The 163003-nt window shown below is 52.2% G+C and carries 130 protein-coding genes, 5 tRNA genes, 3 rRNA genes and 3 pseudogenes (1 of these 141 running past the window's edge); 91 read left to right on the top strand and 50 right to left on the bottom strand.

Annotation, left to right across the window (positions count from 1 at the left end; all coding sequences use genetic code 11):
• The first annotated feature begins 234 nt into the window (after nucleotides 1-234).
• The 6 genes from LVJ85_RS13305 to LVJ85_RS13280 all read left to right on the top strand — a co-directional run bounded on the left by LVJ85_RS13305 (nucleotide 235) and on the right by LVJ85_RS13280 (nucleotide 6302).
• Nucleotides 235-1775 (top strand): 16S ribosomal RNA (locus tag LVJ85_RS13305).
• A gap of 171 nt (nucleotides 1776-1946) precedes the next feature.
• Nucleotides 1947-2023: transfer RNA gene (locus tag LVJ85_RS13300), tRNA-Ile, on the top strand.
• 49 nt (nucleotides 2024-2072) lie between these two features.
• Nucleotides 2073-2148, top strand: a tRNA-Ala gene (locus LVJ85_RS13295).
• Nucleotides 2149-2475: 327 nt separating this feature from the next.
• Nucleotides 2476-5362: ribosomal RNA gene (locus LVJ85_RS13290) — 23S ribosomal RNA — on the top strand.
• 138 nt (nucleotides 5363-5500) lie between these two features.
• Nucleotides 5501-5613, top strand: a 5S ribosomal RNA gene (gene rrf, locus LVJ85_RS13285).
• The 16S, 23S and 5S rRNA genes sit together here with 2 tRNA genes alongside, the layout of an rRNA operon.
• Nucleotides 5614-5990: 377 nt before the next feature.
• Nucleotides 5991-6302 carry a helix-hairpin-helix domain-containing protein gene (locus LVJ85_RS13280; RefSeq protein ID WP_095197808.1) on the top strand — a complete coding sequence of 104 codons (312 nt, stop codon included), beginning with the start codon at nucleotides 5991-5993 and terminating at the stop codon, nucleotides 6300-6302.
• A gap of 430 nt (nucleotides 6303-6732) precedes the next feature.
• On the opposite strand, the gene LVJ85_RS13275 is transcribed toward LVJ85_RS13280, so the two are convergent.
• A complete protein-coding gene (locus tag LVJ85_RS13275; RefSeq protein WP_244740368.1) occupies nucleotides 6733-8052 on the bottom strand; it encodes a pitrilysin family protein in 1320 nt (439 codons plus the stop codon).
• Between the two features lie 784 nt (nucleotides 8053-8836).
• Here LVJ85_RS13275 and LVJ85_RS13270 point away from each other — a divergent pair.
• From LVJ85_RS13270 to carB, 4 genes are all read left to right on the top strand, one after another.
• The gene (locus LVJ85_RS13270) at nucleotides 8837-9004 is read left to right on the top strand and encodes a transposase (RefSeq protein WP_370686927.1); all 168 of its coding nucleotides are present in this window, start codon (nucleotides 8837-8839) and stop codon (nucleotides 9002-9004) included.
• An 864-nt stretch (nucleotides 9005-9868) separates the two neighbouring features.
• The gene (locus LVJ85_RS13395) at nucleotides 9869-10225 is read left to right on the top strand and encodes a transposase (protein ID WP_370686926.1); all 357 of its coding nucleotides are present in this window, start codon (nucleotides 9869-9871) and stop codon (nucleotides 10223-10225) included.
• Nucleotides 10226-10301: 76 nt separating this feature from the next.
• Entirely contained in the window at nucleotides 10302-10931 is a 630-nt protein-coding gene (locus LVJ85_RS13260) for a hypothetical protein (RefSeq protein ID WP_244740364.1), read from the top strand.
• A gap of 20 nt (nucleotides 10932-10951) precedes the next feature.
• Nucleotides 10952-14161, top strand: coding sequence for a carbamoyl-phosphate synthase large subunit (gene carB, locus LVJ85_RS13255; protein ID WP_244740362.1), 3210 nt, complete (start codon nucleotides 10952-10954; stop codon nucleotides 14159-14161).
• A gap of 479 nt (nucleotides 14162-14640) precedes the next feature.
• On the opposite strand, the gene asd is transcribed toward carB, so the two are convergent.
• On the bottom strand, nucleotides 14641-15759 hold the full coding sequence (asd, locus tag LVJ85_RS13250) for an aspartate-semialdehyde dehydrogenase (RefSeq protein WP_244740360.1): 1119 nt from the start codon (nucleotides 15757-15759) through the stop codon (nucleotides 14641-14643).
• A gap of 240 nt (nucleotides 15760-15999) precedes the next feature.
• Here asd and LVJ85_RS13245 point away from each other — a divergent pair.
• Nucleotides 16000-16399, top strand: a pseudogene (locus tag LVJ85_RS13245) (RDD family protein); the annotation flags it as partial.
• A gap of 49 nt (nucleotides 16400-16448) precedes the next feature.
• Nucleotides 16449-16622 (top strand): hypothetical protein, encoded by a 174-nt coding sequence (locus tag LVJ85_RS13240; protein WP_244743255.1) that lies wholly within the window; start codon nucleotides 16449-16451, stop codon nucleotides 16620-16622.
• A gap of 139 nt (nucleotides 16623-16761) precedes the next feature.
• Here LVJ85_RS13240 and LVJ85_RS13235 read toward each other — a convergent pair.
• From LVJ85_RS13235 to LVJ85_RS13225, 3 genes are all read right to left on the bottom strand, one after another.
• Nucleotides 16762-16837: transfer RNA gene (locus LVJ85_RS13235), tRNA-Ala, on the bottom strand.
• 6 nt (nucleotides 16838-16843) lie between these two features.
• Nucleotides 16844-16920, bottom strand: a tRNA-Met gene (locus LVJ85_RS13230).
• Nucleotides 16921-17110: 190 nt separating this feature from the next.
• Nucleotides 17111-18262 (bottom strand): class I SAM-dependent methyltransferase, encoded by a 1152-nt coding sequence (locus tag LVJ85_RS13225; protein ID WP_370686925.1) that lies wholly within the window; start codon nucleotides 18260-18262, stop codon nucleotides 17111-17113.
• 316 nt (nucleotides 18263-18578) lie between these two features.
• Here LVJ85_RS13225 and mraZ point away from each other — a divergent pair, with 316 nt between their 5' ends.
• The 29 genes from mraZ to LVJ85_RS13080 all read left to right on the top strand — a co-directional run bounded on the left by mraZ (nucleotide 18579) and on the right by LVJ85_RS13080 (nucleotide 46173).
• Nucleotides 18579-19034 (top strand): division/cell wall cluster transcriptional repressor MraZ, encoded by a 456-nt coding sequence (gene mraZ / locus LVJ85_RS13220; RefSeq protein ID WP_244740356.1) that lies wholly within the window; start codon nucleotides 18579-18581, stop codon nucleotides 19032-19034.
• Nucleotides 19031-19999 carry a 16S rRNA (cytosine(1402)-N(4))-methyltransferase RsmH gene (rsmH, locus tag LVJ85_RS13215; RefSeq protein WP_244740354.1) on the top strand — a complete coding sequence of 323 codons (969 nt, stop codon included), beginning with the start codon at nucleotides 19031-19033 and terminating at the stop codon, nucleotides 19997-19999. Before mraZ ends, rsmH begins: the two co-directional genes overlap by 4 nt.
• 36 nt (nucleotides 20000-20035) lie before the next feature.
• On the top strand, nucleotides 20036-20296 hold the full coding sequence (ftsL, locus tag LVJ85_RS13210) for a cell division protein FtsL (protein WP_085359212.1): 261 nt from the start codon (nucleotides 20036-20038) through the stop codon (nucleotides 20294-20296).
• 43 nt (nucleotides 20297-20339) lie between these two features.
• A complete protein-coding gene (locus LVJ85_RS13205; protein ID WP_244740352.1) occupies nucleotides 20340-22091 on the top strand; it encodes a penicillin-binding protein 2 in 1752 nt (583 codons plus the stop codon).
• Between the two features lie 12 nt (nucleotides 22092-22103).
• Nucleotides 22104-23579, top strand: a complete 1476-nt coding sequence (locus LVJ85_RS13200) for a UDP-N-acetylmuramoyl-L-alanyl-D-glutamate--2,6-diaminopimelate ligase (protein WP_244740350.1) — start codon at nucleotides 22104-22106, stop codon at nucleotides 23577-23579.
• A 52-nt stretch (nucleotides 23580-23631) separates the two neighbouring features.
• Complete coding sequence (locus LVJ85_RS13195; protein WP_244740348.1) at nucleotides 23632-24501, top strand: peptidase; 870 nt, start codon at nucleotides 23632-23634, stop codon at nucleotides 24499-24501.
• A gap of 67 nt (nucleotides 24502-24568) precedes the next feature.
• Entirely contained in the window at nucleotides 24569-25090 is a 522-nt protein-coding gene (locus LVJ85_RS13190) for a M23 family metallopeptidase (protein WP_244740346.1), read from the top strand.
• Between the two features lie 43 nt (nucleotides 25091-25133).
• Complete coding sequence (locus LVJ85_RS13185) at nucleotides 25134-26102, top strand: Abi family protein (RefSeq protein WP_244740344.1); 969 nt, start codon at nucleotides 25134-25136, stop codon at nucleotides 26100-26102.
• A gap of 146 nt (nucleotides 26103-26248) precedes the next feature.
• The gene (murF, locus tag LVJ85_RS13180; protein WP_244740341.1) at nucleotides 26249-27643 is read left to right on the top strand and encodes a UDP-N-acetylmuramoyl-tripeptide--D-alanyl-D-alanine ligase; all 1395 of its coding nucleotides are present in this window, start codon (nucleotides 26249-26251) and stop codon (nucleotides 27641-27643) included.
• A gap of 57 nt (nucleotides 27644-27700) precedes the next feature.
• Nucleotides 27701-28141 (top strand): DUF4105 domain-containing protein, encoded by a 441-nt coding sequence (locus LVJ85_RS13175; RefSeq protein ID WP_244740339.1) that lies wholly within the window; start codon nucleotides 27701-27703, stop codon nucleotides 28139-28141.
• Complete coding sequence (locus LVJ85_RS13170; RefSeq protein ID WP_244740337.1) at nucleotides 28138-28431, top strand: DNA mismatch repair protein MutS; 294 nt, start codon at nucleotides 28138-28140, stop codon at nucleotides 28429-28431. Before LVJ85_RS13175 ends, LVJ85_RS13170 begins: the two co-directional genes overlap by 4 nt.
• A 75-nt stretch (nucleotides 28432-28506) precedes the next feature.
• Complete coding sequence (locus tag LVJ85_RS13165; RefSeq protein ID WP_244740335.1) at nucleotides 28507-28773, top strand: DNA mismatch repair protein MutS; 267 nt, start codon at nucleotides 28507-28509, stop codon at nucleotides 28771-28773.
• Nucleotides 28774-28797: 24 nt separating this feature from the next.
• Nucleotides 28798-28968, top strand: coding sequence for a hypothetical protein (locus tag LVJ85_RS13160; protein ID WP_244740333.1), 171 nt, complete (start codon nucleotides 28798-28800; stop codon nucleotides 28966-28968).
• Between the two features lie 89 nt (nucleotides 28969-29057).
• The gene (gene mraY / locus LVJ85_RS13155; RefSeq protein WP_244740330.1) at nucleotides 29058-30140 is read left to right on the top strand and encodes a phospho-N-acetylmuramoyl-pentapeptide-transferase; all 1083 of its coding nucleotides are present in this window, start codon (nucleotides 29058-29060) and stop codon (nucleotides 30138-30140) included.
• Between the two features lie 86 nt (nucleotides 30141-30226).
• Nucleotides 30227-31201, top strand: coding sequence for a hypothetical protein (locus tag LVJ85_RS13150; RefSeq protein ID WP_244740328.1), 975 nt, complete (start codon nucleotides 30227-30229; stop codon nucleotides 31199-31201).
• Between the two features lie 43 nt (nucleotides 31202-31244).
• Nucleotides 31245-31742 (top strand): group II truncated hemoglobin, encoded by a 498-nt coding sequence (locus tag LVJ85_RS13145; RefSeq protein ID WP_244740326.1) that lies wholly within the window; start codon nucleotides 31245-31247, stop codon nucleotides 31740-31742.
• Nucleotides 31743-31891: 149 nt separating this feature from the next.
• Nucleotides 31892-33229, top strand: coding sequence for a UDP-N-acetylmuramoyl-L-alanine--D-glutamate ligase (gene murD / locus LVJ85_RS13140; protein ID WP_244740324.1), 1338 nt, complete (start codon nucleotides 31892-31894; stop codon nucleotides 33227-33229).
• 341 nt (nucleotides 33230-33570) lie between these two features.
• Complete coding sequence (locus LVJ85_RS13135) at nucleotides 33571-34023, top strand: hypothetical protein (protein WP_244740321.1); 453 nt, start codon at nucleotides 33571-33573, stop codon at nucleotides 34021-34023.
• On the top strand, nucleotides 34016-34603 hold the full coding sequence (locus LVJ85_RS13130) for a murein L,D-transpeptidase family protein (protein ID WP_244740319.1): 588 nt from the start codon (nucleotides 34016-34018) through the stop codon (nucleotides 34601-34603). The genes LVJ85_RS13135 and LVJ85_RS13130 overlap by 8 nt, the downstream gene beginning before the upstream one ends.
• A 133-nt stretch (nucleotides 34604-34736) precedes the next feature.
• Complete coding sequence (ftsW, locus tag LVJ85_RS13125) at nucleotides 34737-35897, top strand: putative lipid II flippase FtsW (RefSeq protein ID WP_244740317.1); 1161 nt, start codon at nucleotides 34737-34739, stop codon at nucleotides 35895-35897.
• Nucleotides 35898-35901: 4 nt separating this feature from the next.
• Nucleotides 35902-36969 (top strand): undecaprenyldiphospho-muramoylpentapeptide beta-N-acetylglucosaminyltransferase, encoded by a 1068-nt coding sequence (gene murG, locus LVJ85_RS13120; protein WP_244740315.1) that lies wholly within the window; start codon nucleotides 35902-35904, stop codon nucleotides 36967-36969.
• 237 nt (nucleotides 36970-37206) lie between these two features.
• Nucleotides 37207-38607 carry a UDP-N-acetylmuramate--L-alanine ligase gene (gene murC, locus LVJ85_RS13115; protein WP_244740313.1) on the top strand — a complete coding sequence of 467 codons (1401 nt, stop codon included), beginning with the start codon at nucleotides 37207-37209 and terminating at the stop codon, nucleotides 38605-38607.
• 30 nt (nucleotides 38608-38637) lie between these two features.
• Entirely contained in the window at nucleotides 38638-39549 is a 912-nt protein-coding gene (locus LVJ85_RS13110; protein WP_085363945.1) for a D-alanine--D-alanine ligase, read from the top strand.
• Nucleotides 39539-40306 (top strand): cell division protein FtsQ/DivIB, encoded by a 768-nt coding sequence (locus LVJ85_RS13105; RefSeq protein WP_244740310.1) that lies wholly within the window; start codon nucleotides 39539-39541, stop codon nucleotides 40304-40306. The genes LVJ85_RS13110 and LVJ85_RS13105 overlap by 11 nt, the downstream gene beginning before the upstream one ends.
• A 24-nt stretch (nucleotides 40307-40330) precedes the next feature.
• Complete coding sequence (gene ftsA / locus LVJ85_RS13100; RefSeq protein WP_115134162.1) at nucleotides 40331-41566, top strand: cell division protein FtsA; 1236 nt, start codon at nucleotides 40331-40333, stop codon at nucleotides 41564-41566.
• 138 nt (nucleotides 41567-41704) lie between these two features.
• Complete coding sequence (ftsZ, locus tag LVJ85_RS13095; RefSeq protein WP_054599837.1) at nucleotides 41705-42877, top strand: cell division protein FtsZ; 1173 nt, start codon at nucleotides 41705-41707, stop codon at nucleotides 42875-42877.
• A gap of 308 nt (nucleotides 42878-43185) precedes the next feature.
• The gene (locus LVJ85_RS13090) at nucleotides 43186-43689 is read left to right on the top strand and encodes an isoprenylcysteine carboxyl methyltransferase family protein (RefSeq protein ID WP_244740308.1); all 504 of its coding nucleotides are present in this window, start codon (nucleotides 43186-43188) and stop codon (nucleotides 43687-43689) included.
• A 229-nt stretch (nucleotides 43690-43918) separates the two neighbouring features.
• Nucleotides 43919-45178, top strand: coding sequence for a signal recognition particle-docking protein FtsY (gene ftsY, locus LVJ85_RS13085; RefSeq protein WP_244740306.1), 1260 nt, complete (start codon nucleotides 43919-43921; stop codon nucleotides 45176-45178).
• Between the two features lie 2 nt (nucleotides 45179-45180).
• Nucleotides 45181-46173, top strand: a complete 993-nt coding sequence (locus LVJ85_RS13080; RefSeq protein WP_244740304.1) for a hypothetical protein — start codon at nucleotides 45181-45183, stop codon at nucleotides 46171-46173.
• 210 nt (nucleotides 46174-46383) lie between these two features.
• Here LVJ85_RS13080 and LVJ85_RS13075 read toward each other — a convergent pair whose 3' ends face one another.
• The 3 genes from LVJ85_RS13075 to murU all read right to left on the bottom strand — a co-directional run bounded on the left by LVJ85_RS13075 (nucleotide 46384) and on the right by murU (nucleotide 50187).
• Nucleotides 46384-47172, bottom strand: a complete 789-nt coding sequence (locus LVJ85_RS13075; protein ID WP_244740302.1) for a ParA family protein — start codon at nucleotides 47170-47172, stop codon at nucleotides 46384-46386.
• Between the two features lie 247 nt (nucleotides 47173-47419).
• Complete coding sequence (dxs, locus tag LVJ85_RS13070; protein WP_244740300.1) at nucleotides 47420-49303, bottom strand: 1-deoxy-D-xylulose-5-phosphate synthase; 1884 nt, start codon at nucleotides 49301-49303, stop codon at nucleotides 47420-47422.
• Nucleotides 49304-49488: 185 nt separating this feature from the next.
• The gene (gene murU / locus LVJ85_RS13065; protein ID WP_244740298.1) at nucleotides 49489-50187 is read right to left on the bottom strand and encodes an N-acetylmuramate alpha-1-phosphate uridylyltransferase MurU; all 699 of its coding nucleotides are present in this window, start codon (nucleotides 50185-50187) and stop codon (nucleotides 49489-49491) included.
• A gap of 168 nt (nucleotides 50188-50355) precedes the next feature.
• On the opposite strand from murU, the gene LVJ85_RS13060 reads away from it, so the two are divergent.
• Nucleotides 50356-50772 (top strand): META domain-containing protein, encoded by a 417-nt coding sequence (locus tag LVJ85_RS13060; protein WP_244740296.1) that lies wholly within the window; start codon nucleotides 50356-50358, stop codon nucleotides 50770-50772.
• 222 nt (nucleotides 50773-50994) lie between these two features.
• On the opposite strand, the gene rsmG is transcribed toward LVJ85_RS13060, so the two are convergent.
• Complete coding sequence (gene rsmG / locus LVJ85_RS13055) at nucleotides 50995-51621, bottom strand: 16S rRNA (guanine(527)-N(7))-methyltransferase RsmG (protein ID WP_244740293.1); 627 nt, start codon at nucleotides 51619-51621, stop codon at nucleotides 50995-50997.
• 277 nt (nucleotides 51622-51898) lie between these two features.
• On the opposite strand from rsmG, the gene LVJ85_RS13050 reads away from it, so the two are divergent.
• The 3 genes and pseudogenes from LVJ85_RS13050 (at nucleotide 51899) to LVJ85_RS13040 (ending at nucleotide 54481) form a co-directional block, all read left to right on the top strand.
• A complete protein-coding gene (locus LVJ85_RS13050; protein WP_244740290.1) occupies nucleotides 51899-53395 on the top strand; it encodes a multicopper oxidase family protein in 1497 nt (498 codons plus the stop codon).
• 217 nt (nucleotides 53396-53612) lie between these two features.
• The gene (locus LVJ85_RS13045) at nucleotides 53613-54146 is read left to right on the top strand and encodes a DUF411 domain-containing protein (RefSeq protein ID WP_244740288.1); all 534 of its coding nucleotides are present in this window, start codon (nucleotides 53613-53615) and stop codon (nucleotides 54144-54146) included.
• A 121-nt stretch (nucleotides 54147-54267) separates the two neighbouring features.
• A pseudogene (locus LVJ85_RS13040) lies at nucleotides 54268-54481 on the top strand (lipoprotein signal peptidase).
• On the opposite strand, the gene LVJ85_RS13035 reads toward LVJ85_RS13040, so the two are convergent.
• A complete protein-coding gene (locus LVJ85_RS13035) occupies nucleotides 54425-55900 on the bottom strand; it encodes a surface lipoprotein assembly modifier (RefSeq protein ID WP_244740286.1) in 1476 nt (491 codons plus the stop codon). The pseudogene LVJ85_RS13040 and the gene LVJ85_RS13035 overlap by 57 nt on opposite strands.
• Before the next feature lie 267 nt (nucleotides 55901-56167).
• On the opposite strand from LVJ85_RS13035, the gene LVJ85_RS13030 reads away from it, so the two are divergent.
• Nucleotides 56168-56656, top strand: coding sequence for a hypothetical protein (locus LVJ85_RS13030; protein ID WP_244740284.1), 489 nt, complete (start codon nucleotides 56168-56170; stop codon nucleotides 56654-56656).
• A 159-nt stretch (nucleotides 56657-56815) separates the two neighbouring features.
• Nucleotides 56816-57304, top strand: a complete 489-nt coding sequence (locus LVJ85_RS13025) for a hypothetical protein (protein WP_244740282.1) — start codon at nucleotides 56816-56818, stop codon at nucleotides 57302-57304.
• 97 nt (nucleotides 57305-57401) lie between these two features.
• Here LVJ85_RS13025 and rpmE read toward each other — a convergent pair whose 3' ends face one another.
• Entirely contained in the window at nucleotides 57402-57617 is a 216-nt protein-coding gene (gene rpmE, locus LVJ85_RS13020; RefSeq protein WP_085363956.1) for a 50S ribosomal protein L31, read from the bottom strand.
• A gap of 245 nt (nucleotides 57618-57862) precedes the next feature.
• On the opposite strand from rpmE, the gene prmA reads away from it, so the two are divergent.
• From prmA to LVJ85_RS12990, 6 genes are all read left to right on the top strand, one after another.
• Nucleotides 57863-58750: a 50S ribosomal protein L11 methyltransferase gene (gene prmA / locus LVJ85_RS13015; RefSeq protein WP_244740279.1), complete on the top strand. Its 888-nt coding sequence runs from the start codon at nucleotides 57863-57865 to the stop codon at nucleotides 58748-58750.
• 26 nt (nucleotides 58751-58776) lie between these two features.
• Complete coding sequence (gene ruvC / locus LVJ85_RS13010) at nucleotides 58777-59319, top strand: crossover junction endodeoxyribonuclease RuvC (protein WP_085363958.1); 543 nt, start codon at nucleotides 58777-58779, stop codon at nucleotides 59317-59319.
• A gap of 53 nt (nucleotides 59320-59372) precedes the next feature.
• Complete coding sequence (locus tag LVJ85_RS13005; RefSeq protein WP_244740276.1) at nucleotides 59373-60242, top strand: lipid A biosynthesis lauroyl acyltransferase; 870 nt, start codon at nucleotides 59373-59375, stop codon at nucleotides 60240-60242.
• A 470-nt stretch (nucleotides 60243-60712) separates the two neighbouring features.
• A complete protein-coding gene (locus LVJ85_RS13000; RefSeq protein ID WP_004282590.1) occupies nucleotides 60713-62311 on the top strand; it encodes an isocitrate lyase in 1599 nt (532 codons plus the stop codon).
• A 375-nt stretch (nucleotides 62312-62686) separates the two neighbouring features.
• Nucleotides 62687-64573, top strand: a complete 1887-nt coding sequence (mnmG, locus tag LVJ85_RS12995) for a tRNA uridine-5-carboxymethylaminomethyl(34) synthesis enzyme MnmG (RefSeq protein ID WP_244743246.1) — start codon at nucleotides 62687-62689, stop codon at nucleotides 64571-64573.
• A 111-nt stretch (nucleotides 64574-64684) separates the two neighbouring features.
• Entirely contained in the window at nucleotides 64685-66127 is a 1443-nt protein-coding gene (locus LVJ85_RS12990; RefSeq protein ID WP_244740274.1) for a P-loop NTPase fold protein, read from the top strand.
• 502 nt (nucleotides 66128-66629) lie between these two features.
• On the opposite strand, the gene LVJ85_RS12985 is transcribed toward LVJ85_RS12990, so the two are convergent.
• Nucleotides 66630-66705, bottom strand: a tRNA-Lys gene (locus LVJ85_RS12985).
• Between the two features lie 102 nt (nucleotides 66706-66807).
• Complete coding sequence (gene pilC / locus LVJ85_RS12980; RefSeq protein WP_244740272.1) at nucleotides 66808-70041, bottom strand: PilC family type IV pilus tip adhesin; 3234 nt, start codon at nucleotides 70039-70041, stop codon at nucleotides 66808-66810.
• 412 nt (nucleotides 70042-70453) lie between these two features.
• Here pilC and carA point away from each other — a divergent pair, with 412 nt between their 5' ends.
• Together carA and LVJ85_RS12970 are read left to right on the top strand one after the other, a co-directional pair.
• Nucleotides 70454-71587, top strand: coding sequence for a glutamine-hydrolyzing carbamoyl-phosphate synthase small subunit (gene carA / locus LVJ85_RS12975; RefSeq protein WP_244743244.1), 1134 nt, complete (start codon nucleotides 70454-70456; stop codon nucleotides 71585-71587).
• Nucleotides 71588-71778: 191 nt separating this feature from the next.
• A pseudogene (locus LVJ85_RS12970) lies at nucleotides 71779-71996 on the top strand (lipoprotein signal peptidase).
• A 95-nt stretch (nucleotides 71997-72091) separates the two neighbouring features.
• Here the strand turns inward: LVJ85_RS12970 and dnaJ are convergent.
• The 6 genes from dnaJ to LVJ85_RS12940 all read right to left on the bottom strand — a co-directional run bounded on the left by dnaJ (nucleotide 72092) and on the right by LVJ85_RS12940 (nucleotide 79348).
• Nucleotides 72092-73225 (bottom strand): molecular chaperone DnaJ, encoded by a 1134-nt coding sequence (dnaJ, locus tag LVJ85_RS12965; protein WP_244740269.1) that lies wholly within the window; start codon nucleotides 73223-73225, stop codon nucleotides 72092-72094.
• Between the two features lie 196 nt (nucleotides 73226-73421).
• Nucleotides 73422-74408, bottom strand: a complete 987-nt coding sequence (gene oppF, locus LVJ85_RS12960) for a murein tripeptide/oligopeptide ABC transporter ATP binding protein OppF (RefSeq protein WP_244740267.1) — start codon at nucleotides 74406-74408, stop codon at nucleotides 73422-73424.
• Nucleotides 74405-75391: an oligopeptide ABC transporter ATP-binding protein OppD gene (oppD, locus tag LVJ85_RS12955; protein WP_244740265.1), complete on the bottom strand. Its 987-nt coding sequence runs from the start codon at nucleotides 75389-75391 to the stop codon at nucleotides 74405-74407. Before oppD ends, oppF begins: the two co-directional genes overlap by 4 nt.
• A 66-nt stretch (nucleotides 75392-75457) precedes the next feature.
• Nucleotides 75458-76372 carry an oligopeptide ABC transporter permease OppC gene (gene oppC / locus LVJ85_RS12950; protein ID WP_244740263.1) on the bottom strand — a complete coding sequence of 305 codons (915 nt, stop codon included), beginning with the start codon at nucleotides 76370-76372 and terminating at the stop codon, nucleotides 75458-75460.
• 232 nt (nucleotides 76373-76604) lie between these two features.
• Nucleotides 76605-77525: an oligopeptide ABC transporter permease OppB gene (gene oppB, locus LVJ85_RS12945; protein WP_244740260.1), complete on the bottom strand. Its 921-nt coding sequence runs from the start codon at nucleotides 77523-77525 to the stop codon at nucleotides 76605-76607.
• A 158-nt stretch (nucleotides 77526-77683) separates the two neighbouring features.
• Nucleotides 77684-79348: an ABC transporter substrate-binding protein gene (locus LVJ85_RS12940; RefSeq protein WP_244740258.1), complete on the bottom strand. Its 1665-nt coding sequence runs from the start codon at nucleotides 79346-79348 to the stop codon at nucleotides 77684-77686.
• A 386-nt stretch (nucleotides 79349-79734) separates the two neighbouring features.
• Between LVJ85_RS12940 and bioB the strand changes: the two genes are divergently transcribed.
• Both bioB and LVJ85_RS12930 read left to right on the top strand, forming a co-directional pair.
• Nucleotides 79735-80742 carry a biotin synthase BioB gene (bioB, locus tag LVJ85_RS12935; protein WP_244740256.1) on the top strand — a complete coding sequence of 336 codons (1008 nt, stop codon included), beginning with the start codon at nucleotides 79735-79737 and terminating at the stop codon, nucleotides 80740-80742.
• A 326-nt stretch (nucleotides 80743-81068) separates the two neighbouring features.
• Nucleotides 81069-81638: an NYN domain-containing protein gene (locus tag LVJ85_RS12930; RefSeq protein WP_244740254.1), complete on the top strand. Its 570-nt coding sequence runs from the start codon at nucleotides 81069-81071 to the stop codon at nucleotides 81636-81638.
• Between the two features lie 62 nt (nucleotides 81639-81700).
• Here LVJ85_RS12930 and LVJ85_RS12925 read toward each other — a convergent pair whose 3' ends face one another.
• Nucleotides 81701-82846: a class I SAM-dependent RNA methyltransferase gene (locus LVJ85_RS12925; RefSeq protein WP_244743241.1), complete on the bottom strand. Its 1146-nt coding sequence runs from the start codon at nucleotides 82844-82846 to the stop codon at nucleotides 81701-81703.
• A 549-nt stretch (nucleotides 82847-83395) separates the two neighbouring features.
• Between LVJ85_RS12925 and LVJ85_RS12920 the strand changes: the two genes are divergently transcribed.
• Nucleotides 83396-83941, top strand: coding sequence for a porin family protein (locus LVJ85_RS12920; RefSeq protein WP_085363969.1), 546 nt, complete (start codon nucleotides 83396-83398; stop codon nucleotides 83939-83941).
• Between the two features lie 138 nt (nucleotides 83942-84079).
• Here the strand turns inward: LVJ85_RS12920 and LVJ85_RS12915 are convergent, their stop codons facing one another.
• Nucleotides 84080-84652: a hypothetical protein gene (locus LVJ85_RS12915; protein ID WP_244740252.1), complete on the bottom strand. Its 573-nt coding sequence runs from the start codon at nucleotides 84650-84652 to the stop codon at nucleotides 84080-84082.
• Nucleotides 84653-85060: 408 nt separating this feature from the next.
• Nucleotides 85061-86878 (bottom strand): BCCT family transporter, encoded by a 1818-nt coding sequence (locus LVJ85_RS12910; RefSeq protein WP_244740249.1) that lies wholly within the window; start codon nucleotides 86876-86878, stop codon nucleotides 85061-85063.
• Between the two features lie 422 nt (nucleotides 86879-87300).
• Here LVJ85_RS12910 and sodA point away from each other — a divergent pair, with 422 nt between their 5' ends.
• Complete coding sequence (sodA, locus tag LVJ85_RS12905; protein WP_115134185.1) at nucleotides 87301-87921, top strand: superoxide dismutase [Mn]; 621 nt, start codon at nucleotides 87301-87303, stop codon at nucleotides 87919-87921.
• Between the two features lie 53 nt (nucleotides 87922-87974).
• Here the strand turns inward: sodA and LVJ85_RS12900 are convergent, their stop codons facing one another.
• A complete protein-coding gene (locus tag LVJ85_RS12900) occupies nucleotides 87975-88121 on the bottom strand; it encodes a lipoprotein signal peptidase (RefSeq protein ID WP_085363984.1) in 147 nt (48 codons plus the stop codon).
• A 129-nt stretch (nucleotides 88122-88250) separates the two neighbouring features.
• Here LVJ85_RS12900 and LVJ85_RS13390 point away from each other — a divergent pair, with 129 nt between their 5' ends.
• Entirely contained in the window at nucleotides 88251-88373 is a 123-nt protein-coding gene (locus LVJ85_RS13390; protein WP_255733827.1) for a hypothetical protein, read from the top strand.
• Nucleotides 88374-88431: 58 nt separating this feature from the next.
• Here LVJ85_RS13390 and LVJ85_RS12895 read toward each other — a convergent pair whose 3' ends face one another.
• Nucleotides 88432-89481 carry a metallophosphoesterase gene (locus LVJ85_RS12895; protein ID WP_244740247.1) on the bottom strand — a complete coding sequence of 350 codons (1050 nt, stop codon included), beginning with the start codon at nucleotides 89479-89481 and terminating at the stop codon, nucleotides 88432-88434.
• A gap of 233 nt (nucleotides 89482-89714) precedes the next feature.
• Here LVJ85_RS12895 and LVJ85_RS12890 point away from each other — a divergent pair, with 233 nt between their 5' ends.
• Complete coding sequence (locus LVJ85_RS12890) at nucleotides 89715-90131, top strand: glycine zipper domain-containing protein (protein ID WP_244740245.1); 417 nt, start codon at nucleotides 89715-89717, stop codon at nucleotides 90129-90131.
• 363 nt (nucleotides 90132-90494) lie between these two features.
• Here the strand turns inward: LVJ85_RS12890 and accC are convergent, their stop codons facing one another.
• From accC to hpaR, 4 genes are all read right to left on the bottom strand, one after another.
• On the bottom strand, nucleotides 90495-91856 hold the full coding sequence (gene accC, locus LVJ85_RS12885) for an acetyl-CoA carboxylase biotin carboxylase subunit (protein ID WP_244740242.1): 1362 nt from the start codon (nucleotides 91854-91856) through the stop codon (nucleotides 90495-90497).
• A gap of 97 nt (nucleotides 91857-91953) precedes the next feature.
• On the bottom strand, nucleotides 91954-92421 hold the full coding sequence (gene accB, locus LVJ85_RS12880) for an acetyl-CoA carboxylase biotin carboxyl carrier protein (RefSeq protein WP_244740240.1): 468 nt from the start codon (nucleotides 92419-92421) through the stop codon (nucleotides 91954-91956).
• A gap of 489 nt (nucleotides 92422-92910) precedes the next feature.
• Nucleotides 92911-93417: a 4-hydroxyphenylacetate 3-monooxygenase, reductase component gene (gene hpaC / locus LVJ85_RS12875; RefSeq protein WP_115134190.1), complete on the bottom strand. Its 507-nt coding sequence runs from the start codon at nucleotides 93415-93417 to the stop codon at nucleotides 92911-92913.
• 13 nt (nucleotides 93418-93430) lie between these two features.
• The gene (gene hpaR, locus LVJ85_RS12870; protein WP_115134191.1) at nucleotides 93431-93868 is read right to left on the bottom strand and encodes a homoprotocatechuate degradation operon regulator HpaR; all 438 of its coding nucleotides are present in this window, start codon (nucleotides 93866-93868) and stop codon (nucleotides 93431-93433) included.
• Between the two features lie 514 nt (nucleotides 93869-94382).
• Here hpaR and LVJ85_RS12865 point away from each other — a divergent pair.
• From LVJ85_RS12865 to istB, 7 genes are all read left to right on the top strand, one after another.
• The gene (locus tag LVJ85_RS12865) at nucleotides 94383-100706 is read left to right on the top strand and encodes an Ig-like domain-containing protein (RefSeq protein ID WP_244740238.1); all 6324 of its coding nucleotides are present in this window, start codon (nucleotides 94383-94385) and stop codon (nucleotides 100704-100706) included.
• Nucleotides 100707-101241: 535 nt separating this feature from the next.
• Nucleotides 101242-102024 (top strand): helix-turn-helix transcriptional regulator, encoded by a 783-nt coding sequence (locus tag LVJ85_RS12860; RefSeq protein ID WP_244740235.1) that lies wholly within the window; start codon nucleotides 101242-101244, stop codon nucleotides 102022-102024.
• A gap of 92 nt (nucleotides 102025-102116) precedes the next feature.
• Nucleotides 102117-102563 (top strand): VOC family protein, encoded by a 447-nt coding sequence (locus tag LVJ85_RS12855; protein ID WP_244740233.1) that lies wholly within the window; start codon nucleotides 102117-102119, stop codon nucleotides 102561-102563.
• Nucleotides 102564-102844: 281 nt separating this feature from the next.
• Nucleotides 102845-105202, top strand: a complete 2358-nt coding sequence (gene recQ, locus LVJ85_RS12850) for a DNA helicase RecQ (RefSeq protein ID WP_244740231.1) — start codon at nucleotides 102845-102847, stop codon at nucleotides 105200-105202.
• A 51-nt stretch (nucleotides 105203-105253) separates the two neighbouring features.
• The gene (gene rnhB, locus LVJ85_RS12845) at nucleotides 105254-105853 is read left to right on the top strand and encodes a ribonuclease HII (RefSeq protein ID WP_244740229.1); all 600 of its coding nucleotides are present in this window, start codon (nucleotides 105254-105256) and stop codon (nucleotides 105851-105853) included.
• A gap of 277 nt (nucleotides 105854-106130) precedes the next feature.
• Nucleotides 106131-107663: an IS21 family transposase gene (gene istA / locus LVJ85_RS12840; protein WP_182073206.1), complete on the top strand. Its 1533-nt coding sequence runs from the start codon at nucleotides 106131-106133 to the stop codon at nucleotides 107661-107663.
• Nucleotides 107650-108378, top strand: a complete 729-nt coding sequence (gene istB, locus LVJ85_RS12835; RefSeq protein ID WP_370686940.1) for an IS21-like element helper ATPase IstB — start codon at nucleotides 107650-107652, stop codon at nucleotides 108376-108378. The genes istA and istB overlap by 14 nt, the downstream gene beginning before the upstream one ends.
• Nucleotides 108379-108561: 183 nt before the next feature.
• Here istB and LVJ85_RS12830 read toward each other — a convergent pair whose 3' ends face one another.
• Nucleotides 108562-111093, bottom strand: coding sequence for a type VI secretion system Vgr family protein (locus LVJ85_RS12830; protein WP_244740227.1), 2532 nt, complete (start codon nucleotides 111091-111093; stop codon nucleotides 108562-108564).
• A gap of 179 nt (nucleotides 111094-111272) precedes the next feature.
• Nucleotides 111273-112028 carry an ABC transporter permease gene (locus LVJ85_RS12825; RefSeq protein WP_244743238.1) on the bottom strand — a complete coding sequence of 252 codons (756 nt, stop codon included), beginning with the start codon at nucleotides 112026-112028 and terminating at the stop codon, nucleotides 111273-111275.
• 354 nt (nucleotides 112029-112382) lie between these two features.
• Between LVJ85_RS12825 and LVJ85_RS12820 the strand changes: the two genes are divergently transcribed.
• Nucleotides 112383-112577 (top strand): hypothetical protein, encoded by a 195-nt coding sequence (locus LVJ85_RS12820; RefSeq protein WP_244740225.1) that lies wholly within the window; start codon nucleotides 112383-112385, stop codon nucleotides 112575-112577.
• Nucleotides 112578-112743: 166 nt separating this feature from the next.
• On the opposite strand, the gene LVJ85_RS12815 is transcribed toward LVJ85_RS12820, so the two are convergent.
• Nucleotides 112744-114441, bottom strand: coding sequence for a sigma-54-dependent Fis family transcriptional regulator (locus LVJ85_RS12815; protein ID WP_244740223.1), 1698 nt, complete (start codon nucleotides 114439-114441; stop codon nucleotides 112744-112746).
• 403 nt (nucleotides 114442-114844) lie between these two features.
• Here LVJ85_RS12815 and LVJ85_RS12810 point away from each other — a divergent pair, with 403 nt between their 5' ends.
• From LVJ85_RS12810 to dmpE, 14 genes are all read left to right on the top strand, one after another.
• On the top strand, nucleotides 114845-115099 hold the full coding sequence (locus LVJ85_RS12810; protein ID WP_009115695.1) for a phenol hydroxylase subunit: 255 nt from the start codon (nucleotides 114845-114847) through the stop codon (nucleotides 115097-115099).
• Nucleotides 115100-115216: 117 nt separating this feature from the next.
• Nucleotides 115217-116221, top strand: a complete 1005-nt coding sequence (locus LVJ85_RS12805) for an aromatic/alkene monooxygenase hydroxylase subunit beta (RefSeq protein ID WP_244740220.1) — start codon at nucleotides 115217-115219, stop codon at nucleotides 116219-116221.
• 2 nt (nucleotides 116222-116223) lie between these two features.
• Nucleotides 116224-116496, top strand: coding sequence for an MmoB/DmpM family protein (locus tag LVJ85_RS12800; protein WP_009115693.1), 273 nt, complete (start codon nucleotides 116224-116226; stop codon nucleotides 116494-116496).
• A gap of 33 nt (nucleotides 116497-116529) precedes the next feature.
• Nucleotides 116530-118029, top strand: a complete 1500-nt coding sequence (locus tag LVJ85_RS12795) for an aromatic/alkene/methane monooxygenase hydroxylase/oxygenase subunit alpha (RefSeq protein WP_107688910.1) — start codon at nucleotides 116530-116532, stop codon at nucleotides 118027-118029.
• Nucleotides 118030-118084: 55 nt separating this feature from the next.
• Nucleotides 118085-118447, top strand: coding sequence for a phenol hydroxylase subunit P4 (locus LVJ85_RS12790; protein WP_009115690.1), 363 nt, complete (start codon nucleotides 118085-118087; stop codon nucleotides 118445-118447).
• A 13-nt stretch (nucleotides 118448-118460) separates the two neighbouring features.
• Entirely contained in the window at nucleotides 118461-119522 is a 1062-nt protein-coding gene (locus LVJ85_RS12785; RefSeq protein ID WP_009115689.1) for an NADH:ubiquinone reductase (Na(+)-transporting) subunit F, read from the top strand.
• A 65-nt stretch (nucleotides 119523-119587) separates the two neighbouring features.
• Entirely contained in the window at nucleotides 119588-120496 is a 909-nt protein-coding gene (locus tag LVJ85_RS12780) for an acetaldehyde dehydrogenase (acetylating) (protein ID WP_244740218.1), read from the top strand.
• A 10-nt stretch (nucleotides 120497-120506) separates the two neighbouring features.
• Nucleotides 120507-121538 (top strand): 4-hydroxy-2-oxovalerate aldolase, encoded by a 1032-nt coding sequence (gene dmpG / locus LVJ85_RS12775; protein WP_244740216.1) that lies wholly within the window; start codon nucleotides 120507-120509, stop codon nucleotides 121536-121538.
• Nucleotides 121535-122326, top strand: a complete 792-nt coding sequence (gene dmpH / locus LVJ85_RS12770) for a 2-oxo-3-hexenedioate decarboxylase (RefSeq protein WP_009115686.1) — start codon at nucleotides 121535-121537, stop codon at nucleotides 122324-122326. Before dmpG ends, dmpH begins: the two co-directional genes overlap by 4 nt.
• 21 nt (nucleotides 122327-122347) lie before the next feature.
• A complete protein-coding gene (locus tag LVJ85_RS12765; RefSeq protein ID WP_009115685.1) occupies nucleotides 122348-122539 on the top strand; it encodes a 4-oxalocrotonate tautomerase in 192 nt (63 codons plus the stop codon).
• Nucleotides 122540-122621: 82 nt separating this feature from the next.
• Entirely contained in the window at nucleotides 122622-122945 is a 324-nt protein-coding gene (locus LVJ85_RS12760; protein WP_244740214.1) for a 2Fe-2S iron-sulfur cluster-binding protein, read from the top strand.
• A gap of 46 nt (nucleotides 122946-122991) precedes the next feature.
• On the top strand, nucleotides 122992-123918 hold the full coding sequence (locus LVJ85_RS12755) for a catechol 2,3-dioxygenase (protein ID WP_107688904.1): 927 nt from the start codon (nucleotides 122992-122994) through the stop codon (nucleotides 123916-123918).
• A 237-nt stretch (nucleotides 123919-124155) separates the two neighbouring features.
• On the top strand, nucleotides 124156-125616 hold the full coding sequence (locus LVJ85_RS12750) for a 2-hydroxymuconic semialdehyde dehydrogenase (protein WP_244740212.1): 1461 nt from the start codon (nucleotides 124156-124158) through the stop codon (nucleotides 125614-125616).
• Between the two features lie 440 nt (nucleotides 125617-126056).
• Nucleotides 126057-126842 carry a 2-oxopent-4-enoate hydratase gene (gene dmpE / locus LVJ85_RS12745; protein WP_244743236.1) on the top strand — a complete coding sequence of 262 codons (786 nt, stop codon included), beginning with the start codon at nucleotides 126057-126059 and terminating at the stop codon, nucleotides 126840-126842.
• A 478-nt stretch (nucleotides 126843-127320) separates the two neighbouring features.
• Here dmpE and LVJ85_RS12740 read toward each other — a convergent pair whose 3' ends face one another.
• The 7 genes from LVJ85_RS12740 to LVJ85_RS12710 all read right to left on the bottom strand — a co-directional run bounded on the left by LVJ85_RS12740 (nucleotide 127321) and on the right by LVJ85_RS12710 (nucleotide 136749).
• A complete protein-coding gene (locus LVJ85_RS12740) occupies nucleotides 127321-129432 on the bottom strand; it encodes a TonB-dependent receptor domain-containing protein (RefSeq protein WP_244743234.1) in 2112 nt (703 codons plus the stop codon).
• Between the two features lie 811 nt (nucleotides 129433-130243).
• Nucleotides 130244-131302 (bottom strand): spore coat U domain-containing protein, encoded by a 1059-nt coding sequence (locus LVJ85_RS12735; RefSeq protein WP_244740210.1) that lies wholly within the window; start codon nucleotides 131300-131302, stop codon nucleotides 130244-130246.
• Complete coding sequence (locus LVJ85_RS12730; RefSeq protein ID WP_244740208.1) at nucleotides 131281-133896, bottom strand: fimbria/pilus outer membrane usher protein; 2616 nt, start codon at nucleotides 133894-133896, stop codon at nucleotides 131281-131283. Before LVJ85_RS12730 ends, LVJ85_RS12735 begins: the two co-directional genes overlap by 22 nt.
• The gene (locus tag LVJ85_RS12725) at nucleotides 133883-134608 is read right to left on the bottom strand and encodes a molecular chaperone (RefSeq protein WP_244740206.1); all 726 of its coding nucleotides are present in this window, start codon (nucleotides 134606-134608) and stop codon (nucleotides 133883-133885) included. The genes LVJ85_RS12730 and LVJ85_RS12725 overlap by 14 nt, the downstream gene beginning before the upstream one ends.
• A gap of 42 nt (nucleotides 134609-134650) precedes the next feature.
• Nucleotides 134651-135238: a spore coat U domain-containing protein gene (locus LVJ85_RS12720; RefSeq protein ID WP_244740204.1), complete on the bottom strand. Its 588-nt coding sequence runs from the start codon at nucleotides 135236-135238 to the stop codon at nucleotides 134651-134653.
• A gap of 204 nt (nucleotides 135239-135442) precedes the next feature.
• The gene (locus LVJ85_RS12715; RefSeq protein ID WP_244740202.1) at nucleotides 135443-136117 is read right to left on the bottom strand and encodes a histidine phosphatase family protein; all 675 of its coding nucleotides are present in this window, start codon (nucleotides 136115-136117) and stop codon (nucleotides 135443-135445) included.
• A gap of 128 nt (nucleotides 136118-136245) precedes the next feature.
• Nucleotides 136246-136749 (bottom strand): cytochrome c, encoded by a 504-nt coding sequence (locus tag LVJ85_RS12710; protein ID WP_244740199.1) that lies wholly within the window; start codon nucleotides 136747-136749, stop codon nucleotides 136246-136248.
• A 361-nt stretch (nucleotides 136750-137110) separates the two neighbouring features.
• Here LVJ85_RS12710 and LVJ85_RS12705 point away from each other — a divergent pair, with 361 nt between their 5' ends.
• The 3 genes from LVJ85_RS12705 (at nucleotide 137111) to topA (ending at nucleotide 141795) form a co-directional block, all read left to right on the top strand.
• Nucleotides 137111-138364 (top strand): NRAMP family divalent metal transporter, encoded by a 1254-nt coding sequence (locus tag LVJ85_RS12705; RefSeq protein WP_244743232.1) that lies wholly within the window; start codon nucleotides 137111-137113, stop codon nucleotides 138362-138364.
• A gap of 248 nt (nucleotides 138365-138612) precedes the next feature.
• Complete coding sequence (locus tag LVJ85_RS12700) at nucleotides 138613-139065, top strand: surface-adhesin E family protein (RefSeq protein WP_244740196.1); 453 nt, start codon at nucleotides 138613-138615, stop codon at nucleotides 139063-139065.
• Between the two features lie 402 nt (nucleotides 139066-139467).
• Nucleotides 139468-141795, top strand: a complete 2328-nt coding sequence (gene topA, locus LVJ85_RS12695; protein ID WP_244740194.1) for a type I DNA topoisomerase — start codon at nucleotides 139468-139470, stop codon at nucleotides 141793-141795.
• A gap of 86 nt (nucleotides 141796-141881) precedes the next feature.
• Here the strand turns inward: topA and LVJ85_RS12690 are convergent, their stop codons facing one another.
• Nucleotides 141882-142262 (bottom strand): MAPEG family protein, encoded by a 381-nt coding sequence (locus tag LVJ85_RS12690; protein ID WP_244740191.1) that lies wholly within the window; start codon nucleotides 142260-142262, stop codon nucleotides 141882-141884.
• A 211-nt stretch (nucleotides 142263-142473) separates the two neighbouring features.
• Nucleotides 142474-142911: a cytochrome c gene (locus tag LVJ85_RS12685; protein ID WP_244740189.1), complete on the bottom strand. Its 438-nt coding sequence runs from the start codon at nucleotides 142909-142911 to the stop codon at nucleotides 142474-142476.
• Nucleotides 142912-143255: 344 nt separating this feature from the next.
• Here LVJ85_RS12685 and LVJ85_RS12680 point away from each other — a divergent pair, with 344 nt between their 5' ends.
• Nucleotides 143256-144509 (top strand): aminoacetone oxidase family FAD-binding enzyme, encoded by a 1254-nt coding sequence (locus tag LVJ85_RS12680; protein ID WP_244740186.1) that lies wholly within the window; start codon nucleotides 143256-143258, stop codon nucleotides 144507-144509.
• 259 nt (nucleotides 144510-144768) lie between these two features.
• Here LVJ85_RS12680 and LVJ85_RS12675 read toward each other — a convergent pair whose 3' ends face one another.
• Nucleotides 144769-145437 carry a response regulator transcription factor gene (locus LVJ85_RS12675; protein WP_244740184.1) on the bottom strand — a complete coding sequence of 223 codons (669 nt, stop codon included), beginning with the start codon at nucleotides 145435-145437 and terminating at the stop codon, nucleotides 144769-144771.
• Nucleotides 145438-145525: 88 nt separating this feature from the next.
• Nucleotides 145526-146098, bottom strand: a complete 573-nt coding sequence (locus tag LVJ85_RS12670) for a PepSY domain-containing protein (RefSeq protein WP_244740181.1) — start codon at nucleotides 146096-146098, stop codon at nucleotides 145526-145528.
• 251 nt (nucleotides 146099-146349) lie between these two features.
• Here LVJ85_RS12670 and LVJ85_RS12665 point away from each other — a divergent pair, with 251 nt between their 5' ends.
• A complete protein-coding gene (locus LVJ85_RS12665; RefSeq protein ID WP_244740179.1) occupies nucleotides 146350-147243 on the top strand; it encodes an ABC transporter ATP-binding protein in 894 nt (297 codons plus the stop codon).
• Between the two features lie 82 nt (nucleotides 147244-147325).
• Here LVJ85_RS12665 and apbC read toward each other — a convergent pair whose 3' ends face one another.
• Nucleotides 147326-148405, bottom strand: a complete 1080-nt coding sequence (gene apbC, locus LVJ85_RS12660) for an iron-sulfur cluster carrier protein ApbC (RefSeq protein WP_244740176.1) — start codon at nucleotides 148403-148405, stop codon at nucleotides 147326-147328.
• A gap of 158 nt (nucleotides 148406-148563) precedes the next feature.
• Here apbC and LVJ85_RS12655 point away from each other — a divergent pair, with 158 nt between their 5' ends.
• The gene (locus tag LVJ85_RS12655; protein ID WP_085363704.1) at nucleotides 148564-149529 is read left to right on the top strand and encodes an L-lactate dehydrogenase; all 966 of its coding nucleotides are present in this window, start codon (nucleotides 148564-148566) and stop codon (nucleotides 149527-149529) included.
• Nucleotides 149530-149672: 143 nt separating this feature from the next.
• Here LVJ85_RS12655 and LVJ85_RS12650 read toward each other — a convergent pair whose 3' ends face one another.
• A complete protein-coding gene (locus LVJ85_RS12650; RefSeq protein WP_370686961.1) occupies nucleotides 149673-151085 on the bottom strand; it encodes an alanine/glycine:cation symporter family protein in 1413 nt (470 codons plus the stop codon).
• A 469-nt stretch (nucleotides 151086-151554) separates the two neighbouring features.
• Here LVJ85_RS12650 and LVJ85_RS12645 point away from each other — a divergent pair, with 469 nt between their 5' ends.
• Entirely contained in the window at nucleotides 151555-153339 is a 1785-nt protein-coding gene (locus tag LVJ85_RS12645; RefSeq protein WP_244740171.1) for a transferrin-binding protein-like solute binding protein, read from the top strand.
• A 40-nt stretch (nucleotides 153340-153379) separates the two neighbouring features.
• Entirely contained in the window at nucleotides 153380-156154 is a 2775-nt protein-coding gene (locus LVJ85_RS12640; protein ID WP_244740168.1) for a lactoferrin/transferrin family TonB-dependent receptor, read from the top strand.
• Between the two features lie 222 nt (nucleotides 156155-156376).
• On the opposite strand, the gene lpxB is transcribed toward LVJ85_RS12640, so the two are convergent.
• The 6 genes from lpxB to bamA form a co-directional block, all read right to left on the bottom strand.
• Nucleotides 156377-157561 carry a lipid-A-disaccharide synthase gene (gene lpxB / locus LVJ85_RS12635; protein WP_244740165.1) on the bottom strand — a complete coding sequence of 395 codons (1185 nt, stop codon included), beginning with the start codon at nucleotides 157559-157561 and terminating at the stop codon, nucleotides 156377-156379.
• A gap of 311 nt (nucleotides 157562-157872) precedes the next feature.
• Nucleotides 157873-158649, bottom strand: a complete 777-nt coding sequence (lpxA, locus tag LVJ85_RS12630; protein WP_115134229.1) for an acyl-ACP--UDP-N-acetylglucosamine O-acyltransferase — start codon at nucleotides 158647-158649, stop codon at nucleotides 157873-157875.
• A 75-nt stretch (nucleotides 158650-158724) separates the two neighbouring features.
• On the bottom strand, nucleotides 158725-159180 hold the full coding sequence (fabZ, locus tag LVJ85_RS12625) for a 3-hydroxyacyl-ACP dehydratase FabZ (protein ID WP_244740163.1): 456 nt from the start codon (nucleotides 159178-159180) through the stop codon (nucleotides 158725-158727).
• Nucleotides 159181-159182: 2 nt separating this feature from the next.
• A complete protein-coding gene (gene lpxD, locus LVJ85_RS12620) occupies nucleotides 159183-160238 on the bottom strand; it encodes a UDP-3-O-(3-hydroxymyristoyl)glucosamine N-acyltransferase (RefSeq protein WP_244740160.1) in 1056 nt (351 codons plus the stop codon).
• A 94-nt stretch (nucleotides 160239-160332) separates the two neighbouring features.
• Nucleotides 160333-160845: an OmpH family outer membrane protein gene (locus LVJ85_RS12615; protein WP_370686924.1), complete on the bottom strand. Its 513-nt coding sequence runs from the start codon at nucleotides 160843-160845 to the stop codon at nucleotides 160333-160335.
• A 34-nt stretch (nucleotides 160846-160879) separates the two neighbouring features.
• Nucleotides 160880-163003 carry the 3' portion of an outer membrane protein assembly factor BamA gene (gene bamA, locus LVJ85_RS12610; protein WP_244740158.1) on the bottom strand. 276 nt of this gene lie beyond the right edge of the window, so only the last 2124 of its 2400 coding nucleotides appear in the window; the start codon falls outside the window, past its right edge; the stop codon is at nucleotides 160880-160882.

The raw sequence follows: 163003 nt of genomic DNA, 5'->3' as shown, positions 1-163003 counted from the left end.
TATGTGATTTTGGGTGTAATTTTTTGCGTTGTGGTTATTGACGGGGCTGCGGGCGGGTGTGTATAGTTCGGCTTCTTCGCTGCTGACACAGCGGCAACCGTTCTTTAACAACACAGATTACCGATAAGTGTGAGTGTCTTTGGGCCTCACACTGCGACAAAAAACAGAGAGACAAGATTATACATTGTCTGTCAGTTACTTTGAAGCAGACCAGAAGTTAAAAAGTTAGAGATTGAACATAAGAGTTTGATCCTGGCTCAGATTGAACGCTGGCGGCATGCTTTACACATGCAAGTCGGACGGCAGCACAGAGAAGCTTGCTTCTTGGGTGGCGAGTGGCGAACGGGTGAGTAATGCATCGGAACGTACCGAGTAGTGGGGGATAACTGTCCGAAAGGATGGCTAATACCGCATACGCTTTGAGAAGGAAAGCAGGGGCTCTTCGGACCTTGCGCTATTCGAGCGGCCGATGTCTGATTAGCTGGTTGGTGGGGTAAAGGCCTACCAAGGCGACGATCAGTAGCGGGTCTGAGAGGATGATCCGCCACACTGGGACTGAGACACGGCCCAGACTCCTACGGGAGGCAGCAGTGGGGAATTTTGGACAATGGGCGCAAGCCTGATCCAGCCATGCCGCGTGTCTGAAGAAGGCCTTCGGGTTGTAAAGGACTTTTGTCAGGGAAGAAAAGGTTGTGGTTAATACCCATGACTGATGACGGTACCTGAAGAATAAGCACCGGCTAACTACGTGCCAGCAGCCGCGGTAATACGTAGGGTGCGAGCGTTAATCGGAATTACTGGGCGTAAAGCGGGCGCAGGCGGTTACTTAAGTCAGATGTGAAATCCCCGGGCTCAACCTGGGAACTGCGTTTGAAACTGGGTGACTAGAGTATGTCAGAGGGGGGTAGAATTCCACGTGTAGCAGTGAAATGCGTAGAGATGTGGAGGAATACCAATGGCGAAGGCAGCCCCCTGGGATAATACTGACGTTCATGCCCGAAAGCGTGGGTAGCAAACAGGATTAGATACCCTGGTAGTCCACGCCCTAAACGATGTCAATTAGCTGTTGGGCAACTTGATTGCTTAGTAGCGTAGCTAACGCGTGAAATTGACCGCCTGGGGAGTACGGTCGCAAGATTAAAACTCAAAGGAATTGACGGGGACCCGCACAAGCGGTGGATGATGTGGATTAATTCGATGCAACGCGAAGAACCTTACCTGGTCTTGACATGTACGGAATCCTCCAGAGACGGAGGAGTGCCTTCGGGAGCCGTAACACAGGTGCTGCATGGCTGTCGTCAGCTCGTGTCGTGAGATGTTGGGTTAAGTCCCGCAACGAGCGCAACCCTTGTCATTAGTTGCCATCATTTGGTTGGGCACTCTAATGAGACTGCCGGTGACAAGCCGGAGGAAGGTGGGGATGACGTCAAGTCCTCATGGCCCTTATGACCAGGGCTTCACACGTCATACAATGGTCGGTACAGAGGGTAGCCAAGCCGCGAGGTGGAGCCAATCCCACAAAACCGATCGTAGTCCGGATTGCACTCTGCAACTCGAGTGCATGAAGTCGGAATCGCTAGTAATCGCAGGTCAGCATACTGCGGTGAATACGTTCCCGGGTCTTGTACACACCGCCCGTCACACCATGGGAGTGGGGGATACCAGAAGTAGGTAGGGTAACCGCAAGGAGCCCGCTTACCACGGTATGCTTCATGACTGGGGTGAAGTCGTAACAAGGTAGCCGTAGGGGAACCTGCGGCTGGATCACCTCCTTTCTAGAGAAAAGAGGCTGAGAGGCACTCACACTTATCGGTAAACTGTGATATTAAAGATGCGTTTAAGCTTGAAGATGTGCTGCATGAATTACTTTTAAGCCGAGCATGACCGAAAAGGTTATTCGGATTAAGAAGGATGGTTGTTGGCATATTGGAAAGCAAAGAGACCTTGGGTTTGTAGCTCAGCTGGTTAGAGCACACGCTTGATAAGCGTGGGGTCGGAGGTTCAAGTCCTCCCAGACCCACCAGACATTCTCAAAGCAAGAGTAAGCAGTATCGATACTTGAGTAAGAGTATGGGGGCATAGCTCAGTTGGTAGAGCACCTGCTTTGCAAGCAGGGGGTCATCGGTTCGATCCCGTTTGCCTCCACCAAACATTTAAAGACTTTACAAATTAAAGTTAGCTGCTACAATGCGCAGCTCATTTTAATTTGCGAAGTTTGAGACAAAAGTTTGTTTCATATAAACGCATTGATCTTTAACAAATTGGAAAGCCGAAATCAACAAACAAAGACAATGTCGGCTTACTGTAACAGGTAAGCCGCAGTATTTGGGTGATGATTGTATTGACCGGATTGTGAAACACAAAAGGCACAGTTCGGTACACAACAAGCAGTAAGCTTTGTCAAAGTAGAGTCTTCAAGTTGCGTAGGTAGTCAACGCCGAAGCAACGAAGTCAGAGAGGTTCTTGAAATGATAGAGTCAAGTGAATAAGTGCATCAGGTGGATGCCTTGGCGATGATAGGCGACGAAGGACGTGTAAGCCTGCGAAAAGCATCGGGGAGCTGGCAATAAAGCTATGATCCGGTGATGTCCGAATGGGGAAACCCACCGTATTTTGTACGGTATCCTTATCTGAATACATAGGATAAGCGAAGCGAACCCGGAGAACTGAACCATCTAAGTACCCGGAGGAAAAGAAATCAACCGAGATTCCGTAAGTAGTGGCGAGCGAACGCGGAGGAGCCTGTATATGATAGCTGTTGAGATAGAAGAACAAGCTGGGAAGCTTGGCCATAGTGGGTGATAGCCCCGTATTCGAAATTTCATCAGTGGTACTAGGTATACGACAAGTAGGGCGGGACACGTGGAATCCTGTCTGAATATGGGGGGACCATCCTCCAAGGCTAAATACTCATCATTGACCGATAGTGAACCAGTACCGTGAGGGAAAGGCGAAAAGAACCCCGGGAGGGGAGTGAAATAGAACCTGAAACCTGATGCATACAAACAGTGGGAGCCTATTAATTGGGTGACTGCGTACCTTTTGTATAATGGGTCAACGACTTACATTCAGTAGCGAGCTTAACCGGATAGGGGAGGCGTAGGGAAACCGAGTCTTAATAGGGCGATGAGTTGCTGGGTGTAGACCCGAAACCGAGTGATCTATCCATGGCCAGGATGAAGGTGCCGTAACAGGTACTGGAGGTCCGAACCCACGCATGTTGCAAAATGCGGGGATGAGCTGTGGATAGGGGTGAAAGGCTAAACAAACTCGGAGATAGCTGGTTCTCCCCGAAAACTATTTAGGTAGTGCCTCATGTATCACTTCCGGGGGTAAAGCACTGTTATGGCTAGGGGGTCATTGCGACTTACCAACCCATGGCAAACTAAGAATACCGGAAAGTGCAATCATGGGAGACAGACAGCGGGTGCTAACGTCCGTTGTCGAGAGGGAAACAACCCAGACCGCCAGCTAAGGTCCCAAATGACAGATTAAGTGGTAAACGAAGTGGGAAGGCCCAGACAGCCAGGATGTTGGCTTAGAAGCAGCCATCATTTAAAGAAAGCGTAATAGCTCACTGGTCGAGTCGTCCTGCGCGGAAGATGTAACGGGGCTCAAATCTGTAACCGAAGCTGCGGATGCACCTAGTGCATGGTAGGGGAGCGTTCTGTAGGCCGATGAAGGTGACTTGAGAAGGTTGCTGGAGGTATCAGAAGTGCGAATGTTGACATGAGTAGCGATAAAGCGGGTGAAAAGCCCGCTCGCCGAAAGCCCAAGGTTTCCTACGCAACGTTCATCGGCGTAGGGTGAGTCGGCCCCTAAGGCGAGGCAGAAATGCGTAGTCGATGGGAAACGGGTTAATATTCCCGTACTTGATTCAAATGCGATGTGGGGACGGAGAAGGTTAGGTTAGCAAGCTGTTGGAATAGCTTGTTTAAGCCGGTAGGTGGAAGACTTAGGCAAATCCGGGTCTTCTTAACACCGAGAAGTGATGACGAGTGTCTACGGACATGAAGTAACCGATACCACGCTTCCAGGAAAAGCCACTAAGCTTCAGTTTGAATTGAACCGTACCGCAAACCGACACAGGTGGGCAGGATGAGAATTCTAAGGCGCTTGAGAGAACTCGGGAGAAGGAACTCGGCAAATTGATACCGTAACTTCGGGAGAAGGTATGCCCTTTGATGTGAAAGACTTGCTCTGTAAGCATTGGAGGGTCGCAGAGAATCGGTGGCTGCGACTGTTTATTAAAAACACAGCACTCTGCTAACACGAAAGTGGACGTATAGGGTGTGACGCCTGCCCGGTGCTGGAAGGTTAATTGAAGATGTGCAAGCATCGGATCGAAGCCCCAGTAAACGGCGGCCGTAACTATAACGGTCCTAAGGTAGCGAAATTCCTTGTCGGGTAAGTTCCGACCCGCACGAATGGCGTAACGATGGCCACACTGTCTCCTCCCGAGACTCAGCGAAGTTGAAATGGTTGTGAAGATGCAATCTCCCCGCTGCTAGACGGAAAGACCCCGTGAACCTTTACTGTAGCTTTGCATTGGACTTTGAAGTCACTTGTGTAGGATAGGTGGGAGGCTTAGAAGCAGAGACGCCAGTTTCTGTGGAGCCGTCCTTGAAATACCACCCTGGTGGCTTTGAGGTTCTAACCCAGGTCCGTGATCCGGATCGGGGACCGTGCATGGTAGGCAGTTTGACTGGGGCGGTCTCCTCCCAAAGAGTAACGGAGGAGTTCGAAGGTTACCTAGGTCCGGTCGGAAATCGGACTGATAGTGCAATGGCAAAAGGTAGCTTAACTGCGAGACCGACAAGTCGAGCAGGTGCGAAAGCAGGACATAGTGATCCGGTGGTTCTGAATGGAAGGGCCATCGCTCAACGGATAAAAGGTACTCCGGGGATAACAGGCTGATTCCGCCCAAGAGTTCATATCGACGGCGGAGTTTGGCACCTCGATGTCGGCTCATCACATCCTGGGGCTGTAGTCGGTCCCAAGGGTATGGCTGTTCGCCATTTAAAGTGGTACGTGAGCTGGGTTTAAAACGTCGTGAGACAGTTTGGTCCCTATCTGCAGTGGGCGTTGGAAGTTTGACGGGGGCTGCTCCTAGTACGAGAGGACCGGAGTGGACGAACCTCTGGTGTACCGGTTGTGACGCCAGTCGCATCGCCGGGTAGCTAAGTTCGGAAGAGATAAGCGCTGAAAGCATCTAAGCGCGAAACTCGCCTGAAGATGAGACTTCCCTTGCGGTTTAACCGCACTAAAGAGTCGTTCGAGACCAGGACGTTGATAGGTCGGGTGTGGAAGCGCAGTAATGCGTGGAGCTAACCGATACTAATTGCTCGTGAGGCTTGACTCTATCATTTGAAGGACTTTGGATAGTTTCTTTGAATAAGCTTGCATCAGTCTTGTGAGACTGATACACATCACCGTTGATTAAAGAATAAATAAGTGGAAGCGAGCTTCCATAACGGCTTACCGATTTGTACAGTTTACGTCTGGCGGCCATAGCGAGTTGGTCCCACGCCTTCCCATCCCGAACAGGACCGTGAAACGACTCAGCGCCGATGATAGTGTGGATACCCATGTGAAAGTAGGTCACTGCCAGACACTTATTCCGAACCCCCGATACTTGTGTATCGGGGGTTTTAGTATTGCGGTCGTGGACAGGAAAATTTATTGGGTTCGGATGACGGCTCATAAGGTTAGTTTGCCGGCAGGCTTGTGCGCAATAGGCACAGAAGCCGAGAAGGCCGGTATATGGCGGATCAAAGGGGGGCGGAGTGGTAATGGAAAGACAGCGTGTTGTTGGGGAGCGACAATGTTCTCTATGTATATAGTAACCAGAGTTAAAAGTATTTGAAGGGTGTTGGGAATCTGTTTATGATGGTTCGGACTGCCTGTGCGGGCAGTGTGAGGTATATTGCCTGTTGGTAGAGGCCTCAGGTATGACACATTACGGAAAACCATCAAGAAGGATTTAGAAGATGAAGAAATATTTAGCGGGTGCGCTGGCTCTGTTGTGGTCGGCGGTATCGCTGGCGGCGGTGAATATCAATACGGCGACGGCGGAGGAATTGAAGGCGTTGCCGGGTATCGGTCCGTCGAAGGCGGCGGCGATTGTGGAGTACCGTCAGCACAACGGTCAGTTTAAGAGTGTTGACGATTTGAAGAATGTGAAGGGTATCGGCGAGGGTATTTTAGCGAAGTTGCGCGATGAGGCGACGGTTGGTGGCGGTAAGAAGCCGGCCAAAGCGGCGGTGCCGGCGCTGAAGGAGAAGGCTAAAGAGAAGCGCTGATAGAGCCTAGGTTTGCTATCGACTGAATTGGCAGATTGGTGTTGTTTGGTTGGCAGTGGGCATAGTATAGAGAGCGGCCGGATGCGGGAGTGTCCGGCCGCTTCGTTTGGGGCGGGAAAAGAAAGCGGGTGTCGGTTCTAATGCGTTATAAAAAGTAACGGCAGAAGGACGACAGTGCTGGGGAAGGCGCTTGAAGCGAAGACGGGAAAGCGGGAGGCCGTCTGAAACCCGGAACGCTGTGGCTGATGCCATCCATAACCGGCAAAGTAGTTCAATAGTGGCTGTAAGGGAAGGAGGCTTTATTTCATCCTTGCTGACGTTACCAATATTCAATCTCCTACCGGCGGGAAAGGAAAACGGTAACGGCAGAAGGAATGACCGCACTTTGCAGATACCTCAACGCGTTATGGTTGCGTTTATCCTTGATTACCTACTTAGCAGCTGCCGCTTCGGGGCGCACCACCACCACGCTGGAGCGTTCGGGCGTGAGCAGTTTGGCGGCGGCCTGCACCTCGGCGGCATTTACCTGCTGCAAACGGCGGCGGATGGCTGTCTCGTCGTGGTAGCTGAAACCGCGGGTTTCCAGCGTGCCCAGCAGCGACGCTTGGGAGGTCATAGAGTCGCGGGCGTAGATTTCGGCAGCGGCGGCCAACCGGCGTACGCGGCTCAGTTCGCTTTTACTGATGCCGTTGTCGGCAATGTTTTTGATTTCGCTGCGGATGGATTCGAGCAGGGCTTTGTCGTCGGTGCCTTCGGCGGGCATGGCGATGATGCTGAACAGCGGCATGTTGCGGCTGAACATGTCGTAGTTCACGCCGATATCCAAAGCGGACTGTTTGCCGCGCACGAAGTTTTTATCCAAACGGCTCGACGAATGACCGCCGAGTATGTCCGACAGCACGTCTAGGGCGTAAGGCAGCTTGTCGGTGGTTTTTTCCAGCTTGGGCACGCGGTAGGAAAGTGCGATAACGGGCTGACGGGTAACGGCGGAAGTGGTTTCGGCCGAAACGGGCGCGCGCTCGGCGGGTTCGTCAATGCGGTTGCGCGGCGGCAGGGTTTTTGCGGGGATTTTTCCGAACAGGTTTTCCGCCGTTTTCAAAGTCTGCTTGGCGTTCACGTCGCCTACAATTACCAGCGTGGCGTTGTTCGGCGCATACCATTGTTTGTACCACTGCCGCAAATCGTCGGCTTTGAGCGTGTGCAAGTCGTTCATGTAGCCGATTATCGGTGCGCGCAGAGCCGGGGTTTGATAGCTGTTGAGGAACACATGCTCCCACAGTTTTCCGAACGGGCTGTCGTCGGTGCGCTGGCGGCGTTCTTCGCGTATCACGTTCATTTCATTGGAGAATTCTTTATCGCTGAAATTCAAGTTTGCCATGCGGTCGGCTTCCATTTTCAGCACTTCGGGCAGATTGGCGGCGGCCACATTTTCGAAATACACGGTTTCGTAGCGGTTGGTATAGGCATTGTTCTGCCCGCCCAAAGCCGACACGCGGCGGCTGAATTCGCCCGAAGGCACGGCAGGCGTGCCTTTAAACATCATATGCTCCAACGCATGGCTCAGGCCAGTTTTGCCTTCCTTCTCGTCGATGCTGCCCACTTTATACCAAAGCTGCGACACGGCCACCGGTGCGCGGCGGTCTTCTTTTACAATCACTTTCAGGCCGTTGGGCAGCGTGCGGGAAAGCGTTTGCGCCCATGCGGGGCTTGCGGCGGCGAGAGCGGCCAGCAAAACAATATGGCGTAACATCAATCATCCTTAAAAATAAATAGCGCCTAAAATGATAGCTTCTGACCATATATTAAACAAGAAGGCCGTCTGAAAAGTTTCAGACGGCCTTTTACCAAGCCCGCCATAAATTATCGTAAATAATGTATAATCCCGCCAAAGCATTAAAGATTACCGCCGATAAACGCACACGGGCGGACAAAAGGCTGTCTGAACCCATTCAGGCAGCCTTTCTGCAAACCTGCATCAGATGGGTTGCTTGTATTGCATGAAAGCTCCTGTGTGTGGAAGCTGAGGCTCGGGAACTAAAGCCTAAAATTTGTGATGGCGGTCTTTTAATATTCATATATCCAACATCTTATATCTGAACAATTTTTCAGACGGCCTTAACCAACAATCAGTAGGGCGTGGCCAACGGCACGCACGCGGTTGTCGAGGTTTGCGGTACAAATAAAAAAAGCATACTTAAGATTGCACTGATGTAAGTCGGGTTCTTGAATCCGACAATTAGGAAAATGCACTGCAAGGAAAAATAGTTCAGACGGCCTTAAAGGGTTTGTCGGATACGAGTATCCGACCTACGGCTTGCTGAAAATTCAGACGGCCTTAATAAAAATCAGTAGGGTGTGTGCCAACGGCACGCACGCGGTGGTTAACATTTTCAGTAGGAATAAAAAACGCGTGCGTGGCTACGCCACACACCCTTGTATGTTGAAACTAATGTACCATGGCAAGCAAACAGGCCGTCTGCCTCCGAACACACCCTTGGGCTTCCGCACCCGTATTGTAGCCAAACGAGCGGGATTTGAATGCCCATATTGATTACATTCATTTCAACCCGGTCAAACACGGATATGTTGGGCGTGTGAGCGATTGGCCGTATTCATCGTTTCACCGTTATGTGCAAAGAGGCGTTTTACCGATGGATTGGGCGGGGAACGGCATGGAAACAGAGGGCGATTTCGGCGAATAATTGCGGATTTTTGGTAGGTTGGGTTAGGCTGCAGGCCGTAACCCAACATTGAGCCCAAATAACCAAACATGGCAATGTTGGGTTTGCGCTTCGTTTCAACCTAATCTACGCTTGATTTTAGGCTGTATCGGTAATGAATTTCAGACGCCTACGCAGTAGCCCGTAGGTTGGGTTATTAACCCAACATTTCAGATGATTTAGAAGTTTTGTGTTGGGTCGCGACCCAACCTACGGTTTGTTGAAAATTCAGACGGCCTTAATGAAAAATCAGCCGTATGTTGTGATGAAATCTCAACAATAGCCGAAATAACAGCAATGTTAATAACAGCAATGTTGGGTTTGCAACCCAACCTACGCTTGCTTGATTTTAGGCTGTATCGGTAATGAATTTCAGACGCCTACGAAGTAGCCCGTAGGTTGGGTTATCAACCCAACATTTCAGATAATTTAGAAGTTTTGTGTTGGGTCGCGACCCAACCTACGGTTTGTTGAAAATTCAGACGGCCTTAATGAAAAAATCAGCCGTATGTCGTGATGAAATGCCAACAATAGCCGAAATAACAGAAATGTTGGGTTTGCAACCCAACCTACGCTTGCTACCAACGGCACGCACGCGGTTGTCGAGTTTTGCAGTACAAATAAAAAACGCGTACTTAAGATTGTCCTGATGTAGGTCGGATTCTTGAATCCGACAATTAGGAAAATGCACTACAAGGAAAAATAGTTCAGACGGCCTTAAACGGTTTGTCGGATACGAGTATCCGACCTACGGCTTGCTTTTTGTAAAACCTGTCCGCAACAGCCAAACACCAAGCCTTGCCAACCGCCGATACCGCTTTCAGGTAGCCTCAGTAGGTCGGATTCTTGAATCCGACAAACAAGAAATGCACGGCAAGGGAAAATGTTTCAGGTAGCCTGAAATTGATTTTGTCGGATACAAGTATCCGACCTACAGCTACTAAGGAGCGTACATCAGGCAAATACAGAGGCAAAGTGCGGTTGAGCAAACAGGGTAACAGCAGGCTTAGGGCATTGCTGTATATGCCGGCGGTGGTAGCCAAACGCTTTAACCCCGACATCAAAGCCTGCTGCGAGCGCCTTCTAGCCAGAGGCAAAAGCCCGATGCAGACTATTGGTGCTGCGATGCGCCGTTTGGTGCATATCTGTTTCGGTGTACTGAAGCATCAAACGGTTTATCAGGCCCGAACGGTCGATTTTTAATCTGTTGGGACTTGACGGGAAAGACAGTATCTACGCTTGCTGCTTTTTAAGAAATACAAGGATATTGCAAAAAAAAATGACTAAAGTTAATTTAACAGCTAATACAATTTCAGAAATTTTTATTATTGAATCTTTGTCAATTGAAAATGAAAATGATGGGAAAACAGACGGGAAATTATTATTTGAAATTTTAAAGTTTTATGGGAAAAATCCAAAATATTTTTATCTTCGAACTACGGAAGAACTGGAAGAAATTTTGGAAATATACTTTACTTCACAATATAGATATTTATTTTTATCTTGTCATGGTGATAATAATTCATTAGGTTTAACATTCAATCTTTTAACTTATGAAGAATTTGCAAAATTGACTGCTGGTAAATTAAATAACCGCCGCTTATTTGTTTCTGCTTGTGAATTGGGTAATGAGAACTTTGCAAGAGCTATTTTTGATGAAAATAGAGGTATATTTTCTATCATTGCTCCAATAAATAATGTTTCATTTGATTCAATGTTACCATTTTGGAGTTCATATTTTCATTTATCTTTGCAAGAAGAGAATAAAATGACAAGTTCCCAAATAAAACCATTACTGATGAATTTAACGTCTATCTTTCAAGATACATCTATTTCTTACTTTTATAATGATACTGTCAACAAGAAAATTGTGCATTGGCAATCATGTAACTCAAAATTTTTAAGTTAAAAGATAAAGAAAGACCCACCATGTCCAAACGTACCGACCTAAAATCCATTCTAATCATCGGCGCCGGCCCTATCGTTATCGGCCAAGCCTGCGAGTTTGACTATTCCGGCGCGCAAGCGTGTAAGGCTTTGCGCGAGGAAGGCTATAAAGTCATTCTCGTCAATTCCAATCCCGCCACGATTATGACCGACCCTGAAATGGCCGATGTAACCTATATCGAGCCGATTATGTGGCAGACGGTGGAGAAGATTATTGCCAAAGAACGCCCCGATGCGGTGCTGCCGACCATGGGCGGCCAAACGGCGCTGAACTGTGCGCTGGATTTGGCGCGCAACGGTGTGCTGGCAAAGTATAACGTCGAGCTGATCGGCGCAACGGAAGACGCGATCGATAAAGCGGAAGACCGCGGCCGATTTAAAGAGGCGATGGAAAAAATCGGCTTGCATTGCCCGAAATCTTTTGTGTGCCACACCATGAACGAAGCGCTGGCGGCGCAAGAGCAGGTGGGCTTTCCTACGCTGATTCGTCCGTCGTTTACCATGGGCGGTTCGGGCGGCGGTATTGCCTACAATAAAGACGAATTTATCGCGATTTGCGAACGCGGTTTCGATGCCTCGCCCACGCATGAGTTGCTGATCGAGCAATCGGTACTCGGCTGGAAAGAGTACGAAATGGAAGTGGTGCGCGACAAAAACGACAACTGCATCATCATCTGTTCGATTGAAAACTTCGACCCGATGGGTGTGCATACCGGCGACTCGATTACGGTGGCGCCCGCGCAAACGCTCACCGACAAAGAATACCAAATCATGCGCAATGCTTCGCTGGCGGTGCTGCGCGAAATCGGCGTGGACACGGGCGGCTCGAACGTGCAGTTTGCCGTCAACCCCGAAAACGGCGAGATGATTGTGATTGAGATGAACCCGCGCGTGAGCCGTTCTTCGGCGCTGGCTTCCAAAGCTACCGGCTTCCCGATTGCGAAAGTGGCGGCGAAACTGGCGGTGGGCTTCACGTTGGACGAGCTGCGCAACGACATCACCGGCGGCCGCACGCCTGCGTCTTTCGAGCCTTCGATTGACTATGTGGTTACGAAAATCCCGCGTTTTGCGTTTGAGAAATTCCCCGCTGCCGACGACCGCCTGACCACGCAAATGAAATCGGTGGGCGAAGTGATGGCGATGGGCCGCACGATTCAGGAGTCGATGCAAAAAGCCCTGCGCGGTTTGGAAACCGGTTTGTGCGGCTTTAATCCGCGCAGCGACGATAAAAACGTGATCCGCCGCGAGCTGGCCAACCCCGGCCCCGAGCGCATTCTGTATGTGGCCGATGCGTTCCGCGCCGGTTTCAGCAAGGAAGAAATCCACGAAATTTGCGCGATTGATCCGTGGTTCTTGGCGCAGATTGAAGATTTGGTTCAAGAAGAGCAAAAAGTTTCAGACGGCCGTCTGAACGATTTGGACTACGCCACCTTGCGCCGCCTGAAACGCAAAGGCTTTTCAGACAAGCGTTTGGCGCAATTGCTGGGCCTGTCTGAAAAAGAAGTGCGCGAACACCGCTACGGCCTGAAGCTGCACCCCGTGTACAAACGCGTGGACACTTGCGCGGCGGAGTTCCAATCCGACACGGCTTATCTCTATTCCACTTATGAAGAAGAATGCGAAGCGAGGCCGTCTGAAAAACGTAAAGTGATGATTCTCGGCGGCGGCCCCAACCGCATCGGCCAAGGTATCGAGTTCGACTATTGCTGCGTGCACGCCGCGCTGGCGCTGCGCGAATCGGGTTTTGAAACCATTATGGTGAACTGCAACCCCGAAACCGTGTCCACCGACTTCGACACTTCCGACCGCCTCTACTTCGAGCCGCTCACGCTGGAAGACGTGCTGGAAATCGTGCGCACCGAAAACCCGTGGGGCGTGATTGTGCATTACGGCGGCCAAACCCCGCTGAAACTGGCTAACGCGCTGGTGGAAAACGGTGTGAACATCATCGGCACGTCCGCCGATTCGATTGACGCCGCCGAAGACCGCGAACGCTTCCAAAAAGTGCTCAACGATCTCGGCCTGCGCCAACCGCCCAACCGCACCGCGCGCAACGAAGAAGAAGCGTTGGTGCTGGCCGAAGAAATCGGCTATCCGCTGGTGGTGCGCCCGTCTTACGTTTTGGGCGGCCGCGCCATGCAGGTGGTGCATACGCAAGAGCAGCTCAAAACCTATATGCGTGAAGCCGTGCAGGTGTCCGAAGACAGTCCCGTATTGCTCGATTTCTTCCTGAACAATGCGATTGAAGTGGACGTGGATTGCGTTTCAGACGGCAAAGACATCGTGATCGGCGGCATCATGCAGCACATCGAGCAGGCAGGTATCCACTCGGGCGACTCCGGCTGTTCGCTGCCGCCATACTCGCTTTCCGAAGAGATTCAAGACGAAATCCGCCGTCAAACCAAAGCCATGGCTTACGCGCTGAACGTAGTCGGCTTGATGAACGTACAGTTTGCCGTGCAAGACGGCGTGGTGTTCGTGCTGGAAGTGAACCCGCGTGCTTCGCGCACCGTACCGTTCGTTTCCAAAGCCACTTCTGTGCCGCTGGCCAAAGTGGGCGCGCGCGCCATGGCCCTCATCAGCTTGAAAGAGCAAGGCATTGAAAAAGAAGTGATTCCGGATTTCTACGCCGTGAAAGAAGCCGTGTTCCCGTTCATCAAATTCCCCGGTGTGGACACCATTCTCGGCCCGGAAATGCGCTCCACCGGCGAAGTGATGGGCGTGGGCGAAACCTTCTCCGAAGCCTACCTGAAAGCCCAACTCGGCGCGGGCGAACGCATGCCGGCCGTGGGCAAAGTGTTTATCGCCGTGCGCGACGAAGACAAACCACTGGTGGTTCAAACCGCGAAAAACTTCCAATCGCTCGGTTACGGCGTGTGCGCCACCCGCGGCACCGCTGCCTACCTGAAAGAACACGGCGTGGGCGTGCAAGTGGTCAACAAAGTGCAGGAAGGCCGCCCGCATATCGTGGACGCGATTAAAAACGGCGAAATCGCGCTGGTGGTCAACACCGTGATCAGCGACCCGCAAGCCGTGGCCGACAGCCACAGCATCCGCCGCAGCGCGCTTACCCAACGCGTGCCGCAATACACCACCATCGCCGGCGGCGAAGCCATGAGTGAAGGCGTGAAGAGCCTGAACGCCATGGGCGTGTACAGCGTGCAGGAGCTGCATGCGCGGTTGAAGAAATAAACTGTTAACACAGTAAGATGAAGGCCGTCTGAAAACGATTTTTATGTTTTCAGACGGCCTTAAGTATGTTTGAAATCGGTGTTGATGCTGAAAAGGATTGGGCAAGGATAGACGGTAGGGGGGAGATATACAATGTCCCTACGGAGGTTGTTTGTTGGGCGGAAGAGGTTTTAGAGAAAGGCGCAGCTTGTTTTAACGTAAGGTTATTAGGCTTGCTTTGGCGAAACCCGCTAAGCGGGTTTTAGCGAAGCTCACTTTCAGACGGCCTCAGGTGTTTTAAAGCTTTACCTGAATTGGGCAAAGTTCTCAGCTTGTGTAGAAAAGACAAATGTTGGCTTCAAGGTAATAGTAATAGATGAGGCATGACTGACCATTACCTTGTGATGCCTGCCTTTGAATGTATTGAGGCCGTCTGAAAAATGGTTTCAGACGGCCTCAATACTGCTTTTGTGCAAACTGCTTAGTGTTTCAAAGCAGAATTAATCCAGATTGCCCAAAACAATCCGCAGCATACGGCGCAGCGGTTCGGCGGCGCCCCATAACAGCTGGTCGCCTACGGTAAACGCGCTGATGTATTCGCCGCCCATGCCCAGTTTGCGGATGCGGCCTACGGGTACGCTTAATGTGCCGGTTACTTTGGCGGGGGTCAGCTCGGTCATGCTGGCTTCTTTTTGGTTGGGGATCACTTTTACCCAATCGTTCGCTTCGGCCAGCAGTTTTTCGATTTCTTCCAACGGCAGGTCTTTGGTGAGCTTCAATGTAATGGCTTGGCTGTGGCAGCGCATCGCGCCTACGCGCACGCACAGGCCGTCGATAACGATGGGGTTGCTGCTGCTGCCGAGAATTTTGTTGGTTTCCACGCCGCCTTTCCATTCTTCTTTCGATTGGCCGTTGCCTAAATCGGCATCAATCCACGGAATCAGGCTGCCGGCGAGCGGTACGCCGAAGTTGGCTTTGGGGTAGCTGTCGCTGCGCAGAAAATCGGATACTTTGCGGTCGATATCGAGAATCGCACCGGCGGGGTCGGCCACTTCGGCTTTGACTTCGTTGTGGATGGCGCCCATGCCTTCAATCAGTTCGCGCATGTTTTTTGCGCCCGCACCCGATGCGGCTTGGTAAGTCATGCTGGTGGCCCATTCCACCAAACCGTTTTGGAACAAGCCGCCCAGCGCCATCAGCATCAGTGATACGGTGCAGTTGCCGCCGACGTAGTTTTTCACGCCTTTTTGCAGGGCTTCGTCGATAACGTTGCGGTTAACGGGGTCGAGAATGATGACGGCATCGTCTTCCATGCGCAGGGTAGAGGCTGCATCAATCCAGTAGCCGTTCCAGCCGCTGTCGCGCAAAGGTTTGAATACGGCTTTGGTGTAATCGCCACCCTGACAGGTAACGATGATATCCATTTTGGCCAGTTCGTTAATATCGTTGGCATCCAAAAGGGTTTTGGCTGCTTGGCCGAAATCGGGGGCGGCACCGCCTACGTTGGAGGTGGTGAAAAATACGGCTTCGGGGATGTGTGAGAAATCGTTTTCTTCCTGCATGCGCTGCATCAACACCGAACCGACCATGCCGCGCCAGCCGACGAATCCTACTTTCATTCTGTGCTCCTTAGCAAAAGAAAAAAATTGTTTACAAAATCGTTAACATTATCAAAGTAGCGTTTTAACGCCGAGGGCAATAAAAGTAAAGGCTTTTTTGTGGTAATGTGTTAAAAATGCAGCCGGAGTGCATAAACTTAGCTTGCTGCGGCGTTTATTGTTGTTGCTAATGTGTCCGGTTAAGTTTATCGGCTCTCTGTTTTTTTGTTTGTTTTTGACTGTTTAACGGAGCATTTCTATATGAATGAAAACTATCCCAGCAATGTGCATCAGCCTTCCGAGGAAGTGGTTGACGTGGAAATCGCTTCAGCGGGAAGCCGCATTGTTGCTTATCTTTTGAACACCTTATTGACCATTTTGGTTTATATGCCGCTTTTCTTTGCTGTGTTGTGGCCGTTGATGCCGTTGCTCAGTGCAGACATGAGCGAGCAGGAAATGGAAAACGCCCTGGCAACGGTGGAGTGGGGAGGTATAGGAATCGCCTTCGGCCTGTTGGTGCTGTTGGTTTATACGGTTGTGCAGTGTTGGATGATGAGCAAGCACGGCCAGTCTATCGGTAAAAGAATCATGAAAATCCGCTTGTTGAAAACCGACGGCACCAATCCCGGCTTTTGGTATGCGGTGATGGTGCGCGAAGTGGGTTTTAATATCGTGCTTGGCTTGGCTTGGCGTCAACGGTTGCGGCCTATTTGCTGGCGTTTGTAGCGGGGCGGGACAGTTTGGTGGCCGATTATATTGCGAACTCGCTGTCGTTTATCGTGTGGCTGGTTTGTTTAGCCATGATGTTTGAGCCTAAGAAAAACCGCCGTACCTTGCAGGATTATTTTGCCAATACTGTGGTGGTGCGTGTGCCGGAACGATAAAAACGACACGCAGACATTTTCGGGTTGGACCGGAGCGTTTAGCCCGAAATTTGTTCTGTCTGAACGGTGGGTTTGAGCTGGAAAATGAAACGGCAAACAAAAAAAGACTTGGCGTAAAAACCAAGTCTTTTTTGTTATGTGGTGGAGGTAAGCGGGATCGAACCGCTGACCTCTTGCATGCCATGCAAGCGCTCTACCAACTGAGCTATACCCCCGAAATATGGTGGCGAATCAGGGACTCGAACCCCGGACACAAGGATTATGATTCCTCTGCTCTAACCGACTGAGCTAATTCGCCGTTTCGTGAAAGCGTGATTATACGGCTTTTTTGTTTTTGGGCAACCGATTTATGGGCTTATGTTTGTTTTTATTTGATTTTTATAAGAAAAAATATCAATTTCGTGTGCTTGGAAAGCATGGAGGCCGTCTGAAAAAAGCATGGCAAACCAACGGTGTGGTTTTCAGACGGCCTCGTATCCGCTTTGTATTCACAATTTGTGGCAGATATCGCCAAACATAAAGCCTTGCCAGTCAACATCAATGCCGCGCCCGAAGGCGATGACTTTAAACAATTCACCCATTTCATGCTGGCCGACCAGTTTGTGTACGGCGGCGGTTTCGCGGATATAGTCGGCGGAATCGGGTGCGGCGGTTTGTGCCAGCATTTCGGTAATGCCGAGGTTGAGCAGGAAATTGGCTTGGGTGATGTAGCCGATTAAGTCCAGTCCGGCATCGGTGCCTGCCAAAGCGATATTGGTGAAATTCACATGGGCGGTCAGGTCGGTAAGGCCGATGTGGAAAAACGGGTCGTGTACGGTGTGGTGGCGGTAGTGGCCGATGAATGTGCCCATGTGCCGTTGCGGGTGGTAATACTGGGCGGCATCGAAACCGTAATCGATAAAAATCATGCCGCCGCGCACGAGTTTTTCAGCAAGGGTGCGGATAAAGGCGTGTTGGGCGGGGTGTAATTCGCTGGTGTACGGTTCGGACACGGGGAAGTATTCGGCAGCGGCTTTGAGCAGTTCTTCTTGCGCCAGAGGGCGGGCGGTTTGGATAAGCGATTGGTTTTCTAAGGCCACACCCATCTGCCAAAAGCTGCCGTGTTCGCGTTTAACGATTTCGCAAGGCATGGCATCCAGCACTTCGTTGCCGATGATGATGCCGTCGAAGGCATCGGGCAGGGCGTTTAGGTGGATAACTTTATCTGCCGTTTGGGGAGCTTTTTCGAGAATGTGCCGGCGTTGGCGTTCAGCCAGTTCGCTTGATAATTCAATGATGTAGTAGTGATTGAGGCCGTCTGAAAGTTGTTGCAGCAAGGTTGCGGCCAGTTCGCCCGTGCCGGCGCCGAATTCGTAAATATTGCCGTCGGTTTGCGGCAGCACGGCGGCGATTTGGCGGGCTAGGGTTTGGCCGAATAGCGGGGACAATGTCGGAGCGGTAATGAAATCGCCTGCCGCGCCGATTTTGTGCGCGCCGCCGGTGTAGTAACCGTATTCGGGGGCGTAAAGTGCCAGTTCCATGAAGCGGGAAAATGGGATGAAATTGTCATTTTTTGTAATTTCTTCCGCAATCAGGTTTTGTAAGGCTTGGGAGGAAGCCGAAGCGGCTGCGGACGGGGCGGGAAGTTGTGGGTTTATCATTGTTAGAACATGTAAATTTTATATGGACTCGCGTGTATTATAGCGCGGATTAAAACGGCATGTTTTTTACGTCTTTTTTACTAAATATGGTAGTTAGTGTAATTGACCTACACTATATATGGTGTTTTATGCATACGGGTATGCGCCAAAAGCGGGTGCGTACCTGTTTTTTTAGGGGTAAGTGGTTGTCTAAACGCTTATTTTTGCCGAAGAGCGGATTTGACCGAGCCTGTAAAATTTCTTATAGTGTGGGCATGTGGGGTAATGTGTGTCAAAGTGTCTCTATTGCCCGGTTTTATTGACGGAGTGGGATAAAGTGTTTGGTGGCGTTCACGAGTTGAGCATAGACAGCAAAGGGCGGTTGGCGATTCCTGCCAAGTTCCGCGAGCTTTTGCTGCGCCATTACACACCGGCTGTGGTGGCAACGCTGGATTCGCGCAGCCGCCTGCTGATTTACCCCGAGTCGGAATGGCAAAAAGTTGCCGAGCAGCTGTTGTCTTTGAAAGTGGCCGGCAATCTGGCTTTGCAGCGTTACCAAAATCTGTTGCTGCACAATGCCGATACGCTGGAGTTGGATACGGCAGGGCGCGTGTTGCTTCCCGCCAATCTGCGTCGCCGCGTGGATTTCGATAAAGACGTTACGCTGGTGGGGCGGGCCAACCGCTTGGAGCTGTGGGGTCGCAAACATTGGGAAGATGAAATGAACAAGGCTTTGGATATAGATCCTGACGAGCTGGCCTTCCAGCTGAGCCAAACGGATTTGCAACTGTGAGTGCCGCCGAACCTTTGCAGCATGTAACCGTGCTGCTGCATGAAGCGGTTGACGCATTGAATATCCGCCCGAACGGTATTTATGTGGACGGCACTTTCGGCAGGGGAGGGCATTCCCGCCTGATTTTGTCGAAGCTCGGCGAACAAGGCCGCTTGGTAGTGTTTGATAAAGACCCGCAGGCGATTGCCGTGGCGAACGAATTGGCGGCGCAAGACAAACGTGTGAATGTGGTGCACAACGGTTTCGCTACTTTTCAGACGGCCTTAGACAAATTGGGCATTGCCGAAATCGACGGTGCATTGTTTGACTTGGGTATTTCATCGCCGCAGATAGACGAAGCGGAGCGCGGATTCAGTTTCCGTTTTGATGCGCCGCTGGATATGCGTATGGATCCCACGAGAGGGATGTCGGCGGCGGAATGGATTGCCGTTGCCGACGAACAAGAATTGCACGAGGTAATAAAAAATTATGGTGAAGAGCGGTTTAGTCGCCAAATTGCGCGCGCCATTGTTTCGCAACGCGAAACGGCACCCATCGATACAACCCGCAAGCTGGCGCAGCTCGTGGCGCAAAACGTCCGTACTCGTGAGCGCGGTCAAGATCCGGCGACCCGGACGTTCCAAGCCGTTCGGATTTTCATCAACCGTGAGCTTGAAGAAGTAAAAGAAGTTTTGCCGCAGGTTACAGGCCGTCTGAAAGAGGGCGGCAGGCTGGCTGTGATTGCGTTTCACTCGCTGGAAGACCGCATTGTGAAACAATTTATCAAGCAGTATTCCCAGCCCCCGCAGCTGCCGCGTTGGGCGGCGGTGAAAGAAGCCGATTTGCCGCAGCCGCCTTTGAAGGCAGTGGGTAAGGCCATCAAGCCGGGTGAGGAAGAAGCCGCAGCCAATCCGCGCGCACGTTCGGCCGTATTGCGTGTGGCCGAGCGCACAAGCGGCAAGTTTGAAGTACAACAGGCCGTCTGAAAAGGCAGATGCAGTCGGAAGGCCGTCTGAAAAAATATGAATAAATTGAATGTGATTTTGCTGGTGTTGGCGTTGTTGTCGGGTTTGGCGGTTGTTACCGTGCAAGACCAGTCGCGCCAATACTACATTTCGCTGGATAAGGCCCAAAAGCACGAAATCCAGCTTGATCAGGATTATGCGCGTTTGAAGCTCGAGCAGGCCAAGTTGTCGAATCATAAATTGATTAAAGAAGCAGCCGAAAAACAAAAATTACAGCCTCCGAGCGCAGCAGACACCCGCATGATTGAAATGAAGTAAATAACAGCACGACAAGTTGCTGAAATAAAAAAGAGAAGTTGCTATGTTAATCAAAAACGAATATAAGCCGCAGATGCTGTCTAAACAGCCGAAGGCAAAAAAACCCGTTTCTACCAACGGGCGGATTGCTTTTGTGCTGGGCGGATTGGCATTGGCTTTTGCGGCATTGGTGGGCAGAGGTGTCTATCTGCAAACCACCCAACATGAATTTCTGAAAAATCAGGGTGACCAGCGTTTTGTGCGCACCATTACCCTGCCTGCGTCGCGCGGCACGATTACCGACCGCAACGGCGCAACGTTGGCTTTGAGCGCGCCGACCGAATCGCTGTATGCCGTACCTTCCGGCATGGATATCCAGCCGACCGGCGAGCAGTTGGCCAAACTTTCCGCCTTAATCGGTGTGCCGGTTGAAACCATCGAAGCGCGCTTGGCGAAGAAAGACAAAGACTTCATTTATCTGAAACGCCAGTTGAGCAAAGAAACCGCCGATAAAGTAGCCGCTTTGGGTATTAAAGGTTTGGCGTTCCAAAAAGAATCCAAACGCCATTACCCGATGGGCAACCTTTTTGCCCATGTGATCGGCTTTACCAATATCGACGGCAAAGGCCAAGAAGGTTTGGAGCTGGCGCGCGAAGACGATTTGCACGGCAAAAACGGTGCCAAAGTGGTGCTGCGCGACAATAAAGGCAATATCGTTGATAGCCTTGATTCTCCGCGCAACCGCGATCCGCAAAACGGCCATGATATGGTGATGTCGCTCGACCAGCGTATCCAAACGCTGGCCTACGACGAGCTGAACAAAGCTGTCGATTACCACCGTGCCAAAGCCGGCAGCGCAGTTGTGCTGGACGCACAAACCGGTGAGATTTTGGCATTGGTCAACAGCCCCGCCTACGACCCGAACAATCCGGGCGAAGCAGGCAGCGAACAACGCCGTAACCGTGCCGTTACCGATATGCTCGAGCCGGGTTCGGCCATGAAGCCGTTCCCGATTGCCAAGGCATTGGATGCCGGCAAGGTAAACGTAAACACCCGTTTGAATACCAATCCGTACAAAATCGGCCCGGCTACCGTGCGCGATACCCATGTGTATCCTTCTCTGGACGTACGCGGCGTGATGCAGAAGTCTTCCAACGTCGGCACCAGCAAACTGTCGGCCATGTTCAAACCTGAAGAAATGTATACGTTTTATCAGAGCTTGGGCGTAGGCCAGCGCATGCACTCGGGCTTCCCGGGCGAAAGCCCCGGCTTGTTGCGCAAGTGGCAAAACTGGAAACCGATCGAACAGGCAACCATGTCGTTCGGCTACGGTTTGCAATTGAGCCTGCTGCAACTGGCACGTGCCTATACCGTGCTGACCAACGACGGTGAACTGCTGCCGGTAAGCTTTGAAAAACAAGTGGCTCCGCCCAAAGGCGTGCAGATTATCAAACCCGAAACCGCCCGCGCGGTGCGCGATATTATGGTTTCCGTGACCGAAAAAGGCGGTACCGGCACCATGGGTGCGGTGGACGGCTTTGATGTCGCTGCCAAAACCGGTACTGCACGCAAACTGGTTAACGGTCGTTATGCCAGCGACAAACACGTTGCCACCTTTATCGGTTTCGCCCCCGCAGACAAACCGCGCGTGATTGTGGCGGTTACCGTGGACGAACCGACTGTTAACGGATACTACGGCGGCGTGGTGGCCGGCCCCGTGTTCAAAGGCATCATGGGCGGCAGCCTGAATATTCTCGGCGTTTCGCCAACCAAACCTTTAAAAGATGTACCCGTTCAGACGGCCTCCAAAAATTAAAGAGTAAACAATATGTTCAGCGACTTAGTTCCTTTAGCTGAAACCGACTTACCGCCCTTGCTGTGTGAAAACGCAGCAGGGCGTTTGTTGCATTCAGACAGCCGTAAAATCAAACAAGGCGACATTTTCATTGCCTGTCAGGGCGAATACACCGACGGGCGCGAGTATATCCCCGCCGCCGTAGCCAACGGCGCGGCTTTTGTTTTTTGGGACGACGACGGCAAATTCGCGTGGAATCCCGAATGGAACGTGCCCAATCAAGGCATTAAAAACCTGAAAACCCGCGCCGGAATCGTGGCCGGCCAAGTGTACAGCAATCTTTCAGACGGCCTCAAAGTTTGGGGCGTAACCGGCACCAACGGCAAAACCTCCGTTAGCCAATGGCTGGCGCAAGCAGCGGATTTGTTGGATGAAAAATGCGCCATCATCGGCACCGTCGGCAACGGCTTCTGGGGCGCGCTGGAAGAAGCCACCCACACAACGCCCGATCCCGTTTCCGTGCAAACCCTGCTGCACCGGTTCAAACAGCAAGGCGCAAAAGCCGTAGCGATGGAAGTGTCCAGCCACGGCCTCGACCAATTCCGCGTTAACGGCGTGCCTTTTCAGACGGCCGTGTTCACCAACCTCACCCGCGACCATCTCGACTACCACGGCAGCATGGAATCCTACGGCGAAATCAAATCCCGCCTGTTTTACTGGCAAGGTTTGCAACACGCCGTGATTAATGTGGACGACCCGTTCGGCGCAGCGCTGGCAGGCCGTCTGAAAACAGAACGCCCAGAACTAAACGTGTACGGCTACGGCTTTGCAGAACAAGCCGACATCCGCATCACCCGATTCACCGCCTCTTCAGACGGCATGACCGTGCAGCTCGACACCCCGTGGGGCAGCGGCGAAGTCAAAACCCGCTTGCTCGGCCGCTTCAACGCCCAAAACCTCGCTTCGTGCGTCGGCGTATTGTGTTCGGCGGGCTACCCGTTGGACGAAGTATTGCGCGTGCTTGCCCAAATCCGCCCCGCCACCGGGCGTATGGACTGCATCATGAACCCCGGCAAACCGCTTGTCGTCGTCGATTACGCCCACACCCCCGATGCCCTCGAAAAAGCACTTGCCACCTTGCAGGAAATCAAACCGCAAGGCGCAAACCTGTGGTGCGTGTTCGGCTGCGGCGGCAACCGCGACAAAGGCAAACGCCCGCTGATGGGCGCGGCTGCCGTAGCCGGCGCGGATAAAGTCGTCGTGACCAGCGACAACCCGCGCATGGAAGAGCCTGCCGACATCATCAACGACATCCTCCCCGCCGTGCCCCAACCCGAACACGTCGAAACAGACCGCCGCTCGGCCATCGAATACACGGTTAAACACGCCGCCGCCAACGACATCATCCTGATTGCCGGCAAAGGCCACGAAACCTATCAGGACGTGCAGGGTCAGAAGCACTATTTTTCCGATTTTGACGAAGCGCAGAAAGCTTTGGCGGGAAGATAGTTTTCAGACAGGCATATTAAGTAATGCCTGTCTGAAAAACAAGGATAGCGCAATGGATACAAAAAAACTGGTTAAACTCAGCAATATCATCGGGTTGGTGTCGATAGTTTTGCTCGGATATTGGGTGTTCGCTTTTATCTTGATACAGGTATTCGGCCTGAAAGTGTTCCGCCAACACCTCACGGAAACTTTCGGTTTCAGCATCTTAGGCATTATTTCGCTGATGGCCGGAGCACTGATGCTGAATATCATGCTGAACCTGACCCGCATCGCCGAACGAGGGGAGGGCGGCAGCGAGATTCGCAGCGGTAAGAAGCTGCTGTATATGTTGTTACTGGTATTCCCCTTGTTGGCTGCGGTGTTGTTTGGCGGTAATTATCTGACTGCGCAGAAGAAACAGCAGATATTGATACAGTCCGCAGAAAAACTCGTAAAACAGCACCCCACCCAAATGCAAGCCATGGCGGATTACCGTTTTGAGCTGCCTTATATACAAAACACGGCCAATTATCTGAATTTGATGGAAAAGCAAGACACGGCTTTCAAAAGTGTGGCCGTGATTGTGCCCGATACCATCAATGGAACGCCGGTGTATTTGGGCTTCGGCAGCCGCCCTCTGGAAGATTTTTCCGAAGCGGCCAATGCAGCCTCGGCAACAGACAAGCAGCCGCAAGACACGCTGGTTTATAAGCGTGTCGATGATAGTCAGGAAATCATCAGAAAAGCAGATTATCTGCATAGCGCCGATTTGCGTGAGCGGGAATACCTGCAAAAAACGTTCCAAAACAATTCGAATGAAATCGAGTTTGTTGCACAGGAAGGCAATTACGAATTGTTTTATCCGTATCAAAAAAACGGCAAAACGGTTGCAGTGTTTTTATTTTCCGATTATCAGCGTTACGGGAAATTCGGCAGTTATTAAGATATTAAGAGCATGATGCCTGTCTGAAAACATTCCGCCGTTTCATAACATAAGTAGAGCCGAGACCATGCAAACATACTTCAAACGCAGCTTATGTTTCGTCGCCGCCCTGATTTTCCTATGGGGCTGCCAAACCAAACACGCCCCGCGGCCAACCCAAGAATTAGCCGCACTAAGGGCCATGCCCGCGCCCACCGAACAAAGCCTGATCAACCCCGTGAAAGGCCACTCTTTCGACGACACTTGGGGCGCGCCCCGCAGCGGCGGACGCAGGCATGAAGGCGTGGATATTTTCGCCAAAACAGGTACGCCGGTACGCAGCACAACCGCAGGCATCGTGACCAAACTCGGCAAAAACCGCTTGGGCGGCAAAGTGATCGGCATACAAGGCCCGGGCGCGTGGCATTACTACGCCCATTTGGACAAATTCGCCAGCCGCAAACTCTACCGCCGCGTGAAAGCGGGCGAAGTTATCGGTTATGTCGGCAAAACCGGCAATGCCAAAAATACCCGCCCGCATCTGCATTACGGCGTTTACCTGCCGGGCGGTGCGGTGAATCCTTATCCGTTGATTGATCAGAGTAGATAGGCCGTCTGAATAAAAAATACTACTTATAATTAAATTTAAGTATATGAATCATAATCAAGAAAATAAATATGCCGAGTTAAAGCCTTGGCGTGATTTCTCAGATTTGGTAAGGCTTTTGCAAAATAGGGGAATGAATGTACCGGATGCTGCCAGGGCAGAAAAATATTTGAGCCGGATAGGTTATTACCGGTTGAGCGGATATTTTCATGTTTTTCGAAAATGGGATGCTTCACAAGAAAAACTGTTGGATGATTTTTCTGAAGAAAGTGACTTTGAAACGGTATTGTCGTTGTATTTGTTTGATAAAAAACTGCGCTTCTCGGCTTTGGATGCACTTGAAAGGATCGAAACGGCTGTTAAAGTAGATATCGTTCATCTTTTGGGGGAGCGTGATCCGATGGCACATACCAATCCGGATTGCCTGCACGGTAATTTTACGAAGCGGCAAAATAAAAATAGTGGCAAAACAGGCCATGAAGAATGGTTGGAACGGTTTGAAAAGTTGGTACGCCAAGCTGAAAAAAGGGATTTGTTGCTACTCAAGCACAATATGGAAAAATATGGCTGTCTGCCGATTTGGGCGGCAAGCTGTTTATGGGATTTCGGTGCGATGACTTGGCTGTACGGCGGATTGAAGCATGATGATAAAAATAAGATTGCTCGAAAATATGGTGCAGTAAACGGAGATATTTTTGCACAATGGCTGAACAGCTTAAATGAAATACGCAATATTGCAGCCCATCACGACCGTTTGTGGAACATCAAAATTTCGCGCTCTTCCGCACCGATAGCCCAAGATCAATACTGGAAGCAGATTGATAGCAAACAACCTTTTTTCTATTTCTGCATTATGCAGAAAATGATGAAAATACTTTGCCCCAATTCGAATTGGTCTGAGAGATTTGATGATTTGATGGGCGAATTTCCCGAACGTAAGGAAAGCAGTAAAGTGAGTTTGGCCAAGTTCGGTTTGTTTGAGAATTATAAAGAATGGGATTTATGGCAAAAATAAAAACCGCCGCGTACACAATGTTTGTGCAGAGGCGACGGTCATGTCATTTTTGATATTACATCAAAAGTACTTATCCAATCAATGAAAAAGTGTTTATAAATAGTATTAAGGGCCGACAGGCTTAATAAAGAAAACTTAAAACCAACATGAAACCCTTAGACCTAAACTTCATCTGCCAAACCCTAAACCTACCGATGCCGTCTGAAAGCGAACTTTGTGAGCTTCTGCGAAGCAAAAACCAAACCGTCAAACGCATCGTTACCGACAGCCGCGATATTCAAAGTGGCGATGTCTTTTTCGCATTGGCGGGCGAACGCTTCGACGCGCATGATTTTGTGGCAGACGTATTGGCAAAAGGCGCGCTTGCCGCCGTGGTGTCGCGCGAAGATTGCGCCGCGCTGCCGGGTGCGTTGAAAGTGGCCGATACGCTCAAAGCCCTGCAAGATTTGGCGCGCTCGTGGCGGGAAAATATCAACCCGTTTGTGTTCGGCATCACCGGTTCGTCCGGCAAAACCACCGTCAAAGAAATGCTGGCCGCCGTGTTGCGCCACCGTTTCGGCGAAGAGGCCGTGCTGGCGACGGCGGGCAATTTCAACAACCATATCGGCCTGCCGCTCACTCTGCTCAAGCTCACGCCCGCGCATCGTTATGCCGTGATTGAAATGGGCATGAACCACTTCGGCGAGTTGGCCGAGCTTACCCGCATTGCCAAGCCCGATGTCGCGCTCGTCAACAACGCCCTGCGCGCCCATGTCGGCTGCGGCTTCGACGGCGTGGGCGATATTGCCAAAGCCAAAAGCGAGATTTATCAAGGGTTGGATTCAGACGGCCTCGCCCTGATTCCCTGTCAAGACCCGAATACCGCTGTGTTCCAAGCCGCAACACAAGGCTTGAAATGCCAAACTTTCGGTGCGGAAGAGGGCGGTATCCATGCGGAAAATATCGTGTTGAACCCGCTTTCCTGCGAATTTGATTTGGTGTGCGGCAACCAGCGCGCCGCCGTCAAACTGCCCGTACCCGGCAAACACAACGTCCACAACGCCGTGGCCGCCGCCGCACTCGCCCAAGCAGCCGGACTGAGCCTGCAAGAAATTTCAGACGGCCTCGCCGGTTTTGCCAACATCAAAGGCCGTCTGAATATCAAAAAAGGCATCAAAGGCACAACCGTGCTCGACGACACCTACAACGCCAACCCCGACAGCATGAAAGCCGCCATCGACGTACTCGCCCAACTCCCCGCCCCGCGTGTATTCGTGATGGGCGATATGGGCGAACTCGGCGAAGACGAAGCCGCCGCCATGCACGCCGAAGTGGGCGCATACGCACGCAACAAAGGCATCGAAGCGGCCTATTTTGTCGGCAACGACAGTACGCACGCGGCGGAAACCTTCGGCGGCAACGGCCTGTGGTTCGCCGACAAAGACCCGCTGATTCAAGTGCTGGCACACGATTTGCCGCAAGAGGCGAATGTGTTGGTAAAAGGATCGCGTTTTATGAAGATGGAAGAAGTGGTTGAGGCGTTGGTTAATGAGAGTAAATAAGAAGTAAGCAATTTTAGTTATTTATCACTTTGATTATATTTGTGAAAGGAGTGTTTTGTGGAAGAAACTGTCGAAATCTTAGTTAGTGATTCAAGTTTGCGGCATATGGGTTCTCAATTTGGACATGTTGCAGTTGATATTGACGGAACCGTTTATGGAAGAGCAGTTAGTATTTTGAGTGTTAATCATAAAGTTAACTATATCTTAAGACAGCAGGTAAATATGCGTAGGGACACTTGGGGTTATACACTTGCTGTTACCAAAGCAGAAAAAGATGCAATTTTAAACGAGATACAAAAGCAGAGAAAAGAGAATAAGCCATACAATTTAATTAATAATAGTTGCTCTTCTGCCATGGTAAATGTATTTGGTGTAACCGACATTCTTATTGTTGACCCGCGTTGGAGTTTGGGTGGGATGCTCTCGCCATCAGACATAATGGATGGCTTAAATAAATCTCCTCGAGTAATTAAAAGAAGGATTTATCCTAAAAAATGAAAAAATATTTTTGTATGGCGTTTTTCCTGTTGAGTGCGTGTCATTCACAAGAAATCAAAGTAAAAGCTTTAAGAAATGTACCCGGATATAACAGTACGGATGCTGCTTACAGTATATCTGATACGGGTGAGGTGGACTTGTCAACTGTAGATTTCATGATACCCAAAGGAAGTATCTGTTTTTTAGGTAATGAAAAATATGGAAAAACAGACCGTTTCGTAGAAATTCGTTGTGAAAATGGGCTTAAAGGACTGGTCATTGAAGACGAAGCTTTCAAGCCTGTGGAGTAAATGAATTAGTGAGATATAGCCTAAAAACAGCCTTGGACAGTTATTTTTAAATAAAAGTTTAGGTAAACCATCCAAATGAAGCAATATTTCTGCATGGCGTTTTTCCTGTTGGGTGCGTGCCATTCACAAGAAATCAAAGTAAAAGCGTTAAGAGACATACATGGATATAACAGTACAGATGCGGCTTACAGCCTTGTGGATTTTGTTATTCCCAAAGGAAGTATCTGTTTTTTAGGTAATGAAAAATATGGAAAAACCGATCGGTTTGTCGAAATCCGTTGTGAAAACGGTTTAACAGGGCTGATTATCGAAGATGAAGCTTTTATGCCTTTGGATGAATAGGTAATTAAATTCAAAATCTTAAATATGAACAAAACACTCAAAACCATTATTTTCCTCGTCGCTCTAATGGCCGCTTTTTACGCAGGCATGAAATTCCAAGCCTATGTTTATGATGATTTATGTCTGGATTTGGGCGGCGGAAAACAACCCGGCGGTTATCCGATATGCGTGATGGAGCGCAAAACCGATCAATAAAATGCCTGTCTGAAAACGGATTCGATAATGTTCGAAGCCTTTTCAGACGGCCTGATGAATAAAAACACAAACAAAAAGGAAGTACCTCCATGCTTTTATGGCTAGCCCACTTCAGCGACTGGATTTCTGCGCTGAATATTTTCCAATACACTACATTCCGTGCCGTGATGGCTGCATTGACCGCTTTGGTCTTTTCACTCCTACTCGGCCCGTGGACCATCCGCAAGCTTACCGAGTTGAAAGTCGGCCAGGCCGTGCGCCACGACGGGCCGCAAACCCACCTGATTAAAACCGGTACGCCCACGATGGGCGGCTCGCTGATTCTTACCGCGATCACCGTGTCCACACTGCTGTGGGGCAATCTCGGCAACATCTACATCTGGATTCTGCTGCTGGTGTTATTGGCTACCGGCGCGCTGGGTTTTTACGACGACTGGCGCAAAGTGGTTTATAAAGACCCGAACGGCGTGTCGGCGCGGTTCAAAATGGTGTGGCAATCGGGCGTGGCATTGGCGGCAGGCCTGCTGCTGTTTTATGTGGCGCAGAACTCGGCCAACAATATTCTGATTGTGCCTTTCTTCAAACAAGTTGCCTTGCCGCTGGGCGTGTTCGGTTTTGTGGTGTTGGCTTATCTAACCATCGTCGGCACGTCCAACGCCGTGAACCTCACCGACGGCTTGGACGGCTTGGCCGCTTTCCCCGTGGTGCTGGTGGCGGGCGGTTTGGCGATTTTTGCCTACGCCAGCGGCCACTCCGAATTTGCCGCCTATTTGCAGCAGCCGTATGTGGCAGGCGCGAACGAAGTGGTGATTTTCTGCGCAGCCATGTGCGGTGCATGTTTGGGCTTTTTGTGGTTCAACGCCTACCCCGCGCAAGTGTTTATGGGCGACGTGGGTGCGCTGGCTTTGGGCGCGGCACTCGGCACCGTGGCCGTGATTATCCGCCAAGAGTTCGTGCTGGTGATTATGGGCGGCCTGTTTGTGGTCGAAGCCATTTCCGTGATGCTGCAAGTGAGCTGGTACAAACGCACGAAAAAACGCATTTTCCTGATGGCGCCGATTCACCACCATTACGAGCAAAAAGGCTGGAAAGAAACGCAGGTGGTGGTGCGCTTTTGGATTATTACCATCGTGCTGGTGCTGATCGGTTTGAGTACGCTGAAAGTGCGTTGAGGCCGTCTGAAAAGATATGGCCGCATCGATAAAACATACGATGTGATGCTCTGAATGCACGTCAAACTCTCTCGAAGATTTGCAAAATGAAAAACCGCTTTTGGGTGTTATCGCTTTTGATATTTAATGCAAGTGCATTTGCCGGCTCACCCAATCCTGTCGGCCAATACACAATGGGTCAGCCCGACCCCGCAGGCGGGACTAATTTATTTGTGAGAGAGAATGGACATTTTGCGATTGTATTTTTCGGCGGCGCCGTCGTAGGAGAATGGCGGCAGCAGGGAGGCGAATTGGTTTTGAAGCCGTTCAATCCCGCTGCGCCTTTTTCAGTACACGGGCGTTATAACCCTAATCTGAAAAAAGGTATGCGCCTGATGTTTCGCGGATACGAATGGGGAAACGTGCTCGTTGGAGAAAAAGCCGGGAAGATGCGCTCTGTACTGAACGATGATGCCGAGTGTTTGAAAAGCCCGCTTGTTTATACTGCCGCTGAAAAGCCGCAAAAATTATCGTTTTTGAAATTGGGCGGCAAAGGAAACGAAGGCATTTATCCGGCTGCCAAGCATTACCAATCCGATACCGATCGCTACAACGATTTTATTGTGACCCACTACCATTTAACTTATGAGGATCAACGTTACACGATTACGGATCGGGGTCTGGTTGACAATAATAGGCCGTACATAGAAATCGTTAAGTCAAACGATGAAATCGACAAGCATCAAGAAGAAGATCTGAAGCGGATTGAGTCTTATGTATTAAATGCAACCGTAAAGGTTCATGAAGCGCTATGGGTAAACCCTCAATATAAATCCTATATCGCGAAGGAATCGGCTTCTGAAACCGAGCGTGAAGAAAAAAGCGTCATTTCATTGGAAGATTACCGTTTTGATCCAAAGGCCAATGCTTATCTGCGTAAACGACCGGATGCGGAGCAAAAGCCCGCAGATGATGAGAATAGCAATATCATTTACCGCTATGAAAAACTTTCATTGGAAGCAAACGGCATACCGCCTTACCAAGTTTTGAAAAAGCCGCTGCTACTGATGAAATGCAAGTAATGATATTTGGAATGTATCCGCAGATGAAAAGCACACAATAAAAATGACACAACAAACCCTCTACAACTTATTGGGCGGCGAAGCGGGCGTGCAGGAATTGACCGACCGCTTCTATGATTTGATGGACTTGGAGCCGCAATACGCCGAACTGCGCGAACAGCACGGCGAAACGCTGGATTATGCCCGCGAACGCCTGTTTCAATTTTTAAGCGGCTGGCTAGGCGGCCCGCCGCTGTACGAGCAGGCGCACGGCCATCCGCGCTTGCGCCAGCGGCATTTTCCCTTTGCCGTAAGCATGAACACGCGCAACCAATGGATCGCCTGTTTCGCCCAAGCCTTGCAGGAATTGTCGGTCAAACCCGAATGGGCGGAACCTCTGTTGCTGCGCCTGTTTGTGTTGGCCGACTGGATGCGTAATCAAAACGAACCGGAATACGCCCCGCCCATGCCGCCGATGGCGGGCAATCCTGAAAATAGGCTGGCGGAGTTGGTGGCAGTGTTGAAAGCGTTTGGGGTGGTAGGGTTTTTTGAGGTCGTCTGAAAAAATTGATCGATATAAAAATAGCGAGTCATGCTCGGGCTAGGCCCGAGTATCTCCTAAATAGTAGGGAAAGGTTTTTCAGACGGCCTTGCAGATAACAAGATACTCGGGTCAAGCCCGAGTATGACGGACATATTCAGAGTAACAAAATGAACTGGCAAAACAAAAAAATCCTAGTCGCCGGCTTGGGCGGCACGGGTGTTTCGATGATTGCGTTTTTGCAGCGGCAGGGTGCGCAGGTGGCGGCTTATGATGCCTGTCTGAAAACCGAACGCGAGGCGGAATTGAAGCAGCGGTTTAACGGCTTAAGCTGCTATACAGGCCGTCTGAAAGATGCTTTGGCGCACGGTTTCGATATTCTTGCACTCAGCCCCGGCATCAGCGAGCGAGCGCCTGAAATCGAGGCGTTCAAGCAAAGCGGCGGCGTGGTGTTGGGCGACGTGGAAATTTTGGCGCACGAGTTGAAAGGCAAAAGCGACAAAATCATCGCCATCACCGGCAGCAACGGCAAAACCACCGTTACCAGTTTGGTCGGTTATCTGTGCGAAAAATGCGGGCTGGACACCGTGGTGGCGGGCAATATCGGCACGCCTGTGTTGGAAGCCTATATGCAGCGCGGCGGTAAAGCGGCGGACGTGTGGGTGCTCGAGTTATCCAGTTTCCAGCTTGAAAACACCGACCATCTTGCCGCCGATGCCGCGGTGGTGCTGAATATTTCCGAAGACCATCTCGACCGCTACGACGACCTGCTCGACTACGCCCACGCCAAAGACAAAATTTTCCGCGGCAGCGGCGTGCAGGTGCTCAATGCCGACGACGTGATGTGCCGCGCCATGAAACGTCCGAACCGCGACATCAAATGGTTTTCATTGGAAGGGCAGGCCGATTATTGGGCGGACGTTCAGGCAGGCCGTCTGAAAGCCGGTGCAAACGATTTGTTGGACACCGCCGCCATTCCCCTGCAAGGCTTGCACAACGCGGCAAACGTGTTGGCGGCTTTGGCTTTGTGCGAAGCCGTCGGCCTGCCGCGAACCGAATTGCTGCAACATATTCAAACCTTTAAAGGCTTGCCGCACCGCGTGGAAAAAGTCGGTGAGAAAAACGGCATCACGTTTATCGACGACAGCAAAGGCACCAATGTCGGTGCCACCGCCGCCGCCATTGCCGGTTTGCAAAGCCCGCTGGTGTTGATTGCAGGCGGGCAGGGCAAAGGGCAGGACTTCACGCCCCTGCGCGCCGCGCTGCACAACAAAGCCCGCGCCGTGCTGCTGATCGGTGTGGACGCACCGCTGATCCGCCGCGATTTGGCCGGCTGCGGTGTGGACTTGATTGACTGCGCAACGCTGGAAGAAGCCGTTCAGACGGCCTACAAGCTGGCGCAAAGCGGCGATATCGTTTTGCTCAGCCCTGCTTGCGCGAGCTTCGATATGTTCAAAGGCTATGCGCATCGGGCGCAGGTGTTTGTTGAGGCGTTTGAGGCTTTATAAGATAAGGTTTTTCAGACGGCCTGACTGTTTGGCGAAATATCCCGGAAAACGGATAGCCCATGTGGGAATGTAAAGAGAGATCTGTGAGCAGTGGGGTTCAGGTAATCGGCGTTGATGGCGAAGCCGTTTGTTTCGATAGTTTCCCAATACAAAAACCATCGGCAATCATCCTCCCGGAATAAAATTTCTGCATTTCCAACGGGGAGAATGTACAATCGATCCGCGCAAGCTGCTTGATATACGGATATTCTATGATTTTGTGAAAGTTTAGGGCTGTGTATTTGATGCCGTCTGAAATGGTTTGGGTCTGTATAAAACGCTACGTTGAAAGGATGTGGAAAATGAGTCAGACGGAAAGTCATTCTGCAGCTGTTCCGGCCCGCGGCCTCAAAAAATTGTGCCGCTATAAAAAAATGCTGTGGCTGCTGTTTTTCTTCGGTGGGCCGGCAGGCGCATTAGTTTACGCTTTATCCCGTTCGGTGTTTTTCATTGCGCAAGGCGGAGCTGTTTCGTTTAGCGAGATTGCGGAAGTGCTGCCTTGGATTGTTTGGATGGGCTGGTTGTTGGGTGTGATTCCTGCAATGCTGACGGGCTTCGTTGTTGTGTTGTCCGGCCTTTTCCGAGGTTGGCGCGGCAGTATGTTGATGGCGGCAACGGGTACGGCGGTTTCGTTTTTATACGGTTACATTCTGATGGGGTGGGAGGTTGTGCCGGTCGGTGCGGTCTCGGCATGGTTGTTTTCAAGGTGGTTGCCCAAGCGTGATGCTGCTTGCCGGGCGGTAAGCCATGATTAAAAAAACTTGGTTTGGGGGCGGTATAGCCGTTTCAATGCTTGCTGCCATCGCCGCAGTCTTTTTATTTTGGCTGAAACCGCTGCCGCCCGCCGTGCTGGAAGGCGAGGCCGAGGCCAAGCCGAAGGTAGGCAATTCGGAGCCGCTGCCGGCTTCGGCTGTGATCGACCGTTTGGTGGTTTATAAGGCCAAGCGCCAGATGTGGGCGTATCACGGGGAAGAGTTGCTGAAAATTTATCCGGTGTCGCTGGGTTTTAATCCCGTCGGCCACAAGCAGTTTGAAGGCGACGGCAAAACGCCCGAAGGTCTTTACCGGATAAACGAACGAAATCCGAACAGCGGCTATCATAAAAATCTGGGCGTGTCTTATCCGAATGCCACCGATAAAGCTTACGCCGCCTCACAGGGCAAAGAGCCGGGCGGGCTGATTAAAATCCACGGCCTGCCCAACGGTAAAGGCGCCATCGGCAGACACCATTTGCGGCGCGACTGGACCAACGGCTGCATCGCGGTTACCGATGATGAGGTGGACGAACTCTACCGCAGCGTGGCTTACAATGCGCCCATCGACATCCGCCCTTAAGCGGCGGCGCGTTGCCGGTAGTCGGGGAAATTTTAAAAACGAAATAAGGGGCTGACGCGCCATCTGTTCAGACGGCCTAGTGTGTTTGAGGCCGTCTGAAATATTTAAATCCAACAGAAATGATTCAAGCAATATGATTACCGAATCCAAAATTCTCGACCGTAAAATCCTCCGCAGCGGGCAGAAATTCGACCATTCGCTGCTGTGGATGGTGGTATTGATGACGGCGTTCAGCCTGATGATGATTTACTCCGCCTCGATTGCCTATGCCGCGCACGACGGCGGCGACAAATGGTTTTACCTCGGCCGCCAAGCCATATTTTTAAGCATAGGTGCAGGCGTGGCGCTGGCCGTGGCGAAAATCCCACTGAAAATGTGGAAAAAGATGACGCCGTTTATCTTGCTCGGCAGCTTGGTTTTGCTGGTGGCCGTGCTGGTGGTGGGGCGCGAAATCAACGGTGCGAAACGGTGGATTCACTTGGGGCCGTTCAACTTGCAGCCGACCGAGATTTTCAAAATGGCGGTGATTCTGTATCTGTCGAGTTTCTTTACCCGCCGTGCCGAAATTCTCAAGCAGTTTAAGAAAGTGGGTTTTTCCGCCGTGCCGGTGGGTATCGGTTTGGGCTTGATTATGCTGGAGCCGGACTTCGGTTCGTTTGTGGTGGTGACTGCCGTGGCGATGGGGCTGCTGTTTCTGGCCGGCTTGCCGTGGCGCTGGTTCATGATGATGGTGGGCATCGGTTTGGCGAGCATGGTGGCGTTGATTGCCGTTGCGCCGTACCGTATGGCGCGGGTGGCGGCGTTTCTGAATCCTTGGGAAGACCCGCTCGGCAAAGGCTACCAGTTGACCCATTCGCTGATGGCGATTGCCCGCGGCGAGTGGTTCGGCGTCGGTTTGGGTGCGAGTTTGGAAAAACGCTTTTATCTGCCCGAAGCGCACACCGACTTTATTTTGGCCGTGATTGGCGAAGAGTTTGGTTTTGTCGGCATTTTCGTGCTGATTTTCTGTTATGCGTGGCTGGTGTGGCGGGCGTTTTCCATCGGTAAACAGGCGCGCGATTTGGAATTGTTTTTCGGTGCTTATGTTGCCAAAGGTATCGGCATCTGGTTGGGCATTCAAAGCTTTTTCAATATCGGCGTGAATATCGGCCTGCTGCCGACCAAAGGCCTGACGCTGCCGCTGATGTCTTACGGCGGTTCGGCCGTTATCATTATGCTGGCGTGTATGGCGCTGCTGCTGAGGATAGATTACGAAAACCGCCTGAAAATGCGCGGTTATAAAGTCGAAGGGTAAAACGATGAAAACAAAAACCTTTATGTTGATGGCAGGTGGCACGGGAGGCCACATTTTCCCTGCGCTGGCGGTGGCGGAATCGCTGCGTTCGCGCGGACACCATGTGATTTGGCTCGGCAGCCGCGATTCTATGGAAGAGCGGATTGTGCCGAAACACAATATCCGCCTCGAAACGCTGGCCATTAAAGGCGTGCGCGGCAACGGCCTCAAGCGCAAACTGATGCTGCCGTTTACTTTGTTTCAAACCGTGCAGGATGCGTTGAGAATCATCAAGAAACACCGCGTCGATTGCGTGATCGGTTTCGGCGGGTTTGTAACTTTCCCCGGCGGTGTGGCGGCAAAGTTGGCCGGTATTCCGGTGGTGATTCACGAGCAAAACGCCGTGGCCGGTTTGGCCAACAAACAGCTTTCCCGCTGGGCGCGCCGCGTGCTGTATGCTTTTCCGAAAGCGTTCGACAATCCCGACGGCTTGGTCGGTAACCCTGTGCGTGCGGACATTGCCAATCTGCCCGAGCCCGCCGAACGCTTTGCCGGCAGGGAAGGCCGTCTGAAAGTATTGGTAATGGGCGGCAGCTTGGGGGCGGATGTATTGAACCAAACTTTGCCGCGCGCGTTGGCTCTGCTTACCGAAAACGAACGCCCGCAGATTTACCATCAAGCCGGGCGCGGCAAACTCGGCAGCCTGCAAAGCGATTACGATTTGCTGAACGTGAAAGCCAAGTGCGTGGAATTTATTGATGATATGGTCTCCGCTTACCAACACGCCGACGTGGTGATTTGCCGTGCCGGTGCGCTGACGATTGCCGAGCTGACCGCAGCCGGTGTCGGCGCGCTGCTGGTGCCGTATCCTCATGCGGTTGACGACCACCAAACCGCCAACGCCCGCTTTATGGTAAAAGCCGATGCCGGTTTGCTGCTGCCGCAGTCGCAACTGACCGCCGAAAAGCTGGCCGAAGTATTGTGGGCGCTGGATAGAGACCGCTGCCTCGAGTGGGCCAAAAACGCACGTACTTTGGCCATGCCGCACAGTGCCGACGATGTTGCCGTAACCGCCATCGCCACCACCATGTAATTCATTTCAGACGGCCTGTGGTTGCTCTTGAGGCCGTCTGAAAAAAATTTCTGCATATTTTCAAACAACCTGAACAGCCTTTTACATTAAACCCATAGCTTATCAGGCCGCAGCCCATTAAAATGATAACTTTTTATTCCCATGTAAAACGACACTTGCATCCGCATCACTGAAAAGCAGGGGATAAAATAGCAAGGCCGTCTGAAACGGCAAGAAAAATTCAGGAATAACAACAACATGAAAAACAGAGTTAACAATATTCATTTTGTGGGTATCGGCGGTTCGGGCATGAGCGGTATTGCCGAAGTGCTGCACAATCTGGGTTTTAAAGTATCCGGTTCCGATCAGGCGCAAAGTGCCGTCACACGCCACTTGAGCGGCCTCGGTATTCAGGTATATCCCGGCCACACCGCCGCCCATGTTGCGGATGCCGATGTTGTTGTGACTTCCACCGCCGTTAAGGCAGACAACCCCGAAGTAGTCGCCGCGCACGAGCGCAAAATCCCTGTGATTCCCCGCGCCTTGATGCTGGCCGAACTGATGCGCTTCCGCGACGGCATCGCCATTGCCGGTACGCACGGTAAAACCACCACCACCAGCCTGACCGCCTCCATTTTGGCTGCCGCCGGCATGGATCCCACCTTCGTAATCGGCGGCAAACTGACCGCCGCCGGCACCAATGCCCGCTTGGGGCGCGGCGAATATATCGTGGCCGAAGCCGACGAATCGGACGCTTCGTTCCTGCACCTGACGCCCATCATGTCGGTCGTGACCAATATCGACACCGACCATATGGACACTTACGACCACAGCGTAGAAAAGCTGCATCAGGCGTTTGTAACCTTTATCCACCGCATGCCTTTTTACGGCAAAGCGTTTCTGTGTATCGACAGCGAGCATGTGCGGGCGATTGTGCCGCGTATCAGCAAGCCTTTCGCGACTTACGGGCTGGACAGCTCGGCCGATATTTATGCTACCGACGTGCGCACCGAAGGCACTCAAATGCGTTTTACCGTGCATGTGAAACACAACGGCACGGAGCCGTTTGAAGTGGTGCTGAATATGCCCGGCCGCCATAATGTATTGAACGCGCTGGCTGCTATCGGCGTTGCGTTGGAAGTAGGCGCTTCCGTAGAAGCCGTTCAAAAAGGCTTGCTCGGTTTTGAAGGCGTAGGCCGCCGTTTCCAAAAATACGGCGAAGTTGCCTTGCCCGGCGGCGGTAAAGTAACCCTGATCGACGATTACGGCCACCACCCCGTAGAAATGGCGGCAACATTGGCCGCCGCACGCGGTGCTTATCCGAACAACCGTTTGGTGCTGGCCTTCCAGCCGCACCGTTATACGCGCACCCGCGACTTGTTTGAAGATTTTGTGGGCGTATTGAATACCGTCGATACTTTGGTTTTGACCGAAGTCTATGCCGCCGGCGAAGAGCCGATTGTTGCCGCCGACAGCCGCGCATTGGCGCGCGCCGTGCGGGTGATGGGCAAACTCGAGCCGATTTACTGCGAAGACGTCAACGCGCTGCCGCAAACGCTGTTGAACGTACTCAAAGACGGCGACGTATTGCTTACTATGGGCGCCGGCAGCATCAATAAAGTACCGGCGGCATTTATCGAAGAAAGTGCCCGTGCATAAGCAGGCCGTCTGAAAAAGAAAGAAGTAATCATGCAAGAATTTGGCAAAGTTGCCGTGCTGATGGGCGGATTTTCAAGCGAACGGGAGGTATCCTTAATCAGCGGGGGCGCCATCCTCGAAGCACTGAAAAGCAAAGGCATAGATGCCCATGCGTTCGACCCGAAAGAAACCCCGTTGCACGAATTAAAAACGCAAGGTTTTCAGACGGCCTTCAATATCCTGCACGGTACATACGGCGAAGACGGCACAGTGCAAGGCGCCTTGGAATTGCTCGGCATTCCCTATACCGGCAGCGGCATCATGGCCTCGGCAGTCGGTATGGACAAATACCGCTGCAAACTGATTTGGCAGGGCTTGGGTTTGCCCGTGCCCGAATTTGCCGTGCTCTATGAAGACAGCGATTTTGATGCCGTCGAGCAAAAACTCGGCTTGCCCATGTTTGTGAAACCCGCCGCAGAAGGCAGCAGCGTAGGCGTGGTGAAAGTGAAAGAAGCAGGCCGTCTGAAAGAAGTGTATCAAGAGCTCAAGCATTTTCACGGCGAAATTATTGCCGAACGCTTTATCGGCGGCGGCGAATATTCCTGCCCCGTGATTAACGGCAAAGGTTATCCCAGTATCCTCATCGTTCCCGCTACCGAGTTTTACGACTACGAAGCCAAATACAACCGCGACGATACTGTGTATCAATGCCCGTCCGACTTAAGCCCTGAAGACGAGGCCTTAATGCGCGAACTGGCCGTTAAAGGCGCTGCGGCTGTCGGTGCCCAAGGCGTGTCGCGGGTGGATTTTTTGAAAGATACCGACGGAAAACTGTATCTTCTTGAAATCAATACCTTGCCGGGCATGACCAGCCACAGCTTAGTGCCGAAGTCCGCCGCCCAAACCGGCTTGAGCTTCGCCGATTTATGTGTTGAAATTCTGAAAACCGCTCATGTGGGATAATGCAGGCGCGCTGAAGCGCATAACCGGTTGGCTGATGATCCTGGTAGTGTTGATACTGCTGGGAGCATTGGTCGTTTGGGTTTACAATTCGCCCTACTTTCCGGTCAAACAAGTGAAAATCGAAGGCGATGTTCAGCGCACAGGCAATAAGCAACTGCAAAACGTGGCGCAGAAATACATCCGCGGCAATATTTTCAAAGCCGATTTAAACGGCGCGCAAGACGCTTTTGCCAAACTGCCTTGGGTAGATAAAGTATCCGTGCGGCGCCGTTTGCCCGATACCGTAGAAATCAACTTGACCGAACGCATACCGGTGGGGCGTTGGAAAGAATCCGGCTTGATAGACAGCAACGGCAATCTGTTTAACGCCGCAACCGATGAAACCTTCCCGCTTTTCGACGGGCAGCCCGGTACAGGTTCCATCATGGTCAAACATTACAATGAATTTACCGCGATACTCAAACCTCAAAACTTGAGTATCGCAAAGCTCGAATACACGCCGCGTTCGGCGTGGTCGGTCGAGTTAGACAACGGCATTTCCGTCAGATTGGGGCGTGAAAACGAAACCAAGCGCCTGCAACGCTTTGCCGATATGTGGCGGGAAGTGCTTAAAGTCAACCAAAGCAGTATAGATTATGTAGATATGCGCTACAAAGACGGCTTTGCCGTGCGCTATCTCGAAAAACCGCAAGAGCAAGAAACAGCAGGGCCGTCTGAAACCGACGTTCCAGAGGCCGAAACAGCAAACAGACAGTAACATAAAACAAATGAATGGGACATCATGGTAAAAGGCAAATATATCAGCGCATTGGATATCGGCACTTCTAAAGTTATCGCATTAATCGGCGAAATACAGGAAGACAATGAAATCCACATTATCGGCTTGGGGCAGGCACCGTCGCGCGGCCTGAAAGCCGGTATGGTGACCAATATCGATGCCACCGCCCAAGCCATTAAACAGGCCATGAACGAAGCGGAATTGATGGCCGATTGCAAAGTAAGCAGCGTAACCACCGGTATCGCAGGCAACCATATCCGCAGCCTGAACTCCCAAGGCGTAGTCAAAATTAAAGACGGCGAAGTATCCCAAGCCGATATCGACCGTGCTATTGAAACCGCTAAAGCCGTTAATATTCCGCCCGACCACAATATCCTGCACACCGTTGTCCAAGAGTATATTATCGACAACCAACCGGGGGTAAAAGAACCCATCGGCATGAGCGGTGTGCGCTTGGATACGCGTGTACACATCATTACCGGCGCTATTACTGCCCTGCAAAACATCCAAAAATGCGTTAACCGCTGCGGTTTGCACATGGATCAAATCATGTTGCAACCTTTGGCCAGCGGACAGGCCGTCTTAACCGAAGACGAAAAAGATTTGGGTGTGTGTGTGATCGACATCGGCGGCGGCACTACCGATATTGCCGTTTATACCAATGGTGCCATCCGCCATACCGCCGTGATTCCCGTTGCCGGTGATTTGATTACCAAAGATTTGGCACAAGCATTGCGTACTCCGCACAACGCGGCCGAATACATCAAAATCCATCACGGCGTGGCCATTGCCACTATGGATGGTTTGGATGAAATGATTGAAGTACCCAGCGTAGGTGACCGCCAGCCGCGCCAAATTTCCCGCCGCGTATTGGCCAGCGTTATCGGCCCGCGTGTGGAAGAGATTTTGGAGCTGACCTTGAACGAACTGCGCCGTTCGGGTTTCCCCGAAGAAGTGTTGACTTCCGGCATCGTATTGACTGGCGGCGCTTCGTTGCTTACCGGTATCGTTGATTTGGCCGAAGACGTATTCAACCTGCCTGCGCGTATCGGCGTTCCGCACGAAATGGGCGGCGTATCAGAGCGCATCCGCAACCCCCGTTATGCTACCGCTATCGGCCTGTTGCAAGCGGCACGCGGCGAGATGTACGGCAGCCCGGTCAGCGGTGCGGTTGTGGTAAGAGAGCAAAAAGACAGCCTGTGGGTAAAAATCCGCGACTGGCTGAAAAACAACTTTTAAAACAAACGTAAAAATATAATAAAATTATCAGAAGACTTTTGCCTCCGGCATCATGCTTCTTATATAATCGAACCTATATTTAATCCTAATTTTTGATCTGTTTTTTCCGTCCTGACGCAGGGCGCAAAGGAGTGTTACATGGAATTGGTTTACGACGTAGTAGAATCAGCTGCAAGCCCTGCGGTCATTAAAGTTATCGGTATCGGTGGCGGCGGTTGTAACGCCATTAACAATATGATTTTGAATACCGTTCAAGGTGTTGAATTCATCAGTGCCAATACCGATGCCCAATCTTTGGGTAAAAGCAATGCCGGCAAACGCATCCAGCTGGGTACCAATCTGACCCGCGGCTTGGGTGCGGGGGCCAACCCTGAAATCGGTCGCGCTGCGGCTCAAGAAGACCGTGAAGCGATTGCCGATGCCATCCGTGGTGCCAATATGTTGTTTATTACCACCGGTATGGGTGGCGGTACCGGTACCGGTGCAGCTCCTGTTGTGGCTGAAATTGCCAAAGAGCAAGGCATCTTGACTGTGGCTGTTGTAACCCGTCCGTTTGGTCACGAAGGCAAACGCGTTCACATCGCCCAAGAAGGCTTGGATCATCTGAAAAGCCAAGTGGATTCATTGATCGTGATTCCTAACGACAAACTGATGACTGCATTGGGCGAAGACATTACCGTGCGTGAGGCATTCCGTGCTGCCGACAATGTATTGCGTGATGCTGTTGCCGGTATTTCCGAAGTAGTTACCCGCCCCGGTTTCATCAACTTGGACTTCGCCGACGTGAAAAACGTGATGAGCATCATGGGTATGGCAATGATGGGTTCCGGCTTTGCACAAGGCATCGATCGTGCACGCTTGGCTACCGAACAAGCTATCTCCAGCCCGCTGTTGGATGATGTGACTTTGGATGGCGCACGCGGCGTATTGGTAAACATCACTACTGCTCCCGGCTGTCTGAAAATGTCTGAATACCGCGAAATCATGAAAGTGGTAGACGAATATGCCCATCCTGAAGCAGAGCGTAAATACGGTACTGCCGAAGATGAAAACATGGAAGAAGATGCTATCCGTGTAACCATCATCGCAACCGGCTTGAAAGAAAACAATGTGTTGGGTTCCAACAATAATCTGCGTATGGTGAAAACCCAGCAGGCTACCGGCACTGATGACGGTTTCCCCAACATCGACGGTTTGATCCGTTCTGGTCGTAACACCCGCAGCATGAACCTGACTGCTTCTGATTTTTCAAATCAATCGGTATTAGATGATTTTGAAATTCCTGCTATCTTGCGTCGCCAAGCGGACTAAGATTTACAGTTCTGATTAAACGTTAATCATATGGCCGTCTGAACATGTCGTTTCAGACGGCCATATGATTTTTTTTCTGACTGGTGCTGTGCCAAAGCTCATCGTTCAGCATCTAAGCATGAGGAAATCTGTTAAGAAAAACGGTTTGATGTAAATCATGCGCCACTTTGCGGGCGCAAATTTTATTGAGTGCAGTTGTAAGGAAAAGGTGTTTCGGTTCGTCTAAAGGCTTTCGGACGGATGGATGTTGAGGCCGTCTGAAAAGTTTTACAGGTACTTTGTCCATTTGTATTAGGAAACCTTCTCTAATGATTACAGCTGTTTTTGCCCTTATTTTTGCTATCCGTCTAGTTTCTCTTTCCATTTCCGTTAAAAACGAAAAACGTCTGATTGCCGCAGGTGCCAAGCAATTTGGCGAGAAAAATTCCAAACTGCTGGCAGCCGCACACATTGTTTATTATTTTTCGGCGCTTGCTGAATCCCACATCCGAGGCGTTTCCTTCGACAGTATTTCTGCGGCGGGTACGGCGTTGACCGCGTTTGCTTTGGTGGTGTTGTTTTACGTGATCCATGCGCTCGGCGAAATTTGGACGTTGAAAATCTATATCCACCCGCAGCATAAGATTAACCGTTCGTGGCTGTTCCGCCATGTGCGCCATCCGAACTATTTTTTAAATATTATTCCTGAGCTTATCGGCGTAGGCTTGCTCTGCCATGCTTGGACGACCATGATTGTCGGCTTGCCCGTGTATTTCGTTATCTTGTTTATTCGCATCCGCCAAGAGCACGAAGCGATGCGCCATTTGTGGTAACACCAAAATTAGGCCGTCTGAAACTCAGTTTTCAGACGGCCTAAAATCTTGGATAAACAGTTGGCATTATCCATACTAACCGGAAGAAGATTCTTAGTTTATTCAAAACCGCCGGAAAGCCGACAGATGATTATCGTGTGGCAAGCATCATTGATTGAGATTCTTCGCGATATCGGAAAATACGTTACAATCCCGTTCTGAAACCACTCTCATAAAATAAGGGAAAGCCATGTTCAGCTTCTTTAAACGCAAGAAAAAACAAGAAACTGTCGAACCTGCTGTCGAAACGGAGCAAACCCGGCAGCCGGTAGAAACGGTTTCCGAAAGTGAAGCCGAAGCGCCGGCCATTACCGTTGCGACCGAGGAAACCCACCAGCCGCTTACCGAAGCACAGCTTGAAGCGGTGGAAGAGCATACCGAAAACGATGTGCTTAGTCAGTTGGTATCCGATGTTGTGTCCGGCAGCAGCGAATTGGCCGATGCTTTAAGACTGCCCGACAGCATCGCAACGATGACTGCGCCGGTTGTGGCCGCTGCTGAAGAGCCTGTCGAACCTGTGGAAGACGAGCCTGCCAAACTCGGCTGGGCGGCGCGTTTGAAAAAAGGCCTTACCAAATCGCGCGACCAAATGGCCAAATCTCTGGCCGGCGTATTCGGCGGCGGCCAAATCGACGAAGACCTGTACGAAGAATTGGAAACCGTGCTGATTACCAGTGATATGGGCATGGAAGCCACCGATTATCTGATGAAAGACGTGCGCAAACGCGTGTCGCTGCGTGGTTTGAAAGACGGCAACGAGTTGCGTGGCGCTTTGAAAGACGCGATTTACGATTTGATCAAGCCGTTACAGAAACCGCTGGTGATTCCCGACAACGGGCAGCCGTTTGTGATTATGCTGGCCGGCATCAACGGTGCGGGCAAAACCACCTCCATCGGCAAACTGGCCAAATATTTCCAATCGCAAGGCAAGTCGGTGCTGCTGGCTGCGGGCGATACTTTCCGCGCCGCTGCCCGCGAGCAGTTGCAGGAATGGGGCGCACGCAACGGCGTGACCGTGATTTCTCAAACCACGGGCGACTCCGCCGCCGTCTGTTTCGATGCCGTAGAAGCCGCCAAAGCGCGCGGTATCGACATCGTGCTGGCCGACACCGCAGGCCGCCTGCCGACCCAACTTCATTTGATGGAAGAAATCAAAAAAGTAAAACGCGTGCTGCAAAAATCCATGCCCGACGCGCCGCATGAAATCATCGTGGTGTTGGATGCGAATATCGGCCAAAACGCTATTAATCAAGTGGTTGCGTTTGATGATGCGCTGGACGTTACCGGCCTGATTGTTACCAAACTCGATGGTACGGCCAAAGGCGGCATTCTCGCCGCGCTGGCTTCCAACCGCCCGATTCCGGTGCGCTATATCGGCGTGGGTGAAAGCATAGACGACTTGCGCCCGTTTGATGCGCGTGCGTTTGTGGATGCTTTACTAGGGGAATAAATATGACTTATTTTGCTTCAGAAATGTTAAATGAATTAGCCAAAATTTTTTCAGATGAAGCATCAGAAATAGAAGCCATCAAAGAAATTGTAGGAAGATACAACGATGGTTATAATTTATTAATCAAAGTTGCAGGTAGCCAGTTTCATTTAAGTTTTCCCGCTTCTTTTGCAGAAAGTTTAAATGAAATACAACGTAATTTTTACAGATCAGTGGCCTTTGCATTACACGGCGAAGATAATATTCGCCGATTAACTAGTGAAGAGTTACGGGAGTATGAGATTACTTTCACTATTCGTGAAGGTTGCACTGAATTTTTAACAAATATCATCGAAAAACTTGCCGCATTAGCGGAAAAGGTAATGGATGGCATGGACGCCAAAGCTAAAGCATCTTTCTTTTTAAGGCTAGTTTTGATATTCGCATTCACAGCATTAGCATGGCATGGTATCAACCAATCTGCATCTGTTTTATCTGCAAGCGAAGCTCAACAAATCGAACAAATTAAAGAACAGGAAGAAACAAAAAGATTGGAAGCTGCTTTAAATGTGAAACGTGGTCAATTACCTGCCCCACAGGAAGTTATCAATCATTTTGAAAAGAGCACTGAAGACAGCGAACAAGCTGTTTTAAAAGGTGCAAAATACGCAGATAGCGTTATTTTTCGTGGTAAATCCTTTAATAGGGAAGATATCGAGGAAGCCAATCAAAGAGCAAGCCGCGCACCCAAAACCAGTAAAATACTTTCCGGCATATATCACATAATCATTGTCAATTCCCGAGATTCTTCTGTAATCAGGCTGACGTTATCTGACAAAGACGGAAACGATATATCTGCTGCATTAGATACACTGCAATTTGATGCAGAACAGGTTGAGAGTATTTGGGATGCTGCGCAAAATAGAAGGCCTATTCAATTAGATATAAACGTGACACTGGCTGGTGCAAATATCAAACATGCTTATATTGCAGGAATAAATACTGCTTCAGAATAACCCTAATTCATCCTTGAAAGGATCTTTTGCCTAAATAGAGGCCGTCTGAAAATAAGTTTTCAGACGGCCTCGATTGTATGGTGGCGGCCGGGGACTGTTAACTAGGTATCGCTTAATCTGTCAGCAGAAAAACTGTTTCGTTTGCTTCATTTGGGCTGGGTGAAATTCTGATTTTCATCGATAAAACAAACGACTGTATTCTACCTAGCACTACTTTCTTATTTCGCCGCAGCTCCCCCCCCGTTTCAACAGCTCTTTAGCCAATTCCTGATAGGCCAGCGTGCCTTTGGCTTTGGCATCGTAAGCCAGTGCGGGCATGCCGTGGCTGGGGGCTTCGGCGAGGCGTACGTTGCGGGGGATGGTGGTGTTGAAAAGCTGCGGGCCGAAATGTGCTTGAAGTTGTTCAGACACTTCTTGCGAAAGGCGGCTGCGGCTGTCGTAAAGGGTGCGAACGATGCCGATAATGTCTAAGCGCGGGTTGATGGCTTGGCGGATTTTGCGCACGGTGGCGACTAGATCGGAAATGCCTTCGAGCGCGTAGTATTCGCACACCATCGGCACAATCACGCCGTTGGCGGCCACCAAGCCGTTGAGGGTGAGCAGGGTAAGCGTGGGCGGGCAGTCTATCAGCACGAAATCGTAATCGTCGGCAACGTCGGCCAGCGCGTTTTTCAGGCGCATTTCGCGGGCGAGTTCCTGCACCAGTTCGACCTCGGCGCCTGCCAGCGTGCGGTTGGCGGCGAGTACGTCGTAGCCGCCGGATTCGCTGTGCATTAAGGCGTTTTTAATGTCTGAATCGCCCAGCAGCACTTGGTAGATGCCGTTTTGAATATTGCTTTTGTCGATGCCGCTGCCGGTGGTGGCGTTGCCTTGCGGGTCTAAGTCGATAACCAATACCCGCTTCTTTTTGGCGGCCAGCGATGCGGCCAGATTGACCACGGTGGTGGTTTTGCCGACGCCTCCTTTTTGGTTGGCAACGGCGATAATGTTTGCGCCCATCTGTGAAACCCGTGTGATATTTGAATTGGGGTGAATTGTACCGTTATTTGCGCCCGAATGGTATGAAGGCCGTCTGAAAAACAGGTTTCAGACGGCCTTCTGTATATGGGCAAGCGGATATGGTGAGACCTTTGCAAAACCCTATCTGCGGCGTATTTCTGCGTTTGTGCGCTGCTACACTTTGAACTGCATCCACATCTGGAATTTTTTCAAAGGTCTGATTGTGATTAGGGCTTGGACGGCCGTTTTAGCGGCTTAAGTTTGCCTGCCATTTTTGAATGCGTTGCAACACGCCTGCTGCGCTCAAGCCCAAGTCGTCGAGCAGTTTTTTCGGGTCGCCGTGGTCGGTAACGGTGTCGGCCACGCCCAAAACCAGCACGGGTTTGCAGATATTGTGCTTCGCCAGCACTTCCTGCACCGCGCTGCCTGCGCCGCCTTGCTCGGCGTTTTCTTCGACGCTCACCAGATAATCGTGCGACTGCGCCAGTTTTAAAATCAACTCTTCGTCCAGCGGTTTGACGAAGCGCATATCGGCCACAGTTGCGTCCAGCGTTTCGGCCGCTTCCAGTGCGGGCTGAACCATGCTGCCGAAAGCGAAAACGGCGGTTTGGCGGCCTTCGCGTCTGACAACGCCTTTGCCGACGGGCACGGTATCGAGGCCGTCTGAAACCGTTGCGCCGATGCCCGAACCGCGCGGATAGCGCACGGCGGTCGGTGCATCGAGTTGATAGCAGGTGGAAAGCAGCAGGCGGCATTCGTTTTCGTCGCTCGGGGCGGCGATGACCATATTCGGAACACAGCGCAAAAAGCTCAAATCATACAAACCGGCGTGGGTGGGGCCGTCTGCACCCACGATGCCGGCGCGGTCGATAGCGAACAGCACGGGCAGGTTTTGCAGGGCGATGTCGTGGACGAGTTGGTCGTAGGCGCGTTGCAGGAAAGTGGAATAAATCGCCACCACCGGTTTCGCGCCTTCGCAGGCCAAGCCGCCGGCAAAGGTAACGGCGTGCTGCTCGGCGATGCCGACATCGAAATAACGTTCGGGGAATTTTTGTTCGTATTCGACCAAACCGCTGCCTTCGCGCATGGCGGGCGTGATGGCAACCAAGCGCGGGTCGGCGGCGGCCTGATCGCACAGCCATTTGCCGAAAATCTGCGTGTAGGTGGGCTTGGGAACGGCCGGTTTTTCGCTCGGAGCGTTGGTTTTGCCGATAGCATGGTATTTCACCGGATCGTTTTCGGCGAGTTTGTAGCCTTGGCCTTTTTTGGTAATCACATGCAGAATCTGCGGGCCTTTTTTGGCGCGCAAGTCTTTCAGCACGTCGACCAGATTTTCAACATCATGGCCGTCGACGGGGCCGGTGTATTGGAAGCCGAAGTTTTCGAATAACGACAGCGATTGCTTGGCGTGTTCCGCTTCGCCGGCGATGGTTTTGATTTTGTGTTCGACTTTTTGGGCGATTTCCAGCGCGCCGGGCAGCTTGTCGAGCACTTTGGTGGATTGCGCTTTGATGGTGCTGAGCAGGCCGTGCATATCGCGCACGACATTACGCGCCAGATATTTGGGCAGCGCGCCGACATTGGGGGAAATCGACATTTCGTTGTCGTTGAGAATCACCAGCAGGTCGATATCCATATCGCCCGCACAGTTTAAGGCTTCAAACGCCTGACCCGCCGTCATCGCGCCGTCGCCGATCACCGCCACGCTGCGCTTGCCGTTGCCCGCCAGTTTGTCGGCCACCGCCATACCGAGCGCCGCGCCGATAGAAGTGGAAGAATGGCCGACACCGAATGCGTCGTATTCCGACTCGCCGCGCTTGGGAAAGCCCGCCAAGCCGCCGTATTGGCGCATGGTGTGCATACGGTTTTTGCGGCCGGTGAGGATTTTGTGCGGATAGCTTTGATGGCCGACATCCCAAACCACATTGTCGTTGGGCGTGTCATACACATAATGCAGCGCGACGGTTAGCTCGACCGCGCCGAGGTTGCTGGCGAAATGCCCGCCCGTTTTACCGACCGATTCCAACAGAAACGTACGCAATTCTTCCGCCACGCGCGGCAACTGTTCTTTAGGCAAACAGCGCAAGTCTTGCGGCAGGTCGATGGTGTCGAGTAAAGGGGTTTGGCTCATATTCGCTCTTTTTCTGTCGGTGGTTTGCTACGGTAACGGCTGATTATAACAAGAGATTCTATGGCGGGATATTGAAATAGGCCGCGTAGCGGCAGGAAAACAGCCGAAACGCGGCGGGGCGGGTTTCGGCTGTCGGCATATGAATGGTTGGGTGTTTCGGAAAGGGCGTTTGCCGGAGCAAAGCCTTATGCCCAATGGCGGGCGAGTGCGTCGGCTTCGGCCAAACGCTCCACCGTGCCCACGTCCAGCCACAAACCTTGATGCTGCTCGCCGGACACCAAACCTTGATTCATCGCATCGCGCAGCAGCGGAGCGAGCTTGGCGGCTTGGCGCGGCGGGGTGTTGCGGAACAAATCGGGATGGTAAACGCCCATGCCGCTGAAGGTTAATGCTGTGCCTTCGGGCGCGGCGGACAACACGGCGCCGTTGTTTTGCAAGACGAAATCGCCGTTGGGGTTGTGGGCGGGATTCGGCACCAGCCATAAATGGGCGAGCTTTTGCTGTTGCAGCAGGGCTTCGGCTACGCTAAAGGCCGTCTGAAAATCAATATCGGTCAATACGTCGCCGTTGACCACCAGAAAAGGCTCGTTGCCCAACAAAGGCAGCGCGGTTGCAATGCCGCCGGCCGTTTCCAAACCCGTTTCGCCTTCGGGAGAATACGCAATCCGCACGCCGTATGCCTCGCCCGTGTCCAGCGTATCCTCTATCTGGCTGCCCAGCCAAGCGTGGTTGATCACGATTTCGCGGATGCCCGCCGCGTGCAGACGCCGCAGATGCCAACCGATGAGCGGTTCGCCGCCCACCTTCAACAGCGGTTTGGGGCAGGAATCGGTGAGCGGGCGCATACGTTCCCCGCGACCGGCGGCTAAAATCATGGCTTTCATGGTGATTCCGTATTGGTTTGAAAGGCATGAATTGTATAACAAAGGCCGTCTGAAAATAAGGTTTACGTATTTTTAAGGTGATGTCATATGCTGTTTGGGCGGGTTATCGGTTAATATATTAACCGTTGCAGCCTAATGATTAATTATCTGTATAGAAAGGTAGAAATTATGAAACGATTCGGACTATTGTTACCTTTATTATTAGCCGGCGCATGTACGGTTTCTTCAGTTGTGCCTTTGGGCAATAATGCGCAGCCGCTGCAAGGCTCGTGGCAGATTAAAGAAGCGGAAGGGCAGCAGGTGCGCCCCGAAGTGGTGATGATGTTGGACGGCAAAGACAAAGCTTTCAGCATCCGCACCGATTGCAACACTTTATTCGGACACTACCTCAATTCTTCCGATAAAAATTTACAGTTCGGCGGCGTTGCCTCAACCCTGAAAGGCTGCCCCGATGCCAGCACCGAGCAACACATTTCGCGCCTGCTGCCGCAAGTGCGCGGCTACCGTTTCGTCGGTCAGGAAATCGAAATGTTTGACCGCCAAGGCAAAACACTGTTGCGCGGAGAACGGGTTAAAGGCAACTAAGCACTGCGTTTTCAGTCAATCAACTTATAGAACGGACTTGTGTCATACTCAGGCTTTACTAAAAGCCAAGATACTCGGGTCAAGCCCGAGTATGACGTAATGTGACAGAGTAGGTTTATTGACTATAAGGCCGTCTGAAAAATACCCTGCGGGATAGCACATGCCTCGCAGGGTATTTTTTCAGACGGCCTCATACTCAAACTCAAACCGCCGCATCATTGCTTATTTCTTAGATTTCATCACCACCATATGCCGTTCCGCATCAAGCTGGGGAACGTCGAGTTTGTCCACACGAACCACTTCTACATCGGCGGGCACATGCTCCAATTCTTCATACGGATACACGCCTTTCATCGCCGCCCAATAGCCGTTTTCATTCAACAAATGCTTGGTCAGCGCAATAAAATCGGCCAACTCCGCAAACGCGCGGCTGGTTACTACGTCCACTTTCTTATCGTGCATCGCTTCCACGCGGCCGCTTGCCACGGTAACGTTGCTCAAGCCCAGCTCAATCACGGCTTGTTGCAGGAACGTGGTTTTTTTGGTGTTTGAATCCAGCAGCGTAATCTGTAAATCGGGGCGGCAAATCGCGGTGGGAATGCCGGGCATACCGCCGCCGGAGCCAACGTCCATCAACGTTTTGGCATCTTTCACATACGGCAGCAGCGTCAGGCTGTCGAGCACGTGATGGCTGATCATCGTCGCCTCGTCGCGCAAGGCGGTTAGGTTATAAGTGCTGTTCCATTTTTTCAGCAGGGAAACATATTCGAGCAGCAGCAACTGCTGCGGGGTGGAAAGCTCAAGGCCGAGTTTTTGCAGGCCGTCTTGTAATTTTTGTTTGTTATCCATTTTTATTGTCCTGATTAAGCTTTTTTCGTTTGGCGTAATCTTATCTGAAAACCTGCTTTTACAGGATGAATTGTTTGAAAGGTTGTCTGAAAAGGGATTCATATTCACTTCGTTTCTAAAATGTCAAGAAATCTTGATGCAGCCAATTGGTAAAAAACTTGACCTTGACGTACGGTTAAGCTTTATTCTCATAAGGAATAAAAATTGTAGTACGAAAAAAATGGTAGTGTATTTATTAGTTGTCTTGTTTTTGTATCCTAAACAAAAGGAGATATTTATGAAATCCATTAATAGGCGGCAATTTTTAACTTTTGGCTTATCAACTGCCACAGGTGTAGTGCTGCTGCGTTCCGGTTGTGCTTGGGCCGGTAGGAACGGTATGACAGAAGAACACCATGGCTTGATGAGGGAGATGCGCGATAGCATGATGAAAGAGCAGGCGCAGCTACTGTCGTTGGATGCTTTGCCGCAGGGTAAACCGTTAAAACCGTTGTCTTTGTTGGGAAGAAGAAGCGGTAAATATTTTCAGGCTGAAATTACGGCAAGGGAACAGCAAATCGAGCTGATCAAGGATAAGCCAACAACATTTTTTACCTATAATGGACACCTGCCGGGACAGTTGATTGAAGTAATGGAAGGAGATACGGTCAATATTGAATTTGTTAACCTATTAAAAGAGGAAACTACGGTTCATTGGCATGGATTGCCTGTGCCGCCCGAACAAGATGGAAATCCTAATGATCCCGTAAGGCCGGGGGAGATTCGTCGTTACACCTTCACTTTACCGGAAGGTTCGGCGGGTACTTACTGGTATCACACTCATGCTCACAATTTGGTTTCAAGACAGGCTTACAAAGGGTTGGCGGGTGCAATTATTGTGCATTCGGAGGGAGACCCGCTAAGAGAACTGCCGGAACAGCATTGGTTGTTTTCCGATTTGCGTTTGGACAGCGATGGTAAGTTGCCTGAAAATACAATGATGGATTGGATGAATGGTAGGGAAGGGCAATTTACTTTAATCAACGGGCAATTCCGCCCGACTATTGAAATCAATGGTACACAGCGTATTCGCATCTGGAATACTTGTAATGCCCGTTATCTAAATCTATCAATTCCGAAAGCGGAACTGATTGTGGTTGGTACTGATGGTGGGTTATTGGAAAAAGCGGCGAAACCTGTATCGTCTTTATTGATTGCTCCGGCAGAACGCTATGAGGTGGTGATTAAAGGGGGTGATGGAACTTTTGAACTGCAAGATTTACCGTACGACCGTAAAAAAATGATGCAGCCTTTCAAGGCCGAAACCCGCAAACTCGGTACGGTTTTGCTGAAAAACACAAAAGACCCGCAATTACCCATAAGATTGCGTTTGATTGCTGAACTAAGTAAGCCAACGGCATTTAAACAAGTTATATTCAGTGAACAAATGGGGCGAGGAATGAACAATATGTTTCTTGTTAATGGAAAAAGTTATGATATGAACCGTATAGATTTAACCAGCCGGATCAATGAAATTGAAGAATGGACAATCATTAACGATTCTCATATGGACCATCCGTTTCATTTACATGGCTCCCAATTTATTGTGACAGAACGTTCTTGGGGCGGCAAAACGGAAAAAGTTGCCAAAGCCTTGAAAGATACGGTTAATCTTCGCCCTTATGAATCAATTAAATTTCGTGTGATGCAGGTTGATAAAGGTATACGAATGTTTCATTGCCATATTCTTGAGCATGAAAATTTGGGCATGATGGGACAGTTGGCGGTGGAGTAAAACAGTAAGCATAGATAGGGAAACCGGTATCTGGCAAAAATGCTCAATCATCATGATACCGTATTGATGCCGGATTCAAGAATCTGATTCTACGAATTTGGAATTTGCCGAAAAATAGTAGGCTCTATCAAGAAAGCTATAAATCTGCTTTTTTAACTTGTTGGAAAAGTGTAAATAACGCTAGGATTTTTTACAACCATTCAGTTTGGAACTAGATATGAAACAGAAATTATTTTTTACTCAAAAAACAACATGGGTTTTAGGCACGCTGGCTGTTGCGACATCTGCGGCAGTAGTATTTGCTTTACTGTCTGAGCAAAGCGGTACATCGCAGACAGAAAATGCCGCAATGGCAGGTAAACATTCAGAACCTTATCAAATCGAAGTATGGAAAGATCCTAACTGTGGCTGTTGTGCCGAGTGGGCTAAACGCATGGAAGGTAGCGGTTTTAAAGTTGTCGTGAACAATACTGGGAATCGCGAAGTTCGTGAGAAATTTGGTATGCCGCGACAATATGGTTCTTGTCATACGGCCAAAGTGGGGGGATATATTATTGAAGGCCATACTCCTGCAGCCGATATTCGCCGGCTTCTGAAGGAAAAGCCTGATGCTTTGGGGTTGGCAACGCCAGGAATGCCTCTTGGTTCTCCTGGTATGGATGGCGAAATATACCAAAACAGAAAACATCCGTACGATGTTTTATTGGTGGCGCAAAACGGCAGCAGTAAAGTATACCAATCTTACCGATAAGGCTATAGCAAGCGTAGGTTGGGTTATCAACCCAACCTACTCAGGCCGTCTGAAAGCATCCAGCTATTTTCAGACGGCCTCTGCTTTATGTGAAAGACTTCCAGCTGCAAGCCTGAGACCTTTGCAAAACCCCTATCTGCGGCGCATTTCTGCGTTGTGCGCTGCCTGCCCGTTTGCTTGTCTATATGATATGTCTGCTCCCCACTGTGCTGCTGCGCCTTGAACTGCATCCTCATCTAGGGTTTTTGCAAAGGTCTCAGCCTTTGTTTTTACGTCGTTTAGAACGTTTTTTCCAGTGTGATAAACCATTGTTTGTTTTGGCGCGAGTAAAATAATGGGATGCTGCTGTCGATTTTTTGATACTGGAAGTTCAGCTTGGGCGTGATGCCGTAAATATGGAGGCTGCGGTGCCATACGGCAATGTTGGCCTGATATTCTTTGTCGCGGCGTTTGATGGAGAAAAATTGGTTGGGCGCGTCGAAACGGCGTTGGCCGTAGCGGAGGTTGATGCGCGTGCTCACGCCGTTTTGCCATTCTTTCAATACGCCGGCGCGCACGCCTTGGCGTTTGGAGGATTCTTGCGGGTCTTTGGCGTGCTCGCGGCTGTAATCCAAGCCGCCGTAGAGCATGAGGTCTGCTTTGGGAATCCATGCGGCGGTGAGGGAGACGTTGTTCATTTTGCCGTTATAGCGTTGGGCTTGGTAATCGCGGGCGTAGCGTTTTTGGATGTGGGAGAACGAGCCGATAACTTGCCAGTTGTCGCTGAGCCAGCGTCCGTATTGGGTGGAGGCGCCGAAATTTCGGCTGTAAGCATCTCCGCCCAAACGGTTGTAGCCGACGAAGGGTACGGCGGAAAACCATTGGCGGATTTGTTGGTTTTTGTAGCCTGCGCCTAATCGTAGGCTTTGTTCGCTGTAATCGCGTTTGTCCCAATACCATACGCCGTCAACGGATGCTTCGGTGGTGAGGTAGTGGTTGCCGGAAAGGTTCCAGTCGCGGTTGGCGGAGAAGTTGTATCTGAGGCCGTTGGCTGTTTGGGGGCGGGAATCTTGGGTGCGGTGGAAGCGTTTGCCGTCGGGTGTGTCGATGTATTCCGACGACGAGGCGTTGTTGACGTTGTCGTTGCGCTCATACTGTACGCCGGCATTGATTTCCCAGCCTTGCTGTTTTTGGATGCGGGCAAGGTAGGCGTCGGCCATGGCTCGTGCCTGTGGGGAAATGTCGTCGGCTTTCACGCGCTCGAATTGGTCTTTCGCGGCTTGGTATTGCTTGTTTTCATAGAGCATGCCGGCCAAGTCGAGGCGGACATAGCTTAAGTCGGGCTGTGCGGCGATGATGCGGCGGTAAGCGGCGATGGCTTGGGGGTGTTTCTTTTGGGCGCGCAATAGGGCGCCGTTGGCGTAGTCGTAAAGGATGGCGTCGTGCTGCGGCAGGGTGCGGTAAAGCGGCAATAAGTCTGCCAATAAGAGCCAGTTTTGGCTGTGAATCGCCTGCTCGATCAGCTTGGCGGTCAGCTCGGGATTTTGGCGCAGGTCGCTTTCGTCGAGATGCACGGATTCGGACTGCTCGGCCTTACCTGTTTGAACGGAAGCGGCCACTTCGGGCTTCTTGGCATCAGGCTGGGGAAGGTTTAGGTTGCTGTCTTCAAACGACGGCGCAGGCGGTGGAATGTCTTTGGCTTGTAGGGTTTGATCGTCGGCCATCGCAACGGCGGCTGCGCTTGCCGATAATATGATAAAAAGATATTTATACATGGCTGATTGTCCGAAAGGCCGTCTGAAACGTTTCAGACGGCCTTTAATAAGGGTGGATTGAATAGGAATCGGTGTAAATATAACGCAAAAATATATTTTCAAATATTAACAAATAATCCGAAGCGTGCCTACTTTTCGGCACGCTTTTGATGCAAATTTCAGACGGCCTCGACACATTTTCCCGAATACACGGCAAACGCCATCAAATGATTCATAAACGCGCCCAAATACTTTAAACTCTTCTTCTTTATTTTTGCGATGCCCGCCATGAACCGCTTGCTTTCTTCCGTGCCCGTTTGGGTGATTTTGGCCGACATGATTTATACGTTTGTATTGAGTATTCTGCAAAGCTTCAACCTTACTCAAAGCCAACTGCCTAAAGACGGCCTTCCCGTTGCGCCGGATATTGCTTTCAGCGGTTTGCAGGTTGTGGCCAACGGCGGCATGATTTTGATCATCGGCTTCGGGCTGTATGTGCTGCTTCAGCTCAACCGCGCCGTTTTGCAAAAAAGAGTCTTTCCTATCGGCGTTTTTCGGGCGTTGGGGCTGATTGCCGTGCTGGCATTCAGCCTGCCTGCTTTGTGGGAGTGGATGTGGGCGCTGGTCAGATTGGCGGGCGGTCACAATACCTTTAATTTAGACTCTCCGCGCTACCTGATTGTTGCAGCCTGCCAGCCTTTGGTTGCCGTGCTGTGCGTGTGGCGTTTGTATGGATGGCAGCGCTTGCGTTCGCATGTGGCGGCTAATGTGGAATAACTGCACAACAATGGCGGCTTGTTTCCCAATATTTCTTAAAACACCTTAATCATATAAAACAGTATCGAAACCGGCCTTTTCCGCCGTAGCGTGAAATTTTCGCCGATTTCTTTTACACTGCCGGTGTCTATACTCAATACAATATAGGAAAGGAATGTTATGAATTTGTTGAAATCTTCTCTGCCTTTAGTTGCCTTGTTGGCTTTGGCGGCGTGTAAACAAGAAACCGCAGCACCGGCGGAATCCGCTCCGGCGGCCAGCACGCCTGCGGTGGCTGAGGCGGCTGCTTCCGGTGCATCTGCCGCTGTGGCTTTGGGTTCTGAAAAAGACGCTAAATGGAAGTCTTACCAATGTCACGACGGTTTGGCTTTGAGCGCGCGCTACTTTAACGGTGAAGACGGCAAACCTGCTGCGGAAGTCCGTTTTGACGGCAAATTATTCAAGCTGAAGCACAACAGCGAATACAGCAATCAAGATTTAACTGCTTTCGGCGACGGCACGCATACTTGGACGATCAGCAACAGCCAGCAAGCCGATATATACAAGGAAGACAACGGCTTCTTTGTCCGCCACGAAAAGCAGCAGGTCAACAGCGAAGTGTTGCCCGTTGATTTAACCTTGGCGAAAAACTGTATGCCTGCGCAATAAGCGCGGCTGCACGGATTGAAAAGATTGAATCGGGCTTAAGCCAAAATAAAACAGACTGCCGAAGCAGTCTGTTTTATTTTGTATCCGGGCTAAACGATTAGCGTTTGAACATGTTGCCGAATTTTTGGTTGAATTTGTCAACGCGACCGGTGGTGTCAACGATTTTTTGTTGGCCGGTGTAGAAAGGGTGGCACAAAGAGCAAACCTCGATATTGAAGTTTTCTTTTGCCATGGTAGAACGGGTAGTGAATTTGTTGCCGCAAGAGCAAGTTACATTCACGTCATGGTATTCGGGGTGAACATTTTGTTTCATTTTGTTTTCCTTTAGGTTGGCGGGCATAGGGGTTGTGCCTATGCTTCAAAGATAAGCCGCGTAGTATTTCTTTTTTTTTGCTTTCTGTCAAGGGGATATTGCGCGCTGCGGTTTAATCTGCGGCGGTTTTTTGCTAAAATCGCCACATTCGGCCATGCCCGCTTTTTGCTTGTGCGCGGTGTGGTCATGATGATTAATACAGGCCGTCTGAAATTTTCAGACGGCCTTCAGACGGAACATGCTCTATGTCTTACCAACAAATCACGATTGCTGTAAAAGACCACTCTGCCGAACGCCTTGCCGACGCGCTGATGGATCACGGCGCGCTGTCCGCCGCGATTGAAGATGCTTATGCGGGCACGGCCAACGAGCAGGCCATTTTCGGCGAGCCGGGCATGCCGGCCGAGCAAGTGTGGCAGCAAAGCAAAGTGATTGCTTTGTTTGGCGAAAATACGGATGTTGCCCCGATTGTGGCCGCCGCCGCCCAAGATTGCGGCCTGACCGTCAACACTTACGAAACCGAGCTGCTGCCCGAGCAGGATTGGGTGCGCTTAACACAGGCGCAGTTTGATCCGATTAAGATTTCCGACCGTTTGTGGATTACCCCCTCTTGGCACGAAGCGCCCGATGAGAACGCCGTCAACCTGCAACTGGATCCCGGTTTGGCTTTCGGCACCGGCAGCCACCCGACCACCCGCTTGTGCCTGCAATGGCTCGACGGCCATTTGAAAGGCGGAGAATCGGTGTTGGACTACGGTTGCGGCTCGGGCATTTTGGCGATTGCGGCCATGAAGTTAGGTGCGGGCGCGGCGACCGGTGTGGATATCGACGAACAGGCCATCCGCGCGAGTAACGACAATGCTGCGCAAAACAATGTCGATGCACGCTTCTATCTGCCCGACGCGCTGCCGCAAGCGCAGTTTGACGTTGTCGTTGCCAATATTTTGGCGAACCCGCTGCGTATGCTCGGCGGCTTGCTGGCGGAGCGCACCAAGCAGGGCGGCCGTATCGTGTTGTCGGGCATTCTCGACGAACAAGTTGAAGAAATGAGCGGCATTTACGCTGAATGGTTCGATATGGCGCCGGCGCAAATAGACGAAGGCTGGGCGTGTTTGAGCGGCGTTAAACGCTGATCAGGCCGTCTGAAAAGTATTCCTGCATGGCACACAATACCGTCCGCATTTTAGGCATAGACCCCGGCAGCCGCGTTACCGGCTTCGGCGTGATTGATGTGTGCGGACGCGAGCATTTTTATGTGGCGTCCGGCTGCATCAAAACCCCGCCGGATGCGCCGCTGGCTGAGCGGATTGCCGTGATTGTGAAGCATATCGACGAAATCGTTACCCTTTATCGACCGCAGCAGGCAGCCATTGAGCAGGTGTTTGTGAACGTGAACCCGGCTTCCACGCTGATGCTGGGGCAGGCGCGCGGCGCGGCGATGGCAGCTTTGGTGATGCGCGATTTGCCCGTGTTTGAATACACCGCCCTGCAAGTGAAACAAGCCGTGGTAGGGAAGGGGAAAGCGGCAAAAGAGCAGGTGCAGCATATGGTGGTGCAGATGCTCGGTTTGTCGGGCACGCCGCAGGCCGACGCCGCCGACGGTTTGGCCGTTGCGCTTACCCACGCTTTGCGTAACCACAGTCTCGCCGCCCAACTGCAACAAGGCGGGCTTCACATTAAGCGCGGCAGATTTCAACCTTGATTTATCGCTTATAATCCCTTCTCTCCACCCAATAAGGCCGTCTGAAAACTGCCATGAAATTTGCCTTTGTTATTCTCTATTTAATCCAGCTTTTGCCTTTCGGCGCGATTCAGAAGCTGGCCGATTTTATCGGCTGGTTGGCCTATTACGCCGTCGCACCGCGCCGCCGTGTCGGTATGGTGAATCTGCAAAAATGCTTCCCCGAATGGAGCGAAACGCAACGCCAAGCCGTTTTGAAACGCCATTTCCAACACATGGCCAAGCTCATGCTCGAATACGGCCTGTATTGGTACGCACCGGCAGAGCGCTTGCGCAGCTTGGTGCGTTATCAAGATAAACATCATCTGGACAACGCTTTGGCTGCCGGAGAAAAAGTGATTCTGCTTTACCCGCATTTCACCGCATTTGAGATGGCGGTTTATACGCTGAATCAAGATGTGCCGCTAATCAGCATGTATTCCCATCAAAAAAACAAAGCCCTAGACGAGCAAATCCTCAAAGGCCGCCACCGCTACAACAATGTTTTCCTGCTCGGCCGCAATGACGGCCTGCGCGCCATCATCAAACAACTGCGGCAAAACGACGCGCCGTTTCTGTATCTTCCCGATCAGGATTTCGGCCGCAAAGATTCGATTTTTGTGAACTTCTTCGGCATCCAAGCCGCCACCATCGAGGGCTTGAGCCGTATTGCCGCACTCACCAAAGCCAAAGTGATTCCCGCCATTCCCACCCGCGAAGCCGACGGCACGGTTACGCTGCGTTTCTATCCCGCGTGGGAAAACTTTCCGACCGATAACGTTGTCAACGACACCCAGCGCATGAACGATTTCATCGAAGCGCGGGTGCGCGAACAGCCGGAACAGTATTTCTGGCTGCACAAACGTTTTAAGACACGCCCCGAAGGAGAGGCCGGCTTTTATTGATTTTTCAGACGGCCTCCAATCATTCATCACACCTTGCTTACTCATTGATTCGCAATCGCTACGCCGAACTACATGCTCCTATTTTCAGACGGCCTAGCCAAAAAAAAACAGCGGCTGCGTTTCTTTCTTCATAAACCCCTCTTACCCATGCCCAAGCGGCTTACGGCAAATCTTTTATCCTGTCATATCATCATCTTGTAAATAAATTAATATTCGGTAGAAGCCACCAATAAATGCTGAAAAATCCGCATAAGTTGGAGAAAAATCCTGCCGTTTGCAGCAAATGCCCCGAAAAATTCCAAAAACATCTTGTTTAGCGCATCCTAAAGGAATGGTTATAAATCAAAAACTTTCAAAGCGGGGCTTGGCAAGGCAAGAAAAAAAGCGTACATTCCGACTACACCGAACTACATGCGCGACAGCGCACACGGTGATCCAAAAATCAAGCGAGAACAAAGGAGTAGCAATAAATGGCAAATTACCAAAACGAGATTAAAGTTGCAGACGAGCTGAAACAGAAAAACGGCAACGGCTGGCACAACATCACCCCCGAATATGTTGCCCGCATGCGTTTGCAAAACCGCTTCAAAACAGGCTTGGACATCGCAAAATACACTGCCGCTATTATGCGTAAAGACATGGCCGAATACGACGCCGACCACGGCAAATACACCCAATCACTGGGCTGCTGGCACGGTTTCGTTGCTCAACAAAAATTAATTTCCATCAAAAAACACCAAAAAACCACCGACAAACGCTATTTATACCTCTCAGGCTGGATGGTTGCCGGCTTGCGTTCCAAATTCGGCCCGCTGCCCGACCAATCCATGCACGAAAAAACTTCCGTGCCTGAGTTGATCGAAGAAATCTACACCTTCCTGCGCCAAGCCGACGCCCGCGAGCTGGACTTGCTGTTTACCGCGCTGGATGATGCCAACAAAGCCGGCGATTCTGCCAAAGCCAAAGAAATCCAAAACCAAATCGACAACTACGAAACCCACGTTGTGCCGATTATTGCCGACATTGATGCCGGTTTCGGTAACGCCGAAGCCACTTATCTGTTGGCGAAAAAACTGATTGAAGCCGGTGCTTGCTGTATCCAAATCGAAAACCAAGTATCCGACGAGAAACAATGTGGCCACCAAGACGGTAAAGTAACCGTACCGCACTCTGATTTCTTGGCGAAAATCAATGCCGTACGCTATGCATTCTTGGAGCTGGGCGTTGACGACGGCGTGATCGTTGCCCGTACCGACTCTTTGGGTGCCGGCCTGACCAAACAAATCGCGTTCTCTGCCGAAAAAGGCGACTTGGGCGACCAATACAACAGCTTCTTGGACGGCGAAGAAATCACCGACCTGAGCCAAGTGAAACCCGGCGACGTGATCGTGAACACCAACGGCAAAACCATCAAGCCGACCCGCTTGGCCAGCAACCTGTTCCAATTCCGCAAAGGCACCGGTATTGACCGCGTAGTGTTGGATTGTATTACCTCTCTGCAAAACGGCGCCGATCTGCTGTGGATTGAAACCGAAAAACCGCACGTCGGCCAAATCAAAGAGATGATGGACAAAATCCGTGCCGTTATCCCGAACGCCAAGCTGGTGTACAACAACAGCCCGTCGTTCAACTGGACGCTGAACTTCCGTCAACAAGTGTTCGATGCTTGGAAAGAAGCCGGTAAAGACGTATCTGCTTACGACCGCGACAAGCTGATGAGCGCCGATTACGACGATACCGATTTGGCTAAAGAAGCCGATGAGAAAATCCGCACCTTCCAACGTGATGCTTCACGCGAAGCCGGTATTTTCCACCACCTCATCACTCTGCCGACTTACCACACCGCCGCATTGTCAACCGACACGCTGGCAAAAGGCTACTTCGCCGACGAAGGTATGCTGGCTTATGTGAAGAACGTTCAACGTCAAGAAATCCGCAACGGCATCGCATGTGTGAAACACCAAAACATGGCCGGTTCGGACATTGGCGACAACCACAAAGAATACTTTGCCGGTGAAGCTGCGTTGAAAGCAGGCGGTAAAGACAACACCATGAATCAATTCTCTTAATCCCGATTTAGGATAAGAAGAGAATGAATGTTTCAGACGGCCTCACCTCTTAGGATGCCGTCTGAAACCACCCTCTTTATTTGCACAGAGTTGAGCTGTGCAAATAAAGGCAGGCGTAAAAGCCTGTATTGTTTGTGAAGCGTAAATCTCTGATTTGAGGTATTGGGCAATCCTTTGGGATTGCCCCTTTTTTTATGCGCCGCAAGTCGGCAGCGGTCATTCATCGTTTAGCATCTCAAATCGACATAAGCAGCCCGAAACGCTTCGGCTCATCTTTTTTACACAGCCTTGAGGCCGTCTGAAACCATCAAACCAGTTTCAGACGGCCTCAAAAGCGCGTACAATCACGCTATTTTTCCTATTGCATTCAACACCATGATTTACCCCAAAACCTATGATGTCATCGTGGTCGGCGGCGGCCACGCCGGCACCGAAGCCGCCCTTGCCGCCGCACGCATGGGCGCACAAACCTTATTGTTGTCGCACAATATCGAAACCCTCGGCCAAATGTCGTGCAATCCGTCTATCGGCGGCATCGGCAAAGGCCACCTCGTGCGCGAACTCGACGCGCTCGGCGGTGCCATGGCGCTGGCTACCGATATGTCGGGCATCCAATTCCGCCGTCTGAACGCCAGCAAAGGCCCCGCCGTGCGCGCCACCCGCGCCCAAGCAGACCGCATTCTTTACAAAGCCGCCATCCGCCACATGCTGGAAAACCAAGAAAACTTAGACCTTTTCCAGCAGTCGGTTGAAGACATCACCGTGGAAGGCAACCACGTTTCCGGCGTGATGACTGCCATGGGCGTCGAGTTCAAAGCCCGCAGCGTCGTGCTTACCGCAGGCACATTCCTTGCCGGCAAAATCCACATCGGCTTGGAAAACTACGCCGGCGGACGCGCAGGCGACCCCGCCGCACAAGGCTTGTCAGGCCGTCTGAAAGAGTTGGCGCTGCCCGTCGCCCGCCTCAAAACCGGTACCCCGCCGCGCATCGACGGGCGCACCATCGACTTCTCCAAACTCACCGAGCAGCCCGGCGACACCCCCGTGCCCGTGTTTTCCGTGCGCGGCAGCGCCGCCTTGCACCCGCGCCAAGTGTCGTGCTGGATTACCCACACCAACCTGCAAACCCATGACATCATCCGCTCCGGTTTCGACCGCAGCCCCATGTTCACCGGCAAAATCGAAGGTGTCGGCCCGCGCTACTGCCCATCGATTGAAGACAAAATCAACCGCTTCGCCGACAAAGACAGCCATCAAATCTTCTTAGAACCCGAAGGCCTGACCACCAACGAATACTATCCGAACGGCATCTCCACCAGCCTGCCGTTCGACATCCAGCTCGCCCTCGTGCGCTCCATGAAAGGCTTGGAAAACGCCCACATCCTGCGCCCCGGCTACGCCATCGAATACGACTATTTCGACCCGCGCAACCTCAAAGCCAGCCTCGAAACCAAAACCATCAACGGCCTGTTTTTCGCCGGACAAATCAACGGCACCACCGGCTACGAAGAAGCCGCCGCACAAGGCCTGCTGGCAGGCGCGAATGCCGTGCAGTACATCCGCGAACAAGAGCCGCTCACCCTGCGCCGCGAACAAGCCTACCTCGGCGTGTTGGTAGACGACTTAATCACCAAAGGTGTGAACGAGCCTTACCGCATGTTTACCAGCCGCGCCGAATACCGCCTGCAACTGAGGGAAGACAACGCCGACATGCGTCTCACCGAAGCCGGCTACAAAATCGGCTTGGTTTCCGAAGCCCAATGGCAGAAATTCGAGCGCAAACGCGAAAGCATCGAACGCGAAATCCAACGCCTGCGCAGCACATGGTACACCCCCGCCAAACTGCCCGAAAGCGAACAAGAACGCGTGTTCGGCCAAAAACTTTCTCGCGAAGCCAACCTGCACGACCTCTTGCGCCGCCCCAATCTCAACTACGCCGCCCTAATGACCCTGCCCGATGCCAAACCCGAACAGGAATTGGACGGCGAAGTGATCGAACAAGTGGAAATCCAAGTGAAATATCAAGGCTATATCGACCGCCAAAACGAAGAAATCGAAGGCCGCCGCGATATCGAAACCCTGAAACTGCCGTCTGAAATCGATTACAGCAAAGTCAAAGGCTTGTCGGCGGAAGTGCAGCAGAAACTCAACCTCAACCGCCCCGAAACCGTAGGCCAAGCCTCGCGCATTTCCGGCGTAACCCCCGCCGCCGTCGCCTTGCTGATGGTGCATTTGAAGCGCGGGTTTAAGGATGCGAAGTAAAATTAGCTTGAATTAAACGATGCCGTCTGAAATAAGCAGGCTACTGTGAATTCCTTTTGCAGAGGCTTCAGCTATTTCAGACGGCCTTTTTATGGAACAGAGGAGAACGAATTGGAACCAAAAACATTTGAATCGAGGGATGAATTCAACCGCAAACCTATTGCACAAAACATTATCAAACTGTTGTCTTCCGATATCGATATTTCACCGATGGTGATTGACGGCGGCTGGGGAACGGGTAAAACCGAATTTTGCCAAAAACTGATTGCTTTAATGAAACAGGAGCACCCTGATTATCAATTGGTTTATGTGGATGCTTTCCGCTCCGACCATAGCGGCGAGCCATTATTGGCTTTGTTGGCTCAGATAATTAAAGACTGCACACCTGAAGACCAAGCAAACGGCGAGCCGTCGCCAAAACGCAAGGAGCTGACAAAAAAGTTTGCTAAAGCTGCGGGATTTGTCGCTAAAACAGTTGCTAAGGCCGCAGCCGGCCATCTTTTAAAACAAAGTGTAGAAAACTTGGCAGATGAGTGGCAGCAGGATGTCGGCAATGAAACTGATTCAGATCAAGTGGCGGAAATCATATCTAATACCATGGTTAAGGTATCCGATAAAGCCATTGACTCCACAGTGGAAATTTTATTGAAAGAACAGATTGAAGCAGAGAAGAATTTAGAAGCTTTAAGAAAATGCCTGTCTGAATTTGCTAATGAAAAGCCCATCATTTTATTTGTTGATGAATTAGACCGCTGCCGCCCCGATTACGCGGTGGAAATGTTGGAAACCATCAAGCATGTGTTTGATGTGGCGAATGTTAAGGTGGTTTTGGTAACAAATACCCAGCAGTTACGGGCTGCCATTAATCATCGATATGGTTTGGCTGTAGATTCGCAAAAATATTTGGATAAGTTTTTAAAATACAGTTTTACTTTGCCGGAAAAATCTTTAGATCAACATGATGAAAAGTATCAGGTTTTGGCATCTGTGAAACATTTTACCCAATTAGTACAGGCAAGCAGTATTCTTCAAGATACAGGAGTAAATAATCATCCATATCAGTTAGTTATGTTTTTTGCAACATCCTTGGTTGCAAGGAACGAGTTATCGCTTCGCGAAGTGGAAACTTTTGTCCGTTATTTGGAAATTTACCATCGGTTAAGTAGGGGGTTAGCTTCTAATATCATTACAGGTTATCAATTCTTAAGGATTACCGGTGTATTTTTATTTTGCTTCCAGCAGGATATCAAAGAATCGATCATTAAAAATAAAACCGATGGAAAACAGATTGCGAGGGTGTTTGGTTTGGAGCCCCTAATGAACTGTCGTGATCTACCACCTAGGCGACCTATTGACAAAGTTATTGCTGTTGCTTTAGCTAAAAGTAGTGTATTGAATGGTCAAGATTTTATTTCTTCGAATGAAGAGGTAAATCAAGCATGGGAAGAATCAATAGGCTTATGTTTTAATCGCGGCCGGGATGCTCCTGAAAATATGTTTGCCCCTGTTAAAGAAGCCATCAGATATTTACAGCTTGGAAAATTAGGATACTGAAGCAAAAACGTCACCTTTAATAAGGAGCTGACATAGATTGACGGTTATTTTGGGCTGCTTAAATCAAGTTAAAGCATTGCAGGGTGTGGTTTACACGATAGCTTGCGTCGTTAGACGTAAGTTAGATGTCAGCAGTTTTTGCATCACTTGATATTGGTCACATTAATCAATAGTGCTGGGCATTTTGGGCATCAGGCAAAACGTGCTTTACAAATATACAGCGGAATCAATCTGAAGCGATTGCCTCTGCTCTTGGATGAATATGAATCTCGTTTGAGTTGGATATCTTAAAGGGTAGTTTATTTACTATATTGTTAAGGCCGTCTGAAAAAGATTTTTAGCGAAACTCGCAAGGCTTGTTTTGGCGAAGCAGCCTGCCAAGGTCGCTTTCAGACGGCCTTAATCGAAAAGTAAGGGTATGAGTTTTTAATCCAAAAACTCTTAAAATGACCTAAAAAACAAAACAGGCTGCAATTGCTTGCAGCCTGTTTTGTGATTTATCTGGTGGGTCGTGAAGGATTCGAACCTTCGACCAACGGATTAAAAGTCCGCTGCTCTACCAGCTGAGCTAACGACCCGAATAAGAACGAAATTATATAAAACAATCATTCTTACGTCAATCGGTTTATACCATTTCTTTCTCAGAAAAATCAGGAAGCAGATCGAAATAAACTTTCAATCTAGAAAATCTCCCGCCAACTTATGCGTCGTACGCTGTTGCAAACCTTGCCGTCAACTTCCAAAGTCTCTTGGTCGGTTTTCAGGATAAAGCGTTTGCCTTTTTTAGAGAAGCAGTGGTTTTTAGGGGCGCCGCTACCTCCTTCATTTAAAGGCTTATCAGTGCCTGTGCCGCCACTATCTCCGTCGGGGGTGACAGAGTAATCTCCTGCGCGTGTACCATCAACATAATTGAAATTGATGATGCCTGAGTATCGCATACCGGCAGCTATGGCATTAGGATCATCGGCTTTCTGAATAAACTTGATATGCGCATCTGCTTTAGAAACTTTTCCTCCGGTTGCGGCGTTTAAAGCCAATACCCAGCTTGAGCTGTCGGTTTTGCTGTTGGTTACCGTCGGCAAACACAGGTCGCCGTCGGCTGATCTTGTGGTGGTTGTTTGCGAATGGTAAATGCGGGTGCTGATGAAAGCACTTCTAAGAACCATGGTCGGCTTAACCACAACACGTTCACCATCACCTGCGCCAAGATTAACTTTCCACCCCTTGTGTGTTTGGGGGTTGAACGGATGGTTGGTTACTTCGCGCAGATCACCATTTACGGTTAATATTTGCTGCAACAGTTGGTCGGACTTTACTTCTTGAGGCTGTTGGCTGACATCATCATAAATGCCATACACTGCCTGTTGGACTTTGCTGTCTCGATCATCTTGGTAAAGCTCACTGCCTGTGCCGAAAATCACAACATATTTATCTTTGCCCATTCGGGAAACGGCCGGTGCGGAAGTGATGGGTTGCTCGGTAGAGCCTTGATAAATGAGGTCTGCTTTCCATGTGTCTGGATTACCGCGCAAATCGAAGCGGTACATATTGCCGCGATAGTCTCCGGCATAGGCAATATCAACCACACCGTCAAAATCTGTATCCACTAAAGTGGGGCCGGATAATCCTCCCATGGCGTTTGGAATAACAATTTTTTTCATTAATCTGCCTTTGACGCCTATGGGTTGGCCGTTGTAGGCATTTTGTCCGAGCATGTTGTAAACGTATAGGGCGGTTTCTTGGCTTTCTCCTTTTTCATCGGAATAGCCGTTTGCCAAAAAGCCGGCGTAAACCACATTTTCGCGAATGTTTACTTTTCCCTTGGTTCGTGTTACAGCAACGCGCCCGATTTGCGGAGTGCTCACGGTATAGCCAAGGTGGTTGTTGACGCCTTTGGCCGTTTCAAACAAAGGTACGGTGTTAATCCAATCGTTAACGGGGCTGTCAATACCTGTGGGTCGATTGGTTCCACGGTCATGGCCGCCGATATTGAGTGCATAAGCACCGCGGCCTCCCTGCCCCAGTGTGCCGAATAAGAAGGAATGGCTTTGATTGTTTTCGGGCGCGGTACGGCGTAAAACTAATCCGCCATTGATTAGATAATGATGCGGTTGGCCTTTTTTGCCGTAGTCTTTATGCGCGACATCTTTCAGCAGCCGCCCCATGGTGTTGCCGATTTCACGATCCGTGCCCGCCGGGATATAGCTGAGTTTCAAACTATATGGATGTTGCCGGTTGTGTGCTTGGAATAAGTGCACCATGCCGTCGTTTGCTGCGGTTACCAGATATTTTTGACGGTTATCTACCAAGTCGCCGATGGTTAAAATCGGCGTATCCAAAATATCTCCCAAATTGCGTTGGTTGTCCGAATCGTTTGCATGGGTATCGGCGGAAGCGGCCGAACCTGTGGGACGTATGCGATAAGGCTGGCTAAAGTTGGAGGTTTCGGCGCGGGCGGATAAAACATTGTCGTCTTGGGCGCGGGTTATCCACGGAATCAACGCTTCACGCCATTCGTTTGCAGGTGCGGTTGACGGAAGATTGAACATGCCGTTGTTGCCGTTTTCGATATTGTCTGCCCAGTAAACTTCTTTACCGCCGGAGGTGCCGATAGGGCGGCCTAGGTTAATCAGCGTTTTGCGTTCGCTAAACAAAGGTTCTTTAGTGTGAGCAGTATTCAGTTTGCCTTCGGAATTTACATCGAAGAATTTAATCCGGCTGCTCCACGAGCCGGTATTCACATCAACAATAGCGGCAAGATTGGGTACGCGGTTACCGAATACGGCAGGGGCAACCGTGCCTGTTGTTTTAATCGGAATGTTGGCATCTGCAATATTTTCGAAAATAGAATTGAAAGATCCAACTAAAGATTCTGCATTTTGAGCATTAAAGAAATACGATGGCTTACTGGCACCTTTACGCAAATATTCTCTACCTGCATCTGACAAACTGCTTCCGAAGCCTACCGTGAAGGTTTCGGCAATTTGCTTTGAATAATCGGCAGGGTCGTCAGGATGTCCGTCCCAATGCCGCTCCTGATACTTCCCGGTAGGATTGCTATCGCTTTTCTTTTTAAAATCTTTGGTTGCCAACGTATGGCTGAACCACTGTAAGCCCGACTCTCTATCCCAAACCGGATCCCAAGTGTCATCAGATCTTTTTGATTGACCATTTGCACCTATAGTGGTGCGTGATTTATGTTGAGCAATGCCGCCTACTTTATAACCAAAATACGGATCATCAACAAAGTTGGGAATATAAGAACCCTTGTAGACTTCACGTCTACTATTATGGTCATAGAGAATATTTTGACGAGGGGGAGTTCTATTGCTTCGGGAGGGATGTAATTGGGGAACTACATTTCCATATCTATCAAAATCATAGCTTAAATTGGCATCCCCATCCGACATCACAACAATATAATTCTTCTGACAACGGTAAAGAGTGTTATCCATAACCGTTTTAGCGGTTTCATAATAAGCTTTGGTAGTCGGTGTGCCTCCACTCGTCTTCAATCGGCTTATCAGATTTTTCATTTCCTGATAGGTGATATAACCGTTGCGGGTATTCAAACTTGGATCATTTAAAGTATGCAGCCCCCATTTGAAATTGTCCCGATATTTATCTAAAACGGCATTTAAGGCATCTTTGGTTACCTTCATGCGCGAAACCTCGCTGCTATAACGGGGTTCGCTATCTGAGCCGACTACCCATCTCATACTGCCTGAGTCATCAATTAGAAACATGACTTGCGGTTTGACTTTATTTGCTTCCACTTGGTTTTCATTTTGCAGATGCAAAGGAATCTCTGCAAACGCAGCAAATGCCTCCAAGCTCATAAATGCTAAAGCGGAAGCAATTGAATAGATAAGAAGGCGGGGTTTGCTTTTGTGATGAATATCAATTTTTTTCATAATGTGTCATCTTTCAACAGTTTTTATTCGTCTGTTTATTAGATATTTTTTGTTATTTTAATTTCAATATCATATTTTAACACCAAATGTTTCATATCTGCCATTCTTGATATTATTTCTTTGTTTACGGTAACGATTAACATGATGTGAATGAAACATTTTCCCAAGTTGCTGCTTGCAGGGGATTTGTTTTCCGTCTTGAAAAAATAAGGGGGTTCGCTTAGAATGTATTGCTTCTGAGGCAACGGCGAGTATGCCTTAAAAAGCACGTAACACAGATTAAGTCATCTGTGCGGCGTGTTTTTTTTTACCTCATACCTAATTAATATTGAGTGCAGAGGCCGTCTGAAATTACGGCTGTTCTTTTTTCAGACGGCCTGTACAAAACCAGCAGATACGATAGGAAATCATGATGACAACACCCGCAATCTTAGTGCTTGCCGACGGCAGTGTATTTCACGGAACGTCGGTGGGGTTTAACGGTACGACTTCCGGCGAAGTGGTGTTTAATACTTCCATGACCGGTTATCAGGAAATCCTTACCGACCCTTCTTACCGCAAACAAATCGTTACCCTTACCTATCCGCACATCGGCAATACCGGCACCAACGGCGAAGACACCGAAAGCACTGCCGTTCATGCTGCGGGTTTGATTATCCGCGACCTGCCGCTTCTGCACAGCAATTTCCGCAGCAGCGAGAGTTTGCAGGAATATTTGGTTCGCAACCAAACCGTAGCGATTGCCGACATCGACACGCGCCGCCTTACCCGCATCTTACGCGACAAAGGTGCGCAGGCCGGTGCGATTTTGACCGGTGCGGACGCTACCGAGGAAAAAGCGCGTGAATTGATTGCGGCATTCGGTAGCATGGTCGGCAAAGATTTGGCGAAAGAAGTAACTTGCGGCGAATCTTATGAGTGGACGGAAGGCGAATGGAAGCTGGGCAAAGGTTTTGTGATGCCGTCTGAACAGCCGTTTCACGTTGTTGCCTACGATTTCGGCGTGAAAACCAATATTCTGCGTATGCTGGCTGAACGCGGTTGCCGCTTGACCGTTGTGCCTGCGCAAACGCCGGCGAAAGACGTGTTGGCGATGAATCCCGACGGCGTGTTTCTTTCCAACGGTCCCGGCGATCCCGAGCCGTGCGATTATGCGATTGCGGCGGTAAAAGAGTTGCTGGAAAGCAAAAAACCGCTGTTCGGCATTTGCTTGGGACATCAATTGTTGGGCTTGGCTGTCGGCGGCAAGACACGCAAAATGACGTTTGGTCATCACGGCGGCAACCATCCCGTGCAAGACTTGGAAAGCGGTAAGGTGATGATTACCAGCCAAAACCACGGCTTTGAGGTGGATGCGGAAACCCTGCCTGCCAATGTGAAAGTGACCCACCGCTCACTGTTTGACGGTTCGTTGCAAGGCATTGAGTTGACCGACCGTGCGGTGTTCAGCTTCCAAGGCCACCCTGAAGCCAGCCCCGGCCCGCATGATGTGGCTTATCTTTTTGATAAATTTATCGACAATATGAAGGCGGAGAAAGCTGCGTAAGTTTTTGGCAAAACTCGCTTTCAGACGGCCTAATGGTTTGGTTGAACAGCCGAATGCTTGAATAGAGCGTTCGGCTGTTTTTCGATGGCGGTGGATATTTGATGGGCAGGAAAGATGATGGTGCTTGTGTTTGAGGCCGTCTGAACATTCAGACGGCCTGTTGTGTGTGTGAACCAGACGGATTGAGACCTTTGCAAAACCCCCATCTGCGGCGCATTTCTGCGTTGTGCGTTTATGCCCTAAGGGTACTGCTCGCTCGTTTGCTTATCTATCTGATATGTCTGCACTCGCTGCGCTGCTACGCCTTGAACTGCATCCACATCTGAGGGTTTTGCAAATGCCTCGGATTAGGTCTCAAGCTGGGCTTGGGTATTCGGGCGGCGGACATATGGCCGGACAAAAGCAGTGATGAAAAATCCCCTTCGGCATTGGGAGCCGGAGGGGATTTTGTTTGAGGCTTTTCGACGGTTGAGGCCGTCTGAAAAAGTTTGAGGGTGCTGAATATTAGTCGAAAATATCGCGCACTTTGTCGAAGAATGATTTTTGACGCGGTGTTTGCGAGCGATCCAGCCCGGTGGAGATTTTTTCAAACTCTTCCAACAGCTCTTTTTGGCGGTCGGTGAGGTTGACGGGGGTTTCCACAACCACATGGCAATACAGGTCGCCGACAGCGCTGGAACGCAGTGATTTGATGCCTTTGCCTTTAACGCGCATGCGGCGGCCGGTTTGGGTTTCTTTGGGAATGCTCAGTTTGACTTTGCCGTCGAGCGTGGGGACTTCCACTTCGCCGCCGAGTGCGGCAATGGCAAAGCTGATGGGCATTTCGCAATGCAGATCCAAGCCGTTGCGCTCGAAGGTTTTGTGTTCTTTCACATGAACGACAACGTATAAATCGCCGCTGGGCGCACCGTGCATACCGGGTTCGCCTTCGCCGCTGAGGCGGATGCGTTGGCCGTCGTCGATACCGGCGGGAATGTTGACTTCAACCGTTTTGGTGGTTTTTACGCGGCCTTCGCCACGGCATTTGAGGCAGGGGTCTTTGATTTCTTTGCCTGTGCCGTGACAGGTGGGGCAGGTTTGCTGCATCTGGAAAATAGCTTGGCGCACATGGATGGTGCCTGTACCGTGACAGGTGGAGCAGGCGGTTGCCGAGGTGCCGGGTTTGGCACCGCTGCCGTGGCAGACATCACATTCTTCGTAGGTGGGAATGGTGATGCGTTTTTTGATGCCTTTGGCGGCCTCTTCGAGCGTAATTTCTACGGCGTATTGGAGGTCTGCGCCCTGATAGCTGGGCTGACGGCCGCCGCCTGCCGCGCCGCCGAACATTTGGCTGAAAATGTCGCCGAAATCGAAGCCTTGGGCACCGCCGAATCCGCCAAAACCGCCGCCGAATCCGCCTGCGCCCATATTGGGATCGACGCCGGCATGGCCGTATTGGTCGTAAGCGCTGCGTTTTTGTTTGTCGGACAAAATATCGTAGGCTTTTTGAACTTCTTTAAATTTTTCCTCCGCTTCGGCGTTGCCGGGATTGCGGTCGGGATGGTATTTCATGGCGAGTTTGCGGTAGGCTTTTTTGATTTCGTCATCACTTGCACTACGGGCTACGCCGAGGGTTTCGTAAAAGTCTTTGCTGCTCATAATTTTTAATGGTAAGGGTATGTGAAAATTGGCATGTAAATAAGGGCTGCTTGGGAAAACTCAAGGGCGGAAGTGATATTTTGGTGCTGTGTGTTTTGGCGTGGAACGTGGCTTGAGGCCGTCTGAAAAAATAGAAAGCCTTTGCCGATTTGTATTGAGTTGGGCAAAGGCTTTGAGTGATGTTTGGAGACGGCGTTTAATGCGCGGTGGTTTTCATGCACGCGACTTGATGTGCGGCGGAACCTTGCAGCATCGGTTTGGTTTCGGCGCAGCCTGCGTCGGCCTGCGGGCAGCGGGTACGGAATACGCAGCCGCTGGGCGGGTTGATGGGGCTGGGCAGGTCGCCGGGGAGCAGTTGGATGGTTTTGCTGCGTTCGGCTTCGGGGTCGGGCTGCGGCACGGCGGACATCAGGGCTTGTGTGTAGGGGTGGGCGGGGCGGTCGTACACGGCTTGGTCGGTGCCGAGTTCGACGGCGTTGCCCAGATACATCACCAGCACGCGGTCGGAAATGTGTTTGACTACCGATAAATCGTGGGCGATGAAAATCAGCGTCAGCCCCATTTCTTTTTGCAGTTCTTTCAAAAGGTTGATAACTTGCGCCTGAATGGATACGTCGAGCGCGGAAACGGGTTCGTCGCAAATAATCAGCTTGGGCTTGAGTATCAGCGCGCGGGCGATGCCGATGCGTTGGCATTGGCCGCCTGAAAACTCGTGCGGATAGCGGTTGATGAGGTTGGGCAGCAGGCCGACTTTGGCCATCATTTCTTTGACCTGCTTTTCGATGTCGGCTTTTTTGAGCTTGGGGTAAAAGGTTTTCAGCGGTTCGGCGATGATGTCGCCGACGGTCATGCGCGGGTTGAGCGAGGCCAGCGGGTCTTGGAAGATCATTTGGATTTCGCGCCGTTTCAGGCGCATGGCGGCGGGGGCGAGCGCGGTCAGGTCTTCGCCTTGCCAGATGATGCTGCCGCTTTTGGCTTTGACCAAGCCGATGATGGCGCGGGCGAGGGTGGATTTGCCGCAGCCGGATTCGCCGACGACACCGAGGGTTTCGCCTGCTTTGAGTTCGAACGATACGCCGTTGACGGCTTTGAGGGTGGCGGGCTTCTGCCAAAACCATGCGCCGTTGGCCTTGATGTCGAAGGTTACCTGCAGATCGCGGACGGATAATAAGGTTTCACTCATGCCTGTGCTCCCTGTAAAAATTCAGACGGCCTGTGGCAGGCGCGTTTGCGGTGGTCGTGCAGGATTTCCAGCGGCGGGGCGTTGCTGCGGCAGGTGTCTTCGACAAAGGCGCAGCGGTCTTGGAACGGGCAGCCTGCGGGCAGGTTGCTGAGGTTGGGCGGGTTGCCGGGAATGGTCGGCAGCATTTCGGTGTCGGTGTCCAAGCGCGGCACGGCACCGAGCAAGCCCAAGGTATAGGGGTGGCTGGGGCGGTAGAAGATATCGTCGACGCTGCCGTATTCCATGGTGCGGCCGGCATACATGACCAACACTTGGTCGCAAATGCCGGCGACTACGCCTAAATCGTGGGTAATCATGATGATGGTGGTGCCGAAATCGCGTTTGAGGTCGTTCAGCAGCGCCATGATTTGTGCTTGCACGGTTACGTCGAGCGCGGTGGTGGGTTCGTCGGCAATCAGGAGTTTGGGACGGCACAACAGTGCCATGGCAATCATCACGCGTTGGCGCATGCCGCCTGAAAATTCGTGCGGATACATGCTGATGCGTTTTTTGGCTTCGGGGATTTTCACGGCTTCGAGCATACGCACGGATTCGGCCCATGCTTCGGCTTTGCCCATGCCTTTGTGCAGGCGCAGCACTTCGGTAAGCTGGTCGCCCACGCGCATATAGGGGTTGAGCGAGGTCATCGGGTCTTGGAAAATCATGGCGATTTGCTCGGCGCGGATTTTGTTTAACTCGCGCTCGGGCAGGCAGAGGATTTCGCGGCCGTTGAAAACGGCGGAGCCGGAAGTTTGGCCGTTTTTGGCCAAGAGCCCCATGATGGCGAAGGCGGTTTGCGATTTGCCGGAGCCGGATTCGCCGACGATGCCCAGCGTTTCGCCTTCGTGCAGATCGAAATTGAGTTTGTTGACCGCGGTAACGAGGCCGTCTTCGGTTTTGAAGCGGACTTCGAGGTCTTTTACTTGCAGTAAGGGTGTGCTCATTGTTTTTTCCTTTTCAGACGGCCTCAAGCATCAAGAGGCCGTCTGAAAATATTGATCTTTCTTGGTTTATCTGTCTTTCGGGTCTAATGCGTCGCGCAGGCCGTCGCCGATGAAGTTGAAGCAGAACAGCGTAACCACCAGAAATACGGCAGGCACGAGCAGCTGCCACGGCGCAATCTGCATGGTGTTCGCACCGTCTTGCAGCATCGCGCCCCAGCTCGTCATCGGCTCTTGCACGCCCAAGCCCAAGAAGCTGAGGAAAGATTCAAACAAAATCATGCCGGGCACGAGCAGCGAGGCGTAAACCACCACCACGCCGAGCACGTTGGGCACGATGTGGCGGAACACGATATCCCGCCGCGACACGCCGCACACATAGGCGGCTTCGATGAACTCTTTGCGCTTCAGGCTGAGGGTTTGCCCGCGCACAATCCGCGCCACGTCGAGCCACGACACCATGCCGATGGCAACGAAGATAAACGCCAGATTACGGCCGAAAAAAGTTACCAGCAGAATCACGAAAAACATAAACGGAAACGCGTTCAAAATCTCTAAGAAACGCATCATCAGCATATCGGTTTTGCCGCCGAAAAAGCCCGACACCGCGCCGTACACCACGCCGATAATTACGGCAACCAAGGCACCGGCCACGCCCACCATCAGCGAAATGCGTCCGCCGACGGCCACACGGGTGAGCAGGTCGCGCCCGAGCGAATCGGTGCCGAAATAGTGTTTGTTGTCGAACGAGGGCGGCGACTGCATCGCGCCCCAGTCGGTGTGGGCGTAGTCGTAGGGGGCGAGCAGCGGCACAATCAACACAAACAGGCATACCAAGAGCAGAATCAAACCGCTGGCCAGCGCGGCGCGGTTGTGGCGGAAGCGCCGCCATGCGTCTTGCCACAGGCTGCGGCCTTTGATGTCGGGAGACGGGTTGTCGAGTGCGGCAGCCAGCGCGGCGGCCTGTTTTTTACTGACCATCATGGTTATGTGCCTTATGGTTTTTTTATTCTGTTTACTGGTTACTAGCAAGATGAGGCCGTCTGAAAAGCGGCAACCGTTAAATTGAATATCGTGTAACTGTATCGTCATACTCGGGCTTGACCCGAGTATCTCAGGTTTCTGTGAGCTTGGAGATACTCGGGTCAAGCCCGAGTATGACGAATGTGCTGTTTATCAGCCGCTTGAGTTAACGGTTTTCAGACGGCCTCTTGAATCAATAGCGGATTTTCGGATCAATCACGGCATACAGGATATCGACCACGGCGTTGAACACAATGGTCAGCACGCCCACGAGAATGGTCAGGCTCAGCACCATGCCGTAATCGCGGTTGAGTGCGCCGTTCACGAAAAGCTGTCCGATACCGGGCAGGCCAAATATGGTTTCAATCACAATCGAGCCGGTGATGATGCCCACAAACGCCGGGCCGAGGTAGGAAATCACCGGCAGCATGGCGGGGCGCAAAGCGTGTTTCCACACGATGTAGCGGGTGGGCAAACCTTTGGCGCGGGCGGTGCGGATAAACTGGCTGTTCATCACTTCAATCATCGAGCCGCGCGTAATCCGGGCGATGCTTGAAATATAGGCAATCGCCAACGCGGCCACGGGCAGCACCAAGTTGCTGAACGCGCCGCCGTTCCAGCCGCCTGCGGGCAGCCATTTCAGCCAAATAGCAAAAATCAGCACCAGCAGCGGAGCTTTGACAAAGCTGGGAATCACTACGCCCGTCATGGCTACGCCCATAGTGATGTAGTCGAGCCATGAGTTTTGTTTTAAGGCGGCCAGCACGCCGAGAATTACGCCGACAACCAGCGCGATTATGAAGGCGTAAAGGCCGATTTCCAGCGATACGGGAAAGGCTTGCGAGAGCAGTTCGTTAACCGTGTAGTCTTTGTATTTGAACGACGGCCCGAAATCGCCGTGGGCAAGCTGTTTCAGGTAATTGAGGTATTGCAGCCAGATGGGGTCGTTGAGATGGTATTTGGCTTCGATGTTGGCCAGTACCGCGGGCGGCAGGTTGCGCTCGCCGGTAAACGGGCTGCCCGGAGCCAGCCGCATCATGAAAAACGATACGGTAATCAAAACAAACAGCGTGGGAATGGCTTCCAATATACGCTTGATGATGAATTTCAACATAAGTAAGCCTTAGTCGGGGTTTGTGCCGGCGGTGCGGCCGTTTCAGACGGCCTGTGGTTGTTATGGCTGTATCTATATAGTGCGTTTAAGCAGAGGCCGTCTGAAAAATGATGTTTTATTTTTCAGACGGCCAATCTTACAAGGCAGAGCCTGAAGGATTAGTGTTTCAGAATCTTCCAGTTTTTAATCTGCCAGTTGTCCATCGGGTCTTGGGTGGAGTAGTTGGCAACATACGGTTTCACCAAACGTGCGCTCACATAGTGGAAAACGAAAATGGTGGCTGCGTCTTTATCCATCACGGCTTCGGCTTGGCTGTACAGCTCGCCGCGTTGTTCGGGCGTTACGTCGCCGCCGAGGGTTTTCAGCATCAGACCGTCGAACTCAGCGCTCTTATATTTGCCGTAGTTGCTGCTGTTGTCAGACTTGAATGCGTTTAGGAAAGTAGAAGCCTCGTTGTAGTCGGCACACCAGCCGCCGCGCGCCATTTGGTGTTTTTGGTTGCGGCGGGTGTCGAGATAGGTTTTCCACTCTTGGTTCACCAGACTCACATTCACAAAGCCCAAAGCTTCTTTCCACAAGGCGGCAGCGGCCACGGCATTTTTCTTGTGGTTTTCGTTGGTGTTGTAGAGCAGCTCGAAATTCAAAGGCTTAGACTCGCCGTAACCCGCTTCGGCCAGCAGTTTTTTCGCCTCTTCGATGCGCTTGGCTTTGTCCCATGCTTTCCATTCCGGCACAAATTCTTTCATGCCTTGGGCGGCAGGCGGCGTGAATTGGTAGGCCACGGTTTCGCCGCGTCCGAGCACTTTTTCCACCAGCGTATCACGGTCTAACGCAAGCTGGAGCGCCTTGCGTACTTTTTCATTGTCGAACGGCGGCTTGGTGTGGTTGAACTCGTAGTAGTAGCTGCACAGATAGGGCGCTACTTTCATTTGGTCGCCCATTTCCTGTTGCAACGACTTAAACTGCTCGGTCGGAATATCGTTGTAAGTGAATTCCACCTCGCCGGCTTTGAAGCGGCTCATGTCGGTGGGCGGCGAAGAAATCGGCAATAGCGTGGCTTTGGTGATGGTGGTGTTGACATCGTCGAAATAATTCGGGTTGCGCTCCAACACGATTTGGCTGTTAACGTCCCACGCTTTCACGGTGTACGGGCCGTTTACCACGATATTGGTGGGCGAAGTCCATTTGTCGCCGAATTTTTCCACCGTAGCTTTATGCACGGGTTTCACGGAAGTGTGGATCAACATGTCGGGGAAGTAAGGCACCGGCTCTTCCAGCGTGATTTCCAGCGTTTTCTCATCCACGGCTTTCACGCCCAAAGTGTCGGGCTTGGCTTTGCCTTCGACGATTTTGGCAGCATTGGCTACTTTGGCATCGGCCAGATAGCTGGCATAAGGCGACGCGGTGGCCGGGTCGGTAACGCGGTGGAAGCTGTATACGAAGTCTTCGGCGGTAACGGGATCGCCGTTGCTCCATTTGGCATCACGCAGCGTGAATGTCCATGTTTTGTTGTCGGCACTTTCCCATTTTTCCGCCATGCCCGGAACGGTGTTGCCGTCGTTGTCGGTAGAAGTGAGGCCGACCAAAATCTGACGGATGATGCCGGATTCGGGTACGCCCGACACTTTGTGCGGGTCGAGCGATTCGGGCTCGGCGCCGTTGTTGAGGACGATTTCTTGCTTTCCGGCCAATTCTTCAGACTGATTTTTCTGTTGACTATCGGGGGGGGGATTATCTCCGCCGCCGCAAGCTGCCAATCCGAAAACAGCTGCTAAGGCAAGCAGCATCATTTTTTTAGAAAAAACGGGATGGTGGTGTGCCATGTTTTTCTCCTTTGAATATAAAAGGTTTTTAGCTGATAGGGCTTTTCAATCAGGCCTATTCTTTTTTAAATTAGGTAAAGCTGTCAAGAAAAATTTTACATTAATACATGAGCAAAAAATGGATTTTTACAGAGTAAAACATCTATTTTTTACTCTGTTTGAGTCTGCCGAAACATTCCCGCTTCCGTTTGAGATAACCGGAGGGAAGCTATTGAAGCGGTGGAACATTCCCGCTAAACTGCCATCATCTGTTTAAAGGCCGTCTGAAAACGATAAATTCTTTTTCAGACGGCCTAAGATACACACGCCGCTGCAAACATTGCGCTTGCAGCCCGAGCACGTCAGCGTCATTGCGCCGCTGCGAAACCGATAGAGAAAGACACGATATGACCGTATCTCCCGTAGCCTTGCGCCGCAAAACCGAGCGCAAGCCGCACGCTACCGCCCAATATTGGCGCAAATGCCAAGTCGAAGAACTCTTCGCCATGCCGTTTTTAGACCTCGTCTATAAAGCCGCGCAAATCCACCGCGAAAACTTCAACCCGCAAGAAGTCCAGCTCTCCACCCTGCTTTCCATCAAAACCGGCGGCTGCCCCGAAGATTGCGAATACTGCCCGCAATCGGCGCACTACAACACCGGCCTCGAAAAAGCAAAAATGATGGACGTGGAAGAAATCGTCGAAAAAGCCAAAATCGCCAAATCGCGCGGAGCCAGCCGTTTCTGCATGGGCGCGGCGTGGCGCGGCCCCAAACCGAAAGACGTAGAAACCGTGTCGGAAATCATCAAAGCCGTGAAAGGCTTGGGTTTGGAAACCTGCGGCACTTTCGGCATGCTTGAAGACGGCATGGCCGAAGATTTGAAAAACGCCGGTCTCGACTACTACAACCACAACCTCGACACCGACCCCGACCGCTACAACGACATCATCCACACCCGCCGCCACGAAGACCGCATGGACACGCTGGGCAAAGTGCGCGGTGCAGGTTTGAAAGTGTGCTGCGGCGGCATCGTAGGCATGAACGAAACCCGCCCCGAACGCGCAGGCTTAATCGCCAGCCTCGCCAACCTCGACCCGCAGCCCGAAAGCGTGCCGATTAACCAGTTGGTCAAAGTGGAAGGCACGCCGCTGGCCGATGCCGAAGATTTGGACTGGACGGAATTCGTGCGTACCATCGCCGTCGCCCGCATCACCATGCCGAAAAGCTATGTGCGTCTGTCGGCCGGCCGCAGCGACATGCCCGAAGCCATGCAGGCCATGTGTTTTATGGCGGGCGCAAACTCGATTTTCTACGGCGACAAACTGCTCACCACCGAAAACCCCGAAGAAGACGGCGACCGCGTGTTGATGGATAAACTGGATCTGTATCCGTTGCAACATCAGGGCGAGGGCTAGTATGCAGACATGAGCCTGAACATTTAAAGTGAATTTACAACATTGCGTTAAACCGACATTTAGCCTGTTATTTCAATTGTTGACTCAATTAACAATTCAATTTATACTTCAACTGACATACCGCCCTTAGCAGTAAGCCTTTCTACTTAATCATCCTGAAAGTGCCGAGCCTTTGGGCATTTTTTTGCATAAAATAAATAAGAGGAGTAACTATGCCCACAGCCGTTTTAATTGATGGCGCATTTTTTATCAAACGTATCCGCCATTTTGAAAAACACAATGCTTACAATGCCGAACATATTGCTTCTCTCGCTTTGGCTTTATCGTTGAACCATCTTTCTCAAAAGGTAAAGGTAAACGGTATCGAACAGCAACAGCGCGACACTCTCTATAGGATTTTCTTTTACGACTGCCCGCCTTTAGAAAAGAAAATGCACAATCCCATATCTAAAAAGTCAATCGATTTTTCAAAGTCGGATGAAGCCGTTTTCCGCCGCGAACTTCATAAAGAATTGATTAAACAAAGAAAACTCGCCTTACGTTTGGGAAAGTTATCTGAAATGTCTGATTGGCGTTTAAAACCCGAAATCATGAAAAAACTGCTCAAAGGCGAAATCAATCAAACCGACATAACAGAAAATGATGTAGTTCTAGATGTGAAACAAAAAGGTGTTGATATGCGTATTGCACTGGATATTGCATCTATCACGTTTAAAAAGCAGGCCGACCGCATTGTTTTGATTTCCGGTGATTCCGATTTCGTTCCTGCCGCCAAATTGGCTAGACGTGAAGGGATTGATTTTATTTTAGACCCTATGTGGAAAGATATTCCTGATGATTTGTTTGAGCATATTGATGGATTGAAAACCACCTATTTCCGCCCGACACCAAAATAACCATCTCTATTCAAGAGGCCGTCTGAAACGTTCAGACGGCCTCTCATCTTTGCCCGAACCGATCAACGGTTCGAGCCTTGCACCATATCCATCAAAAACAGCCGGCAATCGAGATTGCCGTTATACAGCGGCACTTTGCGTTTGGGCGAAAGGCGCATGAACTTCGGCATATCGCGGTCGCCGGTGAACATGCCCACCAGCCAGCCGGCGTAATGCTGTTTCAGCCAAGTGCCCAGTTGCGGATACAGAGCCTGCAATGCCTGCACTTCGGCCAAGCGCACGCCGTAGGGCGGGTTGGATATCATGATGCCGTTTTCACCGTTGGGGCGCACGGATTGCGCGTCTTTCACTTCCCAGCGGATGATGTCGTCCACCTCCGCTGCCTGCGCGTTGGCAATCGCGGTGCGTATCATGTGGCGGTCGTTGTCGCTGCCGCCTATGGCAGAGGCCGTCTGAAACTGGATTTGCTGCTCGGCTTCGCGGCGGATTTTTTCCCACAATGTTTTATCGAACCCTTGCAGTTTTTCAAATCCGAAACGGCGCATCAGGCCGGGGGCGCGGCGGGTGGCAATCCATGCCGCTTCGATGGCAATCGTGCCGCTGCCGCAAAACGGGTCTTGAAACGGCTGCGTGCCGTCGTAACCGGCCAGCAGCAGCAAACCGGCGGCCAGATTTTCGCGCAGCGGCGCTTCGCCGGTTTCTTGGCGGTAGCCGCGTTTGAACAAGGCTTCGCCGCTGGTGTCGATAAAAATCTGCACGGTTTTGTCGTTGATAAAGGCGTGAATGCGCACGTCGGGCTGCACTTTGCCCACGCTCGGGCGGGCGTTGCAGGCTTCGCGGAACGCGTCGCACAGGGCATCTTTGATTTTCAGGCCGACAAAATCAAGGCTCTTCACCCGCGCGCGCTTGCCTTCCACTTTCACTTTGAAGGTCTGTTCCAGTGCAAACCAGTTTGTCCAACGGATATTGCGGGCGAGTGTGTAGATGTCGTTTTCGTCGCGGTAGCTGCTTTTGGTCAGTTGCAGCAGCACGCGGCTGGCGGTGCGCGAATGCAGGTTGACGCGGTAAACGTGTTCCAACGTGCCTTTGCAGGCAACGCCGCCGTCGGTGGCTTCAATCTGCGTGCAGCCTTGTGCGGCCAATTCTTGGGACAATACGGTTTCCAAACCGCGCGGGCAGGTAATAAACAGGGAATATTGGGTCATGATGCTTTCTTTGTGCAGAAGCATTCAGGCCGTCTGAATGCGTTGGTGAATGGATGGTGTGGATTATAACGGGGTATGGGGCGCGCCGTCGGATTATTTCAGACGGCCTCTTCGGGTGCTTGCTTGATGGCAAGCATAAAATAGCCGGCAAATGGTTTGAAACGGCGGCGGTTAAAACAGTCGATTAGACGAAACGGCATAAAAAACCACACTATGCGAGTGTAAAGCCGAAAGAGGGCGGCGAAGCTCGGTTAGGTCTTTTCAGACGGCCTCGATATGAGCGGGCACGCTAGCAAATCACACCGGCGGGTAATATTTTCTGCCGTACTTTCAGCCTGTTGGCGTAGTGTATTGGCTCTATATAGGCCGTCTGAAATAGTTCAAGCGCCGACAAAATAACAAAAAATCTTTAAATTACAAATGTTAAGTCTCGAGAAATCGTGTAATTCATCAAACGCCGCCCTTGTGCAGCGGTCATATAAGCACAATACTTTATCGCATGGAAAGCGCAGTTGGCGCCTCCCCGATTTAATCCTGATAGGAGTATAAAAGATGAAAAAAGCGTTATTGACTATTTTGGCTTTGGGTTCTGCCGCTGCGGTATCTGCACAGCCTACTTCTACTTTCGTCGGCCCGGCTGTGGAAGTCGGTGTCGGCGTGAGCAAAGGCGACATCAAAGGCGGTGACTTCGACGAGAAATACAAAGCCGATATGGCCTTGCGCGGTAACTACAATATCGAATACGGCGCAAGCAACTGGATTGGTGGTGCCGAAGTGGCCGTGAAACCCGTTCACCGCACGATCGGCGAAACCAAAGCCGGCAAAATCAAGCAAAAAACCGATGCTTCTATTTCGTATGTAACCGGCTACCGCTTCGTGCCTGAAGCCTTGGCTTACGGAAAAGTCGGCTACCACTACGGTAAATTCAAAGGCATGGGCGACAACACCATGCACGGTATCGGCTACGGCACCGGTTTGAAATACGCAGTAGCGCCGAATGTAGAAGTGGGCGGCGAGTGGGAGCAAACCCGCTTCAAACGCGCCGGCAACAAAGTGAAAAACAACAGCTTCATGGCTACTGTGGGCTACCGTTTCTAAGCCTGAGCAGCACCTGACTGTTTGATTGATACAAACCTTGAGGCCGTCTGAAATATTTCAGACGGCCTCAAGGTTTTTGCCGTTGATGTGCAGCGCGGAAGGCAAATAGGATAAAACCGCAGGCGGTTGGCGTGAATATTATTCGCTGTAATGCCGGCTTTGCGATTGGTTGAAGCGGATATTGACAGCCATGCTCAGGCACACGGCGGCCAGCAGCACCATGCCGTAGTGGGCAAGCACGTCTTCAAACAGCATAACTTTGTTCCAAGAGCGGGCGATGCCCAGCCAGCAGGTGAAAAACCAGCTTGCCGAGCGGATGGCGCCGGAGATGGAAAGCTGGATCGACAGCGCATAAGGCAGGCCGGAAAGGGTAGTGTTGTGCGAGATGTGGCGCGACAGGCGGTGCAGCCAAAATTCATTCGCCACCAGTGCGGCTACGCAGAGAAACTTTACCCACAGCTTGGGGTTGTTCATGTATTCGGAGTTCGATGCCGCGCCGTGTACGACAAAAATCACACCGGTGGCAATCAAGCCTGCCAGCGCGATGCGGGCGGCTTTTTGGGTTTGGCAGGTGTATTTGATGAGGGAGTGGCCGAGCGGTGCGTGATAATTTTTCAGCAGAAGAAAGTCGGTGTAAAGCACCCGCATCAATACTGCGGCGGCCAAAATGAAATGGACGAATACCAAAGCGGTGATGACATACATCTCCATAAATAGTCTCCCTATGCCGGTGCGGATGCCGGACGTGCGCAAGCGCTTGGATAACGGCCTGCGGCTGCGTTTGAGTTGATTTTGAATAAATGAGAGACGTTAAGGTGATGTGTCGGATGCACATTCTTGAAATGTTTATCTATATTATTCAAGCTGTTATTTTTATCTGCGGCTGCCGTGAATAATATGAATATGGAAATGTTAAGCCAATTCGATAAGGGTTTTGAATATTTTTGAAAAAAGGTTAAGAATCCGTATGAAAGGTAGGGTTTTTGATAAACGCTGGCAGGCAAAGTGGCGGCAGTAGTGTGGATTGGTGCGTTATGTGAATGGGTAACGGTCGGTTTGAAAAGAAGAAAACGGCACGGAGCGTATCCGTGCCGTTTTGGTTTTGTTGCGGGAAGAAAGTTAAGACGACGGCGGTTGCTCGCTGCCGTGCCGTTTTTCTTCGTAAACAGCTTGTTGCGCCAAAACCGAGCCTTCGGGTGCTTGCGACGTTTCGCCGTGCTCCCACGGTGCATTGGTGGGAATTTCTTCGATGTGGATGGTTTTGAGCGAATAATCGGGCTGGTAATACAAGTCGTATTTGGCGGCCTTGATGACCGACAGCATCATCATACTCATGATGATCAGCAAAGGCGCACCGGCGAAGATGGAGGCCGTCTGAAGCGTGTTTAAGCCGCCGATAAACATCAGCGTGGCGGGCAGAATACACAGCGTGAATGCCCAAAACAGACGGTTCCAGCGGTGGGGTTCGCCGTGTACTTCATGTTGCACCACCGAAGCGAGAATGTAGGAAATGCTGTCGAAAGTGGTGGCGGTAAAGATCACAGCCAGCAGCGTAAACACGGCAATCGAGATTTGCGGCATCGGCAGCGTGGATAAAATCGCAAAAATCGTGGCGGTGGTGCCTTGGCTGTTGAGCACGGCTACCACATCCAATGTGCCGCTCAGTTGCAGGTAAAGGCCGTAGTTGCCGAGCACGATAAAGAACACGGCGCAACCGAGCGAACCGTAAAACATCGAGCCGACAGTCATTTGGCGGATGGTGCGGCCTTTGGAAATTTTGGCGATAAACAGGCCGATGGTCGGCGCGAATACCAGCCACCATGCCCAGTAGAAAATCGTCCAGTCTTTCGGAAAGCCCGTGTTTTTAAAGCCGTGCTGCTCGAAGCTGCCAAACGATTCCACCCACGTCATCATGGTAAACATTTGGGTCAGCGAACGCCCCAAGCTTTCCAAACCCACGTTCAAAATAAACACCGTCGGCCCTACTGCCAGCACAAAAATCAAAAAAGCGATGGCGAGGTAGAAATTGATATTGGAGAGCAGTTGGATGCCGCCGCGCAAACCCTGATAGGCGCTGTACGCAAAAATACAGGTCGTCACCAGCAGCACGCCCAAGCTGGTTGCCCAGTTGGCGGGCAGGCCGAACAGCTCGTGCAAGCCCTCGGTAATCATGGGCGAAGCCAAGCCGAGCGAAGTGGCGCCGCCGCCTATCATGCCGAACACGAAAAAAATGTCGATCATGCGCCCCCAGTTGCTTTTGGCAAACTTCTCACCCAGCAAAGGCATCAGGCTTTGGCTGACTTTCAGCACCGGCGAATTGCGCACATGGGCGAAATAGGCGATGGCCACGGCGGGCACCAGATAAATCGCCCAAGCCACCGGCCCCCAGTGAAACAGGCCGTAAGTGCTGGCCCAGCGCACGGCGTCGGGCGAGCCGGGCGCCAAACCGAACGGCGGGCCTTGATAGTAGTAAGCCCATTCGATCACGCCCCAATAGAGGATGCCCGAGCCGATGCCGCCGCAAAACATCATCGCCGCCCACGAGCCGGTTTTGAATTCGATGTCGTCTTCGGGTTTGCCCAGTTTGATGTTGCCGATGTCGGAAAAAGAAATATAAATCACAAAGATAAACGCCAGCAGACCGAAGGCCAGATAGCCGACGCCAAGCTTGGTGGTCACAAATTCTTTAACCACGGCCACCCAATCGGCGCCTTCTTGCGGGAAAACCACCAAAGGCAGGGTCACGGCGAGCAAAATTACCAGCACGCCGAAAAAAGTGAATTGGTCGATGCGCGTATCGGGCGTAGTGGAAGAGCCGCGCGGCTGGAAGTTTTTATCGGCATCAAACATGCCCAGATGGCGGTAAGAAGAGCGCACCTGCGCAGGCTTGTAGCGGAAAGGGACTTTTTTAGAATCGGATTGGTTGTGAACAGACAATGTTGGCTCCTGAGTAGTTGATATTGTTGAGTGTCATGTCGGTTGGTGCGGGCTGCATTTTTTCGGCAAACACCGTTGGCATCTGACGGCATGCAGCTTTTTACGCAAACTGCTTGACCGCATCTGCGGCGGAAAGTTTTGTAAAGAATGCAGCCTTGTCTATAACTTTTATAATGTATTGAAAGGCTTGTAAACCGAAAGTGAACCTGAAACAAGAATATTCTTTGATAGTATATTGATTTTAAACAATAAAATTATGATAACTTAAGTTGTTGATAAATAAAGGTTATGGCCGTCCGAAAAGCCTTTGCTGCGGAAAGGTCTTTCCATGTTGCAGTAAAAGATAATTATTACTATTATTGATAATGATATTTCAGCGTAAATATTCCCGACTGCAACCCGACATTTCAAGGAGAGTGAAGATGGCTTACGTTTTGCCCGAACTCGGCTACGCTTACGATGCGTTAGAGCCTCATTTCGATGAATTGACCATGAATATCCACCACACCAAGCACCATCAGGCTTATGTGAACAATGCCAATGCGGCGCTGGAAAGCCTGCCCGAATTTGCCTCGTTGAGCGCCGAAGAGCTGGTGTCGCGTTTGAAAGAGCTGCCCGCCGACAAGCAAACCGTGTTGCGCAACAATGCGGGCGGCCATGCCAATCACGCTTTCTTTTGGAAGAATCTGAAAAAAGGCACGGAGTTGAAAGGTAAACTCAAAGAAGCGATTGAACGCGATTTCGGCTCGGTCGAAGCCTTTCAAGCCGAGTTTGAAAAAGCGGCGGCAACCCGTTTCGGCTCCGGCTGGGCGTGGCTGGTGTGGGATGAAGGCCGTCTGAAAGTGGTTTCCACCGCCAATCAGGATACGCCGCTGATGGGCGAAGAGATTGCGGGCTGCAAAGGCTATCCCATCATCGGCTTGGACGTGTGGGAGCATGCCTATTATTTGAAATTCCAAAACCGCCGCCCGGATTATGTGAAAGCGTATTGGCATGTGGTGAACTGGGACGAAGCGGCCAAACGCTTTGAATCGAAACTGTAATTGGCATGAATGTGTGTCTGCTTTGCAGGAAACATGAGGCCGTCTGAATTTTTTCAGACGGCCAGAGACCTTTGCAAAACCCTCAGATGTGGATGCAGTTCAAGGCGTAGCAGCACAGCGAGTGCAGACATATCATATAGATAGGCAAGCGAGCGAGCAGCGCACAACGCAGAAATGCGCCGCAGATGAGGGTTTTTCAAAGGTTTCGGCCTCAAGTTGTATTGGTAAAGGATTCAGTCGAATCTATCATTTAAGCGGCATGCTTTTGTGATGGGGATTAAGCCGGATAGGAGAAGCGAAACCTTTGCACCATTGCAGGTAATAGCTTGATGCCGTCTGAAAGCGAACTTGAGAGCTTCACTAAAACCTTCTCGACAACCAGCCGCCCGCATGTTTTGGCTTTTGCTGCGAATATTCTTACGGCTGATTTGGCCAAGCATGATGCCGTCTGAAAACTCTTCCCAAGTATTTTCAGACGGCCTCGTTACGTTCGGCGGCAGGCATAACGGCTTAAACCGTTTTTTCCACTTCGCCGTTGTCAAACATCAATACCCGCTCCGGCCAGCGCATCGCGGCAAGGTGGTAGATGGAGCGTTCGGCGGGGGTGTTGCTCTTGCGGTCGCGCCAGCGTGCGCCTACGGAGAAGTCGAGGCAGAACACATTGCGCTGTGCGCCGTGCCATGCGTTGCCGGCGGCGGGCAGGATGTTTTCCCTGTCGGGCGAGGGTGGCTGGGGAAAGCGGTGGCGCCAGTAGTGGCCGATTAAGATGGGAACGTCGTCGCGGTAGTCGTCCCACCAGCCGCAACGCGCGGTAAACCGCCAACGGCCGCTGGCGTAGAAAGGCTGCGGGGCAATCCGTTCGACGCCGCTGGTTAGGGCGCGTATCGGGTGCAGGCGGCTGCGGTTGAGTTCGTATTGCGCCGTGGCGGGCATGGGCGGCGGCGGTGCGTTTGGGTCTTCCATGGCTTCGGCATAGCGTTGCTGCTCATCAAGATAATCGCCGTACCAAGAGGCCGTCTGAAGCGAGTGGCGCAGTTCGGCATCGAAACGGCGGTATTGCTCGGGCAGCGTTTCTCCGCTTGCGGCATCGAGGGCGGCAAAGACGTGGGGCTGCCAAGCGGCGTGGACGATGCGCAGGTCGGCGCGTTCGAGTATCAGCGGTTGGTTGGCGAGGCGGCTTTCCAATTCGGGCTTGCGCACGTCGGGGAGGGTGTGCCACGGAGCGTAGCGTTCGGCATCTTTCTCGTAGCGTTCGGGAAAAAACCAGCCAGAGCCGTCTTTGGGGTCGTGCACGAGGGCGTTCAATTCATGGTTGCCCAAAACGGTGAAGGCGTTGCCTGCATCGTGCGCCTGCAAAAACCAATCGAGCACGGCGGGGCTGTCGGGGCCGCGGTCGCACAGGTCGCCGACAAAAACGATTTTGCGGCCTTGCGGATGGCTGCCGTCGCTGCGGTAGCCGAGATGATGCAGCAGGGCTTGTAGGGCGTCGATTTCTCCGTGGACATCGCCGATGATGTCGAGCGGCGTGTCGGGCAGGGCTTGGCGGTAGCGGTAAGACATGGATACTTTCCTTTAAAGATGAGGCCGTCTGAAAAGAAACCGTATGGCGTGTGCCGGTGGTAACGCCTTTGCAAAACTTTCAAAAACGGAACACAAGGCAGGCGCGTATTTTCAAATGGGTAGGATATGATACCGCAGGTTGCTGAAAATAGTCCTTATATCCGATGATGTCGGCAATTTCCGGCATTTTGTAGTACAAATAAAATATTCCCCGAAACTCGACGGAGATTTTTATGAATATTGTCCGTAAATCCATCATAAGCGTGTTGACCGCTTCGGCGCTGGTCGCAGCACCGTTGGCGCAGGCACGCATGACCGACCGTACAACGGCTACGATTGTGGGCGCTGCCGTGGGCGGTGTGATCGGCAAAGCAGCCGGTAACAATATGGAAAGCACTTTAATCGGTGCAGCTGTGGGCGGCGCGGCAGGCAATCTGTATGCCAAGCGTAACCAGAAGCGCGAAGCTGCCGAGCGTGAAAACCGCCGCCGCGAGGTGGTGTACCGCGACAGACACCACCACCATCATCATTACTATTACGACGACGATGACGATGATGACAGAAAACGCAAATACCGCTCTCATCATGCCAGCTACAAAAAGTATGGCAAGAAACACAAGCGCCACAAACGTGATCGCGATGATGATTGATGTTTAAACCCTCAATCGGTAATGTGATTTGAGCCAAAGGCCGTCTGAAAACTTTTTCAGACGGCCTTTGGCTTTGCAAAGTAGTGACGATTCAAATTTTTTTGTTCAAATAAATTGTAGGGAGTGGGTTGTAGATTTGCTGCTATGAAAACGGTTTTGTGTGAAACCGACTTCGTGGGTTTTAGAGAAACTCACAATGTTCGTTTTGACGAAGTTCGCAAAGCTCGTTTTAGCGAAACTCCCCAAGTTCGCTTTCAGACGGCATCAAGCATGGTTTAAGGCTTTTATCCGAATTGCACAAAGGTCGCGGCCTTAGAGAGAAGCCTAAAAAAAACCGCCTGAATAGTCAGGCGGTTTGGATGATCAGTCTTGCTGTTTGGCTTTACGTTCTTCCAGCCAATGCTCCAGATAATGGATGCTGACGCCGCCGGCTTGGAAACCGGGGTCGGCAAACAGGTCGCGGTGCAGCGGCGTGTTGGTTTTGATGCCGGTAATCGCCAGTTCGGCCAAAGCTACGCGCATCTTCGCCATTGCCTGCTCGCGGTCTTTGCCGTGTACGCAGATTTTGCCGATCAGGCTGTCGTAGTTGGGCGGAATGCGGTAGCCCTGATAAATGTGGCTGTCCACACGCACGCCCAATCCGCCGGGCAGATGGCAGCTGGTAATCGGGCCGGGGCTGGGGATGAAGTTGTAGGGGTCTTCGGCGTTGATACGGCATTCGAAAGCATGGCCTTCCAGCACGATGTCTTTCTGCTGGTATTGCAGGGGCAGGCCGCTGGCAACGCGGATTTGCTCTTGAACGATGTCCACGCCGCTGATGAGTTCGGTAACGGGATGCTCTACTTGAACGCGGGTGTTCATCTCGATGAAGAAGAATTCGCCGTCTTCATACAGGAATTCAAATGTACCAGCGCCGCGGTAGCCGATGCGTTTGCACGCGGCCACGCAGGCTTCGCCGATTTTTTTGCGCTCTTTTTCGGTAATGCCGGGAGCAGGTGCTTCTTCAATCACTTTTTGATGGCGGCGCTGCATGGAGCAATCGCGCTCGCCCAAGTAGATGGCGTTGCCTTGCTCGTCGGCCAAAACTTGGATTTCGACGTGGCGCGGTTTTTGCAGATAGCGTTCCATGTATACCATGGGGTTGCCGAATGCCATGCCGGCTTCGGTTTTGGTCATTTCTACCGATTTGAGCAGGTCTTCTTTTTTCTCGACCACGCGCATACCGCGTCCGCCGCCGCCGCCGGATGCTTTGATGATCACGGGGAAGCCGACTTTACCGGCGATTTTGAGGATTTCGGCATCATCGTCGGGCAGCGCGCCGTCGGAACCGGGTACGCAAGGTACGCCGGCTTCGATCATGGCGTGTTTGGCCGATACTTTGTCGCCCATCAGGCGGATGGTGTCGGCGCGGGGGCCGATAAACACGAAGCCGGATTGTTCCACTTGCTCGGCAAAGCTGGCGTTTTCAGCCAAAAAGCCGTATCCGGGGTGGATGGCATCGGCGCCGGTTACTTCGGCAGCGGCGATAATGGCGGGAATGTTGAGGTAACTTTGGGGAGAAGGGGCCGGGCCGATACACACCGATTCGTCGGCCAGTTTAACGTGCAGGCTGTCTTTGTCGGCTTCGGAATGTACGGCTACGGTGGCGATACCCATTTCGCGGCAGGCGCGTAATACGCGGAGCGCGATTTCGCCACGGTTGGCAATCAATACTTTTTTCAGCATAAGAGTCTTTCAGAAGAAGGTTCAAAGCATGGCTTTGTTCTGAATTTTAAGCAATTCAGACGGCCCTGCATGTGAAGGCCGTCTGAAAATGATACGGTTATTCGATGATAAACAGGGGTTCGCCGTATTCGACGGGTTGGCCGTTTTCAACCAAGATTTCTTTGATAACGCCGGATTTTTCGGCTTCGATTTCATTCATCAGCTTCATGGCTTCGATGATGCACAATGTGTCGCCAGCTTTAACGGTTTGGCCTACTTCTGCAAACGGAGGAGAAGTGGGGCTGGGTGCGCGGTAGAACGTGCCGACCATCGGTGATTTTTGTGCGTTGCTCAGGTCGCGTGCAGCCGGAGCAGAAGGCGCTGCCGCAGGTGCGGCGACGGGCGCAGCCGGAGCGGCAGGTGCGGGCGCGGCATGGTGAACGGCAGTCGGCGCAGCATAAATGGCTTGCTGGGGAGCGGTAGAACGGGTAATTCTGACTTTTTCTTCGCCTTCGGTCACTTCGATTTCGGCGATACCCGATTCTTCAACCAAATCAATCAATTTTTTCAGTTTGCGTAAGTCCATAAAGGTTCCTTTTGCTTAATGTAAAGCTATGAGTGCCGCGCAGCCGGTTTTATTGTCTTCATGCTGCACAGCAGAGGGAATACTGCGCCTGTGTTTATAGGCGGTTACGGAAAAAGATATACGGATATTGTTACTAACTTGCTGCTAAATGTCCAGTAAAATATCAAAAAAAGGCGGTTTTGGGTTCGAACGGGAAAAATGCCAAGAATGGCGGAAAGGGCTGGAAACCCTGATGAGTATTTATTCTAACTCGAAATCCCAAAGATAAAAAAACGTTAAGGTTTGCATACGGGGCAATGCGCCGAACGTGCTTTTTATTGATCTGTGATGCCGTCTGAAAATGTGGTTGGGCTAGCGGCAAATTAAGTTGTGAGAATTGTGCTTGAGGCTTTTATGAAACGGCTTTTGTTTCGTAAAAGCCTCATGTTGCGTTGGCAGTGCCTTTCTGATTGTGGGGCAAGGTGCAACAGTCAAACTGAAGTTGCTTGGCTACGGCAGTTGGTTGAAATGGCGGCGGAAGTACACCAGCGCAGGCTCGTTGGTGTCGTGCACTTTGATTTCGTCGATCAACACATAAAAAACATGATGCGTGCCGATATCGTGTTGGGCGGTAATCTTGCCGTGGAGATGGGCAAGTGCGCCTTCCACTTCCAGTTGGCCGGTTTGGCCGCGGTGCCAGATATGGTATTCGAAGCGCTCTTCAGGCGAGAGTTTGGTAATGCCGGCGAAATGTTCGGCCACATCTTGCTGGGCGGCCGACAATACGTTGATGCACAAATGTTCGTTGGCCTGAAGAATGGGAATGATGGCAGAGCGGCGGTTGATGCAGATCATTACAGTGGGCGGAGCGTCGGTAACCGGGGTAACCGCCGTCATGGTAATGCCGTAACGACCCGCGCCGCCGTCGGTGGTGATCACGTGAACGCCGGCTGCGCACGAGGCCATGGCATCACGGAAAAAAGGTTGGAGTGCGTGGTCCGGAATGTTCTCGGTCATGTCGTGTGTGTGGTTATTTGAGCATTTTGCCGATGTTGGAAAGTTCGCTGAGCAGGGTTTGCAGCTGCATCATTTTTTCTTTTGAGAAAACGGTTTCGATGCGGTCGTAGCATTTATCGACTTCTTCGCCGAGCGATTGGTAAAGCGCTTCGCCTTCGCCGGTTAATTTCAGATAGACGCGGCGGTGGTCGTTGGAGGGTTTCAGGCGCACCAGCAATCCGGCTTTTTCGAGACGCGTCAGAATGCCGGTCAGGCTCGGGCGCAAGATGCACGCTTGATTGGCCAAATCTTGGAAATCCAAAGTACCGTTTTCTGCCAGCAAACGGATGATGCGCCATTGCTGATCGGTGAGGCCGACGTTGTGCAGAATGGGGCGGAATTGGGTCATCAGTGCTTCGCGCGCCTGTATGAGGCTGATATTCATGGATGCGTGTTTGGATGAGTGAGCCATAGTGGTTCTCCGTGGTCTGCCGTTGTGTGTGTATTGTGTTTGGTGTGCTTTCAGTAGTTAATATTATTCCAATACGCTGTGAACCTCAATCAAATACTGAAACCGCAACGGATCGTGAAGGTAAGAAAACTGAGTGATTATAATCAAATAAGCGTATCAACACTATATTGATACGATGTTATCAGAGAGCGTCGAGGTCGGTAGCAGTAAATGGTTAAGTAACCGGCTCTTGGGCTGTAAAGGACAGTTTGGCCGTCTGAAAATTGATAAAATGATTGTAACTGTTGTTATTTTATATCAGTTTTATGCCGTTTGTTTAAAAAATAATACCGAATATCACAATATCTGATGCTTTAATCTATAATGGACTTTGTTATTAACATATCGGCGAAGCTTATTTGCCTTACAGTATGTTGCCGGACTTTATATTGAACAACCGTCAAGATCTGAATGAGATTGAGCGCCTACATTTTTTAACTATAAGCATTTATTGCACTTGCGAACCGGAAAACTTATGAAATCTTATACTCTCAACATTACCCGTAACGGACAAACTGAAGCATTGTTTTTGGAGGAAGGCGCAGCTGCCGTTGTGCAGGCAGAGCCGGATACGCTCTATCTCGTGCTGGATTCGGCAGGAGAAGCAGTAGCCAATCCGCTAATGCAATGGGTGGAAAATGATTTGTGGGTGTTTTTAGACGGTGTTCAAGACGAATCGCCCGATTTGGTGTTGAAAGATTACCGCTTAAACTTCCCGATAGAAAACAGCCGCTACTTAAACGATACCGGCTCGACATTTGCAACCGCCGCCGATGAAGCATCACTGGCCCGGATTTCTGCCTCAGTGGCCGAAGAAGTGGGTATTACTGGCTGGACAACCGGTGCGCAGTTATGGACGGCTGCCGCAGTAGCTGGCGCGGCGGTAGCAGGTATTGCCGCGGCAAGCAGCGGCGGTTCCGACAAGAAAAACGACAACAGCAAACCGCAGGAAAATTCAGATAAAAATCTGCCCGAACAACCGGTAGGCAAACAAGATACGGCTAATCCCGACCGTCAGGATAATGTTGAGCCTACTCCGCCGACTCAACCCGAAGATAAGCAAGATACGACCAATCAAGACAATACGGCCAATCCCGACCGTCAGGATAATGCTGAGCCTACTCCACCAACTAAACCTGAAGACAAGCAAGATACGGCCAATCAAGACAATACAGCCAATCCTGACCGTCAAGAAAATACCGAGCAAACCCCTCCGCTCAAGCCTGAGATTACCTTGAATCCGATGGGGGAAAACAACGTTATCAATGCCGATTCCATCAAGCCTGAACAGGGTTTGGTGTTGTCAGGCCGTCTGAATATGGATGCCGGATTGACTGCGCCTGCCGTATCGGTCACGGTGGGCGGGAAAGTGTATGCCGCGGAAATCAGCGGTGATACTTGGCGCCTGAAATTAGACAGTAACGCTTTGGCCGGTTTGCAGGGCGAGCAGAAAATCGCCATTGCCGTGACCGCGCAGGATGCAGAAGGCAACGCTCATACCCGCACCGTCGAGCAAACCTACACTATCGATACCCAAATCACGACACCCGTTATCGAAATTGATGCGGTGGCGCAAGACGACATCATCAATCTGGTGGAATCACGAGCGGCTTCGATTACCGTTACCGGTAGGGTTGTCCATGCGCAAAACGGTGATGAAATTGTGTTGAAAGTCGGCGAAGTCCAATATCGGGGTACGGTCAAAGACGGCGTTTTCTCGGTGCCCGTAGATACCAAAACTCTGGTTAACCACGGCCGTATTTTCGCCGAAGTGACAACCCGAGACGATGCCGCAAACAGCGCAACCGGCACGGCAGAGCGCGAATACCGCGTGGATACCGAATATTCGCCCAAAATCAGTTTGAACAATGTGGCAGGCGACAACATACTCAATCTTGCCGAATCGAAAAACAAAGTTACCATCAGCGGCCAAGTAAGCGATGTGGCCGACGGAGAAGATGTGATCGTATCTTGCGGTTGCGAAAGCTGCGGCAGCGTGAAATGGATTGATATTTTAGCCAAAGTACGCAATGGCGCGTTTTCGGTTGATTTTTCGGGAGAAACGCTGAAAAAAGAAGGCTATAACCTGATTAAAGCCAAAGTCAGCTCGCAAGATGATGCGGGCAATACGGCAACGGCAGAAACCGTCCAACGCTACAGCACCGACTTGGAAGCGCCGTCAGTTACCTTGTCGATTAATCCGATTGGCGGCGAAGATAACCTATTAAGCCCTGAAGAGCGGAAAGCAGCCGACCCTTATAGTGTTTCCGGCACAATTTCCGGCTTGCAAGAAGGCGAACGTATCGAAAGCTTGTCTGTATCCGTCAACGGAACGGCCTATTCTGCCCAAGTAAGCGGCAACATCTTTACCGCTGCAATACCGATTGCCGTGCTGGCGGCGGCAACCGAAGTGCGTGCATCGGCTACTGTTGCCGATGCGGCGGGCAACCGGGCCGCAGCAGAGGCCAGCCGAAGCTATACGGTAGGCAAAGCGACACCTGTTATTCATCTCGATCCTATTGCCGAAGACAATATCATCAACCAAGAGGAAGCCAGAGACGGCAATATTACTGTGTCCGGCAGGGTTGAAAATATTGCCGACGGCGTTTCTGTAAATCTGGCAACAAGCAGCGGCACCATTCAGGTAGCAGTTTCAGACGGCCGTTTCAGTACGTCAGTACCTTTGTCGTTTTTGGGATTTAAACACAATATTAAAGAAGTCTCCGGCACATTAAGCGCGTTCATTAAGAATCCCGATGAGCCGTTAATCTTTTCTTCCCAGTCTTACCGTTTTGATTTAGCTAACAATACCAGCATCACAATCGACGGCATTACCGGCGACAATGTGTTTGATGCCGATGAGATTGCCCGGCCTACCGTTATTATCAGCGGTAAAGTCAACGATGGAAAAACGGGCGAGATAGTTACGATCAAGATAGGTAAAAATACCTACACCGCCACCGTGCAAGAAGACGGCAGATACAGCGCAGAAGTTGAAATCGACCGCATCATTCCCGGCCGCAACGACGGTAAGTATGGAATGAGTGTGAGCGTGGACCGTATCGACCAAGCGGGCAACAGAGGCGACGGTAAAGCCACCACATCACGTGATTTCCGGGTAGATAAGACACCACCGCAAGGCGAAATCGTTTTCGACAAAGTGGGCGGTGACGGCGTACTCAACCAAGAAGAGTTGACGCAACCTACCGTGACCATTACCGGTAAAGTAACCAAAATCGGCGAGGGAGATGAAGCCCAATCGGTAACCGTGCGTGTTGGCGACAAAGAGTATCCTGCTACCCTTACCGGCTCGGTGTTCAGCGTAGCCGTGCCCACAGACGAGCTGAAAGCCAATACTTCCGTTAGTGCACAAGGTATGTTGAAGGACATGGCAGGCCGCAGCACGCCGGTGGCAGAAAGCACCGAAACCTACGTACAGCAAACCACACCGCCCAGCGTGTCTGTGACGGTCGAAAGCATCAATGAGAATAACCCCATTAATGCCGCGCATCTTCCTAAAAAAGTGAGCATCAAAGGCTCGTTGACCTTAGGCGACACGGTTGTGGCGGATACGGTGAGCGTTACCGTTGAAATCGGCGGCGTTGCCTATACTGCCGATGTTTCAGGTAAACAATGGACTTTAAATGTACCTGCAACCACTCTTGCTAGAGAAGAAGGCCGTCTGAAAAAAGTAGATGTGCATGTTAGTGTGGCAGACAAATACGGCAATACTGCTTCACATTCTGCTGAAAAAACATTTGAGGTTGATACCGCACTGCCTAAGCCGAGCATCGTGTTGAATGCGATTGGTGCAGATGATGTGGTCGATGCTGGATCAAGCGACAAGGTTACTGTTTCGGGTAAAGTCGAGGGCGAGTTTAAAGACCAAGATACCGTTACTCTGACTATTAATAATAAAGAGCATAAGCTGTCGATTGATAACGCAGGCGTGTTCAGTGTTGAAGTAGCGGCTGATGAATTTACCGGGGCAGACAAACCGGTAGTGCGGGCTGCCATGACTACAACGGATGCTGCGGGTAACGTCGGCACCGCACAAGCCAGCCGCGGATACAGCGTGAAGCAGGGAGATGTTCAAATTAAGCTGAATGCTATTACCAGCGATGATTTGATCAACGTGACTGAAGCCGGCAAAAAAATCGAAATTTCCGGTAGTGTTTCGGGAATCCAAGCTGTACAAGGGCAGATGGTGGAGCTGACGATAGGTAATGAAAAACTGAATGTAGAGGTGAAGCAAAATTCGACATTCAGCACAACCGTTGAAGCCGGCAAATTGTTGAATAACTCAGGCTATACCGTTTTCGCCCGAATCGCAGGCGAAGCAGCAAACTCGGCCAAAGCCGCCCGCAGCTACGGTGTGGACGATGCTGCCGCAGCCAAAATCAACCTTAATCAGATTGACGGCGATTTCAGCTTGGATGTTTCCCAAACCGAAGCGAATACCCGCATCTACGGCAAGGTCGAATTAGAGGGCAAGTTTGCACAGGGCATGAACAGTGAACGTATGCGCCAAATCACCGTAGAGATTGGCGATAAAACATACAAAGCCGGTGTGAAGAGTGACCGCAGCTTCTTCCTGGATATTCCTACTGCCGAGCTGGCTGCCTTGAAAGGGAAGGAACTGAAGATAAGCAGCGTAGAGGCTGATCCTCAGCTATATGAGTCTGTTCAATGGCCCGACGGTTCTTACAGAATTTTAGAGATAAATAAAAATACTCCTATTCAGATTAAAGAAGTTAAATTTACCGATTCGTATATTCAAAAAACTTCAGACGGCAAATATGTCGTGGCCGAGACTGTCGGCGAACGCATGATCAATGTCAGCGGTACAGTCGGCGGCACAGCCAAAGCCGGAGACGATGTCAGCCTCGAAGTGGGTGGCAAAGTGTACACCGCGCAAGTGGCTGGCGATAAAACTTTCACGGCACAAGTATCCGCGCACGACTTGGCAGCCGACAGCGATCATGCCGTAAAAGCCGTGCTGCATACGAAGGATTTGTCGGGCAAAGCGGTAACGGTAAGCGATGTCGAGCACTACGCGTCTTTGAAGCAGGTTGACAGCGCATTTGTCAATGCTCACCAGCGTTTGAATAGTGGCGCCATCAAGAGCGACCATACGTCGGAAGAATATAATTTCCCGTATTTCATTGAAAAGATAGGAAGTTTGGGCGGGCGCAGCTACAACATCCCGTTTGGCGGCGAACACGGCAAACCGGCTGTGATTAAATATCACTTTATGAATTTGAATGAAATCAGCGAGTTGCCGGAAAACTACAACCGCTATATCGACCGCTCGTCTATGTCGACTTATTCGACCGAGCTGCAAGACATCGTGCGAGAAGCCTATAAAGAAATCAGCGAAGTAGCCAATATCCAGTTTGTGGAAGTCAGCAAAAAAGAAGAGGCCAATACCAACTATTTCATGGGCAACTTGACCAACGGTTTTGACGGAGCATCCGCCATTGCCTACAACGGCGGCTTGGTTGCTTGGAACAGCCGCCACCATTACGCAGGTTGGGGCAAAGCTTTCCTGAAATACACGGCGTTGCACGAAATTACCCACACCTTGGGCATGACGCATACGTCAAACGGCTTTACCGGCGATTATGGCAAAGAAGAAAGCATAGAGTTTTCCAACATGTCGTATAACGCCTATGCCAACAACGGCACTTTCTTAGACAGAGGCCAGCTGCGTCCTTACGACTTGGCTTACCTGCAATACGCTTACGGCCCCAACCAGAATACGCGCACGGGCAACGACATTTACACGTTTAAAAACTACAACATGTACAGTCGTGACGGCGACCGCTATATCTGGGATGCCGGCGGTGTCGATACGTTTGATGCTTCCGAGGAAAAACAGGGTGTTAACGTTAACCTGACGCCGGGATCATGGATTTATGTGGGCGAAGGCCGTGAAAAAACCTTCGGCGTGAAAGACAGAACCGAATACGATATGCGCAAGTATTTCGATTTGAAGGAAAAAGACAATATAGGCGGCCCTAAAGCGGGCGACAAAGTGACGCTCAACACCTACACCGAAGGCCAAGCGTTTATCGGGTTCGGCACGCAGATTGAAAATCTGATCGGTTCGGCACATAAAGACGTGCTCACCGGCAACAAAGCCGCCAACAATATTTACGGCGGTGCAGGTGACGACACCTTAAACGGCGGCGAGGGCGACGATTACCTAGACGGCGGAACCGGAGCCGACAAGTTGAACGGCGGTGCGGGCAACGATACCTATATGGTTGATGATGCGGGCGATGTAGTCACTGAACACGAGAATCAAGGTGAAGACCATGTGTTCAGCAGCATAGAAAGCTACACCTTGGGCAACCATTTGGAGCATCTGACCTTGATCGGTACTACCGCCATCACAGGCCAAGGCAATGAAGGCAACAATACCATCATGGGTAACGGCGCCGACAACACGCTCAACGGTATGGCCGGCAACGACCGCATTATCGGTGGCGCAGGTAGCGATACACTGACAGGTGGAGAAGGCAGAGATGTATTCGTATTCGATACCGAGTTGGACGGCAGCGTTGATACCATCACTGATTTCAAAGTGGGTGAGGACATGATCGAACTGAAAGCCACTATCTTCGACAGTTTGACGACCAATACCATGGATGAATGGAATCAGTATGTGAAATATGATTCAAATACCGGTTATCTGACTTACGACAAAGACGGCAGCGGCAAAGGTGATGCCATCCACTTCGCTACGCTGAATGCCAATTTGAACATTGAGCAAAACAGCTTCCAAGTAGTGTAAACCGTATGCTCCAACAGATGCCGTCTGAAATTTCAGACGGCATTTTTAGTGCCGCAAATATTGAATCACATCTTTCGTTTAACCAATATTCCGTACTTCATTTTAAATGTAAATGCGTAACCGAGTTTCGTCTAAAGCAAACCTGATTTACCGGGCTGCAATCAAATCAACATATTACGCATTAATGCCTGCCTGATATTTTTAAAACAGGTATTTTGAGCTTCAAATTCTTATCCGCTAAAATTGATGTAAAACAAAATAATAGATAAAAAGCCATTGGATAAGGGTGCAAAGGAATGGAGGCGGTACAAAGCCGTGCTAGGCAGCTCTGCGTCTGCAGTTTATTTTGATGAAGCACGCCATCGCGGCGATTAAATTCTTTAGCTTTTCAAACCGACTTCGCTGGCGGCGTTTCTGTAGTCGTAGAAGGCGTTTATGGTTTCAAGAGCGAAGGTTTGGACGACGGCGCCGACATACCGTTTACTTTAACTGCCCCCATCCGCTTTGAAGAACACGACGAATAAGCCCCAAAACCATGCTTTCACTAGACGAAGTAACCACCTACATCAGAACCTGCCTGAAAGACAATCCCACACCTGCCGATATTGCCGCACACTTCGGCTACAGCCGCTTCTATCTTAGCCGCTGGTTTCATCTTCAGACAGGTATTTCCATGCGCGACTATATTGCCGCCCTCAAAATCGAACAAGGCATCGATCCTTTGGTTGAGGGCAAAAGCATTATCGAATCACAGCTTCAAGCCGGCCACGCCAGCGCAGGCACATACAGCCGACGCTTCCATTACCATACAGGCCAAACCCCGCGTGATTACCGCAATCAAGCTGTAGCCGCAAGCCGCACCCTCAACGAACAAATCACTGATACGGCTTCCCGCGCTATTCCCCATTACAGTTTTGAACCTGAAAATCACCGGCAAGCCCACCCTCTCAATATCTCTGTTTTAGGAGCCGGTCAGCACAGCGTAGTATTCGCCGGCCTGTTTCCCGAACCCATTCCCCGCGGTATACCCATAGTCGGCAAGGCTTTGTTTCACACCAGAAGTTTCTCAATCTGCAATGTGCCTGACGGTATTTACTACCTGCTCGGTTGTGAAATCAAACCCAGTCTCAACCCTTTACATCATTTCCGTCTTGACCATTGCCTGCGCGGTATTCATCCCGATCCCATCCGTTTTCCGTTGTCTGCGCCGCTCTCGATAACGCTCAACCTGCGCCCTTTCCAACCAAGCGACCCGCCGATTACCGTTAATCTGCCGAAATTGCTGTTCGACTTTATCAAGGCGCAGCGCAATCCGTGATAAATAGGCTTTCCTAAAACGGCTTACTATTCATCACGCCTGTTTGAGCAAACACAAGCGCCCCTTAAACAAGTTATGAAAAGGAGAACACCATGAAATTCATTCCTTATCTCTATTTCAACGGCAATTGCGCAGAAGCCATCGACTTTTATGCACAGCTCTTCAACGCAGAAATTACCGACCGTTACACATTCAACGATATGCCGTCTGAACCCGATATGCCGCCGCTGTCTGAAGCAGACAAACAAAAAATCATGCACGCCCAGCTCGCAATCGGTTCGCAAACCTTAATGTTGTCAGACGTTGTTCCTGAGCTATGCGCCACAGGAAGCGGCTATCAAAAACCGCAAGGTATACAAATCAGCATCAGCCTAGATACCCCTGCCGAAGGGCAACGTATTTTCAATGCCTTGGCAGAAGGCGGCACCATCGAAATGCCGTTTGAAGCAACCTTCTTTTCCCAAGGCTTCGGTGTCGTTACCGACCGCTTCGGTATCCCTTGGTCGATAGACAGCGGCGATGCCGAACCCGGTAAGTAAACCATGACAATGACCATGCAGGCTGAACCACATTAAGAACGGCGGAGGCCGTTGCAAAATTTCCTCAAAATCCCCTAAATTTCCAAATAAGATATTTAGGGGATTTTGCGTGAATGCTTTTCGGCACAGGTCTCGGCTTGCATCTTCCGGCCTAATCTTGTTTTTTCAGACGGCCTCTAGGGAAAAAGGCTAAAATAACGCCCCGAACCCGATGCCCGGCATAACTGCCGCGCAGGGTTTCCACCCTTTTCATCAACACTGCCCCTTACGGAACCCGCCCGATGCAACATGCCGCCGCCCAAATTCTGCACGACGTTTTCGGCTACCCCGAATTCCGCGGCAGTCAGGCCGAGATTGTGGACACGCTTTCCGGCGGCAAAAGCCTGCTGGTGTTGATGCCCACCGGCGGCGGCAAATCGCTGTGTTACCAAATTCCCGCCCTGATGCGCGAAGGCGTGGCCGTGGTGGTATCGCCGCTGATTGCCCTGATGAACGACCAAGTGGCCGCCCTGCATGCGGCGGGCGTTTCCGCAGCGTGCGTGCACAGCGGCACCACCCCCGACGAAGCTCGGCAGATTGCCGACGATATCCAGTCAGGCCGTCTGAAACTGCTTTACGTCGCCCCCGAACGCTTGGTTACCGAGCGTTTCCTGCGCTTTCTTGACCAACACACCATCAGCCTGTTTGCCATCGACGAAGCCCATTGCGTGAGCCAATGGGGGCACGACTTCCGCCCCGAATACCAACAGCTCGGCCTGCTGGCCGACCGCTATCCGCACGTTCCCCGCATCGCCCTCACCGCCACCGCCGATGCCGCCACCCGCGCCGACATCAAACACCATCTGCGTTTGGAAGATGCGGCCGAGTTCGTGGCCAGCTTCGACCGCCCCAACATCTATTACCAAGTGATTGAAAAAAACAACGGCAAAAAACAGCTTTTGCAGTTTATCCAAAAACAGATGATGGGGCAGAGCGGCATCGTTTATTGCCTGAGCCGCAAAAAAGTCGAAGACGTTACCGCCTTTCTGTGCGAAAACGGCTTGGATGCCATTCCCTATCATGCCGGCTTGAGCATGGACGTGCGCGAGGCCAACCAGCGGCGTTTTACCCGTGAAGACAACGTTATCGTTGTCGCCACCGTCGCTTTCGGCATGGGCATCGACAAACCCGACGTGCGTTTTGTCGCCCATCTCGACATGCCCCAAAGCGTCGAACATTTCTACCAAGAATCAGGCCGCGCCGGACGCGACGGCCTGCCCGCCGCAAGCTGGCTGTGCTACGGCCTCAACGACTGGGTGCTGCTGCGCGAACGCATCCAAACCGGCAACAGCGACGACATGCAAAAACAAATCGAACTGCAAAAACTCGATGCCATGCTGTCCGTATGCGAAACCGCCGACTGCCGCCGCGTACTGCTGCTCAAACACTTCGGCGAAGATTCCCAACCCTGCGGCCATTGCGACAACTGCCTGCACCCGCCCGTGCGTTTCGACGGCACCGTGCCCGTGCAGAAACTGCTCAGCTGCGTGTACCGCGTCGGCCAACAGTTCGCCACCGGCTACGTCATCAACGTATTGCGCGGCAAAAGCGACGACTGGATTATCCGCAACCGCCACCACCAATTGTCCACCTTCGGCATCGGCGACAACTTCACCGACAAAGAATGGCGCGGCATCGTGCGCCAGTGCATCAGCCTCGGCTACCTCACCGTCAACCCCCTGCTGCACCAAGCACTGCAACTGACCGAAGCCGCCAAAACCGTGCTCAAAGGCAGCACACCCGTATGGCTGCGCCCGCTCAAACGCGACAAAGCCGCCACCCAAAAACCCAAAGAAGAATGGCTGCGCACCGAACGTGAAGAACGCATCTGGCAGGCATTGCGCGCTTGGCGGCTCAAACGCGCACAGGCCGAAGAAGTGCCCGCTTACGTGATTTTCGGCGACAAAACCCTGCGCGACATCGTTGAAAAACTGCCCGCCGGCCTCGCCGAACTGCACGACATCTACGGCTTGGGCGAAGCCAAAATCAACAGCTTCGGTGCAGACATCGTCGAAGTGTGCCAAACCGTCGCCGCAAGCAGCAGGCCGTCTGAAAGCGAACTCAGTTCGCTTCGCCAAAACCCGCCGGCCGCCTTATCCGACAGCCTTTCAGACGGCCTCGAAACCGAACGCGAGCGCCGGCTTTGGCAAGCCCTGAACGCATGGCGCAGCAGCAAAGCACAAGCGGAAAGCGTTACCCTGCACACCGTCTGCCCCGACGACAGCCTGCTCGATTTGGTCCGCAACACCCCCGAAGAAGCCGCCGACCTAAACGGCATCTACGGCTTGGGCGCAGTACGCATCGGTAAATTCGGCGGCGACATCTTGGCCGTCTGTAAACCCTTTTCAGACGGCCTCAGCAACGAAGCCAAACACAAACGCCGCCTGATGCGCGCCCTGATGCAATGGTGCGCCGCCACCGCCGAAACCGAAGGCGAACCCGAACACACCGTCTTCAGCAAAATCACCCTGCGCACCATCGCCGCCAAACAGCCGCAAACATTGGCAGAATTAGGCGGCATACACGGCGTGGGTGCAGACAAAATCGAAAAATACGGAGAGGCCGTGTTGGAAGTGTGCCGGCGTTTGAGCAGACCGTAAGAAGAGGTTGAAATGAGGCCGTCTGAAAACCTGAAAAAGGAGTCTGAACAAATGAATGATGTTTTTCTGACAGCCGGCGTGGACGAAGCCGGCCGCGGGCCGCTGGTCGGCAGCGTGTTTGCCGCCGCCGTTATCCTCCCGCCCGACCACAATCTCCCCGGTTTGACCGATTCCAAAAAACTGACCGAAAAAAAGCGCGATGCCCTAGCCGTACAGATTAAAGAACAAGCCGTGGCATGGTGCATAGCATCTGCCAACGTAGCCGAAATCGCCGAACTGAACATCCTGCACGCCACCATGCTCGCTATGACCCGCGCAATACAAGGCTTGGCTGTCAAACCGCACAAAGTTTGGATAGACGGCAACCGCATTCCCGAAAATCTCAGTGCCGCCGCCGAAGCAGTGGTCAAGGGCGACAGCAAAATCATCGAAATATCCGCCGCTTCCGTCTTGGCCAAAACCGCCCGCGATGCCGAAATGTATACCCTGGCCGAGCGTTACCCGCAATACGGTTTCGACAAACACAAAGGCTACGGCACCGCCGCACATCTCGCAGCCTTAGCAGAGTTCGGCGCACTATCCGAGCACCGGCAAGACTTCATGCCCGTAAAAATGCTTTTGGCTCAGGGGAAGTTGTTTGATATTCAGTAAACCGGTTGCGATACTTACAGTTAAACGGTTTCTAATTCGTCACGCCTCCACTGAATGACACAAATAAAAAGCAGGTCTGAAATTTTTCAGACCGGCTTTTATCTTTTATTTTACCAAAGCTCCTTAAACCAATTAAGCAATCGGTCTAACCAGCCGTCTGAATGTTAAATATCGTGCAAAACTGAGCCAGGGAAACGGGGAGTTGTGCTCCAAAAGTGAGCCACTCTCCGTTTGTTATAAACTGCTCCGCTCTATCACACAGCGGAGCCCAACCTGGATGTTATGCATGGAAACCATCGCAAAAGTGCACCGGCTTTTTCACCGACAGAAACTCTCACAACGTGAAATCGCCAAACAACTCAAACTCTCCCGCAATACAGTCGCCAAATATCTGCAGCACGCCACAGTCGAACCCCCCGTCTACCGCAGAGAACAAACCCATTACCCCAAGCTCGGTCCTTTTCTTGACGTGTTGACCCAACAGTTGCTCCAAGAAGCCCGGCTGCCCAAACAGCAACACCTTTCTGCCCGTCGACATTTCGAACGCCTCAAAGATGCCGGTTATGCCGGACAGTACAGTGCCGTTGCCGTATTTATCCGCAAATTCCGCCAACAGCACCAACCCAAGCCGGTTCCGGTCTTTATGGCTCAGGCTTTTGCTCCGGGTGATGCTTATCAGTTTGACTGGAGTATCGAAACCGTTTGTTTGGCCGGACAGACCGTTAAGGTAAATATCGCTCATTTCCGCTTATGCCACAGCAGGGCTTTTTTCGTTTGTGCTTATCCCAATCAGAAAGCTGATATGTTGATGGATGCGCACAACCGCGCATTCGCTTTCTTCGGCGGCGTACCTGCCCGCGGTATCTACGACAATATGAAGACCGCCGTTACCCGAATCGGCAAAGGTAAGGAGAGAGAGTTTAACGCACAGTTTTTACAGATGATGACCCACTTTCTCATTGAACCGGTTGCCTGTACCCCGGCCTCCGGCTGGGAGAAAGGCCAGGTCGAGCGGCAGATACGCCACCTGCGCGAAAGATTGTTCAAGCCGACTTTGGCTTTTGATTCCTTTACCTCTCTCAACGACTACCTGCAACAGCAATGCCTGCGGCTGATGCGGCAGCACAAACATCCCGAATACAGGCAGCCGGTTAACGACATATGGGAAAGGGAGAAGCATTCGTTGGCTGCTTTCCGTCCCTATCCGGCAGAACGTTTGGAGATACTCAAAGTCAGCAACCAATCTTTGGTTACCGTCGAACGCCACCGTTACAGCGTACCGGTCGAATGGGCGGGCAATACGGTTAGGGTTTATATCGGCGCACAGACCGTCCGCTTTTGTAGCGATACCGACTGTATTGCCGAACATCCGCGCAGCTTTGTGAAAGACGGCATCAGCTATAACCCTTGGCATTTTTTGCCCTATCTGCAAAAGAAACCCGGCGCGTTAAGAGACGGCAGGGCTTTTATCGGCTGGGTACTGCCGCCCGTCATAGAGCGTCTGAAAGCCTGTTTGCTTAAGCAGCCCAAAGGAGACCGGGTAATGGTCAAACTGCTGAACCTGATGGCCGAATACGATGCCGACTTGGCATTGACGGCAGCGGAATTGGCATTGGACGAAGGTATGCCGACTCCGGAGGCAGTCTTGAACATCATCAACCGTCTGAAAGAACCGCCTCCACCCCGTTTCCATATTAGGGACATCCCGCTTACCGTCCCGCCGTCAGTTGATTGCAGCCGTTATGACCGCTTACTGAGTCTGTCGGGCAAACAAACGGATACGATGAAGGAGAAGCATCATGCAGCATGAACGTCTGGCCGGACTGTTGAAAGAATTGAAACTCGGTGCGATGGCGGAGCAGTGGGATGAAATCGTAGTGGACGGCATCCGTCGCAAACGGGGTACGCTGGATATTCTGGAGCGGTTGTTGACTGCCGAACATATAGCCAAAACCGCAAGGAGTATCCAAAACCGGATTAGCCAGGCAAGGTTTCCGCAACACCGCAGTTTGGCCGACTTCGATTTTGAGCAGAGTTTGATACACCGTCCGGCATTGGAACTGCTTTTGGGCGGGGACTATATCAGACAGAAGCGTAATGTGGTGTTGGTAGGCGGACCGGGTACGGGCAAAACGCATATTGCCACAGCATTGGGTATCGAAGCGGCGACACAAGGATTTAGGGTACGTTTTTGGAATGTACTGGACTTGGTCAACAAATTGGAAGCAGACAAAGACGAAGGCCGTCTGAAACTGACCGAGCAGCAATGTCGGTACGATTTGTTGATTCTTGATGAGTTGGGGTATCTGCCGTTTAGTCAGAAAGGCGGTGCGCTGCTGTTTCATCTGATGAGCCAACTGCATGAAAGGACGAGTGTTGTCATGACAACCAATTTGGCCTTTAGCGAATGGGTGAAACTGTTTATGGATGAAAAGATGACGGGTGCTTTACTGGACCGCCTGACTTATTGCTGTGATATTTTTGAGACGGGCAATGATTCTTACCGGATGAAACACCGCTCATAGGGTGGCTCAATTTTAGACCACAACTGTGGCTCAGTTTTGGAATGGAATTGACAATCTTTCCCTTTCTCAATTTTATTTTCCGATACTTTTATCCCGTTTATGTAAACTTTATATCGGAGATTATATGGCGTACCGGCTAAAGAGTCTTTAAATACAATCAGTAGTTTTGATTTAATCATTTTTCTAATTTCCCTCGTGGTTATCTGCTTCATAAACAAAAAGCTGCCAACCATCACTTTCTTTTCCTATCAATAAATAACTGCTAGCATGAATCTGCTCTTTATCATGCTCACCACCCAGCCCGTTTTCGTTTTGTGTTGTAGATGAAAAAAGTGTTTCATCACCCGCAGTTTTAAATTTGTAATCCAAAGAAATACCTGTGATTTCTTGGGTTCCTATTCGTTTAATTTGAATCCCCATTGTTTCTTTTTGCTGCTGATTGTTAGGTAAGATTGGTAATAGATTACTTATACTACTCGGCCCCATCACCTGAAACCCCGCACACTTCACCCACACCATCTTCGGACAGCCCAACTCGATATTGCCGTCTTTAATCTTGATGTACGCCCCGCCGCTGGTGAGCAGGATTTCGTCTTTTGCCGCCACGGTCACTTTGCCCGCGCTGCTGGTGATGGTGGCGTCTTTGAGGGCATTAATCTGCATCTCGTCGTTCTGCGCCTGTATCTCCACCTTGCCCTGATTGGCCTGCAGTTTCGCGCCGCTGCTTTGGGCAAACAGGTTGACGCTCTCTACCGCATGGGCGGTGAAGTTTTGGCCGGCGCTGATGTCGGTGTCGCCGCCGCTAATGTGGTGGATGTGTTGGCCGGCGGTGTGCAGTTGGCTTTGCGGGGTGGCGGTAGCGATGCCGTCGGGGGCGGATTGGATGATGCCCGCGCGTTGCAGTTTTTTGAGGCTGTCTTTCAGACGGCCTGCCTGTTCTTCGGCCTCGGTGGCTTCGTTTTTGGCGGTGTGGGCGGCTTTGTTGAGGCTTTTGGCTAAGGAGATTGCCTGTTCTAGTTGGGCGATGGCGGCATCCATATCCAACACCTGACCCGCAGCCTGATTTTGGGCATCGGCACTGATAAACAAACCTTTGCCCGCCCGCAATGCACCCCAACTGTCGGTACGCAGCTCGAATCCTTCGCCGTTGTCACCGCGTTTTTGTCTTTGGCTGTCGACGATATGACCGAGGTTGAGTTGGCTCTTGCCGTATTCGGTCGCCAGTTTGATGTGTTCCTGACCCTGTTTGTCTTCCATCCGCAGCTTATTATTCGCCCAAGTGCGGATGACGTTACGGGTGTTCCAGTCGGCAGGCACGTGGTCGGGGTGGGAGCTGTCGTGCATTACCCCGCTGATGTAGGGTCTGTCGGGATTACCCTGCACGAACGACAGCATCACTTCGGTGCCTTCGTGCAGCGGGAAGTGTTGGCCGTAGTCGGGGCCGGCATAGGGTTTGGCCAGACGGATGGGACGGCTTTCTCCGCCCGGGCTCCATTCGTCGAGGTCAAACGGCAGTTTGACGCGGTAACGGCCCATATTGTCGATATAGGCATAGGTGTAGTTGCCGGGGCTGGTGATTCTGGCGGGAAGGCTGCCCTGAATCTTGGGCAACGGGGTGATGCGTTCGGGGCGGAAGATGCTGTCGGCGGGAATGGCGGTAAAAGTATGGCTGTACGCTTGGTCGCGGCTGCCGCTGTGGGTAAGCGACACTACCAACCAGCCGTTGGGTGCTTCGCTGAAGCTTGGGGCCGTCTGAAACACTTGGCCGGGGCTAAGCGCGGTGATGTTGCCGCTGCCGGAAGCAACAATACGGCGGCTGTGGTCGAGCTGTTGCAGTAAGGCCGTCTGAAGTTGGGCTTCTTCGGGTGTCTTGTGATGCAAACCCCAATGGCTGTCACTGCCGAGTAAGACGCTGCCGTCGGTCTCCGTACCCTTGGCCGTTACTGTGGACGATAAGTCGGTATCGGCATCGCGGTAGTTGTAGTCGCCGACGCGGATGGATTCGAGAATGGGATTGTGTTTTACCTGTAAGGCGAACACCGCTTCCTTGCCGACGCTCTCCAATCTGCCGTGGGGGCGGTAGGGATACGGCAGACGGTTGTCACGAAAATAATGGGCGGCATCGTCGCCGAATACCGCCACCTCGCCATATTGGGCGTTCTGCTCGAAGGCGTACCAGATGCCTTCTTCTTCACACAGCCGGTTGATAAAGGCGAAGTCGCTTTCCTGATACTGGGTCACATACTCGCGCACACCGTATTCGCGGGAAGTGTTAAAGCGGAAATCGACGCCGGAGAAGCCGTGGTGTTTCAGCAGCGATGAAATAATGTCGGGAACGTTTTGGTTTTGAAACAGCCGCGAAGTACGGTGGTGCTTCAATGCGGCAATGCGCGGTTCCAATACCATGCGGTAACGGGTTTCGTCGGCCGATACCGACAGCTTCTCGCAGGAAGTGATGATGCCGCTCCATTCCTTCAACGCTTGGGGGGCGATCATACCTTCGATCAATCCCAACGCATCAGAGCTTACCGGCGTTACCGTAAACTTGGCCGCTTGGTTGATGTAGGACGACAGCGGCAAATCGGCATCGGCGCAGGTCAGTTCGATGTCGAGACGGTAGGCTGTATTCAATGCTTCGGTGGCGGTGAAGGAGACGACGGAGAGGGACGGGCTGAAGCGGGAGAAGGTGAGGTGGTAGGATTGGGTCGGGGTCATCGTGACACTTTCTCAAATCAGTAAAGCGGGATTGATGCGTTTATTTAAACTGAAATATATCAAATTGAATATTTATTTTCTATTTGCATATGACAAAAGGCCGTCTGAAATTTCAGACGGCCTCGAATGGGATCAAACCTGTGTCGGCTTTAGAAAAGCAATAAATTGATTGGGTAAGTTCAACTGCGCAGCTTCCATCCGGATTTTAAAACGGCAAGTACGAATATTGCCAAGCCTAATGAGACGCTGCCGACCACGGCGGCCGACAGCCAAGGCGAGGTGTCGCTGACGCCGAAAAAGCCGTAGCGGAAGCCGTCTATCATGTAGAACACGGGGTTGAGGTGGCTTACGTTGCGCCAGAATTCGGGCAGGCTGTTGATGGAGTAGAACACGCCGGATAGGAAGGTAAGGGGGACGATGAGGAAGTTTTGAAACATGGCGAGTTGGTCGAATTTTTCGGCGACTATGCCCGCCAGCAGCCCCAACATGGCCATGATGGCGCAGCCGATCAGGGCGAAAGTGGCGATCCATAAGATGTTGTGCGGCATGGGCAGGCCGAATGGGGCGGTAACGGCAATCACGCCGATGCCGACGAGCAGGCCGCGCAAGATGGCGGCGCCGACGTAGGCGGAGAAAAAAGCGGATACGGGCAGCGGCGGCAGCAGGATAAATACCAGATTGCCGGTGAGCCGCGATTGAATCAGGCTGCTGGAGGCGTTGGCGAAGGCGTTTTGGGTCATGCTCATCATGGCCAGCCCGGGAATCAGGAAGGCGTTGTAGGCTACGTCGGGCAGGGCTTCGATATGTCTGCCGAGGGCGTGGGAGAAGATGAGTTGGTAGAGCAGGGCGGTCAGCATCGGGGCGGCAACGGTTTGCAGGCCGACTTTCCAGAAGCGTAAGACTTCTTTTTTGAAGAGGGTAAAGAATCCGGTCATGTTGTTTGAGGGTGGTATCGGTTTGTGTCGTTTAAGGTTGCAGGCCGTCTGAAAAGTTTTCAGACGGCCTGTTTCAAGATGGGGCAACGGTTTGCGTTGCTGAAGCGGGATTGTATGTTATCTGCTGTGTTTTGTGCGGGATATGGGGCAAATATTTCTTTCGACATCTGCGGGCTGTGTTTTAGTGAAGCTCTCGATTTTGCTTTAGAGGAACTCGCAAAGCTTGTTTTGGCGAAGCGCGCAAGCCTGCTTTCAGACGGCCTTGTGAAACATCGGCCGTAGGTTGGGATGAAATCCCAACAATAATCGAAATAACGGAAATGTTGGGTTGGCAACCCGACCTGCGTTTGCTATATGTCGAAAGCGAACCGCGGGCGGATATGTAATCCGCCCCTACGTAAACCGGTTGCGGTTGGGAAGATGTTTGGCGAAAACTGCAAGATCGTTTTAGCGAAACCCGTAAAGCTCGTTTTGGCGAAGCGCGCAAGTTCGCTTTCAGACGGCCTTAATGAAAAATCAGCCGTAGGTTGGGATGAAATCCAACAATAATCGAAATGACAGAAATGTTGGGTTTGCAACCCAACCTACTCAAGCCGGCAGCGCGTTCGGAAAGTGTTTTGCGAAAATCACCCGGCAGGTTTGGGCGAAACCCGCACGGCCCGCTGTGCGGATATTTCATCATCGTTAATGATTCTGCAAAGGTTTCGGCCTGAGTTCATTTGGCCGACAAGTTGTATTTTTTCAGTTGGTAAGCCAAGGTTGCCCGGCTGATGTTAAGTTTTCTTGAGGCTTCCGAAATGTTGCCGTTGCTTTGGTTGACGGCTTCTTGCAGGATGTCTGCCGTCCATTGTTCCAAATCGAAATCGTGTGCCAGCATCTGCTTGATGTAGTCGTTTTTGTGGTGTTTGTCGGCGGGGTTGGCCAATAGGAGGCCGTCTGAAATGCTGAAGTCGCCGTCGGTCGGCTTGAAGTTGGGAAACAGATTTTGCGCTTCAACAACATGGTTGTGCTCGGTCAGGATGATGCCGCGCTCGATCACGTTTTCCAGCTCACGGATGTTGCCGGGCCATTGGTGTTTGAGCAGAAGCTCGCGCCCCTGATCGCTGATGCCGAGTATTTTTTTCTGGTAAATCGCGCTGTATTTTTCGAGAAAGTATTTGATGAGCAGGGGAATATCCTGCCTTCGTTCGCGCAGGGGCGGGATATAGACGGGGAAGGTGTTGAGGCGGTAATAGAGGTCGGCGCGGAATTTGCCGGCGGCTACGGCGTCGGCGAGGCTTTCGTTGGTGGCGGCCACCAGCCGCACATCGACTTTGCGTACTTGTGCGCCGCCTACGCGCTCCAGTTCGCCTTCCTGCAAAACCCGTAATAACGCGGCTTGTGCGCGCGGCGACAGTTCGGCGACTTCGTCGAGGAAAATCGTGCCTTTGTCGGCGCGTTCAAATTTGCCGGCTTTGCTTTGTGTGGCGCCGGTAAAGGCGCCGCGTTCGACGCCGAAGAGTTCGGCTTCGATCAGTTCGGGCGGGATGCAGGCGCAGTTGATGGCGACGAAAGGTTGGTTTCTGCGGTTGCTGCCGGCGTGCAGCCCTTTGGCAAAGGCTTCTTTGCCGACGCCGGTTTCGCCTTCGAGCAGCACGGCGGCTTTGCTTTTGGAGGCTTTGTTGAGCATTTCGCACACATGGCGGAAGGCAGGGGATTCGCCCACGGCGTCAAACAGGCTGCCTTGCTCGAGCAGGTCGTTTTGCTTGCGGTGTTTGAGTTCGTCCAATTCGCTGCGCAGGCTGAACAGTTCTTCTTCGACGGGATCGGGCAGCATGGAGCGTTCCAAATCGGTGGTTTCGTCCCATTCTTCTATCGGTTTGCCGATGATGTGGCAGTGGGTATGCCCCATGGCTTCGCACTGGGTTTCGGTAAAGGCAATCTGTTTGCCCATGAAATAGCTGCTGTATCCGCTGGCATAGCCGAGCAAAGTCCAGCACACCGGCTCTTGGCTGATACCGTTTTTCTTTTTGTGGTAGGCCACTTCAAACGAATCTTCCCATGCAAACACGCCGTAAAACCTCCCGTGTTCGATATCGATATCGAGCGTAACGGGCGTTACTTTTACCATGCCGCGGGTGGTGTGCAGCTGGGGGCCGACCAGAAATGCTTCCACCGGGTCGCTGCTGGAACGCACTTTTTTGGCGATTTCGGCATCCTGCACGCCGGCGTAATAGCCGTAGCGCATGAAAAAGCGTTTGGCCCGCTCTTTGCCCAAAGATTCTACCAAATCTTCGCGCAGCCGCCATAAGGCGTAGGCGTGGCTCAGCAGCATACGCTGTTCGCAAAACCAGATTTTTCCATTCTCCACATCAAACCTGATTTGATCGATCAGGTCTTGTTTGTCTATCTGCCCTGTTTGGTGTGGTGGCATAGCTGTGCTCCTTTGTATGTTTTCAGACGGCCTTTATTTTTTGTTGGTAGTTATGGCTACCCGACTGAAAAGAAATGGATTTTTAAGCGGCTCATCCGGGCCTTATTTTTTATGGATTTTCACTAATATTCACATCTCTTGAAGTTTTGTCAAATGTTTTAATCATTTATATAGAAACTATCATTCTGTTTTATATGGATTTTTTCAATTCGTATTTCATCATTTGATGAAATCGTCAAAACGGTTTGATCATTTGATCAAATATTTTCGCGGAATTTTTCGGCGATTTTCTCCGCTCGTTTTTTAATTCTTTTGATTATCAAATATTTATATTTTTGAGATGGGTTTGGCATCAAAAATGCTAGGTCTTTCATACGGCCTGCCCGTTTAAGAAAGGAAGTGGATGAATATGCAAACAACTGCACCGGCCAGATTTGTCAAGTATGTCCGGGTACGCAGCGAGCCGGATGCCCGTTTTGTCGAATTTGACTTTGCGATTAACGACCCGTCGCTGTTTGTGGAGCTCATCATGCCGAAAGACTGTTTTGATGTGTTCTGCCGACGCAACGAAGTTGTGTACATGACCGAAGAGCAAGCGGAGAAAAACGACGAAGAAGCCGCCAAATGGCGCTACGGCACCGAAGCCGAGCTGCGGTAAACCGCCAACACCACAATAGCTGCGGCACACGGTTTCAGACAGGCATTTAAGTGAAGGCCGTCTGAAAACAGTTAGCTCCGCAGCCATAACCATCCCCCGAGGAGAAGGAGAAACAGAATGTCTTTGGAAATCAAAACCGCCACCATCGACCCCGTGCGCCAAACCTACGCGCACATCGCCCGCCGCTTCGGCGAGAAGCCCGCTTCCCGCTATCAGGAAGCCACTTACGACGCCCAAGCCGCCGTCAATTTCCATTACCGCCCGCTCTGGATGCCCGAAAAAGAGCTGAACGATCCCACTCACACCGCGCTGACCATGCAGGACTGGTACGCGCTGAAAGACCCGCGCCAGTTTTACTACGGTGCTTATGTGCAAAACCGCGCCAAGATGCAGGACACGGCCGAGAGCAACTATGCCTTTTTTGAAAAGCGCAATCTAGCTTCGCTGATTGAAGAAAGTGTGAAAACGCGCATCATCACCGGCCTGTTGCCGCTGCGCCATGTCGAGCAAACCGCCAACCTGAACATGATGTCGTGCTGCGCCTACGGCTACGGCACCGCTTTAACCCAAGCCTGCTTATATGCCGCGATGGACCGCTTGGGCATCGCCCAATACCTCTCGCGCATCGGCCTCTCGTTGGACGACAACAGCGGCGAATCTTTGGCCGTGGCCAAAAAAGCATGGATGGAAGACCCCGCGTGGCAGGGCGTGCGCGCTTTGTGCGAAGAGCTGCTGGTGCATAAAGACTGGGGCGAATTGTTCGTCGCCCAAAATCTGGTCGTGGATACTTTGCTGAACATCGTTTTCTATCAGCACTTCGACAACTGGCTCTCTGCCAACGGCGCGCGCGATATTTCCATGTTGACCGAATTCATGCAGTCCTGTCTGAAAGACCAAGCCGGCTGGGCAGACAACGTATTGAAAACGCTGGCCGCCGAAAACGAAGCCAACCGCGAACAGCTCAAGAGCTGGATGGAAAAATGGCAGGAAAAAGCCTTTGCCGCCTACCGCCCCATCATTGCTGATCTGTTTGGCAGCGAAGCCGAAAACATATTGGCCGAAACCGCCGCCCAAATTCAACAGCGTGCCGTGAAAGCCGGATTAATCGAAAAAGGAAAATAAGCATGAGTTCAAAAGTTTATCTCGCCCTGCAAGACAACGACACTTCCCGCTACATCGTAGAAGCCATCGAGCAAGACAACCCCGACGTGGTGGTAATCCACCAGCCCGCCATGATCCGCATGGAATGCGAAGGGCAATTGGTTGTTAAGAAGGCCACCGTGGAAGAAAAAATGGGCCAAAGCTGGGATGTGCAGGAGCTGCATCTGAATTTGGTCACCATCGGCGGCAATGTGGATGAGGATGATGAACAACTCACCTTAAGCTGGAACCGTTAATCGCCGGTTTGAGGATTAAAGAGGAGAAAAACAATGGCAAAACTGAATTTAAAAGACAAATACCGTTTGCTCACGCGCGATTTGGATTGGGATTTTTCCTATCAAGACCGCAAAGAAGCGTTTCCGTATGAAGACTTCGAAGGCATCAAAATCACCGACTGGTCGAAATGGGAAGACCCGTTCCGCCTCACTATGGATGCCTATTGGAAATATCAGGCCGAAAAAGAGAAAAAACTGTATGCCATTTTTGATGCGTTTGCCCAAAACAACGGCCAGTTAAACATCTCAGACCCGCGCTACGTCAACGCCATCAAGATTTTCCTGACCGGCGTTACCCCGCTCGAATATCAGGCTTATCAAGGCTACGCCCATGTGGGCCGCCAGTTTAGCGGCATCGGTGCACGCATCGCCTCGCAAATGCAGTCCATCGACGAATTGCGCCATGTGCAAACCCAAATCCATGCCATGAGCCACTACAACAAGTATTTCGACGGCTTCCAAGACTGGAGCCATATGCACGACCGCGTGTGGTATCTCTCCGTGCCGAAATCATTCTTTGAAGACGCCCGTTCGGCCGGCCCGTTTGAATTCCTGCTCGCCATCAGCTTCGCCTTCGAATATGTGCTGACCAACCTCTTGTTCGTGCCGTTTATGTCGGGCGCGGCGCACAACGGCGACATGGCCACCGTTACCTTCGGTTTCAGCGCCCAATCCGACGAAGCCCGCCACATGACGCTCGGCCTCGAAATCATCAAATTCCTGCTTGAGCAACACGAAGACAACCTGCCCATCGTGCAGAAATGGATCGACAAATGGTTCTGGCGCGGCACCCGCCTGCTCTCCATCGTGGCCATGATGATGGACTACATGCTGCCGAACAAAGTGATGTCGTGGAAAGAAGCATGGGAAGTGTATTTCGAAGAAGCCGGCGGCGCGCTGTTTAAAGACCTCGAGCGTTACGGCATCCGCATGCCCAAATACAGCGACGTAATCGAAAAAGAAAAAGAGCACATCTCACATCAGGCTTGGTGGATTTTCTACAACTTCGGCCACGCGGCAGGCTTCCACACTTGGATTCCGACCGACGAAGAGCTGGATTGGCTGAGCGAAAAATACCCCGACACCTTCGACAAATACTACCGCCCGCGTTGGGAATTGGCGAAAAAAATGGAAGCCGAAGGCAAGCGCTTTTATTCCAGCGGCCTGCCGCAGCTTTGCCAAGTGTGCCAAGTGCCGATGGGCTTTACCGAAATGAACGGCGACGCCGGCGAAATCAGCTACCGTTGCGCCGAGTTTGAAGGCGAGCGTTACCACATGTGTTCAGACGGCTGCCACGACATCTTTGTGGAAGAACCTGAAAAATTCGCCCAATCCTGGCTGCCCGTGCATCAGATTCTGCAAGGCAACTGCGGCGGCCCCGAGCTGGAGAAAATCCTCAGCGAGTATTACCGCATCAACGTCGGCGCCGACAATCTGGACATGAAAGGTTCGCCCGACGAGCAGCGCTGGAAAGAATGGAAAGGCGTGGCCTGACAAGCAGTTTCAGACGGCCTCATCGTCAATCAATAACAACATAAAAGGAGAAACCATGCCAACTAAAGCCATCCATGAAAACTACCACGGCGACATCCGTGACCGCCGCGAAAACTTCGGCGGCAACATCTTAGTGTATGTCGGATGGGACGAACACCTGCTCTTCTGCTCCGCCAAAGCGTTTCCGCTTCCGCCGGCCATGACCTTCAAAGACTTCCGCGAGCATGTGCTGCCCGAAGGCTTTGCCCAACACCCCGACTTCGAACACATCAAGTGGAACGAAGTGCAATGGCGGCTCAACAACCAAGCCTTCTCCCCCGACGACGGCAAAACGCTGGAGCAGCTCGGTTTCGACCACAAATCGCTGCTGCGCTTCAAAACGCCCGGGCTGAACGGCTGGAACGGCACCGGCGTGTAGAAAGGGGGAAACCATGAGCTATCAAGTAACGGTAGAACCCACCGGCGACGTGATCGAAGTGGAAGAAGGCCAAACCATTTTGGCCGCTGCGCTGCGGCAAGGCGTTTGGCTGCCGTTTGCCTGCGGACACGGCACCTGCGGTACCTGCAAAGTGCAGGTTACCGAAGGCTACGGCGACCTCGGCAACGCTTCCCCCTTCGCCCTGATGGACGTCGAGCGCGACGAAGGTAAAGTGCTGGCCTGCTGCTGCATGCCCGAATCGGATATGACCATCGAAGCCGATATCGACGTCGATCCCGATTTCTTGGGCTACACGGTGGAAGACTACACCGCCACCGTCACTGCGCTGAAGCCGCTTTCGCCCACCATTCTCGGCATCACCCTGAAACTCGACCGACCCATGAAATTTCAGGCAGGCCAATACATCAACCTGCAAGTGCCGGGCGTGGAAGGCACGCGCGCTTTTTCGATTGCCAACCCGCCGTCTATGGCCGACACGGTTGAGCTGCATGTGCGCAAAGTAGAAGGCGGCGCGGCCACCACTTGGCTGCACGAAAGCCTGAAAGAAGGCGACGAGCTGCCGCTTTCCGGCCCTTACGGCCAATTCTTCGTGCGCAAGTCCGACGGTCAAGACGCGATTTTCATTGCCGGCGGTTCGGGCTTGTCCAGCCCCGAATCCATGATTTTGGATTTGCTGGAAGAAGGCGACAGCCGCCGGATTTACCTGTTTCAAGGCGCGCGCAATGTGGCCGAACTCTACCACCGCGAGCTGTTTGAAAAGCTGGCCGAAGAGCATGAAAACTTCCACTACATCCCGGCGCTCAACGCCGCCCTGCCGGAAGAAAACTGGGAAGGCTTCAACGGTTTCGTGCACGAAGCCGTGGCCGATTACTTCAACAACCGTTGCAGCGGCCACAAAGCCTATCTCTGCGGCCCGCCGCCGATGATCGAAGCCGCCATTACCACGCTGATGCAAAGCCGCCTGTTTGAGCGCGACATCCACATGGAGCGCTTCCTCACGGCCGCCGACGGCAGCGAAACACAAACCCGTTCGGCCTTGTTTAAGAAAATCTAAACCATGATTCAGATGTTCAGACAGGCCGTCTGAAAAAACCAAAACCCAATAACGAGGAGAAAGCCGTGAGTAAAAAACTTAAAGCGGCCATTATCGGGCCGGGCAACATCGGCACCGACTTGCTGATGAAAATGAAGCGTTCCGAGTGGATAGAGCCGGTGTGGATGGTCGGCATCGACCCGCAATCCGAAGGCTTGAAGCGCGCCCGCGACATGGGCATCAAAACCAGCGATACCGGCGTGGACGGCCTGTTGCCGTATGTGAAGGAAGACGACATCCGCATCGCCTTCGACGCCACGTCCGCTTATGTGCATGCCGAAAACAGCCGCAAGCTCAACGAGCAGGGCGTGATTATGATCGACCTCACGCCCGCCGCCATCGGCCCTTTCTGCATTCCGCCCGTGAATCTGAAAGCACACGCCGAAAAGCTGGAAATGAACGTAAACATGGTTACCTGCGGCGGCCAAGCCACCGTGCCGATGGTGGCGGCCATTTCCCGCGTTCAGCCGGTTAGCTACGGCGAAATCATCGCCACCGTGTCGTCCGAATCGGTCGGCCCCGGCACCCGCGCCAACATCGACGAATTCACCCGCACCACCGCGCAGGCCGTGGAAAGCGTGGGCGGCGCCAAAAAAGGCAAGGCCATCATCATCATCAATCCGGCCGAACCACCTTTGATGATGCGCGACACCATCCACTGCCTCACCGAAAGCGAACCCGACCAAGCCGCGATTACCGAATCCGTACACCGCATGGTGGCCGACGTGCAACGCTATGTGCCGGGCTACACGCTGGTCAACGGCCCCGTGTTCGACGGCAACAAAGTGTCGATTTTCATCGAAGTGAAAGGTTTGGGCGACTTCCTGCCGCCTTTTGCCGGCAACCTCGACATCATGACCGCCGCCGGTTTGCGCACTGCCGAAATGTTTGCCGAAGAAGCGGCCAACGGCGTTTTAACCCTGCCCGCACGCTAAGGAGAACGACATGGATTTAAAAGGTAAAAAAGTTACCCTGCACGACATGAGCCTGCGCGACGGCATGCACGCCAAACGGCATCAGATTTCTTTAGACGAAATGGTCAACATCGCCACCGGTCTCGACGAAGCCGGTATGCCGCTGATCGAAGTAACCCATGGCGACGGCTTGGGCGGCGCGTCGCTCAACTACGGCTTTCCCGCCCACAGCGACGAAGAATACCTCGGCGCCGTGATTCCCAAAATGAAGCAGGCCAAAGTGTCGGCGCTGCTTTTGCCCGGCATCGGCACTGTTGACCACCTCTTGATGGCCAAAGACTTGGGCGTGTCGTGTATCCGCGTGGCCACGCACTGCACCGAAGCCGACGTTTCCCAACAACACATCACCAAATCCGCCGAGCTGGGCTTGGATACCGTCGGCTTTCTGATGATGGCGCACATGGTGCCCGCCGCCAAACTGATCGAGCAGGCCAAGCTGATGGAAGGCTACGGCGCCAACTGCATCTACTGCACCGATTCGGCGGGCTACATGCTGCCCGAAGAAGTGGAAGAAAAAATCGGTGCGCTGCGCCAAGCCCTGAAGCCCGAAACCGAACTGGGTTTCCACGGCCACCACAACCTCGGCATGGGCATTGCCAACTCGCTGGCCGCCATCAACGCCGGCGCCAACCGCATAGACGGCTCGGTAGCAGGCTTGGGCGCGGGCGCGGGCAATACGCCGCTGGAAGTGTTTGTGGCGGTGTTGGAGCGCATGGGCGTCGAGCACGGCACTGATCTTTTCAAACTGATGGACGTGGCCGAAGACCGCGTGGTGCCGATTATGGACCACCCCATCCGTGTTGACCGCAATGCCCTCACGCTGGGCTATGCGGGCGTGTATTCGTCGTTCCTGCTGTTTGCCAAACGCGCCGAAGCCAAATACGGCGTGTCCGCCCGCGAAATTCTGGTGGAGCTGGGCAAGCGCGGCACCGTCGGCGGGCAGGAAGACATGATCGAAGATTTAGCACTCACTATGGCCAAGCAGAAAGGCAAAACAGCATGAGCACATTAAGCAAACAACAAATCGAGCAACTGGCCGAACATTTGGAAAACGCCGAATTGCAGGCTTATGAAGTCACCAAAATCACCGACGATTTCCCCGACATGGATTACGAAGACGCCTTCGACATCCAATGGGAAATCCGCCGCCGCAAAGAAGCACGCGGCAACAAAATCGTCGGCATGAAAATGGGGCTGACCTCATGGGCGAAGATGAGCCAAATGGGCGTAGAGCATCCCTGCTACGGCTTTCTGGCCGACTATTTCAGCGTGCCCGAAGGCGCGGCGGTGAAGCACGACGAGCTGATCCACCCGAAAATCGAAGCCGAGCTGGCGTTTGTAACCAAAGCCGACCTGCGCGGCCCCGGCTGCCACATCGGCGACGTATTGGCCGCCACCGATTTCGTGATGCCCGCCATCGAAGTGATTGACTCGCGCTATAAAGATTTCAAATTCGATTTGAAATCGGTGATTGCCGACAACTCTTCTTCCAGCCGCTTCATTACCGGCGGCTGTGCCAAACCCGCGAGCGAATTGGATTTGAAAACGCTGGGCGTGGTGATGGAAATCAACGGCAAAGTGGTGCAGACCGGCGCAGGCGCGGCGGTGCTGGGGCATCCGGCCGCATCGGTCGCCATGCTGGCAAACATGCTGGCCGAGCGCGGCGAATATCTGCCGGCCGGCTCGTTTGTGATGATCGGCGCGATTACCGCCGCCGTGCAGGTGGAAAAAGGCGACTCGTTCTGCGTGCATTTCCAAGATTTGGGCAGCATCAGCGGCCGTTTTGAATAAACATCAAGAAAGGAAACAACCATGCCGATTATTCAAGTCCACATGATGGAAGGCCGTACCGACGAGCAAAAAGAAGCCGTCATCCGCGAAGTAACCGAAGCCATGGTTCGCGCCGTGGGTGCGCCGAAAGAATCGGTGCGCGTGCTGATCAACGAAATGCCCAAGCAGCATTTCGGCATCGGCGGCGAGTCGGCCAAAGCGAAGGGGCGTTGATGTTTCAGACGGCCTGTCTGAAAACAAGAGGCCGTCTGAAAACGAGCTTTGCGAGTTTCGCTAAAACCGCGAAGGAGGAAACATGGGCTACACCGTATGTATTAAAGACCCGAGCGGTTCGGCCGCCTGCACGCGCAGCATTACTGTGTACGAAGGCCAAACCCTGCTGGCCGCTTCCGAGCAGATGGGGCAGCGCACCATTTCGGTGGGCTGTCGCGGCGGCGGGTGCGGCGTGTGCCGGATACGGATTTTGTCGGGCTGCTACCGCAAAAAAGCCATGAGCAAAACCCACATCAACGAGCAGGATTTGGCCGAAGGCGTGGTGCTGGCGTGCCGGGTTTTTCCCGAAAGCGATATGGAAATCGTGAGCGAGCCGCCCCCGCCGCCCTATAACCCGTTTATTTAATCAAGACTACAACCACAAACCGAATAACGAATACAGGAGAAACATCATGAGAAAAGGTGTAATGCGTCCCGGACACGTACAGATCCGCGTATTGGACATGGAAGAAGCCGTCAAACACTACGGCGATTTGCTGGGTTTGATTCCCACCGGCAGCGACGAACAAGGCCGCCGCTATTTCAAAGGCTGGACGGAAGTCGACAGCTTCTCCGTCGTGCTGCGCGAAACCGACGAAGCGGGCATGGATTTCATGGCTTTCAAAGTGCTTGACGAAGCCACCTTAGACAAACTGCGCCAAGAATTAATCGATTTCGGCGGGCTGGACGTGCAAGACATCCCTGCGGGCGAGTTGAAAGGCTGCGGCCGCCGCGTGCGCTTTACCGCACCCACCGGCCATGTGTTCGAGCTGTTTGCCACCAAAGACCAACCCGGCAAATACGGCGTGGGCGAGCGCAACCCCGAAGCGTGGCCGCGCGATTTGAAAGGCATGAAAGCCACCCGTTTCGACCACTGCCTGCTCTACGGCGACGACCTCGACCGCACCTATGACCTGTTCACGCAGGTATTGGGCTTCGACTTGGCCGAACAAGTGCTCACGCCCGACGGCACCCGCGCCGCGCAGTTCCTCACCTGCTCGATGAAAGCGCACGACGTGGCCTTTATCCGCCACGCCGAAAAAGGCAAATTCCACCACGCCTCGTTTTATCTCGAAACGTGGAACGACGTGCTGCTCGCGGGCGATTTGATTGCCATGACCGACACTTCCATCGACATCGGCCCGACCCGCCACGGCCTCACCCACGGCCAAACGATTTACTTCTTCGACCCGTCGGGCAACCGCAACGAAGTATTTGCAGGCGGCGACTACCACTACCCCGACCACCCGCCCGTAACGTGGGATGCCGAGCAGTTGGGCAAAGCCATTTTCTACCACGACCGCGTGCTCAACGAGCGGTTCTTAACCGTATTGACTTAAATCGTATTTTCAGACGGCCTGTCTGAAACCAAAGGCCGTCTGAAAACGGATAACCGCCATACTCGGGCGTGCCCCGGGGATCCCCCGAGTTTACGGAAAGCCAAGATACTCGGGTCAAGCCCGAGTATGACGGCGGTTATTGATTAAGTATTGGGCGGTATAACCGTTCTTTTCAGACAGGCATCAAGGCCGTCTGAAAAACTTGCACAAACCCTATCCCGAAATAGAGGCAGCAACATGAAAGAATTCAAACATTTTATCAACGGCGAATATGTCGGCTCCGCCAGCGGCAAAACCTTTGAAAACCGCAATCCGGTCGACAACAGCCTAATCGGCATGGTGCACGAAGCCGGCAAAGAAGAAGTCGATGCCGCCGTAGCCGCCGCCCGCGCCGCCCTCAAAGGCCCGTGGGGCAAGCTCACCCAAGCCCAGCGCATCCAGCTTTTAAACAAAGTGGCCGACCGCATCAACGAGCGTTTCGACGAGTTTCTCGAAGCCGAATGCCGCGACACCGGCAAACCGCGCAAAATGGCCGCGCACATCGACATCCCGCGCGGCGCCGCCAACTTCAAAGCCTTCTCCGAAACCCTGGCCAACCACCCCACCGAAGCCTTCCGCCTTGACACGCCCGACGGCACCGGCGCCATCAACATCGGCCACCGCACCCCAAAAGGCGTGGTCGCCGTGATTTCGCCGTGGAACCTGCCGCTGCTGTTAATGACTTGGAAAGTCGGCCCCGCCCTGGCCTGCGGCAACACCGTGGTTGTGAAGCCGTCTGAAGAAACCCCCGCCACCACCACGCTGCTGGGCGAAGTGATGAACGAATGCGGCATGCCGCCCGGCGTGTTCAACGTCGTGCACGGCTTCGGCCCCAACTCCGCCGGCGCATTCCTCACCGAACACAAAGGCATCGACGCCATCACCTTCACCGGCGAAACCCGCACCGGCGAAATCATCATGAAAGCCGCCGCCGTCGGCCTGCGCAACATCTCAATGGAATGCGGCGGCAAAAACCCCGCCATCGTGTTTGCCGACTGCGATTTGGAAAAAGCCGTCGAAGGCACCATGCGCTCCGCCTTCGTCAACTGCGGCCAAGTCTGCCTCGGCACCGAGCGCGTGTATGTAGAACGCCCGCTGTTCAACGACTTCGTGCGCCGCATGAAAGAAGAAGCCGCCAAACTCAAACCCGGCCGCCCCGAAGACCCCGAAGCCAACTTCGGCCCGCTGGTAAGCCAAGAGCACCGCAACAAAGTGCTGTCGTACTACAAACTGGCCGTAGAAGAAGGCGCCACCGTAGAAATCGGCGGCGGCGTGCCCGACATGGGCGAAGCCCTCAAAGACGGCGCATGGGTCGAGCCGACCATCTGGACGGGTCTGCCCGACGACGCCCGCGTCATCCGAGAAGAAATCTTCGGCCCCTGCTGCCACATCCGCCCCTTCGACACCGAAGAAGAAGCCATTGCGCTGGCCAACGACACCGACTACGGCCTCGCCGCCGCCATCTGGACGGAAAACAGCAGCCGCGCCGTACGCGTGGCCGAGCAGATGGAAGCCGGCATCGTGTGGGTAAACAGCTGGTTCCTGCGCGATTTGCGCACCGCATTCGGCGGCGCCAAACAATCCGGCATCGGCCGCGAAGGCGGCGTACACGGCCTCGAGTTTTACACCGAGCTGAAAAACATCTGCATCAAGATGTAAGCAGGCCGTCTGAAAGCGGGCGGTTCTAAAAACCGTAGGGCGGGCATCCCTGCCCGCCGTTAATAAACAGCACCGCCCGTCATGCTCGGGCTTGACCCGAGCATCTCCCAACGTTCTTGAAACGCAAGATATTCGGGTCAAGCCCGAGTATGACGGCACGCAGACAGAGTAGAAGAAATGCCTGTCTGAAAACCAGTAGGGCGGGCATCCCTGCCCGCCGTTAAAAACAGCACCGCCCGTCATGCTCGGGCTTGACCCGAGCATCTCCCAACGTTCTTGAAACGCAAGATACCCGAGGCAAGCCCGAGTATGACGGCAAGCAGACAGAGTTGAAGAAAAGCCTGTCTGAAAACCGTAGGGCAGGCATCCCTACCCGCTACACCCGACAACCCATAACAAAAGGCCGTCTGAAATTTCAGACGGCCTCACGGAGAAACCATATGACCCAAGACGACATCAAACGCTTCGGCACCATGCTCTACCAAGCCATGACCAGCCGTCAAGCCATCCGTCCGCTCACCGAACAAGCGCCCGACATCACCATCGAAGACGCCTACCACATCTCCCAAGCCTTCCTGCAACACCGCTTGGACGCCGGAGAAAAAGTCATCGGCAAAAAAATCGGCCTCACCTCGCACGCCGTCCAATCCATGCTCAAAGTCGACCAGCCCGATTTCGGCTTCCTCACCGACAAAATGGTATTCAGCCAAGGGCAAGATATGCCTGTCAGCCAAATGCTGATGCAGCCGCGTGCCGAGGGCGAGATTGCCTTCGTGCTGAAAAAAGACCTCAACGGCCCCGGCGTAACCGCCGCCGATGTCATCGCCGCCACCGAATGCGTGATGCCGTGTTTTGAAATCGTTGATTCCCGCATCGAAAACTGGCAAATCAAAATCCAAGACACCGTCGCCGACAACGCTTCCTGCGGCCTCCTGATTCTCGGCGACACCGCCGTCAGCCCGCGCCAAGTCGATTTGCGCACCTGCGGCATGGTTGTTGAGAAAAACGGCAAAATCATCAGCACCGGCGCCGGCGCCGCCGCTCTCGGCAGCCCCGTCAACTGCGTCGCCTGGCTCGCCAACACCCTCGGCAGCTTCGGCATCCCGCTCAAAGCCGGCGAAATCATCCTCTCCGGCGCGCTGGTGCCGCTGGAAAACGTGAGCGCAGGCGATTTCATGTCGGTATCCATCGGCGGCATCGGCAACGCTTCGGTGTTGTTTAGCTGAAATGGTTTTGAAACAGGCAAATAAGTTAATCAACTTAAAAATAGTACATACGTCATACTCGGGCTTGACCTGAGTATCTTGAGTTCAGGTAACTCTAAGAGATACTCAGGTCAAGCCCGAGTATGACGGCTATATTCTGATATGGATTGGCCGTATGCTTTCATCTTACCAATCAATATATTGAGGCCGTCTGAAAGCGAAAAGCGAACTTGCGGTTTTCACCAAACACCCTCCAAACCGTCAACAGGCTTGCGTAGAGGGCAGATTGCATATCCGCCCGCGGTTCGCCTTCGGCATCTTCTGCAATAGCAAACGTAGGTTGGGTTGCCAACCCAACATTTCCATTATTTCGATTATTGTTGGGATTTCATCCCAACCTACGGCTGATTTTCCATAAGGCCGTCTGAAAGCTTACAAGTTCGCTTTCAGACGGCCTCTATGACTATATCCCATGCTTCTTGATGGTTGGGTTAACCCATCAGAAAGTGTAATTCAAACCGACGCGGTACTCTCGGCCGGCACCGGGCAAGTCGCTGCGTTGGGCGTGCGGGATGTAGTTTTTGTTGAAGACATTGTTCACGGCGAAGTTCACATTCATCTTGTCGTTTTTGAGCGGTTTCCAGTTGGCGGAAAGATCGGTTACGCCGAATGCTTTTTTGCCTTTGTCGGCCGCTGTTACTTGACGGTTGACCAAGATGAAGTTGTCTTCTTTCTTCACGCCTTCAACTTGGCGGTGCTGGATGCCGATTTCCAAGTCGGGATTGGCAAAGCGGTAAGACAGCGAGCCTGTCCAAGTGCGGCCGATACGCATGGCGTATTCGGGGTTTGCGCTCAAACGTTCGCCGTAGAATTTCGGCTTGCTGTAAGCCACGCCCACCCGTGCTTTCCAGCCGCCTTTGCGGAACGATGCGCCCAATTCGTAGCCGGAGTTTTTCACTTTGCCGGCATTGATGATTTCGGAGAAGCATTCGTTTTTGTTTTGCGGTGTCGGTGCATCGCACAAGTGGTTGTTGCGGCCGGTGGACGTGCCCAATGCTTTGCTGATGTTTTGCCAGAAGTAGCTGCCGTCTGCGCCGAACATGCCGTTATCGTAGTTGAAGCCGATTTCGGTATTTCTGGCTCTTTCCGCTTTGGTGCCGGAAGCAATCGAAACCACGCCGCGTTTGCCGTGCGCCATAATGCCGTCCTGCATACGCGGGCTGCGGGTAGCGTAGTTGTGGCTCGCGCTGAGGCTCAAATCGGGGATAACCTGCCAAATCACGCCCACGCTCGGGCTGACGGAGCCGCTGCTTAATTTTTTACCGTCCATCGCTTTGAAATTGAAGTGGTCGTAGCGCAGGCCGGTGGTCAGCGTAACATCTTTAGCCACATCGGTAATCATTTCGGTATAAACGCCGACATCCTGTTTCTTCTGCTTGGTTACACCCGCGCGGAAAATCCGGTCGGGCTTCACTTGCTGGGTGCGGTAGTTGACACCGTATTTCAGCAGGATGCGGTCGTTGAGGTGCGAATCGAAGTTGACATTACCGCCGATGGTTTCGATTTTGGTTGTGGTGGGAACAGGATTGCTATCGACGGGGAGGTTGCTGTTGCCACCCGCGTAACCGTTTCGGCTGTCGTTAGCCGACCAGCGGCTTTTTTCCAAACGGTAGATATTGGCGGCGGCCGATTGGGCAAAGCCGAGATTTTTACCCGTCCACTCAAGGTTGGTTTGGTTGATGCTCATTTTACGTTTGGCAGGGGCTTGGGTAGCAATATTACCATTTTGCCTTTTGTAATCTTCATACATGGAAAACTCTTCACGCACCGTACGGTCGCCTTTGTGCTCGTTGTTCAAATGGCTCAATACAAATCGGTGGTCTTCGCCTGCATCAACGCCGACTTTGGCCAGATAGCCGGTTTTGTCCAGTGCGCTGTACAACACACGGTTGCCGCCGTCCACACCGTTGCGGTAGCCCGAGCCGCCTTTGTAGTTGCTTTCCTTAACACGGTTGCCGGAAAGCACGAAATCGACCGAACCGGGCTTGCCGAACAGCGTCAGGCCGTAGTTATGGCCGTCATTGCTGTTATAGCCGGCATTCACTCTCGCGCCAAAGTCGGGCCTGCTGCTGTTTTTCAGCAAATCTTGGGCATCCAGGGTTTTGGCAATCACCGCGCCGTTGGTTTGGCCGATACCGGCTGAAGCACTACCCGCACCTTTTTGAACGGATACGATTTTTACCAAAGCAGGATCAAGGATGTGCCGGCCTTGGTGGTAGTGGATTTGACTGTCGGAATAAGCATTATCGACTTTCACATCCACCGAATTTTGACCCATATTGCGGATATACAGATATTGTGAAGTACCGTTACCGCCGCCGATACCGATGGCAGGTTCGTCTTTAAACAGGCCGCGCAAATCGGTTTCCGTGCTTTCGTCTTTCTTGCGGGCAGTAACCACATTGGTTTTCACTTTCGCGCCTTGGCGGTCGCCGGTTACGGTAACGGTATCCAGCGTTACGTTGGAAGTTTCCGAGTTGGCGGCGAATGCAGGTGCTGCACACAATGCGCCCAATACCGCGGCCGTCAGAGGAAGTTGCTTAAATTTCATCATTCATCTCCGTTCGAGGCTGATATATCAGGTAAACAGCCTTTATCGTGTTATGTCGTACGGCTGCTTCAAACAAAGCCGTGCGGCGCTAACGGAAGCTGCGTAAAGAAAAGGTTTGTGTAAACGCCGAAAGATGTCGGCAACATCCGTTTTTACACAGCTTGTCGCGGCAGCCGTTGGTTTTTTTGTTTTGAATCAGCTACATCATATTGGTTTTAATATTAAGAATCATTCCCAATATTAGCGAATCATGTTAACAGAATTTTTTATGATTGTAAAAATTATTACTATTCTCAAGTGTAAACGGTATGAAAGGGTGCGGGCGGAATGAAAGTGAAGGTAAAGGTAAAAAGCTCGATCTGGCAGCATTTCCATGTTTTCAAACAGTGTGCGGGCAGGCAATCCGCCCCTGCGGCTTGGGCATAAGCATGGAAAGCTTTTACTGATTGTGCAAACGCGTCAAGGCCGTCTGAAAATATTGAACTGCACCCCAAAAGTTGGACACCCTTCCGACTAAAAAGGTGCAGTTTTCTTATCAGATGACCTGCCGCATACAGCCTAAAGCAGGCTGGAAAATATTGAAACGCCGTAGGGCGGGCATCCTTGCCTGCCGTCGAACATATATAGTCAATCTACTTAAGTTTAATAGTAAAGCCGCCATATTCGGGCTTGACCCGGGTATCTCCTGAATTTGCTGAAACTCAAGATACTCGGGTCAAGCCCGAGTATGACGAATGGACTATATTTAAATTGATTGACTATGGCATTCGGTGTTCAAGCGGTTCGGCGCGGGCAAGCCTATCCGCCTGTTTCAATAATGAACGTTAATGATCACCTTGTCCCGATACTCGCCCGCGCGGTAGTTGTTGACTGAGTCGATGGTGGCATAAATATTATGGTTTTGCTGCATACCGGTGCCTGTTCCCCCTACGCCGTTGCCGACAGCTTGACTGGTTGCCGTGTTTCCCCACGCTTTTCCATTCATGCCGGCCTGCGAACGCAATTGATATCGCACGCGGTCTGTGTTCTCCGCTTTTTTTGATGCCATTTCCCCCGCACCATTTGCGTTGCGGTTTGAGGGCATCAAACCGATATTGTAAGGCGTATCTTTGGTGCAGGTTACGCCGAGGGAGGTTTGTCCTTGAAGGTTGGTGGTTAAGCTGCCCACAGTACCGAAATCAATGTTTTGGGGAGCGGTAATATTGCATTTTTTTATCACTGTGGCAGATACGTCAAATTCAAATCTCAAATTACCGAAGAGATTCGATGCACAGGCTCGCGGTGTGTCTTCATCCGTTGGATAGAAAGCCATTGCCGTGGAGCCGCTGGCAAAGCTGGCCGTATAATTTCCGGGAACAACATTTGTCTGGTTCGGGGTCAATTTGGCATAGATAGGAAACATTATGGATTTAGGGCTGAAAATGGAATCAACCTGTATAACTTTATTGATGGATTTACCGATATGCTGACTGGTTGAAGTCAAAATATCCGTATGGTTCGGATCTCCATAGAGATTATAGGTCAAAATCCCTGAAGCGCAGGAACCGTTGCGGCACATACGGCGGGGATCTAAGGCACGCGGTGTTACCCGACCACCATCTGCCGTCAGACAAACATTAAATTTTTGAGGGCTCCATTGGACGGCTGTTTTCTCGCATGTAACCGTTACTTGCGCCTGTGTTGTCCACGACCGGCCGTCAAGCCAATCGACATTGCCGAAGTTCACCGGCTCCATCGTTGCCGTACACTTTGCCCAAGCTTCTTGTGCGGGCAGCAGCCCCAGCAGTGTTGCGGACAATGCGGCGGCAAATAAGCGGGAGGATTTGCGTACCCGCTGTGGCTTTTTCGCTATTTTGTCGAGTTCGTACATATCGTTTCACCTAAATCAGGCAGGCTGCCTTTATATTGTTCCGCCCGATAGTCTATATCAAACCTGCATTCGCCGCCGTTTTCCGGCAGCCGCACCGTGAAGCGGTTGCGCCCTTCTGCCAAATGTTCGATAAATGCGCGGCCGTCAAAGCCGACCACGGCTACGGGCGTGCCGTCTTCGCGGTTAATTACTGAGCCGTCTTTTACAAAGAGGCCGTCTGAATATTTCAGGGTCAGGGAAGCGGCGCGCATGATGCTGAACTTGAAATCCACGGCCACGCCGGAGCGTTCGGTCGGCACTGCCTGCACGCGCGAGCGTTCGGCCTGTACGTTTTGCGGCAAATCAGTAATGTCGATATCGAGCGTGTTTTTCTGGTAAGCCGATAAATTGGGCACCAGCAGCAGGCCTTTGCGGTTGGTTTTGCCGACGGTGTTGTTAAACAGCATCACCGGCACGTCGGCCATGCCGCCCGCGCTGACGACGGCAAAGCTGTCGTTGACGGTGCGGGTGGCGAATACGTCGCCCCGCATCAGAACGATTCCGCCGCGCACTCCTGCATTCCAATTGGTAACGCCGCGGGTGTTATATACGCTGCCTCTGAAATCGCCGTATTGGGTATCGTAGTTCAGATAGCCGTTCAGATGGCCTTGCCGCTTGGCGTGGCTGCTGCTTTGCTGCTGCCAGCCGATGTTCCAATAGGGGCTGCCCAATCCGGCGGAAGATTTGCTCAAAGATATGCGGTGGGTTTGGTTGTTTCCGCCGTCTCGGTGGCTGCCGGCATTGGCCGAATAACCTTTATCCAAGCTGAGCGACACGCCGCCGTAGATGCTGCGCTGTTCGCTGTTGTTGAAATTGTGTGCGGCATTCAGATACACGCCGATGCGTTTGCCGATATTAAAATTCCAGTTGAACGTGCCGATTTTATCGGTTTGCTGCTCGGCGCTGCGTTTGTTGTGCAGGTAAGAGAGTGCAAATGCGCCCAGCTTCGGGCTGCTCCAGCCGAGCGAGGTGGAAGCTGTGCGGGTGTGGCCGGGTTCGGGCTGAAATTCTTCTTGATCAATGATTCTGCTTAATTCTGAAAAGCTGTTGCCGTAGTGACTCCAGCCTGCGCCAAACGACCACGGGCCTTTTTGCGTGCTGAAAAACACGCTGCTTTGCGCGCCTTTGTGTTGTTTGAAACGGCTTTGTGCATAGCTGAGGTTCAGTTGCCCCAGCGAACCGATTACCGTGTTTGCCGCTGCGCCGAACTGGCGGTATCCGCCGCCGCCCTGTGCATGAAGCTGGCCGGTTAAAAAGTGGCTGATGCCGTAGCGCACCGCGCCGCTGCCGACCAGTTTTTTGTCGTAGTCAAACTGATGGATGCCGTAGCCGCGCCGCAGGTAGCCTGCTTCCAGCGACCATTCGTTCAGGCCTTTGGCCAGCATGCCTGTGCCGCGGTATAAGGGTAAATCTACCACCACTTGGCGGCCTAATACGTCGGTCGCCACCACTTGCGCTGTGCCGCTGCCGCTGATGGAGGGCGGCAAAGTGATTTCGTAGCTTCCGGCGGCCACATCTTGGCTGTATTGTTTCACGCCGTTTAGATATAAATCGACGGTGCCCGGCAAGGTGGTTTCGCCGAGATAAGAGCGCAAAGGGGCTGTGTTCCGCCACGGTTGGGTGCGGTAGGTGTGTTCGAGTTTAACGCCGCCCAAGCGTGAACCGCTGCCGCCTAATTGCCCGGCCAAAACGTCGCCCACGGTCAACACCAAGCCTTGCTCCGGCCAAGTGCTGCGCCAATAGGTATCCAAACGCACGTTTTTGCTGACATTGCGTTGGTTTTCTTTGTGCTGGTTCCAAAGGTGGTTATGGCTCAGGTAGCCGATAGGGGTGGTAAACCGCGATTCGGCCAGCAAGCCGTGGCCGGTGCCGCCGTTGCCGTTATGCGCCATGTTGTAATCGTAGTTCAACACGCCCGCAAAACCGGGGCGGGCAATCTCATAGGCATGTTCGGCTTCTTTGCCGATATGGGTAACGGGCAGGTTGAGCCAAGCCAAAGGCGCGGTAAGCGCTAAAGTTTGAGCGGCGGCATCGTATTGCACTTCCAATTCGGGAATGGTTTCCAGCTCAATCCAGCCGGATGAGGGTTTATTGGCGGCAGTTGTGTTGTTGGCTTGGTGTGCTTGGTTGTGTGTTGGGGATTGCCCGTCAGCTTCAGCTTGGTTTTCAGACGGCCTTTCCGCAGCGGCAAGCTCGGTTTCAGGTTCGCTTGTGGCGGAATCCGTATTTGTTGCAGATGCGGCAGTGCCGTCGGTATCGGCAACTTTTCCTTCGGCCTGTTTGGCTTGCCGTATATGTGAAGGAGGTGTGCGGATACCCAAAGAGACGAGCGTATCCGCTTGCACGAATAAGCGCCCGTGGTAAGACATAAATTTAAACAGACCTTCCGCCGTGCTGCCGTTTACCGACACTTGCGGATAAACCGGCAGCCATTCTTCGGCATACACGGCTGCTTCCGGTGCGAACGGTTCGGCGTATGCCTGAAACGCGCAAAAAGACAATAAGATACCGGAAACAATCTGTTTTAAAGGGAATGCAGCATTAATGTACTGCACCTTGAACCTCCGGCTTTATCTGCCGACCGTTTACCGTGGCGGACAATCCGCCGTTTTTGAATGAAGCAGGCTCGGCATCAAGCGTATTTTTCCAAGTGTTGCCCGGCAAAATGTATCCGGCCAAACCGCCTACCAAGTTCTTTTCTTTGCTTCCGCTTTTTACGGAAATATTACTCAACTGGGCATAGGACTTACCGATATTTTTAACGGTAAGCACGCTTTTGCCGCCCGCTGCCCGCTCAACGCGCCATTGCAGTTGCGGCTCGGGTGAGTCGGTTTGGTTTAAAAACAGCGGAATCGAATAACGCAATACAAATTGCAGGTTGCCTTTCGGCTTGTCTTCGGGAGCGGGCAACTCGTCCACCACCAAACGGAACGCCTCTTCATGCGGCGCGGCGGGCTTGGTGCGGATCACACGGAATTGCTGCGCACCTCCGGCAGCCAGTTTTACCATGGGCGGGCTGGCGACAACATCGCCGCTGGGCGTGAGCACGTCTTTACCTTCGCTATCTTGGCTCCAACGGTACACGCGCACCTGCGCGGTAAGCGGTTTGGTGCCGGTATTGGTTAACGTGAAAACGCCTGCCCGTTGTTTAACGGGCAGGGATAAACCGGTAGGGCTGACTTGCAGACCGGCGGCAAAGGCGCCGGATACTGCACCCAGCGCCAAACCGGCAAGCAAGCAGGCCTTTTGATATTTCAGGCTTGCCATATCTGTATCAGCTTTAATAATGTTGAGAAAATTCAATTAAAATTAATAAGAAACTTCGACGGCCACGCGGTCGAAATAGCGGCCTGCGGTTTTATCCAGTTCGGTTCCCGCCACTTTGCCGTAAACGGGGTGAGAAATGGGACTGGCAATACCTGTTCCTTGGCCTTTTATCGTTATACCGTCTTGGCTACCCCATTTTTTGTTGTATCCCGAATCCTGATACAGGCTATAAGCGACCTTGTCGGTAGAGGTGTTGCCCAAGATATTCATGGATCCGCTTCCGTCTTCGCTGCTGGTGCTTTCAGGTTTTAAAGCAATCGAGTAAGGCGTACCTTTAGTACATTTGACCGTGATGCCATGACCTGAACCTGCTTTGCTGGATCCAGAAACCTCGGTTTTGCTATTGGAAAAATGTTCTCCGAAATCAATATCCGCACCGTTGGATGGTGTAGTGGCTTCTTGAGTAGGAGCACCGCCTGTGCTGGTTTCTACTTCGCAAACTGGTTTGATACGGATGGTTACGTAAAAATGATTGGTGGCAGGGTTGCTTGCTGAGGCTGCTGCTGGAATGGAGGCCAGTATGGCAGCCATTGTCGAAGTGAGTACGAAAAGTTTTTTTACCGCGTTCATGTGTTTAAGTCCTTTGTTATTAAAGTTGTTTAATTGTGCATTTGGTTACTAAAATGCCAATAGTCTGATTTTCAGACCGTTTGTAAGTTACGGTCGGAATTATCGTTCTTAACAAAAATAAACACAAGTTATTTTCAGATAATTTTTTAACACGTTGCGGGTATTGTCTTTTTTTTACACCAAGTACATGAAAATGATGCTGTGTTAGGCCGATAAAAACGTGGTTTCGCCCACGCTGTCGATCAGCCATTTGCCTTGCTCATATCTCAGCCGCGATACGGAGGCATTGTCTACGCTGCGGTAGGGGATGCTGTTGAAATCAATGTTTTTCAGAATCGACGTAATCGCCATGCCGTGTGCGACGACCAATACGCGCTGTGCGCCGTTGCTTTGTTTGGCGACTTCTGCCATGCCGTTTTTCAGACGGCCTGTAAACTGCTGTTCGTTTTCGGCCAAACCGAGTTTGTCGAGCGCGGCGACTGTTTCGGCAAGCAAATGGTGGTCGGCGTGTTGGTAGGCCTGTTTCCATGCTTGTGCGTCGGGTAAGCCCAGTGATGCGGCAATCGTTTCGTGTAATGCGCGGCTGAACTCGCCTTCGAAACCGCCGAAGCAGTATTCGCGCAAATCGGGCAGCTGTGCCAGCGGTAAATCGGATTGCCCTTGATGCGTCAGGATGATGCGGGCGGTTTCGGCGGCGCGCGGTGCGGTGCTGGAAAAGGCGGCGTCGAAGCGGATGTTGCGTTCGGCCAAGCCTCGCCCGAGGCGGGCGGCGATGTCGCGGCCTTCTTGTGTGAGCGGTGAGTCGCTCCAGCCTTGCAGACGGCCTACGGTGTTGAAGACGGTTTTGCCGTGGCGGACAAGATAGATTTGTAGAGACATGTTGTTCTTTCTGTGGTGGTTTCCGGCTGGCATTATACGGCGGACGGGTCGGATAAAGTTCAGGCCGTCTGAAAAGGTTTTCAGACGGCCTGTATAGCTTGTGCCTGAATCGTCAGGCGGATTGGGGTTTACTCGTTGCGGAAAGAATCGTGGCAGGATTTGCAGCTTTGGCCGACTTCGCCGAAGGGTTTTTTCACGTCGTCGAGTTTGCCGGAAGCGGCGGCTGTTTTCAGAGCGGCTGCTGCGGTGGTGAATTTGTCGATTTCTTTTTTAAATTCATCCGGTTTGCTCCAGATTTCGGGCTTGGCGTCGGATTCTTCTTGCGCGCTTTCGGGGGTGTAGTGTTCCCACGGTTTGCCCGCGTCGGCATCAAGCGCGTCGGCGGCTTGTTGGAAGGCTGCGGCATCGAAAGGTGCTTCGCCTTTTACCATTTTGGCCATGATGCCCATTTGCTTTTTGAAGCCTTCCATCAGTTGCTCACGCTGTTCGACGGAGGCTTTGGCGCTTGGAGAGGTGGCGGCCGCAGGGGCTTTGTCGGCGGCAGCCGGGGCTTGGGCGTTGTTTTGGCCGCCGCAGGCAGCCAGTAAGGTGAGCGCGGCCAGTGTGCCGGCGGTGTATAAAGATTTGTTCATGGTCAGTTCCTTGTAGTTACGCAGTAACGTTGTTGTTTTATGGGTGGCGGCACGAAAAGTTTCTGTGCCGTAAAGGTTAGGACACCGAGGCCGTCTGAAAGTTTTTTCAGACGGCCTGAAACCTTTGGGCAACGGTTTTGCGAAGCGGAAGGCGGAATGTGCCTGCTTCGGCCGTTGCGAGGGTTTCAACGGTGCATTATACCTTTTTCCCGCCGAGGCGTTATCTGTGGCGGCGGGCGCAAAAAAGATAAGGAAGAACAGCGGTTTCGGTAAACAATCAATTTGAATTTCTCTATAATGGCTGCTTTTTGTGGCACGGCGCGGCTGTGGCACGGTTGATTGTCTATTAGGAAAGTGAATGATGAATGAGCAAACGGTAAACGGTTCGCGCTGGCGCAGCCGTTTGAAGGCGATGGGGCCGGGGATTATGATGGCTTCGGCGGCGGTGGGCGGTTCGCATATTATTGCGTCCACGCAGGCCGGTGCGCTGTATGGTTGGCAGTTGGCGCTGATTGTGGTGCTGGCGAATCTGTTTAAATATCCTTTTTTCCGCTTCGGGCCGCAATATACGCTGGAAACGGGCAAAAGCCTGTTGGAAGGCTATGCGGCTAAAAGCAGGGTTTATCTGTGGGTGTTTTTCATCCTCAATCTGTTTGCCACCATCATCAATACGGCGGCGGTGAGTATGTTGTGTGCGGCGATTCTGAGCTTTGTTTTGCCGGGCGAGTGGTCGGTAAACGGGCTTGCCGTTGCGGTGTTGGCGTCGGCGGTGCTGTTGCTGCTGGCCGGTCCTTACCGCACGGTGGACGGGATGTCTAAAATCATTATGATCAGTCTGACCGTTACCACGGTGTCGGCCGTGATCGTTGCTGCGTTTAACGGCTCGCAGATGCAGCCTGATTTTATCGAACCCAGCCCTTGGAACCTCGGTGCATTGGCGTTTATCGTGGCGTTGATGGGTTGGATGCCGGCTCCGATTGAGATTTCGGTAATCAACTCTATGTGGGTGGCCGCCAAGCGCAACCTTGAAAAAGTGAGCTATGAGGACGGTTTGTTTGACTTCAACGTGGGCTATATCGGCACGGCATTGCTGGCGTTGGTGTTTTTGGCGTTGGGTGCGCTGGTGCAGTATGGTTCGGGTGCTGAAGTGAAAATGGCGGGCGGTGCATATATCGGCCAGCTGATCAATATGTATGCTTCGACGATCGGCGAGTGGTCGCGCTGGCTGGTAACCTTTATTGCTTTTGCCTGTATGTACGGCACGACGATTACGGTGATCGACGGCTATTCGCGCAGCAATATGGAATCGCTGCGCCTGATTGTGGGCGGAGAACGCAACACCAACCGTATTTTGGCGGCGTGGATTGTTTTTGCCGCAATTGCCGGTTTGTGTGTGATTCTGTTTTTCAAAGGCGCGGTGCTGGTGATGCTGAAGTTTGCGATGATTGCTTCGTTTGTGAGCACGCCGGTTTTTGCTTGGCTGAACTTGAGTCTGGTGCGCAAGGGCAGCCATAAACTGCAACCGTGGCTGATGTGGCTGGCATGGCTGGGGCTGCTGTATTTGAGCGGCTTTACGGCGTTGTTCCTGCTGCATCAAGGCAAGCTTATCGGTTAAGGCATGTTGTTTCGACAAACCGCACCCCGCCGACGGATTCAGGCCGCGGCGGGGTGTTTTTATGACGGACGTGCTTTTTTACGTTTGCCCGCCGCACGGCGGCGGCCGGATTGCCAACCGCCTGCCGTGATATTCGTGCAGGCGGTTTACGCCATTTTATTTATTTTTGTGTTCAATCACATAAAACCGCTTAATATATCGGCGTTTTGATTATGGCCTGTATTCAAGAGGCCGTCTGAAAGGAAGTTATGGATATTTACCGCTTGTTCCGGCGCATTGCCGCTGTTTCCCTCGCCGTATCGATTGCCGCGTGTTCGACCGTCGACAGCCCCACAGGTCCCTCAGTGAGCGGCAATTGGAGCAATATCGGCACCACAAACAACGGCAACATCAAAGTGTCTGTCGATAAAAACAGCATTAAGAAAAACGGTAATCTGGTTACTTTCCGCGACAGAAAAGTCGTGGTCAAACCCGGCACGCACAATTATGCCAACACGCCCAAATACAAAACCGCCATCGGCACTTGGGAAATCCACTGCACCCACAAAACCTACCGCTTGACCGCGCTCCAGCTGCTCGACGAAAAAGGCACGGTAGTGGCCAACGAAACCTACACCGCCGCCGGTCTGCGCCCGATGAGCGTGCAAGGCGGCACGATTACCGAAAAACAGTTTGAAACCGCATGCGGCAAAAAACTTTAAAGTCTCAGCTCCATAAAGTTTCGGAAGCTTATACATCAAGGCCGTCTGAAAGTTCAGACGGCCTTGCGATTCATGCCGCCGCCTGCTTTTATCTTTTTACAACACCGTTTATCGGGCAGGTGCGAATTGGCGCACAAACGGCAGGATTTGCGGTATATTGTGCGCCGTTTACATAAATACACATACTTTTATGCCCGCCGGTGCCGTCTGAAACCGCAAAATAGTTTTGACAAGGTTTCAGACGGCATCATATAAATATAATAAGAAACAATTAACCGCATATCCGTTTTATATGTGCAAAAACTTCTCCCGTTTTTCAGATGGCCTGCCGCAACAGTGTGCCAAACGCCTGATGAAACAACGCAGAAACGGCAGAATGCCAATAATCCAAGGGAACCGACAATGGCAAAAAACCTATTGATTGTGGAGTCGCCCTCCAAAGCCAAAACGCTGAAAAAATATCTCGGAAGCGAGTTTGAAATTCTCGCATCTTATGGTCATGTGCGCGATTTGGTGCCCAAAAGCGGTGCGGTAGACCCCGATAATAACTTTGCCATGAAATACCAAATGGTCAGCCGCAATGCCAAGCACGTCGATGCCATTGTCGCCGCCGCCAAAGAAGCCGAAAACCTCTATCTGGCAACCGACCCGGATAGGGAAGGCGAAGCCATCTCTTGGCACTTGCAGGAAATCCTCAAATCCAAACGCGGCCTCAAAAACATCAAACCGCAGCGCGTCGTGTTTCACGAAATCACCAAAAACGCCGTACTCGATGCCATTGCCCATCCGCGCGAAATCGAAATCGATCTGGTCGATGCCCAGCAGGCACGCCGGGCGTTGGATTATCTGGTCGGCTTCAACCTTTCTCCCTTGCTGTGGAAAAAAATCCGCCGCGGCTTGAGCGCAGGCCGCGTACAAAGCCCCGCCTTGCGTCTGATTTGCGAGCGCGAAAACGAAATCCGCGCATTTGAAGCGCAGGAATACTGGTCGGTACATCTCGACAGTCATAAAGGCCGCAGCAAATTTACCGCCAAACTCGTGCAATGGAACGGCGAAAAACTGGAGCAATTCTCCCTGCCCGACGAAGCCGCACAACAGGCCGTCTTAAAAGGCTTGGACGGACAAGAAGCCCAAGTTGCCGCCATCGAAAAGAAAAAACGCAGCCGCAACCCCGCCGCACCGTTTACCACCTCCACCATGCAGCAGGATGCCGTGCGCAAACTCGGCATGACCACCGACCGCACCATGCGCACCGCCCAGCAACTGTATGAAGGTATCGACGTAGGTCAAGGCGCCATCGGTTTGATTACCTATATGCGTACCGACAGCGTAACCCTCTCTGACGAAGCGCTGACCGAAATCCGCCACTACATCGAAAACAAAATCGGCAAAGACTACCTGCCTTCCGCCGCCAAACACTACAAAACCAAGTCGAAAAACGCACAGGAAGCCCACGAAGCCATCCGCCCGACTTCCGTGTACCGCACGCCCGAAAGCGTGAAGCCCTTCCTAACCGCCGACCAATTCAAACTCTATCAAATGATTTGGCAGCGTACCGTAGCCTGCCAGATGAACCCCGCCAAATTCGACCAAACCACCGTCGATATTGCCGTGGGCGACGGCGTTTTCCGCGTAACCGGCCAAGTGCAAACTTTCGCAGGCTTTTTGAGCGTGTATGAAGAAGGCACGGACGACAACGACGAAGACGAAGACAACAAAAAACTGCCCGAAATGAAAGAAGGCGAGAAACTGCCCGTCGACAACATCTACGGCGAGCAGCACTTCACCACCCCGCCGCCGCGCTTCAACGAAGCAACGCTGGTAAAAGCACTTGAAGAATTCGGCATCGGCCGTCCTTCTACCTACGCCAGCATTATTTCCACCCTGAAAGAGCGCGAATACGTAACGCTGGAGCAAAAACGCTTCATGCCCACCGACACCGGCGACATCGTCAACAAATTCCTGACCGAACATTTCGCCCAATACGTCGATTACCACTTCACCGCCAAACTGGAAGACCAGCTCGACGAAATCGCCACCGGCAAACGCCGGTGGATTCCCGTGATGGACAAATTCTGGAAAGGATTCCACAAACAGGTTGAAGAAAAAGAAGGCATCGAACGCGCCAAATTCACCACAGAAGAGCTGGACGAAATCTGCCCGAAATGCGGCAACCACAAACTGCAAATCAAATTCGGCAGAATGGGCCGCTTCGTCGCCTGTGCAGGCTATCCCGAATGCAGCTACACCCGCAACGTCAACGAAACCGCCGAACAGGCCGCCGAGCGCATCGCCAAAGAAGCCGCCGAACAAGCCGAACTTGAAGGCCGCGAATGCCCCAAATGCGGCGGCGGATTGGTTTACAAATACAGCCGCACCGGCAGCAAATTCATCGGTTGCGCCAACTATCCGAAGTGCAAATACATCGAACCGTTGGAAAAACCCAAAGACACCGGCGTAGAATGCCCGCAATGCAAAAAAGGCCGGCTGGTCGAGCGCAAATCACGCTACGGCAAACTGTTTTACAGTTGCAGCACCTACCCCGACTGCAACTACGCCACTTGGAACCCGCCGATCGCCGAAACCTGCCCGAAATGCCAATGGCCGGTATTGACCATCAAAACCACCAAACGCTGGGGCGTCGAAAAAGTCTGCCCGCAGAAAGAATGCGGCTGGAAAGAACAAATAGAACCGCCTGCACCGAAAGGCAGTAAGGAAGCGGAAGAGTAAAGATAGAGGCCGTCTGAAAAGTTTTCAGACGGCCTCAAGCTTTTATAGTGGGCATCACGGAAACATACTGTAAATGGCAATTCGGATTAAGCTCTAAAAACCGCTCCGGCCAAACCCGCCAGAATCAAAATGAAAGTCGGGAGGACGGTAAGCAGAAAGCCGACGGCTCGGGTTTGCGGGTCGGCGGTGTAGGCGCGCCAGTAGAGGAAGCGGCCGATCAGGTACACTACGCCGATGAGGGCGATGACGGTCGGTTGCCAGTAATGGGCGGCGATAAAGAGGGCGGGCAGGAACACGACGAGTTGTTCGAGCGTGTTGGCTTGGATACGGAAGGCGCGTTCGAAGTGTTCGTTGCCGGATACGGCGGGGGCGTTGATGCCGTATTTGGCTCTTGCGCGGCCGACGAGGATGCCGAAAAAGAGGTATTGTATTAAGGCGAGGAGGGCGATGATGTGGATGAAGTTCATGCTGTTTCCTTTCTGTGTGTTTTGGCGAAACCCGCAAAGCTCGTTTTAGCGAAGCGCACGAAGTTCGCTTTGGCAAACCCTGCTTTATTTGCTTTCAGACGGCCTGATACGTTGATGGTTCATCAACTTCTGTAAGGTTATCACCGCCATACTCGGTAAGCCGGAGTATGGGGGTGCGGTGGCTGCATGAGTGGTTTGCTGTGCTTGAAAGTTATTCTTTGAAGCTTTGGTGGCAGGCTTTGCAGCTTTGGGCGACTTTGTCGAACGATGCTTTAACGGCTTGGTAGTTGCCGCCGGCAGCGGCTTTGTCTAATGCGCCGACTGCTTGGTTGAAGCGTTTGATGGCGGCTTGGAATTGCTGCGGTTTTTCCCACACGGCGGCTTTGGCTTCGGAATTTGCTCCGTTGGTGCCGGGGCCGTAATATTCCCACGGTTCGTTTGCGGTGCTGTTTAATTCGGCGGCGAGCGCGGCAAATTGTTGGGCGGGAAAGGTTTGGGCGTTGCTGTTTTTGAGTATGCCGCTCATCTTTTTGTTTAGGCCGCGCCAGTCTTTCATGTATTGTTGGCGTGCTTTGATGTCGCCTGCGTCGGCGTAAACCGGGGCGGCGGCAAGGCACAGGCAGAGGGCTGCCCAGATGTTGTTGCGCATGGTGTGTTCCTTTGGCTGTTTTTTGGATTTTTATGGATGGGTCGATAGGCTTCGAGCCTTGTCGGGCAAGCATACGCCATCTTGCGGGGAGCGTCCAGCCGCGGCGGTTTGGGGGAAATATCCGGCTCGGGCTTGCTCCGATATTAGCGTGTGGTAAGGTGGGGAGATACTCGGGTCAAGCCCGAGTATGATGTGCCGTCATGATTAAGTTTGTTGATATAGGCCGTCTGAAAAAGCCGTTTGCGGCATTTATGTTTTTCAGACGGCCTCGGTTATGGCGGATGGTGCAGTGATACTGTGCGGGCGATTGGCTATAATGGCGTGTTTGGATAAGCTGGAAAACGATGAATACTGTTGCTTACTTTGATTGTGTGGTGATCGGTGCGGGTGCGGCGGGGATGATGTGTGCCGCCCGTATCGGGCAACGCGGCTTGAGTGTGGCCTTGCTGGATCACTCGCTGAAAATCGGTGAAAAGATCCGCATTTCGGGCGGCGGCCGCTGCAATTTTACCAACCGCCATCTCAACGGGCATGACGGCTCGGCTTATTATGTGTCGCAGCAGCCGCGTTTCGTGCGCCATGCGCTTTCGCGTTTTACCGCGCAGGATTTTATTGCGCTGCTCGACCGCTACGGCATTGCGTACCACGAAAAGCATAAGGGGCAGATGTTTTGCGACCACAGCGCGCAGGATATTATTTCGATGCTGCAAACGGAATGCGCGCGCGGCAAGGTGAGTTGGCATACGGGTTGCCGTATCGAGGTAGTGGATGCTTTTCAGACGGCCTCTGCAGATGAGGGTGCGCGTTTTGAAATCCGCACGTCGCAAGGTGTGTTCCGCTGCCGCAATCTGATTACGGCCACGGGCGGGCTGGCGGTGCCTGCGGTGGGGGCGACGCCGTTTGGATATGAGTTGGCGAAGCAGTTCGGCCACAGCATCGTGCCGCCCGAAGCTGCTTTGGTGCCGCTGCGTTTCGAGCATTGGGTGCAGCAGGGTTTTGATGCGTTGTCGGGCATTGCGCTGCCGGTGCGCATCAGCACGGGAAGCGGCAGGCAGGCTGTGGATTTTGATGAGGATTTGTTGTTCCGCCACAAAGGTTTGAGCGGGCCGGCGGTGTTGCAGATTTCGAGTTATTGGCAGCCGGGGCAGGTAATCAGGGTGAACTTGGTGCCGGATACGGATGTGGCGCAGGCTTTGTGCGACGGCAAACACGGCCAGAAAATCCAGCTGAATACGGCGTTGAAACAGCTTTGCCCGGCCTTGCCTGAGCGTTTGCTGGATTTTTGGCTTGCCCGCGAGGCGTTCGCGCCGTATGCCGCGCAAAAATGGGCCGATATTCCCAATAGCGTGCTGCAAGAGTTGGGCGGAAGTTTGAACGAATGGACGCTGCTGCCGAGCGGTTCGGACGGCCACAAAAAGGCGGAAGCGACGCGGGGCGGTGTGAATGTGAAGGAAATCGACCCGAAAACCATGCAAAGCAAGCTGTGCGCGGGTTTGTATTTTATCGGCGAAGTGATGGACATTGCCGGCTGGCTCGGCGGCTATAATTTCCAATGGGCTTGGGCTTCGGCGGTGTGCGCGGCAGCGGCGGTGGAGTAGGCGGGGTTTGGGTTGGGTGTGTTCCACCGGCGTTGCCGGATACCGGTGGCGGTCGGGTATGTAATCCGCCCCTACGAAAACTGCTTAACGGACGGAAGTTTTTGTGTGAAACCCGTAAGTTTGTTTTGGAGAAGCTCACGAAGCCCGCTTTCAGACGGCCTCAAGCCTTTAAGGTTTGCCTGATTGGATTTAAAAAAGCATGGATGCGGATTCCATGCTTTTTTTGCTTTGCGCTGTGCCGGTTTGCATATTGGGCGGGTCAAACTTTTTTCGGCACCAGCCAGCCTACGCCGCGCACGTTTTTGATGCTGTCGTGGCCGAGTTTTTTGCGTAAGGCGTGGATGAGGTAGTCGATGGCGTTGCTTTCCGGCTCTTCGCCCCACGCGTAAACTTTGTCTTCCAGATCGCTGCGGGAAAGGATAGTGCCGGGGTGCTGCATCAAGGCGTGCAGAATGGCAAATTCGCGGTTGGAGAGAAGAATGTTCTCGCCGTTGTCGTGACGGCGCACATAATAGGTGGAGGGGTCGAGGCTGAGCACGCCGTTGTCGAGCATGTTGACGGCACTGCCGCCGCTTCGGCGCAATACGGCGCGGATGCGGGCCAGCACTTCAGACATATCGAAGGGTTTGATGATGTAGTCGTCGGCACCGTTATCCAAGCCGGCCAAGCGGCTGTGGATGTCGTCGCGGGCGGTCAGTATCAAAATCGGCATGGTCAGGCCGCGGCTGCGGATATCGGAAAGCACTTGCAGCCCGTCTTTGTGGGGCAGCCCTAAGTCGAGCAAAACGACATCGTAGGGTTGGGCGGCGAGTGTGTCGATGGCGGTTTTTCCGTCTTTCACCCAATCTACGGTATAGCGGTTGTCTTTCAGGCTGCCTTCTACGGCACGGCCTATCATGTTGTCGTCTTCTACCAAGAGTATGCGCATTTCGGATGCTCCGCGTGGGTTACGGCGTAAACTTCGCACGCAAGCACGGCGTTGTGCCGTGCTTGCGTGGCGGTTGGGCCGCGGTGGGTTAATCGTCGTAATCTACATAAGACGCCAATACGTTGCCGTTGTCGGCATCGATGATGACTTTGTAGGGTACGTTGTCGGCTGAAAGAATTTCTACTTTATACACAATTTGCCCGCGTTTGCTGTCGCGCTCGGCTTCCAATACGCGGCCGCTGACTTTGCTTTGGGCGATTTCCATGGCGCGCTCCAGCGAGACGGCGGTTTGGCGCATGGGTTTCCATTCGGTTTCCAATTTGCTGCCCATTACTTTGCCGCTGGCGGCGTCAACGTAAACGGTGTGTTCGTTTTGACCGTTGCGCACTTCCACTTCGTACACGGGTGTGCCGTATCTGCCTTTCAAGTGTACTTCTGTGGCTTGCCCGCCTGCCTGTTTTTGGGCGATGGCGATGGCTTGCTGCGGAGAAACGCTTACTTGCGCGGGCGCACGGTTGTGGTGGGTGTGGACTGCCGGTGCGGTCGGCGCGGGCGCATCAACCATGCCGCCGTGTTTGTGGTTGTTTGAAGAAGTGCCGCAGGCGCTCAATGCCATAACGGCGCTGCTGATGGCGGCAAGGGTGTAAAAACTTTTTTTCATGTGTCGGTTCCTCTCGCGGTGGTTTTTTGATGGTTTGGAATACTGATGTTTATTGTATAGCGGATTGTTTATGCGAAAATTAGGGCTGGTTTAAATTATGTAAAGCAGGCCGTCTGAAAAGGTTCAGACGGCCTTATTGCTGTTTGCTGGCAATAGATGGCGGGCGGTTTGCATCTGTGTTTATAATCGCGCTTTTATGACTGATTTTTCAGACGGCATCTGAATAGAGACCGTCTGAAACGAAAGAATGTATGCAGGCTGCGATTGATATTCAAAATGCGGTGAAAACGTATCCCAACGGTTTTACTGCGCTGAAAAACGTGAGTTTTCAGGTGGAGCAGGGCGAGTTTTTCGGCTTGCTCGGGCCTAACGGAGCGGGTAAAACCACGTTGATTTCGGCGATGGCGGGGTTGAGCCGCCTGACTTCGGGCTGCATCAGCGTGATGGGGCACGATGTGGTGCGCGACAGCTATGCGGCGCGGATGAGCTTGGGTGTGGTGCCGCAAGAGCTGGTGTTCGACCCGTTTTTTACGGTGCTGGAAGCGTTGAAATTCCAGTCGGGCTATTTCGGCATTAAAAACAATGGCGACTGGATCGACGAAATCATCCGCAACCTCGGCCTGCAAGACAAGGCGCACACCAACACCCGTAATCTTTCAGGCGGCATGAAGCGGCGGGTGATGGTGGCTCAGGCTTTGGTGCACCGCCCGCCCGTGATTGTGCTGGACGAGCCGACGGCCGGGGTGGATGTGGAGCTGCGCCAAAGTTTGTGGACGTTTATTTCCAAGCTCAACAGCGAAGGGCATACGGTGATTCTGACCACGCATTATTTGGAAGAAGCGCAAAGCCTGTGCGACCGCATCGCCATGATGAAGCAGGGCGAGTTGGTGGCTTTGGACAGAACCGAAAACCTGCTGCAAAGCGAACAGGGCTTGCGGGTGGACATGCTGCTCAACGGCACATTGCCCGACAATTTGCGCCAATGGCTGGTGTCGGAAGGCGACGGGCAGTTTTTATTCAGGCTCGACGACTACGACCAGCTTGCGTTTGTGCTGCAAACCTTGAAATACGCGGGCGTAAACGTGAAGCATATGTCGCTGCCGGAAACGGATTTGGAAGATGTGTTTGTGAAGATGATGAAATGATGATGCAGGAATGCCGGTTTGCGGCATAAAAAACGGGCGGTCGAATGAGCCGCCTGTTTTTTTATCGAGAGGGCGTTGCCGATTATTCCACCACGATTTTCGGGAAACGGCTGCTGAAATCTTTGCCTTTATCGGCAACCGCCAAAGCAATCTGCCACGCGGCTTGGGTGTAAATTTCCGCTACGGCGGGGTTGGCGGCCTGCATCTGTGCCGCCGTGCCTTGATCCATGGCTTCGCGCACGGGCAGGCTCAGCGGCAGTTGGCCGAGCAGCGGCACGCCGAGTTTTTCGGCCAGATTTTTGCCGCCGTCGCTGCCGAAAACAGCTTCGGCGTGGCCGCATTTCGAGCAGATGTGTACCGACATATTTTCCAATACGCCGAAAATCGGGATATTCACTTTCTGAAACATATCCACTGCTTTGCGGGCATCAATCAGGGCGATGTCTTGCGGCGTGGTTACGACTACCGAGCCTGTAACGGGGATTTTTTGCGACAAAGTCAGCTGGATATCGCCGGTGCCGGGCGGCAGGTCGATAAACAGGTAGTCAACGTCGTCCCATTCGCTTTGAAACAGCAATTGCTGCAAGGCTTGGCTCAACATCGGGCCGCGCCATACGACGGCTTGGCCGGTATCTACCAACAAACCGATAGACATAACCTGCACGCCGCTGTCGGCGGTAACGGGGATTAACTTCTTATTTTTCTGGTCGGGCTTGCTGTCGGCCACGCCGAGCATGGTGGGCTGGCTGGGGCCGTAGAGGTCGGCATCCAACACGCCTACGCGTGCGCCCATGTTTGCCATGGCAACGGCAAGATTGGCTGCGGTGGTGGATTTGCCCACGCCGCCTTTGCCGGAGGCGACGGCAATCATGTTTTTCACGCCTTTGATGGTGGCAATGCCGGGTTGTACTTTATGTGTTTCGACAACGGTGCCGATGTCGAGATGAACGGGCGCGCTGTGGCCGGCGTTGTGTAAGGCCGTCTGAATATTTTCGGTTAAGGCCTGCTTGATGTGGTTGACGGGATAACCGAACTGCAAGGCGATATGGAGGCCGTCTGAACGCGATTCCAGCGACTTAACGGCTTTTTCGCTGCCGAGCGTGCGGTGGGAAGCGGGGATAAGTACCGCATCGAGTGCGGCTTGCAGGGTGGAGGTATTCATGGTGTTTCTCTGTGAGGGTGTGTGGCGGATATTTTATCAGAAGCGGTGCGCGTTATGCAGGCAAGCTTTTCACGGTTTAAACATTGCGGCGATTCAAGGAGCAGATACTTTTCTTTATAATCGGGTGTGATTCACAACAAACAATACAGGATAAAAAAATGACCAAAAAAGTAGGCAACAAAGTCGCCATTATCGGCACGGGCGCGGTGGGCATCAGCTACGCGTATTCCATGCTCAACCAAGGGCATTGCGACGAGATGGTGCTGATTGATCTCAACCGCCGGCGGGTGGAGGGCGAGGCGCGCGATTTGCGCCACGGCGTGCCGTATGCGCCCACGCCGACCAAGATTTATGCGGGCGATTATGCCGATTGCGCCGATGCCGACATCGTGTGTATCTGTGCGGGTTTGCCGCAGCGCCCGGGAGAAACCCGCCTCGATTTGATTGACAACAACCTCAAGATTTTCCACGGCATCGTCACGGCGGTGATGGCGGCCGGTTTTGACGGCATTTTTTTGGTGGCGACCAATCCGGTGGATGTGTTGTCGTACGCAACTTGGAAATTTTCAGGCCTGCCCAAAGAGCGCGTGATTGGTTCGGGTACGATTCTCGATACCGCACGCCTGCGCGTGTGTTTGGGGCATGAGTTCCAAATCGCGCCGGTGAGCATTGATGCGATGATGATCGGCGAACACGGCGACAGCGTGATTGCGGCATGGAGCACGGCCAATATCGCGGGTATGCCGCTGAAGGAAGTTCTCGAACAAGAAGAAAACGGCAAAGAGCGCATGAAAAAGATTCACGACTCCGTGCGCAATGCCGCTTACGACATTATTGATGCCAAAGGCGCCACCAGCTTGGCCATCGGCATGGGTTTGAGCCGCATTTCCAACGCGGTTTTGCACAATCAGAATGTGGTGTTGACCGTGTCCACTTTATTGGAAGGCGAGTTCGGCCAAAACGGTGTCTATATCGGCGTGCCTACCGTGATTAACCGCCAAGGTGCGGTGCGGGTAATTAACAAACCGCTGGACGGGCAGGAAGCCGCCTTGTTTGCCGAATCTGCCGCTTTGTTGAAGAGCTATCAAGAGAAAGTGGAAGAGTTTTTAGCGAAACTTGCATAGTCCGCTTTACTCGCTTTCAGACGGCCTCAATTTCAGACGGCCTCAGCGCCATAAACGAAACCGCCTTAATGCAGCCGTATCCGAAATGGAACGCGGCGTGCATTAAGGCGGTTTGATTTGAGGTGTTAATCAGTTTGGCGATATTACCAGATATCCGATTTAAAGCGGCGTTTCAGCACCGGATGCTCAGACAGCTTGAACACAGGCTCTTTGCCCATTTTCAGTTTGCCGGTGTAGTCCTTCAGCAGCAGGAACACCAGCGGGCTGAGTGCCAAAATCGCAATCAGGTTGATTAAAGCCATCGTACCCATAGTTAAATCGGCCATATCCCACACCAAAGGAACGTGGTTTACCGCGCCGAAATACACCATGCCCAGCACGCACATGCGGAAAACGGCCAGCACCAGCCAGTGGCCGTTGATGAACTGCACGTTGGATTCCGCGTAAGCATAGTTGCCGATCACGGTTGAGAACGCAAACATAAACAGCACAATCGCCAAGAAATCCGCTCCCCAAGCACCGACATGGCTCACGATGGCCGCTTGGGTAAGCTGTACGCCGGTGAGTTCGCCGGGCGTAACATCGGAAAGCAAAAGCAGGAAAGCCGTACACGAACACACAATCAAAGTATCCACAAACACGCCCAGCATCTGAATCATGCCTTGCGATACGGGATGCTTCACGTCGGCCGCCGCCGCCGCATTCGGTGCGGAACCCTGGCCGGCTTCATTGGAATACAAACCGCGTTTGATACCGTTCATCATCGCGGCAGAAATCATCGAGCCGAGCAGGCCGCCGCCGGCTGCTTCAATGTTGAAAGCGGAGCCGAAAATCAAGCCGATCACGCGCGGAATTTCCGTTACATTGACCGCCATTACATAAAACGCCAGCAGCAGGTAGAGTACGGCCATCGCCGGTACAACCACTTCTGCCACGCGCGACACGCGGCGGATGCCGCCGAAAATAATCGGTGCAGTGATAATCACCAAAGCGACGCCGACAAGGTGTTTGTTCCAGCCCCAAGCCGCTTCGGTGGCGGCAACGATAGAGTTTGACTGCACCGCATTAAACACCAAGCCGAAACAGAAAATCAGGCTCACGGCAAACAAGATACCCAGCCATTTTTGCTTCATGCCGTAAGTAATGTAATAAGCAGGCCCGCCTCGGAACTGGCCGTTTTTGTGGTCGCGGATTTTAAACAATTGGGCCAGCGACGATTCGGCAAAAGCAGAACTCATACCGATGAGGGCGGTAACCCACATCCAAAACACCGCGCCCGGGCCGCCCAAAGTGATGGCGATGGCCACGCCCGCGATATTGCCGACGCCGACGCGGCTGGCCAAGCCGGTCACAAAAGCCTGAAAAGGCGTGATGCCGTGCGGGTCGTCGCCGGCTTTTCTGCCGCCCAGCATTTCTTTGATGCTGCGGCCGAACAATCGGAACTGCACGAATCCGGAAGCCAATGTAAAAAACAGGCCGGTGCCGAGAAGCAGGAAAATCAATCCGTTCCACAGCGGCCCGCTGACTTCATTTACCCATGCGTGAAAAGCTTGCATATCCATAATATCCAATCCATCCGTTTCTTGTGTATTCAAGTAGTTTCAGACGGCCTGCCGTCTGAAACGGACGAGGCGTACGGCCTGAAAAGCGCATTCTAAACGCAGCAGGCCGTCTGAAAAAGCCTGAGGTGTGAAAAGCGGTTGATTTTTACGCATAAAACCTAAGCCCGTGCTGCGGGAGCGGTATTTTAATCCGATTCATTTATTAAATAATGTCAATGCCTTAGTCATTTACATTGTAAATCAATGTGTTTTTAGAGGTTGGTTTGAATATCGCACACAAAACCGTTACGAAAATGGTTAAATTTTTAATCAATTGATTTTAAAGATAAAAATAAATATTTATCCTGTTTGGATTTTTAATTTTTCCGTATGGCATTAATACATTTATTCTGACTTATTTACAAAAACAATCTTTTTAATAAAATATAATAATTATTATTAAGTTCTCTGATAGGGGAATGAAATGTATCAGCTTAAACAATCCACGCTATTAATTTGTATTTCTTTATTTTTATCAGCTTGTGCTACCAATAAGGGCGATTTCGGTTTGGAAGATGTCCATGCGCCGCAGTCCGAACCGCAAAAACCTAAGTTTCAAGACGAGAAAACCCAGCCGCGCACAGAAGAAGAAGTGTCTGCCTTCATGCAGCCGGGTTTGGGCGCTTCGATAGAAATCCCGCGTCGAGGTACGGGCTTGGCCGGCACGTTGTCGGAAGAGCGGGTGGCGTTGACGCCTGAAAACATCAAACGTATCGGCGGCGATTTGGAGATTCCTTACGTTGAAGACATTAAAAATCACAATAAATACACCGGTTCGCTTATCCATTCGCACGACAACAGTGCAGGCGATCACCGCAAGCGCGATTTGAAGTATGTGCGCTCGGGATGGGTAGCCGATGCTAATGTTGGCTTGGATATTGTGAACGGCGATTTCGGTAACGGCATTACCAGAAAAGTGCTGTTCGGCAGCATCGGCCACGTTTATTACAAAGGTGTTCAGCCTGCGCAGGCATTCCCGGCGGCAGGCAAAGCGACTTACAAAGGTACATGGGATTTCGTGACCGATGCGCGCCAAGGCAGAGCCGGCACCGGCTTTACCGGCACGGCTGCCAATGTGGGCAGCAATTACGGCGCAGTTTCGTTTAATGAATACGACTCGATTCATACCGATAAAAGCACAGGCGAAGTCGGCCACAGCAGCGAATTGGAAGTCGATTTTGCCAACAAGAGCCTGACGGGCACACTGTATAAAAACCATAAGAAACTTGCCGATAAAGCACAAGAACGCACGCCCCGTTACAAGGTTAAGGCCGATATCAAAGGCAACCGCTTTCAAGGCCGCGTAGAGGCGGGCAACAAGGACGACCTTTATTTCGGTAAAGACGGTAATTTGGAAGGCGGCTTCTTCGGCCCGGCTGCGGAAGAATTGGCTGGTAAGTTTTTAGCCGACGACAATTCGCTGTTCGGCGTGTTGGCGGGTAAGCGTGAGAAAGCGGCCGACGAGAAAACCGACAAAATCATCGATGCCTACCATATCGACTTCAAAAACCTGAACCTCACTCAAGCCGACAATTTCGGCGACGCCCGCAAATTCGTGTTTAAAGGCCAAACCTTTTCACTGCTGCCCGCCGCAGGCACGGACACGAAATCGTTTTTGGAGACCTTGAAATACGCCTTAGACGGCAACCGCACGCTGAATCTGTTTTCATGTTGCAGCAATCTCGACTATCTCAAGTTCGGTACTTTTCAGACGGCCGCAGGAGAGGATAAAGACGGTGCGTCGTTCTTCTTCCAAGGCGAGCGTACACCCGTTAAAGATATTCCCACCGGCACCGCGCATTACAAAGGTAGTTGGCAGGCACACATCATCAGTAAAACAGGTCATATTTGGAGCGAATCTCCCAACAACAAAGAAGGCGGCAGCCGCGCAGAGTTCGACGTGGACTTCGGCGCCAAAACGCTTAAGGGCAAGCTGACCGCGCAAGACCGTGCGTTGCCGACCTTCAATATCCATGCCCAAATTGAAGGCAACGGCTTTACCGGCCGCGCCAAAACCAGAGACCAAGGCTTTATCTTGGATCCGGGCAGCACGGCCAACTCGGTAAGTGTTCATCTGGATGCCGAAGTCAAAGGCGGTTTTTACGGCCCCAAAGCAGCAGAGCTGGGCGGCGTATTCCACAGCAACGAAGAAGGCAAAGACAAAGTGGGCGGCAGTTTCGGTGCCAAACGGCAAATATCCGTGCAATAAACCGAGCGCATGACACATTCAGATATTATTGGGAGCAAACATGAATACCGCAAAACACATCCATAACCACACCTTCCCCTCGCGCCTGACCGCCGTATGCTTGGCCGTGCTGTCTTGCACGGCAGCCGCACCGGCCTTCGCCGATACCGACGTAACGGAAGCCGTGCAGTTGAACGAAGTGGTGGTCAAAGGCAAGAAAAAAGCGCGCCGTAAAGACACCGAAGTTACCGGCTTGGGCAAAGTCGTTAAAAATTCAGACGGCCTCGATAAAGAACAAGTATTGGGCATCCGCGACTTAACCCGTTACGACCCGAGCATCGCCGTTGTCGAGCAAGGACGCGGCGCAAGCAGCGGCTACTCGATGCGCGGGGTGGATAAAAACCGCGTGAGCCTAACGGTGGACGGCCTGCCGCAAATCCAGTCTTATACCGTTGACAACACCTCGGCCACCAGCGGCGCGATTAACGAAATCGAATATGAAAACATTACCGCCATCGAAATCAACAAAGGCGCCAACTCTGCCGAACAAGGCAGCGGTTCGCTGGGCGGTTCGCTGGGCGGTTCGCTGGCTTTCCGCACCAAAGAAGCCGACGACATCATCAAAGAAGGCCAAAACTGGGGCTTGGATACCAAAACCGCATACAGCGGCAAAAACAAACAATTTACCCAATCAATAGCCGCAGCAGGCCGTCTGAACGGCTTTGAAGGCTTGGCAATTTATACTCACCGCCAAGGCCACGAAACCCAAGCGCACAAAGATGCGGGCAATCAGCCACAAACCATATCGCGCTTAGACGGCTACGTTTATGAAGGCGATGATGCCCGATACGATTGGTTTGCTTTAGAAGGCGAGTGTGCCGATATAGTCAATTGCGACAAGCTGCGCCCGCTCTCCCACACCTCTCCGGCAGAAAAATACCTCACAACCGAAACCATCCCCGCCGCACAATACACCGGCAACAAACGCGCCCTGCCCAATCCGATGGACTACGGCAGCCGGTCGTGGCTGGTTCGCGGCGGCTACCGTTTCACACCGCGCCATTACCTCGGCGGCATTTTTGAAAATACACGCCAGCGTTACGACATCCGCGACATGGCCTTCGAGCAATATTGGAACCCTAAAACCCGCATCGCGTCCGGCAAATCGCAAGGGGTTTACCGCTTCGGCGAAAATATCGACAACGGCCAAACCATCCAACGCGGTTTGACCGACCAATGGAGCTACATCGGCTTGGGGTACTCGCGCTTGCGCTATTTCGACGAACACCACCGCAAAACCCGCAACGGCTTGGAATACCGTTATGACAACCCCGACAAAAACACCTTTGTCGATCAAGCCAAAATCAGCCTCGACCGCCAAAATATCACGCTCGACACACTCCGCAGCGATGTGAATTGCTCGGTTTATCCCGCAGTCGATAAAAACTGCCGCCCCGGCACAGACAAACCGTGGTCGTTTTACGAATCGGAACGCAGCATTTACGGCGAAAAACACAACGCATTGAATCTCGAAGCAGAGAAAAAACTCTCGTTTGCCCATACCTCGCACAAACTGCATCTGAACGCAGGCTTCGACCGTTTCCAATCCAAGCTCGACCGCAAAGATTTTTACGCCCTCAACAGCCAGCAAGATGTTGTGTATGTGAACGACCAAGCCGACGGCTCAAAAAGCAACCCCTATATTTACCGTTTGGAAAACCCCAGAGTCGAAAAATTCAACCTGTGCCGTTACAACAATTTCGTCGGCGTCAGCAGCTGCCATTCGCGCATCATCAACGGCCACAGCTATCACATCGGCCTGCGCGACCACATGAGCTTGGGTAAATATGTCGATTGGGGCGTGGGCGCACGTTACGATTACCACAAAATGACCACCGACGATTCATGGACGGCTTCAGGCACTTTCCGCAACGGCTCGTGGAACAGCGGTTTCGTATTCAAACCCAATTCCAATCTGAGCTTCTTACACCGCATCTCCAGCGGCTTCCGCGTACCCAGCTTCCAAGAACTGTTCGGCTACCGCGTATCGGGCTTTGAAAAAGGCATAAACGACAAGGCGCACTATGTCGGAAAATTCAAACCCGAAAAAGCCTTGAACAACGAATTCGGCGTCCATGTCAAAGGCGGCTTCGGCCATCTGGAAGCCAGCTATTTCCGCAACCGGTACAAAGGCTTGATCGGGTTGACCCACATCGACCCCAACGTTGCCGGTTTGACCAACGCCGAAAAAGCCCGCGGCTACCGCAATATGTATAACGCCACCACCGACGGCATCAATATCGTCGGCAAGGTCGATTGGCACGGCATTACCGACAAACTGCCCGAAGGCCTGTACAGCACCGTAGCCTACAACCATGTGAAGCTCAAAAAAGCCTCGCTGACCAAAGACTATTTCGTACATTCCTGCGGTATGTTGTTTGATGCCATCCAACCTTCCCGCTATGTATTGGGCTTGGGCTACGATGCGCCGAGCGGCAAATGGGGCGTAAACGGCATGATGACGTATTCCAAAGCCAAAAACCCCGACGAGTTGCAAACCGTATGTAAAACCGGCTACCTTGTCCACAATGAATCCGCCACCAAGAAAGCCACCAAACCTTGGTATATTTTCGATGTCAGCGGTTATGTGAACCTGAAAGACAAAATGACTTTGCGCGCCGGTATCTACAATTTGGCCAACCGCCGTTACAGCCAATGGGAAAACGTGCGCCAATCGGCCATGGGTGCGGTAAACCAACAAACCAAAGTGGAAAACTACGCGCGCTACGCCGCGCCGGGCAGAAACGTAACGGTTTCGATGGAGATGAAGTTCTAAAGAACATAGGCAATCTTCGGCGAAACCCGCGCAACTGCTTTCAGACGGCCTCAAAGAAGCTTCCTCATGATGCTTGAGGCCGTCTGAAAAAACCGCACCTTCCGTTTGAACAACGTGTTTCAAACGGAAGGTGCGGTTTTTGTATGGGTGGAATGTAAACGGAACGGGGAAGGGTGGAAACTGCCGTTGAATTGCTGCTTGGCTGAATGGCGGTTGCGCTTTTTAAGCCGATTCCCCAAGCGACACGCCTGCTTCGGCCAAGACCGCTTTCGCAGCCAGCGCCGCGGTGTCTTTTTTCAACAGCAAATGCAGGTCGTGAAAATCCTGTTTCAGTGCGGCAACGTCTTGGGGAGATTCGTACCATTCGGCGACGGCGGCGGCGAGTTTTTCCGGCTCGGCATCGTGTTGCAGCAGTTCCGGCACGGCGCCTTTGCCCAGCAGGATATTGGGCAGGCCGACGTGGGGGACTTTGATTTTGCGTTTCACATAGGCATATGTGAGCGGGGAGATTTTGTAGCTGATGACCATCGGCCGTTTACACAAAGCCACTTCCAGCGTGGCCGTGCCGCTGGTTACCAGCACGACATCGGCGGCGGTACAGGCCAAGTCGGCGTGTGCGGACATGAGCTGTATCGGCAAAGCCCTGAATTCGGGCTGTTCGAGAATCTGCAATAAGCGCCGGCGGGTGGCGACGGTAGCGACGGGCAGCAGGAAGCGCACGCTCGGATAGCGTTGCATCAGCAGCTTGGCCGTGCGGAAGAAAATCGGCGCCATGTAGTCGATTTCGCTCACGCGGCTGCCGGGCATCAGGCAGAACACGGTTTCCCAACTTTCGATTTTCATCTGCCGGCGTGCGGCCTGCTGGTCGGCATCGAGCGGCATGGTTTGCGCCATCGGGTGGCCGACAAACTCGGCTTGCCCGCCGGCTTCGCGGTAAAGCTCCGGCTCCATTGGAAACAGGCATAAGACGCGGTTGACTTGATGGATGATGGTGTTGACCCGTTCGCGCCGCCACGCCCACACGGAAGGGCTGACGTAATGCACGGTGGGAATGCCGGCTTTTTTGAGTTTTTCGGCCACGCCGAGGTTGAAGTCGGGCGCGTCTATGCCTACGAACACGTCTGGGCAGATTTTTTTCATGTCGCGCACTAAACCTTTGCGGATGCTTAAGATTTCGGGCAGCCGTTTGATCACTTCGGCAAAGCCGCGCACCGCCAGTTTTTCTTGTTCGTACAGGCTTTCAAACCCTCTAGCGAGCATACGCGGGCCGCCGATGCCGATAAAACGCGCTTGCGGGCAGCGTTGTTTGATGGCGTCCATCAGGTGTGCGCCGAGCAGGTCGCCCGATGCTTCGCCTACGCACAGGGCAATGGTGATGGGGCGGTTGGCTGGGATGGGTGGGTTCATGAAGCTGGATAGATGAAAGATGATGGGATGGTGGCCGGTGTGCTGTTTATCTTACTCAATTTCCGCCGTTGTTTTGGTATTTTTGCCCGAGCGTTCCGGAATGATGACGAAAGACTATGGCTAGGGAACTTCACGGGCAAGGGGCGGCGGAATGTTTGGGGTTGGTGGTTTTTATGATGCCGTCTGAAAATTTCAGACGGCATGCAGGTTTTTCTGTGTGTGTGAGTTGTGTTTTGTATCTTGAATATCGGACGCGGTTAGGGAAGCTCCGAGGCCGTCTGAAAACCGTATGGTGTTTTTCAGACGGCAGCTTAGCGGATAATCCCGCGCGTTGATGTTTCAAAGAAGGTTTTGAATACGGCCAGCTCCGGTGCGGTTTCGGCTTGCTTCAGCACTTCGGCTTTGGCTTCTTCCAAGCTTAAGCCTTGGCGGTAAAGTGTTTTGTACACGTTTTTAACCGTGCTGATTTGCTCGGGGCTGAAACCGTTGCGGCGCATGCCTTCGGTGTTCAAACCGGCGGGTTCGGCGCGGTAGCCGGAAGCCATCACATACGGCGGTACGTCTTTATGGACGCCCGCGGCGAAGGCCGTCATCGCATAATCGCCGATTTGGCAGAATTGGAAAACCAGCGTGTAGCCGCCGAGTACCACATAGTCGCCGATGGTAACGTGGCCTGCCAATGAGGCGTTGTTGGCGAAAATGGTGTGGTTGCCGACCACGCAGTCGTGCGCGAGGTGCACATAGGCCATAATCCAGTTGTCGTCGCCGATGCGGGTTTCGCCGATGCCGGTTACGGTGCCGGTGTTGAAGGTGGTGAATTCGCGGATGGTGTTGCCGTTGCCGATAACCAAACGGGTCGGCTCGTCGCGGTATTTTTTATCCTGCGGTTGTGCACCCAAGCTGGCAAACTGGAAAATTTTGTTGTGCTCGCCGATGGTAGTGTGGCCGTCAATCACGGCGTGAGGGCCGATTTCGGTGTGGGCGCCGATTTGTACGTTCGGGCCGATCACGGTGTAAGGGCCGACTTTAACGCTGCTATCAAGCTCGGCTTTGGGGTCGATAACGGCGGTCGGGTGGATTAAGCTCATAGGAGGCTTTCCTTCTGTGAAAGGCCGTCTGAAAAGTTGCAGATGTTTTCAGACGGCCTTTATTCATACATGTATTTATAGTTCTACTGCGCGTTTGGCACACATGATTTCGGCTTCTACGGCAATTTGGCCTTCTACTTTGGCCACGGCTTTGAATTTGCCGATGCCGCGTTTGTTGGCCAGCAGCTCCACTTCAAAAACGAGTTGGTCGCCGGGAATCACTTGGCGCTTGAAGCGGGCGTTGTCGATGCCGGCAAAGAAGTAGATTTCTTCGGGGTTGCGGCCGCCTTCGCTCAAAATGGCCAATGTGCCGCAAGCCTGTGCCAGCGCTTCGATAATCAACACGCCCGGCATCACGGGGAAATCGGGGAAGTGGCCTTGGAAATGCGGCTCGTTCATGCTCACGTTTTTGATGGCAGTCAGGCTTTTCATGGATTCAAAAGCGGTGATGCGGTCGAGCAGCAAAAACGGGTAGCGGTGGGGAATCAGCTTCTGGATGTCTTTAGCTTCAATCGGGAGGGTAATATCCATGGTTATTCCTTATTATTTTCAGCGGATTGCGGGATTTCAAGCGCTTTTTCAAGCTGCTTGATGCGTTTGTTCATTTCGCTCAAGTGGCGGATGTGGACGGCATTGCGCGCCCATTCTTTGTGCGTCTGCATCGGGTAGGGGCCGGCAATGTGCTGGCCGCTTTCTTTGATGCTGTGGGTAATGCTGCTGCCGCCGCCGATGGTGGTTTTGTCGGCAATTTCGATATGGCCGACCGTGCCGACGCCGCCGCCGAGAATACAGTAATTGCCGATGGTAACGCTGCCTGAAATACCGGTTTTCGCGGCAATCACGGTGTGCGAACCGATTTTGCAGTTGTGGCCGATTTGCACCTGATTGTCGATTTTGGTGCCGTTACCGACCACGGTATCGCTCATGGCGCCGCGGTCGATATTGCTGTTGGAGCCGATTTCTACATCATCGCCCAGCGTAACGCCGCCGGTTTGCGGGATTTTAAACCAAGAGTCGCCTGCAAAAGCCAAGCCGAAACCGTCGGCACCGATGACGCAGCCGCTGTGGATTTCCACGCGGTTGCCCAGTGTGCAGCCGTAATAAATCACGGCATTGGGATGAATGACGACTTCATTGCCGAGTTTACAGTCGTGTTCGACCACGGCGCCGGCCAAAATGCGGCATCCTTCGCCCAAAACGGTGTTGCCGCCGATATAAGCGTGTGCGCCGATTTCGCAGCTTGCGGGCACGGTGGCGGTGGGTTCGACCACAGCGGTCGGGTGTATGCCGGCTACGGCTTTTACTACGGGCGAAAACAGACGCGCAACTTTGGCGAAATACAGGTAAGGGTCTTGCGCCACAATCAGGTTGCGGCCGGGAAATTCGTCGGCGGTTTTCGGGCTGACAATCACGGCACCGGCTGCGCTGCCGGCAACGTCGGCCTTGTATTTGGGGTTGGCCAGAAAACTGATGTGGTCTGCAGTGGCGTCTGCCAAAGGCTGTACCGCAGCGATGCTGATGTCTTCGCCGCGCCATTCGCCGCCTAATTCGGCCACAATTTGCGATAAGGTGTAAAAAGCTGGAGTCATGTATTAAGGCCGTCTGAAAAAACAGCTGCCTGTAATGACAAACCTCAGCCGCTTTGTTGAAACGGAATGACGGTTTGCCGACAGGCACCTGCGGTTAGCGTGCGTTTAAGGCTTTGATCACGCTGTCGGTAATATCGTATTTGCTGTTGACGTAAATCACGTCTTGCAAAATCAGGTCGTAGCCTTCTTTTTTCGCCAAATCGATGATGACACGGTTGGCATTTTGCTGGAGGGCGGCAAATTCTTCATTGCGGCGCAGATTGTATTCCTCGGCAAGCTGGGCTTGCTGGAGTCGGAATTTCTGTACCAATTCGCCCAACTCACGCACGGCGGCTTCATGGGCGCTTGGGGAAAGTTTGCCCGAAGCCAGTTTTTTCTCGACGGCTTCGCCTTCCTTGCGGATTTTTTCCAACGCTTTCTGACGGCTGTCGAATTCTTTTTCCAGCGTCGTCTGAATGCGTTGTGCCTGCTTGGATTCCTGATAAACGCGCTCGGTGTTGATGAAACCGAGTTTTTGCACACCTTCGGCGGCAACTGCGCTGCCCATCAGGCTGAAACCCAATGCGGCAACGGCAAAGCGGCTCATAAAATGTGATGTTTTACTCATAACCTTCCTTATTAGCTTGGATGCCTGTTCCGAATTAGAAAGTCGTACCCAGTTGGAACTGGAAGCGTTGGATTTCATCGCCTTGTTTTTTCTTGATCGGATAGGCATAGCTGAACTTCATGGGGCCAAGCGGCGACAGCCAGGTTACGGCCGCACCGGCAGAGTAACGCAATTCTTCTTTAAACGTTGATTTGTGTACGGCATCTTTACCGTAAACGTTTTGCGCCGCACCGGTAGAGTGGAACGGATCGCTGCTGCTGTTGTTATACGTTTTGCCGTCCCACACGCTGCCGGCATCGGCAAACAGGCTCAAACGTACGGTGCGGGAATCTTTGATGCCCGGCATCGGGAACAGCAGCTCGGCGCTCACGTTGGCTTTTTTGTTGCCGCCATAGCTGATAACGTCGCCGAAGCGGTCATACACTTTCGGCCCCAAAGTGCCGCTCTCGAAACCGCGCACGGAGCCTAAACCGCCGCCGTAGAAGTTTTCAAAGAAAGGCATGTTTTTGGTTTTGCCGTAGCCGTTGCCGTAGCCGACTTCGCCGCCCAGCATCAGGGTCAGTTCTTTGCTCAACGGGAAGAACCAGGTTTGGTTGTGGGTCAGCGTGTAGTATTTCAATTTGCTGCCCGGCAAGCCGATTTCGCCGTTGACGTTGGTCAGGTAGCCGCGTGTCGGCCACAAGGCGTTGTCGGTTTTATTGCGGCCCCAGCCGATGTTGCCTTTATATACCCAGCCTTTGAATTTGCCGATACCGTCGGCGCCTTTGCCGTGTTCGCTGATGAATTCGCGGTAGCGTTTGGGTGCGCCTTCGTAGGTGTTCACGGTAAGGTGTTCCGCACCTACGCCGAGGTTCACGCGGTCGTATTCGGTAACCGGAATACCCATGCGCAAGCCTGTGCCGAGTGTGGTGGTTTTGTATTGGTGCGTGCTAGAAGAGGATTTACGCGGGTCGTACACTTTGCCGTAAACGTCGTAGCCCAAGCTCACGCCGTCGGAGGTGAAATAAGGCTCGGTAAACGACAGTGAGGCATTTTGGGTGGTTTTGCTGCGCGACACGCGGGCGGAAACGGATTTACCCGTGCCGAAAAGGTTGTCTTGCGCCACACCGGCGGATAATACCAAGCCGGTATCTTGTACCCAGCCTGCGCTCAAATCCAGCGAGCCGGTAGAACGCTCTTTCAGTGACATGTCCAGATTCACTTGGTCGGGCGTGCCTTCGACCGGTTTGGCGTCAAACTGTACATCATCGAAGTAGCCGAGCAATTCTACGCGTTCTTTGGAACGTTGCAGTTTGGAAACGTCGTAAGGGGCGGCTTCCATTTGGCGAAGCTCGCGGCGGATTACTTCGTCGCGGGTTTTGTTGTTGCCTGAAATGTTGATTTCATTCACATAAACTTTGCGGCCCGGCTCGACATTCAACACGAAATCCACGACGCCGGTTTCGGGGTTGGGCAAGGGTTGTACGTTGATTTCGCTAAAAGCGTAACCGGCACTGCCCATGGCTGTCTGCATGGATTGAAGGCTGTCGACCATTTTTTGACGCTCGTACAGACGGCCTTCTTTCATTTTCAGCATTTTGTACAAATCTTCTTTGGCTACTTCGCGGGTGTCGCCTTCGATTTGTACTTTGCCCCAGCGGTAACGCGGGCCTTCATGCACTTTTACGGTGATGGTTTGTTTGGTTTTGTCTTCGTTGGTATCAATCTGCGTATCCAATACGCGGGCTTCGAAGTAACCGTTGTTTTGGTAAAACTCGGTTACGCGCTCCATATCTTGGGCGAATTTTTCTTCGTTAAACTGATTGCTTTTGGTCAGCCAGCTGAAAATGGTTTTTTCGCTGAGCGACATTTGTTTGCGCAGTTTTCGGTCTGAATATTTTTCGTTGCCTTCAAATTCGATATCGACGATTTTGGTGCTTTTGCCTTCTTCAATCTTAACGTCGATGGCTACGCGGTTACGCGCCAGCTTGGATACGGTAGGGGTGATTTCCACCGACTGTTTGCCGCGGTTGATGTATTCCTGTTTCAAACCGGCTACGGCTTCGTTGAGGGTGGCTTGGCTGAAAGGTTGGGATTGTGCCAAACCGAAGGCATCGAAGTTTTTCTTGATGGCGTCGTTGGGCAGCATTTTGGCGCCGGTAACGTTCAGGCTGCTGAT

This window comes from Neisseria sp. Dent CA1/247 (genome assembly GCF_022870825.1).
In the GTDB taxonomy this organism is placed as follows: Bacteria; Pseudomonadota; Gammaproteobacteria; order Burkholderiales; family Neisseriaceae; genus Neisseria; species Neisseria zoodegmatis.
This window is presented reverse-complemented; position numbering and strand designations above follow the sequence as displayed.

Bases quoted from the DNA above. Each gene is read 5' to 3' on its own strand.
- LVJ85_RS12815 (WP_244740223.1), bottom strand. From the start codon at position 114,441: ATGCCACCACACCAAACAGGGCAGATAGACAAACAAGACCTGATCGAT.
- LVJ85_RS13185 (WP_244740344.1), top strand. From the start codon at position 25,134: ATGAATCATAATCAAGAAAATAAATATGCCGAGTTAAAGCCTTGGCGT.
- LVJ85_RS13105 (WP_244740310.1), top strand. From the start codon at position 39,539: ATGTGGGATAATGCAGGCGCGCTGAAGCGCATAACCGGTTGGCTGATG.
- pilC (WP_244740272.1), bottom strand. From the start codon at position 70,041: ATGAAAAAAATTGATATTCATCACAAAAGCAAACCCCGCCTTCTTATC.
- murC (WP_244740313.1), top strand. From the start codon at position 37,207: ATGAAAAACAGAGTTAACAATATTCATTTTGTGGGTATCGGCGGTTCG.
- LVJ85_RS12820 (WP_244740225.1), top strand. From the start codon at position 112,383: ATGTCGAAAGCGAACCGCGGGCGGATATGTAATCCGCCCCTACGTAAA.
- sodA (WP_115134185.1), top strand. From the start codon at position 87,301: ATGGCTTACGTTTTGCCCGAACTCGGCTACGCTTACGATGCGTTAGAG.
- LVJ85_RS12670 (WP_244740181.1), bottom strand. From the start codon at position 146,098: ATGAAAAAAAGTTTTTACACCCTTGCCGCCATCAGCAGCGCCGTTATG.
- LVJ85_RS12720 (WP_244740204.1), bottom strand. From the start codon at position 135,238: ATGAACGCGGTAAAAAAACTTTTCGTACTCACTTCGACAATGGCTGCC.
- ftsL (WP_085359212.1), top strand. From the start codon at position 20,036: ATGAATAAATTGAATGTGATTTTGCTGGTGTTGGCGTTGTTGTCGGGT.
- LVJ85_RS12860 (WP_244740235.1), top strand. From the start codon at position 101,242: ATGCTTTCACTAGACGAAGTAACCACCTACATCAGAACCTGCCTGAAA.
- LVJ85_RS13035 (WP_244740286.1), bottom strand. From the start codon at position 55,900: ATGTATAAATATCTTTTTATCATATTATCGGCAAGCGCAGCCGCCGTT.
- accC (WP_244740242.1), bottom strand. From the start codon at position 91,856: ATGCTGAAAAAAGTATTGATTGCCAACCGTGGCGAAATCGCGCTCCGC.
- LVJ85_RS13200 (WP_244740350.1), top strand. From the start codon at position 22,104: ATGTTCAGCGACTTAGTTCCTTTAGCTGAAACCGACTTACCGCCCTTG.
- bioB (WP_244740256.1), top strand. From the start codon at position 79,735: ATGACCGTATCTCCCGTAGCCTTGCGCCGCAAAACCGAGCGCAAGCCG.
- LVJ85_RS13225 (WP_370686925.1), bottom strand. From the start codon at position 18,262: ATGATAAACCCACAACTTCCCGCCCCGTCCGCAGCCGCTTCGGCTTCC.
- murF (WP_244740341.1), top strand. From the start codon at position 26,249: ATGAAACCCTTAGACCTAAACTTCATCTGCCAAACCCTAAACCTACCG.
- LVJ85_RS13080 (WP_244740304.1), top strand. From the start codon at position 45,181: ATGACTTATTTTGCTTCAGAAATGTTAAATGAATTAGCCAAAATTTTT.
- LVJ85_RS13045 (WP_244740288.1), top strand. From the start codon at position 53,613: ATGAAACAGAAATTATTTTTTACTCAAAAAACAACATGGGTTTTAGGC.
- LVJ85_RS12755 (WP_107688904.1), top strand. From the start codon at position 122,992: ATGAGAAAAGGTGTAATGCGTCCCGGACACGTACAGATCCGCGTATTG.
- oppF (WP_244740267.1), bottom strand. From the start codon at position 74,408: ATGAGTGAAACCTTATTATCCGTCCGCGATCTGCAGGTAACCTTCGAC.
- recQ (WP_244740231.1), top strand. From the start codon at position 102,845: ATGCAACATGCCGCCGCCCAAATTCTGCACGACGTTTTCGGCTACCCC.
- LVJ85_RS13390 (WP_255733827.1), top strand. From the start codon at position 88,251: ATGCCGTCTGAAAGCGAACTTGAGAGCTTCACTAAAACCTTCTCGACA.
- LVJ85_RS12675 (WP_244740184.1), bottom strand. From the start codon at position 145,437: ATGCGCATACTCTTGGTAGAAGACGACAACATGATAGGCCGTGCCGTA.
- LVJ85_RS12940 (WP_244740258.1), bottom strand. From the start codon at position 79,348: ATGGCACACCACCATCCCGTTTTTTCTAAAAAAATGATGCTGCTTGCC.
- fabZ (WP_244740163.1), bottom strand. From the start codon at position 159,180: ATGGATATTACCCTCCCGATTGAAGCTAAAGACATCCAGAAGCTGATT.
- LVJ85_RS12655 (WP_085363704.1), top strand. From the start codon at position 148,564: ATGACCAAAAAAGTAGGCAACAAAGTCGCCATTATCGGCACGGGCGCG.
- LVJ85_RS12895 (WP_244740247.1), bottom strand. From the start codon at position 89,481: ATGTCTTACCGCTACCGCCAAGCCCTGCCCGACACGCCGCTCGACATC.
- istA (WP_182073206.1), top strand. From the start codon at position 106,131: ATGTTATGCATGGAAACCATCGCAAAAGTGCACCGGCTTTTTCACCGA.
- LVJ85_RS13110 (WP_085363945.1), top strand. From the start codon at position 38,638: ATGCAAGAATTTGGCAAAGTTGCCGTGCTGATGGGCGGATTTTCAAGC.
- topA (WP_244740194.1), top strand. From the start codon at position 139,468: ATGGCAAAAAACCTATTGATTGTGGAGTCGCCCTCCAAAGCCAAAACG.
- LVJ85_RS13195 (WP_244740348.1), top strand. From the start codon at position 23,632: ATGGATACAAAAAAACTGGTTAAACTCAGCAATATCATCGGGTTGGTG.
- dnaJ (WP_244740269.1), bottom strand. From the start codon at position 73,225: ATGAGCAGCAAAGACTTTTACGAAACCCTCGGCGTAGCCCGTAGTGCA.
- LVJ85_RS12615 (WP_370686924.1), bottom strand. From the start codon at position 160,845: ATGAGTAAAACATCACATTTTATGAGCCGCTTTGCCGTTGCCGCATTG.
- LVJ85_RS13025 (WP_244740282.1), top strand. From the start codon at position 56,816: ATGAATTTGTTGAAATCTTCTCTGCCTTTAGTTGCCTTGTTGGCTTTG.
- oppC (WP_244740263.1), bottom strand. From the start codon at position 76,372: ATGATGGTCAGTAAAAAACAGGCCGCCGCGCTGGCTGCCGCACTCGAC.
- LVJ85_RS13170 (WP_244740337.1), top strand. From the start codon at position 28,138: ATGAAAAAATATTTTTGTATGGCGTTTTTCCTGTTGAGTGCGTGTCAT.
- LVJ85_RS12790 (WP_009115690.1), top strand. From the start codon at position 118,085: ATGCCAACTAAAGCCATCCATGAAAACTACCACGGCGACATCCGTGAC.
- LVJ85_RS13275 (WP_244740368.1), bottom strand. From the start codon at position 8,052: ATGTTACGCCATATTGTTTTGCTGGCCGCTCTCGCCGCCGCAAGCCCC.
- mraY (WP_244740330.1), top strand. From the start codon at position 29,058: ATGCTTTTATGGCTAGCCCACTTCAGCGACTGGATTTCTGCGCTGAAT.
- dmpG (WP_244740216.1), top strand. From the start codon at position 120,507: ATGGATTTAAAAGGTAAAAAAGTTACCCTGCACGACATGAGCCTGCGC.
- dmpE (WP_244743236.1), top strand. From the start codon at position 126,057: ATGACCCAAGACGACATCAAACGCTTCGGCACCATGCTCTACCAAGCC.
- LVJ85_RS13030 (WP_244740284.1), top strand. From the start codon at position 56,168: ATGAACCGCTTGCTTTCTTCCGTGCCCGTTTGGGTGATTTTGGCCGAC.
- ftsZ (WP_054599837.1), top strand. From the start codon at position 41,705: ATGGAATTGGTTTACGACGTAGTAGAATCAGCTGCAAGCCCTGCGGTC.
- LVJ85_RS12810 (WP_009115695.1), top strand. From the start codon at position 114,845: ATGAATATGCAAACAACTGCACCGGCCAGATTTGTCAAGTATGTCCGG.
- ruvC (WP_085363958.1), top strand. From the start codon at position 58,777: ATGGCACACAATACCGTCCGCATTTTAGGCATAGACCCCGGCAGCCGC.
- LVJ85_RS13075 (WP_244740302.1), bottom strand. From the start codon at position 47,172: ATGGGCGCAAACATTATCGCCGTTGCCAACCAAAAAGGAGGCGTCGGC.
- LVJ85_RS13090 (WP_244740308.1), top strand. From the start codon at position 43,186: ATGATTACAGCTGTTTTTGCCCTTATTTTTGCTATCCGTCTAGTTTCT.
- LVJ85_RS12795 (WP_107688910.1), top strand. From the start codon at position 116,530: ATGGCAAAACTGAATTTAAAAGACAAATACCGTTTGCTCACGCGCGAT.
- LVJ85_RS12915 (WP_244740252.1), bottom strand. From the start codon at position 84,652: ATGGAGATGTATGTCATCACCGCTTTGGTATTCGTCCATTTCATTTTG.
- asd (WP_244740360.1), bottom strand. From the start codon at position 15,759: ATGAAAGTAGGATTCGTCGGCTGGCGCGGCATGGTCGGTTCGGTGTTG.
- LVJ85_RS12830 (WP_244740227.1), bottom strand. From the start codon at position 111,093: ATGACCCCGACCCAATCCTACCACCTCACCTTCTCCCGCTTCAGCCCG.
- lpxD (WP_244740160.1), bottom strand. From the start codon at position 160,238: ATGACTCCAGCTTTTTACACCTTATCGCAAATTGTGGCCGAATTAGGC.
- LVJ85_RS13135 (WP_244740321.1), top strand. From the start codon at position 33,571: ATGAGTCAGACGGAAAGTCATTCTGCAGCTGTTCCGGCCCGCGGCCTC.
- LVJ85_RS12705 (WP_244743232.1), top strand. From the start codon at position 137,111: ATGAATGAGCAAACGGTAAACGGTTCGCGCTGGCGCAGCCGTTTGAAG.
- LVJ85_RS12680 (WP_244740186.1), top strand. From the start codon at position 143,256: ATGAATACTGTTGCTTACTTTGATTGTGTGGTGATCGGTGCGGGTGCG.
- rsmG (WP_244740293.1), bottom strand. From the start codon at position 51,621: ATGGATAACAAACAAAAATTACAAGACGGCCTGCAAAAACTCGGCCTT.
- murU (WP_244740298.1), bottom strand. From the start codon at position 50,187: ATGAAAGCCATGATTTTAGCCGCCGGTCGCGGGGAACGTATGCGCCCG.
- LVJ85_RS12710 (WP_244740199.1), bottom strand. From the start codon at position 136,749: ATGAACAAATCTTTATACACCGCCGGCACACTGGCCGCGCTCACCTTA.
- oppB (WP_244740260.1), bottom strand. From the start codon at position 77,525: ATGTTGAAATTCATCATCAAGCGTATATTGGAAGCCATTCCCACGCTG.
- oppD (WP_244740265.1), bottom strand. From the start codon at position 75,391: ATGAGCACACCCTTACTGCAAGTAAAAGACCTCGAAGTCCGCTTCAAA.
- accB (WP_244740240.1), bottom strand. From the start codon at position 92,421: ATGGACTTACGCAAACTGAAAAAATTGATTGATTTGGTTGAAGAATCG.
- LVJ85_RS12765 (WP_009115685.1), top strand. From the start codon at position 122,348: ATGCCGATTATTCAAGTCCACATGATGGAAGGCCGTACCGACGAGCAA.
- LVJ85_RS13150 (WP_244740328.1), top strand. From the start codon at position 30,227: ATGAAAAACCGCTTTTGGGTGTTATCGCTTTTGATATTTAATGCAAGT.
- LVJ85_RS12740 (WP_244743234.1), bottom strand. From the start codon at position 129,432: ATGAAATTTAAGCAACTTCCTCTGACGGCCGCGGTATTGGGCGCATTG.
- LVJ85_RS12700 (WP_244740196.1), top strand. From the start codon at position 138,613: ATGGATATTTACCGCTTGTTCCGGCGCATTGCCGCTGTTTCCCTCGCC.
- LVJ85_RS13205 (WP_244740352.1), top strand. From the start codon at position 20,340: ATGTTAATCAAAAACGAATATAAGCCGCAGATGCTGTCTAAACAGCCG.
- LVJ85_RS13050 (WP_244740290.1), top strand. From the start codon at position 51,899: ATGAAATCCATTAATAGGCGGCAATTTTTAACTTTTGGCTTATCAACT.
- LVJ85_RS12645 (WP_244740171.1), top strand. From the start codon at position 151,555: ATGTATCAGCTTAAACAATCCACGCTATTAATTTGTATTTCTTTATTT.
- ftsY (WP_244740306.1), top strand. From the start codon at position 43,919: ATGTTCAGCTTCTTTAAACGCAAGAAAAAACAAGAAACTGTCGAACCT.
- prmA (WP_244740279.1), top strand. From the start codon at position 57,863: ATGTCTTACCAACAAATCACGATTGCTGTAAAAGACCACTCTGCCGAA.
- LVJ85_RS12760 (WP_244740214.1), top strand. From the start codon at position 122,622: ATGGGCTACACCGTATGTATTAAAGACCCGAGCGGTTCGGCCGCCTGC.
- LVJ85_RS13190 (WP_244740346.1), top strand. From the start codon at position 24,569: ATGCAAACATACTTCAAACGCAGCTTATGTTTCGTCGCCGCCCTGATT.
- ftsA (WP_115134162.1), top strand. From the start codon at position 40,331: ATGGTAAAAGGCAAATATATCAGCGCATTGGATATCGGCACTTCTAAA.
- apbC (WP_244740176.1), bottom strand. From the start codon at position 148,405: ATGAATACCTCCACCCTGCAAGCCGCACTCGATGCGGTACTTATCCCC.
- carA (WP_244743244.1), top strand. From the start codon at position 70,454: ATGACAACACCCGCAATCTTAGTGCTTGCCGACGGCAGTGTATTTCAC.
- carB (WP_244740362.1), top strand. From the start codon at position 10,952: ATGTCCAAACGTACCGACCTAAAATCCATTCTAATCATCGGCGCCGGC.
- LVJ85_RS13280 (WP_095197808.1), top strand. From the start codon at position 5,991: ATGAAGAAATATTTAGCGGGTGCGCTGGCTCTGTTGTGGTCGGCGGTA.
- LVJ85_RS12785 (WP_009115689.1), top strand. From the start codon at position 118,461: ATGAGCTATCAAGTAACGGTAGAACCCACCGGCGACGTGATCGAAGTG.
- LVJ85_RS13260 (WP_244740364.1), top strand. From the start codon at position 10,302: ATGACTAAAGTTAATTTAACAGCTAATACAATTTCAGAAATTTTTATT.
- LVJ85_RS12855 (WP_244740233.1), top strand. From the start codon at position 102,117: ATGAAATTCATTCCTTATCTCTATTTCAACGGCAATTGCGCAGAAGCC.
- LVJ85_RS12690 (WP_244740191.1), bottom strand. From the start codon at position 142,262: ATGAACTTCATCCACATCATCGCCCTCCTCGCCTTAATACAATACCTC.
- LVJ85_RS12750 (WP_244740212.1), top strand. From the start codon at position 124,156: ATGAAAGAATTCAAACATTTTATCAACGGCGAATATGTCGGCTCCGCC.
- LVJ85_RS13160 (WP_244740333.1), top strand. From the start codon at position 28,798: ATGAACAAAACACTCAAAACCATTATTTTCCTCGTCGCTCTAATGGCC.
- hpaR (WP_115134191.1), bottom strand. From the start codon at position 93,868: ATGGCTCACTCATCCAAACACGCATCCATGAATATCAGCCTCATACAG.
- LVJ85_RS12650 (WP_370686961.1), bottom strand. From the start codon at position 151,085: ATGCAAGCTTTTCACGCATGGGTAAATGAAGTCAGCGGGCCGCTGTGG.
- LVJ85_RS13000 (WP_004282590.1), top strand. From the start codon at position 60,713: ATGGCAAATTACCAAAACGAGATTAAAGTTGCAGACGAGCTGAAACAG.
- LVJ85_RS12715 (WP_244740202.1), bottom strand. From the start codon at position 136,117: ATGTCTCTACAAATCTATCTTGTCCGCCACGGCAAAACCGTCTTCAAC.
- LVJ85_RS13165 (WP_244740335.1), top strand. From the start codon at position 28,507: ATGAAGCAATATTTCTGCATGGCGTTTTTCCTGTTGGGTGCGTGCCAT.
- LVJ85_RS12865 (WP_244740238.1), top strand. From the start codon at position 94,383: ATGAAATCTTATACTCTCAACATTACCCGTAACGGACAAACTGAAGCA.
- murG (WP_244740315.1), top strand. From the start codon at position 35,902: ATGAAAACAAAAACCTTTATGTTGATGGCAGGTGGCACGGGAGGCCAC.
- LVJ85_RS13060 (WP_244740296.1), top strand. From the start codon at position 50,356: ATGAAACGATTCGGACTATTGTTACCTTTATTATTAGCCGGCGCATGT.
- rnhB (WP_244740229.1), top strand. From the start codon at position 105,254: ATGAATGATGTTTTTCTGACAGCCGGCGTGGACGAAGCCGGCCGCGGG.
- LVJ85_RS12890 (WP_244740245.1), top strand. From the start codon at position 89,715: ATGAATATTGTCCGTAAATCCATCATAAGCGTGTTGACCGCTTCGGCG.
- LVJ85_RS13145 (WP_244740326.1), top strand. From the start codon at position 31,245: ATGACACAACAAACCCTCTACAACTTATTGGGCGGCGAAGCGGGCGTG.
- LVJ85_RS12805 (WP_244740220.1), top strand. From the start codon at position 115,217: ATGTCTTTGGAAATCAAAACCGCCACCATCGACCCCGTGCGCCAAACC.
- LVJ85_RS12825 (WP_244743238.1), bottom strand. From the start codon at position 112,028: ATGACCGGATTCTTTACCCTCTTCAAAAAAGAAGTCTTACGCTTCTGG.
- LVJ85_RS12685 (WP_244740189.1), bottom strand. From the start codon at position 142,911: ATGCGCAACAACATCTGGGCAGCCCTCTGCCTGTGCCTTGCCGCCGCC.
- LVJ85_RS13130 (WP_244740319.1), top strand. From the start codon at position 34,016: ATGATTAAAAAAACTTGGTTTGGGGGCGGTATAGCCGTTTCAATGCTT.
- LVJ85_RS12665 (WP_244740179.1), top strand. From the start codon at position 146,350: ATGCAGGCTGCGATTGATATTCAAAATGCGGTGAAAACGTATCCCAAC.
- LVJ85_RS12640 (WP_244740168.1), top strand. From the start codon at position 153,380: ATGAATACCGCAAAACACATCCATAACCACACCTTCCCCTCGCGCCTG.
- LVJ85_RS13005 (WP_244740276.1), top strand. From the start codon at position 59,373: ATGAAATTTGCCTTTGTTATTCTCTATTTAATCCAGCTTTTGCCTTTC.
- LVJ85_RS12725 (WP_244740206.1), bottom strand. From the start codon at position 134,608: ATGGCAAGCCTGAAATATCAAAAGGCCTGCTTGCTTGCCGGTTTGGCG.
- LVJ85_RS12735 (WP_244740210.1), bottom strand. From the start codon at position 131,302: ATGTACGAACTCGACAAAATAGCGAAAAAGCCACAGCGGGTACGCAAA.
- ftsW (WP_244740317.1), top strand. From the start codon at position 34,737: ATGATTACCGAATCCAAAATTCTCGACCGTAAAATCCTCCGCAGCGGG.
- hpaC (WP_115134190.1), bottom strand. From the start codon at position 93,417: ATGACCGAGAACATTCCGGACCACGCACTCCAACCTTTTTTCCGTGAT.
- lpxA (WP_115134229.1), bottom strand. From the start codon at position 158,649: ATGAGCTTAATCCACCCGACCGCCGTTATCGACCCCAAAGCCGAGCTT.
- rpmE (WP_085363956.1), bottom strand. From the start codon at position 57,617: ATGAAACAAAATGTTCACCCCGAATACCATGACGTGAATGTAACTTGC.
- mnmG (WP_244743246.1), top strand. From the start codon at position 62,687: ATGATTTACCCCAAAACCTATGATGTCATCGTGGTCGGCGGCGGCCAC.
- murD (WP_244740324.1), top strand. From the start codon at position 31,892: ATGAACTGGCAAAACAAAAAAATCCTAGTCGCCGGCTTGGGCGGCACG.
- LVJ85_RS12920 (WP_085363969.1), top strand. From the start codon at position 83,396: ATGAAAAAAGCGTTATTGACTATTTTGGCTTTGGGTTCTGCCGCTGCG.
- LVJ85_RS12800 (WP_009115693.1), top strand. From the start codon at position 116,224: ATGAGTTCAAAAGTTTATCTCGCCCTGCAAGACAACGACACTTCCCGC.
- lpxB (WP_244740165.1), bottom strand. From the start codon at position 157,561: ATGAACCCACCCATCCCAGCCAACCGCCCCATCACCATTGCCCTGTGC.
- dxs (WP_244740300.1), bottom strand. From the start codon at position 49,303: ATGAGCCAAACCCCTTTACTCGACACCATCGACCTGCCGCAAGACTTG.
- dmpH (WP_009115686.1), top strand. From the start codon at position 121,535: ATGAGCACATTAAGCAAACAACAAATCGAGCAACTGGCCGAACATTTG.